Annotated in this window: 171 protein-coding genes, 1 tRNA gene and 4 pseudogenes (1 of these 176 only partly in view); 91 read left to right on the forward strand and 85 right to left on the reverse strand. The window is 71.0% G+C overall.

Annotation, left to right across the window (positions count from 1 at the left end; all coding sequences use genetic code 11):
* Positions 1-1361 carry the 5' portion of an MFS transporter gene (locus ADK57_RS00530; protein ID WP_053747277.1) on the reverse strand. Its footprint begins 139 nt before the window's first position, so 1361 of the gene's 1500 nt are visible here — the first part of the coding sequence; its start codon is at positions 1359-1361; the stop codon falls past the left edge of the window.
* A 111-nt stretch (positions 1362-1472) separates the two neighbouring features.
* Between ADK57_RS00530 and ADK57_RS00535 the strand changes: the two genes are divergently transcribed.
* Complete coding sequence (locus ADK57_RS00535; RefSeq protein ID WP_053747278.1) at positions 1473-2453, forward strand: Lrp/AsnC family transcriptional regulator; 981 nt, start codon at positions 1473-1475, stop codon at positions 2451-2453.
* A 21-nt stretch (positions 2454-2474) separates the two neighbouring features.
* Here the strand turns inward: ADK57_RS00535 and ADK57_RS00540 are convergent, their stop codons facing one another.
* Complete coding sequence (locus tag ADK57_RS00540) at positions 2475-3338, reverse strand: LysR substrate-binding domain-containing protein (protein WP_053747279.1); 864 nt, start codon at positions 3336-3338, stop codon at positions 2475-2477.
* A gap of 160 nt (positions 3339-3498) precedes the next feature.
* Here ADK57_RS00540 and ADK57_RS00545 point away from each other — a divergent pair, with 160 nt between their 5' ends.
* Entirely contained in the window at positions 3499-4512 is a 1014-nt protein-coding gene (locus tag ADK57_RS00545) for a bile acid:sodium symporter family protein (RefSeq protein WP_053747280.1), read from the forward strand.
* Here ADK57_RS00545 and ADK57_RS00550 read toward each other — a convergent pair.
* The 3 genes from ADK57_RS00550 to ADK57_RS00560 form a co-directional block, all read right to left on the reverse strand.
* On the reverse strand, positions 4448-5677 hold the full coding sequence (locus ADK57_RS00550) for a DUF4185 domain-containing protein (protein ID WP_053747281.1): 1230 nt from the start codon (positions 5675-5677) through the stop codon (positions 4448-4450). The genes ADK57_RS00545 and ADK57_RS00550 overlap by 65 nt on opposite strands.
* A gap of 11 nt (positions 5678-5688) precedes the next feature.
* Positions 5689-7557 (reverse strand): sialidase family protein, encoded by a 1869-nt coding sequence (locus ADK57_RS00555; protein WP_053747440.1) that lies wholly within the window; start codon positions 7555-7557, stop codon positions 5689-5691.
* A 142-nt stretch (positions 7558-7699) separates the two neighbouring features.
* Positions 7700-8617 carry a quinone oxidoreductase family protein gene (locus ADK57_RS00560; RefSeq protein WP_053747282.1) on the reverse strand — a complete coding sequence of 306 codons (918 nt, stop codon included), beginning with the start codon at positions 8615-8617 and terminating at the stop codon, positions 7700-7702.
* 108 nt (positions 8618-8725) lie between these two features.
* On the opposite strand from ADK57_RS00560, the gene ADK57_RS00565 reads away from it, so the two are divergent.
* Entirely contained in the window at positions 8726-9163 is a 438-nt protein-coding gene (locus ADK57_RS00565; protein WP_053747283.1) for a MarR family winged helix-turn-helix transcriptional regulator, read from the forward strand.
* Positions 9164-9182: 19 nt separating this feature from the next.
* Positions 9183-9728 carry an isochorismatase family protein gene (locus ADK57_RS00570; RefSeq protein ID WP_053747284.1) on the forward strand — a complete coding sequence of 182 codons (546 nt, stop codon included), beginning with the start codon at positions 9183-9185 and terminating at the stop codon, positions 9726-9728.
* Positions 9729-9846: 118 nt separating this feature from the next.
* Here ADK57_RS00570 and fdhD read toward each other — a convergent pair whose 3' ends face one another.
* Genes fdhD through ADK57_RS00595 form a run of 5 tightly spaced genes read right to left on the reverse strand, consistent with a single transcriptional unit; the run spans position 9847 to position 16304 of the window.
* Complete coding sequence (fdhD, locus tag ADK57_RS00575; RefSeq protein ID WP_053747285.1) at positions 9847-10695, reverse strand: formate dehydrogenase accessory sulfurtransferase FdhD; 849 nt, start codon at positions 10693-10695, stop codon at positions 9847-9849.
* A gap of 7 nt (positions 10696-10702) precedes the next feature.
* Positions 10703-11563 (reverse strand): 2Fe-2S iron-sulfur cluster-binding protein, encoded by an 861-nt coding sequence (locus ADK57_RS00580; protein WP_053747286.1) that lies wholly within the window; start codon positions 11561-11563, stop codon positions 10703-10705.
* Complete coding sequence (locus ADK57_RS00585) at positions 11560-13392, reverse strand: NAD(P)H-dependent oxidoreductase subunit E (RefSeq protein WP_053747287.1); 1833 nt, start codon at positions 13390-13392, stop codon at positions 11560-11562. Before ADK57_RS00585 ends, ADK57_RS00580 begins: the two co-directional genes overlap by 4 nt.
* A 4-nt stretch (positions 13393-13396) precedes the next feature.
* Positions 13397-15322, reverse strand: a complete 1926-nt coding sequence (locus ADK57_RS00590) for a molybdopterin oxidoreductase family protein (RefSeq protein ID WP_053747288.1) — start codon at positions 15320-15322, stop codon at positions 13397-13399.
* Between the two features lie 10 nt (positions 15323-15332).
* On the reverse strand, positions 15333-16304 hold the full coding sequence (locus ADK57_RS00595; protein WP_053747289.1) for a 2-dehydropantoate 2-reductase: 972 nt from the start codon (positions 16302-16304) through the stop codon (positions 15333-15335).
* Positions 16305-16529: 225 nt separating this feature from the next.
* On the opposite strand from ADK57_RS00595, the gene ADK57_RS00600 reads away from it, so the two are divergent.
* From ADK57_RS00600 to ADK57_RS00610, 4 genes are all read left to right on the forward strand, one after another.
* The gene (locus tag ADK57_RS00600; protein ID WP_053747290.1) at positions 16530-17864 is read left to right on the forward strand and encodes an OFA family MFS transporter; all 1335 of its coding nucleotides are present in this window, start codon (positions 16530-16532) and stop codon (positions 17862-17864) included.
* The gene (locus tag ADK57_RS51905) at positions 17833-17967 is read left to right on the forward strand and encodes an MFS transporter small subunit (RefSeq protein WP_266450115.1); all 135 of its coding nucleotides are present in this window, start codon (positions 17833-17835) and stop codon (positions 17965-17967) included. The genes ADK57_RS00600 and ADK57_RS51905 overlap by 32 nt, the downstream gene beginning before the upstream one ends.
* A 149-nt stretch (positions 17968-18116) precedes the next feature.
* Positions 18117-19058: a beta-ketoacyl-ACP synthase III gene (locus ADK57_RS00605; protein ID WP_053747291.1), complete on the forward strand. Its 942-nt coding sequence runs from the start codon at positions 18117-18119 to the stop codon at positions 19056-19058.
* Positions 19059-19221: 163 nt separating this feature from the next.
* Entirely contained in the window at positions 19222-19899 is a 678-nt protein-coding gene (locus tag ADK57_RS00610) for a GntR family transcriptional regulator (protein ID WP_053747292.1), read from the forward strand.
* Between the two features lie 19 nt (positions 19900-19918).
* Here the strand turns inward: ADK57_RS00610 and ADK57_RS50765 are convergent, their stop codons facing one another.
* Together ADK57_RS50765 and ADK57_RS00615 are read right to left on the reverse strand one after the other, a co-directional pair.
* Complete coding sequence (locus ADK57_RS50765; protein ID WP_234389886.1) at positions 19919-20140, reverse strand: hypothetical protein; 222 nt, start codon at positions 20138-20140, stop codon at positions 19919-19921.
* 48 nt (positions 20141-20188) lie between these two features.
* Positions 20189-20746, reverse strand: a complete 558-nt coding sequence (locus ADK57_RS00615) for an SDR family oxidoreductase (RefSeq protein WP_234389887.1) — start codon at positions 20744-20746, stop codon at positions 20189-20191.
* A 237-nt stretch (positions 20747-20983) separates the two neighbouring features.
* Between ADK57_RS00615 and ADK57_RS00620 the strand changes: the two genes are divergently transcribed.
* From ADK57_RS00620 to ADK57_RS00695, 16 genes are all read left to right on the forward strand, one after another.
* Positions 20984-22165, forward strand: a complete 1182-nt coding sequence (locus ADK57_RS00620) for an ROK family transcriptional regulator (RefSeq protein ID WP_053747293.1) — start codon at positions 20984-20986, stop codon at positions 22163-22165.
* A gap of 224 nt (positions 22166-22389) precedes the next feature.
* Positions 22390-23907, forward strand: coding sequence for a sugar ABC transporter ATP-binding protein (locus ADK57_RS00625; RefSeq protein ID WP_053747294.1), 1518 nt, complete (start codon positions 22390-22392; stop codon positions 23905-23907).
* Entirely contained in the window at positions 23904-24923 is a 1020-nt protein-coding gene (locus tag ADK57_RS00630; RefSeq protein ID WP_053747295.1) for an ABC transporter permease, read from the forward strand. The genes ADK57_RS00625 and ADK57_RS00630 overlap by 4 nt, the downstream gene beginning before the upstream one ends.
* 17 nt (positions 24924-24940) lie before the next feature.
* Positions 24941-25999: a substrate-binding domain-containing protein gene (locus ADK57_RS00635; RefSeq protein ID WP_053747296.1), complete on the forward strand. Its 1059-nt coding sequence runs from the start codon at positions 24941-24943 to the stop codon at positions 25997-25999.
* Between the two features lie 233 nt (positions 26000-26232).
* Positions 26233-27381: a Gfo/Idh/MocA family protein gene (locus ADK57_RS00640; RefSeq protein WP_420711829.1), complete on the forward strand. Its 1149-nt coding sequence runs from the start codon at positions 26233-26235 to the stop codon at positions 27379-27381.
* 14 nt (positions 27382-27395) lie between these two features.
* Complete coding sequence (locus ADK57_RS00645) at positions 27396-28400, forward strand: sugar phosphate isomerase/epimerase family protein (protein WP_053747298.1); 1005 nt, start codon at positions 27396-27398, stop codon at positions 28398-28400.
* 95 nt (positions 28401-28495) lie between these two features.
* Positions 28496-31024, forward strand: a complete 2529-nt coding sequence (locus ADK57_RS00650) for a PQQ-dependent sugar dehydrogenase (RefSeq protein WP_053747299.1) — start codon at positions 28496-28498, stop codon at positions 31022-31024.
* Positions 31025-31039: 15 nt separating this feature from the next.
* On the forward strand, positions 31040-32401 hold the full coding sequence (locus tag ADK57_RS00655) for a ThuA domain-containing protein (RefSeq protein ID WP_053747441.1): 1362 nt from the start codon (positions 31040-31042) through the stop codon (positions 32399-32401).
* 214 nt (positions 32402-32615) lie between these two features.
* Positions 32616-33743, forward strand: coding sequence for an inositol-3-phosphate synthase (locus ADK57_RS00660; protein WP_053747300.1), 1128 nt, complete (start codon positions 32616-32618; stop codon positions 33741-33743).
* Positions 33740-34681 carry an SCO3242 family prenyltransferase gene (locus ADK57_RS00665; RefSeq protein ID WP_053747301.1) on the forward strand — a complete coding sequence of 314 codons (942 nt, stop codon included), beginning with the start codon at positions 33740-33742 and terminating at the stop codon, positions 34679-34681. The genes ADK57_RS00660 and ADK57_RS00665 overlap by 4 nt, the downstream gene beginning before the upstream one ends.
* Entirely contained in the window at positions 34678-35658 is a 981-nt protein-coding gene (locus ADK57_RS00670) for a sugar phosphate isomerase/epimerase family protein (RefSeq protein WP_053747302.1), read from the forward strand. Before ADK57_RS00665 ends, ADK57_RS00670 begins: the two co-directional genes overlap by 4 nt.
* Positions 35655-36362, forward strand: a complete 708-nt coding sequence (locus tag ADK57_RS00675) for an EboA domain-containing protein (protein WP_053747303.1) — start codon at positions 35655-35657, stop codon at positions 36360-36362. Before ADK57_RS00670 ends, ADK57_RS00675 begins: the two co-directional genes overlap by 4 nt.
* The gene (locus ADK57_RS00680; RefSeq protein WP_053747304.1) at positions 36362-37210 is read left to right on the forward strand and encodes a TatD family hydrolase; all 849 of its coding nucleotides are present in this window, start codon (positions 36362-36364) and stop codon (positions 37208-37210) included. The genes ADK57_RS00675 and ADK57_RS00680 overlap by 1 nt, the downstream gene beginning before the upstream one ends.
* Before the next feature lie 3 nt (positions 37211-37213).
* Positions 37214-38422, forward strand: a complete 1209-nt coding sequence (eboE, locus tag ADK57_RS00685; protein WP_053747305.1) for a metabolite traffic protein EboE — start codon at positions 37214-37216, stop codon at positions 38420-38422.
* Complete coding sequence (locus tag ADK57_RS00690; protein WP_053747306.1) at positions 38419-39816, forward strand: nucleotide pyrophosphatase/phosphodiesterase family protein; 1398 nt, start codon at positions 38419-38421, stop codon at positions 39814-39816. Before eboE ends, ADK57_RS00690 begins: the two co-directional genes overlap by 4 nt.
* An 88-nt stretch (positions 39817-39904) precedes the next feature.
* On the forward strand, positions 39905-40945 hold the full coding sequence (locus tag ADK57_RS00695) for a sugar phosphate isomerase/epimerase family protein (protein ID WP_053747307.1): 1041 nt from the start codon (positions 39905-39907) through the stop codon (positions 40943-40945).
* Positions 40946-41015: 70 nt separating this feature from the next.
* Here ADK57_RS00695 and ADK57_RS00700 read toward each other — a convergent pair whose 3' ends face one another.
* The 5 genes from ADK57_RS00700 to ADK57_RS00720 all read right to left on the reverse strand — a co-directional run bounded on the left by ADK57_RS00700 (position 41016) and on the right by ADK57_RS00720 (position 49006).
* Positions 41016-42419, reverse strand: coding sequence for an OFA family MFS transporter (locus ADK57_RS00700; protein ID WP_053747308.1), 1404 nt, complete (start codon positions 42417-42419; stop codon positions 41016-41018).
* A 1-nt stretch (position 42420) separates the two neighbouring features.
* Positions 42421-43809 (reverse strand): OFA family MFS transporter, encoded by a 1389-nt coding sequence (locus tag ADK57_RS00705; RefSeq protein ID WP_053747309.1) that lies wholly within the window; start codon positions 43807-43809, stop codon positions 42421-42423.
* Between the two features lie 122 nt (positions 43810-43931).
* Complete coding sequence (locus ADK57_RS00710) at positions 43932-46076, reverse strand: acetate--CoA ligase family protein (RefSeq protein WP_053747442.1); 2145 nt, start codon at positions 46074-46076, stop codon at positions 43932-43934.
* A gap of 4 nt (positions 46077-46080) precedes the next feature.
* Positions 46081-47313: a formyl-CoA transferase gene (gene frc, locus ADK57_RS00715; RefSeq protein ID WP_420711826.1), complete on the reverse strand. Its 1233-nt coding sequence runs from the start codon at positions 47311-47313 to the stop codon at positions 46081-46083.
* A gap of 10 nt (positions 47314-47323) precedes the next feature.
* Entirely contained in the window at positions 47324-49006 is a 1683-nt protein-coding gene (locus tag ADK57_RS00720) for a thiamine pyrophosphate-binding protein (RefSeq protein WP_053747311.1), read from the reverse strand.
* 144 nt (positions 49007-49150) lie between these two features.
* On the opposite strand from ADK57_RS00720, the gene sucC reads away from it, so the two are divergent.
* The 4 genes from sucC to ADK57_RS00740 all read left to right on the forward strand — a co-directional run bounded on the left by sucC (position 49151) and on the right by ADK57_RS00740 (position 53771).
* Entirely contained in the window at positions 49151-50281 is a 1131-nt protein-coding gene (gene sucC, locus ADK57_RS00725; RefSeq protein WP_053747312.1) for an ADP-forming succinate--CoA ligase subunit beta, read from the forward strand.
* Positions 50282-50292: 11 nt separating this feature from the next.
* Entirely contained in the window at positions 50293-51171 is an 879-nt protein-coding gene (sucD, locus tag ADK57_RS00730) for a succinate--CoA ligase subunit alpha (RefSeq protein WP_053747313.1), read from the forward strand.
* A gap of 112 nt (positions 51172-51283) precedes the next feature.
* Positions 51284-52825: an aldehyde dehydrogenase family protein gene (locus ADK57_RS00735; protein ID WP_053747314.1), complete on the forward strand. Its 1542-nt coding sequence runs from the start codon at positions 51284-51286 to the stop codon at positions 52823-52825.
* Between the two features lie 496 nt (positions 52826-53321).
* Positions 53322-53771: a MarR family winged helix-turn-helix transcriptional regulator gene (locus ADK57_RS00740; protein WP_053747315.1), complete on the forward strand. Its 450-nt coding sequence runs from the start codon at positions 53322-53324 to the stop codon at positions 53769-53771.
* Between the two features lie 8 nt (positions 53772-53779).
* Here ADK57_RS00740 and ADK57_RS00745 read toward each other — a convergent pair whose 3' ends face one another.
* Positions 53780-55108, reverse strand: a complete 1329-nt coding sequence (locus ADK57_RS00745) for a DUF2254 domain-containing protein (RefSeq protein WP_053747316.1) — start codon at positions 55106-55108, stop codon at positions 53780-53782.
* 142 nt (positions 55109-55250) lie between these two features.
* On the opposite strand from ADK57_RS00745, the gene ADK57_RS00750 reads away from it, so the two are divergent.
* Positions 55251-55338 (forward strand) — tRNA-Leu (locus ADK57_RS00750).
* A 35-nt stretch (positions 55339-55373) separates the two neighbouring features.
* On the opposite strand, the gene ADK57_RS00755 is transcribed toward ADK57_RS00750, so the two are convergent.
* Positions 55374-55967 (reverse strand): TetR/AcrR family transcriptional regulator, encoded by a 594-nt coding sequence (locus tag ADK57_RS00755; protein ID WP_053747317.1) that lies wholly within the window; start codon positions 55965-55967, stop codon positions 55374-55376.
* A gap of 228 nt (positions 55968-56195) precedes the next feature.
* Here ADK57_RS00755 and ADK57_RS00760 point away from each other — a divergent pair, with 228 nt between their 5' ends.
* From ADK57_RS00760 to ADK57_RS00785, 6 genes are all read left to right on the forward strand, one after another.
* A complete protein-coding gene (locus ADK57_RS00760) occupies positions 56196-56756 on the forward strand; it encodes a (2Fe-2S)-binding protein (protein ID WP_053747318.1) in 561 nt (186 codons plus the stop codon).
* Positions 56753-57745 carry an FAD binding domain-containing protein gene (locus ADK57_RS00765; protein WP_053747319.1) on the forward strand — a complete coding sequence of 331 codons (993 nt, stop codon included), beginning with the start codon at positions 56753-56755 and terminating at the stop codon, positions 57743-57745. Before ADK57_RS00760 ends, ADK57_RS00765 begins: the two co-directional genes overlap by 4 nt.
* Positions 57742-59862 carry a xanthine dehydrogenase family protein molybdopterin-binding subunit gene (locus ADK57_RS00770; RefSeq protein ID WP_053747320.1) on the forward strand — a complete coding sequence of 707 codons (2121 nt, stop codon included), beginning with the start codon at positions 57742-57744 and terminating at the stop codon, positions 59860-59862. Before ADK57_RS00765 ends, ADK57_RS00770 begins: the two co-directional genes overlap by 4 nt.
* Positions 59855-60997 carry an XdhC family protein gene (locus tag ADK57_RS00775; protein WP_053747321.1) on the forward strand — a complete coding sequence of 381 codons (1143 nt, stop codon included), beginning with the start codon at positions 59855-59857 and terminating at the stop codon, positions 60995-60997. The genes ADK57_RS00770 and ADK57_RS00775 overlap by 8 nt, the downstream gene beginning before the upstream one ends.
* 194 nt (positions 60998-61191) lie before the next feature.
* Positions 61192-62667 carry an MFS transporter gene (locus tag ADK57_RS00780; protein WP_053747322.1) on the forward strand — a complete coding sequence of 492 codons (1476 nt, stop codon included), beginning with the start codon at positions 61192-61194 and terminating at the stop codon, positions 62665-62667.
* A 384-nt stretch (positions 62668-63051) separates the two neighbouring features.
* Complete coding sequence (locus ADK57_RS00785) at positions 63052-65238, forward strand: elongation factor G (RefSeq protein WP_053747323.1); 2187 nt, start codon at positions 63052-63054, stop codon at positions 65236-65238.
* A gap of 109 nt (positions 65239-65347) precedes the next feature.
* On the opposite strand, the gene ADK57_RS00790 is transcribed toward ADK57_RS00785, so the two are convergent.
* Positions 65348-67102: a coagulation factor 5/8 type domain-containing protein gene (locus ADK57_RS00790; protein WP_420711830.1), complete on the reverse strand. Its 1755-nt coding sequence runs from the start codon at positions 67100-67102 to the stop codon at positions 65348-65350.
* Positions 67103-67388: 286 nt separating this feature from the next.
* Here ADK57_RS00790 and ADK57_RS00795 point away from each other — a divergent pair, with 286 nt between their 5' ends.
* The 9 genes from ADK57_RS00795 (at position 67389) to ADK57_RS00835 (ending at position 78153) form a co-directional block, all read left to right on the forward strand.
* A complete protein-coding gene (locus ADK57_RS00795) occupies positions 67389-68705 on the forward strand; it encodes an ABC transporter substrate-binding protein (protein WP_053747325.1) in 1317 nt (438 codons plus the stop codon).
* Positions 68706-68710: 5 nt separating this feature from the next.
* Positions 68711-69697: a carbohydrate ABC transporter permease gene (locus ADK57_RS00800; protein WP_420711827.1), complete on the forward strand. Its 987-nt coding sequence runs from the start codon at positions 68711-68713 to the stop codon at positions 69695-69697.
* Positions 69698-69704: 7 nt separating this feature from the next.
* Positions 69705-70544: a carbohydrate ABC transporter permease gene (locus tag ADK57_RS00805; RefSeq protein ID WP_053747327.1), complete on the forward strand. Its 840-nt coding sequence runs from the start codon at positions 69705-69707 to the stop codon at positions 70542-70544.
* Positions 70545-70573: 29 nt separating this feature from the next.
* Positions 70574-71932, forward strand: a complete 1359-nt coding sequence (locus ADK57_RS00810; protein ID WP_053747328.1) for a GH1 family beta-glucosidase — start codon at positions 70574-70576, stop codon at positions 71930-71932.
* An 87-nt stretch (positions 71933-72019) separates the two neighbouring features.
* Entirely contained in the window at positions 72020-72880 is an 861-nt protein-coding gene (locus tag ADK57_RS00815; protein ID WP_053747329.1) for an alpha/beta fold hydrolase, read from the forward strand.
* A 173-nt stretch (positions 72881-73053) separates the two neighbouring features.
* Complete coding sequence (locus ADK57_RS00820) at positions 73054-73602, forward strand: GNAT family N-acetyltransferase (protein ID WP_053747330.1); 549 nt, start codon at positions 73054-73056, stop codon at positions 73600-73602.
* Between the two features lie 4 nt (positions 73603-73606).
* Positions 73607-75097: an ABC transporter substrate-binding protein gene (locus ADK57_RS00825; protein ID WP_053747331.1), complete on the forward strand. Its 1491-nt coding sequence runs from the start codon at positions 73607-73609 to the stop codon at positions 75095-75097.
* Between the two features lie 27 nt (positions 75098-75124).
* Positions 75125-76891, forward strand: a complete 1767-nt coding sequence (locus ADK57_RS00830) for an ABC transporter permease subunit (RefSeq protein ID WP_420711828.1) — start codon at positions 75125-75127, stop codon at positions 76889-76891.
* Positions 76888-78153 carry an MDR family MFS transporter gene (locus ADK57_RS00835; protein ID WP_053747333.1) on the forward strand — a complete coding sequence of 422 codons (1266 nt, stop codon included), beginning with the start codon at positions 76888-76890 and terminating at the stop codon, positions 78151-78153. Before ADK57_RS00830 ends, ADK57_RS00835 begins: the two co-directional genes overlap by 4 nt.
* A 34-nt stretch (positions 78154-78187) precedes the next feature.
* Here ADK57_RS00835 and ADK57_RS00840 read toward each other — a convergent pair whose 3' ends face one another.
* Entirely contained in the window at positions 78188-78970 is a 783-nt protein-coding gene (locus ADK57_RS00840; protein WP_053747334.1) for a CDP-alcohol phosphatidyltransferase family protein, read from the reverse strand.
* Between the two features lie 108 nt (positions 78971-79078).
* Here ADK57_RS00840 and ADK57_RS00845 point away from each other — a divergent pair, with 108 nt between their 5' ends.
* The 5 genes and pseudogenes from ADK57_RS00845 to ADK57_RS50770 form a co-directional block, all read left to right on the forward strand.
* Entirely contained in the window at positions 79079-80062 is a 984-nt protein-coding gene (locus tag ADK57_RS00845; protein ID WP_053747335.1) for a zinc-dependent alcohol dehydrogenase, read from the forward strand.
* 174 nt (positions 80063-80236) lie between these two features.
* Positions 80237-80635: a 6-pyruvoyl trahydropterin synthase family protein gene (locus tag ADK57_RS00850; protein WP_053747336.1), complete on the forward strand. Its 399-nt coding sequence runs from the start codon at positions 80237-80239 to the stop codon at positions 80633-80635.
* An 11-nt stretch (positions 80636-80646) separates the two neighbouring features.
* Positions 80647-81816 (forward strand): glycosyltransferase family 4 protein, encoded by a 1170-nt coding sequence (locus ADK57_RS00855; RefSeq protein WP_420711831.1) that lies wholly within the window; start codon positions 80647-80649, stop codon positions 81814-81816.
* Positions 81813-82880 (forward strand): class I SAM-dependent methyltransferase, encoded by a 1068-nt coding sequence (locus ADK57_RS00860; protein WP_053747338.1) that lies wholly within the window; start codon positions 81813-81815, stop codon positions 82878-82880. The genes ADK57_RS00855 and ADK57_RS00860 overlap by 4 nt, the downstream gene beginning before the upstream one ends.
* Positions 82877-83893 (forward strand): annotated as a pseudogene (locus ADK57_RS50770) (lysylphosphatidylglycerol synthase transmembrane domain-containing protein); the annotation flags it as partial. The gene ADK57_RS00860 and the pseudogene ADK57_RS50770, both read left to right, overlap by 4 nt.
* 170 nt (positions 83894-84063) lie before the next feature.
* On the opposite strand, the gene ADK57_RS46660 reads toward ADK57_RS50770, so the two are convergent.
* Positions 84064-84828: a creatininase family protein gene (locus tag ADK57_RS46660; protein ID WP_078972867.1), complete on the reverse strand. Its 765-nt coding sequence runs from the start codon at positions 84826-84828 to the stop codon at positions 84064-84066.
* Between the two features lie 38 nt (positions 84829-84866).
* Here ADK57_RS46660 and ribA point away from each other — a divergent pair, with 38 nt between their 5' ends.
* From ribA to ADK57_RS00890, 5 genes are read left to right on the forward strand one after another with little or no spacing between them, the layout of a single operon-like run.
* Complete coding sequence (gene ribA / locus ADK57_RS00870; protein WP_053747339.1) at positions 84867-85526, forward strand: GTP cyclohydrolase II; 660 nt, start codon at positions 84867-84869, stop codon at positions 85524-85526.
* A 33-nt stretch (positions 85527-85559) separates the two neighbouring features.
* Entirely contained in the window at positions 85560-86537 is a 978-nt protein-coding gene (locus ADK57_RS00875; RefSeq protein WP_053747340.1) for an ornithine cyclodeaminase family protein, read from the forward strand.
* A complete protein-coding gene (locus ADK57_RS00880) occupies positions 86534-87679 on the forward strand; it encodes an NAD(P)/FAD-dependent oxidoreductase (protein ID WP_053747341.1) in 1146 nt (381 codons plus the stop codon). The genes ADK57_RS00875 and ADK57_RS00880 overlap by 4 nt, the downstream gene beginning before the upstream one ends.
* Positions 87676-88737, forward strand: coding sequence for a saccharopine dehydrogenase (locus ADK57_RS00885; protein WP_053747342.1), 1062 nt, complete (start codon positions 87676-87678; stop codon positions 88735-88737). Before ADK57_RS00880 ends, ADK57_RS00885 begins: the two co-directional genes overlap by 4 nt.
* Positions 88730-89884: a saccharopine dehydrogenase family protein gene (locus ADK57_RS00890; RefSeq protein WP_053747343.1), complete on the forward strand. Its 1155-nt coding sequence runs from the start codon at positions 88730-88732 to the stop codon at positions 89882-89884. The genes ADK57_RS00885 and ADK57_RS00890 overlap by 8 nt, the downstream gene beginning before the upstream one ends.
* A gap of 67 nt (positions 89885-89951) precedes the next feature.
* Here the strand turns inward: ADK57_RS00890 and ADK57_RS00895 are convergent, their stop codons facing one another.
* From ADK57_RS00895 to ADK57_RS00905, 3 genes are all read right to left on the reverse strand, one after another.
* A complete protein-coding gene (locus ADK57_RS00895) occupies positions 89952-91181 on the reverse strand; it encodes a serine hydrolase domain-containing protein (RefSeq protein ID WP_053747344.1) in 1230 nt (409 codons plus the stop codon).
* A gap of 66 nt (positions 91182-91247) precedes the next feature.
* Complete coding sequence (locus ADK57_RS00900) at positions 91248-92720, reverse strand: MFS transporter (RefSeq protein WP_053747345.1); 1473 nt, start codon at positions 92718-92720, stop codon at positions 91248-91250.
* Positions 92717-93298 (reverse strand): TetR/AcrR family transcriptional regulator, encoded by a 582-nt coding sequence (locus tag ADK57_RS00905; RefSeq protein ID WP_053747346.1) that lies wholly within the window; start codon positions 93296-93298, stop codon positions 92717-92719. Before ADK57_RS00905 ends, ADK57_RS00900 begins: the two co-directional genes overlap by 4 nt.
* A 99-nt stretch (positions 93299-93397) precedes the next feature.
* On the opposite strand from ADK57_RS00905, the gene ADK57_RS00910 reads away from it, so the two are divergent.
* Positions 93398-93826, forward strand: a complete 429-nt coding sequence (locus ADK57_RS00910; RefSeq protein WP_053747347.1) for a PPOX class F420-dependent oxidoreductase — start codon at positions 93398-93400, stop codon at positions 93824-93826.
* 186 nt (positions 93827-94012) lie between these two features.
* Here the strand turns inward: ADK57_RS00910 and ADK57_RS00915 are convergent, their stop codons facing one another.
* The 3 genes from ADK57_RS00915 to ADK57_RS00925 all read right to left on the reverse strand — a co-directional run bounded on the left by ADK57_RS00915 (position 94013) and on the right by ADK57_RS00925 (position 97759).
* Positions 94013-95221 (reverse strand): MFS transporter, encoded by a 1209-nt coding sequence (locus tag ADK57_RS00915; protein WP_053747348.1) that lies wholly within the window; start codon positions 95219-95221, stop codon positions 94013-94015.
* Between the two features lie 338 nt (positions 95222-95559).
* The gene (locus ADK57_RS00920) at positions 95560-96903 is read right to left on the reverse strand and encodes an MFS transporter (RefSeq protein ID WP_053747349.1); all 1344 of its coding nucleotides are present in this window, start codon (positions 96901-96903) and stop codon (positions 95560-95562) included.
* Between the two features lie 190 nt (positions 96904-97093).
* Complete coding sequence (locus ADK57_RS00925) at positions 97094-97759, reverse strand: TetR/AcrR family transcriptional regulator (RefSeq protein WP_053747350.1); 666 nt, start codon at positions 97757-97759, stop codon at positions 97094-97096.
* Positions 97760-97917: 158 nt separating this feature from the next.
* Between ADK57_RS00925 and ADK57_RS00930 the strand changes: the two genes are divergently transcribed.
* Both ADK57_RS00930 and ADK57_RS00935 read left to right on the forward strand, forming a co-directional pair.
* A complete protein-coding gene (locus ADK57_RS00930) occupies positions 97918-98796 on the forward strand; it encodes a shikimate dehydrogenase (protein ID WP_053747444.1) in 879 nt (292 codons plus the stop codon).
* A 32-nt stretch (positions 98797-98828) separates the two neighbouring features.
* On the forward strand, positions 98829-100634 hold the full coding sequence (locus ADK57_RS00935) for a bifunctional sugar phosphate isomerase/epimerase/4-hydroxyphenylpyruvate dioxygenase family protein (RefSeq protein WP_053747351.1): 1806 nt from the start codon (positions 98829-98831) through the stop codon (positions 100632-100634).
* Here the strand turns inward: ADK57_RS00935 and ADK57_RS00940 are convergent.
* The 8 genes from ADK57_RS00940 to tkt all read right to left on the reverse strand — a co-directional run bounded on the left by ADK57_RS00940 (position 100621) and on the right by tkt (position 111161).
* Positions 100621-102084 (reverse strand): hypothetical protein, encoded by a 1464-nt coding sequence (locus ADK57_RS00940; protein ID WP_053747352.1) that lies wholly within the window; start codon positions 102082-102084, stop codon positions 100621-100623. The genes ADK57_RS00935 and ADK57_RS00940 overlap by 14 nt on opposite strands.
* Positions 102085-102245: 161 nt before the next feature.
* The gene (locus ADK57_RS00945; protein ID WP_053747353.1) at positions 102246-102833 is read right to left on the reverse strand and encodes a histidine phosphatase family protein; all 588 of its coding nucleotides are present in this window, start codon (positions 102831-102833) and stop codon (positions 102246-102248) included.
* Positions 102834-102841: 8 nt separating this feature from the next.
* Complete coding sequence (gene gnd / locus ADK57_RS00950; RefSeq protein WP_053747354.1) at positions 102842-103720, reverse strand: phosphogluconate dehydrogenase (NAD(+)-dependent, decarboxylating); 879 nt, start codon at positions 103718-103720, stop codon at positions 102842-102844.
* A gap of 1 nt (position 103721) precedes the next feature.
* The gene (gene pgi, locus ADK57_RS00955; protein WP_053747355.1) at positions 103722-105386 is read right to left on the reverse strand and encodes a glucose-6-phosphate isomerase; all 1665 of its coding nucleotides are present in this window, start codon (positions 105384-105386) and stop codon (positions 103722-103724) included.
* Positions 105379-106314: a glucose-6-phosphate dehydrogenase assembly protein OpcA gene (gene opcA / locus ADK57_RS00960; protein ID WP_053747356.1), complete on the reverse strand. Its 936-nt coding sequence runs from the start codon at positions 106312-106314 to the stop codon at positions 105379-105381. The genes pgi and opcA overlap by 8 nt, the downstream gene beginning before the upstream one ends.
* On the reverse strand, positions 106311-107924 hold the full coding sequence (gene zwf, locus ADK57_RS00965) for a glucose-6-phosphate dehydrogenase (RefSeq protein WP_234389888.1): 1614 nt from the start codon (positions 107922-107924) through the stop codon (positions 106311-106313). Before zwf ends, opcA begins: the two co-directional genes overlap by 4 nt.
* Positions 107921-109066 carry a transaldolase gene (gene tal / locus ADK57_RS00970; protein WP_053747357.1) on the reverse strand — a complete coding sequence of 382 codons (1146 nt, stop codon included), beginning with the start codon at positions 109064-109066 and terminating at the stop codon, positions 107921-107923. Before tal ends, zwf begins: the two co-directional genes overlap by 4 nt.
* Positions 109067-109085: 19 nt before the next feature.
* Complete coding sequence (gene tkt, locus ADK57_RS00975; RefSeq protein WP_053747358.1) at positions 109086-111161, reverse strand: transketolase; 2076 nt, start codon at positions 111159-111161, stop codon at positions 109086-109088.
* A 145-nt stretch (positions 111162-111306) separates the two neighbouring features.
* Here tkt and ADK57_RS00980 point away from each other — a divergent pair.
* Positions 111307-112212 (forward strand): annotated as a pseudogene (locus ADK57_RS00980) (AraC family transcriptional regulator).
* Positions 112213-112224: 12 nt separating this feature from the next.
* Here ADK57_RS00980 and ADK57_RS00985 read toward each other — a convergent pair.
* From ADK57_RS00985 to ADK57_RS01020, 10 genes and pseudogenes are all read right to left on the reverse strand, one after another.
* Positions 112225-115155, reverse strand: coding sequence for a TIR domain-containing protein (locus ADK57_RS00985; protein WP_159049988.1), 2931 nt, complete (start codon positions 115153-115155; stop codon positions 112225-112227).
* Between the two features lie 124 nt (positions 115156-115279).
* Positions 115280-116680: a glycoside hydrolase family 16 protein gene (locus ADK57_RS00990; RefSeq protein WP_053747360.1), complete on the reverse strand. Its 1401-nt coding sequence runs from the start codon at positions 116678-116680 to the stop codon at positions 115280-115282.
* A 178-nt stretch (positions 116681-116858) separates the two neighbouring features.
* Positions 116859-118097 carry a L,D-transpeptidase gene (locus tag ADK57_RS48665; protein WP_053747446.1) on the reverse strand — a complete coding sequence of 413 codons (1239 nt, stop codon included), beginning with the start codon at positions 118095-118097 and terminating at the stop codon, positions 116859-116861.
* Between the two features lie 237 nt (positions 118098-118334).
* A pseudogene (locus ADK57_RS48670) lies at positions 118335-119006 on the reverse strand (MMPL family transporter); the annotation flags it as partial.
* A 100-nt stretch (positions 119007-119106) separates the two neighbouring features.
* On the reverse strand, positions 119107-119775 hold the full coding sequence (locus ADK57_RS01000; RefSeq protein ID WP_053747361.1) for a response regulator: 669 nt from the start codon (positions 119773-119775) through the stop codon (positions 119107-119109).
* Positions 119772-120209, reverse strand: a pseudogene (locus ADK57_RS01005) (sensor histidine kinase); the annotation flags it as partial. The gene ADK57_RS01000 and the pseudogene ADK57_RS01005, both read right to left, overlap by 4 nt.
* A gap of 294 nt (positions 120210-120503) precedes the next feature.
* The gene (locus ADK57_RS46670) at positions 120504-121262 is read right to left on the reverse strand and encodes an IclR family transcriptional regulator (protein ID WP_107091447.1); all 759 of its coding nucleotides are present in this window, start codon (positions 121260-121262) and stop codon (positions 120504-120506) included.
* A complete protein-coding gene (locus ADK57_RS46495; protein WP_107091448.1) occupies positions 121259-122665 on the reverse strand; it encodes an alpha/beta hydrolase family protein in 1407 nt (468 codons plus the stop codon). The genes ADK57_RS46670 and ADK57_RS46495 overlap by 4 nt, the downstream gene beginning before the upstream one ends.
* The gene (locus ADK57_RS01015; protein ID WP_053747362.1) at positions 122662-124020 is read right to left on the reverse strand and encodes an MFS transporter; all 1359 of its coding nucleotides are present in this window, start codon (positions 124018-124020) and stop codon (positions 122662-122664) included. The genes ADK57_RS46495 and ADK57_RS01015 overlap by 4 nt, the downstream gene beginning before the upstream one ends.
* A 109-nt stretch (positions 124021-124129) precedes the next feature.
* The gene (locus tag ADK57_RS01020; RefSeq protein WP_053747363.1) at positions 124130-124555 is read right to left on the reverse strand and encodes a MarR family winged helix-turn-helix transcriptional regulator; all 426 of its coding nucleotides are present in this window, start codon (positions 124553-124555) and stop codon (positions 124130-124132) included.
* Positions 124556-124832: 277 nt separating this feature from the next.
* Between ADK57_RS01020 and ADK57_RS01025 the strand changes: the two genes are divergently transcribed.
* Genes ADK57_RS01025 through ADK57_RS01040 form a run of 4 tightly spaced genes read left to right on the forward strand, consistent with a single transcriptional unit; the run spans position 124833 to position 128663 of the window.
* Positions 124833-125750: an SDR family NAD(P)-dependent oxidoreductase gene (locus tag ADK57_RS01025; protein WP_053747364.1), complete on the forward strand. Its 918-nt coding sequence runs from the start codon at positions 124833-124835 to the stop codon at positions 125748-125750.
* A 2-nt stretch (positions 125751-125752) separates the two neighbouring features.
* Positions 125753-126637, forward strand: a complete 885-nt coding sequence (locus tag ADK57_RS01030; protein WP_053747365.1) for an amidohydrolase family protein — start codon at positions 125753-125755, stop codon at positions 126635-126637.
* A gap of 11 nt (positions 126638-126648) precedes the next feature.
* On the forward strand, positions 126649-128154 hold the full coding sequence (locus ADK57_RS01035; RefSeq protein ID WP_053747366.1) for an acyl-CoA synthetase: 1506 nt from the start codon (positions 126649-126651) through the stop codon (positions 128152-128154).
* A 53-nt stretch (positions 128155-128207) separates the two neighbouring features.
* The gene (locus ADK57_RS01040) at positions 128208-128663 is read left to right on the forward strand and encodes a MaoC family dehydratase (protein WP_053747367.1); all 456 of its coding nucleotides are present in this window, start codon (positions 128208-128210) and stop codon (positions 128661-128663) included.
* Positions 128664-128686: 23 nt separating this feature from the next.
* Here the strand turns inward: ADK57_RS01040 and ADK57_RS01045 are convergent, their stop codons facing one another.
* From ADK57_RS01045 to ADK57_RS01080, 8 genes are all read right to left on the reverse strand, one after another.
* Positions 128687-129535, reverse strand: coding sequence for a hypothetical protein (locus ADK57_RS01045; protein WP_053747368.1), 849 nt, complete (start codon positions 129533-129535; stop codon positions 128687-128689).
* Entirely contained in the window at positions 129535-131202 is a 1668-nt protein-coding gene (locus ADK57_RS01050; protein ID WP_053747369.1) for a histidinol-phosphatase, read from the reverse strand. Before ADK57_RS01050 ends, ADK57_RS01045 begins: the two co-directional genes overlap by 1 nt.
* A 40-nt stretch (positions 131203-131242) precedes the next feature.
* Positions 131243-133087 carry a LamG-like jellyroll fold domain-containing protein gene (locus tag ADK57_RS01055; protein ID WP_053747370.1) on the reverse strand — a complete coding sequence of 615 codons (1845 nt, stop codon included), beginning with the start codon at positions 133085-133087 and terminating at the stop codon, positions 131243-131245.
* Positions 133088-133139: 52 nt separating this feature from the next.
* Positions 133140-136067, reverse strand: coding sequence for a glycoside hydrolase family 2 TIM barrel-domain containing protein (locus tag ADK57_RS01060; protein WP_053747371.1), 2928 nt, complete (start codon positions 136065-136067; stop codon positions 133140-133142).
* Positions 136064-136903, reverse strand: a complete 840-nt coding sequence (locus tag ADK57_RS01065; protein ID WP_053747372.1) for a carbohydrate ABC transporter permease — start codon at positions 136901-136903, stop codon at positions 136064-136066. Before ADK57_RS01065 ends, ADK57_RS01060 begins: the two co-directional genes overlap by 4 nt.
* Before the next feature lie 14 nt (positions 136904-136917).
* The gene (locus tag ADK57_RS01070) at positions 136918-137880 is read right to left on the reverse strand and encodes a carbohydrate ABC transporter permease (protein ID WP_053747373.1); all 963 of its coding nucleotides are present in this window, start codon (positions 137878-137880) and stop codon (positions 136918-136920) included.
* Positions 137880-139166 carry an extracellular solute-binding protein gene (locus ADK57_RS01075; RefSeq protein ID WP_053747374.1) on the reverse strand — a complete coding sequence of 429 codons (1287 nt, stop codon included), beginning with the start codon at positions 139164-139166 and terminating at the stop codon, positions 137880-137882. The genes ADK57_RS01070 and ADK57_RS01075 overlap by 1 nt, the downstream gene beginning before the upstream one ends.
* Before the next feature lie 77 nt (positions 139167-139243).
* Positions 139244-140299 carry a carbohydrate kinase family protein gene (locus ADK57_RS01080; protein ID WP_053747375.1) on the reverse strand — a complete coding sequence of 352 codons (1056 nt, stop codon included), beginning with the start codon at positions 140297-140299 and terminating at the stop codon, positions 139244-139246.
* Positions 140300-140438: 139 nt separating this feature from the next.
* Between ADK57_RS01080 and ADK57_RS01085 the strand changes: the two genes are divergently transcribed.
* From ADK57_RS01085 to ADK57_RS01105, 5 genes are all read left to right on the forward strand, one after another.
* On the forward strand, positions 140439-141215 hold the full coding sequence (locus ADK57_RS01085) for a DeoR/GlpR family DNA-binding transcription regulator (protein WP_053747376.1): 777 nt from the start codon (positions 140439-140441) through the stop codon (positions 141213-141215).
* The gene (locus ADK57_RS01090; protein ID WP_053747377.1) at positions 141212-142549 is read left to right on the forward strand and encodes a 6-phospho-beta-glucosidase; all 1338 of its coding nucleotides are present in this window, start codon (positions 141212-141214) and stop codon (positions 142547-142549) included. Before ADK57_RS01085 ends, ADK57_RS01090 begins: the two co-directional genes overlap by 4 nt.
* A gap of 58 nt (positions 142550-142607) precedes the next feature.
* Positions 142608-145670: an alpha-mannosidase gene (locus tag ADK57_RS01095; RefSeq protein WP_053747378.1), complete on the forward strand. Its 3063-nt coding sequence runs from the start codon at positions 142608-142610 to the stop codon at positions 145668-145670.
* 97 nt (positions 145671-145767) lie between these two features.
* Positions 145768-147018, forward strand: a complete 1251-nt coding sequence (locus ADK57_RS01100; protein ID WP_199830440.1) for an alpha-L-fucosidase — start codon at positions 145768-145770, stop codon at positions 147016-147018.
* 166 nt (positions 147019-147184) lie between these two features.
* Entirely contained in the window at positions 147185-148063 is an 879-nt protein-coding gene (locus ADK57_RS01105; protein ID WP_234389890.1) for a sulfotransferase family protein, read from the forward strand.
* A 107-nt stretch (positions 148064-148170) separates the two neighbouring features.
* Here the strand turns inward: ADK57_RS01105 and ADK57_RS01110 are convergent, their stop codons facing one another.
* Positions 148171-149343, reverse strand: a complete 1173-nt coding sequence (locus ADK57_RS01110; RefSeq protein WP_053747381.1) for an ATP-grasp domain-containing protein — start codon at positions 149341-149343, stop codon at positions 148171-148173.
* A gap of 317 nt (positions 149344-149660) precedes the next feature.
* On the opposite strand from ADK57_RS01110, the gene ADK57_RS01115 reads away from it, so the two are divergent.
* Positions 149661-150521, forward strand: coding sequence for a metallophosphoesterase family protein (locus ADK57_RS01115; RefSeq protein ID WP_053747382.1), 861 nt, complete (start codon positions 149661-149663; stop codon positions 150519-150521).
* Positions 150518-151198 carry a 4'-phosphopantetheinyl transferase family protein gene (locus ADK57_RS01120; RefSeq protein ID WP_053747383.1) on the forward strand — a complete coding sequence of 227 codons (681 nt, stop codon included), beginning with the start codon at positions 150518-150520 and terminating at the stop codon, positions 151196-151198. Before ADK57_RS01115 ends, ADK57_RS01120 begins: the two co-directional genes overlap by 4 nt.
* A 34-nt stretch (positions 151199-151232) precedes the next feature.
* On the opposite strand, the gene ADK57_RS01125 is transcribed toward ADK57_RS01120, so the two are convergent.
* Positions 151233-151472: a hypothetical protein gene (locus ADK57_RS01125; protein ID WP_053747384.1), complete on the reverse strand. Its 240-nt coding sequence runs from the start codon at positions 151470-151472 to the stop codon at positions 151233-151235.
* Between the two features lie 221 nt (positions 151473-151693).
* Between ADK57_RS01125 and ADK57_RS01130 the strand changes: the two genes are divergently transcribed.
* Positions 151694-152737 (forward strand): alpha/beta fold hydrolase, encoded by a 1044-nt coding sequence (locus ADK57_RS01130; protein ID WP_053747448.1) that lies wholly within the window; start codon positions 151694-151696, stop codon positions 152735-152737.
* Positions 152738-152815: 78 nt separating this feature from the next.
* On the opposite strand, the gene ADK57_RS01135 is transcribed toward ADK57_RS01130, so the two are convergent.
* A complete protein-coding gene (locus ADK57_RS01135; RefSeq protein ID WP_053747385.1) occupies positions 152816-153346 on the reverse strand; it encodes a hypothetical protein in 531 nt (176 codons plus the stop codon).
* A 32-nt stretch (positions 153347-153378) separates the two neighbouring features.
* A complete protein-coding gene (locus tag ADK57_RS01140; RefSeq protein WP_053747386.1) occupies positions 153379-154035 on the reverse strand; it encodes a helix-turn-helix domain-containing protein in 657 nt (218 codons plus the stop codon).
* A gap of 224 nt (positions 154036-154259) precedes the next feature.
* Between ADK57_RS01140 and ADK57_RS01145 the strand changes: the two genes are divergently transcribed.
* The 7 genes from ADK57_RS01145 (at position 154260) to ADK57_RS01175 (ending at position 160645) form a co-directional block, all read left to right on the forward strand.
* On the forward strand, positions 154260-154934 hold the full coding sequence (locus ADK57_RS01145; RefSeq protein ID WP_053747387.1) for a hypothetical protein: 675 nt from the start codon (positions 154260-154262) through the stop codon (positions 154932-154934).
* A gap of 104 nt (positions 154935-155038) precedes the next feature.
* Complete coding sequence (locus ADK57_RS01150; protein ID WP_053747388.1) at positions 155039-156190, forward strand: NAD(P)/FAD-dependent oxidoreductase; 1152 nt, start codon at positions 155039-155041, stop codon at positions 156188-156190.
* Entirely contained in the window at positions 156187-156489 is a 303-nt protein-coding gene (locus ADK57_RS01155) for a (2Fe-2S)-binding protein (RefSeq protein WP_053747389.1), read from the forward strand. Before ADK57_RS01150 ends, ADK57_RS01155 begins: the two co-directional genes overlap by 4 nt.
* Positions 156482-157879 (forward strand): NAD(P)/FAD-dependent oxidoreductase, encoded by a 1398-nt coding sequence (locus ADK57_RS01160; protein WP_053747390.1) that lies wholly within the window; start codon positions 156482-156484, stop codon positions 157877-157879. The genes ADK57_RS01155 and ADK57_RS01160 overlap by 8 nt, the downstream gene beginning before the upstream one ends.
* A gap of 75 nt (positions 157880-157954) precedes the next feature.
* Positions 157955-158851 (forward strand): dihydrodipicolinate synthase family protein, encoded by an 897-nt coding sequence (locus tag ADK57_RS01165; RefSeq protein WP_053747391.1) that lies wholly within the window; start codon positions 157955-157957, stop codon positions 158849-158851.
* Between the two features lie 39 nt (positions 158852-158890).
* Complete coding sequence (locus tag ADK57_RS01170) at positions 158891-159892, forward strand: proline racemase family protein (RefSeq protein ID WP_053747392.1); 1002 nt, start codon at positions 158891-158893, stop codon at positions 159890-159892.
* Between the two features lie 54 nt (positions 159893-159946).
* Positions 159947-160645, forward strand: coding sequence for a GntR family transcriptional regulator (locus tag ADK57_RS01175; protein ID WP_053747393.1), 699 nt, complete (start codon positions 159947-159949; stop codon positions 160643-160645).
* Between the two features lie 111 nt (positions 160646-160756).
* Here ADK57_RS01175 and ADK57_RS01180 read toward each other — a convergent pair whose 3' ends face one another.
* Genes ADK57_RS01180 through ADK57_RS01195 form a run of 4 tightly spaced genes read right to left on the reverse strand, consistent with a single transcriptional unit; the run spans position 160757 to position 164104 of the window.
* Entirely contained in the window at positions 160757-161569 is an 813-nt protein-coding gene (locus tag ADK57_RS01180; protein ID WP_199830441.1) for an ABC transporter ATP-binding protein, read from the reverse strand.
* A gap of 20 nt (positions 161570-161589) precedes the next feature.
* Positions 161590-162369, reverse strand: a complete 780-nt coding sequence (locus ADK57_RS01185; RefSeq protein ID WP_053747394.1) for an ABC transporter permease — start codon at positions 162367-162369, stop codon at positions 161590-161592.
* Entirely contained in the window at positions 162366-163139 is a 774-nt protein-coding gene (locus ADK57_RS01190) for an ABC transporter permease (protein WP_053747395.1), read from the reverse strand. The genes ADK57_RS01185 and ADK57_RS01190 overlap by 4 nt, the downstream gene beginning before the upstream one ends.
* Positions 163136-164104, reverse strand: coding sequence for an ABC transporter substrate-binding protein (locus ADK57_RS01195; RefSeq protein ID WP_053747396.1), 969 nt, complete (start codon positions 164102-164104; stop codon positions 163136-163138). The genes ADK57_RS01190 and ADK57_RS01195 overlap by 4 nt, the downstream gene beginning before the upstream one ends.
* 157 nt (positions 164105-164261) lie before the next feature.
* Between ADK57_RS01195 and ADK57_RS01200 the strand changes: the two genes are divergently transcribed.
* Positions 164262-165080, forward strand: a complete 819-nt coding sequence (locus ADK57_RS01200) for an IclR family transcriptional regulator domain-containing protein (RefSeq protein WP_053747397.1) — start codon at positions 164262-164264, stop codon at positions 165078-165080.
* Here the strand turns inward: ADK57_RS01200 and ADK57_RS01205 are convergent.
* From ADK57_RS01205 to ADK57_RS01210, 3 genes are read right to left on the reverse strand one after another with little or no spacing between them, the layout of a single operon-like run.
* Entirely contained in the window at positions 165031-165966 is a 936-nt protein-coding gene (locus ADK57_RS01205) for a PDR/VanB family oxidoreductase (protein WP_053747398.1), read from the reverse strand. The two genes, ADK57_RS01200 and ADK57_RS01205, sit on opposite strands and share 50 nt — an antisense overlap.
* A complete protein-coding gene (locus tag ADK57_RS50350) occupies positions 165963-166133 on the reverse strand; it encodes a hypothetical protein (RefSeq protein ID WP_199830442.1) in 171 nt (56 codons plus the stop codon). The genes ADK57_RS01205 and ADK57_RS50350 overlap by 4 nt, the downstream gene beginning before the upstream one ends.
* Positions 166130-167197 carry an aromatic ring-hydroxylating dioxygenase subunit alpha gene (locus tag ADK57_RS01210; protein WP_053747399.1) on the reverse strand — a complete coding sequence of 356 codons (1068 nt, stop codon included), beginning with the start codon at positions 167195-167197 and terminating at the stop codon, positions 166130-166132. Before ADK57_RS01210 ends, ADK57_RS50350 begins: the two co-directional genes overlap by 4 nt.
* A 439-nt stretch (positions 167198-167636) precedes the next feature.
* On the opposite strand from ADK57_RS01210, the gene ADK57_RS01215 reads away from it, so the two are divergent.
* Complete coding sequence (locus tag ADK57_RS01215) at positions 167637-168731, forward strand: RHS repeat-associated core domain-containing protein (protein ID WP_053747400.1); 1095 nt, start codon at positions 167637-167639, stop codon at positions 168729-168731.
* Between the two features lie 133 nt (positions 168732-168864).
* On the opposite strand, the gene ADK57_RS01220 is transcribed toward ADK57_RS01215, so the two are convergent.
* Together ADK57_RS01220 and ADK57_RS01225 are read right to left on the reverse strand one after the other, a co-directional pair.
* Positions 168865-169197 carry a hypothetical protein gene (locus tag ADK57_RS01220; protein ID WP_053747401.1) on the reverse strand — a complete coding sequence of 111 codons (333 nt, stop codon included), beginning with the start codon at positions 169195-169197 and terminating at the stop codon, positions 168865-168867.
* A gap of 143 nt (positions 169198-169340) precedes the next feature.
* Complete coding sequence (locus tag ADK57_RS01225) at positions 169341-170450, reverse strand: LacI family DNA-binding transcriptional regulator (RefSeq protein WP_078972871.1); 1110 nt, start codon at positions 170448-170450, stop codon at positions 169341-169343.
* Between the two features lie 540 nt (positions 170451-170990).
* On the opposite strand from ADK57_RS01225, the gene ADK57_RS01230 reads away from it, so the two are divergent.
* Positions 170991-174035 (forward strand): alpha-L-rhamnosidase, encoded by a 3045-nt coding sequence (locus tag ADK57_RS01230; RefSeq protein WP_053747450.1) that lies wholly within the window; start codon positions 170991-170993, stop codon positions 174033-174035.
* A gap of 263 nt (positions 174036-174298) precedes the next feature.
* Positions 174299-174514 carry a hypothetical protein gene (locus ADK57_RS01235; protein WP_053747402.1) on the forward strand — a complete coding sequence of 72 codons (216 nt, stop codon included), beginning with the start codon at positions 174299-174301 and terminating at the stop codon, positions 174512-174514.
* Here the strand turns inward: ADK57_RS01235 and ADK57_RS01240 are convergent.
* A complete protein-coding gene (locus ADK57_RS01240; RefSeq protein WP_053747403.1) occupies positions 174503-175801 on the reverse strand; it encodes an MFS transporter in 1299 nt (432 codons plus the stop codon). The two genes, ADK57_RS01235 and ADK57_RS01240, sit on opposite strands and share 12 nt — an antisense overlap.
* A 152-nt stretch (positions 175802-175953) precedes the next feature.
* Between ADK57_RS01240 and ADK57_RS01245 the strand changes: the two genes are divergently transcribed.
* Entirely contained in the window at positions 175954-178005 is a 2052-nt protein-coding gene (locus ADK57_RS01245) for a phosphocholine-specific phospholipase C (RefSeq protein WP_053747404.1), read from the forward strand.
* Between the two features lie 64 nt (positions 178006-178069).
* The gene (locus ADK57_RS01250; protein ID WP_053747405.1) at positions 178070-178891 is read left to right on the forward strand and encodes a phospholipid scramblase-related protein; all 822 of its coding nucleotides are present in this window, start codon (positions 178070-178072) and stop codon (positions 178889-178891) included.
* A gap of 6 nt (positions 178892-178897) precedes the next feature.
* Here the strand turns inward: ADK57_RS01250 and ADK57_RS01255 are convergent, their stop codons facing one another.
* Both ADK57_RS01255 and ADK57_RS01260 read right to left on the reverse strand, forming a co-directional pair.
* Entirely contained in the window at positions 178898-179848 is a 951-nt protein-coding gene (locus ADK57_RS01255; RefSeq protein WP_053747406.1) for a DMT family transporter, read from the reverse strand.
* Positions 179845-180642 (reverse strand): phosphatase PAP2 family protein, encoded by a 798-nt coding sequence (locus tag ADK57_RS01260; RefSeq protein WP_053747407.1) that lies wholly within the window; start codon positions 180640-180642, stop codon positions 179845-179847. Before ADK57_RS01260 ends, ADK57_RS01255 begins: the two co-directional genes overlap by 4 nt.
* Positions 180643-180867: 225 nt before the next feature.
* Here ADK57_RS01260 and ADK57_RS01265 point away from each other — a divergent pair, with 225 nt between their 5' ends.
* Entirely contained in the window at positions 180868-181482 is a 615-nt protein-coding gene (locus tag ADK57_RS01265; RefSeq protein ID WP_053747408.1) for a TetR/AcrR family transcriptional regulator, read from the forward strand.
* Between the two features lie 149 nt (positions 181483-181631).
* Here ADK57_RS01265 and ADK57_RS01270 read toward each other — a convergent pair whose 3' ends face one another.
* On the reverse strand, positions 181632-182648 hold the full coding sequence (locus ADK57_RS01270; protein WP_053747409.1) for a DUF2510 domain-containing protein: 1017 nt from the start codon (positions 182646-182648) through the stop codon (positions 181632-181634).
* Between the two features lie 375 nt (positions 182649-183023).
* Here ADK57_RS01270 and ADK57_RS01275 point away from each other — a divergent pair, with 375 nt between their 5' ends.
* Positions 183024-185708 (forward strand): ATP-binding protein, encoded by a 2685-nt coding sequence (locus tag ADK57_RS01275; RefSeq protein WP_053747410.1) that lies wholly within the window; start codon positions 183024-183026, stop codon positions 185706-185708.
* A gap of 1 nt (position 185709) precedes the next feature.
* On the opposite strand, the gene ADK57_RS01280 is transcribed toward ADK57_RS01275, so the two are convergent.
* From ADK57_RS01280 to ADK57_RS01315, 8 genes are all read right to left on the reverse strand, one after another.
* Positions 185710-186501, reverse strand: coding sequence for an SDR family NAD(P)-dependent oxidoreductase (locus ADK57_RS01280; RefSeq protein WP_053747411.1), 792 nt, complete (start codon positions 186499-186501; stop codon positions 185710-185712).
* 76 nt (positions 186502-186577) lie between these two features.
* Positions 186578-187711: a 3-oxoadipate enol-lactonase gene (pcaD, locus tag ADK57_RS01285; protein ID WP_053747412.1), complete on the reverse strand. Its 1134-nt coding sequence runs from the start codon at positions 187709-187711 to the stop codon at positions 186578-186580.
* Complete coding sequence (pcaB, locus tag ADK57_RS01290; protein WP_107091450.1) at positions 187708-189066, reverse strand: 3-carboxy-cis,cis-muconate cycloisomerase; 1359 nt, start codon at positions 189064-189066, stop codon at positions 187708-187710. Before pcaB ends, pcaD begins: the two co-directional genes overlap by 4 nt.
* Positions 189063-189668 carry a protocatechuate 3,4-dioxygenase subunit alpha gene (gene pcaG, locus ADK57_RS01295; protein ID WP_053747414.1) on the reverse strand — a complete coding sequence of 202 codons (606 nt, stop codon included), beginning with the start codon at positions 189666-189668 and terminating at the stop codon, positions 189063-189065. Before pcaG ends, pcaB begins: the two co-directional genes overlap by 4 nt.
* A 6-nt stretch (positions 189669-189674) precedes the next feature.
* A complete protein-coding gene (pcaH, locus tag ADK57_RS01300) occupies positions 189675-190448 on the reverse strand; it encodes a protocatechuate 3,4-dioxygenase subunit beta (RefSeq protein ID WP_053747415.1) in 774 nt (257 codons plus the stop codon).
* 17 nt (positions 190449-190465) lie between these two features.
* Positions 190466-191668 (reverse strand): thiolase family protein, encoded by a 1203-nt coding sequence (locus ADK57_RS01305; RefSeq protein ID WP_053747416.1) that lies wholly within the window; start codon positions 191666-191668, stop codon positions 190466-190468.
* Positions 191665-192309 (reverse strand): CoA transferase subunit B, encoded by a 645-nt coding sequence (locus ADK57_RS01310; RefSeq protein WP_053747417.1) that lies wholly within the window; start codon positions 192307-192309, stop codon positions 191665-191667. Before ADK57_RS01310 ends, ADK57_RS01305 begins: the two co-directional genes overlap by 4 nt.
* Positions 192309-193064: a CoA transferase subunit A gene (locus tag ADK57_RS01315; RefSeq protein WP_053747418.1), complete on the reverse strand. Its 756-nt coding sequence runs from the start codon at positions 193062-193064 to the stop codon at positions 192309-192311. Before ADK57_RS01315 ends, ADK57_RS01310 begins: the two co-directional genes overlap by 1 nt.
* A gap of 242 nt (positions 193065-193306) precedes the next feature.
* On the opposite strand from ADK57_RS01315, the gene ADK57_RS01320 reads away from it, so the two are divergent.
* Positions 193307-193774: a MarR family winged helix-turn-helix transcriptional regulator gene (locus tag ADK57_RS01320; protein ID WP_053747419.1), complete on the forward strand. Its 468-nt coding sequence runs from the start codon at positions 193307-193309 to the stop codon at positions 193772-193774.
* A gap of 67 nt (positions 193775-193841) precedes the next feature.
* On the opposite strand, the gene ADK57_RS01325 is transcribed toward ADK57_RS01320, so the two are convergent.
* Positions 193842-194831 (reverse strand): DUF3048 domain-containing protein, encoded by a 990-nt coding sequence (locus tag ADK57_RS01325; RefSeq protein WP_053747451.1) that lies wholly within the window; start codon positions 194829-194831, stop codon positions 193842-193844.
* Positions 194832-195021: 190 nt separating this feature from the next.
* Between ADK57_RS01325 and ADK57_RS01330 the strand changes: the two genes are divergently transcribed.
* Positions 195022-196212 carry a zinc-dependent alcohol dehydrogenase gene (locus tag ADK57_RS01330; protein ID WP_053747420.1) on the forward strand — a complete coding sequence of 397 codons (1191 nt, stop codon included), beginning with the start codon at positions 195022-195024 and terminating at the stop codon, positions 196210-196212.
* A gap of 1 nt (position 196213) precedes the next feature.
* Here ADK57_RS01330 and ADK57_RS01335 read toward each other — a convergent pair whose 3' ends face one another.
* Complete coding sequence (locus ADK57_RS01335; protein WP_053747421.1) at positions 196214-197281, reverse strand: ATP-dependent DNA ligase; 1068 nt, start codon at positions 197279-197281, stop codon at positions 196214-196216.
* A 74-nt stretch (positions 197282-197355) separates the two neighbouring features.
* On the opposite strand from ADK57_RS01335, the gene ligD reads away from it, so the two are divergent.
* The gene (gene ligD, locus ADK57_RS01340) at positions 197356-198420 is read left to right on the forward strand and encodes a non-homologous end-joining DNA ligase (RefSeq protein WP_053747422.1); all 1065 of its coding nucleotides are present in this window, start codon (positions 197356-197358) and stop codon (positions 198418-198420) included.
* Here the strand turns inward: ligD and ADK57_RS01345 are convergent.
* Positions 198407-200611 carry an OmpL47-type beta-barrel domain-containing protein gene (locus tag ADK57_RS01345; protein WP_053747423.1) on the reverse strand — a complete coding sequence of 735 codons (2205 nt, stop codon included), beginning with the start codon at positions 200609-200611 and terminating at the stop codon, positions 198407-198409. The genes ligD and ADK57_RS01345 overlap by 14 nt on opposite strands.
* The gene (locus ADK57_RS01350; RefSeq protein WP_199830443.1) at positions 200608-203103 is read right to left on the reverse strand and encodes a ThuA domain-containing protein; all 2496 of its coding nucleotides are present in this window, start codon (positions 203101-203103) and stop codon (positions 200608-200610) included. The genes ADK57_RS01345 and ADK57_RS01350 overlap by 4 nt, the downstream gene beginning before the upstream one ends.
* Positions 203104-203292: 189 nt before the next feature.
* Here ADK57_RS01350 and ADK57_RS01355 point away from each other — a divergent pair, with 189 nt between their 5' ends.
* A complete protein-coding gene (locus ADK57_RS01355) occupies positions 203293-204261 on the forward strand; it encodes a multicopper oxidase domain-containing protein (RefSeq protein WP_053747425.1) in 969 nt (322 codons plus the stop codon).
* Here ADK57_RS01355 and ADK57_RS01360 read toward each other — a convergent pair.
* Positions 204254-205111 carry a hypothetical protein gene (locus ADK57_RS01360; protein ID WP_053747426.1) on the reverse strand — a complete coding sequence of 286 codons (858 nt, stop codon included), beginning with the start codon at positions 205109-205111 and terminating at the stop codon, positions 204254-204256. The genes ADK57_RS01355 and ADK57_RS01360 overlap by 8 nt on opposite strands.
* A gap of 197 nt (positions 205112-205308) precedes the next feature.
* Between ADK57_RS01360 and ADK57_RS01365 the strand changes: the two genes are divergently transcribed.
* Positions 205309-206343: a LacI family DNA-binding transcriptional regulator gene (locus ADK57_RS01365; RefSeq protein WP_053747427.1), complete on the forward strand. Its 1035-nt coding sequence runs from the start codon at positions 205309-205311 to the stop codon at positions 206341-206343.
* Between the two features lie 147 nt (positions 206344-206490).
* On the opposite strand, the gene ADK57_RS01370 is transcribed toward ADK57_RS01365, so the two are convergent.
* Entirely contained in the window at positions 206491-207285 is a 795-nt protein-coding gene (locus ADK57_RS01370) for a VOC family protein (RefSeq protein WP_053747428.1), read from the reverse strand.
* A gap of 256 nt (positions 207286-207541) precedes the next feature.
* Between ADK57_RS01370 and ADK57_RS01375 the strand changes: the two genes are divergently transcribed.
* The gene (locus ADK57_RS01375) at positions 207542-207787 is read left to right on the forward strand and encodes a WhiB family transcriptional regulator (RefSeq protein WP_053747429.1); all 246 of its coding nucleotides are present in this window, start codon (positions 207542-207544) and stop codon (positions 207785-207787) included.
* Positions 207788-207882 lie beyond the last annotated feature (95 nt).

Here is a 207882-nt window from a genome sequence, read left to right on the forward strand (position 1 = left end):
GCCGCCCGGTCGAGCCCCGCGGCGAAGGCCGCCCGGAGGGTGTGCTCGGAGAAGGCGCCCCCCAGTGCCTCGGCGCCGCCGCCCGCCAGGGCGTGGGCCGCGTCGTGCGGCAGGCTGTCCTGCATCCGGGAGGTCAGGACCGTGCCGCACAGCGCGATACCGATGGCGTATCCGAGCTGCCGGAACGTGTTGACCGCGCCGCCCGCCATGCCCGCCCGCTCCGCCGGCACCGCGGCCAGCGCGGCGCCCGCGATGCCGGGCGACACCAGCCCCGTACCGGCACCCACCAGCATCAGACCCGGAATCAGCGCCGTCGCACCGGAGTCCGCGTCCAGGCCCGCCATGCAGAACTGGCCGGCGCCGATCAGCAGCAGCCCGCCGCCGATGGTGAACCGGACCGGCACCCCGTGCAGCAACCGGCCCCCGACCGCCGCCACCACGAACGAGGCGAGCGACATCCACAGGAACACCAGGCCACCGCGCACCGCGCTCATTCCGAGCATCGTCTGCAGCCAGATGGAGGTGTACGCCAGCACACCGAACGCCGCACCGTTGAAGGCGAGCGCGCCCGCCATGACGCCCGAGAACGCGGGCTTGGTGAACAGCCGTAGATCGAGCAGCGGGTCCGTGCCGCGCCGTTCGACGACGAGGAAGCCCGCCAGCGCCACGACCGCCACCGCGAACCAGGCGAGCGTGCCGCCGGCGGCCCAGCCGTGCGAACCGGCCCGCACCGCCCCGTACGTCACCGCGCCGGCGAAGGCCGCGAAGGTCACCGTGCCCGCCCAGTCGACACGCCGCCCCTGCCGGCCCCGCGACTCGGGAACGACCCGCAGCGTCAGCCAGACCGCCGCCACACTGACCGGCAGGTTCACGAAGAAGATCCACCGCCAGCCCGGCCCGTCGGTGAGCAGCCCGCCGGCCAGCGGCCCGACCGCGGCCGCCGCACCGCTGACCGCGCCCCACACCCCCAGCGCCGTCGACCGCTGCCGCCCCTGGTAGACCGACCCCAGCAGCGGCAGCGTCGTGGCGAACATCGCCGCAGCGCCCACGCCCTGCCGTCCACGCGCGGCGACCAGCATCTCCGGCCCGGTCGCCAGCCCGCACAGCAGTGACGCGCCGGCGAACAGGACCACGCCCATGACGTGCACCCGCCGCCGCCCGAGCACGTCGGCCGCGGCCCCCACCCCGAGCAGCAGCGCCGCCAGCGCCAGCGCGTACCCGTCCATCACCCACTGCAGATCGCTCAGCGACGCGTCCAGCGCCCGTGCCATGTCCGGCAGTGCCACGACCGCGATCGTCACGTCGAGCAACAACATGAACGTCCCCAGGCACACCGCCGTCAGCGGCCCCCATGCACGCATCTCCCCAACTCCCTCTGTGATGTGTGTGCTGCCTCCGTACGATGGGGCGCACACGGCCGATCGCAGCGGTATCGGACCGCCTGGTGCCGGAATCCGACAGAGGTGAGCGGAATGAAGATGGAATCCCACACCTTCGACGAGCTCGATCTGCAGTTGCTGGACGCGCTGGAGGTCGACGGCCGTGCCTCCTTCAGCCGGCTCGGGTCGGTGCTCGGCGTCTCCGACCAGACCGTCGCGCGCCGCTACCGCAGGCTGTACGCCGAGGGCGGCCTGCGAGTGGTCGCCGTCCGGGACGCCGAACGCCTCGGGCAGGACCAGTGGACCCTGCGGCTGCGCTGTGTCCCCGACAGCGCCCTGGCCATCGCGGACGCGCTCGCCAAGCGGCCCGACACCAACTGGATCGGCCTCGCCGCGGGCGGCACCGAGGTGATCGTCAGCACCCGGCCGCGCAGCGCCGGCGATCGTGACGACCTGCTGCCCGGCAAACTCCCGCGCACGCCGCGTGTCATGGAGATCCGCGCCCACCAGACGCTGCACCGCTTCTACGGCGGCCCGAGCGGCTGGCTGCGCAAGTTCGCCGCGCTCACCGAGGACCAGGTCGCCGCGCTCCGGCCCGAACCGGTCTCCACCGAGGGCCCCGCGCGCATCGACCCCCAGGACGAGCCCCTGGTCGCCGCTCTGGAGCAGGACGGTCGGGCCACCTACCCCGAACTCCAGCGCGCCACCGGTCGTTCGGAGTCCGCCGTCAAACGCCGCCTCGCCGCGCTGCTCGCCTGCGGTGCGGTCTACATCGACGTGGAGTACCACTCCGAGACGATCGGCTACCCGCTCGCCGCCGTCCTGTGGATCACCACCACCCCCGCCGCCCTGCACTCCGTCGGCGAGGCCCTCGCCACCCACGACGAGATCGCCCACGCCGCCGCCACCGCCGGCCCCTCCAACCTCATCGCCACCGCCGTGGTCAGGAGTACGGCGCACTTGTACGCCTACCTCAGCGGCCCGCTCGGCCACCTGGACGGGGTCCAGCACGTGGAGGCCTCGCCGTTCCTGCGGCGGGTGAAGCAGCTCACCTACCAGCGGCCGTTGCGCTGACGCCCGTGTCGCCGTCCCGCGCTACCGCCGGTGCAGCCGGTCCCCGCCCGCCAGGATCGCCGTCGCCAGCGCGTCGGCCGCGCCCTGGGCGGCCGTCCGGCGGCGGCCGTGGACCAGGACGAAGTCGACGCGGCCGAGTTCCGGAAGGCCCGACCGGTCGGGGACGCGTACCAGGCCGGGCGGGATCAGGCCCCGGGAGTGGGCCATCACGCCCAGGCCCGCGCGGGCCGCGGCGACCAGCCCGTTGAGGCTGGCGCTGGTGCATGCGACGCGCCACGCCCGCCCCTGCCGCTCCAGCGCCTCCAGGGCGAGCGCCCGGGTGATGCCGGGCGGCGGGTACACGATCAACGGCACCGGCCGGTCCGCGTCGAGGCGCAGGCGTTCCGCGCCGATCCACACCAGTTCGTCGTGCCAGACCAGCTGTCCGCGCGGATCCTCGGGACGTCGCTTCGCCAGCACCAGGTCCAGTTTCCCGGCCGCCAACTGCTCGTGCAGCGTGCCCGACAGCTCGACCGTCAGCTCCAGGTCGACTTCGGGATGGTCGTGCCGGAAGCCCTCCAGGATCTCCGGCAGCCGGGTCAGTACGAAGTCCTCCGACGCGCCGAACCGCAGTCGGCCGCGCACCCGCGTCCCCGTGAAGAACGCCGACGCCTGCTCGTGCACCTCCAGGATCCGGCGGGCGAAGCCGAGCATCGCCTCGCCGTCCTCCGTCAGCTCCACCGAGTGGGTGTCCCGGGTGAACAGCTGCCGTCCGGTGGCGTCCTCCAGCCTTCGTACATGCTGGCTGACGGTGGACTGGCGCAACCCCAGCCGCCGGGCGGCCTGCGTGAAGCTGAGCGTCTGGGCCACCGCGAGGAACGTACGCAGCTGGGAGGGGTCGTACACGAAACCCAGGCTATCGCGGAACGTGATGACAGTGAGTGCGGTATGCCGGATTCCCGATCGCCGGGTGAGGGAGCAGGATGGAGCGGGGACCCGTGACCCCGTACCGCCGACAGCACCGAGTATGTGGAGCACCGTGAAACGCCTGCGATGGCCGAGTTGGATGCCGATCGACCCGTACATCCTGCTGCTGCTCGGGACGGTGGGCCTCGCGGCTCTCCTCCCGGCGCGCGGGACGGCGGCCGACGTGGCCTCCGGAGCCTCCACGGGCGCGATCGCCTTCCTCTTCTTCCTCTACGGCGCCCGCCTGTCCACCCGTGAGGCGCTGGACGGGCTCAAGCACTGGCGACTCCACGTCACCGTCCTGGCCTGCACCTTCCTCGTGTTCCCGCTGCTCGGTCTCGCCGCCCGCGGACTGGTCCCCGTCTTCCTGACCGACCCGCTCTACCAGGGTCTGCTCTTCCTCACGCTCGTCCCGTCGACCATCCAGTCGTCGATCGCCTTCACCTCGATGGCCCGCGGAAACGTTCCCGCCGCGATCTGCGCCGGCTCGTTCTCCTCCCTGGTGGGCATCGTCATCACCCCGCTGCTGGCGGCCGCCCTGCTCGGCAGCAGCGCCGGCGGGTTCTCCGCCGACTCGCTGCTGGAGATCGTGCTCCAGCTGCTGGTGCCGTTCCTCGCCGGGCAACTGCTGCGCCGCTGGATCGGCGGCTTCGTCGCCCGGCACAAGAAGGTCCTCGGTCTGGTCGACCGCGGCTCGATCCTCCTCGTCGTCTACACGGCGTTCAGCGAGGGCATGGTCCAGGGCATCTGGCACCAGGTGAGCCCCGTCCGGCTGGGCGGCCTGATGATCGTCGAGGCCGTGATCCTCGCCGTGATGCTGGCCCTGACCTGGTACGGCAGCAAGGCGCTCCGCTTCAACCGCGAGGACCGGATCGCGATCCAGTTCGCCGGCTCGAAGAAGTCCCTCGCCTCCGGGCTGCCCATGGCGAGCGTCCTGTTCGGCGCACACGCCTCGCTGGCCGTGCTGCCGCTGATGCTCTTCCACCAGATGCAGCTGATGGTGTGCGCGGTGATCGCCAAGCGCCGCTCGCACGACCCTCAGGAGGAGGTCACCGCGTCGACGCCGGCCGCAGGGTCACGAACCGCGGTCGGTACAGGGACACGTTCCGGTTGAGCTGCGCCGCCGCGCCCGTCGCTTCCAGCCAGTTGACGTCGTAGCTCAGCACCAGCCTTCCGTCTTCGCTGAGTTCGGGGTGCACCTGGGGGTTGTAGGCGGCGACCTGGCCCGGCGGCAGCGACGGCGTGAAGTCCTTCGCCGGGCCGTACCAGGGCCCGGTGGGCGAGCAGGCCCAGTACGAGGTCACCGTGGTCAGCCCCCGGGCCCCCGCCGCCATCGTGAACAGCATGTACGTCCCACCCACCCGCACCACCGAGAACGCGCTGCCCACCCCGGAGCGCCGCCCGTCCCCGAGCACGGCCCCCGGTCGGGCGCGCGCCGCCCAGGCGGAGCCGTCCCAGTACTCCCAGGCGGCGGGGTCCCCGAGCCCGCCCTCGGGCACCCGCGCCACGTATGCCTGCGAGGCGGGCCGGGACGCGGCCTGCCCGTCGTCGCCGCCGAACACGTACGTCCACCCGCCCTTCTCGACCAGCGTGGTGCCGAACAGCACCCGCCGGGACGGATCCTGGACGAGCTGCTGGTCGAGCACCTTGACGACCGACTCGACCCGCAGGTCGGGCAGGGACAGCGTGGCGACCTCGGTGGCGGTGGGCACCCCGTAGATCCACGGCGCCGGCCCGGCCGTCCGCACCCACAGCAGCACCCGCAGCACCTGTTCGGAGGAGCCGGGGGAGCGGGGCTCGACGCGGGCCGCGACCGGCCAACGCCACTGGTTCGGGCCCGGGTCGGGGAAGAGCGGCGCGGGCAGCGTGGCCGTGAGTCGCCCGTCGTCCATCAGCACGGCGGAGTTGCGCACCAGGGGCGCCGTCCCGTCCCGCCAGGCGTAGGACTCGCCGACCGGGTTGGGCGGGCCGTGCACCTGGCCGAGGTAGGTGTCGGAGAACAGCCACAGCAGCCGTCCGTCCGGCAGCCGCACCGAGTGCGTGCCGTCGCCGCCGGTCCAGTCGTCGGTGCGGGTGGCGTCGTCGCCGTAGCGGGCGAACTCCGCGGTGAGACGGTCGTTCGTCGACCACGAGCCGACGGTATGCGGTATACAGTCTCCCGGATTCTGTCGATTGTCGTCGTCGGGCAGCGCGCTGAGCAGCACCGCCGCGAGAACCAGGGCCATCAGCAGGCCGACCCCGACTCCCGTCCGCTGGCGTGCTCGTACGTCCTCGGGCACGCTCCGCGACGTTAGCGGTTGTCGCTCACGTGGTCCATGGGGAGCCACAGGACGGTGTTCCCCACAGGTGCGCTCCCGGCCTCGATCTCCTCGTCGGTGAGCGCTCGGTCCCAGACGTGGACGTCGTCGATCGCGCCGGTGAAGAAGGCCCGGCTGTCCATGCGCTGCCCGATGTGCACGCCGAACGGCCCATTGCGGCTGACCGACCCCGCCACATCCGCGGCGCCGATGGCCGTACCGTCGATGAACAGCGTCAGTCGGCCGCCGCCGCGGCGCAGCGCCAGGCGGTGCCACCGGCCGTCGTTGTAGGCGCCGGTGGTGGTGACGGACGCCGTACGCACGGTCCTCGCACCGTCCCGCACGGTGATCCGGCCGCGCACCCGGTTGCCCGCCGGCTCGCCGCGCAGCCAGACCTGCGGCTGGCTGTTGCCGACCCCGCCCATCCACAGCAGCGGCTGCTCCCCGGTCGTGGCGGTGTAGCGGAATCGGAGTGACGCCGTGAACTCCTTTGTGTCCAGGGCCAGTTGCTCACGGTAGGGCAGGCGTACGGCGTCATCGGCGCCGTCGAACTCCAGCGCCCCGCCGGACACACCGTCCGTCACCAGGGGGCCACCGAGCACGGTCGCGTTCCGGGCGCCCGGGGCCAGGTCCGCGGTGGTCGGATCAGGACCGCGGCGCGCTTGCAGCCAGTCCTCGGTGAAGCGGGCGAAGCGGATCTCGTCGCGGGCGTCGACGGCGCCGCCCTCGTACAGCAGGCCCACCGTGTCGTCGTCGACCGGTGCCAGGTCGGAGTAGCCGGACCAGTCCGTGGTGACGACCGTGCCCCGGTCGACACTGTCCCAGGTGGCGCCACCGTCGTACGAGGAGCGGATCATCATGGTCCGGCGGCGGTCGGGGTCGCCGGGGCAGGACAGCAGGAGGCGGTCGCCGAAGGGAAGTGTCGCGCACTGGACCTGGGGTGCGTAGAGGTCCGGGAGGCCGTGGAAGGGGGCGGTGAAGCTGGTGCCACCGTCGAGGCTGACGGCCTGGGCGCGGTGGCCGATGTCGGTGCCGCCCTGTTCGCGGCCGCTGACCAGGACCGCGCCGTCGGTGCGTTCGGTGAGGGTCAGTTCGGACGGCCTCTGCCGGACGGTGCCGTTCTCGGCGCTCGGCCAGGAGTCGGTGGCACCCACCTTCCAGTGCTCGCCGCCGTCGTCGCTGACGATGAGCGCCGCGTGGTTGGTGGTGACCCGAGCGCCGTTCCACGTCTCGGTGTTGACGCCGAAGACCAGTCGGCCGGCGTGCGCGCCGCGGGTGAGCTGGATGCCGTGCACGGGGCCGGTGGCGTACCAGGAGTTCCAGTGTGCGGGCAGGATCTCGGCGCTCAGGTCGCGCGGTGTCGACCAGGTCAGGCCGTCGTCGTCGCTGTACTGCAGATGGGGGGTCCGGTCGCAGGGCGCGGAGCAGCCGCCGCTGTCCGTCCGGCCGGTGTTGTACGTCTCGGCGAGCAGCACGCGGCCGGTGTTCCGGTCCACGATCGGGGCCGGGTTGCCGTGGGTGTCGCCATCGCCCTCGTTGACGACCTGGAGCGGGCCCCAGGTGCGGCCGCCGTCGGTGGAGCGCTTCAGCACGACGTCGATGTCGGCGGCGTCACCGCAGTTGAGGACCCGGCCCTCGGCGAACGCGAGCAGCGTGCCGCCGGCGGTCCGCACGATCGCCGGGATGCGGAAACAGGCGTACCCGGAGTCCTGCGAGGCCTTGAAGAGCACCTGCTGCTCGAACTCCGGTGCGGCGGCGCGTGATTGGGCGTGGACGGGGGTGGGCGACGCGATCAGGGCCGCCGTCGCGATCACCGCTGTCAAAGTGGTGGATCCCGGATGTGCGCGAAGGCGTGCCGGCAGGGGACGACCGGCCCTTTCCTGTCTGAACATCCGAACACCCTAGATCTGACGAAACGTCAGATATGCCAGCCGGGGCGGGTCGCTGCTCCGTACGGGTGGTGACGAGCCGTCGGAGCGAGCGGGGCGCCGATGGGCTGGGCGGTCAGGGGCGCAGCAGTACCTTCCCGAGGTTGCTCCGTGACTCGATCACCTCGTGTGCCTCTGCCGCCTCCTCCAGCGCGAACACCCCGTGCACGGCGGGCTTCAGCGTGCCGTCCGCGAACATCCGCCACAGCTCCTGCCGCCATCGCTCGCACAGCTCGGGCCGGGTGCGGGCGATCCGCGCCATCTGGAACCCGATCACGGACTTGGCGCCCACGAGGAGGTCGTACGCCCGGATCGTCCCGCCGCCCGAGCTGTACGCCACGAGCCGCCCGCCGGGCGTGAGCGCGGCGAGCGCCGGGGCGAGCAGGTCGCCGCCGACCGCGTCGAGGACGTAGTCGACGGGCTCGCCCCAGCCGTCGTCGCCGTAGACCACGACAGCGTCGGCGCCCAGGGACCGTACGAAGTCGGCCTTCGCCGGGTCGGAGACGGCGCCCACGACCCGGGCCGCGCCGCGCGCTCTCGCGAGCTGGACCGCCAGCTGGCCGACGCCGCTCGCCGCGGCCGTGACCAGGGCCGTCTCTCCCGGCTCGGGTTGCGCGGCCGCCAGGGCGCCGAGTGCGACCAGGCCGCTGCGGACCAGCGTGACCGCGTCGACGGCGGAGGCGTAGTCGGGCACGGGGGATGCCATGTCCGAGTTCAGGGGCGCGTAGTCGGCGTAGCCGTGGGTGAAACACAGTCCCGTCACCCGGTCGCCCGTCCGGAAGCGGGTGACGTCGGTCCCTACGGCCACGACCTCTCCGGCGATCTCGCCGCCCAGCGGGACCGGCTCGGCGGCCTCGGTGACCTTGCGGACGACGGGGAGGGTGACGCCGACGGCCTCGCAGCGCACGAGGAGTTCGCCGGGGCCCGGCTCGGGGACGGGGGCCTCTTCGAGGAACAGAGGGCCGCCGGGGGAGTCGTATCGGACGCGACGCATCGACCATGCCTCCAACAAGTCATTCATTGGTGAACCCAACGTTGGGTTCGCCAACGGTATTACGGGAGTCGTGGGGAGGTCCAACGACTTTTTCGCTAGGCTTCGGCCATGGCCGAAGCACCCCTCCCCGCGATCCGATCCCTGCCCAGCTGGCTCCTCGGTCGCGCCGCCGCCCGAGGTCGCGCCCTGGTGGCCGAGGCGCTGGCCGGTGAGGGCATGAAGATGTGGCACCACGTGGTGCTCTCCGCCGTTCGCGACCTCGCCCCCGTCGCCCAGGCCGCCCTCGGCCGCAGTGTCGGCCTCGACCCGAAGGACCTCGTCGGCATCCTCAACGACCTGCAGTCCGCGGGCCTCGTCGTGCGCGAACCGGATCCGAGCGACCGTCGCAAGAACGCGGTCTCCCTCACGGGCGACGGTGAACGCCTTCTGAAACGCTGCGAGAAGGTGGCTCGCAGGGCCAACGACGAGCTTCTCGCCCCGCTCTCGGCGGCCGAACGCGACCAGTTCATGGGCCTGTTGATCCGGATTTCCGGTACGGACGGCTGACGGCGGATAACGTTCCGTCATGACCGCACCACATACCGCCGAATCCGGGCCCGCGCTCGACCCCGCCCGCACCGCCCTCGTGCTCGTCGACCTGATGGACCGGATCGTCGCGCTGTCCCTGGAACCTCGCAAGGGCACCGAAGTCCTCGTCACGGCAGAGGAGTTGGCGTCCCGATTCCGATCGGCCGGCGCGCTCGTCGTCCTCGTCCGCGTCGAACGCCCGGGCGTCCCCGAGCAGCCGCCCGGCAGCGGGTTGGTGGCCGGTCTGCTCCAGGACGGTGACGTCGAGATCGTGAAGCGGACGATCGGCGCGTTCCAGGCCACCGGCCTCGACGAGCGACTGCGCCAACACGGCGTCACCACGCTCGTGTTCGGCGGGATCGCCACCAACCTCGGCGTCGAGTCCACCGCGCGGGCGGCCGGCGACCTCGGTTACGACCTCGTCTTCGTCGAGGACGCCATGGCCGCGTTCACGGCGGCCGAGCACGAGGCGTCCGTACGGCTGGACTTCCCCCGGCTGGGTACCGTGGTGACCGCGGCGCAGGTGCGCTTCACGACGGACTGAGCCCTCAGGCCAGTACCGCTCCGCCGTCCAGGACCGCGGCGGGCTGAGGCGGGGCCCCTGCGGCGCAGGGGGCGCTCCCCGCCGGTCGGGGCCCCGCCGCCGTGTCGCGGGGAGCCGGTCAGCCCTGGGCGGCCGCGGCCCGCAGGGCGATGCGGTCCTCGCCCGCGTACACGTTCATGGAACTGCCCCGCAGGAAACCCACCAGCGTCAGCCCGGCCTCCGCCGCCAGGTCCACCGCCAGCGACGAGGGCGCCGAGACCGCCGCGAGGAGCGGGATGCCCGCCATCACGGCCTTCTGCGCCAGCTCGAAGGAGGCCCGGCCCGAGACGAGGAGGATCGTTCGGGACAGGGGCAGGTCCCCGTTCTGCAGGGCGCGGCCGACCAGTTTGTCGACGGCGTTGTGTCGGCCCACGTCCTCCCGTATGTCGAGCAGTTCGCCGTCCTCGGAGAACAGGGCCGCCGCGTGCAGGCCCCCGGTCCGGTCGAAGACCCGCTGTGCCGAGCGCAGCCGGTCGGGGAGGCTCGCGAGCAGCTCGGGGTCGACTCGGACCGGGGGAGTGTCGGAGATGGGCCAGCGGGCGGTCGTACGGACGGCGTCGAGACTCGCCTTGCCGCACAGGCCGCAGGACGAGGTCGTGTACACGTTCCGCTCGAGCGTGATGTCGGGCATCGTCACGCCCGGCGCGGTCCTGACGTCCACCACGTTGTAGGTGTTCGAGCCGTCTACGGTCGCCCCCGCGCAGTAGACGATATTCAGCAGATCGGATGCGGCAGCCAGTACACCCTCGCTCACCAGAAAACCGGCGGCGAGCGCGAAGTCGTCGCCCGGTGTGCGCATGGTGATCGCGAGCGGTTTGCCGTTCAGCCGGATCTCCAGCGGTTCCTCGGCGACGAGCGTGTCCGGGCGGCTGGAGACCGATCCGTCCCGGATGCGGATCACCTTGCGTCGTTCCGTGACTCGTCCCATGTCCTGATCAGCCCCGGTTCTGTACGTGCTGGTAGCCGAAACGGCCCTTGATGCAGAGGTTGCCGTGGGTCACCGGGTTGTCGTGCGGCGAGGTGACCTTCACGATCTCATTGTCCTGCACGTGGAGCGTGAGGTTGCAGCCCACTCCGCAGTATGCGCACACCGTGGTCGTCTCCGACTGCGCCGACTCGTCCCAGGTACCCGCCGCCCGCATGTCGAACTCCGACTTGAAGGACAGGGCCCCGGTGGGGCACACCTCGATGCAGTTCCCGCAGTACACGCACGCCGAGTCCGTGAGGGGCGCGTCGTGCTCCACCGCGATCCGGGCGCCGAAGCCGCGCCCGGTGACGGAGATGGCGAAGGTGTTCTGCCACTGGTCGCCGCAGGCGTCCACGCACTTGTAGCAGAGGATGCACTTGTCGTAGTCGCGCACATACAGATCGTTGTCGATCTTCGGTTCCTCGCCCAGCCTGGCCGCGTCCGGGCCGAAACGGTCCGGCTTCGCCTCGTACTCCTTGATCCACTGAGCGACTTTCGGAGTCGTCGACATGTCGACCGAGGAGGCGAGCAGTTCGAGGACGATCTTGCGGCTGTGCCGGGCCCGCTCGGTGTCGGTCTTCACCTCCATGCCGGGCTCGGCCTTGCGGGAACAGGCCGGAACCAGGGTGCGGGAGCCCTCGACCTCGACGACACAGACCCGGCAGGCGTTCTTTGGGGTGAGGGTGTCGCCCTCGCAGAGGGTCGGGATGTCCTTCCCGGCCGCCCGGCAGGCGTCGAGGATGGTCGAGCCCTCGGGGACCCTGGCTTCCTCGCCGTCGATGGTGAACTCCAGCAGGCGGCGGGGGATCCCCAGCGGTGTCACGGTCATTCGTACGCCCCCAGGCGGTCGATGGCGGATTCCACGGCGTTCCACGCGGTCTGCCCCAGACCGCAGATGGAGGCGTCCCGCATGGCGCGGCCGACCTCCCTGAGCAGGGCGACGTCATCGGCCGCCGCCGCGCCCGTGCGCTCCACGATCCGGTGCAGGGCCTCCTCCTGGCGGACGGTCCCGACCCGGCACGGCACGCACTGCCCGCACGACTCGTCGCGGAAGAACTCGGCGATGCGCAGGAGGAGTCGGGGGAGCGGAACCGTGTCGTCGAAAGCCATCACGACGCCCGAACCGAGCGTGGTGCCCGCTTCCCGCGTGCCTTCGAAGGTGAGCGGGATGTCTTGTTCGTCGGGCCGTACGAAGCCGCCGGCCGCCCCGCCGAGCAGGACCGCCCGAAGCCCCTCGCGCACGCCGGCCAGTTCCAGCAGTTCGCCCAGTGTCGCGCCGAACGGCAGCTCGTAGATGCCTGGCCGCTCCACGCTGCCCGACACACAGAACAGTTTGGGTCCGGTGGACCTCTGCGTCCCGATCGCCGCGTACGCCGGGGCGCCCATGGTCAGGATCGGCAGCACGTTGACCAGCGTCTCCACGTTGTTCTCGACCGTGGGTTTGCCGAACAGGCCCTTCTCCACGGGGAAGGGCGGCTTCGAGCGCGGCTCGCCCCGGTAGCCCTCGATGGAGTTGAACAGGGCCGTCTCCTCGCCGCAGATGTACGCCCCCGCACCCCGCCGGATCTCGATGTCGAAGGCGTAGCCCTGGCCGAGGACGTCGTCGCCGAGCAGGCCACGGGCGCGCGCCTGGTCGACGGCATATTGCATACGGTGTATTGCCCGCGGATACTCTCCGCGCAGATACAGGTGGCCCTGGTGCGCGCCGGTCGCGTACGCCGCGATGGTCATCGCCTCCACCAGCGCGTACGGGTCGCCCTCCATGATCACGCGGTCCTTGAAGGTGCCCGGCTCGGACTCGTCCGCGTTGCACACCAGGTAGTGCGGATGGTCGGGCTGGGACGCCGTGGCCTGCCACTTGCGGCCGGTGGGGAAGGCGGCGCCGCCACGCCCGACCAGCCCGGAGTCGGTGACTTCGCGGATGACCCCGGCGGGACCGAGGTCGAAGGCCCGGCGCAGGGCGGTGTAGCCGCCGTGCGCACGGTAGTCGTCCAGGCTCGCCGGGTCCGCGACGCCGACGCGGCGCAGCAGGGTCAGCGACGGATCCCCCGCCTGGGGCACCGCCACCGCCGCAGGCGGCTCCTCCGGCACCGAGTCCGGCGCGCTCGCGGCGAGCACGGCGGCTTCGACCGTCGTCGGCGCCGACACCGCCGTACGCACCGGATCCCCCGCCTTGATCGCGAGCGCGGCCGGGGCCCGCTCGCACAGACCCAGGCAAGGGCTGCGCTCGACGGACACACCGCTGCCGAGGCCCAGCCGGGACTCGACCCCGGTGCACAGCTCGGACGCACCGGCGGCCGCGCACGCCAGGTCCGTGCACACGTGCAGCACGGTCGCGGGACGCGGCTTGACCGAGAACATCGCGTAGAAGGTGGCGACCCCGTACGCCTCCGCCGGCGGCACGGTCAGCCTGCGGCACAGGTAGTCGAGGGCGCCCTCGCTGATCCAGCCGACCCGGTCGTTGATCGCGTGCAGCCCCGGCAACAGCAGGTCGCGGCGGTCCCGGGCCGCGCGCCCGCCACGGGCCCACCTCAGGTCCGCGGCCGTCATCTCATCGCGGGCCGCCCCCTCCCACGAGGACTCCGGAGGACCGAGCAGCGTGTCGACCGCCGCCCGCTCCTCGTCCGTCGGCTTGCTGTCACCGAAGTGCAGGTCCACTGCATCACCTCACGTAGGTCACGACCGGAAGCTTCTCGATGCGGATCGCCGACGCCTTGAACTCCGCCGTCCCCGCGATCGGGCAATTCGCCTCGATCGTCAGCTGGTTGGTGTCCACCTCGTCGGGAAAATGCATGGTCATGAAGGCCAGCCCGGGCCTGAGGGCGGTGTCGATCCACACGGGCGCGACCACCGACCCGCGCCGCGAGGCGACCTGCACCTCCTCGCCGACCACGACCCCGTACCGCTCGGCGTCCTCCGGGCACAGCTCGATGAACTCGCCACGCCGCAGCGGGGACGCGAAACTCCCGCTCTGCACACCGGTGTTGTAGGAGTCGAGGCGTCGGCCGGTCGTCAGCCGGATCGGATACTCCTCGTCGGTGAGATCGACCGGCGGATCGTGCTGGACGAGCCCGAAGGGAGCAGGCCTGCCGCGCCTGGAGGGGTCCTTCTCCCACAACCGGCCGTGCAGGTACGTCGGTTCGAGCCGGTCGGGGTCGGGGCAGGGCCACTGGATGCCCTGGTGTTCCTCCAGGCGCTCGTACGTCATCCCGTAGTGGTCCGGCGAGACCGACCTGAGCTCGTTCCAGACCGACTCGGAGTCGGCGTACTTCCAGTCGTGGCCGAGCCGCGCCGCCAGGTCGCAGATGATGTCGATGTCCTCGCGGGCCTCGCCGGGCGGTGTCACAGCCCGGCGTACGCGCTGAACTCGCCGCTCACTGTTGGTGGTTGTCCCCTCGGTCTCCGCCCAGCCGGCCGTGGCGGGCAGGACGACGTCCGCCAACTCGGCCGTCTTCGTCAGGAAGATGTCCTGCACCACGAGGAAGTCGAGGGCCTTCAGGCGCCGTACGGCCTGTTCGCTGTCCGCCTCCGACTGCGCCGGGTTCTCACCGATGCAGTAGACCGCCTTGAGCGTGCCCTCCTCCATCGCCTCGAACATCTCGGTCAGGTTCATCCCGTAGTGCGGCTGGATGACCGTGTCCCAGGCCGACTCGAACTTCAGCCGCGACTCGCGGTCGAGGATGTCCTGGAAGCCGGGCAGCCGGTTGGGGATGGCACCCATGTCGCCGCCGCCCTGCACGTTGTTCTGGCCGCGCAGGGGTTGCAGGCCGGAGCCGTAGCGGCCGACGTGGCCGGTGAGTATCGACAGGTTGATCAACGCCCGCACGTTGTCGGTGCCGTTGTGGTGCTCGGTGATGCCGAGGGTCCAGCACAGCTGGGCGCGTTCGGCGCGGGCGTAGGCGTGCGCCAACTCCCTTATGGCGGCGGCCGGTACGCCCGTCACCTTCTCGGCGAGGGACGGCGTCCATGGTTCGACGAGCTGCTTGTACTCCTCGTAGCCGCTGGTCGCCCGCGCTATGAACGCCTCGTTGGCCAGGCCGGCGTGGATGATCTCGCGGCCGATCGCGTGTGCCATCGGGATGTCGGTGCCGACGTTGAGACCGAGCCAGCTCTCCGCCCACTCGGCGGTGGACGTCCGTCGCGGGTCGACTGCATACAGTCGAGCACCGTTGTGTATGCCCTTGAGTACGTGCTGGAAGAAGATCGGGTGCGCGAAGCGGGCATTGGAACCCCACATCACGATGACGTCGGTGTGCTCGATCTCCTCGTACGACGACGTCCCGCCGCCCGAGCCGAACGCCGCCGACAGGCCGGCGACGCTGGGGGCGTGACACGTCCGGTTGCAGGAGTCGACATTGTTGGTGCCCATGACGACGCGGGCGAACTTCTGCGCCACGTAGTTCATCTCGTTGGTCGCCCGGGCGCAGGAGAACATGCCGAACGCGCCGCGTGCCCGAGCGAGACCGTGGGCGGCACGGTCCAGCGCCTCCTCCCAGCCGGCCTGCCGGAACGGTTCGTCGCGGGAGTCCCGGACCAGTGGACGAGTGAGCCGGGTGTAGGTCTTCGGGGTTCGATCGCGTTTCCTCATGCGGTGCTCCTCATGCGGCGCTCCTCAGCGCGAGCAGGTCCGAGATGGCATGCACGGTGCGCAGGGTGGGCACCTCGACGCCGGTGATCTCCGCCAGCTCCACGACGGCCGCGAGCAGGACGTCGAGTTCGAGCGGCTTGCCGCGTTCCAGGTCCTGGAGCGTGGAGGTGCGATGGTCGCCGACCCGTTCGGCGCCCGCGAGGCGGCGCTCGATGGAGACACCGACCTTGCAGCCGAGGGCTTCGGCGACGGCGAGCGTCTCGGTCATCATGATCTCGATGACTTTGCGGGTGCCGCCGTGCAGGCACATCTGCCGCATGGTGGCGCGGGCCAGCGCGCTGATCGGGTTGAAGGAGATGTTGCCGAGCAGTTTGAGCCAGATGTCGTTGCGCAGGTCGGGCTCGATCGGGCACTTCAGCCCGCCGGCCTGCATCGCCTCGCTGAACGCCGTACAGCGTGCCGAGACGCTGCGGTCGGGCTCCCCGACGGAGAACCGGGTTCCTTCCAAGTGCCGTACGACGCCCGGCCCTTCGAGCTCGGTGGCCGCGTAGACCACGCAGCCGACGGCCCGTTCGGGTGCGAGCACCGCACTGACCGCGCCGTCCGGGTCCACGCTCTCGACGCGATGGCCGTCGTGCGGGCCGCCGTGCCGGTGGAAATACCACCAGGGGATGCCGTTCTGGGCGGCCACGACCGCCGTGGAGTCGTGCAGGAGAGGCTCGATCAGCGGCCCGCACGCCGCGTACGAGTTGGCCTTCAGGCCCAGGAAGACGAAGTCGACCGGGCCGACCTCGGCCGGGTCGTCGGTGGCGTGTGCGTGCGCGGTGAAGTCACCGCGCGGGCTGAGGACCCGCACACCGTGCTGCCTCATGGCCGCGAGATGCGGTCCACGGGCGACGAGGTGCACGTCGGCGCCCGCACGATGGAGCGCGGCGCCGACGTAGGCGCCGATTGCTCCGGCGCCGAGTACTGCGACTTTCATACGAGGGAGCTCCGTTCGGTCGAGGGTACCGAGGAACTGTCGAACGCTGTCGACGAAATATTGTCTACAGTATGGAGGTTGCGCCAGCAAGGGTTCGCGCAGCATGGGAAGCTGCTTCGAGAAACCGGTCGTAGGAGCCGTTCGGCGCGTACGGCATACCGTTCATCGCATACGGTCGACGCGCCGCCTTCTCAACTTCGCTGATTCTTCCTACCGTTCGGGATCATGAGTCCCCCAGTCGCACCCCCGGGTTGGAGCCGCTGGCTGGTTCCGCCCGCCGCTCTCTCGGTCCACCTCTCCATCGGGCAGGCCTACGCCTGGAGCGTGTTCAAGCCGCCTCTCGAGTCCGCGCTCGGCCTCAGCGGCACTCAGAGCGCGCTGCCCTTCCAGCTCGGCATCGTCATGCTCGGCCTGTCGGCCGCGTTCGGCGGCACCCTCGTGGAGCGCAACGGGCCGCGCTGGGCGATGACCGTCGCCCTGGTCTGCTTCTCGTCCGGTTTCCTGCTCGCTGCGCTCGGCGCGGCCACGGAGCAGTACTGGCTGATCGTCTTCGGCTACGGCTTCGTCGGCGGGATCGGCCTCGGCATCGGCTACATCTCGCCCGTCTCGACCCTGATCAAGTGGTTCCCGGACAGGCCGGGCATGGCCACCGGCATCGCCATCATGGGTTTCGGCGGCGGCGCGCTGATCGCCTCGCCCTGGTCGGCGCAGATGCTGGAGTCGTTCGGCAGCGACAGCTCCGGGATCGCGCTCGCGTTTCTCGTACACGGGCTTTCGTATGCAGTCTTCATGACCCTGGGTGTGCTGCTCGTGCGGGTCCCGCGCGGTGAGAAGCCCGCCCCCGACGGGCCGAGTGCCCTGACGGGACCGCAGGTCTCCGCCCGCGGGGCCGTGCGCACACCCCAGTTCTGGTGTCTGTGGGTCGTACTCTGCATGAACGTGACCGCGGGCATCGGCATCCTGGAGAAGGCCGCCCCGATGATCACGGACTTCTTCGCGGGCACCTCGACCCCGGTGTCGGTGTCGGCCGCCGCCGGCTTCGTCGCCCTGCTGTCCGCGGCCAACATGGCGGGCCGCATCGGCTGGTCGTCGACCTCCGACCTGATCGGCCGCAAGAACATCTACCGCGTCTACCTCGGCGTGGGTGCGGTGATGTACGCGCTGATCGCCCTGTTCGGCGACTCGTCGAAACCGCTGTTCATCCTCAGCGCGCTGGTGATCCTGTCCTTCTACGGCGGCGGGTTCGCGACCATCCCCGCATACCTCAAGGACCTCTTCGGCACCTACCAGGTCGGCGCGATCCACGGACGGCTGCTCACCGCCTGGTCCACGGCCGGTGTCCTCGGGCCGCTGATCGTGAACTGGATCGCCGACCGGCAGGAGGAGGCGGGCAAGCACGGGGCCTCGCTGTACGGTCTGTCGTTCGTCATCATGATCGGGCTGCTCGTCGTCGGCTTCGTCGCCAACGAACTCGTCCGGCCCGTCCATGCCCGTCACCACATCCCCGCCCCGAGGGAGGAGGCCGTCGATGTCCAGCGACAGCAGTCAGAGTCCGCCTAGCCGGCGAGGGCTCATCGCCTTCGCCTGGGTGTGGGTGGGGGCACCGCTCGCCTACGGGCTGTACGAACTCGTACAGAAGGCGACCCAGCTGTTCACCGGCTGACTGTTCGGAAAGTGTTCGGGCGTCCGAGGGTCTGACGGAAGCCGACAAGCAGGGCTCCGGTTTCCTGTGGCTTCACCTGCCGTCGTACCCGCGAGTCACTGATCAGACTGGTGAATCCCGCTACCTGAGGCAACGAGGGGGATTCGCCCATGAACGGCTCGCGCATCACCGGTGTCGGCCACTACCAGCCCGCCAGGGTACTCACCAACGAGGACCTGGCGGGCATGGTCGACACCAGCGACGAGTGGATCAGGAGTCGGGCGGGCATCCGCACCCGCCGCATCGCCGGGCCCGACGAGCCGGTCGACGAGCTGGCCGCGCATGCCGCCGCCAAGGCGCTCGCGGCGGCCGGCCTGACACCCGCCGACATCGACCTGGTGCTGGTGGCCACGTCGACCGCCGTCGACCGTTCGCCGAACATGGCCGCCCGGGTCGCGGCCCGGATCGGCATCCCCTCACCGGCCGCGATGGACGTCAACGTCGTCTGCGCCGGCTTCACCCACGCCCTCGCCACCGCCGACCACACCGTCCGGGCGGGCGCCGCGACCCGCGCCCTGGTCATCGGTGCCGACAAGATGTCCGAGGTCACCGACTGGACCGACCGCACCACCTGCGTGCTCGTCGGCGACGGTGCGGGCGCCGCGGTCGTCGAGGCGGCGGAGGCGGAGCCCGGTATCGGGCCGGTGCTGTGGGGTTCGGTGCCCGAGATGGGGCACGCGGTACGGATCGAGGGGCAGCCCGCGCGGTTCGCGCAGGAGGGACAGAGCGTCTACCGCTGGGCGACCACGCAGCTCCCGCCCATCGCCCGCCGGGCCTGCGAGCGCGCGGGCTTCGCCCCCGCGGACCTCGCCGCGGTCGTTCTGCACCAGGCGAACCTGCGCATCATCGAACCCCTCGCCGAGAAACTGGGTGCGGTCAACGCCGTGATCGCACGCGATGTCACCGAATCGGGTAACACGTCCGCCGCGAGCATTCCGCTGGCCTTCTCCAAGCTGGTGGAGCAGGGCGCCATCTCCACGGGGGATCCGGTGCTGCTCTTCGGCTTCGGCGGGAACCTGTCGTACGCCGGACAGGTCGTCCGCTGTCCCTGACGTGCCGTGACGCGCGGGTACAACGGAGTGTGACGAGGCCAACTCGCCGTTCCTCTGGCGACTGTGCACCGTAGACTGTAGACGAAAGACAATTGATACTGGTCTACGGCTGACACCGGCTTTTACGGCTGCTGTGCACGGCCCGCCGAGGAGGGGGACCGCGATGTTGTCGACAGGACTGCCGCAGGGAGCAGTGCCCAAGCTCGAACGGCCCGGCCCGCTGCGGGACCGCGTCTACGAGGCGCTGCTCGAACTCATCACCACCCGCGCCCTGCAGCCCGGCCAGCACCTCGTGGAGAGCGAACTCGCCGGCCACCTCGGGGTCTCCCGGCAGCCGGTGCGCGAGGCGCTGCAGCGGCTGAACACCGAGGGCTGGGTGGATCTGCGCCCCGCCCAGGGCGCGTTCGTGCACGAGCCGACCGAGGAGGAGGCCGACCAACTCCTCACCGTACGCACGCTGTTGGAGGCCGAGGCCGCCCGGTTGGCCGCCGCGAACTCGGACAAAGCCGGCATCGAGGCCCTGAACGAGATCCTGAAGCAGGGCAGGCTGGCGGTCGCCTCGGACGACGTGGACGCCGCCGTCGCCCTGAACGCCCGCTTCCACGGGAAGATCATGGAGCTGGCGGGCAACGCGGTCCTCGCCGAGCTCGCCGCGCAGGTCGACCGGCGGGTGCGCTGGTACTACACACCGGTCGCCCGGCAGCGAGGAAGTCAGTCCTGGGTCGAACACCAGGAGCTGATCGCAGCGATCGAAGACCGTGACGAACAGCGCGCCACCGATCTCATGCGGCAACACACCGAGCACACGCGCCGCTCGTACCACGCCCGCCAACGACCCTGACCCTCAAGGGGCTTGACCCTCAGAAGGCGTCCGCGTGCGTCCTCGCCCAGTCGGCGAAGGCACGCGGCGCCCGGCCGGTGACCTCCCGCACCGTCGGCAGGACCACCGACTCGTCCAGGGTGCCGTCGACGAAGAAGCCGAAGAACGCGTCGACGTACGGCGTCGGCATGCCGGCCGCCTCCAGCTCGACGCGTGCCTCCTCGTGCGAGAGCCCGACGGCGTGCAGGTCCCGGCCCAGCACCTCGCCGAGGATCCGGACCCGGTCGGGGCAACAGCGCCTCGGGGCCGGTCACTTCGAGGACCCGGCCGGCGAACTCCTCGGACAGCAGGCGCGAAGGGCGACCTGCGCGATGTCGTACGGATCGATGTCGGTGGTGTACGCGTCCGGGAACGGCACCCGCACCGTGCCGCCCTTGCGGATCTGGTCCGCGAGCTGCAGTGAGTTCGACATGAAACTCGTCGGCCGTACGAACGTCCACTCCATCCCCGACTCACGCACCGCGTTCTCCGCGTCCGTCAGATAGCCGACGACCGCGTTGCTCGTGTCGCCGATGCCCGCCGACAGGCCGGAGAGCAGGACCACCCGCCGGGCGCCCGCGGCCCGCGCGTCCGCCAGGACCTGCCGCTGCCCGCTGTAACCGGGCATCAGGAACAGGGCCGTCACGCCGTCCAGCGCATCTCGCACCGTCCCCGGCTCGTTCAGGTCGCCCGCCACCGCCTCCGCCCCCGGCGGCAGTCCGTCCGCCCGGCCCGCACGGCTCAGCGCCCGCACCGGCTTCCCGGCCTCGGCCAGCGCACGGACCAGTTCGGCACCCACGTTCCCCGTCGCACCCGTCACCAGCAACACCGGGTCCCGCTCTCCCCGCCCCGGGCCGCGCCGACCCGGTGTCGTGCCCATCCTGCGGTGCGGGCCCGGCCGGCACCAGGGCACCGGAACTCCCCCAATGGTCTTTGTCCTGTGAGTGGAGAAAGTTGGCAGCAATCTCTGCACAGCTTCTTCCCAGGTTCGGCAGCCGCTGCTACGTTCCCCTCGAAAGCCCGGCAACAGGTGGCCGATTGAGGCGGGGAGGGGCTCGTGAGACGCATGACGGCACGACCCGCGAATGCCCATCAGGCCCGCCTGCTCAAGCTGCTGCGGGACGACGGTCCCAACTCCCGTGCTCAGCTGGGGGATCAGGTCGATCTGTCGCGGTCCAAGCTGGCCGTGGAGGTCGACCGGCTGCTGGAGACCGGCCTGGTCGTGGCCGACGGACTCGCCGCCTCGCGCGGCGGTCGCCGCTCCCACAACATCAGGCTCGCCCCGGGCCTGCGGTTCCTCGGCGTAGACATCGGCGCGACCTCGGTCGACGTCGCCGTCACCAACGCCGAACTGGAGATCCTCGGCCACCTCAACCAGCCCATGGACGTCCGCGAGGGCCCGGTCGCGGTCTTCGAGCAAGTCCTGTCCATGACAGCGAAGTTGAAGGCCTCGGGACTCGCGGAGGGGTACGACGGCGCCGGCATCGGCGTCCCCGGCCCCGTCCGCTTCCCCGAGGGCGTCCCGGTGGCTCCGCCGATCATGCCGGGCTGGGACGGCTTCCCCGTCCGGGAGGCGCTCAGCCAGGAACTCGGCTGTCCGGTCATGGTCGACAACGACGTGAACCTGATGGCGATGGGGGAGATGCACGCGGGCGTCGCACGCTCCGTGGGCGACTTCCTGTGCGTCAAGATCGGCACAGGCATCGGCTGCGGCATCGTCGCCGGCGGTGACGTCCACCGCGGCGTGACAGGCAGCGCGGGCGACATCGGACACATCCAGGCCGTGCCCGACGGACGACCGTGCGCCTGCGGCAACCGGGGCTGCCTGGAAGCCCACTTCAGCGGGGCGGCCCTCGCCCGGGACGCCGTGGACGCGGCCCAGCAGGGCCTGTCGGCAGAACTCGCGACCCGCCTGGAGACGAACGGCGGCCTCACCGCCGTCGACGTCGCCGCCGCGGCCGCCGCGGGCGACGCCACCGCTCTCGACCTGATCCGCGAGGGCGGCGACCGCGTCGGCCAGGTCATCGCAGGCCTGGTCAGCTTCTTCAATCCAGGCCTGGTGGTGATCGGCGGCGGGGTGACCGGCCTCGGCCACACCCTGCTCGCCGCGATCCGCACCCAGGTCTACCGCCAGTCGTTGCCGCTCGCGACCGGCAACCTCCCCATCGTCCTGGGGGAGTTGGGCCCCACCGCCGGAGTCATCGGCGCGGCCCGCCTCATCAGCGACCACCTGTTCTCGCCCGCGTAGACACCGACTTCATACGGCACACCGGCTGTCGACGGCATACGGCACACCGTCGACCGCATACGGCACGTACATCGTCGACCCCATACAGCAGACCCGACGTCGACCGCATATCGCATCCGCACACGCGCGGTCGACCGAATACAGCACACCAGCACCGCGCCCTGCCCCGCCCTGCCCTGCCCTGCCCTGAATCCGGCCCGCACGCCTGCCAGGGGGACCCGCACATGGCACCACAACCCACGCTGCTCAGCATGTCCGGCATCACCAAGTCGTTCCCCGGAGTCCGGGCCCTCGACGGTGTCGACCTCGACGTCCAGGCCGGAGAGGTGCACTGTCTGCTCGGCCAGAACGGCGCCGGCAAGTCCACCCTCATCAAGGTCCTGGCCGGTGCCCACCAACCCGACACCGGCACCATCCGCTGGCGCGGCGAGGCCGTCACCCTCCGCTCGCCGATCGCCGCGATGCGCCTCGGCATCGCCACCATCTACCAGGAACTCGACCTGGTGGAACACCTGTCGGTGGCCGAGAACGTCCACCTCGGCCATGAACCCACGACGGCCGGTTTCGTCGTACGGGGCAAGGCGGCGCGAGCATCAACTGCCGCCTTGCTGCGCCGACTTGGGCATTCGGAGATCGATCCCGCCCGTCTGGTGGGGGAGTTGTCGGCCGCCCAGCAGCAGATCGTGTCCATGGCGCGGGCGCTCTCGCACGACGTACGGCTCATCGTGATGGACGAACCGTCCGCCGCCCTCGACCCGGACGAGGTCGACAACCTCTTCCGGATCGTCGGCGACCTCACCGCCGACGGCGTCGCGGTCGTCTACATCTCGCACCGGCTGGAGGAGATCCGCCGCATCGGCGACCGGGTGACCGTCCTCAAGGACGGACGGGCCGTCGCGGTCGGGCTGCCCGCGAAGACGACGCCGACCCGTGAGGTCGTCGCGCTGATGACCGGGCGCAATGTCGAGTACGTGTTTCCCGAGCGGCCCTCGCAGGCGCCTGGCGGCGCCCCGGTCCTGGAGGTCCAGGGCCTGTCCCGCGACGGCGAGTTCGAACCCCTCGACCTGAGCATCCGTCCCGGCGAGATCGTCGGCCTCGCCGGACTCGTCGGCTCGGGCCGCTCCGAGATCCTGGAGACGATCTACGGAGCCCGGAAGGCCAGCGCCGGGCACGTCAGCGTCGGCGGACGCCCGCTGCGACCCGGCAGCGTCCGTGCCGCCGTCCGCGCCGGCCTCGGACTCGCCCCGGAGGAACGCAAGGCGCAGGCTCTGCTGATGCTGGAGTCGGTCACCCGTAATGTCTCCGTCTCCTCCATGTCCCGCTTCTCACGCGCGGGCTGGATCGACCGGGGCGCCGAACTGGGGGCCGCGCGGGCAGCGACCCGCGAGCTGTCGCTGCGGCCCGACAACCCGAACGTGCCGATCCGCACCCTGTCCGGCGGCAATCAGCAGAAGGCCGTCCTGGCCCGTTGGCTGCTGCGCGGCTGCCGGGTGCTGCTGCTCGACGAACCGACCCGCGGGGTCGACGTCGGCGCCCGCGCCGAACTGTATGCAGTCGTCCGTCGACTGGCTGATGAAGGCCTCGCCGTGCTGCTGGTCTCCAGCGAGGTCCCCGAGGTGCTCGGCCTCGCCGATCGTGTCCTGGTGCTGCGCGAGGGCCGCGTCGTCCACGCGGCGCCCGCCCGCGACCTCGACGAACACCGCGTACTCGACCTCGTCATGGAAGGAAGCCCCGCGTCATGACGCAGCCCGTCTCCCCGCCCAGGGACAGCGCCGACAAGGTGCCGTCGACGAATGAAGCCCCGGCATGGCGTTCCCTGGTGTTCCGCGCCGACGTGCGCACCCTGTCCCTCCTCGGCGTGCTCGCCGCGCTGATCGTCATCGGCGGCATCACCAAGCCGGACGAGTTCCTCGACACCCGCAACCTCCAACTCGTCCTCACCCAGGCCTCGGTGATCGGTGTCGTCACCGTCGGGATGACCTTCGTCATCACCTCCGGCGGCATCGACCTGTCCGTCGGCGCCATCGTCGCGCTCGCCTCGGTGTGGGCGACCACGGTCGCCACGCAGGAGTACGGCTTCGCGGGCATCCTCTTCACCGCGGTGCTCGTCGGCGTCGGCTGCGGCCTCGTCAACGGGCTGCTCATCGCGTACGGCGGGATGGTCCCCTTCATCGCCACCCTCGCCATGCTGGCCTCCGCGCGCGGTCTCGCCCTGCAGATCACCGACGGCCGCACGCAGATCGTCACCGTCGACGGCATCCTCGACCTCGGTGAACGCGACTCCTACGTGCTCGGCGTCCCGCCACTGGTGATGGTGTTCGCGGTCGTGACGATCATCGGCTGGCTGGTGCTGAACCGGACCACCTTCGGACGCCGCACGGTCGCCGTCGGTGGCAACGCGGAGGCGGCCCGGCTCGCCGGCATCGACGTACGCCGCCAGCGGCTGTACCTCTACCTGCTGTCCGGACTGTGCTGCGGCATCGCCGCCTTCCTGCTGATCATCCTGTCCGGCTCCGGCCAGAACACCAACGGCAACCTCTACGAACTCGACGCCATCGCGGCCGCCATCATCGGCGGCACCCTGCTCAGCGGGGGCCGCGGCACCATCACCGGCTCCGTACTCGGCGTCCTGATCTTCACCACGATCACCAACATCTTCGCCCTGAACAACCTGCAGAGCGACGTCCAGCAGATCGCCAAGGGCGCGATCATCGTCGCCGCCGTGCTGGTCCAGCGCCGTACCGCGAGCACGACCTGAGGAAAGGGTTCACCGCCATGCCAGAGCCGACTTATCCGAGCCGCTTCACCAGTCGCAGAGGACTGCTCTTCGGGACCGCCGCAGTCTCGGCCGGCGCCCTCCTTGCCGGTTGCACCAGCAACGACTCCAGTGACGACGAGCCGGCCGCGAACGACCAGCCGGCCGCCGAGGACAAGCCCGGGAAGCAGGTCACCATCGGCTTCGCCGGCCCGCAGGCCGACCACGGCTGGCTCAACGCCATCAACGACAACGCCAAGAACCGCGCGAAGAAGTACTCCGACGTCACCCTGGAGATCACCGAGGGCTCGAACGACACCGCCCAGCAGATCGGGCAGATCGAGACCCTCATCAACAAGAAGGTCGACGTCCTGGTCGTCCTGCCCGCCGACGGCAAGGCGCTCACCCAGGTCGGACTCAAGGCGATGCGCGCGGGCATCCCGGTCGTCAACCTCGACCGGATCTTCAACACCCCGCAGGCGTACCGCTGTTGGATCGGTGGCGACAACTACGGCATGGGCCTCAACGCCGGCCACTACATCGGCGAGAAGCTCAAGGGGAAGTCCGGCGCCAAGGTCATCGAACTGGCCGGTCTCGACAACCTGGAGCTCACCAAGCAGCGCACCCAGGGCTTCGACGACGCGCTCAAGAACTATCCCGACATCAGGAAGGTGGCCCGCCAGGCCGCCGACTTCACGGTCGAGTCCGGGCAGGCCAAGATGGCCCAACTCCTGCAGGCCCAGCCGAAGTTCGACGCGTTGTGGAATCACGACGACGACCAGGGCGTGGGAGCGCTGCGCGCCATCGAGCAGGCCGGGCGCGACGACTTCCTGATGGTCGGCGGCGCGGGCGCCCTGTCCGCCTTCCAGGCCATCAAGCAGGACAACGGCGTCCTGAAGGCGACCGTCCTCTACCCGCCGACCATGGCCGCCTCCGCGATCGACCTCGCCCGCGCCCTCGGCCAGACCAAGGGGGTGAGCGGTCTTGCCGAGTACGAGATCCCCGCGTCGATCACGCTCTACTCGGCTGTTGTGGACAAGGGCAACGTCGACCAGTACATGTCCACCGGCTTCAAGTGAGGTGTCCCGCCGAAGGGGCCCGGTTCGTCGACGGTCCGGGCTGCACCCCCCACCGCGCCACCACGACGAGGAGGACATCGCGTATGGCACAGCCGCAGCAGTCAGCAGGGGCGGAGGCGAAGGGGCCGGTCATGGCCGGGGCCAGGAGTCCGGAGAGGGCCGAAGCCGAGAACACGAAGACGGCCGGGTCGCGGAGCCCGGCCGGTGCCGGGAAGCCGTCGCTGCGCGTCGGCATGATCGGTTACGCCTTCATGGGCGCCGCCCACTCCCAGGGCTGGCGCACCGCGGGCCGCGTCTTCGACCTGCCCCGCACCCCGGTCCTGGCCGCGATCTGCGGGCGGGACGCGGCGGCCGTCAGCGCGGCGGCCGACCGGCACGGCTGGGCGTCCGCCGAGACCGACTGGCGTGCCCTGATCGCGCGGGACGACATCGATCTCGTCGACATCTGCACCCCCGGCGACAGCCACGCCGAGATCGCCCTCGCCGCCCTCGCCGCCGGCAAGCACGTGCTGTGTGAGAAGCCCCTCGCGAACACCGTCGAGGAGGCCGAGGCAATGACGCAGGCGGCCGAAACGGCATATCGGCAAGGCAAGTTGGCGATGGTCGGCTTCAACTACCGCCGGGTGCCCGCCACCTCCCTGGCCCGGTCGATGGTCGCCGACGGCCGCCTCGGAACCCTGCGGCACGTGCGGGTGACGTACCTTCAGGACTGGCTGGTGGACCCGCAGTTCCCGCTGACCTGGCGGCTGCGCAGGGAACTGGCCGGCTCGGGCTCGCTCGGCGACCTGGGCGCGCACATCGTCGACCTCGCCCAGTACCTGGCGGGGGAGCCCCTGGCCGGCGTCTCCGCGCTCACCGAGACGTTCGTACGCGAACGTCCGCTGCCCGGCGGCCCCAGCAGCGGCCTCACCGCGACCTCCGCCGCCGGCACCGGCCAGGTCACCGTCGACGACGCCGCCCTGTTCACCGGCCGCTTCACCTCCGGTGCCCTCGCCTCTTTCGAGGCCACCCGGTACGCCACCGGCCGCAAGAACGCCCTGCGCATCGAACTCAACGGCGAACTCGGCTCGCTCGCCTTCGACTTGGAGCGCCTCAACGAACTCGCGTATCACGACGGTACGGAGCCCGGAGCGCACGCCGGCTTCCGCCGCATCCTCGTCACCGAACCCGACCACCCCTACCTGGAAGCCTGGTGGCCGCCGGGCCACGGCCTCGGCTACGAGCACACCTTCGTCCACCAGGCCCGCGACCTGGTCCACGCGATCGCCGAGGGCCGCCGACCCGAACCCTCCTTCGCCGACGGGCTCCAGGTGCAGCGCGTCCTGGCCGCGGTGGAGGAGAGCGCCGAGAAGAACTCCGTCTACACGCCCATAGCGGCCTGAGGAGGCCCCGCGACATGCCGCGCACCTTCACGCTCTTCACCGGCCAGTGGGCCGACCTGCCGCTCGAAGAGGTCTGCCGCCTGGCCCGCGACTTCGGCTACGACGGGCTCGAACTCGCCTGCTGGGGCGACCACTTCGAGGTCGACAAGGCTCTCGCCGACCCCTCGTACCTCGACTCGCGCCACCAGCTCCTCGACAAGTACGGCCTCAAGTGTTGGGCCATCTCCAACCACCTGGTCGGTCAGGCGGTCTGCGACGCCATCATCGACGAACGGCACCAGGCGATCCTGCCCGCCCGGATCTGGGGCGACGGCGACGCGGAGGGTGTACGCCGGCGGGCCGCCGCCGAGATCGCCGACACCGCCCGCGCCGCGGCCGCCTTCGGCGTCGACACCGTCATAGGGTTCACCGGCTCCTCGATCTGGCACCTCGTCGCCATGTTCCCGCCCGCGCCGGAGTCGATGATCGAGCGCGGCTACGAGGACTTCGCCGAACGGTGGAATCCGATCCTCGACGTCTTCGACGCGGAGGGCGTGCGGTTCGCGCACGAGGTTCACCCCAGCGAGATTGCATACGATTACTGGACGACTGTATGCGCGCTGGATGCAGTCGACCGTCGACCGGCTTTCGGCCTCAACTTCGACCCGAGCCACTTCGTGTGGCAGGACCTCGACCCGGTCGGCTTCCTGTGGGACTTCCGCGACCGCATCTACCACGTCGACTGCAAAGAGGCCCGCAAGCGGCTGGACGGCCGCAACGGCCGCCTCGGCTCCCACCTGCCCTGGGGCGACCCGCGCCGCGGCTGGGACTTCGTCTCCGCGGGCCACGGCGACGTCCCCTGGGAGGACGTCTTCCGGATGCTGCGATCCATCGACTACCGGGGGCCCATCTCCGTGGAGTGGGAGGACGCCGGTATGGACCGGCTGCAGGGCGCCCCCGAGGCCCTGGTCCGCCTCAAGGCGTACGACTTCGAGCCGCCGTCGGCCTCCTTCGACGCGGCGTTCGGCGGCAACGAGTAGAGCAACAGTGTTGCCCCTTCAGTGAGTTCCGGGATGACGGCGCATCCCGGCGAACCGCACCCGCACGTTCAACCGGCCCCATTCTGGAGGCACCCGTGCACGGGAACGACCGCACCACCGGCACCGACAGAAACGAGACCCACAGACGACGCCTGCCGTTCCACAAGGCAGTCGCCCTGCTCGGCGGCGCGCTGCTCGCGGGCGCGTCCCTCACCCTCACCGCACCGCAGGCCGGCGCAGCCGTCGCCGACCCGGGAGCCGCACCCGCCGTCCCGGCCGCCTCCGCTGCCGAGGACTTCCAGCAGGTCACCCTCGCCAAGGGTGAGCCGGAGGTCGGCGAGCCCATGTCGCTCGCCGTTCTCCCCGACCGCTCCGTCCTGCACACCTCGCGCGACGGCGAACTGCGCCTCACCGACGCGTCGGGCAACACCCGGCTGGCGGGCAAGCTCGACGTCTACTCCCACGACGAAGAAGGCCTCCAAGGCATCGGCGTGGACCCGGACTTCACGAACAACCGCTTCATCTACCTCTACTACGCGCCCCCGTTGGACACCCCCGCGGGCGACGCCCCCGAGACCGGCACCGCCGCCGACTTCGCGCCCTTCGACGGCGTCAACCGCCTCTCCCGGTTCGTTCTGAACACCGACGGCACCCTCGACGCCGCCAGTGAGAAGAAGATCCTCGACGTACCGGCCTCACGCGGCCTGTGCTGCCATGTCGGCGGCGACATCGACTTCGACGCGGCGGGCCACCTGTACCTGTCGACCGGCGACGACACCAACCCGTTCCAGTCGGACGGCTTCACCCCCATCGACGAACGGGACGGCCGCAACCCCGCCTTCGACGCCCGGCGTTCGGCCGGCAACACCAACGACCTGCGGGGCAAGATCCTGCGCATCAAGGTGAACGCCGACGGCTCGTACGCGATCCCCGACGGCAACCTCTTCGCGCCCGGCACGGACAAGACGCGGCCCGAGATCTACGCGATGGGCTTCCGCAACCCGTTCCGCTTCAGCGTCGACAAGGAGACCGGGATCCTCTACGTCGGCGACTACGGCCCCGACGCCGGCGCCGCCGACCCCGCTCGCGGACCGGCCGGCCAGGTGGAGTTCGCTCGGGTCACCGGTCCCGGGAACTTCGGATGGCCGTTCTGCACGGGCGACAATGACCCGTATATCGCATACGACTTCGCGACCGGTGTATCCGGTGCACCGTTCGACTGCAGCGCCCCGAAGAACACCTCGCGGCACAACACCGGCCTCACCGACCTGCCGCCCGCCCAGCCGGCCTGGATCCCGTACGACGGCGGGTCCGTGCCCGAGTTCGGCAGCGGCTCCGAGTCCCCGATGGGTGGCCCGGTCTACCACTACGACGCCTCGCTCGACTCGCCGGTGAAGTTCCCCGAGGCCTACGACGGCGACTTCTTCGCCGGGGAGTTCGGACGCCGCTGGATCAAGCGGATCGTCAGCGACGGCAACGGCAACGGCACCGTCCAGTCGATCAACGACGTGCCGTGGACCGGCACCCAGATCATGGACATGGCTTTCGGTCCCGACGGGGCGCTGTACGTCCTCGACTACGGCACGGCCTGGTTCGGCGGCGACGAGCACTCGGCCCTGTACCGCATCGAGAACGCCACCGACGGCCACTCCCCGGTCGCGCAGGCCGCGGCGAACCGCACCTCGGGGCAGGCGCCGCTGAGGGTGAGCTTCTCCTCCGCGGGCACCACCGACCAGGACGGTGACTCCGTCACGTACAGCTGGGACTTCGGGGACGGCGGCAAGTCGACGGCGGCCGCCCCGACGCACACGTACCGGAAGAACGGCACGTACACCGCGACGCTGACTGCCAGGGACCCGAGCGGCCGCACCGGCAGCGCGAGTGTGCAGATCGTCGTGGGCAACACCGCACCGAAGGTGACACTCGAACTCCCGCGTGACGGGCAGCTGTTCAGCTTCGGCGACGCGATCCCGTTCAAGGTGCGGGTCACCGATCCCGAGGACGGCAGGAGCATCGACTGCTCGAAGGTCGAAGTCACCTTCATCCTCGGCCACGACACCCACGGCCACCCGGTGACCTCGGCGAACGGCTGCACCGGCACCATCCAGACCAGCGCCGACGGCGGCCACGACGACGACGCGAACATCTTCGGCGTGTTCGACGCCGAGTACACCGACGGCGGTGGCGGCGGCCAGGCCCCGCTCACCACCCACGACCAGAACGTGGTCCAGCCCAAGCACCGCCAGGCCGAGCACTTCGGCACCTCCTCCGGTATCACCGTCATGGAGAAAGACACCGCGCACGGTGGGAGGACGGTCGGGGACGTGAACAACGGCGACTGGATCGCCTTCACGCCGTACGCCCTCGGCAACGCACAGAAGATCACTGCACGGGTCTCCTCGGGCGGCACGGGCGGCACGCTCGAGATCCGCGCCGGATCCGTGAAGGGCACGCTGCTCGGGAAGGCGACCGTGCCGGTGACCGGCGGCTGGGACACCTTCCAGGACGTCAGCGCCGACCTGTCCCGAGCCCCGCGAGACACGACCACCCTGTACCTGGTCTTCAAGGGCAGCGGATCCGGAGCCCTGTACGACGTGGACGACTTCACCTTCATCACCGGCTGAGAGGAGATGACGATGATGCGCTCAACTGGGCGTCTGAGCACGGCGGTTGTGGGTACGGTGCTACTCCTCGGCTGCGTCTCGGAACCGGCCGCCTCGCACCCCGCCGACGACAAACGGGTGCTCGTCTTCTCCAAGACGGCCGGTTTCCGGCACGACTCGATCCCGGACGGTGTCGCCGCCGTCGAACAGCTCGGTGAGACAGCCGGCTTCGGCGTCGACGCGACGGAGGATCCGGGCACCTTCACGGCGCGCAACCTGCGACGGTACGACGCGGTCGTGTTCCTGTCGACGACCGGAGACGTCCTCGACGACACCCAACAGGCGGCCTTCGAGGGCTACATCCGGCACGGCGGCGGCTACGTCGGCGTTCACGCCGCCGCCGACACCGAGTACGACTGGGAGTTCTACGGCGGCCTCGCCGGCGCGTACTTCCAGTCACACCCGGCGATCCAGGCCGCGACCGTCAACGTCGAGGACCGCGCCCATCCGGCGACCTCGGGCCTTCCGAAGACCTGGGAGCGCACCGACGAGTGGTACAACTACCGCTCGAACCCTCGGGAACGGGCCCACGTCCTCGCCTCGCTCGACGAGTCGTCGTACACCGGCGGCACCATGCAGGGCGACCATCCGATCGCCTGGTGCCAGACCTACCAGGGCGGCCGCGCCTTCTACACGGGCGGCGGTCACACGAAGGAGTCGTACGCGGATCCGGTATTCCGTGGACACCTGGTCGGCGGAATCCGGTATGCAATAGGCGATGTCCAGGCGGACTGTCGACCGGAGACCGGATACCGTCCGCTCTTCGACGGCAGCTCGCTGGACGGCTGGCAGCAGGCCGGACCGGGCTCCTTCACCCCGGACGACGACGGCACGATCACCTCGTCGGGCGGGATGGGCATGCTCTGGTACGCCGACCGGGCCTTCGGGTCGTACTCGCTGAAACTCGACTGGAAGATGGCAAGCGAGTCCGGCGACGACAACTCCGGTGTGTTCGTGGGCTTCCCGCCCTCGGACGACCCGTGGTCGGCAGTGAACAACGGCTACGAGATCCAGATCGACGCCACCGACGTGCCGGAGAAGACCACCGGGTCCGTCTACGGCTTCCGGTCCGCCGACGTGAAGAAGCGCGACCGTGCGCTGAACCCGCCGGGGGAGTGGAACACCTACGAGATCCGGGTGGAGGGCGAACGCCTCCGCGTCTGGCTCAACGGCGTGAAGATCAACGATTTCACCAACACCGATCCGGCCCGGAGTCTCACGGACGGCCACGTCGGCATCCAGAACCACGGAGCCGACGACCGGGTGTCCTTCCGTGACATCCGGATCAAGGAACTGCCCGCGAAGTCCTCGGCACGGACGGCTTCGCAGGGCGACTGAGCGGCGGCGGGCGGGGGACGCCGGACTCCCGCCCGCCGTCTTTTCCCCACTCGGAGTGTGTACGACCGCCAGCTATTCCTTCGCCCCCGGGTGTTCCTACGACCGCCAGGTGTTCCTACGGCCCCAGGTGGTCGTACGGCCTCCGGGTGGTCGTACGGCGCCAGGTGGCTGTACAGCCGGTGTTCGTACGACGTGTTCGACAAGGAGGCTGCCCATGTCCGCGTCCGTTTCCACACCGCGCGTCGGTGTATGGCTGATCGGGGCGCGTGGTTCCGTCGCCACCACCGTCGTGGCGGGCTGCGCCGCCGTGAGCGCGGGCCTGCACCCGCCGACCGGACTGGTCACCGAGACGCCCGTGTTCGCCGACAGCGGCCTGCCGGCCCTGATGAACCTCGTCTTCGGCGGCCACGACACTCTGGACTGCCCTCTGCCCAAACGGGCTGAGGCACTGGTGGACGGCGGTGTCCTGCCGTACGGCCTCCCGGCGGCGATCGGGGCCGAACTGGCCGCCGCCGAGCGGGAGATCAGGCCCGGCGGCCCGATCTCGGGAGACACCCGGAGCGAGGGCGAGCTGATCGCCGCCTTCGCCGCGGACCTACGGGACTTCGTACGGCGGCGAGGCCTGGACCGGGCAGTCGTGGTGAACCTCGCCTCCACGGAACCGGCGGCAACCGGCAGCGAGCTGCCTGCCAGCTCCCTCTACGCGGCGGCAGCCCTGCGCGCGGGCTGCCCGTATGTGAACTTCACCCCGTCGACCGGCCTGCACCACCGGGCGCTGGCGCCGCTCGCCGAGTCCTCGGGGCTGCCGTACGCCGGACGGGACGGCAAGACCGGACAGACGTTGCTCCGCTCGGCGCTGGGTCCGATGTTCAGGCAGCGGGCGCTCGCCGTACGGGCCTGGTCCGGCACCAATCTGCTGGGCGGTGGCGACGGCGCCTCCCTCGCCGACCCGGCGGCCGCGGCGGCGAAGAACGCGGGCAAGGAACGGGTCCTCACCGACACCCTCGGCATGGCCCCCGAGGGCGAGGTCCACATCGACGACGTCCCCGTACTCGGTGACTGGAAGACCGCCTGGGACCACATCGCCTTCGACGGCTTCCTCGGCGCCCGCATGATCCTCCAGACCACCTGGCAGGGCTGCGACTCGGCTCTGGCCGCCCCTCTGGTCCTCGATCTGGCCCGCCTGGTCGCCCGCGCCCACGAGCGAGGCCTGTCCGGCCCGCTGACCGAGTTGGGCTTCTACTTCAAGGACCCGGTGGGGGAGGGGCCGTCGGCGCTGGGGGAGCAGTACGCGGCGCTGGTGGGGTTCGGGGAGCGGTTGCGGGCAGGGGAAGCGCGATGAACGGCCTTGCGGCGAGAGCGGCCTGGGCCGAACTGCTCCGTCTCCCCGCCTTGTTCACGGTCCCGGGCGACGCCCTCGCCGGTGCCGCCGCGGCCACCGTGCGCCCGGACTCCCGCACCCTGCTCGCCGTCTGCTCCTCCCTCTGTCTGTACGAGGCGGGCATGGCCCTCAACGACTGGGCCGACCGGCACGAGGACGCCGAGGAACGCCCGCACCGCCCTCTCCCCTCCGGCCGCATCCGCCCCACCGCCGCCCTCACGGCGGCCTGTGCCCTCACCGGCGTCGGCCTCTCCCTGGCCGCTCGCGCCGGCCGCACCACCCTGGGCGTCGCGACCACCTTGGCGGCGACCGTCTGGGCGTACGACCTCGCCCTGAAGCGCACACCGGCAGGCCCTGTCGCGATGGCGGCGGCCCGCGGTCTGGACCTGCTGCTCGGAGCCACGGCCACGTCGCACACGAGGGGGCTCAGGGATGAGGGGACGGCGTCCGCCAAGGGCATCGCGAGCGGCATCCGCCGCGCCCTTCCGTCAGCAGCCCTCCTCGGCGCGCACACGCTCACGGTCACGACCGTCTCGCGCCGGGAAACCCGGGGCGGCACACCCCTGGTCCCCGTGACGGCCCTGGCCACCACCGCCGCACTGACCGGGCTCCTGACACGTACGTCCGTGCGGCCGGGCGTTCCCGCGTCCCGGTCCGTCGTGGCCCTGCGCACCGCGCTCGCCGCCGCCTACGCCACGACCGCCGCCCGCCCCTACTTCCACGCCGCCCTCAACCCGTCACCAGCGCTCACCCAACGTGCCGTCAGCGGCGGCATCCGGGCCACGATCCCGCTCCAGGCCGCCCTGACGGCCCGCTCCGGCGCGCCCGTCACCGCGCTGCTCACGGCGGCCCTGGCCCCGCTTGCCGGGAAGCTCGCGAGGAAGGTGAGCGTCACATGAACCCCGAGGTCCTCCGCCCCGTGACCGGCGAGGCCAGAGCCAAAGCCGCGGTCGGCGACGCCCGCCCGTACACCCCGGCAGCCACCGCCCACCGTGCCCCGGCCCACCCCCTCCGCTTCGGCTACGGCACCAACGGCCTCGCCGATCTCCGCCTCGACGACGCCCTCGCTCTCCTCGCCGACCTCGGCTACGACGGCGTCGGTCTGACTCTCGACCACATGCACCTCGACCCGTTCGCCCCCGACCTCGCCGCCCGGACCCGCCACCTCGCGCGCCGACTGGACGCGCTCGGACTGACGGTCACCGTGGAGACCGGTGCCCGCTATGTACTCGACCCCCGGCGCAAACACGGCCCCTCCCTGCTGGACCCCGATCCGGACGATCGTGCCCGACGTGTCGACCTGCTGATTCGAGCGGTCCGCGTGGCCGCGGACCTCGGTGCCCACGCCGTTCACTGCTTCAGCGGGATCACTCCGGAAGGGACGGGGACGGGCACGGGCACGGACACGGTCTGGAAGCGTCTCGCCGAGACGCTCACCCCCGTCCTGGACGCCGCCGCCGACGCAGGCGTCCCTCTGGCCGCCGAACCCGAACCCGGTCACCTCCTCGCCACCCTCGCGGACTTCCACCGACTCCGCCGTACCCTCGGCGACCCGGAGCACCTCGGCCTGACCCTCGACATCGGCCACTGCCAGTGCCTGGAGCCCTGGTCTCCCGCCGAGTGCGTACGCGCCGCCGCCCCCTGGCTGCGCCACGTCCAGATCGAGGACATGCGTCGCGGCATCCATGAACACCTCCCTCTCGGAGACGGGGACATCGACTTCCCGCCGGTGCTCGCCGCCCTGTCCGCCGCCGGCTACCAGGGCCTGACCGTCGTCGAACTGCCCCGCCACTCCCACGCCGGCCCCCACTTCGCCGAACAGTCCCTCCCGTTCCTCCTTCACGCGGCGGCGCCCTCACAAGGGAGCACCTCATGACCCACACCCACGCCGACCCGGCGGCAGGCATACAGGGCGCCACCCTTGCCCGCACCCCGCTGCCCGACCTGCACCGCCGCATCGCCGCCCACCTCGGTGGAGCGGCCCGAGCCTGGCTCGACCAGGCCCTTGACGAGGCCGCCGCCCATCCCGGCATGCACGGGCCCATCTCCGTGTGGGAGTTGCGGCTCGCCGAGGCCGGGCGCCGCTGCGGCTCCGCGTACGCCGATGCCGTGCGCGTCCTCATCCTGCACGCGGCCCGCGCCGACACGGACGCCCTCAGCCGCGTCTACCTCCAGGGCACCGCTGCCGAACGCCGAGCCGTCCTGTACGCCCTGCCCCACCTGGTGCCCGGTCCGGCCGCCCTCCCGCTCGTCGAGGACGCCCTGCGCACCAATGACACGCGCCTGCTCGCCGCCGCGGTGGGCCCGTACGCCGCCCGGCACCTGCCTGCCCACCCATGGCGCCACGCCGTCCTGAAGTGCCTCTTCACCGGTGTGCCCATCGACGCGGTGGCCGACCTGGACCGCCGTGCCGACGCCGACGCGGAACTCGCCCGCATGCTCGGCGACTACGCCACCGAACGCACCTCCGCGGGCCGTCCCGTGCCCGAAGACCTGTACCGCGTCCTGACCCTGACCGACCCCACGGCCGCCCCGTCCGCAGTGAAGGGCAACCCAGGCGGCGACGGCGAGGAGTTCTGATGCGCATCTTCGACCCCCACATCCACATGACGTCCCGCACCACCGACGACTACGAGGCCATGCGCGCCGCCGGCGTCCGTGCTGTCGTCGAGCCGTCCTTCTGGCTCGGACAGCCCCGCACCTCACCCGCCTCCTTCCTCGACTACTTCGACTCCCTACTGGGCTGGGAACCCTTCCGCGCCGCCCAGTACGGCATCGCCCACCACTGCACGCTCGCCCTCAACCCCAAGGAGGCGAACGATCCGCGCTGCGTCCCCGTGCTCGACGAACTGCCCCGCTATCTCGTCAAGGACCAGGTCGTGGCCGTCGGCGAGATCGGCTACGACTCGATGACCCCCGCCGAGGACACCGCTCTCGCCGCACAGCTCCAGCTCGCCGCCGACCACGAACTGCCCGCCCTCGTCCACACCCCGCACCGCGACAAACTCGCCGGCCTGCGCCGCACTCTCGACGTCGTCAGGGAGTCCGCGCTGTCCCCCGAGCGGGTCCTGGTCGACCACCTCAACGAGACCACCGTCAAAGAGGCCAAGGACAGCGGCTGTTGGCTGGGATTCTCCGTCTATCCGGACACCAAGATGGACGAGGAGCGGATGGTCGCGACCCTCCGTGCGTACGGCCCCGACCGGGTGCTGGTGAACTCCGCCGCCGACTGGGGCCGCAGCGATCCGCTCAAGACCCGCAGGGTCGGCGACCTGATGCTGGCCGAGGGCTTCACCGAGGACGACGTCGACCGGGTGCTGTGGCGCAACCCCGTCGCCTTCTACGGCCTCAGCGGCCGTCTGAACCTGGACGTCACCCCGCCCGACGTCACCCACGAGGGCAACTCCGTGCTGCGCGGCGGGGAGTGAGCGATGCGCTTCCGCCATCCCGACGGCTCCACCGTCCACCTCGCCTACTGCACCAACGTCCACCCCGCCGAAACCCTCGACGGTGTCCTCGCCCAGCTCCGGGACCACTGCGAGCCCGTCCGGCGGCGCCTCGGCCGTGACCGCCTCGGCATCGGCCTGTGGCTCGCCAAGGACGCCGCCCACGCCCTCGTCACCGACCCGTCCGCCCTGCGCGCGCTGCGCACCGAACTCGACCGGCGCGGTCTCGAGGTCGTCACCCTCAACGGTTTCCCCTACGAGGGCTTCGGCGCCGAAGAGGTCAAGTACCGCGTGTACCGGCCGGACTGGACCGACCCCGCCCGCCTCGACCACACCACCGCCCTGGCCCGTCTCCTCGCCGGCCTCCTCCCCGACGACGTCACCGAGGGCAGCATCTCCACCCTGCCCCTCGCCTGGCGCACCGCTCTGCCGCAAACCGCCGGCTCCGCCGGAGCGGACGGTACGTCCACGGCATCGCGCGCCGAGACGGCCCGCACCTCTCTGATCACCCTCGCCCAACGACTCGACGCCCTGGCCGAGTTGACCGGCCGTTCCATCCGCGTCGGCCTCGAACCCGAACCCGGCTGCATCGTCGAGACCACCGCCGACGCCATCGCCCCGCTCACCGCGATCGGCCACGAACGCATCGGCATCTGCGTCGACACCTGCCACCTCGCCACCTCCTTCGAAGACCCGCACACCGCCCTGGACGCACTCACCCGCGCCGGCATCCCCGTCGTCAAGACCCAGCTCTCAGCCGCCCTGCACGCCGAACAGCCCCATCTCCCCGAGGTCCGCGAGGCCTTGGCAGCGTTCGACGAACCCCGCTTCCTGCACCAGACCCGCACTGCCACCTCCTCCGGTCTCCGCGGCACCGACGACCTGGGCGAGGCCCTCAAGGGCGGCGCTCTTTCCGACGCCGCCCCCTGGCGCGCCCACTTCCACGTCCCGCTGCATGCGGCACCGGCCGCGCCCCTCACCTCCACGCTCCCCGTCCTGAAGGCCGCCCTGACCCGGCTCGTCGGCGGCCCGCACCCGCTCACCCGCCACCTCGAGGTCGAGACCTACACCTGGCAGGCGCTCCCGCCCGAGCTGCGGCCCCGCGCCCGCGCCCAGCTCGCCGACGGCATCGCCGCCGAACTCACCCTCGCCCGCGATGTGCTGACCGACCTCGGCCTGAAGGAGCTCCCATGAGCACCCACCGGACCACTCGGGGCCCGACCCCCCTCCTCGTCCTCGACGTCGTCGGCCTCACCCCCCGCCTCCTGCACCACATGCCCCACCTCAAGGCGCTCTCCCAGGCCGGCTCCCGCGCTCCGCTCGGCACCGTCCTGCCCGCCGTCACCTGCGCCGCCCAGTCCACGTTCCTGACCGGCACCCACCCCTGCGAGCACGGCATCGTCGGCAACGGCTGGTACTTCCGCGAACTCGGCGACGTACTCCTGTGGCGGCAGCACAACGGCCTGGTCGCCGGAGACAAACTCTGGGACGCCGCCCGTCGCACGCACCCCGGCTACACGGTCGCCAACATCTGCTGGTGGTACGCCATGGGCGCCGACACCGACATCACTGTCACCCCCCGTCCCATCTACTACGCCGACGGCCGCAAGGAACCCGACTGCTACACGCGGCCCGCCGACCTCCACGACGAACTCACCGAGAAATTCGGCACCTTCCCCCTCTTCCACTTCTGGGGACCAGGAGCGGACCTGGTCTCCAGCCGCTGGATCATCGACGCGACCCGGCACGTCATCCGCACCCGCCGACCCGATCTGACGCTCTGCTACCTCCCGCATCTCGACTACGACCTGCAGCGGTTCGGTCCCGACGACCCGCGCTCCCGCAAGGCCGCCGCCGACCTCGACGCGGCACTGGCTCCGCTCCTGGAGGAGGCCCGCGCCGAGGGCCGTACCGTCGTCGCCCTGTCCGAGTACGGCATCACCCGCGTGGACCGGCCCGTCGACATCAACCGCGCCCTGCGCCGCGCCCATCTGTTGGAGGTGCACACGCAGGACGGCATGGAGTACCTCGACCCGATGGCCTCCCGTGCCTTCGCCGTCGCCGACCACCAGATCGCGCACATCTACGTCCGCCGGCCGGAAGACCTCGACGCGACCCGGGCCGCCCTCGACGGCCTGGCCGGCATCGAGCAACTCCTGGACGACGAGGGCAAGAAGGCCCACCACCTCGACCATCCGAGATCCGGCGAACTCGTCGCCGTCGCGGAGCCGGACGCCTGGTTCACGTACTACTACTGGCTCGACGACGCCCGCGCGCCCGACTTCGCGCGACTCGTAGAGATCCACCGCAAACCCGGCTACGACCCGGTCGAACTCTTCATGGATCCGCTCGACCCCTATGTGAAGGTGAAGGCGGCCACGGCACTGGCCCGCAAGAAGCTCGGCATGCGTTACCGCATGGCGGTCGTGCCGTTGGATCCCTCACCTATTCGCGGCAGCCACGGCCGCCTCCCCGAGAGCGACGACGACGGTCCGCTCTTCATCTGCTCCACCCCCCGCGCTGTCGGCGACCGCGTCGCGGCCACCGACGTGAAAGCACTGCTGCTCCAACTGGCCGGTCTCGGCTGATCGGCCTCACCCGACCCGTCTCTTCCGACTGGTCACAAGTGAAGCACTCACCACTGACAACGCCTTCCGATTCCGAGGAGTTCCAGGCATGAGCCGCATGTCCCAGACCGACCCCGAACTCACCCACCGCCTCACCAGACGAGGCATGCTCGGCGTGGCCGCCGGTGCCACCGCCGCCGCACTGCTCGGCGCCGCCGCGACCCCCGCCACCGCCGCCACCGAGGCCGCGTCCGGCGCCGCAGGCCGGGGCCGTCCCGTCCTGCCGCCCGGGAGGCTCGGTATCCAGCTGTACAGCCTGCGCGACAAGGTCTCCACGCTGGGCTTCGCCCCCGTCTTCGCCGAGTTGGAGAAGTACGGCTACGACGAGGTCGAGTTCGCCGGCTACACCCAGGGCTCGGCCGGTCCCATCACACTCGCCCAGCTCAAGCGGCTGGCCAGGAACCACGGCCTGAACCCGATCGGCAGCCACGTCGGCTACTACTCCAGCGACCCCGACGCCTACACCTTCGCGCAGAACCTCACCAAGGTCCTCGACGACGCCCAGGCCCTCGGCCTCAAGCACATCGGCACCGCCTCCGGCCCGTTCCGCTACGGCTCGACCGTCGACGCGTGGAAGCGCGCGGCCGAGGAGTTCAACACCTACGGCGCTGCGGCGAGGGCGCGGGGCATGAAGTTCTACCAGCACAACCACTCCGAGGAGTTCTCCTTCGCCACCGACAACCCCAAGGTCCGCCTCTACGACGTGCTGCTCGCCGAGACCGACCCCGACCTCGTGTTCCTGGAGATGGACATCTTCTGGGCGTACTCGGGCCAGTTCCGCTTCTCGAAGCGGCCCGACGGCACGCCCGCGCCCTTCGAACCCCTCGACTACGTCCTCAGGCAGCCCCACCGCTACCCGCTCTTCCACGTCAAGGACGGGGTGAGCGATCCGGCGAACCAGTACGGCTACCGCATGACCGACGTCGGCGACGGCGACATCGACTACCAGCGGTTCATCTCCGCCGTGACCCGGCTGCGCGGCGAACGGCTCGCCCACCACTGGCAGGCCGAGCACGACAACCCGACCGAGTCGTTCACCTTCGCACGCCGTTCGAGCGAGCATCTGCACTCCCTGCGCGAGAAGTGCTGACAGCTCGTCCGCACATGAGGCGGCCCTCCCCGAGTTCGGGGAGGGCCGCCTCATGAACGCCGTACCGGCGTCAGCCCGCCGGCTGCGGCTGCGCGGACCGTGTGCCGTCGCGGCTGCGCCCCGGCTGCCGCAGCAGCAGCGCGAGTGCCGCCGCCACCATCGACACACAACCGGCCAGCGCGTACGCACCGTCGTAGCCCCAGGCGGCGACCACCATGGAGCCGAGGCCGCCGCCGAACAGCCCGCTGACCAGCTTGCCGCTGTACACCAGCCCGTAGTTGGTGGCGTTGTAGTTCTCCCCGAAGTAGTCCGGGGTGAGCGCCGCGAACAGCGGGTAGAACGCGCCGCCGCCGAAGCCGGAGAGGAAGGCGAAGAACAGGAACAGTGCCTCGCTCCTGACGTCACCGGCCCAGATCACACCGAACTGGGCCAGGCCCAGGACGACGATGACGAAGACCAGGGTGGACTTGCGGCCCCACCTGTCGGACAGCCAGCCCACCACGCCGCGGCCGATTCCGTTGATGACCGCCATGACGCCCATCGACGACGCGGCCACCAACGGGCCGAAACCGACCTCCTTGGCATAGTCGACCTGGAAGGAGATGCCGAAGATCGACACGCCGGCCGTCATCACGATGGAGACCCACATCAGGGGCAGCATGCCGGTCCTGATGGCCTCCTTCGGGGTGTACTGCTTCACCGCCGGAGGGTTCTTGGCGAGGCCGGTGGAGTTCTTCCGGTCGCCGGAGAACGTGAGCGGGTCCACGTTCTTGGGCCACCAGTTCTTCGGCGGGTCCTTGAAGAAGAAGGCGCACCCGAAGACCACGATCACGATGTAGCAGCCGATCAGGTCCAGCACCCGGTGGTAGTTCGCCGTGTCGAAGCCGTAGTTGAAGATGAAGATGAACGGCAGCGACCCGTACGCGAACCCGCCGTTGACGAAGCCGGTCTTCGCTCCGCGCCGCTCGGGAAACCACTTCCCGACCATGTTGATGCAGGTCGCGTAGACCAGCCCGGCGCCGATGCCGCCGACCACGCCGAAGCCGAGAATCGCCAGCCAGACGTTGCCCAGGTGCGACAGTGCGAGGAAGCCGACGACGCACATCAGGGAGCCGACGTACATCGCCTTGCGGGCGGTCAGGATGCCCTTCTCCCGCAGCCAGCCCGCCGGGAAGGCGATGCCGGCCTGGAAGAAGACCCACACGCTGAGGATCCAGAAGGTGTTGCTCTGCGTCCAGCCGTGGGCGTGGGACAGGGTGTCCTCCGCCGAGCCGTACGCGTATTCGAAGACGCTGATGGCCATCATGGCGATCCACGGCAGATACACCATGAGCTTGCGGGAGTGACCGAGGATGTCCCGGTCGCTCTCGCCGACGCGGTAGACGCGGCCGTGCGCGTCGGTCACTTCACGGTAGGGACGGTTCGCGGCGTCGGGGTGTACAGGGCTGTTCGATGCGACGGGGTCAGCCGTCATGTCACGCCATCTCCTCGCCGAGCGGGTGCGGGTTGGGAGCTATGCGCCGGGCCTGCGGCCTGCCCGGTGCCCTGAGGAAGAGCGCCAGTACCGCGGAGGCGAGGCCTATGGAGCCCGCTATGACGAACGCGCCCTCGTAGTCCCACGCGTCGACCACGACCGCGCCCACCCCGGATCCCACGAGCCCCGAGATCAGTTTCGAGCTGTAGACCATGCCGTAGTTGGAGGCGTTGTTGTTCTCACCGAAGTAGTCCGCGGTCATCGCCGCGAACAGCGGGAAGATCGCGCCGCCGCCGAACCCGGAGACCATGGAGCAGAACAGGAAGAACGGCATACTGCCCATCTGGCCGGACACCAGCACCCCGAACTGGGCGCTCCCCAGCACCAGACACACGATGATCAGTGTGTTGCGGCGGCCGAACTTGTCGGAGATCCAGCCGATCACGCCGCGTCCCGTGCCGTTGACGATGGCCTTCAGCGACATCGCCGTGGCGACGATCCCGCCCGCGAAGCCCATGTCCTTGCCGAACGGCACCTGGAAGGCGATGCCGAAGATGTTGATGCCGGCCGTGCACAGCAGACAGAACCACATCATCCACAGCACGGGTGTACGGGCGGCCTCCTTGGGTGTGTACTGCTTGACCGCCGGCGGGTTCTTCTCCAGCGCCCGGCGGATCTTCGGGTCGTCGGTCTGCTTGAGCGGGTCGACGTGCGCGGGCCACCAGTTCTTCGGCGGGTCCTTGAAGAACCAGCCCGCGAAGGCGACGACCGCACAGCAGATGACGCCCACCATGACCAGGACGCCCTTGTAGTTGCCCAGGTCCATGTACGAGGTGAACAGGAACACGAAGGGCACCGAGCCGTAGGCGAAACCGCCGTTGACCATGCCGGTCTTGCCGCCCTTGCGCTCCGGATACCACTTGCCGACCATGTTCACGCAGGTCGCGTAGACGAGGCCGGCGCCGATGCCGCTGCACATGCCGAAGCCGAGGTAGGCGACGAACACGTTCGGCGCGTACGCGAGCGAGAGATACCCGAGGATCGTGCCCAGCGCGCCGAGCATCATCGCGTACCGCGCGGGAAGCTTCCCGCTCTCCCGCAGCTGCCCGGCGGGGAAGGCGACGGCGGCCTGGAAGAACACCCAGACGCCCATCAGCCAGAAGATGTGCCCGTTGTCCCACAGATGGGCCTCGTGCAGGGTGTCCTCGGCGGAGGTGAACGCGTACTCCGAGGAGCTGATGCCCAGCATGCCCATCCACGGGAAGAGCACCATGGTCCATCGTGGCCGGCCCATGATGTCCCGGTCGGTCTCGCCGATCCGGTACACGCGGCCGTTGCGGTCCGTCACCTCCCTGTAGGGGACGGATGTCGAGAAGTCGGTGGTTGTCATGTGTGTCGCACCCCTTGCGTCGAAAGATCTGGCCAGCGCCCCCTGTCCAATGCCTTTCGTGTGCGCACGGGTCCCGGGGCCGGCCGACGCGCACCGTCGGTCGGCCCCCGCACCGGGTCACCTCATGAACCGCCCCCCAACAGTCCTGCCGCCCGAGCCCAGCGGTACTTCGCGCCGAGCACGGCCACCGGTTTCTCGGTCGTGTACGGGTACGCCACGACGCCGCGCTCGTAGAGGTACTGGCAGGCCTCCTCGACCTCGACGTCGCCCGCGAGCGACGCCACCACCGGCTTCTCGATGCCGCGCTCCCGGAACTCGGCCACCACGCGCGCGGTGAGCTCCGCGAAGACCATCGGGGGAGTCACGATGGTGTGCCAGTAGCCGAGGACGAGCGCGTGGATGCGCGGGTCCTCGAGGCCGAGCCGGATCGTCGCCTCGTACGTCGACGGCGGCTCGCCCCCGGTGATGTCCACCGGGTTGCCCGCGGCCCCGAAGGGCGGGATGAACTTCCGGAAGGACGCGTCCAGGTCCGGCGGGATCTCCATCAGGGAGAGACCGTTGTCGGTCACCGCGTCGGACAGCAGCACTCCGCTGCCGCCCGCCCCGGTGATGATCACGATGTTGTCGCCCTGAGGAGTGGGAAGCACCGGCAACGCGCGCGCGTACTCCAGCATTTCGTTCAGCCCCGGCGCCCGGATGACACCGGCCTGCCGCAGGATGTCGTCGTACACGGCGTCGTCGCCGGCCAGCGCGCCGGTGTGCGACCCGGCGGCCTTCGCACCGGCCGCCGTACGTCCCGCCTTCAGGACGACGACCGGCTTCTTCGGTACGGTCGCCCGCGCGGCCTCGACGAAGGCGCGCCCGTCCTTGAGGTCCTCCAGGTGCATCGCGATGCACTCGGTGTGCGGGTCCTCGCCGAACCAGGTCAGCAGATCGTCCTCGTCCAGGTCCGACTTGTTGCCGAGGCCGACGATCGCCGACACGCCCGTCTTGGTGGTCCGGGCGAAGCCCAGGATGGCCATCCCGATGCCACCGGACTGCGAGGTCAGCGCGACCCCGCCCTTGACGTCGTACGGCGTGCAGAACGTGGCGCACAGGTCCTGCCACGTCGAGTAGTAGCCGTAGATGTTCGGCCCGAGCAGCCGGACGCCGTGCCGTTCGGCGATTCCCACGATCTCGTCCTGGAGTTCGTGCTCGCCGGTTTCCGCGAACCCGGAGGGGATCAGCACGGCGTTCGGGATCTTCTTGCGTCCCACCTCCTCCAGGGCCGAGGCCACGAACTTGGCGGGGATCGCGAAGACCGCCACATCCACCTCACCGGGAACGTCGGTGACACTCTTGTACGCCTTGCGGCCGAGAATGTCATCGGCCTTGGGGTTCACCGGATGGATCTCCCCGGCGAAGCCGCCGTCGATGAGGTTGCGCATCACGGAGTTGCCGATCTTGCCCTGTTCGTTGGAGGCACCGATCACGGCGACGGACGAAGGCTGCATCAGCCGGCGCATGGAGGTGAGGATCTCCTCGCGCGTGTACGTCCGTCGGGGTTTCGGCAGGGACTCGGCGAGGATGACCCTGATGTCGGCCGCGACGGCGCCATCCGGCGTGGCGATCACCGGGTTGAGGTCCACCTCGGCGATCTCCGGGAAGTCCGCGACGAGTTGGGAGACCCGGCGGATCTGCTCGGCGATCGCCCACCGGTCCACGGCCGGCGCGCCGCGCACCCCGCGCAGGATCTCCGCCGCACGGATGGAGTCCAGCATGGACAGGGCCTCGTCGGCGTCCAGCGGCGCGAGCCGGAACGTGACGTCCTTGAGGACTTCGACCAGCACCCCGCCGAGCCCGAAGGCCACGACCTTCCCGAAGGTCGGGTCGGTCACCGCGCCGACGATGACCTCCTGCCCCTTGGGGAGCAGTTCCTGGACCTGTACGCCCGCGATACGGGCGTCCGCGTTGTACGCGCGCGCGTTGTCGACGATCTCGTGGAAGGCGGCCCGTACGTCGGCCGAGCCCTCGACACCCACGATCACCCCGCCGGCATCGGTCTTGTGCAGGATGTCGGGCGAGACGATCTTCATCACCACGGGTCCGCCGAAACGCGCCGCGTAGGCGACGGCCTCATCGACGTCGGTCGCCAGCTCCTCGCCCGGTACGGCGATCCCGTAAGCGTCGGCGATCACCTTGCCCTCGGGTGCGGTCAGCGCCGTCCGGCCCTCGGCCCGCACGGAGTCGAGGAGCGTACGCACCCTCAGGTGGCGGTCTTCGGCCATCACGTCAGATCACTCCGTTCGACTTGAGCAGGCGCAGCTCCTCGTCGCCGAGACCGAGCTCGCCGACGTAGACCTCTTCGTTGTGCTCGCCCAGCAGCGGTGAACTGCTCACCTCGACGGGGGAGTCGGAGAGCTTCAGCGGGCTGCCCACGGTCACGAACTCGCCCCGCTCGGGGTGCGGCACGGTGACGACCATCTCGTTGGCGACCAGCGACCGGTCCTCGATGATCTCCCTGGTGGACAGGATCGGCCCGCACGGGATGTTGTGGGCGTTGAGCTTCTCCAGCACCTCCCACTTGGGAAGCGTCGAGGACCACTCCTCGATCAGCTGGAACATCTTGCCCAGCTTGGGCAGCCGGGCCTCGGGCGTCGCCCACTCGGGGTCGGCTGCCAGTTCGGGCCGGCCGATGAGCTCGCTGAGCGGCTGCCAGCCGACGGGCTGCACGATGACGTACACGTAGTCGTTGGGGCCGCCCGGCGCGCACTTGACCGCCCAGCCGGGCTGGCCGCCGCCGGAGGCGTTTCCGGACCGGGGAACCTCGTCGCCGAAGTCGTCGTTGGGATATTCAGCGAGCGGGCCGTGTGCCAGGCGCTGCTGGTCGCGCAGCTTCACCCGGCAGAGGTTGAGCACAGCGTGCTGCATGGCCACATTGACCCGCTGACCGCGCCCGGTGTTCTCCCGCTGGTACAGCGCCGCGAGAATCCCCGCCACGGCGTGGACGCCCGTGCCCGAGTCCCCGATCTGGGCCCCCGTCGCCAGCGGCGGCCCGTCCTCGAAACCGGTGGTCGACATCGACCCGCCCATGGCCTGAGCGACGACCTCGTACGCCTTGAAGTTGGTGTACGGCCCGTCCCCGAACCCCTTGATGGAGGCATAGACGATCCGCGGATTGATCTCCTGGATGCGGTCCCAGGTGAAGCCCATGCGGTCGACCGCGCCCGGTCCGAAGTTCTCGACCATGACGTCGGAACGCCGGATCAGCTCGGTGAGGATGTCCTTGCCGCGCTCGGTCTTGGTGTTGAGGGTGATGCTCCGCTTGTTGCAGTTGAGCATCGTGAAGTAGAGGGAGTCGACGTCCGGGAGGTCGCGCAACTGCTTGCGCGTGATGTCACCGGTCGGCGCCTCCAGCTTGACGACGTCCGCGCCGAGCCAGGCGAGCAGCTGGGTCGCGGAGGGCCCGGACTGCACGTGCGTCATGTCCAGGACGCGGATGCCTTCGAGTGCCTTGGTGGTCACCCAGCTCACCTCACTTGTACATGGTCTGGTTCATGGTTCCGGGGGCGTACGCGTCCGGGTCGACCCAGACGTTGATCAGCGACGGCTTGCCCGACTCACGGGCGCGCCGGAGCGCGGGGCCGATGTCGGCGGGGTCGCGGACCTCCTCGCCGTAACCGCCCAGCATCTGGGCGAACTTGTCGTAGTGGACGTCGCCGAGGGTGTTGCCGATCCGCTCGCGCTCCAGGCCGTACTTCTGGGCCTGGCCGTAACGGATCTGGTTCATGGAGGAGTTGTTGCCGACGATGCCGACGAAGGGGAGGTCGTAGCGGACGAGGGTCTCGAAGTCCCAGCCGGTGAGGGAGAAGGCGCCGTCGCCGAAGAGGGCGACGACCTCCTTGTCGGGCCGCGCCTGCTTGGCCGCGAGCACGAAGGGGACGCCGACACCGAGGGTGCCGAGCGGGCCCGGGTCCATCCAGTGGCCGGGTGACTTGGGCTGGACGACCTGACCGGAGAAGGTGACGATGTCGCCGCCGTCGCCGATGTAGATGGAGTCCTCGGTCAGGAAGTCGTTGATCTCGCTGACCAGCCGATACGGGTGGATCGGCGAGGCGTCCGACTTCAGACTCGGCAGCCGCTTCTCGATCGCGGTCTGCTCTGCTGCCCGCAGCTCGTCCAGCCACTCCTTCCGCCGGGACGCACCGCCGTTGACGCGCCCGGAGGCCGCCTCGGTCACCGACTTCAGCACCAGCCCCGCGTCGCCCACGATCCCGAGGTCGACGTCGCGGTTCTTGCCGACGGTCCGGTAGTCGAGGTCGATCTGCACGACGGTCGCGTTTGGCGAGAGCCGCTTGCCGTAGCCCATGCGGAAGTCGAAGGGCGTACCGACGATCACGATGACGTCGGCGTTGGAGAAGGCGTACCGGCGCGACAGCTGGAAGTGGTGCGGGTCGCCGGGCGGGAGGGTGCCGCGGCCCGCGCCGTTCATGTACGCCGGAACGTTGAGCGTCCGTACGAGGTCGATGGCCGCTTCGGTCCCGCGTGTCGTCCACACCTGGCTGCCCAGCAGGATCGCGGGCTTCTCCGCGTGGACGAGCAGGTCGGCGAGCTTCTCGATCGCCTCGGGGTCGCCGGCCGAGCGGGTCGAGGCGCGGTAGGCGCCGGGCTTCGGCACGCGTGCTTTCGCCGCCGGCACCTTGGCGTCGAGGACGTCGCGCGGGATCTCCAGGAAGGAGGGGCCGGGCGCGCCGTGGTAGCACTCGCGGAACGCCATGGACACCATGTCCGCCGCGCGCGCCGTGTCCGGCACGGCTGCCGCGAACTTGGTGATCGGCGTCATCATGTCGACGTGCGGCAGGTCCTGCAGGGAGCCCATCTTGTGCTGGGTGAGGGCTCCCTGGCCGCCGATCAGCAGCATCGGGGACTCCGCGCGGAAGGCGTTGGCGACACCGGTGACGGCGTCGGTCGTGCCGGGACCCGCGGTGACGACCGCGCAGCCGGGCTTGCCGGTGATGCGGGCGTAACCGTCGGCGGCGTGGGCTGCTACCTGTTCGTGCCGGACGTCGACGACTTCTATGCCCTCGTCGACGCAGCCGTCGTAGATGTCGATGATGTGGCCGCCGCACAGGGTGTAGATGCGATCGACCCCCTCGGCCTTCAGGGCTTTGGCGACGAGATGACCACCGGAAATCACGTCCTGGGTGTCGTCGGGCATGGCGAAGTCCTGTCCCTTCGTAGGGGGTTGGAACGCTCTCGCGGTACATTGCATACAGTCGACGAATACTGTATGAAGCTTGTTATCCCGCATCCGGTGGGTGGTGTCCAGGGGGCGTGCGGCACTTTTAAGGCAGGAGCCGAGATGGACCTGTACGAGCACCAGGCAAGGGAACTCTTCGAAGAACACGGCATCTTGGTGCCGAGGGCGGAGGTCACCGACTCACCCAAGGAAGCCCGCGAGATCGCCCGCAGGCTGGGCGGCAGGGTCGTGGTGAAAGCCCAGGTGAAGACCGGTGGCCGGGGCAAGGCGGGCGGCGTCAGGCTCGCCGCCGACCCGGCCGCCGCCGAGTTGACGGCCCGACAGATCCTGGGCATGGACATCAAGGGCCACACGGTCGGCAAGGTGATGCTGGCCCAACCCGTGGACATCGAGACCGAGTTCTACGTCTCCTACGTTCTCGACCGCGCGGCGGGCCGCTTCCTCGCGATCGCCTCCGCGGAGGGCGGCATGGAGATCGAGGAGATCGCCGCCAGTCGACCGGAGGCTGTAGCCCGTATACACGTCGACCCGGCCGAGGGCGTCACCTCGGCGAAGGCGGCAGAGATCGCCGAGGCCGCCGGGCTGCCGCCGCAGACCGTCGACGTCCTCGTGCGGCTGTGGGAGGTGCTGGTCCGCGAGGACGCCGTCCTCGTCGAGGTCAACCCGCTCGTCCGCACCGGGCAGGGGCAGATCCTCGCCCTCGACGGCAAGGTCACCCTCGACGACAACGCCCGCTTCCGGCAGGCCCGTTGGGGCACGGAAGGCGCGGCACACGACGACCCGCTGGAGGTGGCGGCCGCGGCCAAGGGCCTCAACTACGTCAAGCTCGACGGCGAGGTCGGCATCATCGGCAACGGGGCCGGCCTCGTCATGTCGACCCTCGACGTGGTCGCCGGCTGCGGGGCCCGCCCCGCCAACTTCCTCGACATCGGCGGCGGGGCCTCGGCGCAGGTCATGGCCGACGGACTGTCGGTCATCCTCTCCGACCCGGCCGTGAAGTCCGTCTTCGTCAACGTCTTCGGCGGGATCACCGCCTGCGACGCGGTCGCCGACGGCATCGTGCAGGCCCTGGACACCGTCCAGTTGAGCAAGCCGCTCGTCGTACGCCTCGACGGCAACAACGCGGCGCGCGGTCGCTCCATCCTCGACGGGCGCGCCCACCCGCTGGTCCAGCAGGCCACCACCATGGACGGCGCCGCCCGCCGTGCCGCCCAACTCGCCACCACAGCCTGAGGAGACGGGACATGGCGATCTACCTCACCAAGGAAAGCAAGGTCCTCGTCCAGGGCATGACCGGCGGCGAGGGCATGAGGCACACCCGCCGCATGCTCGCGGCCGGCACGAACGTCGTCGGCGGCGTCAACCCGCGCAAGGCCGGCCGCACCGTCGACTTCGACGACCGTGCCGTGCCCGTCTTCGGGTCGGTCGCCGACGGTATGCAGTCGACCGGAGCCGACGTCACGGTCGTCTTCGTGCCCCCCGCCTTCGCCAAGGCGGCCGTCGTCGAGGCCGCCGACGCCGGTATCGGCCTCGCCGTCGTCATCACCGAGGGCATCCCGGTCCACGACTCCGTCGCCTTCACCGCGTACGCAAAGGGGAAGCGAACCCGGGTCATCGGCCCGAACTGCCCCGGCCTGATCACCCCCGGCCAGTCCAACGCCGGCATCATCCCGGCCGACATCACCAAGCCGGGCCGCGTCGGCCTGGTGTCCAAGTCGGGCACGCTCACCTATCAACTCATGTACGAGCTCCGCGACATCGGCTTCTCGACCTGCGTGGGCATCGGCGGCGACCCCGTCGTCGGCACCACCCACATCGACTGCCTCGCGGCCTTCCAGGACGACCCGGACACCGAGATCATCGTCCTCATCGGCGAGATCGGCGGCGACGCGGAGGAACGCGCGGCCGCCTACATCCGCGAGCACGTCACCAAGCCCGTCGTCGGCTACATCGCCGGCTTCACCGCGCCCGAGGGCAAGACGATGGGGCACGCGGGCGCGATCGTGTCCGGTTCGGCCGGCACCGCCCAGGCCAAGAAGGAGGCGCTGGAGGCGGCCGGCGTCGAGGTCGGCGGCACCCCCACCGAGACGGCACGCCTGGTGCTGGCCCAACTGCAGGCGTGACATCACTCATAGGTGACGTGAGGTCACTTTCCGGAGCCGAGGTCCCTCGCTAGCCTCCTCCCCAGCCACGTACTACCGCCCCCGACTGTGCACCGAGAGCGGAGAACCCTCGATGGCAACCACCCTCACCCTCAAATCAGGCACGTCCTGGACCGAAGCCCGGCAGCGCTGCCTCGCGGCCGCCCCCGAGGCGTTCCGGGACGACCGTGTCCTCAACCTCTGGGACTCCGCCTGGCGGGCGGACGGCCGGGCACTGCCCGCCACCAGTCCCGTCGACGGCAGCCCGATCGCCGGCCCGCCGCGCCTGGACCGGGCCACCGCCCACCAGGCGGTACGCGCCTCGCTCGACCAGCACCGCGCCTGGCGGCACGTCCCCCTCGACGAACGGCGCGCCCGGGTCGCGGCCACCCTCGACGCCCTCACCGAACACCGTGAACTGCTCGCCCTGTTGCTCGTCTGGGAGATCGGCAAACCCTGGCGGCTCGCACAGGCGGACGTCGACCGGGCCATCGACGGCGTGCGCTGGTACGTCGACGGCATCGAGCCGATGCTCACCGGCCGGTCTCCGCTGGACGGCCCGGTGTCGAACGTCGCGAGCTGGAACTACCCGATGAGCGTGCTCGTTCACGCATTGCTGGTACAGGCACTGGCAGGCAACGCGGTCATCGCCAAGGCCCCGACCGACGGCGGTGTCGCCTGTCTGACCCTGGCCTGTGCGCTCGCCGCCCGCGAGGGGATTCCCGTCACCCTCGTCAGCGGCAGCGGAGGCGAGCTGTCCGAGGCGCTGGTGCGGGCGCCCGAGATCGGCTGCGTCTCCTTCGTCGGCGGCCGCGACACCGGCGCCGCGGTGGCCACGGCCGTCGCCGACCTCGGCAAGCGACACGTACTCGAACAGGAAGGACTCAACACCTGGGGCATCTGGAACTACACGGACTGGGACGCGCTCACGGCGGTCGTACCCAAGCTCTTCGACTACGGCAAGCAGCGCTGCACGGCGTACCCGCGCTTCGTCGTCCAGCGGCAGTTGTTCGACGAGTTCCTGGCGGCGTACCTCCCGGCGGTCCGCACGCTCAAGGTGGGCCACCCCCTCGCGGTCGAGCGCCCCGACGACCCGTATCCCCGGCTGGACTTCGGGCCGGTGATCAACGCGGCCAAGGCCAAGGAACTCCACGACCAGGTCGCCGAGGCCGTTGACCGCGGTGCCGTCCCGCTGCACCGTGGCCGGACGTCCGACGCGCGGTTCCTGCCCGGCCAGGACACCTCGGCGTACGTCCAGCCGGTCACCTTGCTGAACCCGCCGCCGTCCTCGCCGTTGCACCACGCGGAGCCGTTCGGCCCGGTCGACACCATCGTCCTGGTCGACACGGAGGCGGAGTTGCTGGCCGCGATGAACGCGTCCAACGGCGCGCTGGTCGCCACGCTGTCCACGGACGACCGCGCGACCTTCGACCGACTCGCCCCGCAGATCAGGGCGTTCAAGGTCGGGCACGGCAAGCCTCGGTCCCGCGGCGACCGTGACGAGTTGTTCGGCGGGTTCGGCGCGTCCTGGCGGGGCGCGTTCGTCGGCGGCGAGCTGCTGGTGCGTGCCGTGACCCGAGGCCCGGTGGGGGAGCGGCTGCCGGGAAACTTCCCGGAGTACCAACTCTGGCCGTGACGCCGACGCGGCGGGCCCGATGCGACGAGGCGTGCCGGCAGTACCCCGTCATGTCGGCCCGGCTCAGGTGACGCTCGACGGCCGGGTGGTGTTCGCTTCCCGCGGGCGCCGCCCGGCGATCACCTCGCCGGCCGACCACTGTGCCACGCCCTGCGGACAGGGGCGGGGCAGTGCGGCCCGTGCCGGGGCGGACCGGCTCGGGTTCGTTGCGCGTGCCCGTGAGCCGGTGGTGGCGGCCGCCGAAGCCGAAGACGCCCCGGGTCCACATCAGCTGCAGCGCCCCAGGACCGGGCGACCGCCGGAGATCACGTCCACGGTGGACGCCATCCTGCCGAGGACTGCGGGCGGACGGATCCGTCGCCGTCACTGGGCCCGGCGACGGGCGTCAGGTGTTCCCACAGCCCGGCGTCCTCGGTCTCCGGTACGGCGCCGGCCTCCAGCCAGGTTTCTGAATCGTCGAGAATACTGACGATCAGTTGTGGACACAGTCGCTGACATGGCCAACGATCAGGGACCGGCACCCCTCGAAGACCGGCTCGGCTCCCTCCTCAAGCACGCCCAGGCCAAGCTGGCCCGTACGTCCGCGATGGCCCTCGCGCCGTACGGTGTCGACGGCCATGAACTGGCCGTCCTCGTGGTGCTCTCCGGTGACGAGCCGCTGTCCCAGGTCGAGGCGGCCGCACGACTGGGGATCGACCGCACCACGATGGTGTCGCTCATCGACGGTCTGGAGGACCACGGGCTGGTGGCACGGCGGCGCAGCCCGCAGGACCGGCGCAAGAACATCGTGGAGCTGACGCCCGCCGGGCGGGAGTGTCTGCGACAGGCGGAGCGGGCGCGCCGCGCGGCGGAGCGCCGATTCCTCGCGGCGTTGGACGAGGAGACGGCATCGGTGCTGGTGCGCGCCCTGCGGGCACTGGTGCACGACGCCCGCAGTACGGAGTGACGCGGTGCTCAGCCGATGCCCTGACGGTCCGGCCTCAGGGCGAAGGCCCGGTCCGAGGCCTGCGGGACACCGCGCTCGACGGCCTGTGCGAGCAGCGCCCGATGCCGCAGCAGCGGCCCCCGCCGCTCCTCGGGGGCCAGCAGCGCCAGGTCGTCGAGTCCGGCCAGCAGACGTCGCGTGACCTGCGGATGTCCTACCGCGTAGCCGCGGATCTCGGTGAACCCCAGATCCACCAGCTCGGTCCACCCCGGCACGGGCTGCACGAGCCGGACCGTGCCCCGCCGGTCCCGGTGCAGCGAGGGGTCCAGTGGCCGCCGGGCCAGGGCGGCCAGGAACTGCACGATCCGGTCCAGGGCCTGTACGGCCGTCGTCGGATCGTTGATCGCGGAGGACAGGGCCCTGAGCGCGATGTCGGACAGCTGGCGCAGCCCGAAGGCGAGATCCTGGTGGAAGGTGCGTTCGACGCCGACGGAGAGGGTGTAGCGCAGTGCGCGGCGGGGCGGCGCCTGCCCACCGTGCACGGCCAGGACGGGCGTTCCGGGCACGACGAAGTCCCCGGTCCGCGGAATCAGCCGCAGTACGACGTCGTGCTGCCGTGCCACCCGCACCAGCCGGGCGATGTTCACGTCCCGCAGGACGCCCGCCCGGCCGTCGTGGGCGATCCACGCCGTCTCGGGCCCGAGCGCAGCCCCGTCTGCGGGAGCTCCGACCGGGATCAGCGCGGTCACCCGGAAGGCCTCCCCGACGATCCGGTCGATCACCTGGCTGATCCGCATCAACCGCAGCGTCGTGTTCACGTACATCACGAACAGCAGCAGGCTCAACCCGACCATGACGAGCGTGACGAGCGACTGGACGATGGGGACCGAAGAGACGAGACGGGGGTCGGGATCGCTGTCGTACGAGGTCAGGACGAGCAGGGTCAGCAGGAAGGTCGCGAGGAAGACCGCGAAGGTCGCCTTGGTGATCCGGCTCCGTACGAAGATCCGCACCACTCGCGGGCTGAACTGGCCGCTCGCCATCTGCACGGCGACCAGCGAGATGCTGAAGACCACGCCGATGAAGGTCATCATCGCCGAGCTCACCGTGGTCACCACGGTCTTCGCGTCGGCTGCGAACTTCAGCAGCTCCTCGACCGTGTCGTACTCGTGCTGGTCCTGAAGCGCCTCGACGATCCTGGTGTCGATCTCCGACGCCACCGCCCAGACGACGAAGACGCCCACCATGGCCGCGGCGGGAGCGAACCAGAACGTGTCCCGCAGATGTTCCCTGAGCGGTGACAACGCCCGCGGTCTGCGCCCGGTGGACGGGCTGTGCGTAACCATCGAGTCGCTCATGGTGAGACCTTAGATTCACCACCCGGGTCGGGCCGGGAGCGGCGCTCGGGCGACGGATATGCAGGTGAAGGCCACTCCGAAACCTTGGTATTGTTGTGCATGTCGCCGCGGGGAACACCCCCGGCCGGGCGGCAGACACCTCGTCCGGGTGGCGGAATGGCAGACGCGCTAGCTTGAGGTGCTAGTGCCCTTTATCGGGCGTGGGGGTTCAAGTCCCCCCTCGGACACCAACTGAGACCCCTGTTCACCAGGGGTCTTCTGCTTTTCAGGGGCTCTCGCGCATCTGGCCCGGAGCTCCCGCCCGCAGTCCGTCCATCACGAGGTCCAGAAGCCGGGCGATGCGCGGCCGCCAATCCCCCTGGGGATCGATCTGCCAGAGGCCGGCGATGGCGAGAAAGAAGTCGTCGGCGGTGACCCCCGGCCGGATGGTGCCGGCCTTCTCGCATGCGCGGAGCAGGAGCTCGGCGGCGGCCGTCACAGGCGCGTGGCCCGGCTTCGCCGAGCTGCCGGACGCGCTCATGGCCCGGCGGATCGCCTCCGCCATGCCGACCTTGGCCATCGCGAACTGCGCCAGCCGGTCCATCCACTCGCGCAGCGCCCGGTCGGGTTCCCGCGTCCCGAGCAGCTGTGCCGCGGCGTCGGCGACCTGCTGCATCTCGTGGCGGTAGACCTCCAGGACGAGCGCCTCGCGGTGGGGGAAGTTCCGGTAGAACGTGCCCTGTCCGACGCCCGCCTTCTTCGCGATCACGCTCAGCGGGGCGTCCGCGGAGCGGGTCAGCTCGACCAGTGCCACCTCCAGGATGCGCTCGCGGTTGCGCTGCGCGTCCGAGCGCAGGGGCGCGTCCTTCTTCTGTTCCACTCGCCCTCCTCGTGGGTCACGGTCGTGGGTCACGGCCGAAACCCGTCCTTGATAAGCGGACAGCTGTCCAGTACGTTCGAGTGGAAGCGGACAGCTGTCCATTTGAGTCCACTCTAGCGCCGGTACGACCGGCGGTCCCCCTCCGCGCCCATCCGATACGTCATCCGACCCGGTTGCCTGCCGGAGCGTCCGCTCGACGTCCTCCGGATATGCGAAAGAAGGCTGATCATGGCCCCAGCCCCATCGCCTACGTACAGCGCCGTCACCTTGAAGATCAACGGTGAGAAGCACACGCTGTCCGTCGACCACCGCACCACGCTCCTCGACGCCCTGCGCGAGCGCCTGGACCTGACCGGTACCAAGAAGGGCTGCGACCAGGGGCAGTGCGGTGCCTGCACGGTCCTGCTCGACGGCCGCCGGGCCGTGTCCTGCCTGCAACTCGCCGTGGCGGCCGAGGACCGCGAGATCACCACCGTCGAAGGGCTGGCCGAGGGGGAGCACCTCCACCCTGTGCAGCAGGCGTTCCTCGACCTCGACGGCTACCAGTGCGGCTACTGCACGCCGGGCCAGATCTGTTCGGCCGTCGCCGTGATCGAGGAACACGCGGCGGGCTGGCCGAGCGCCGTCACCGACGACGTCCGGCCCGAAGCGGGACCGCAGCCCCTGACGGCCGACGAGATCCGCGAACGGATGAGCGGCAACCTGTGCCGCTGCGGCGCGTACGTGTCTATCGTCCAGGCGGTCGCCCGGGCGGCCGAGTCCGCAGAGGGCAAGGAGGCCGTGGCATGAAGGAGTTCGACTACCGGCGCGCCGTCGACGTCTCCGGCGCCCTCGCTCTGCTCGACGCGGATCCCGACGCACGCTTCCTCGGTGGCGGCACCAACCTCGTCGACCTGATGAAGACCGGCGTCGAGCGTCCTGCGCGACTCGTCGACGTTCGCGAACTCCCACTGGACAGAGTCGAGTTGACGGACAGCGGTGGGCTGCGCATCGGCGCGACCGTCACCAACAGCGACCTCGCCGCGCACCCCGAAGTCCGCCGCCGCTACCCGGCGTTGACACAAGCGGTGCTGGCCGGCGCCTCCGGACAGCTGCGCAACATGGCCACCGTCGGCGGAAACCTGCTCCAGCGCACCCGCTGCGGCTACTTCGCCGACGTGACCAAATCCTGCAACAAACGCGTCCCCGGCAGCGGTTGCCCCGCCGTCGAGGGCGAGCACCGCAACCACGCCGTCCTGGGCGCATCCGAGCACTGCGTGGCCGTCCACCCCTCCGACATGGGTGTGGCGCTGACGGCCTTCGACGCGGTCCTCTCGTACGAAACGGTGGACGGGCCCGGCGAGTTGCCCCTTGCGGACTTCTACCTGCCGGTGGGGGACACCCCGCACCGGGAGACCGCGCTGCCGCCGGGAGCGCTGATCACCGGCGTCACGCTGCCGGCGGCCCCGGTCGCCGCCAACTCCCGCTACCGCAAGGTGCGCGAGCGGGCCTCGTACGCCTTCGCGATCGGCTCGATCGCCGCCGCGCTCGACGTGCGGGACGGTGCCGTACGCGAGGTCCGCCTGGCGTTCGGGGCAGTCGCGTCCCGGCCCTGGCGGGCCCGGGAAGCCGAACGTGTACTCACCGGGGCACCGGCCGACGCCGAGAACTTCGCGGCCGCCGCGGACGCCGAACTGGCCGCCGCGAAGCCGCTGCCGCACAACGGATACAAGGTGACCCTGATGCGCAACCTCGTGGTGGCCGTGCTGACCGAACTCGCCGAGGAGGCCGCCCGATGACCACCGCCCCCGCAGCGCGCCGGAATTCCGTCGGCACCGCGCACACCCGCGTCGAGGGACGGGACAAGGTCACCGGGACGGCCCGCTACGCCGCCGAGATCCCGTTCGACGAACTCGCCCACGGCTGGCTGGTGTTGTCCACCGTCGCCCGGGGCCGCATCCGTTCGGTGGAGGACGCCCCCGTCCTCGCGATGCCGGGCGTGGCCGCTGTCCTGCACCACGGCAACGCCCCGCGCGTCGACACCGACTACGTCGGCCTGCTGGGCGTCCCACCGGACCCGACCGCGGCCGTCTTCCAGCACGACCGGGTGCCGCACCTGGGCTGGCCGGTCGCGCTCGTCGTCGCCGACACCTCCGAACAGGCCAGGGAAGCCGCCGAAGCGCTCGTCGTGCACTACGAACAGGAACCGCACGACGTCGACTTCGCCGCCGAACACCCGGACGCGTACCCGGTCGACAACCACGGACCGGCAGTGATCGAGAACGGGGACCTGGAGGCCGAACTCGCCGCCTCCGACGTCGTGTTGGACGCGGAGTACACCACCCCGGAGGAACACCACAACCCGATGGAGCCGCACGCGGCGACTGCGCTGTGGGACGGCGGACGACTGGAGATCGTCGACTCCAACCAGGGCACCATGTGGGTCGCGAGCGAACTCGCCAAGCTGTTCTCACTCGACCCGGCCTCCCTGCGAGTACGGTCGGAGCATGTCGGCGGCGGCTTCGGCAGCAAGGGCGTCCGCGCCCACCAGGTGGCCGCCGTGATGGCCGCGACCGTCCTGCAGCGCCCCGTCCGCGTGGTCATGACGCGCCGTCAGATGTTCTCGCTCGCCGGCTACCGCAGTCCCACGCGGCAGCGCCTCAGGCTCGGCGCCGACGCCGACGGCCGACTGCGCGCGCTGGAACACAGCTCCCTGAGTCTCACCTCGACTGTGCACGAATTCATGGAGTCGGCCGCTCTGCCCGCCCGGACGATGTACGGCGCCGATGCCCACCACACCGCCAACCGGCTCGTACGACTCGACGTGCCGACCCCGACGTGGATGCGCGCGCCGGGCGAGGCACCGGGGTCGTTCGCGCTGGAGTCGGCGTTCGACGAACTCGCCGAGAAGTGCGGCCTCGACCCCATCGAACTGCGCGTCCGCAACGAGCCTGAGCGGGGGCCGGTCTCCGGGCTCCCGTTCAGCGGTCGCAACCTGCCGGCCTGCTTCCGGGAGGGCGCCCGCCGGTTCGGCTGGGAGGGCCGGGACCCGCGTCCCGGGGTGCGCCGCGACGGCCGCCTGCTGCTCGGCACCGGCACGGCGGCGGCATTCTTCCCCGCGGGCTCCGCACCGTCCACGGCGGCCGTGACGGCGGAGGCGGACGGCACCTTCACCGTGCGCGTCAACGCGACGGACATCGGCACCGGGGCCCGGACCGCGCTCACCCTGGTCGCCGCCGACGCACTGGAGACGGCACCGGAACGCGTCCGAGTGCACATCGGGGACAGCGACTTCGGGCCCGCGTTCATCGCCGGCGGCTCGATGGGCACCCGCTCCTGGGCCTGGGCGGTCAAGGCCGCGGCCGAGGAACTGCGGGAGCGGCTCGCCCTCGGCGCCACCGTCCCGCCCGAGGGTCTCACCGTACGGTCCGACACCACCGAGGCCGTCGGCGCCCTCGCGCCCAAGGAACGGCACTCCTTCGGCGCGCAGTTCGCCGAGGTCGCCGTGGACCCCGCCACCGGCGAGGTGCGGGTGCGCCGGATGCTCGGCATCTTCGCGGCCGGCCGGATCGTCAACCCCCTCACCGCACGCGGCCAGTTCATCGGCGGAATGACCTGGGGCATCTCGATGGCCCTGCACGAGGAGGCGGTACGGGACCACGGCACGGGCGGCCACTACGGCGCCGACCTCGCCGGCTACCACGTGGCCGCGCACGCCGACGTCCCGCCCATCGAGGTGGACTGGATCGACGACCCGGATCCCGACGACCCCGTCGGCATCAAGGGCATCGGCGAGATCGGCATCGTCGGTGCCGCGGCGGCCATCGCCAACGCGGTCTGGCACGCGACCGGCGTACGCCACCGCCACCTGCCGATCCGGCCCGACCGCGTCCTCACGGCAGGCCGACATGCTTGACATCGCCCCCGAGCTGCACCGCTGGGCCGAGGAGGGCCGCGAGTTCGCCGTCGCCACCGTCGTGGCCGTCGGCGGCAGCGCCCCGCGCGGCCCCGGCGCCGCCCTCGCGGTCGATGGTGCGGGCACGGCGATCGGCTCGGTCTCCGGCGGCTGCGTGGAGGCAGCGGTGTACGACCTGTGCGTGCGGGCACTCCACGGCCCAGGGGGCGGCGAGACGGTCGTCGAACGCTTCGGCTACAGCGACGAGGACGCCTTCGCGGTCGGTCTGACCTGCGGCGGGGTCATCGACATCATGGTCACGCCGGTCCGGGCCGACGGACGCGCCCGGACGGTGGTCCGGTCGGCGCTGTCCGCCGCCGTCCGGGGCGAGCCGACCGCGCTCGCCCGGGTCGTCCGGGGACCGGCAGAGCTCCTGGGCAGGGCGTTGCTCGTGCGGTCGGACGGCTCGTACGAAGGCGGACTCGGCGAACTGGACCGTGCGGCGGCGGCCGAGGCCCGGGCCCTGCTGGACGCCGGCCGTACCGGCACCGTCGAACTGTCGGCGGACGGCTCGCACTGCCCCGGTGGCCTGACCCTGCTCGTCGAGTCGAGCCTGCCGCCGCCCCGCATGATCGTCTTCGGTGCGATCGACTTCGCGGCGGCGCTGGTGCGCGCCGGGAAGTTCCTCGGATATCACGTGACCGTGTGCGACGCCCGCCCCGTCTTCGCCACCAGGGCCCGCTTCCCCGAGGCCGACGACATCGTGGTCGACTGGCCGCACCGCTATCTGCGGGGTACCGCCACCGACCCGCGCACGGTGCTCTGCGTACTCACCCACGACGCCAAGTTCGACGTACCACTGCTGAAGGAGGCTCTGCGGATGCCGGTCGCGTTCGTCGGCGCGATGGGCTCGCGGCGCACGCACGCGGACCGTGAGCGTCGACTGCGTGAAGTCGGCCTGACCGCACGGGAGCTGGCCCGGCTGCGGTCGCCGATCGGGCTCGACCTCGGCGCCCGTACGCCCGAGGAGACCGCGCTGTCCATCGCGGCGGAGATCGTCGCGGCCCGGCGGGGCGGGACAGGCGTGCCGCTGACCGGGTCGGGGACGCCGATCCACCGTGACGGGGGAGAGGAGAGCGCCGTGGCGGCGGCCTGAAGGTCAGGTACGGGTTCGAGTGGTAGGGCCCCGGAGACGGGCGTACCGTCGAACGGTGGACCGCAGTGGACGGCAGAGTTCGCTGCCCCCTGTCGAGGGTTCGACCCCCGAGAGTGCGACATGCCATGACGAGCCCGCAGCCAAGCCCCTCAGCGCAGACCACCACCCGGGAACCGGGCGGTGGCAAAAACGCCATGGCCCTGCTGGTCATCGCGTCCTGTCAGCTCATGGTGGTGCTGGACATCACCATCGTGAACATCGCGCTGCCGGACATCCAGCGCTCGCTCGACTTCTCCACCACCAGCCTGGCCTGGGTGGTCAACGCGTACACCCTCACCTTCGGCGGTCTGCTGCTGCTCGGCGGCCGGACCGGCGACATCCTCGGCAGACGCCGCGTGTTCATCTTCGGCGTGCTGCTCTTCGTGCTCGCCTCCCTGCTCGGCGGGCTCGCCCAGAACGAGGCCCAACTCCTCGCGGCCCGCGCCCTCCAGGGCGTCGGCGGCGCCATCGCGTCCCCGACCGCCCTCTCCCTGGTCAGTACGACCTTCCGCGAAGGCCCCGAACGCAACCGGGCCTTCGGGGTCTTCGCCGCGGTCTCGGCGGGCGGCGGCGCGATCGGGCTGCTCGCGGGCGGGATTCTCGTGGAGTGGCTGAACTGGCGGTGGGTGCTCTTCGTCAACGTCCCGATCGGCCTGCTCATCGCCCTCGCCACGCCCCGCTGGATCAAGGAGTCCGAACGCCACCCGGGCCACTTCGACATCACCGGCGCGCTGACCTCCACCGTGGGCATGGTCCTGCTGGTGTACGGGTTCATCAGGGCCGCGCAGGAAGGCTGGCGGGACGCGCTCACGCTCGTCTCGTTCGCCGCGGCCGTCGTGATCCTCGCGGTGTTCATCCTGGTCGAGCGGCGGTCCCGGCAGCCGATCACCCCGCTCCACATGTTCGCCGACCGCAACCGGGCGGGCACGTACGGAATCATGCTGTGCCTCGCCGCCGCGATCTTCGGCATGTTCTTCTTCCTCACGCTCTTCGTGCAGAACGTGCTGGAGTTCAGCCCGCTGGCAACCGGGTTCGCCTTCCTGCCGGTCAGCGCGGTCATCGCGGTCGGTGCGGGACTGGCCTCGCGGTTCCTGCCCACCTACGGACCCAAGCCCTTCATGGTGGTGGGAGCGATCCTCGCTGCCGCGGGCCTGGCCTGGCTGACCCTGACCGACGTCCACTCCACCTACGCGGGCAGTGTCCTCGGCCCGATCCTCGTCTTCAGCCTGGGCATGGGCATGGAGTTCGTCTCGCTCACCCTGATGGCACTGTCCAACGTCTCCGTCCGGGAGACCGGCGCCGCGTCCGGCCTCCTCAACGCCACGCAGCAGGTGGGCGGCTCGCTCGGACTGTCCATCCTGGTCACGGTGTTCGGCACGGCCAGCACCAACGAGGCGGACGAGCAGATCCCGCGCTTCCTGGCGCAGGCCACCCCGGCCGAGCGCCTGCGCTTCCAGCGCACCGGGGAGCTCCCGGGGCCCTTCTCCGACGAGGTTCTCACCGCCGGGGTGTCGGCCGCCTTCGTCGTGGCGGCCGTCTTCGCCGCGATCGCCGCGCTGATCGCCGTCCTGGTCATCCAGGTCCGCCCGTCCGACCTGGAGCGCCTCAAGGGCGGGACGGGCCCGGTCTGAGAGCGGGGCACGCCGACGGGCTCAGGCTCGGGCGCGGAAAATCGCGTGCCCCCGACCTCCCCGGTTCCCTACACTCACCACGAACCACGCGCCGCCCACCAGTTCGCGGTGTGTGCCATGACGTGGAACGACGAGTGAGGGGAGACCGGCCGTGCGTGCGTGCACCGCTGTCGTCGTCCCCCGGTCGCAGTACGACGTGATCCTCGTGTCCTCGCCCGTCCGGTGCCCGCTGCGCGGCCGGTACCGGATGCCCCGGACGAACGACTGACCACGACGCCCGACATCAACTCCGGGCGTACGTTTACGTATTGACGTCGCGTCAGAGAACCAGTTCCGTCCGGGAATCGCGCTGCCCTCACAGAACCCTTCGAAAGGCCAAGGGCCGTGCGCACCAACCTCAACCCCCTCACCGCCGTCCGCAACCTCGGCATCCTCGCCCACGTCGATGCCGGCAAGACCACCGTCACCGAACGGATCCTGTACGCCACCGGGACCACGCACAAGCGTGGCGAGGTCCACGACGGCACGACCGTCACCGACTTCGACTCCCAGGAGCGCGATCGCGGGATCACGATCTTCGCGGCGGCGGTGAGCTGCGCCTGGGACGGTCACCGGATCAACCTGATCGACACTCCGGGGCACGTGGACTTCGCCGACGAGGTGGAGCGCTCGCTGCGCGTGCTCGACGGAGCGGTCGCGGTCTTCGACGCCGTCGCGGGCGTCGAGCCGCAGAGCGAGTCGGTGTGGCGGCAGGCGGACCGACACGGTGTGCCGAGGATCGCGTTCGTCAACAAGCTGGACCGCGCCGGAGCCGATCTCGACACGGCCGTCGAGTCGATCCGGGCACGGCTGCATCCGGCTCCGCTGGTCGTGCAGTTGCCCATCGGGAGCGAGGACGCCTTCACCGGCGTCGTCGATCTTCTGCGTATGCGGGCGCTGACCTGGGTCGACGGCAGTGAGACGGTCGAGGAAGGCCCGGTGCCTCCGGCTCTGCGTGAGGAGGCGCTCAGGCGGCGTCGGCTGTTGGAGGAGGCGGTGGCCGAACTCCATCCGGGCGCGCTGGAGGAATTCTGTATGCAGTCGACCGTCGGTGTGCGGTCGACGGGCGACGGCATACAGGTGACGGACGACGAGATCCAGTCGACGGCCGACGGCATCCAGTCCCAGGTCGGCGGCATCCGGTCGACGGCCGACATGACGGCCGGCATGCCGGCACTCGACACGCACACACTCATCGACGCACTCCGCGACCTCACCCGCACCGGCGAAGCCGTGGTCGTCCTGTGCGGCTCGGCCTACCGCAACCGCGGGATCGAACCGCTGCTGGACGCCGTCGTGGCGTACCTGCCGTCACCGCTCGACGTGCCCGCCGTACGCGGCATGCGCGACGACGGAACGGAGCAGGAGCGGGCCGCCGACCCGCAGGAGCCCTTCGCGGCGCTGGCGTTCAAGGTGAACGCCACCCCGACGGGCCGGCTGACGTATCTGCGGGTGTATTCGGGAACGATCGAGAAAGGAGCCACGGTGATGGACGCGGGTGCGCGGCGCACCGAGCGGATCGGGCGGATCCTGCGGGTGCAGGCCGACCGGCACGCGCAGTTGGAGCGGGCGGTCGCCGGGGACATCGTCGCCGTGGTCGGGCTGAAGTCGGCCCGGGCCGGTTCGACCCTGTGCGCGCCGGACGCCCCGGTCGTTCTCGAACCGCCGAGCGTGGCCGAGCCGGTGGTCTCCGTGGCGGTCGAGGCGCGCAGGTCCACCGACACCGACCGGCTGGCAACGGCCCTTGCGCGGCTGGCGGAGGAGGACCCGTCGCTGGTGGTCCGGACCGACCCCGAGACCGGTCAGACGCTGCTGTCCGGCATGGGCGAGCTGCACCTGGAGGTCGCAGTGGAGAAGGTCAGGCGCGACCACGGGCTGGAGGTCGCCGTGGGCCGCCCGAGGGTGGCCCACCGGGAGACGGTGGCCCGTGGGGTGTCCGGGCTGGTGTACCGGCACGTCAAACAGGACGGCGGCGCAGGGCAGTTCGCGCATGTCGTCCTCGACGTGGAGCCACTGGACCCGGAGGCCGGCACCGGCTTCGAGTTCCGGTCCGCCGTTGTCGGCGGGCGCGTGCCGCAGGAGTACGTCCGCGCGGTCGAGGCCGGCTGCCGGGACGCCCTGGCGGAGGGGCCGATCGGCGGGCACCCGGTGACCGGGCTGCGCGTCACCCTCACCGACGGGGCGACCCATGTGAAGGACTCCTCGGACACGGCCTTCCGTACGGCAGGCCGGTTCGCGCTCCGGGAAGCCCTGCGCGCCTCGGCGATGACCCTGCTGGAACCGGTCGTCGAGGTCACGGTCACCGTGCCCGAGGACGCCGTGGGCGCAGTGCTCGGCGACCTTGCCGCACGGCGCGGCCGGGTCTCCGGCTCGGTCACGCGGGCGGGGTCGGCGGTGGTCACCGCGACCGTGCCGCTGGCCGAACTGTTCGGTTACGCCACCCGGTTGCGCAGCCGGACCCAGGGCCGCGGCACCTTCACCGCCCGGCCCACCGGCTACGCCCCGGCACCGGTCGCCACGCCGACGCGGTGACCTACGCGGTGACCGACGCGGCGGCCCCACCCGCAATCGTGGGTGGGGCCGCTCCGGCTCACAGGTAGGACAGGCTCACGGGTAGGACAGGCTCACGGGTAGGACAGGCTCACGGGTAGGACACCACCGTGGACGGCACCGTCGAGGTTCCCGAAGTCGGCGCCCCCGTCTCGTTGATGACGCGCTCGTACTGCCCGTTGCCGCCGAGCGACACCACCAGCAGGTCGTGGAAGCGCACGCCGGGCCGGTTCGGTGCGGCGAAGCCGTGGTGCTGCACGATGGCCGGGTCCACGTTGTAGTAGCAGTAGCTGCCCAGGCCCCATCCCTCGTGCGTGGTCACGCCGTCGCCGACCTTGTAGGCGGCGTAGCCCTTGATCGAGCCGTTCTGGACGGCGGCCTGGTTCGGGGCGTCGTACGCCTTCTCGTTCTGGAAGAAGATCGTGCGGCCCCGCTCGCCGTTCCACTGGACGTCGTACTTGTTGAAGTGTTCGACGAACAGGCCGGTGGCCAGCACGTCCGAGCCGTTGACGACGACACCGTAGTCCGCCCGGTTGGTTTCCCAGCCGACGCCCTCGCCGTGGTCGGCGCGCCAGACCCAGGTGTGGTCGACGATGGTGTGGCGGCTGTTGACGACCATGCTGGTGGTCGCCTTGCCGGCGCCCGCGCCGCCGATGCGGATGAACACGTCCTGGACGGTCGTCGGGTTGGCGGAGTGGCCCCGCCATGCCCCCTGCGGCCCAACTTCCAGAAGGGTTGCGGAGTTGACCGGGCCGGCGTCGATCAGGAAGCCGGCCAGCCGTACGCCGTCGACGTCGGCGACCCGCATGGCGGTGACGCCGCCGTCGGGGACGAGGGTCGCGTAGCCGAGTCCCAGGACGACCGTCCCCGGCCTGTTCACCCGGACGGGCTGGTCGACGTGGTAGATCCCCGGCGTCAGCAGCAGGTGGAGCCCCTGCGCGAGTGCCTGGTTGAGCGTGGCCGCCGACACGCCGGGCCTTGCGACGTAGAACTGCGACAGGGGCAGCGACGTGCCACGAGGTGTGCCGTTGCCCCAGGTCACCCCGCGCGCGTTGGTCCGCTTCTCCGGCAGGAAGACGCGGAACTCGCTGCCGCTGACGTACAGGAAGGGCTTCTCCCGGGAGACGGGTGTGGTGTCGAGCGTGGTGTACGGCGGGTTCGGGAAGCTCTGTGCCGGGGCGCCCTCGACGCCCGAAAAGACCATGTTCCAGACGCCGTTGAGCCAGCTGCCGATCGCGCTGTCCCGTGTGTACCACTGCTGCTGGGAGTACGGTCCGACCTGGCCGTCGATCCGGCTGTCGGCGATGTAGCCGCCGCTCGCCCAACCGTAGCCGGTGGGGGAGAGGTTGAGGCCGCCACGCACATGCATCCGGCGGAAGGGCGCGGCCTGGGCGACGGCCCAGCGGTTGGTGCCGTTCACGGGGACGAGGGCGAGGTTCTCCGCCGAACGCCAGAAGTTCTGCGTGGCGTTGCCGTTGAACCAGCCGGCGTCGACCGTCACGTCCCCGTTGATGGTCGTGTCGTCGGGGGACAGTCCCAGGCCCGCGATGGAGGTGTAGAAGCCGAGTTGGGCGTTGAGGCCGTTGTACGTGCCCGGCTTGAACAGCAGCGCGTAGCGGCCGGTGCCGAACTGGGCCGACTCCTGCCGGGCGAACACCTCGTCCAACGTGGCTTGTATGCCTGGGGTGCCGGGGTCGAAGACGAGGACGTTCGGGCCGAGGTCGCCGCCGCCGGGCAGGGCGCGCGGCCGTCCTCGCACGGGGGTGGCGGCGGTCGCCGGGGTGGCGAGGCCCGTCAGCGCGGTGGCCGACGCGGCGGCGAGGACCGCTCTGCGGCCGAGCGGCATGCCCCGTCGCGCGGGGGAATCGGGGGAGACGGCGGGGAAATCGGGGGAGACGGCGGGGGAATCCGGGGAGGCAGAGGACATGGGGCGGCTCTCCTTGTTCAGGAAGTGAACGAAGTGGGGTCTGGGAGCGCTCTCTCGGCGGGGAATGCTTCAGGCACCTGAACGCATGCGTCAAGAGGTGCGACGGAGTTCGACGAGTGCTGTCCGAACCCTTGACGAGCTCCTCCCCCGAGGTTTAACTCACGTCCTAAATTAAGTCGTGAGTGCATTCCCTGAAGGGACAGCCATGCGCAGTATCCGAGCCGCGGCCGTAGGTGCCGTCACCATGTCTCTCGCCCTGGCCGCCTCGGCCTGCGGAGGCGGTTCGTCCACGGACGGCGGGCCCGACGACTCGCCGAAGACGCTGACGTACTGGGCTTCCAATCAGGGCGCGAGCATCGAGGTGGACAAGAAGGTCCTCCAGCCCGAACTCGACAAGTTCGAGAAGCAGACCGGCATCGAGGTGAAGCTGGAGGTCGTGCCCTGGTCGGACCTGCTGAACCGGATCCTCACCGCCACCACCTCCGGCCAGGGCCCCGACGTCCTCAACATCGGCAACACCTGGAGCGCCTCGCTGCAGGCCACAGGGGCGCTGCTGCCGTGGGACGCGAAGAACTTCGCCGCGATCGGCGGCAGGGACCGGTTCGTCGACTCCGCGCTCGGCTCGACGGGCGCTCAGGGCAAGGAGCCGGCCGCCGTACCGCTGTACTCGATGGCGTACGCGCTCTACTACAACAAGCAGATGTTCGCCGACGCCGGCATCTCGAAGCCGCCGGCCACCTGGGCCGAGCTGGTCGCCGACGGCAAGAAGCTGTCGAAGGACGGCAAGTGGGGCCTGGGAACGGAGGGTTCGAACCCGTCGGAGAACATCCACCACGCCTTCGTCTTCGCCAAGCAGCACGGCGCCGACTTCTTCACCGCCGAAGGGAAGCCCGACTTCACCGGCGACGGCGCGGTCGCGGGCGTCAAGCAGTACGTCGATCTGATGGCCAAGGACGAGGTCATCGCGCCGGGCAACGCCGAGTACGCGCAGAACCAGTCCGTCAGCGACTTCGCCAAGGGCAAGAACGCGATGCTGCTGTGGCAGTCCGCCTCCGCCAACCTCAAGTCCCAGGGCATGAGCGAGGACGACTACGGCATCGCCCCCGTGCCCGTGCAGTCCGGCACCCCGGGGACGGGCACGGCCGTCAACTCGATGGTCGCGGGCATCAACCTCGCCGTCTTCAAGAACACCGACAACCTCGACGGTGCCACGAAGTTCGTGAAGTTCATGACCGGCGACGCCGAGCAGAAGATCCTCAACACCGCGTACAGCTCCATCCCGCCGGTGAAGACCGCGCAGTCCGACGCCGCCTTCAACACCCCCGCGAACGCGGTCCTCAAGGAGACCCTCGCCGGCAGCGCGGCCGCACTGCCGCAGGTCGCCGACGAGTCGCAGTTCGAGACGGCGGTCGGTACGGCCGTCAAGGAGCTGTTCGCCGACGCGGCCGCCGGACGCGCGGTCACCACCGAGTCGGTGCGGGCGAAGCTCGAGAAGGCCCAGCAGCAGATGCCTGCGAAGTGAGCACGATGACCACCGCAGTTGAAGTGGGCGAGCGGCCGGTTCGCCCCGCCACGGCCCCTCGGCCCGGCCCGCGTCCGGGCAGGATCCGCCGTATCGGACTGCCGTACCTGCTGCTCCTGCCCGCCCTGATCCTCGAACTCCTGGTCCATCTGGTGCCGATGGTGATCGGCATCGTGATGAGCTTCAAGGAGCTCACACAGTTCTACATCCGCGACTGGGGCACGGCTCCCTGGGCGGGCCTCGACAACTACACGGTGTCGATGGACTTCGACGCCCCCGTCGGCAAGGCGCTCCTCCACTCCTTCCTCGTCACAGTCGCCTTCACCCTGCTGTCGGTGGGCCTGTGCTGGCTGATCGGCACGGCCGCCGCCGTCTGTATGCAGGACACCTTCCGCGGCCGTGGCCTGCTGCGGGCACTCTTCCTCGTCCCGTACGCCCTGCCGGTCTACACGGCCGTCATCACCTGGGTGTTCATGTTCCAGCACGACAACGGCCTGGTGAACCACGTCCTGCACGACCAGCTGCACCTCACCGACAAGCCGTCCTTCTGGCTGATCGGCGACAACAGCTTCGTCGCCCTGCTCACCGTGTCGGTGTGGAAGGGCTGGCCGTTCGCCTTCCTCATCGTCATGGCCGGCCTGCAGAACATCCCCAGGGAGCTGTACGAGGCGGCGGCTCTCGACGGCGCCGGGAGGTGGCAGCAGATCCGCCGCATCACCCTGCCGTCGCTGCGACCCGTCAACCAGGTGCTGGTGCTGGTCCTGTTCCTGTGGACCTTCAACGACTTCAACACGCCGTACGTCCTGTTCGGGAAGAGCGCGCCGGAGGCCGCCGACCTCATCTCGGTGCACATCTACCAAGCCTCGTTCGTCACCTGGAACTTCGGCACGGGCTCCGCGATGTCCGTCCTGCTGCTGCTCTTCCTGCTCGTCGTGACGGGCGTGTACCTCGTACTCACCTCGCGCGGACGGAGGGCCGTCTCCGATGTCTGACTCGCCCATGGCGCCGCCGCGTTCGTTCCTCTGGTCCCGCAGGGTGTTCCTCACCCTGCTCACCGGCTTCGTCCTGGTGCCGGTCTACGTCATGGTCTCCAGTTCGCTGAAGCCTCTCGCGGACGTCACCGGCACGTTCCGTTGGCTGCCCGGCGACCTGACCGTCCGGCCGTACATCGACATCTGGTCGACGGTCCCGCTCGCCCGCTACTTCGTGAACTCGCTGATCGTGGCGGTCTCGGCGACGGTCTGCTCGGTGGTGATCGCGGTGTTCTCCGCCTACGCCGTGAGCCGCTACGACTTCCGCGGCAAGCGCGCCTTCACGGTCACCGTCCTGTCGACGCAGATGTTCCCCGGCATCCTCTTCCTCCTCCCGTTGTTCCTCCTCTACGTCAACATCGGCAACGCCACCGGCATCGCCCTGTTCGGCTCCCGCGGCGGGCTGATCCTGACGTATCTGACGTTCTCCCTGCCGTTCTCGATCTGGATGCTGATCGGGTACTTCGACTCGGTGCCGCGCGACCTGGACGAGGCGGCGCTGGTGGACGGCTGCGGCCCGCTCGGCGCCCTGTTCCGGGTGGTCGTGCCGGCCGCGGTCCCCGGCATCGTCGCGGTCGCCGTCTACGCCTTCATGACCGCCTGGGGCGAGGTGCTGTTCGCGTCGGTGATGACCAACGACACCACCCGCACCCTCGCCGTCGGACTCCAGGGCTACTCGACGCTCAACGACGTCTACTGGAACCAGATCATGGCCGCCTCGCTGGTCGTCAGCGTCCCCGTGGTCGCCGGTTTCCTGCTGCTCCAGCGCTATCTCGTCGCCGGGCTGACGGCGGGCGCCGTCAAGTGACCAACTCTTGCGATTCCGAAGGGACTTCAGTGACCATCGACCTCGCCGCACTCCCGCACGACTTCCTGTGGGGCACGGCCACATCGGCGTACCAGATCGAGGGAGCCGTGGCGCAGGACGGCCGTTCACCGTCGATCTGGGACACCTTCGCGCACACCCCCGGCAAGATCGCGGGCAACGACCACGGCGATGTCGCCTGCGACCATTACCACCGCTGGCGCGAGGACATCGCCCTGATGCGCCAACTCGGCACCAACGCCTACCGGTTGTCCATCGCCTGGCCGCGCGTCGTACCCGGCGGCGACGGACCGGCCAACCCCAGGGGTCTCGCCTTCTACGACGAGTTGATCGACGGACTACTGGAGGCGGGCATCACCCCGTCCGTCACCCTCTACCACTGGGACCTCCCGCAGACACTCCAGGACCGGGGCGGCTGGCCCGAGCGGGCGACCGCCGAGCACTTCGCCGCGTACGCCGCCGTCGTGGCCGGACGCCTCGGCGACCGGGTCACCCACTGGGCCACCCTCAACGAGCCTCTCTGCTCGGCCTGGATCGGCCACCTGGAGGGCAAGATGGCCCCCGGGCTCACGGACCTGACCGCCGCCGTCCGCGCCTCCTACCACCTGCTCCTCGGTCACGGCCTCGCCACACAGGCGATCCGCGCCGCCGTCCCGGACGCCCGGGTCGGCATCGTCAACAACCTCTCCACCGTCCACCCGGCCACCGACCGCCCGGAGGACGTCCAGGCCGCCCGCCGCATGGACGGCCACACCAACCGCTGGTGGCTGGACCCCGTCCACGGCCGCGGGTTCCCTGAGGACATGCGCGAGGTCTACGGCGTCGAACTCCCGGAACAGGGCGGCGACTTGGAGACCATCGCCGCACCCCTGGACTGGCTGGGCCTCAACTACTACTTCCCGGCGACCGTCGCCGACGACCCCACCGCCCCGGTGCCCCGCGTCCGCACGGTTCGCCGGATCGGCGTCCCGCGTACCGGCATGGACTGGGGGATCGACGCGAGTGGCATCGAGGACCTGCTGCTCCGCCTCACCGACGAGTACGGCGCCCGCAGGCTGTACGTCACCGAGAACGGCTCCGCCTTCCCGGACGTGGTCCGTCCCGACGGCGCGGTGGACGACCCGGAGCGCCAGGACTATCTGGTGAGGCACCTGGCGGCCTGTGCCTCCGCCGCCCGCAAGGGCGCCCCGCTCGCCGGCTACTTCGCCTGGTCGCTGCTGGACAACTTCGAGTGGGCGTACGGCTACGACAAGCGCTTCGGCCTCGTCCACGTCGACTACCGGACGCAGGCCCGCACCATCAAGGGCACCGGATACCGGTACGCGGACATCGTCCGCGCGCATCGGCAGAGGGGGCGGCAGGCGGCCTGACGGGAGGGGCGCAGCCGGATCGACCGTGGTCACCGCCCCCGCGCAATCCGGTTGCCGGGAAGGGAACCCGTTGAAAGGCTCGCCCGCATGCCCACCTTCTCCGCGCCCGACGGAACCCGCCTCGCCTACCACGTGTCCGGGGACGGCCCGCCCCTGATCTGCCTGCCCGGAGGCCCGATGCAGGACTCGGTCTATCTCGGCGACCTGGGCCGTCTGACCGCCCACCGCACCCTGATCCGCCTGGACCTCAGGGGCACCGGCCACTCGGCGACGCCGGACGACCCGGCGTCGTACCGCTGCGACCGCCTGGTCGACGACGTCGAGGCACTCCGCGAGGAGTTGGGCCTGGACCGCGCGGACCTCCTCGGGCACTCCGCCGGCGCGAACCTGGCGGTCCTCTGCACGGCCCGCCACCCCGATCGCGTCGCGAGCCTCGCCCTGGTCAACCCGAGTGTCTACGCCGTCGGCATCGAGATCACCGCCCAGGACCGACTGAGTACCGCACGCCTGCGCCGGGACGAACCATGGTTCACCCCCGCCTACACGGCCCTGGAGGCGATCACCGCCGGCCGGGCGGGCCCCGACGACTGGCAGGCCGTCGCCCCGTTCTGGTTCGCCCGCTGGGACGACGAGGCGCAGGCCGTACGGGAGGCGGAGAAGAAGCAGCGCAACGACGAGGCGGCGGCCGTGTACGGCTCCGAGGGCGCGTTCGACCCGGCCGCCACCCGCTCGGCCCTCGCAAGGTTCGCCGCGCCGGTGCTCGTCCTGGCCGGCGAGGTGGACGTCGCGGCGCCACCGCGCGCCCTGGCGGAGTACGCGGGCCTGTTCCCGGACGCCGAGCTGGCCGTCCAGCCCGGCGCCGCGCATTTCCCTTGGCTGGACGACGCGGGGCGGTTCGTGACGGCGTTCCTCGAACGGAGGCGGCAGTCCCGGAACTCCGGCGACTGATTCGGCTTTTGCGACCGCACCGACGCGCACCACGCGTACGCCTCAGCGTCCCGGGCCTCAGCGTCCCGGGCCTCCGCGGGTGGTGACGTTCCGTCGGAGGCCCGGTCGGCACGTCACCACCCGGTGGTCGGGGCCGGTGATCACCGTCCGGCCTTAATGCATATGATGTGCAAGTGCGTGACTACAGCATCAGGGTGGCGAGCCCGGACGACCTCCAAGGTGCGCGAGCCGTGATGCTCGACACCGTCTACCGCGACTTCGGTACCGGCTACGTGCCCCGCTGGCACGCCGACATCATCGACCCGGCCACCGCCTACCTCGCCCCCGCCCGCCATACCCTCCTGGTCGCCGTCGACCCCGTCGACCAGGCCGTCGTGGCCACCGCCGCCCTCGATTCGCGCGGACCGGCCCACCCGCCGAACCCGCGCCACCTCGCCGACCGTTACCCCTCGGGCGAGACCGCCCAGCTGCGCCGGGTGTACGTCCGCCCCGAGCACCGCAGGCGCTCTCTCGCCCGGCGCCTCGTCGACGAACTGCTCGCCTTCGCGGCCGCAGACGGCGGTTATCGCGCCGTCTACCTGCACACCGACCCGGCGGTACCGGGCGCCGAGCCCTTCTGGCGGTCGCTCGGCAAGGTCGTGCTCGACGAGCGCGAGGATCCCGGTGGTGGCAACGGTGGTGGCAACGGGGTCCTCCACTTCGAGATCCCGATGGGGCGGTGACCGCTTGCGACGCCGACACCTACTCGGTTCCCTGCTGCTCGCCCCCCTCCTCACCGCCTGCTTCGCCTCCGGCGGCGGCACCGGCTCCTCGGGCGACGCCAAGGAGGGCTCCCGCCTTCGGGTCGCCCTCGCCTTCCCGCCCGCCGAGAACCTCTCGCCGTACGGCGCCGACGCCACCGTCCTCAGCCGGCTCGGCGTCACCGAGGGCCTGACCGCCCTCGATGCCAACGGCGTCGCCGCCCCCGCGCTCGCCGAGTCCTGGCGCCGCGAGAACGACCGCACCTGGCTGTTCACCCTGCGCGAGGCCACCTTCCAGGACGGCTCCGAGGTCACCCCGTCCGCGGTCGCCGCCGCCCTCACCCACGCCACCGAGGCCGAGCCCGCGCCCGCCGCCCTGTCCGGCGTCACGCTCGACGCCAAGCCCGAGGGCGACGCCGCCGTACGGATCACCACCGCCGCCCCCGACCCCGTACTGCCCCTGCGCCTGGCCGGCCCGGGCCTTGCCGTCCTCTCCTCGAAGGCCTACGACGACAAGGACCGCGTCGACCCCGTCGGCACCGCCACCGGACCCTTCGAACTGACCGAGGTCACCGGCTCCACCTCCGCCACCCTCGCCCGCCACGACGACTACTGGGGCGGCCGCGCCCAGGCCTCTGGCGTCGACGTCCGCTTCATCGCCGACGGCACGGCCCGTGCGAACGCCCTGCGCACCGACGAGATCGACATCGCCGAGGCGATCCCCGTCGCGCAGGCCGCCATCCTGGAGGAGGCCACCCGCAAGGAGACGGCCACCACCCGCACCACGAGCCTGCTCCTCAACTCCGAGTCGGGGCCCTTCAAGGACGCGAGGCTGCGAGCCGCCGCCCGCCAGGCCGTCGACACCTCCGCACTCGCCGATGGCGTCTACGAGGGATACGCCGATCCCGGCGCCGCCATCTACGGACCCGCCGTCAGCTGGGCCGAGGGCAAGCGGCGGCAGCCGACCGGACGCGCGACGGCCCAGGACCCCGACGGAACGCGGATCACCCTCGCCACCTACGACAACCGGCCCGAACTCCCCGAAGTGTCCCAGGTGTTGAAGCAGCAGCTGGAGAGGGCGGGGTTCAAGGTCGCCCTGGAGGTGCGCGAGTACTCGCGGCTGGAGAGCGACGCGCTGGAGGGGAAGTTCGACGCCTTCGTCCTCGCCCGCAACACCCTGGTCGACACCGGCGACCCCCTCGCGGTCCTCGCCGGCGACTACACCTGTGACGGCGGCTACAACATCGCCCAACTCTGCGACCAGAACGTCGACCGGGCCGTCGCCAGGGCCGAGGGCATCGCCGACACCGCCGCACGCCAGGGCGCGGCCATGGCCGCCGAGGCCGCCATCCTCGGCACCGACGCCGTCGTCCCGCTGGTCCACCAGCGCATCATCACCGGCGTCGCCGACTCGGTCAGCGGCGTCCTCCTCGACCCGTACGAGCGCACCCTCGTCGGCACCGGAACGCGGCGCTGACCCGTGCGACGGCAAGGGACCGCACTCGTGTGGCGTGCCGCCCTCGCGGCCGCTCTCGTGTGCGGCATCGGCCTGCTGCCCTGGCTGACGCGGACGGACCCCGCGCTGACCGTCCTCAAGGCACGCTCGGCGGACCGCGACCCCACCCCCGAGGTTCTCGCCGGCATCCGGACCCAACTCGACCTGGACCAGGGCCCGTTGTCCCTCCTCGGGCAGTGGCTCGGCGGGCTGTGGCGCGGCGACGCCGGACGGTCGTGGCTGTCCGGCGACGAGGTCACCCCTGCCGTGCTCCAGGCTCTCGGCGTGTCCCTGCTGTTGATGGCGGTGGCCCTCGCGGTCGCTTCCCTCACCGCCGCCCTGGTCTGCGCCCGCACTCTGTGGCTCGGTTCGCACCGACGCCTCGACGGGCGCCGCGCGGGCGGCAGCGGCTCCGCGGTGCTCGCCGCGCTGCCGGAGTTCCTCACCGCGTCCGTCCTCGCCACCGTCGTCGGCGTACAGCTGGGCTGGCTGCCTGCCCTCGGCTGGTACGGGCCGCAGTGGACGGTGCTGCCCGCCCTCGCCCTCGGCCTGCCCGCCGGCGCGGTCATCGGGCGGCTCCTCGACGACCTGCTGCCCGGCGCCTTCGCCGAACCCTGGGCCCTGGCAGCCGCCGCGCGCGGACTGCCGGGCCGCAGCATCGCCCGCCAGGCGGTACGCCGCTGCCTGCCAGGACTGCTCCCCAACCTCGGCCTGTTCGTGGTGGGCCTGACCGGCGGCGCCGTCGCCGTGGAGCAGATCTTCGACATCCCCGGCCTCGGCCGCACCACCCTCCAGGCCGCCCTCGCCCAGGATCTGCCCGTCCTCCAGGCCGGCACGCTCGCCCTCGTCCTGTTGGCGGCAGGTGCGGCGGGGCTCGCCGGCCTCGCCGCCCGGCTCCTCGTCGGCCCGGCCCTGCGCGACGGCGCACTGCCTTCGCTCCACCGGCCATCGCCGCCGGTCCACGGGATCCTGCCTTTTGCATACGGTGGACTGCTGACTGTCGTCGTCGCGCTCGGCCTGCCCCGCGACCCGCTCGCCCTCGACACCGGCGAACGCCTGCGACCCCCCTCCTGGAGCCACCCGTTCGGCACCGACGCCCTCGGCCGGGACGTCCTCGCCCGGGTCGCCCACGGCGCCGTCGACACCCTGCTGCTCGCCCTCGCGATCGGCGCCGCCTCGCTGTTCACCGGCGTCCTGCTCGGACTGGTGCCCCGGCTCTCGGGGCCGCTCGTCGACACCGTCAACGCCATTCCGCCCGTGCTCCTCGCACTCCTCGTCACCGCGGTCGCCGGCAGCGGTCCCGCGACGCCCGCGCTCGCCGTGACGGCCGTCGCCTGGGCGCCCCTCGCCGCGCACACCTCAGCGCTGCTGCGCCAGGAACGCGCCGCCCTGCACGTGACCGCCACCCGGGGCCTCGGCGCCGGCCGCTGGTACCTCCTGCGCAACGAACTGCTGCCCGCCGCCCTGCCGTCCGTCACCCGCCACGCCCTGCTCCGCCTGCCCGGCGTCGCCCTGGCCCTCGCCTCCCTCGCCTTCCTCGGCCTCGGCGCCCAGCCGCCCTCACCGGAGTGGGGCCTGCTCCTCGCCGAGAACCAGCCCTACGCCGAACGCGCCCCCTGGGCGGTCCTCGCCCCCGCCGCCGTACTCGCTCTGCTCGGGGCGCTCGCGGTGAGCGCGGCGGGCGGCGCGCGGATACCGAGGCGGAGACGGCCTCGTACCCCTGAGCCGCCACTCGAAGAACCCTCTCTCGCAAGGGAGTTGGCGGTGACCCGATGACCTCGCCGTCGACCGGACTGCGACGCAGGGCGCCCGGGGCACCCGGGCGCAGCCGCCTCTCGCCCCTGCTGCGTCTGCTGATCCTCACCCAACTCGCCTTCAACATCGGCTTCTTCGCGGTGCTGCCCTTCCTGTCCGAACACCTCGGACAGGCCATGGGGATGGCCGGCTGGCTCGTCGGCCTGGTGCTGGGACTCAGAACCTTCAGCCAGCAGGGGCTGTTCGTGGTGGGCGGGGCGCTGGCCGACCGGTACGGCATCCGACCGGTGGTCCTCGCGGGCTGCGCCTTGCGGATCGCGGGATTCGCCTGGCTCGGGTACGCGGAGGCGGCCTGGGCCGTCATCGGCGCCGTCCTGCTGATCGGGTTCGCCGCCGCACTGTTCTCACCGGCCGTGGAGTCGGAGGTCGCCCGGCAGGCGGTGGCCCGGGAAGAGTCGGGCGGCGGCGACCGTACCCGGGTCCTGGCCCTGTTCACCGTCGCCGGACAGGCGGGGGCGTTCGTCGGCCCGCTCCTGGGCGCGCTGCTCCTGTCGGCGGACTTCCGCACGGTGTGCCTGGCAGGAGCCGGGATCTTCGTCCTCGTCCTCGCCGGGCACGCGTGGCTGCTGCCACAGCGCATACCCGGCACGGAACGCGTCCAAGTCCGCGGCGGCATGGGGGCGTTGCTCCGCAACCGCCGCTTCCTCGCACTGTGCTGCGCGTACGGCGCCTACCTGCTCGCCTACAACCAGCTCTACCTCGCCCTCCCCGACGAGGTGCAACGCGCGGCCGGCTCCCAGGCCCCGCTCGCCTGGCTGTTCGCCCTGTCGTCCCTGCTGGTCGTGACCGCCCAGCTCCCCGTCACCCGCTGGGTGGGAGAGCGCATCGACCTGCGCCGTTCCATGGCCGCCGGACTGCTGCTGATCGCGGCCGGGTTCGCGGTCGTGGCCCTGACCCGCCCCGCGGACCGGACCGGCGCACCGGGCCTGATCCCCGCCGCAGGCTTCGTCGTTCTCCTCACCTTCGGCCAGATGCTCGTCGCCCCCGTCGCCCGAGCCTGGGTTCCCGACCTCGCCCCGGAAGGCCGACTCGGCCTGTACACGGGAGCGTTGTCCTCGGTCTCCGGCCTGATCGTGCTGGTCGGCAGCGCGGCGACGGGGGTGCTGTTGGACAGCGGGCTGCCGGCCGTGGTGCCCTGGCTGGTGCTGGCGGTCGTACCTGCCGCGGCGATCGGGCTGTTGCCGCGGCGGCAGGGTCCACGCCGAGTGCCGGTGAGCGGCTGACGACCGTGGACCGCATGGCCAGTGGACCGCATGTTCAGGACGCCACCCGCTCCGGCTCCCGCTCCGCCACGAGCTCCAGCACCTCAGCCACCGAGACCTCCTGAGACCGCGACGTCCGCCACAGCCACAGGATGTCCCGGCCGAACGACCAGACCAGCAACGCCAGTGCCGTCGCGACGACGGCGAACGTCCCCACGTACGGCAGGAGGTCGGAGGCGGCCAGGAGGAGGAAGACGCCCTGGAGGGCGGCGACCGTCTTGCGGGCCGTGCTCGCAGGGAGCGGGGCGTTGAGCCAGGGGAGGGCGCGGGCCGCGGCGACGAAGCCGTAGCGCATGGAGCCGATCAGCAGGACCCACGGGCCGAGCGCCATCGAGACGTACACGCTGAGCACCAGGATGAGGAACGCGTCGACCTCCATGTCGAAGCGTGCGCCCAGAGGTGTCGAGGTGCCCGTACGGCGGGCGACCTGGCCGTCCACTCCGTCGAGGATCAGGGCCACCGCCGTCAGGCCGACGAACAGCGTCACCGGGGGTGAGCTCTCGACGGAGTCCGCGACCAGGGCGGTCACTCCGCCGACCAGGGTCGCCCGGCCGAGGGTGACCCGGTTGGCCGGGCCGAAGGAGCGCAGCCGGGACCGGTGCAGGGCTCGGGAGAGCACCGCCCAGGTGGCGATGGCGAAGGCGAGGCCCGTGAGCCATCCCGCCGGCCCCATGCCGATCGCCGTGCCGAGCAGGGCCAGCAACAGGATCTGCAGGCCCGCTCCCACCGCGGTCTCCTGCTGGACCAGCCTTGCGTCGTAAGTGTTGTTCAGGGCCACCGCACATTCCTCCGGCCAGGTGACAGAGTCGATCAAGGACGCGTACTGTGCGCGACCTGTGCACACCTCGGTACGTGAACAGCTTCCCGATCGTTCAGGAGGATGCCGATGAAGCGCACCGGACGTGCGTTCTGGCTCAGCTCTCCGGGTCACGGCGAGATACGCGAGATGGCCCTGCCGGACCCCGCCGAGGGCGAGGTCGTCGTCCGCTCGCTGTACTCCGGGGTCAGCCGGGGCACGGAGACCCTGGTGTTCCGCGGCGGGGTGCCGGAGAGTCAGCACGCGGCCATGCGGGCACCGTTCCAGGAGGGCGACTTTCCCGGGCCGGTGAAATACGGCTACCTCAATGTGGGTGTGGTGGAGGAGGGGCCGCAGGACCTGGTCGGGCAGACCGTGTTCTGCCTCTATCCGCATCAGACGCGGTACGTCGTCCCGGTGAGCGCGGTGACGGTCGTACCGCCGTCCGTGCCCGCCGAACGGGCCGTCCTCGCCGGCACCGTGGAGACCGCCGTGAACGCCCTGTGGGACGCGGCACCCCTGGTCGGCGACCGGATCGCGGTGGTCGGCGGCGGCATGGTCGGCAGTTCGGTGGCCGCCCTGCTGGCCCGCTTCCCCGGCGTCCGCGTCCAGCTGGTCGACGCCGACCCGGCCCGCGCCAAGACCGCCGAGGCGCTCGGAGTCGACTTCGCCCTGCCCGGGGACGCCCTCGGCGACTGCGACCTCGTCGTGCACGCCAGCGCCACCGAACAGGGCCTCGCCCGCTCCCTGGAGCTGCTGACCGCGGAGGGCACCGTCCTCGAACTGAGCTGGTACGGCGACCGGCAGGTCAGCCTCCCGCTCGGCGAGGCCTTCCACTCCCGGCGCCTGGTCATCCGCAGCAGCCAGGTCGGATCCGTGTCACCCGCCCGCCGCTCCAGCCGTACGTACGCCGACCGGCTGGCCGTCGCCCTGGACCTGCTCGCCGACCCGGCGCTGGACGCCCTGGTCACCGGAGAGAGTGCTTTCGGCGAACTGCCGGACGTTCTGCCGCGGCTCGCCTCCGGCGAGATCCCCGCTCTGTGCCACCGGGTCCGCTACGACGCGGACGAGTGAACGGGCGACACACAGGTTCAATCCGGTACGACGTACCTCAGGTCCACAAGAGCGCCTGACCTGAGAAAAGAGTGAGAGGAGGCTGAACAACGGGGGACGAAGAGCCGTACTACACGACATCCCCCGGCAGGGATCAGCGGGGGACAAGACGCGCCGCACCTGGAGGGTCGTCCGTTGTTCAGCATCACCGTCCGCGATCACATCATGATCGCCCACAGCTTCCGCGGCGAGGTCTTCGGACCCGCGCAGCGCCTGCACGGAGCGACGTTCCTGGTGGACGCCACGTTCCGGCGCGAGCAGCTGGACGACGACAACATCGTCGTCGACATCGGACTCGCCACACAGGAACTCGGCGCGGTAGTCAGCGAGCTGAACTACCGCAACCTCGACAACGAGCCGGACTTCGCCGGGGTCAACACCTCCACGGAGTTCCTGGCCAAGGTCATCGCGGACCGGCTCGCCGAACGGGTCCACAAGGGCGCGCTCGGCGAGGGCGCCAAGGGTCTGGCGGGTCTCACCGTCTCGTTGCACGAGTCGCACGTCGCCTGGGCGAGTTACGAGCGTGCCCTGTGACCGACACGACGATGGAGCGGGCCACCACGCTCGGCTATGTGCCCGTGCAGCACTCCGCTCTCAAGAACGCGGAGATCATCCCCATGTCGCTGCGCTCGGTGCACTTCGTCCTGCCGGGCGGCGTGGACGACCCGACCGCCCCCAGCGGCGGCAACGCCTACGACCGGCGCGTGAGCCTGGACCTGCCCGGCTTCGGCTGGCAGGTGCACAAGCACGCCGCGCCCGGCGAGTGGCCCCGCCCGGGAGCGGCGGCCCGTGCGCAACTCGCGCAGACCCTGCGGGACTTGCCGGACGGCGCGGTCGTCCTGCTCGACGGGCTGGTCGCCTGCGCCGTTCCGGAGATCGTCGTCCCCGAGACGGAACGGCTGCGCCTTGCCGTCCTCGTCCACCTCCCGCTCGGCGACGAGACGGGACTGGACCCGGCGGTGGCGGCGGAGCTGGACGCCAAGGAACGCGCCGTCCTGCGGGCCGTCCCCGCGGTCATCGCCACCAGCGACTGGGCCGTCCGCCGCCTCGTCTCCCACCACGGCCTCGCCCCCGACCGGGTCCATGTCGCCGCCCCCGGCGCCGACATCGCCCCCCTCGCCTCGGGCACCGACGGCGTCTCCCGGCTGCTCTGCGTCGCCGCCGTGACCCCGCGCAAGGGCCAGCACCGGCTGGTGGAGGCGCTGGCCGGGGTGACCGACCTGCCGTGGAGCTGCGTCTGCGTCGGCGGACTCGCGCAGGACCCGCAGTACGTCGCCGGCCTGAGGGTGCTGATCCGCAAGTACGGCCTCCAGGACCGTCTGCACCTGGCGGGCCCGCAGTCCGGCGCGCAACTCGACGCCAGCTACAACGCCGCCGACCTCATGGTCCTCACCTCCTACGCCGAGACATACGGCATGGCGGTCACCGAGGCCCTTGCCCGAGGCATCCCCGTGCTGGCCACGGACGTCGGCGGCCTCCCCGAGGCGGTCGGCCGCGCCCCCGACGGCGGCGTGCCCGGCATCCTCGTCCCGCCGGAGGACCCCGCCGCCCTCGCCGCGGAACTGCGCGGCTGGTTCGGCGAGGCGGATGTACGACGCCGTCTGAAGGCCGCCGCGCGGGGCCGGCGGGCCGCCCTCGGCGGCTGGGCGGCAACGGCCCGCAGTCTGGCCGGAGTTCTGGGCCGACTGCCGAGCGAACCCAGGAGGGCGGCATGAGGAAGACGGCAATGACACCGCAGACGGCAAAGATCCCGACGCAGCTCGGGCCCAAGGAGGCCGTCGAGTCGAGGGACTCCGTGGTCGCCGGTCCTGGAGGAGTGCCAGTGGAAGCCCCCGTCGCCGGACCCGGGGGAGCCCCCGGCGAGGCCGAACACGTCATCGCAGGCGCCGGCCCCACCCTGCGTCCCGGTGAGCGGCCCACCGTGCGGCTGCGGGACGCCGGGCCCGACGACCCGCCGCGCTACGCCCCCGAGTGGCTGGAGCTGCGGGAGGGCGCCGACGCCGCCGCGCGGGCGGCCGAGTTGCTCGATCCGCTGCGGATCCGGCTCGCGAACCTGCCGGGGAAGGCCGGGATCGTCGTCCACGACCTGGGCTGCGGCACGGGCTCGATGGGCCGCTGGCTGGCCCCGCGCCTGGACGGCGCCCAGCACTGGATCCTGCACGACCGCGACCCCTACCTCCTGCACTTCGCCGCCGTGACCTCCCCGCGCTCCAGCGCCGACGGCAGCCGGGTGTCGGCCGAGACCAGGCGCGCCGACGTCGGCCGGCTCACCCCGGACGCCCTCGCCGGCGCGTCCCTGGTGACGGCCTCCGCGCTGCTCGACGTCCTCACCCGCGAGGAGATCGACACCCTCGCGGCCGCCTGCACCGGAGCGGGCTGCCCCGCCCTGCTGACGCTGTCCGTGGCCGGGCGCGTCGAGTTCACCCCGTCCCACCCGCTCGACACGGAGCTCGCCGAGGCGTTCAACGCCCACCAGCGTCGCGACGGCCTGCTCGGCCCGGACGCCGTCAACGCGGCCTGCGAGGCGTTCTCCGAACGCGGCGCGACGGTACGGCTGCACCCGAGCGCCTGGCGCCTCGGCGCGGCGGAGTCCGAGCTGACGGCCCAGTGGCTGCGCGGCTGGGTCGGCGCGGCCGTCGAGGAGCGCCCGGAGCTGCGGGAGCGCGCCGAGCGGTATCTGCGTGAGCGCCTCGCGGCCTGCGAGGCGGGCGAGTTGCGGGTCGTGGTCCATCACAGCGACCTGCTGGCCCTGTCCCGGCCGACGGGCGGGGCGTCATGAGCGTGGAGACGGTACGGACCTGGGTCGGGCTGCCCGGCGCCGAGCCGCGGGAGCGGCACACGGACCTGGACGTGGCATCCGTCCCGGTCGGCGGCAAGCCGGTGGCCCCCACGGGCGTGGCCGTCTCCGAGGACCGTATCGGCGTGATCGTGTCGGCATCCCGGCCCGACGCCGCCCGCTCGTTCTTCTCCCGCCTCGGCTCCCGTGCCGTCCGTACGCATTTCGGCACCGTCGCGGGTGTGGCCATCCTCGCCGTCCTCCTCTGGCGCCTCGGCACCGGCGTCTTTCTGGACGGTCTGCGCCGGATCGACGGTCCGACGCTCCTCGTGGGACTCGGCATCGGCCTCGTCACCACCGTCTTCAGCGCCTGGCGCTGGCAGTTGGTGGCCCGTGGTCTGCGCATCCGGCTCCCGCTCGGCCCGGCCGTCGCCGACTACTACCGTGCGCTGTTCCTGAACGCGGCCCTGCCCGGCGGCGTCCTGGGCGACGTGCACCGGGCGGTGCGGCACGGGCAGAGCGCGGGTGACGTGGGGCGCGGCGTCCGCTCGGTCGTCATCGAACGGGCCGCGGGGCAGCTCGCGTTGGCCGTCGTGGGGGCGGCCGTGCTGCTGACGATGCCGTCCCCGGTACTGGCCGACGCCCGGCACTTCGCGCCCCTGATCGTGTTCGCGGCCCTGGGCGCGCTCGCCGTCGTCGTGGCCCTCCGCATGAACCGGGCCCCCTCCCGCCGCGGACGGGCCCTGCGGGCGAGCCTCGGCGAGGCGCGCGAGGGGCTGCTGTCGCGCCGCAACCTGCCCGGCGTCGCCCTCTCCTCGACCGTCGTCCTCGCGGGCCACCTCGGGATGTTCGTCGTCGCCGCCCGCGTCGCCGGATCCGCCGCCTCGGCCGCGGTACTGCTGCCCATCGCGGTCCTCGCCCTGCTCGCCATGAGCCTTCCGCTGAACGTCGGCGGCTGGGGCCCTCGCGAGGGCGTCACCGCCTGGGCGTTCGGCGCCGCGGGACTGGGCGCGAGCAGCGGCCTCGCGGTCGCCGTCGTGTACGGGGTGCTGAGCTTCGTGGCGAGCCTGCCGGGCGTCCTCGTGCTCGTCGTCCGCTGGTACGCCGGTCTGCGCGCCGCGGCGGGAGACGACACCGGGGCCCGGGCCGCCGCAGCGGACCCGGAACCCCGTCACGCGCCCACGGCCTACTCCGTCGGCCCGCTGCCGGTCAGCATCGAGAAATACGTGCCGAAGGATTCCGCCAGACTCGCAAGGAGCGCCTTCCCCTTTTCCGCGGAACCCAGCGAGGGCCGGCCGATGACACCCGAATCGGTATAGCCGGACATACCGAGGGTCAAGAGATGGCGACGGTCGTCCGCGACGAAATCGGAGGTCTCATAGCCGGGCCGGACACATTCGGGATGAGTGTGCAGAAGAATGGAGGTCTCTATTTCCCCCGCGTGCATGTCGGTGAGCAGCGAGGTGGCCACCCCCGCCCGCTCCCGCGCCGCCTCCCAGTCCTCCGCGGCCGGGAAGAGCGCCATCCGCTCACCGCGTGCGGAGGATTCCTGAACGACGTTGCCCAGTACGTAGTTCCCGCCGTGCCCGTTGACCACCACCAGGGTGTCGACCCCGGACCGGCGAAGCGAAGCCGCTATGTCCCGTACCACCGCGTGAAGGGTGACGGAGGAGATGCTGACGGTTCCCGGCCAGGCCGCGTGCTCGTGCGAGCAGGAGATCGTCACCGGCGGGAGGAGGTGCACCGGGTACGCGGCGGCGATCTCCCGGGCGACGGCGCAGGCGACCAGCGTGTCGGTCGCCAGCGGAAGGTACGCACCGTGCTGCTCGAAGCTCCCGACGGGAAGGACGGCGACCTGCGTTGAGACGTCCGTCCCCCGTGTCCGTACGTCTTCCGTAGTGTCCGCCGGCACCAGACCGTACGCAGCCGACCGTATTCCCGAACCACTCATCTTTTCACGGCCTTTCGTCTCTGCTTAGGAACCAGATCATGACAGAAAAAATTGGCGTGCTCGGCAAGAAGTCGCCACAGCGCACCGGGGTGGAACGCGTGGTGAATGCCCCGCTGCCCACCGTGTACGGGAAATTCCAGGCGGTCGGCTACCTCGATCACGACCGCGGTGACGAACAAGTGGCCCTGGTCTACGGTGAGATCGGTACGGACGACGTCCTGACCCGGTTGCATTCCGAGTGCCTGACCGGTGACGCCTTCGGCTCCCAGCACTGCGAGTGCGGCGACCAGCTCGCCTCCGCGCTGCGTGCGGTCGTCGCCGAGGGCCGCGGCGTCGTCGTCTACCTCAGGGGGCATGAAGGCCGGGGCATCGGCCTGCTCGGCAAGCTGCGGGCGATGGCGCTGCAGGCGGAGGGCCTGGACACCGTCGAGGCGAACCTGGCGCTCGGCCTGCCGGTGGACGCCCGCGACTACGGCGTCGCCGCCGAGATCCTGCACGACCTGGGCGTGAACTCCGTACGACTGATGTCGAACAACCCGCGCAAGCGCGAGGCGCTGGTGCGGCACGGCATCCAGGTGGCCGAGACGGTGCCGCTGCTGATCCCGCCGTGCGAGAACAACATCACCTATCTCCGCACGAAGCGGGAGCGGCTGGACCACCATCTGCCCCATCTGGACGCCGTGGCGCACCTGTCCTGATTCCCGGGCGGCGAGGCGGGACAGGAAGAGGGCATGACCGACGACGTCTTCTTCCTCTCCGGGGAACAAGTGGCGCGCCTCCTCGACGCCGACACGGCGATCGCCTCGCAGCGCGCGGCCTTCACCGCGCTCGGCGCGGGCGGCGTCGACCTGCCCGGGAAGATCATGCATCCCAGCCGCTTCGACGACAGCGTCGTCTTCGCGTACGTCTCCCGGCTGTCGGCGGACACCGGGGCGGTCGCGAAGTTCGGCAGCGTCAACCCGGGCAACGCGGCGGCCGGGCTGCCGACCTTGCATGCCGTCGTCACCGTCCTCGACCCGGTGACGGGCCGCCTGGCCGCCGTCATGGACGGCACGGCGGTGACGACCCTGCGCACGGCCGCGGCGAGCGCCGTCGCCGTCGACGCGCTGGCCGGCCCCGACGCCGCCGACCTGGCCGTCCTCGGCTCGGGCACCCAGGCCCTCGCCCATGTGCGGGCGATCGCCCGGGTGCGTGAGCTGAAGTCCGTACGGCTGTGGAGCCCGACCCCGCGGCACCGCGCCCGCGCCGCCGAGACCCTTGCCGCCGAAGGCCTGCCCGTCGAACCGGCGGACAGCGCGGAGGCGGCCGTGCGCGGGGCGTCGCTGGTCGCGGCCTGCACGCTCAGCACCACTCCCGTGGTGCGCGGGCAGTGGCTGGACCCGGGCTGCACGGTCGTCAGCGTGGGGTCGTTCGAGCCCGGCCGCCGCGAGGTGGACGCCGAGGTCGTACGACGGGCCATGGCTCTCGGAGCCGTCGTCGTGGACGACCCCGAGACCGCGGCCGGGCACGCGGGACCGGTCGTGGACGCCTTGGGGGAGGGGCTGTTGACCCGCGACGACCTGGTCTCGCTGGGCGAGGTGCTCACCGGGAGGCGCACCGCCCGGACCACGCCCGAGGGCATCGTCTACTACAACAGCGTCGGTCTCGGCATCCAGGACGCGGCCGCCGCCTGGGCCGTGGTCGAGGCGGCGAAGGGGGAGCGGCGATGACCATGCGTGCCGGTGTCGTCGTGGTCGGCGGCGGGGTGATGGGCACGAGCATCGCCTGTCACCTGGCCCGTGCGGGCGTACGGGACGTGGTGCTCGTCGAGCGGGACGAGCTCGCCTGCGGATCCACCTCGAAGGCGGCGGGCGGGGTGCGGGCGCAGTTCTCCGACGAGCTCAACATCCAGCTCGGAGCGCGCAGTCTGGAGGCGTTCGCCCGCTTCGAGGAGGACCCGGGGTACGACATCGGGCTGCACCGGGTCGGCTACCTGTTCCTGCTGTCGACGCCCGAGGACGTCGCCTCCTTCGAGGCGGGCGTACGACTGCAGAACTCCCTCGGCGTGCCCAGCCGCATGATCGACCCCGCCGAGGCCCGGCGGCTCTCCCCGCTGATCGGCACCGACGGACTGCTCGCGGCGGCCTTCTCGCCCGACGACGGCCACTGCACGCCCGAGGCGGTCGTCCACGGCTACGCGGCCGCCGCCCGCCGCCATGGCGCGACGATCCTGCGGCACTGCGAACTCACCGGCATCGAACTGCACGGCGACGACATCACGGCCGTCACGACCGGCAGGGGCCGGATCGCCACCGACACGGTGATCTGCGCGGCCGGCCCCTGGTCGCGGGCGGTAGGCGCGATGGCCGGCGTGGACCTGCCGGTGGAGCCGCTGCGCCGCCAGATCGCGGTCACCGAACCGGTCGAGGGCCTGCCGCCCGACCTCCCCATGACCATCGACTTCACCACCAGCCTCTACTTCCACACCGAGGGCCCCGGCCTCCTCGTCGGCATGTCCGACCCCGACGAGCGGCCCGGCTTCGCCACCGACACCCACGACCGCTGGATACCCCGCCTCGGCGCGGCCATGGAGCAGCGCGCCCCCGCCCTCCTCGACCTGCGCCGCACCGGCGGCTGGGCGGGCCTGTACGAACTCACCCCGGACCACAACGCCCTGATCGGCGAGGCGACTTCAGTATCCCGTTTTCTGTATGCAACCGGCTTCTCCGGGCACGGCTTCCTCCAAGGACCTGCCGTCGGCGAGGTCGTCCGAGACCTGTACCTGGGCCGCGTACCCTTCGTGGACGTCAGCCCGTTGAGCGTCGGCCGGTTCGCGGCCGACGCCCTGCGCCCGGAGGCCAACCGCGTATGACCGAGCTCCACCTGTGGCTGCGCCACGAGGTCCGCACCACCGAGCGGCGCACGCCCATCGTGCCGTCCGACGCGCGCCGGCTCGTCGACAGCGGAGTGACCCTCACCGTCGAGGAGTCCTGGCAGCGGATCTTCCCCGTCGAGGAGTACGCGGCAGCCGGCTGCCGGGTCGCGCCCACGGGCTCGTGGGTGTCGGCACCCGCCGACGCCGTGATCCTCGGCCTGAAGGAACTCCCGGACGAGCCCGCCGAACTGCCCCACCGTCACATCTTCTTCGGGCACGCCTACAAGCGGCAGCCGGGAGCGGCCGATCTGCTCCGGCGGTTCGTCCGCGGGGGAGGGGCACTGCTCGACCTCGAATACCTCGTGGACGACAACGGACGGCGGCTCGCCGCCTTCGGGTACTGGGCCGGCTACCTGGGCGCCGCCCTGGCCGTCCTCCAGCACCGGGGAAGGCTCGCCGCGCCCCTGACGCCCACCGACAAGGAGGCACTGGACGAGACGCTGCGCCCGGTGGCCGGCGACGAGGAGTTCAGCGCCCTGGTGATCGGGGCGCTCGGCCGCAGCGGGCGTGGCGCACGCGTCGCCTTCCACACGGCCGGGGTCGAACCCACCTGCTGGGACCTCGACGAGACCCGCGACCTGGACCGGGGGGCCCTGCTCGGCCATGACGTGATGGTGAACGCCGTCCTCGCCACCACCCCCGTCCCGCCCTTCCTCCGCGACACGGACCTCGACGACCCCGCCCGCCGCCTGCGCACGCTGTGCGACGTCACCTGCGACGTGGGCTCGCCCCTGAACGTCCTGCCGGTCTACGACCGCACCACCGACTGGACCGACCCCGCCCGCCGGCTGCGCGCGGAGCCGCCGCTGGACCTGATCGCCATCGACAACCTGCCGTCCCTGTTGCCGAAGGAGTCCGGCACCGACTTCTCGGCCGCCCTGCTGCCCCAGCTCCTCGACTTCGGTGTGAGCGGGCCGTGGGGGCGCTGTCTGGACCGGTTCCATCAGGCCTGCCGTGAACTCGGCATCGTAGAAGGGCAGTCGTGTGATGTCTGAGGTGGTTCCCGCGAGCGGCACCGTCCACTGGATCGGCGCCGGACTGTCCACCGGCAGCGGTCTGGCCGTGCTGTGCGAGGCGGCCGAGCGGGTACGGCTGTGGCACCGCACGGAGGAACGCGCTGCCGAGGCCCTCGACGGGCTCGGCCTCGCCTCCCGCGCCGAGCCCCGCGCCTACACGCCGGACGCGCTCGCGGCCGACCTCGCTGCGGGGGACGTCGTCGTGTCGATGCTGCCCGCTCCCGAGCACGCCGCACTGCTGGCCCTGTGCGTACGCGAGCGGGCACACTTCGCCTGCTCCAGCTATGTGTCCGACGCGGTGCTGGAGCAGGTGCCCGCGGCCGCGCGGGCCGGGATCGTCGTCCTCACCGAGGCAGGCCTCGACCCGGGCATCGACCACCTCTTCGCGCACAGCCTCGTCGGCCGCGCCCGGGAGGCGATCGGCGACGGCACGCCGGCCTCCTACAGTCTCACCTCCTACTGCGGCGGCGTCCCCGCCGTCCCGAACGACTTCCGATACCGCTTCAGTTGGGCCCCCGCAGGCGTCCTCAACGCCCTGCGCTCGCCCGCCCGTTACCTCGAGGACGGCGCCGAGACCACCGCCGACCGGCCCTGGGAGGCGACCCGGCGGCATGTCGTCGACGGCGAGACCTTCGAGGCCTATCCCAACCGCGACAGTGTCCCCTTCGTCGAGCAGTACGGTCTGCCGCCGGCCTGGAAGCCGCGTACCTTCGTCCGCGGCACCCTGCGTCTGGACGGCTGGCTGCGTGCCTGGGACGGCGTCTTCGCCGAGCTGCGGACCGGCGACGACGACCGGATCGCCGCCCTGGCCCAGGAGTTGGCCGCGAAGTACCCGACCACCGACGCCGACCGCGACCGGGTCGTTCTCGCGGTGTCGCTGGATGTGCGGGGCGGGGCCGGACAGGAGTGGTCGGGCGGCTACCTCCTGGACCTCGTGGGTGACGAGGCGGAGAGCGCGATGGCCCGCTGTGTCTCCCGCCCCCTCGCGCTCGGCGTCCGGCACATCCTGGACGGCTCCCTGCCGGCGGGCCTCAGCCGCGCGGCCGAGACGGCGGCCCGCTCCCAGGAGTGGCTGGGCGAACTGGCCCGGGAAGGCGTCCACTTCACGCTGCGGGTCGAGCAGTAGGCAGGCCCGGCGAACCGCGAAATGTGGCCGACCAGGATGTCCGTGAGGAGCGCGGCACGCGACAGCCCTAGTCGGTGACCGCCTCGTGCACCAGCCGCTTGAGGTCCGGGAAGATCGTGTGCGAGCTCTTCGGCCGCACCTGCGTCATGAACTGCACGGACAGGTCCCGGCTCGGGTCGACCCAGAACGTCGTGGTCGCGACGCCGCTCCAGCCGTACGTCCCGAGCCCCGAGGGTGCCTGCGTGCGGGCCGGGTCGATCACCACGGAGACGCTGAGGCCGAAGCCGACGCCGTCGTTTCCGGGTTCGTCGTGTGCGGGGCGGCTGCCGAAGGCACGCAGGTCGGCGCCGCCGGGGAGGTGGTTGGACGTCATCAGGTCGACCGTCTCGGGGGCGAGGAGGCGGGTGCCGTCGAGTTCGCCGCGGCGGCGCAGCAGTTCGGCGAAGCGGTGGATGTCGTGGGCGGAGGCGACCATCCCGCCACTGCCCGACAGGAAGCGCGGGCGGCCGTGCAGCGGGAGGCCGGGGATCGGCTCGATGCCACCGCCGTCCGCGTCGCCGTACAACTCGGAGAGTCTCGTGGCCTGTTCGTCGGTGACGCGGAAACCGGCGTCGGTCATCTTGAGCGGGCCGAAGATCCGCTCGGCGAAGAACGTGTCCAGCGGCTGCCCCGACACCACCTCGATGATCCGGCCCAGCACGTTGGAGGCGACGGAGTAGTTCCACTGCGTGCCCGGTTCGAACTGCAGCGGCAGGCTCGCGTACACGTCGGTCGTCTCGGCCAGGTTCGAGCCCGGCACCACCGACGACTCCAGACCGGCCTCGCGGTAGAGGGCGTCGACGGGGTGCGTGTGGTAGAAGGCGAAGGTCAGGCCGGAGGTGTGGGTCATCAGGTGCCGCACCCGTATCGGACCGTCGGCAGGGCGGGTCACGGTGTCGGCGCCGGAGCCGCTCACGTACACCCGGGGCTCGGCGAAGGCGGGAAGGTGCCGGTCGACCGGGTCGTCCAGCGACAGGCGCCCCTCCTCCACCAGGATCAGCGCGGCGACCGCGGTGACCGGCTTGGTCATGGAGTAGATCCGCCACAGGGTGTCGGCCTCGACGGGCAGCCCGGCCGCGATGTCGCGGCGGCCGTGCGTCGTGAGGTGGGCGACGCGCCCGCCGCGGGAGACGGCCACGAGGTAGCCGGGCAGCCGGCCCTCGTCGACATAGTGGGCGAAGTGCTGGTCGAGTCGGTCCAGCGCCTTCGCGTCCAGCCCGACCTCACCCGGGTCCACCTCTTGTCGCAGCAGTGCCATCGTTCTCCTCCGTCGCGTTCGTCGAGGTGCGATCCGGCAAATACCCCGCCGGAACGACCTCAGACATCATCGTCGCGCAGGAACGGCCGAACGGTCCCCCGCATCCACATGATCGTCGATCGCTGTGAACGAACGCCCCGGCAACGCCCCGCAGGCCGTCGCACCTGCTACGGCCACCAGGGCGAGGACGGTCAACGGCAGCACCGGCCCGCCGCCGGACCCCATCAGCACGGTCGCGCTCGCCACCCCGACCGTCGGCCCGACGTTCATCGCGGTCTGCTGCAACCCGCCGGCCACCCCGGCCGACTCGACGGGGCTCTGCCGTACGACGACATGGGTCGCCGCCACCATCACCGTGCCGAAACCGGCCCCCAGCAGCGCGAAGCCGGTGAGGAGGGCGGGCGTGCCCGACGCCCGGGAGAGCAGCAGGACGCCGAGGGCGAGGACGGCCATCGCCGCCGCGGTCGTACGACGGGCACCTGCGCGGCGCAGCGACACCGCGCAGGCGGGCGCGGCGAGGACCATCAGCACCGCCAGCGGCAGACTGCGCAGGGCGCTGTGGAACGGGTCGAGGCCGAGAGAGTCCTGCAGCACGTACGTGACGACGAACAGCGTGCCCGACAGGGCGGCCGAGGCGGCCACCAGAATGCCCAGCGCCGAGCCGACGGCCGTCGAGGCGACGACGTCCGGCGGGATCAGCGGGCTCGCGGTGCGACGCTCATGCCGCACGAAGGCGGTACCCGCGACCAGCAGGACGCCGAACTCGCCGGCCGTCGTCCAGCCGGCGTCCGGCAGTGAGACGAGGGAATGGACGAGGCACGCCAGGGTCACCGCGAGCAGCAGGGCGCCGGGCACGTCCAGCCGGTCGGGTCGGGGCTGTTCCGGCCCCCGGACCGGCCGGGCGGGACGGGTCTGCTTCCGTCCGTTGGTCGGCCGGGTGCGAAGGTTCTGCTTCCGTCCGCGGGTCGGCCGGATGCGAAGGGTCTCCTCCGGTTCCCGCGCGGCCAGGGCGAGCCCGCCGAACACGGCCGTGGGCAGGACGTTCAGGAAGAAGACGGCCCGCCAGCCCGCCCCGGCCACCAGCGCCCCGCCCACCACGGGCCCTGCCGCGACCGCCACCCCGATCGCGGCGGTCCGTACGGCGATCGGCGTCCGCAGCCGGTCGGGCGGGAACGCGGCGCGCAGCATCCCGAGCGTGGCGGGCTGCGACAGCGCGCCGAACACGCCCTGCACGACCCGCAGTCCGATCACCCAGCCGACACCGGGCGCCAGCCCGATGCCCGCCGACGCGGCCCCGAAGCCGAGCATGCCGACGGCGAAGAGCCGCCGATGCCCGTAGCGGTCGCCGAGCCGACCCGCGAACACCAACAGGCTTGCCACCGCGATCAGATAGCCGGTGCTGGTCCACTGGACCTGCGCGAAGGACGCGCCCAGGTCCCGTTGCAGGGTGGGCTGCGCGACGGTGAGGACGGTGCCGTCCAGGGCGACGATCGCGGCCCCCACCACGCTGCTGACCAGGGTGAGACGATGACCGGTCATCCGGCCCCCTCCTGACCGAGATGTGCGTCCAGCGCGGCTCGCAGAAGCGGGGTGAAGTCGTCGGCGCCGGTGGCCAGTTGGAGACTGCCCCAGCCCCACAGCTGGGCGACGCCGTGCAGGTTCGCCCACAACGCACCGGCGATCAGCCGGGCATCGGCGTCCGGGCGGGCCCGGCCGACCAGGTCCACCAGGCGCCCGAACAGCGGCAGGCTGGTCTCCCGCAGGCCCAAGTGACCGCTGTTCAGCAGATCATGACGGAACATCAGCTCGTACATCCCGCGGTTGCCCAGTGCGAACTCCAGGTAGCAGCGCCCCAATGCCGTCAGGTGCGCGCGCGGGCTCGCACTCCCGTCCCCGACCGCCTCGGCCGCTCGCACCGCCAGCTCGCCGAAGCCGCGGCGTGCGATGGCCGACAACAGCTCCAGGTGGGTGGGGAAGTAGCGGCGCGGCGCCCCGTGCGAGACGCCCGCCCGGCGCGCGATCTCCCGAAGGGTCAGCGCCTGGGCGCCCTCCCGGGCCACCAGATCCACGCCGACGTCGATCAGGCGGGTGCGCAGCGCAGGCTCGGACTCACTCATAGACACTGTCTACCACTGTGAGTAGACAGTGTCTACTCGCTCGGGAGGGGCAGGAAGAGGACAGGAATACGCGGCTCGGCCCGCCGGGTTGATTCAGACATGACTCAGGACGCGCTGCTCCAACTGCTCTCCGAAGGCCACGGCGGGGTCCTGGTGACCCTCAAGCGTGACGGGCGGCCCCAGTTGTCGAACGTCAGTCACGCCTACTACCCGGACGAGCGGATCATCCGGGTCTCGATCACCGACGACCGCGCCAAGACCCGTAATCTGCGCCGCGATCCGAGGGCGTCCTACCACGTGACCAGCGCCGATCGGTGGGCGTACACGGTCGCCGAGGGCACGGCCGACCTCACTCCCGTGGCGAAGGACCCCTACGACGAGACGGTGGAGGAGCTCATCCGCCTCTACCGTGACGTCCTGGGCGAACACCCCGACTGGGACGACTACCGGGCCGCGATGGTCCGCGACCGCCGGTTGGTGCTGCGGCTGAAGGTGGAGCGGGCGTACGGGATTCCCAAGCGGGGGTGACGCTCAGGAGCGCCAGCGCCAGCGCCAGCGCCAGCGCCAGCGGCAGGGGCAGGGGCAGGGGCAGGGGCAGACAGGGCTGACCACGCCGAGGCCGGGGACCGTTCTCGGGGCGAGTCCCGGTCGTGCGGGCGCGGGGCCCTGCTCACGACTGGCCCCTCACGCTCCGCCCCCTCACGCTCCGCCCCCTCACGCCCCACCCCGCCGCACCGGAAACCCATGCTCCCGCGCCCCCGTCACGACGGCGAGCACCGGCACGAGCAGCGTCAGCACGCTCCACGGGAACGCCGTCGCGTCGAACAGGCCGAGCAGGACGCCGCCGACCACACCGCCGCCCGCCATCGCCGCGTTCCACAGCGTGACCAGCATCGCCTGCGCGGCGTCCGCCGCCTGGTCGCCGCCCGCGTCGGCCACGGCGGTCTGCAGCAGGGTGGGAGCCCCGCCCCAGCCCAGCCCCCACAGGGCGGCCGCCGCGTAGACGAGGGCCGGGACGTCCGCGAAGACGGCCAGCAGGGCTGCCGCCGCTCCGACCAGCAGGACGCTCGCCAGGGTCAGCCCACGCAACCGGCGGTCGATGCCGGCGCCCACGACCCAGATGCTCACCAGCGAGGCACCGCCGAACACCAACAGCACCAGGTCGGCCGAGCCGCCCATGCCGACCCGGTCCAGGAACGTGGCGATGTAGGCGTACAGGACGGTGTGTGCCAGCACGAACACCAAGGTCACGAACAGCACCGGCACGACACCGGGGACGGCCGGTGCCCGCATCATCGGGACCCGGCGGCCCGCCTCCTGCCCGGGCACGTCCGGAACCAGCAGCGCGATCCAGCCGACCAGGACCACGGCGACCACGGTCATCAGCGCGAACGCGACCCGCCAGCCCAGCGCCCCGCCCAGGAACGTGCCCGCGGGCACCCCCAACGACAGCGCCACCGGCACCCCCGCCATGACCACCGCGACCGCCCTGCCGTGCAACGGGACGGGCACCAGCCGCCGGGCGTACCCGGCCAGCAGCGCCCAGGCGAGTCCGGCGGCGACGCCCGCCACGAACCGGGCCGCCATGGTCAGCGGATAGCTCGCCGAGACGGCCGTGACGGTGTTGGCTACGGCGAACCCCGCCATCGCCGTCAGCAGCAGCCGCTTGCGCCGCCATCCCGCGGTTGCCGCGGACAGGGGGATCGCGGTGAGGGCCGTACCGACCGCGTAGACCGTCACCGCCTGTCCCGCCGCGGACTCGCTCACCGCGAGGTCCGAGCTCATCGCGGGCAGCAGGCCCGCCGGGAGGGTTTCGGTGAGGCTGGTGACGAAGACGGCGGTGGCCAGGGCGAGGAGGGCGGGCAGGGGGAGCCGACCGGAGGGGGCCGTCTCGGCCGACGGCTTCGAGGTGTGAGTGCGCATGCGGGCAGGGTCGGCCCTGACACCGGTGTCAAGTTCAAGTCCGCGCGCCCGTGGCCCGGGCGGCCCGGAAACTCTTCGACGGGGGTGGCGGCCGGGCTACGAGGGCCGACGATCACTCCGTGCGCACCGGCCGCCCCTGAAACCGGCCGGTGCGCACGGAGAGCATCCCCCCTCGGGGCCACCGCTGTCGCAGTGCGAGCAGAGCTGTTCTTTTCTGCTCTTTTCGGCCGATGTTCTTGCTGGAAACGTCATCTGTCAACGGGGCGGGGGAGCGCCCGGCGCACGACGTACCCCCGGAAGCGGTAAGCGGCTCCGGAGGTACGTGGGAGGCGACGGGGTCAGGCGGTCACTTTCTCCGGCTGCCGCACCCCCTGGGGGGTCCGCTCGCCGAGCTGCTCCGTCGGGACCTTGTGGGTCTCGCGGGCCGTGAGGGCGGCGATGACCGGCGGGACGCACAGGGCGGCGGTGAACAGGGCCACCGCCGACCAGTCGTCGCCGTTCGGGCCCGCGATCTGTGCGGCGAAGGTGACCGCGAAACCGGCCACGGCGAAGCCGATCTGGGTGCCGATGGCCATGCCGGACAGGCGGACGCGGGTGGAGAACATCTCGCCGTAGAAGGAGGGCCAGACACCGTTCGCGGCGCTGTAGACGACACCGAAGGTGACGATGCCGAGCACCAGGATCAGCGGGTAGGAGCCCGTCGAGATCGCCCACAGGTAGAGGAACATCGCGACCGCGCTGCCGGCGGCGCCGACCAGGAAGACCGGGCGGCGGCCGATGCGGTCGGACAGGGTGGCCCACAGCGGGATCGCGGCGAGTGCGACGAGGTTGGCGAGCGCGCCCACCCACAGCATGGAGGACCGGCTCATCCCGACCGAGTCGCCGGTCGCGTACGACAGTGCCCAGACCGTGAAGATCGTGCTGACCGAGGCGATCAGGGCGCCCGCGATGACCCGCAGGACGTCCGCCCAGTGCTCGCGGAGCAGGATCGCCAGCGGCATCTTGACGACGCCCTCCTCGGCGGTCTGCTGGGCGAAGGCCGGGGTCTCCTCCAGCTTGCGCCGGATGACGAAGCCGACCACGGCGACCGCGACGCTCATCCAGAACGGCACCCGCCAGCCCCAGGACAGCAGCTGGTCGTCGGGCAGCGCGGCGACGGGGATGAAGACCAGGGTGGCGAGCAGCTGTCCGCCCTGGGTGCCGCTGAGGGTGAAGCTGGTGAAGAAGCCGCGCCGCCGGGGCGGTGCGTGTTCCAGCGTCATGGAGTTGGCGCTGGCCTGCTCACCGGCCGCCGAGATGCCCTGCAGGACACGGCACAGGACGAGCAGGACGGGCGCGAGGGTGCCGACCTGGTCGCGGGTGGGCAGGCAGCCGATGAGGAACGTCGACAGGCCCATCAGGATCAGCGTGAAGACCATGATCTTCTTGCGGCCGAGCTTGTCGCCGAAGTGCCCGAGGAAGAGCGCGCCGACCGGGCGGGCCGCGTACGCGACGCCGAACGTGGCCAGCGACAGCAGGGTCGCGGTGGCCGGGTCGGACTCGTCGAAGAAGACCTCGGGGAAGATCAGCGCGGCCGCGCTGCCGTAGATGAAGAAGTCGTAGTACTCAAGGGCGCTGCCGATCCAGGCCGCCGTGGCGGCTTTTTTCGGCTGGCCGGGCGGTGCGGCGGCGGGGACGGACACGGCGTGCTCCTTCGGGGGAACTCCAACATAGGTGGAGTGAGCGGAGGGGAGAAGGGCCGGATCTCGGCTAATTAACCCACTGGGTAGTTAGTGGCGGTGGGTGGGATGTTGCGCCGACGTTTCCCACGTGTCAAGAGGTCGTGCCGAAGGATCTTCCCGCTCGAAGGGTTCCCGGTCGCTCCCGAGGCCCTCAGTCCGCCGCGCGCTCCGCGGTCAGGTAGGCGATGACCATGTCGCCGAGCATCGCGCGGTAGTGCTCGCGTCGGCCGGGATCGATCAGGTCGCGGCCGAACAGGGCGCCGAAGGTGTGCCGGTTGGCGACCCGGAAGAAGCAGAAGGAGCTGATCATCGCGTGCAGGTCGACGGCGTCGACGTCCGCCGTGAACAGCCCGGACTTCTGCCCCTGCTCCAGGATCCGGCGGATCACGTCGAGGGCCGGCGAACCGATCTTGCCGAGCTTCTCGGAGGCGGCGATGTGCACGGCCTCGTGGATGTTCTCGATGCTCACCAGGCGGATGAAGTCGGGGTGCTGCTCGTGGTGGTCGAAGGTGACCTCCGCCAGGCGGCGGATGGCCGCGACCGGGTCCAGGTGTTCGACGTCGAGCCCCTGCTCGGCCTCGCGGATCACCGCGTACGCCCGCTCGAGGACGGCTGTGAACAGCTGTTCCTTGCCGCCGAAGTAGTAGTAGATCATCCGCTTCGTGGTGCGGGTGCGGGCCGCGATCTCGTCGACGCGGGCCCCCGCGAAGCCGGCCCGGGCGAACTCCTGGGTGGCCACGTCGAGAATCTCGGCCTGGGTGCGGACGGCGTCACGGATGCGCCCGCCTGGTCGTGCCGGTTCTTCGACGCTGGTCATCGGGTTCCTTCGCACTACGGGGCAGTGCCGCAGATTGTAGAAGGAGGCGGCCGCGAAGGATGCCGATCACCGGCCGAGGGCTTCCCGCGATGCGGTGAGGCTGATATAGCTAACGTACCAGTTCGTACATTAGTGAGCCGCTCAGGAGGTCCCGCGTGGTGCCCAAGGACTCGTATCTCGTCGGTCTGATCGGTTCCGGTATCGGCCCGTCGCTCAGTCCAGCGCTGCACGAGCGGGAGGCCGACCGTCAGGGTCTGCGCTATCTGTACCGGCTCATCGACATCGAGGTCCTCGGTGTGCCGCCCGAGGAGGTGGGCGACCTGGTGCGGGCGGCCCGCGATCTGGGCTTCGACGGGCTCAACATCACGCACCCGTGCAAGCAGGAGGTCATCCCGCACCTGGACGCCCTCGCGCCGCAGGCCGAGGCGCTGGGCGCGGTCAACACCGTCGTCTTCGAGGAGGACGGCCGGGCCGTCGGCCACAACACCGACGTCACCGGCTTCGCCGCCTCCTTCGCGCGCGGTCTGCCCGACGCACCGCTGGAGCGGGTCGTGCAGCTGGGCGCGGGCGGTGCGGGCGCGGCCGTCGCGCACGCCACCCTCACCCTCGGCGCCGAGCGGGTCACGGTCGTGGACGCGATGCCCGAGCGGTCGTGCGGCCTCGCCGACTCCCTCAACCGCCACTTCGGCGAGGGGCGGGCACTCGCCGCCACCCCCGACCGGCTGGCCGAGCTGCTCGCGGGGGCCGACGGCCTCGTCCACGCCACCCCCACCGGCATGGCCGCCCACCCGGGCCTGCCCTTCCCCGCCGGACTCCTCCACCCCGGCCTGTGGGTGGCCGAGGTGGTCTACCGCCCCCTGGAGACCGAGCTGCTGCGCACCGCCCGCGCGCTCGGCTGCGCCACGCTCGACGGCGGCGGCATGGCCGTCTTCCAGGCCGTCGACGCGTTCCGTCTGTTCACCGGCCGGGAACCCGACAGCGCCCGGATGCTCGCGGACATCGCCGAGCTGGCCGGCGCCGTGACGGCACCGAAGTAGTACCGGGCGTCTCGAAAGACAGAGGTATCGACATGCGCACGTCCATCGCCACCGTCTCCCTCAGCGGATCCCTCACCGAGAAGCTCACGGCCGCCTCCCGGGCCGGCTTCGACGGCGTCGAGATCTTCGAGAACGACCTGCTCGCCAGCCCCCTCACCCCCGAGGAGATCCGCGCCCGTTGCGCCGACCTCGGTCTCACCATCGACCTCTACCAGCCGATGCGCGACATCGAGGCCGTGCCCCACGCCGAGTTCGCCCGCAACCTGCGCCGCGCCCGGCACAAGTTCGAGCTGATGAACCGGCTCGGCGCCGACACCGTCCTCGTCTGCTCCAGCGTCTCCCCCCTCGCCGTGGACGACGACGCCCTCGCCGCCGCACAACTCGGCCAACTTGCCGACCTGGCCCAGGACTTCGGCATCCGGGTCGCCTACGAGGCACTCGCGTGGGGACGGCACGTCAGCACGTACGACCATGCCTGGCACATCGTCGAGACGGCCGGCCACCCTGCCCTCGGCGCCTGCCTGGACAGCTTCCACATCCTCTCCCGGGACTCCGATCCCAAGGCCCTCGAAGGCATTGCGTACATCCCCGGCGAGAAGATCTTCTTCCTCCAGCTGGCCGACGCCCCGCTGCTCGCGATGGACGTCCTGCAGTGGAGCCGCCACTACCGCTGCTTCCCGGGCCAGGGCGGCTTCGACGTCGCCGCGCTCGTCCGCAGTGTTCTGCATACGGGATACGACGGTCCGCTCTCCCTCGAGGTCTTCAACGACGTCTTCCGACAGGCCGAGGCCGGTCCCACGGCCGTGGACGCCCGGCGTTCCCTCCTCGTCCTCCAGGAGACGGTCGGCATCGCCGCACCGCCGGCCTGCGTCGCCCCGACGGGCATCACCTTCGCCGAACTCGTGACGCCAGACGCCGAGCACCTCTCGGGAGTGCTCGGCGCCCTGGGATTCGCCCGCACCGCACGGCACCGCAGCAAACCCGTCGACCTGTGGCAGCAGGGCGAGGCCCGGCTCCTGGTCAACACCGGTACGGCCGTACGCCGTGACGGCACCGGGCTCGCCGCGATCGGACTGGAGTCACCGGACCCGACGGCCGCCGCCCACCGTGCCGAGGCACTGCTGGCCCCCGTCCTGCCCCGCCGCCGCGCCCTGGAGGACGCCCAGCTGGACGCGGTGCTCGCCCCCGACGGCACGGAGTTGTTCTTCTGCGCCACGGACCGCCCCGGACACCCCAACTGGCGCGCCGACTTCGAGGACATCGCCAAGGCGCCGGCACCCGGACGCACGGCCCGCATCGACCACCTCGCCCTCACCCAGCCCTGGCACCACTTCGACGAGGCGACCCTCTTCCACCGCAGCGTGCTCGGCCTGCACGCGCAGGAGAGCGTGGACGTCGCCGACCCCTACGGTCTGATGCGCAGCCGCGCCGTCACCAACGCCGACGGCAGCGTCCGGATCGCCCTCACCGTCGGCGCGGCACCCACCGACGACACGGTCCACGCCCAGCACATCGCGCTGGCCACCGACGACGTGGTCACCGCGGCCCGCCGCTTCGTCGAGGCCGGCGGCCGGCTGCTGCCGATCCCCGCCAACTACTACGACGACCTGGCCGCCCGCCACGAGTTCACCGACGGCGAGCTGGAGACGTACCGCGAACTCGGCATCCTCTACGACCGTGACGCACACGGCGAGTTCCGCCACTGCTACACCCCCACCATCGGACGCGTCTTCTTCGAACTCGTCCAGCGCGACGGCGGATACCGGGGCTACGGAGCCCAGAACGCCCCCGTCCGCCTCGCCGCCCAGCACACCGCGCGGCGGCTCACTGGCGGCTGACGGTCCGGGTCACGCCCGCGAAGACGGTCGTGGCCAGGATCCAGCCGGCGATCACCAGGGCGTACGACAGCGTCTGGTACGGGCCCTCCGGGGCGAAGGCACCCTCCTGGCCGAAGGAGATCACCGGCAGCAGCAGGTCGAGCGTGTAGAACACCGGGTTGAAGTCCGGGGCCTCGGACGGCTTGAGCGGGCGCGGGTGGTGCAGCGCGTAGGCGACCGAGCCGATCGCGAGCAGCGACAGCAGCCACACGCAGGCGCGCAGCGGGCGGAAGCCGTAGCCGACGGTGGCGTCCTGGACATGGCCCCACAGCCGGCCGTACCAGGGCAGCGTGGTGCGGTGGCGACGCTGCTTGGCGAGCTGGACGAGCCGGGCGGCCCGGTCGTCGCCGATGCGCAGATAGGCGGCCGTCAACTGCTCGTAGGAGTGCGGGACATGGCCGTCGCCGTCGCGCTCCAGCATCGGCAGGCGGCGCTCGGCGGGCTCGTGCGGGGTGAGCGTGGTGTACACGAGGCTGCTCAGCAGCACCTCGCTTGGGACCACCTCCGGTTCGAGGAACAGGACGTCGATCTGGGCGCGACGCAGATTCAGGGTGCCGTCCAAGCGGGGGCTCTTGCGCAGCCAGAGCTCGCCGATGGTGCAACTGCTGGCCCGCAGCGCCGCGTCGCCGGGATTCGACAGGATCGCGTACGACAGGTCGAGCCGGCCCGCGACCCGGCCGCCCCGCAGACCGATCCAGCCCCGTACCTGCGCGTTCCGCATCAGGAGGTCGCCCTCCACGGTGAGCGTCTCGGCGTCGAGGGCGTGGTGGCCGGGCCGGCTGAGCCGGGCCTCGTTCAGGTTGACCGACCCGGCGATGTTCGCGCCGTTGAGCCGCATCTCCCCGTCGATCCGCAGCCCGGGCGCCCACAGGTCGTCGCCGATGGTCACCTGGTTCAGCTGGAGCATCGGCTCCGAGCCGTCCGGGGAGGTGAGGTGCGCGCGGTCCAGGAACAGCGCACCGGCGATCTGGGCGCCGCCGAGCCGGACCGGTCCGCGCAGTCGGCAGTCCGTCATCCGCAGGACGCCCTCCACCTTCATCGTGGCGGCGGTCAGCCCCGGCAGCACGGACCAGCTGAGGTTCAACTGGCGCAGCCGGGCGCCGTACAGCAGGGGGGCTTCCTCGAAGAAGCAGTGGCTCAGCCGTACGGCGTGATCGGCCGTCCCGTACCGCAGGTCGAGTACGCCGGTGATGCGGGCGCCCGACAGTTTCAGGGCGGCTATCTCCCCGTCCTCCTGCGGTCCGTTGAGCAGCAGCGCGCGCAACACCGCTGCCCGGACGGTCCGTTCGGGTTCCCAGCCCGCCCCGTCGGCCGTGTCCTCGTCGTCCCCGGCACGGAAGTTCACGGACTCGCCCCGGGGAAAGGCCCGCCACACCCGCAGTTCGGCCGGCGTCAAGTTGTCGATCTCCATCAGCCGGGACTCTGACGTGCCGCACCTCGGGTGTCAACTCGTCGCGGCCGGTTGACGGTTCCGGTCGGCGCCGACCCGCTCCATCTCCTTCACGCACTGCTGCGGCGACCAGGGCCCGGGCCACCGGATGTGTTCGTGGCCCGGGCCGCCGCACGGAGTCGTTATGGGCGGGTGTTCCATTCTGCGATCACCGGTCGACCGTGTTCTGTGGACAGTCGGCTGAATGTCGCCGTCGCGAGCTGGAACAGCCGGCCGTCCGCCGGATCCAGTCCCAGCCGGCGTGCCGTCAGTACCCGCAGGAAATGGGAGTGCGCGATAAGGATCACGTCGCCTTCGTGCAGGGCGGCGTCCACCCGGGCGAGCACCCGGTCGGCGCGCAGTCCCACCTCGGCGGGCGACTCGCCCAGATGCCCGTCGGGGCCGGGCGGCACACCGTCGGTCCACAGGTACCAGTCGGGCCGGGTCCGGTGTATGTCGATGGTGGTGACGCCCTCGTAGGCGCCGTAGTCCCACTCGTGCAGGTCGGGATCGGTCACGACCCCGCTGATGCCCGCCAGTTCGGCGGTGCGTATCGCGCGGCCCAGCGGGCTGGCCAGCGCGAGAGCGAAGGTCCGTGACGAGACGAGCGGAGCGAGGGACTTGGCCTGTTCCTCGCCGTGCTGGGTGAGGGGCAGGTCGGTCCAGCTGGTGTGCTGTCCCGACCTGCTCCACTCCGTCTCGCCGTGGCGGACCAGCAGCAGATCCCCCACGGCCGGACCTACTTCGCCGACTCGACGGCGTGGCCGCCGAACTGGTTGCGCAGCGCCGAGATCATCTTCATCTGCGGCGAGTCGTCCTGACGGGAGGCGAACCGGGCGAACAGCGACGCCGTGATCGCAGGCAGCGGCACCGCGTTGTCGATGGCGGCCTCCACGGTCCAGCGGCCCTCGCCGGAGTCCTGCGCGAAGCCCTTCAGCTTGTGCAGGTGCTCGTCCTCGTCGAGGGCGTTGACGGCCAGGTCGAGGAGCCAGGAACGGATGACGGTCCCCTCCTGCCAGGAGCGGAAGACCTCGCGCACGTCGGTGACCGAGTCCACCGCCTCCAGCAGCTCCCAGCCCTCGGCGTACGCCTGCATCATGGCGTACTCGATGCCGTTGTGAACCATCTTGGAGAAGTGCCCGGCGCCGACCTTGCCCGCGTGGACATAACCGGACGGTCCCTCGGGCTTGAGGGCGTCGAAGATCGGCTGGAGCCGGTCGACGTGCTCCTTGTCGCCGCCGACCATCAGGGCGTAGCCGTTCTGCAGACCCCACACGCCGCCGGAGACGCCCGCGTCGACGAAGCCGATGCCCTTGGCACCGAGCTCGGCGGCGTGCTTCTCGTCGTCGGTCCAGCGGGAGTTGCCGCCGTCGACGACGGTGTCACCGGGGGAGAGGAGGTCGCCGAGTTCGTCGACGACGGACTGGGTGGGGGCGCCGGCCGGGACCATCACCCAGACCGTGCGCGGGGCTTCGAGCTTGCCGACCAGTTCGGGCAGGCCGCTCACGTCGGAGACTTCGGGGTTGCGGTCGTAGCCGATGACGGTGTGGCCGGCGCGGCGGATCCGCTCGCGCATGTTGCCGCCCATCTTGCCGAGGCCGATGAGTCCCAACTGCATGTCAGTTCACTTTCTTCAGTTCGCGGTAGGTGGCCACGAGGGCGGCGGTGGAGGGATCGAGTCCGGGGACGTCCGTGCCCTGGGTGAGGGCGGGCTCGACGCGCTTGGCGAGGACCTTGCCGAGCTCGACGCCCCACTGGTCGAAGGAGTCGATGTTCCAGATCGCGCCCTGGACGAACACCTTGTGCTCGTAGAGGGCGATGAGCTGGCCGAGGACGGACGGGGTGAGTTCCTTGGCCAGGATCGTCGTGGTGGGGTGGTTGCCCTTGAAGGTGCGGTGCGGCACCTGCTCCTCGGCGACGCCCTCCGCGCGCACCTCGTCGGCGGTCTTGCCGAAGGCGAGCGCCTGGCCCTGCGCGAACAGGTTGGCCATCAACAGGTCGTGCTGCGCCGCCAGGTCGTCGTTCAGCTCGCCCAGCGGGCGGGCGAAGCCGATCAGGTCGGCCGGGATGAGCTTGGTGCCCTGGTGGATCAACTGGTAGTAGGCGTGCTGCCCGTTGGTGCCGGGCGTGCCCCACACCACAGGGCCGGTCTGCCACTCCACCGGACTGCCGTCACGGTCCACCGACTTGCCGTTGGACTCCATGTCCAGCTGCTGCAAGTACGCGGTGAACTTGGACAGGTAGTGACTGTAGGGCAGGACGGCGTGCGACTGGGCGTCGAAGAAGTTGCCGTACCAGATGCCCAACAGGCCCAGGATCAGCGGGGCGTTGTCCTCGGCGGGTTCGTTCCGGAAGTGCTCGTCGACGATCCGGAAACCGTCGAGCATCTCCAGGAAGTGGTCCGGGCCGATGGCGATCATCAGGGACAGGCCGATGGCGGAGTCGTAGGAGTAGCGGCCTCCGACCCAGTCCCAGAACTCGAACATGTTGTCCGGGTCGATGCCGAACTCGGTGACCTTCTCCGCGTTCGTCGACAGGGCCACGAAGTGGCTCGCGACGGCCTTGTCCTCGCCTAGGCCGCCGGGGCCGTGCAGCAGCCAGGAGCGGGCCGAGGTGGCGTTGGTGATCGTCTCGATGGTGGTGAACGTCTTGGACGCGACGATGAACAGGGTCTCCGCCGGGTCCAGGTCGCGCACGGCCTCGTGCAGGTCGGCGCCGTCCACGTTCGACACGAACCGGAACGTCAACTCCCGTGCGGTGTACGCCCGCAGGGCCTCGTACGCCATCGCCGGGCCCAGGTCCGAGCCGCCGATGCCGATGTTGACGATGTTCTTGATCCGCTTGCCGGTGTGGCCGGTCCACTCGCCGGAGCGGACGCGGCCTGCGAAGTCGCTCATCTGGTCGAGGACCGCGTGGACCTTGGGGACGATGTTCTCGCCGTCGACCTCGATCACCGCGTTCGCGGGGGCGCGCAGCGCGGTGTGCAGTACGGCGCGGTCCTCGGTGATGTTGATCCGCTCGCCGTCGAACATGGCGTCGCGCAGCCCGAACACGTCGGTGGCGGCGGCGAGTTCCTGGAGCAGGGCGAGGGTCTCGTCGGTGATCAGGTGCTTGGAGTAGTCGATGCGCAGGTCGCCGACGCGCACGACGTACCGCTCGGCGCGGGCGGGGTCCGTGGCGAACAGCTCACGCAGATGCGGGTGCCACTGGGCGCGGTGGTCCTCCAGGGCCGCCCACTGCGGTCGCCGGGTGAGCCTGGGGGACTCGGAAGGGGAGTCAGACATGTGCGGGGATCTCCTTGGTGCCCTCGCCCCGCAGGGCGACGGCGTACATCTCGTCCGCGTCGAGGCGCCGCAGCTCCTCGGCGATGAGTTCGGAGGTGGTGCGGACCTTCAGTGCGAGGGTGCGCGAGGGCTGGCCCGGCAGGGACAGCGTGGCCAGCGGGCCCTCGGGGCGGTCGATGACGATCTCGCCGTTCGCGGTGCCCAGGCGTACGGCCGTCACCACCGGCCCCGCGGTGACGACCCGGTTGACGTTGACGCCGAGGCGGGCCTCCAGCCAGCGGGCCAGCAGTTCGGCGGCCGGGTTCTCCTCCTCGGCCTCCACTGCCGCCGAGGTCACCTTCACCCGGGCCTGGTCCAGGGCCGCCGCCAGCATCGAACGCCACGGCGTCAGGCGGGTCCAGGCGAGGTCGGTGTCGCCGGGCGCGTAGGAGCGGAGCCGGGCCTGAAGCACCTGGAGCGGGTTCTCCACCGCGTACAGGTCGGTGATCCGGCGCTGGGCGAGTGCGCCCAGTGGGTCCTTCGCCGGGTTCTCCGGGGCGTCCACCGGCCACCACACGACGACCGGTGCGTCCGGAAGCAGCAGCGGCAGGACGACGGAGTCGGCGTGGTCGGACACCTCGCCGTACGTCCGCAGGATGACCGTCTCGCCGGTGCCCGCGTCGGCGCCCACCCGCACCTCGGCGTCGAGGTGGGAGTTGGTGCGGTCGCGCGGGGTGCGGGCGTGCCGCTTGATGACGACCAGGGTGCGCGAGGGGTGCTCGTGCGAGGCCTCCTCGGCCGCCTTGATCGCGTCGTAGGCGTTCTCCTCGTCCGTGACGATGACCATCGTCAGGACCATGCCCACGGCGGGGGTGCCGATGGCGCGGCGGCCCTGCACCAGCGCCTTGTTGATCTTGCTTGCCGTGGTGTCGGTCAGGTCGATCTTCATGGCCTGCGCCAGCTCCGTCCGTCTCGTGCGAGCATCTCGTCGGCTTCCTCGGGTCCCCAGCTGCCCGACGCATACTGCGCCGGCCTGCCGTGGTTCGCCCACTGCTCCTCGATCGGGTCGAGGATCTTCCAGGACTCTTCCACTTCCTGGTGACGGGGGAACAGGTTGGCGTCGCCGAGCAGGACATCCAGGATGAGCCGCTCGTACGCCTCGGGGCTGGACTCCGTGAACGACTCGCCGTAGGCGAAGTCCATCGTCACGTCCCGGATCTCCATCGAGGTGCCCGGCACCTTCGACCCGAACCGGACCGTCATGCCCTCGTCGGGCTGGACGCGGATCACGATCGCGTTCTGGCCCAGCTCCTCGGTGGCCGTGGAGTCGAAGGGGGAGTGCGGGGCCCGCTGGAAGACGACCGCGATCTCGGTGACCCGGCGGCCGAGGCGCTTGCCGGTCCTGAGATAGAAGGGCACACCGGCCCAGCGGCGGTTGTCGACGTTCAGCTTGATGGCGGCGTACGTGTCCGTCGTGGAGGCCGGGTCGATGCCGTCCTCGTCGAGGTAGCCGCGCACCTGCTCGCCGCCCTGCCAGGCCGCCGCGTACTGTCCGCGCACCGCGTGGGCGCCGATGTCCTCCGGCAGCTTCACGGCCTTGAGCACCTTCAGCTTCTCCGTGAGCAGCGACTCGGCGTCGAAGGCGGCCGGCTCCTCCATGGCGGTGAGCGCCATCAGCTGGAGGAGGTGGTTCTGGATGACGTCCCGTGCGGCGCCGATGCCGTCGTAGTAGCCGGCGCGGCCGCCGATGCCGATGTCCTCGGCCATCGTGATCTGCACATGGTCCACGTACGACCGGTTCCAGATCGGCTCGTACATCTGGTTGGCGAAGCGGAGCGCCAGGATGTTCTGGACGGTCTCCTTGCCGAGGTAGTGGTCGATGCGGAAGACCTGGTCCGGCTCGAACACGTCGTGCACGAGCGCGTTCAGCTCACGCGCGCTCTTCAGGTCCCGCCCGAACGGCTTCTCGATGACCGCGCGTCGCCAGGAACCCTCGGGGGCGTCCGCGAGGCCGTGCTTCTTCAGCTGCCGGACGACCTTCGGGAAGAACTTCGGCGGTACGGAGAGATAGAAGGCGTAGTTGCCGCTCGTCCCGCGCGAGGCGTCCAACTCGTCGACGGCGGACCGCAGTTGCTTGAACGCCGTGTCGTCGTCGAAGTCGCCCGGGATGAACCGCATGCCCTCGGCGAGCTGCTGCCAGACCTCCTCACGGAACGGCGTGCGGGCGTGCTCACGGACCGCGTCGTGCACGACCTGCGCGAAGTCCTGGTCCTCCCAGTCGCGCCGGGCGAACCCGACCAGGGAGAAGCCCGGCGGGAGCATGCCGCGGTTGGCCAGGTCGTAGACGGCCGGCATCAGCTTCTTGCGGGACAGGTCGCCGGTGACACCGAAGATCACGAGACCGGACGGGCCGGCGATCCGGGGGAGGCGGCGGTCCTGGGGGTGGCGCAGGGGGTTGGACCAGTCGGCCGCGGGGAGGACCGGGACGGTCACCTCCGGCTCGGTCTCCTCGGTCTCCGCTGTTACCGGAGCCGTCGTTTCGGGAAGTTCCTCGCTCATTCCCCGTCAACCCCCTTGCTGGTCAGGGACTTCGTCACGGCGTCCAGCGTGTCCTGCCAGGCCACCTCGAACTTGGCGACGCCCTCGTCCTCCAGCTGCTGCACGACCTCGTCGTAGGAGACCCCGAGCTTCTCCACGGCGGCCAGGTCGGCGCGGGCCTGCGCGTAGCCGCCGGTGACGGTGTCGCCGGTGATCCGGCCGTGGTCGGCGGTCGCGTCGAGCGTGGCCTCCGGCATCGTGTTGACCGTGCCGGGTGCGACCAGATCGTCGACGTACAGCGTGTCCTTGTACGCGGGGTCCTTCACACCGGTCGACGCCCACAGCGGCCGCTGCTTGTTGGCCCTGGCGCCGCCGAGGGTGGTCCAGCGCTCACCGGCGAAGACGGTCTCGTACGCCTCGTAGGCGAGCCGGGCGTTCGCCAGCGCCGCCTTCCCCTTCAGGGACAGGGCCTCGTCCGTGCCGATGACCGTCAGCCGCTTGTCGATCTCGGAGTCGACGCGGGAGACGAAGAAGGAGGCGACGGAGTGGATCTCGGAGAGGTCGAGGCCCTTCGCCCGGGCCTTCTCCAGGCCGGCGAGGTAGGCGTCCATGACCTCGCGGTACCGCTCCAGGGAGAAGATCAGCGTGACGTTGACGCTGATGCCGGCACCGATGACCTCGGTGATGGCCGGCAGGCCCGCCTTCGTCGCCGGGATCTTGATCATGACGTTCGGGCGGTCCACCAGCCAGGAGAGCTGCCTGGCCTCGGCGATCGTGGCCGTCGTGTCGTGGGCGAGGCGCGGGTCGACCTCGATGGAGACCCGGCCGTCACGGCCGCCGGTCGCCCTGTATACGGGATGCAGGATATCGGCTGCGGCACGCACGTCGGCGGTCGTCATCATGCGGACGGCCTCGTCGACCGTGACGCCCCGCACGGCGAGGTCGGTGAGCTGCTCCTCGTAGCCCTCTCCGGAGCCGATGGCGGCCTGGAAGATGGACGGGTTGGTGGTGACGCCCACCACGTGCTTCGTCGCGATGAGTTCGGCCAGGTTGCCGGACTCGATCCGCTTGCGCGACAGGTCGTCCAGCCAGATGGAGACGCCCTCGTCGGACAGGCGCTTGAGTGCTCCCGCGGTCGCGGTTGCTTCGGTCACTTTGATCATCTTCTTTCTGGCGATCGGATCAACCGCGCGCGGCGGCGAGGGATTCCCTGGCGGCGGCGACGACGTTCTCGGCGGTGAAGCCGTACTCGGTGAACAGGGTCTTCGCGTCTGCGGAGGCGCCGAAGTGTTCGAGGGAGACGATGCGTCCTGCGTCACCTACGAACCGGTACCACGTGAGGCCGATCCCGGCCTCGACCGCAACGCGGGCCTTCACGGACGGGGGAAGGACGCTCTCGCGGTACTTGCGCGGCTGCTCCTCGAACCACTCCACGGACGGCATCGACACCACCCGGGTGCCGACCCCCTCGGCCTCCAGCCGCTCCCGCGCGGCGACGGCGAGCTGCACCTCGGAGCCGGTGGCGATGAGGACGACGTCCGGGGTCTCGGTGGAGGACTCCGTGAGCACGTAACCCCCGCGAGCCGCCTCCGGGTTCGGGGTGTAGGCCGGCACGCCCTGGCGGGTGAGCGCGAGACCGTGCGGGGCCGGGTTGGTGGCGTGCCGCTTGAGGATCTCCGCCCAGGCGATGGCGGTCTCGTTGGCATCGGCCGGCCGCACGATGTTCAGGCCGGGGATGGCGCGCAGGGACGCGAGGTGCTCGACCGGCTGATGGGTCGGGCCGTCCTCGCCGAGGCCGATGGAGTCGTGCGTCCAGACGTACGTCACGGGCAGCTGCATCAGCGCGGACAGCCGGACGGCGTTGCGCATGTAGTCGGAGAAGACGAGGAACGTGCCGCCGTAGATGCGGGTGTTGCCGTGCAGCGCGATGCCGTTCATCTCTGCGGCCATGGAGTGCTCGCGGATGCCGAAGTGGATCGTGCGGCCGTACGGGTCGGCCTCCGGGAGCGGGTTGCCCTTCGGCAGGAAGGAGCTCGTCTTGTCGATGGTGGTGTTGTTCGAGCCGGCCAGGTCGGCGGAGCCGCCCCACAGCTCGGGGAGCACCGCGCCGAGTGACTGGAGCACCTTGCCGGAGGCGGCGCGCGTCGCGAGGGACTTGCCCTCCTCGAAGACCGGCAGCGCGTCCTCCCAGCCCTCGGGCAACTGACCTGCGACGACCCGGTCGAAGAGCTTCGCGCGCTCGGGCTGGGCGCCGCGCCACTTGTCGATCCGCTTGTCCCAGGCGGCGTGCGCCTCGGCACCGCGGTCGAGGGCCCGGCGGGAGTGGGCGAGGACCTCGTCCGCCACCTCGAAGGACCGCGACGGGTCGAAGCCGAGGAGGCGCTTGGTGGCGGCGACCTCGTCCTCGCCTAGAGCGGAGCCGTGCGAGGCCTCGGTGTTCCGGGCGTTCGGCGCGGGCCAGGCGATGATCGTGCGCATCGCGATGATCGAAGGCCGCTCGGTGTCGGCCTGCGCGGACCTGAGGGCCGCGTACAGGGCGTGGACGTCGATGTCGCCGTCCTCGGCGGGCTCGATCCGCTGCACGTGCCAGCCGTACGCCTCGTACCGCTTCAGCACGTCCTCGGAGAACGCGGTCGCCGTGTCGCCCTCGATGGAGATGTGGTTGTCGTCGTAGAGGAAGACCAGGTTGCCGAGCTTCTGGTGGCCGGCCAGGGACGACGCCTCGGCGGAGATGCCCTCCTCCAGGTCGCCGTCGGAGACGATCGCCCAGATGGTGTGGTCGAAGGGCGACTCGCCCTCGGGGGCCTCCGGGTCGAACAGGCCGCGCTCGTAGCGGGCGGCCATCGCCATGCCCACCGCGTTGGCGACACCCTGCCCGAGCGGACCGGTGGTGGTCTCGACGCCGGCCGTGTGGCCGTACTCGGGGTGCCCGGGCGTCTTCGACCCATGGGTCCGGAAGGACTTCAGGTCGTCGAGCTCCAGCTCGTACCCGGCGAGGAAGAGCTGGGTGTAGAGGGTGAGCGAGGTGTGGCCGGGGGACAGGACGAAGCGGTCACGGCCCGTCCACTCCGGGTCGGCCGGATCGTGACGCATCACCTTCTGAAAGATCGTGTACGCCGCCGGGGCCAGGCTCATCGCCGTGCCCGGGTGTCCGTTGCCGACCTTTTGCACGGCGTCAGCCGCCAGCAGACGGGCGGTGTCGACGGCACGCCGGTCGAGTTCGGTCCATTCGAAGCTGTCCGGTGTCTGCGTGCTCATCTTCAAGAAGTCCTCGATCGGAGCGAATAGCGGATCTGATGCGTTCAAACTTAAAAGTCTGACTTTTACGAGGGAAGGTCGCGGTGTGTCAGCCTGTGGTGAAAGTGGGACACGGACGGCTCTACCGAGGCGGCACGAGAAGGACATGGCGGACAGAACCATCCAAGGGGGAGACGGTGACGGGGGCGTGGACGGGATCAGAACGTTCCCCTTCCCGGTCGAACTGAGCGTCGGCGGTGTCGGCATGCAGGTCGGCCCGATGGGAGCCGGCCGCACCTGGCACGCGGACGCACCGCTGGAACGCGTGCACCGCATCGACTTCCACGTCGTCATGCTCTTCAGCGACGGCCCCGTACACCACATGATCGACTTCGCCGAGTACGAGGCGACGGCCGGCGACCTGCTGTGGATCCGCCCCGGGCAGGTCCACCGCTTCTCGTCGACGAGCGAGTACCGCGGAACCGTCCTGACCATGCAGCCCGGCTTCCTGCCCCGCGCCACCGTCGAGGCCACCGGCCTGTACCGCTACGACCTCCCGCCCCTGCTGCGCCCCGACGAGCGCCGGCTCGCCGCGCTCCGGGCCGCCCTTTCCCAACTCCGGCGCGAGTAAGAGGACTCGAGCACCCTCCCGCTGAGCCTGCACACCTCGGTACTGCGCCACACCCTGACCGCGTTCCTCCTGCGGCTGGCCCATCTCGCCGCGAGCTCGGCGGAGGCGGCCCGACGACAGTCGGACACCACCTTCACCCTCTTCCGTGACGCCGTCGAGAGGGGCTTCGCCACCAACCACAGCGTCAGCGCCTACGCCGACGCCCTCGGCTACTCCCGCCGCACCCTCGTCCGCGCGGTCCGCGCCGCCACCGGCGAGACCCCCAAGGGCTTCATCGACAAACGCGTGATCCTGGAGGCGAAGCGCCTGCTCGCCCACACGGACATGCCGATCGGCCGGGTCGGCGCCGCCGTCGGATTCCCCGACGCCGCGAACTTCTCGAAGTTCTTCCACCAGCACACGGAGCTGACGCCGGCGGCGTTCCGGGCGGAGTTGCGCTGAGGCCGCCGCGGTTCACGCCGGGCAGGGTGTCGGCCGGCCGATGCCGAAGCGGTCCTGTTCGGCGTCGGTGAGGTTGCGGTCCGCGCGGGTGCAGGCGGCCCGGATCCAGGAGGCGAGGTCGGTGGACCACAGGGTCGCGCCGGGCTGCCTGATCGAGGAGGCGTCGACGACCAACTCCATGCTTTCGTCGTAGATGTGCCGGGCCGCGTCGGTCGCCGACAGCAGGTGTCTGCCGTCGGGGGTGAAGACCAGGTCCCCCACCGGCTGACAGGGGCTGCCCACGCACTCGGCCGGTGCGGTGTCCGTGGTCAGGGCCGGGCCCAGGGCGCGTCGGGTCGCGACGTCCACGAGGAGGACACGGCCCTGGTCGCCGCCGAGGGCCAGCAGCCGGCCGTCGGGGGAGAACTCCGCGCTGAGCACCTCGCCGATGTGCGCGGGCATCCGGTCGCCGATCCGCCGACGGTCGGGCACGTCCCAGAAGGCGTACGTGCCGTCCTCGCTCGCGACGGCCAGCGTCTTTGCGTCCGGGCTGAAGGCGAGACCCCGGACATACGAGTCGTAGCCGCCGAGCGTGCCCAGGACACGCCCCTCGACGACGTCCACCAGGACGGCGGTGCCGCCCTCCGTACCGGCGACGAGCAGCGAACCGTCCCGGCTGAAGGCGAGCTCGCGGACGTTCTCGTCCCCCTCCGGCACCTTCACGAGCAGCTTGTGGTCGGCGACCCGGCGGACGACGATGTGACCGTCGTAGGTCGCGGCCGCGACCAGACGCCCGTGGTCGCCGAGGGTGACGGCGGTGGTCATGGTCCCCAGGGACCAGTCGGCACGCCGGGTGCCGGAGGTGACGTCCCACCCTTTCACCGACCCGTCGTCGGAGGCCGAGAACAGCGTCCGCTCGTCCTCGCTCAGCGCCAGCGCCCGCAGGGACACCGACGACGCCTGTCCGCTGAGTCCATGACGCAGCGTCAGCCCGCCCACGGTGATGGTGCCGTCGGCACCTCCGACCGCCACCCGGCCGCCAGACCCGCGGCCCACGGCTACGGCGACGGCGTCACCCGGGCTGCCCCGCACCACTTCACCCAGCGTCCCGGGCCCGCGCACGTCCCAGACGGCCAGCCTGCCCGTGCCCTGCACACCCCAGATCATCGAGGTCCCGTGGTCGAGGAAGACGGCGCTGGTCCCCGACAGATGGTCCCTCGACAGCCGTTCGCCGATGAACTCCCAGGATCCGACCTCCCACAGGCGTGCCCCCGTCTGTGAGCCGCCGGTCACCAGCACCCGGCCGTCCGGGCTGAAGGCCAGGGCGTCGACCGGGTTGGCGCGGGCAGCGGGTTCGGGCTCGACGACCACTTTCCAGCCGTCGGTGCGCCACACCGTCAGTGCGCCGAGCCCGGTGCCCGCGGCCAGATGGGTGCCCTTGGGATCGAAGGCCAGCGTCCGTGCCGCACCGGCCCGCTTCTTCCCGGCCGACACCGACAGCTTGGTCAGGCACCGTCCGGTCCGGGTGTCCCACACCAGGACGTCACCCCGCCAGTCGCCGGAGACCAGGAGCCTGCCGTCGGGACTGAAGGCCACCGTGTTGATGAAGTTGGTGTACTCGGTGAGCCCGTTGTCGTAGATCTGGGCGTGTCCCTTCAGGGGCGCGCTCCACCGGTGGTCCTTCAGATGCCGGATGCGCAGCGTGTTGTCGTTGGCGGGCATGGCCAGTGAGGCGCTGTCCGGGGAGAAGGCCACGGCGGTGGGGGAGGCCACCGGTATCAAGTCGTTGCCCGGGTCGGGCCGCCCACGGCTCTGCGGAACGGTCATCCGCTCGGTCACGCGCCGCTCGGCGACGTCCACCAGCTGGACGCTGCGCGGATCGCCGCGTGTCGCGACTGCCAGCCACCGCCCGTCCGGGCTGAAGACCGGCGTGCCGACCGGGCCCCGGATGTTCCAGGCGGGCCGCCCCGTCGGCAGGGTGACGAGACGGACGCCGTCCCGCAAGGGGACCGCCAGGAGCCGGCCGCCGGGCTGGACCGCCAGCGGCAGATGACGGAGCGGATCGTCCCGCCGAGCGGCCGGGACTCCCGCCAGCACGTCGAGGAAACGGGCCTGGCGCGGACGGGTCCGCAGCGCGGTGAACAGTGCTCTGCGGGCCTCGACCGTGGGCCGTTCCCCGACCGCCTCGCGCCCCAGCAACAGCCCCAGGTCCAGCCCGTCCTTCAGGGCGTCCTCGGAGCGCGTCGCCAACTCGCGCGAGCGGGCCTGGTGGGCCGCCTCCACCTGGGCGAGCCCCACGATCAGGGCGACCGTCGTCAACACCGCCGCGAACACCGTCCCGGCGCCCCACCGCCGGCGGGCGGCGGAGCGCCCCTTGGCGATGTACTCCCGCTGCAGACCGGTCGGACTCGACTCGGCGTCGGCCGTGCTGTCGGCCAGCCACCCCACCGCGGTCCTGAGGTCCCGGCCGCGCAGCAGCGCACTGCGCCGACGGCCGTTCACGCTCCACTCGTAGGCCTGCGCCAGCAGCAGCGTGTGTCTGTGGACCCGATCCAGATCGAGCGCGAGCACGCGCACGAGTTCGTCGGTGTCGTCGCCGTTCGTCTCCTGAATCGGGTCCAGTGCCTGCGGCAGGTCCTGCCGTGGCACCGCCTCGTGCACCAACGGCACGATCCGCTTGCCGTACTCCACCGCCAGAGCGAGCTCCTCGCGGCACATGGCGGAGCTCACCGAACGCGGTGTGACGACGAAGAGGAACACGTCCGAGCGGCGGATGCCGTCCGCCACCTCGTCGCGCCACTGCGACGACACCGGGATGTCGACGAGATCGATCCATACGTTGACACCCTTGTCCCCGAGCCGCTCCTTGAGCCCTTCGACGTCCTCGCGGTCCTGGCGCGAGTAGGAAACGAACACATGCTTTCCGGGGTCGGCCGCGGGGCCAACTCGCTTGCGCAGACGCATGAGTTGAGCATGGGGGACGGAAACGGGCCCGGGCATGGCGAGTACGGAATATGCGCTCATGTACGTATGCGCGAGTGGGGTCCGTGAGGAGCCCGCATCCGCGGTACTCCTCACGGAGAAGGCGTCAGTGACCGAAGTTGAACCAGTTCACGTTCACGAAGTCCGCCGACTGGCCGCTGGTGAACGTCAGATACACGTCGTGCGTGCCCGTCACGGAGCTGATGTTCGCCGGGACCGTCCGCCACGACTGCCAGCCGCCCGTGTCGGCCAGCGAGAAGCTGCCGACGGGTGTGCCGGTACGGCTGTCCAGGCGGACCTCGACCAGACCGCTGACGCCGCCCGCCGCGCCGCTCGCGACCCGGGCGACGAACTGGGTGGCCGCCGTGGAGCCGAAGTTGACGCCCCGGTAGAGAGCCCAGTCGCCGTTGGCGAGGGAGCCGATGTTCTGGCCGCCGCCGGTGTCGGAGGTGGTCTCGGTGCTGGTGCCGGACTGGCCGTCGAACGACTCGGCCTGGATGGCGCTGTAGGCGTCACGGTTGCCGGTCGGCGGGGGAGTGGTGGTGCCGCCGCCGGTGGCCGACAGCACCTGCACGTAGTCCACGGTCATGGGGACGCCGGAGCGGGTGTCGCCGTCCAGGCCGCCGCCGAACGCGTCGGGGAAGGCGCCGCCCATCGCCACGTTCAGGATGACGAAGAAGCCGTGGTTGGTGGCGTTGGACCAGGTCGTCGCGTCGACCTGGCCGGCGGTGACGGTGTGGAAGTTGACGCCGTCGACGGAGAAGCGGATCGCCTCGGGGCTCACCGAGCGGTCCCACTCCATCGTGTAGGTGTGGAAGCCGGACTGGCAGGTCGTGCCGGGACAGGAGGTCGAGTTGCCGAGGCCGGTCGTCTCGTTGCACGGGCCGCCCGGATTGGTGCCGCAGTGCATCGTGGCCCACACGGTGTTGCGGCCCTGGACGTTCTCCATGATGTCCAGCTCGCCGACGCTCGGCCAGTTCTGGTAGTTGCCGCGATAGGGCGCGCCCAGCATCCAGAACGCCGGCCAGTAGCCCTCGGCCGCCGTGCCGGTGACGTTCGGCATCTGGATGCGGGCCTCGACGCGCAGCTTGCCGCCCGACGGGGGCTGGAAGTCGGTGCGGTTGGTCTCGATGCGGCCCGAGGTCCAGTTGCCGGCCGCGCTGCGCAGCGGGGTGATGCGCAGGTTGCCGTTGCCGTCGAGCGAGACGTTGTTGGTGCTGCTCGTCATCGTCTCGACCTCGCCGGTGCCCCAGTTGGCGGGGCCGCCGGGATACGAAGTCCCGGTGGCGTACTGCCAGTTGGAGGTGTTGACGCCGGTGCCCGCGGCACCGGTGAAGTCGTCGAGGAAGACCTGCGACCAGCCCGCCGGGGGCGTGGGCGCGGAGGCGTTCGCGGACGGGGAGGCCACTGTGGCAGCGGCCGCCGCGAGGCCCAGGGTGCTGACGACGGCGACGAACGCCCGACGGAACGGGCGCCGTCTGCGGGGTATGCCGGAGGAATCACTCATGGGGGTGCCTCTCGGGTACGGAATGGGGTGCGCGGGTGCCTTGGAGACACCTTGAGAGCCTTCTGAGAGCGCTCTCAAAGTGCGCCCAATGTGCTCCCGGTCACTCCGGCCGTCAAGAGGTGTAACAGTGAAAGTCCTTCTGCCCCAGGTGAGTTAACCCGATGAAGACATGAATGTGCTAAAGCGCGCTGCCGGCCTTCCAGTCCTCCCACGACAGGTTCCAGCCGTTGAGTCCGTTGGCCGGATCGACGGTGTCCTCGCCGGAGTTCTTCACGACGACGACGTCACCGAGCATCGAGCTGTCGTAGAACTTGTAGCCGGCCACGGAGCTGTCGCTCGCGCCCTTCGCGTCGTGGAGACCGATGCAGCCGTGACTGGCGTTCTCGCTGCCGAACACCGAGGTGGACGCCCAGTAGTTGCCGTGGACGAAGGTGCCGGACGTGGTCAGCCGCTGGGCGTGCGGGACGTCCGCGATGTCGTACTCGTCGCCGAGGCCGACCGTCGAGGACTCCATGCGGGTCTGTTCGAACCGCTCGCTGATCACCATGATCCCGGACCAGGTGGTGTGGTCGGCGTCGCCGCCCGACACCGGGTAGGTGGCAGTGGTCACGCCGTCGCGCCGGACCGTCATCCGCTTGGTGGCGAGGTCGACCGTACTGATCTGCTCGCGGCCGATGTGGAAGGTGACGTCCTTCGACTGCATACCGTAGACACCATCCGTTCCCTCGATGTCCTTCAACCGCAAACCGAGCGTGATCGTGGTGCCGGCCGCCCAGTACGTCTCGGGCCGGAAGTCGAGCCGGGTGTCGCTGAACCAGTGTCCGACGACCTCGACCGCGGGCTCGGCGGTCACCGTGATCGCCTTCTCGACGGCGGCCTTGTCCGTCACCGCGTGCGTGAAGTTGATCGACACGGGCATACCGACGCCGGACGTCGAGTTCGCCTCGGGCGTGAAGTAGCCGACGAAGGTCTCGCCGGGCGACTTCGTGGTGAACGTCGCGCTCTCCTCGGTGCCGCCCTCCGCCTCGGCGGTGACCTGGTACTTCGTGCCCGAGTACGGGTTCTCGGCCGAGGTCCATCTCGTCCGGGCGTCGTTGAAGGAGCCGGCCAGCGAGGAGCCGTCGTTGCCGGTGACCTCCACGGAGGTGAGCGTGCCGTCGGTCACGGTCACCTCGACGGGGCTGGTGAAGCCGGCCTTCTTGGTGCCGTCGGCGGGGGTGACGGCGATGACCGCCTTCTTCGTGGCGGCCCGTACGGAGGCCGTCGACGTCTTTCCCTCCGAGGCATCTGCCGTGCCGCCGTCGCACCCGGTGAGTACGGCGGCGGCGGGGACCGCGCCGAGCAGACCGAGCAGCCCGCGCCGGGACCACCCCTTTGACTGCCGCTCGGACCGGTTCGGTATGTGCGGGACGCCCACGGCACGCCTTCCTGAGATATCCATCTTTGCGGGTGCATCGTGCGCCTCGTACCTTGGGTGATCCTTTGAAACGGCGGATCGCTGTCTGAGATTCCGGTGAAGAGATTCCGGTGAAGACCCCCACCGGCGTCGGACGCGCGTCAGGCGTTCGTCGTCACCGACGGCCCGGCCGCCACCGGCTCGCTCGGACCGAACCGCTCGTGCACCCGTCGCAGCGGCTTCGGCGCCCACACCGAGGGCGGCACCCAGACTGAGCAGCGTCGTCACGATCGTGCGCAGCGGGATCAGCAGCGAGCCGGTGAAGGCGAACAGGAGGACGAAGATCCCGGCGAGGACGGTGCCGGCCGCCCAGGGCGCCCGGTCCCGGAGCATCTGCCGGAAGTCGACCAGCCGGGCCGCCGGGCCGGTGACCTGGACGGGTTCGTCGCCGCGCAGCTCCCGTACCCGCTCGACCAGACCGGTCGCCGCCGGGCCGTCGACGCTGCCGTTCGGCCGGAGGCGGACGAGCATGCCGCCGTCCGGCAGCGGGTTCGCGTCCGTGAACTCCGGCAGCGCGCGGATCGGGCGGTCACCGCCGCGTCGGTGCCCGGCTTCACGACGACCGCCACCGGCGACACCCAGTGCCGGGTGGGAAGTGCTCGTCCACGGTGTCGTACAACGCCGGGCCTCGGTGTCTGCGGGCACCTGGCGCGCGTCCCCGAGGTTGATGGTCATGCCGGTGACGGGCAGGGCGAGCACGAGCAGCGCCGGTACGACCGTGCCGAGGACGAGGACCTTGCGGCGGGCCGAGAAACGGGCGAGGCGGGCGAAGAGGCGGCCCTCCTCACGCCCTGGCCCGGGGCGTGACGGGGCGATCCTGCCGCCGAACCCGGCCGGCATCGCCGGCGGCAGGGTGATCGCCGCGAGCATGTCGATGACGACGACCGCGGCCACCGCGAGTCCCACGCTGCGCAGGAAGGTGCTCGGGAACACCAGCAGCCCGGTCGGACTGTGCGGCCCGGATCCCCCGCTAGGGGGAGCCCGGAGCCACCAGACCCGTCTCGTAGGCGCAGATCACCGCCTGCACCCGGTCCCTGAGGCCCAACTTGCCCAGCACGTTGCCGACATGGGCCTTGACGGTGTGTTCGCTGACGAACAGGGTCGTCGCGATCTCCGCGTTGGACAGCCCGCGCGCCAGCATCCGCAGCGTCTCCACCTCGCGGGCGGTCAGCACGCCCAGCCGGTCCGGCGCCGCCTCGGCGACGGACTCTGCGTGCCGGCGCCGCACGATGTCCGCGACCAGCCGACGCGTCACCGCCGGAGCCGGCAGCGAGTCGCCCGCCGCGACCACCCGGACCGCGTGCACCAGGTCGTCCCGGCGCACGTCCTTCAGCAGGAACCCGCTCGCCCCCGCGTACAACGCCTCGTACACGTACTCGTCCAGGTCGAACGTGGTCAGCATGACCACCTTGCAACTCGACTGCGCGCACACCCGCCGCGCCGCCTCCAGGCCGTCCATCACCGGCATCCGGATGTCGAGCAGCAGCACGTCCGGCGTGTGCCGCAGCACCGCCGCGACCGCCTCGCCGCCGTCCCCGGCCTCGCCGACCACCTCGATGTCCGCCTGCGCCTCAAGGATCATGGTGAAACCGCTGCGGACCAGCTCCTGGTCGTCGGCGACGACAACCCGGATGCTCACCCGAGAGCCGCCTGCCGGTCGACGTTCGTCGGCAGCCGTACGACGACCCGGAAACCGCCGTCCGGCCCGCGCCCCGTCTCGGCGCGGCCCCCACAGGCAAAGGCCCGCTCCCTCAGCCCGATCAGCCCGTGCCCGCCGCGGGAGTGCGCGGGGCCCTGGCCGTCGTCCGTCACCGTGACCGTCAACTCGTCCTCCGCCCAGTCGAGTTCGACCCGTGCGGAGGAAGCGTACGCGTGCTTCACCGTGTTGGTCAGGGCTTCCTGCACGGCACGGTACGCGGCGACTTCCGTGTCCGGAGCCGGCGCCCGTGGCTCCCCGGCGACACACAACTCCACCTGCAGACCGGCCGATTCGGACACCTGCCGGACCAGAGCCGGCAGCCCGGCGAGATCCGGCTGCGGCAATCGGGCCAGACCGGCCCTGCGTGGCTCCTCAGCGCACGGTCGTCCCGGTATCGCGACGGGGCGGGCGGCTGCTCCTCACCGGTGAGAGGGATATCGGCGGGGCGGCGGTCGGCGTATGCGGTATGCCGTCGGCTCGGTGTCCACGGTCTTCCGTATACGGGTGACCTGGTGTCCACGGTGTACCGGATACCGTCGACCTGGTGTCTACGGTCTTCCGTATACCGTCGACCCGCGGTTGCCGGGATGCGACAGGGATGTGACAGCGTCGCCCCAGGTGTCCACGGTCTCTTGCATACCGCCGACCCCGCGTCGACCGTCGACCACCTACGCCCGACTCCCCTCCGGCTGCCACCCCAGCGCCCGCGAGATCCCCCGCGCCGCCAGCCGCACCGCCGGGATCAGGGCCGGGATCTGAGCACCCTCCTGGGGGACGACGACCGACACGGCCGCGACCAGTGTCCCGTCCGGGCCGCGTACCGGCGCGGCCACCGAGAGGGCGTCCTCGGTGACCTGGCGGTCGCTCACCGCGACGCCCGAGCGGCGTACTTCGGCCAGGATGCGGCGCAGCCGGTTCGCGTCGGTGATCGTGTACGGGGTGTAGGAGGCGAGCGGGCGGGCGCAGTACTCCTCCTGGAGGTCCGGGTCGCCGTACGCCAGCAGCGCGAGTCCGACGCCGGTGACGTGCAGGGGCCAGCGGGCTCCGAGACGGATGTGGACGCCGACCGCGGAGCGCCCCGAGATCCATTCGATGTAGACGACCTCGGACCCGTCGCGCACCGCCAACTGCACGTTCTCGTGCGTGGCTTCGTACAGGTCTTCCAGGTACGGCAGGGCGACCTGCCGCAGGGCGAGGGCGCGCGGTGCTAGCGCCGCGACCTCCCACAGGCGCAGTCCGACGTGGTACGTGCCGGACTCGTCGCGCTCCAAGGCGCCCCACTCGGTCAGGGCGCCGACGAGCCGGTGGGTGGTGGTCAGGGTCAGCCCGGCCCGCCGGCTGATGTCCGTCAGGCACAGCGCCGGGTGTTCGTGGTCGAACGCGGCGAGTACGGACAGCAGCCGGTCGGGCGCGGAGCGGGTGGTCATGGCCGGGCGTCTCCCGGGTGTGCGAGGTCGTACGGGCGGGGGTAGGAGGTGGGCCGGTACGCGAGGTAGCGGCCCGGGGTGGTCGGGTCCTCCTGCTGGGCGCGGGAGTTGAGAGCGGCGGGTGAGGTGTCCCAGCGGCCTGTGTCCAGTCGGTGTTCCAGTGTGTGCAGGGCGCCGAGCATCTCGCCGGGGGTGAAGGCGCAGTGGCCGGGGCCGTCGACGTAGCCCTGGCGGAGCAGTGGGTCCGCGCCTGCGGCGGTGGCGGCCCGCCGGTAGGCGTTCTCGGCCTGTACGGGGATCAGCGCGTCGCCGGTGGTGTGGATGTTGAGCTGGGGATCGGTGAGGCGGCCTGTGAAGGCGCTGGTGTCTCGCATCCAGCGTACGGCGGCGGGGTCGGCGGAGACACGCGGTGCCTGGTCGAGAGTGCTGAGGTCCTCGCGCAAGGACACGCCCGCCTCCTTGTAGAGCTCTGTCACCTCTTTGTACAGCGGGGAGCGCCCGAGCATGGCGGTGTAGTCGACGCCGGTGTTCCAGGAGGGGTTGCCGCCGGCGCGGGTCTCCGCCTCCTGTCGCCAGGAGAAGGCGGGGAGCCGGAGGAGGCCGGTGACGGCCGCGTACTGGTTGACCTGCTGTGCGTCCCAGTCGGTCGGGCCGGGCTCGGTCTGTGCGGGGTCGTTGTGGCCGGGGATGTTGTGGAGGGCGGCGGCCAGTGCGATCCGGGCGCGGCCTGCCGGGGTCTGCTGGGCCGCCGCCACCTTCGCGGTGAGGGCGTTCGACGCGGCGACCGCGGAGGACTGGTCGGCGAAGCCGGTGAGCGGGATGTCGGCGTCCGGCGCGAGCAGGGACTTCAGAGCGAACACCGGATCGAGCGTGTTGTTCCAGTTGGCGACGCCGCCCTGCACGAGTCCGCACATCGACAGGGACCCGTCGAGACGGTCGGCGTGCCGCTCGGCCAGGGTCGTCGTCACGAAGCCGCCGTACGAGGTGCCCCAGGCGAGCGTCCGCCGGGCCGGGCCGAACTTCTGCGTGAACAGGTCGAGGGTGGCGAGTTGGTCCGGCACGGCGTCGGTGACGGCCCAGCCGGTCGTCGCGTACGAGGAGCCGATGAGTGCGTAGCCCTCGGCGAGGAGTCGGGCGGTCGTCCCGCCACCGGTGTCCGAATCGGGCGCGTTCTGGGCCGGGTTGGGCCAGCCGGCGGCGCGGTAGCCGTGGCTGTAGAGGAGGACGGTGCCGTTCCAGTCGGCGGGTACATCCATCAAGTAGGCGGCCCCGGAGGGGAGTTGGCCTTCCAGGTGGGTGTCCGTGACCAGGTGGGTGTCCGTGGCGGCCTGAGCCTGCGCGGGCAGGGCGGTCGTCGCGCACAGGGTCAGGGTCAGTAAGGCGATGTGGGTGTGGGATTTCAACGGAGCGTCCCTTCCGGGGTGGGGGTGGTGGTGCGGGACGGGGAGGGGTCGAGGGTGTCGGTGTGGGTCTCGCGCATCCGCCAGACGGTGAGCGCGGTGATCGCCGCGCCGGCGCACAGCAGCAGTGAGACGGGCGTGCTGCCGCCGCCGTTCGAGGCGAGCAGGCTGCTGGCGATCAGCGGCGAGAACCCGGCGCCGACCAGGGTCGCCGCCTGGTAGCCGAGGGAGGCGCCGGTGTAGCGGACGCGGGTGCCGAACATCTCGGTGAGCAGGGCGCCGAGCGGGCCGTACATCGTGGACTGGGCGATGCCGTGGCCGAGTACGAGGGCGAGGATCAGCAGGCCGGGGGAGCCGGAGTCGACCAGGGCCAGCACCGGGAAGGCGAGCGCGGCCGAGGCGACGGCGCCGGCCAGGACCACCGGGCGGCGGCCGACCCGGTCGGACAGCGCGGACGCGGCGGGCAGTACCAGCAGGGCCACGCAGGAGGCGACGGTCACGGCGGTGAGCACCTGTGGGCGGCTGTACCCGTGGTCGACCGCATACGAAATCATGAATCCCGTCAGCAGCGACTGCGCGGTGAACGCGCCGATGCCGACACAGGCGGCCAGCAGCACCGGCTTCGGTCGGCGCAGCACCTCCACGACCGGGGGTTTCGCCGACGGCTCCCGCTTCACCTCCGCGAACAGCGGGCTCTCCGCGACCTTGAGGCGGACGAACATGCCGACGGCCAGGAGCAGGATGCTCAGCAGGAACGGCACCCGCCAGCCCCAGGAGCGGAAGTCGTCGTCGGGGAGCGCGGAGACCAGGGTGACCACGCCGGCCGACAGCACGGAGCCGAGCGGGGCGCCGAGCTGGGTGAAGCTGGACCACAGGCCACGCCGGGAGCCCTGGACGCGTTCGGCGTGCTCGACGACCATCAGGGTCGCGCCGCCCCACTCGCCGCCGATCGCGAGGCCCTGTACGACGCGCAGGGCGACCAGGAGGACGGGGGCCCACATGCCGATCATGTCGTATGTCGGCAGTACGCCGATCAGGAAGCTGCCGCAGCCCATCAGGGCCATGGTCAGCAGCATCATCGACTTGCGGCCGAGGCGGTCGCCGAAGTGGCCGAAGACGATGCCGCCGAGCGGGCGGGCCACATAGCCCGCGGCGAAGGTGCCGAAGGCCGCGATCGTGCCGACCGCGGGGTCGGCGCCGGGGAAGAACAGGTCGCCGAAGACCAGCGCGGCGACCGTGCCGTAGACGAGGAAGTCGTAGAACTCCACTGCGGTGCCGAGCAGGCCGGACAACGCGACGCGGCGCAACTGCCGCTGATCGGGGGATGGTTGACGGGCGGACGTGGGGGGTGGCTGCACGATGAGCTCCCTGTTGCCGGTGCCGTGGGGGTGTCACCGGTGGGGGACTTCACCGGCGCCCCGGCGAAGTTAGGCACACATCGTGCGGCCGTCAATCACTTGCACAACATTAGTTGAGTCCGTCCTCGGTGACCCGCAGCAGCAGCCCGTGCAGCGTCTCCCGTTCGGCCGGGTCGAGCGGGTCGAGGAGTTCGTTGGTCACCCGCAGGCCGGCCTCGTCGGTGTCGCGCAGGAAGTCGCGGCCGGCCTCGGTGAGGACGACGATGCGGCTGCGGCGGTCGTCCGGGGACGGGCGGCGCTCGGCGAAGCCCAGCTTCTCCAGGTCGTCGACCAGGCCGACGATCGCGCTCGGGTCGTAGCCGAGGGTCGTGCTCAGTTCGCGCTGGAGGGCGCCCCCGGACGTGGCGAGGAGGCGGAGCAGTGCGTAGTGGCGCAGGCGCAGGCCGGACTCCTGGAGGAAGCCGTTGAACAGTTGCCCGGAGCGCAGGCCCAGCCGGTACAGGAGGTAGCCGGTGTCCGCGTGCAGCCCGCGCATCCACGGCTCGTCGGCGTCGATCGGGGCTGGGCCTGCGGCGTGGTCGGTGGCGTGTGGCTGGCGGGCGATGGCGGGCTCCCTGGGAGAGGCCCCGGGGGTGGGGCGTTCGGCGTGCCGAGCAGTGGCTGAGTCGTTTCGGATCGGTGCTGGGGTCCAGTCTGACGCACCGGACGGGCGGCAACAACTATTGACGTCACCAATTATTGCTCTTAGCTTCGATCTCGACGCCGCACAGCCGCGGCCGCATCACCCGTGTCAGTTGTGAAGGGACCCGCCCGTGCCCAGCATCGATCTCACCGGCAAGGCCGCCGTCGTCACCGGCAGCGGCCGGGGCCTCGGCCTCGCCTACGCCAACGCCCTGGCCGCCCACGGCGCCTTTGTGGTCGTCAACGACGTCGACGAGGCCGTGGCCGAGCAGGCCGTGAAGTCCATCACCGAGGCGGGCGGCACCGCCGTCGCCGAGGTGGTCCCGGTCGGGACGTCCGAGGCCGCCGACCGGCTGGTCAACCGTGCCGTCGAGGAGTTCGGGCGGCTCGACATCCTGGTCACCAACGCGGGCATCCTGCGCGACAAGGTGCTGTGGAAGATGACCGACGAGGACTTCGACGCGGTGATCACCACCCACCTCAAGGGCACCTTCACCTGCGCCCGCGCCGCCGCCGTCCGCATGCGCGAGCAGGGCGAGGGCGGCACCCTGATCCTGGTCGGCTCCCCGGCCGGACAGCGCGGCAACTTCGGGCAGACGAACTACGCCGCCGCCAAGGCCGGTATCGCCGCGATGGCCCGCACCTGGTCCATGGAGCTGGGCCGCGCGGGCATCACCGTCAACGCGATCGTGCCGGTCGCCGCGACCGCGATGACCGAGACGATCCCCGCCTTCGCCCCGTACATCGAGGCGATGAAGAACGGCGAGCCGCTGCCGGACTTCCTCCGCAAGGGCGAGGGCTTCGGCACCCCCGAGGACTGCGCGGCCCTCGTGCCCTTCCTCGCCTCCGAGGCGGCTCGCTCGATCACCGGCCAGGCCATCGGCATCGGCGGCGACAAGGTGGCACTCTGGTCGCATCCGCAGGAGATCAGCGCGGCCTACGCCGACGGCGGCTGGACCCCCGAGACCCTGGCCGACGCCTTCCCCACGTCGGCCGGCGCCGAACTCCAGACGGTCGGTATCCCGGCTCCCAAGTTCCCGGAGGCCTGACCATGGCGAACCTCAACGTCGAGGATCTCGTCGCGATCGACGTCCACACGCACGCGGAGGTGTCCTCCAAGGGACACTCCTCCCTCGACGACGACCTGCACGACGCCTCCTCGGCCTACTTCAAGGTCGAGGGGAAGCGGAAGCCGACCCTGGAGGAGACGGCCGCCTACTACCGGGAGCGGAAGATGGCCGCCGTGATCTTCACGGTGGATGCCGAGTCCGCGACCGGCACGGCCCCGGTCCCCAACGAGGAGGTCGCCGAGGCGGCCGCCGCCAACGCGGACGTCCTCATCCCCTTCGCCTCCATCGACCCCTTCCGGGGGAAGGCGGGCGTCAAGCAGGCCCGCCGCCTGGTCGAGGAGTACGGGGTGAAGGGCTTCAAGTTCCACCCCAGCATCCAGGGCTTCTTCCCCAACGACCGCTCGGTGGCGTACGACCTCTACGAGGTGATCGAGGAGACCGGCACGATCGCCCTCTTCCACACCGGCCAGACCGGCATCGGCGCCGGAGTGCCCGGCGGGGGCGGGATCCGCCTCAAGTACTCGAACCCGTTGCACGTGGACGACGTGGCCGCCGACTTCCCGCACCTGAAGATCATCCTGGCGCACCCGTCCTTCCCCTGGCAGGACGAGGCCCTCGCCGTCGCCACCCACAAGCCGGGCGTGCACATCGACCTGTCCGGCTGGTCGCCGAAGTACTTTCCGCCGCAGTTGGTGCAGTACGCCAACACGCTGCTCAAGGACAAGGTCCTCTTCGGCTCCGACTTCCCCGTCCTCACCCCCGACCGCTGGCTCGCCGACTTCGCGAAGCTGTCGATCAAGGACGAGGTCAAGCCGAAGATCCTCAAGGAGAACGCCGCCCGCCTGCTCGGGCTGACGAAACCGTAAGGGGCCTCAAGATGCGCAACGAGGGACTGGGGTCGTGGCCCGCACGCCGGGCCCGCAAGACCCCGCACCGCACCGCCCTGGTTCACGGTGAGCAGTCGACGGACTACCGCACATTGCATACACGCACCATCCGTCTCGCCCACGCCCTGCGCGCCCGGGGCATCAGGCGCGGCGACCGCATCGCCTACCTCGGCCCCAACCACCCCTCCTACCTGGAGACCCTGTTCGCGGCAGGCACACTCGGTGCCGTCTTCGTCCCCCTCAACACCCGCCTGGCCGGCCCGGAGATCGCCTACCAGCTGGCCGACTCCGGCGCCAAGGCGCTCGTCTACGGCCCGTCGTTCCAGGGGCTGGTCGCCGGGCTGCCGGGCAGCACGGACGTACGGACGTACGTCGAGGTCGGCGCCGAGTACGAGCAAGCGCTGGCGGAGGCCGCCACCGAGCCCATCGACGAGCCCGTCGCGGCCGACGACACCTGCATCATCATGTACACCTCGGGCACCACCGGTCGGCCCAAGGGCGCGATGCTCACCCATGGCAACCTCACCTGGAACGCGATCAACGTCCTGGTCGACACCGACCTGATCGCCGACGAACGCGCCCTGGTCTCCGCCCCGTTGTTCCACACGGCCGGTCTGAACATGCTCACCCTGCCGGTCCTCCTCAAGGGCGGCACCTGCGTCCTGGTCGAGGCCTTCGACCCGGACGCCACCTTCGACCTGGTCGAACGGCACCGGATCACCTTCATGTTCGGCGTGCCGACGATGTTCGACCAGATCGCCCGGCATCCGCGCTGGAAGGACGCCGACCTGTCGTCCCTGCGGATCCTCACCTGCGGCGGCTCCCCGGTGCCGTCACCCCTCATCGCCGCGTACCAGGCACGCGGCCTGACCTTCCTCCAGGGCTACGGCATGACGGAGGCGGCCCCAGGGACACTGTTCCTGGACGCCGAACACGCGGTGAGCAAGGCGGGTTCGGCCGGGGTGCCGCACTTCTTCAGCGACGTACGGGTGGTACGGCCGGACCTGGCTCCCGTCGCCACCGACGAGACCGGCGAGGTCGTGGTCCGCGGGCCGCACGTCATGCCCGGCTACTGGGGGCTGCCCGAGGAGACGGCCGCCTCCTTCGTGGACGGCTGGTTCCGCAGCGGGGACGCCGCCCGCGTCGACGAGGACGGCTACGTCTTCATCGTCGACCGCATCAAGGACATGATCATCTCGGGTGGCGAGAACATCTACCCCGCCGAGATCGAGGACCTGCTCCTCGCCCACCCGGACATCGTCGAGTGCGCGGTCATCGGCGTGCCCGACGACAAGTGGGGCGAGGTGCCGCGCGCGGTCGTCGTGCCGCGCGAGGGCGCCTCGCCGGACCCCGACGAGGTGCTGGCCGCGCTCGCCGGCCGGCTCGCCAAGTACAAGATCCCGAAGTCGGTCGTCATCGCGGACGAACTCCCGCGCACCGCCTCCGGAAAGCTCCTCAAGTCCCGGGTGCGCAAGCGCTTCGGCACCAATTCCTGACGTTCATTTCACCTTCGACTCTCAGCTTTCGACTCTCAGCTAAGGAACGCCACATGGGCATCACCGTCAACGGCCTCGACGAACTGAAGAAGCTTGCCGGCAGCGACCTCGGCACCAGCGAGTGGATCGAGGTCACGCAGGAGCGCATCAACACCTTCGCCGACGCCACCGGCGACCACCAGTGGATCCACGTGGACCCGGAGAAGGCCGCGGCGGGCCCCTTCGGTGCCCCCATCGCGCACGGCTATCTCACCCTCTCCCTCTTCATCCCGCTGTTCACCGAGCTGTTGGACGTCCAGGGCGTGACCACGAAGGTCAACTACGGCCTGAACAAGGTGCGTTTCCCCTCCCCGGTGAAGGTGGGCTCGCGCATCCGGCTGGTGGGGAAGCTGGCCGAGGTCGAGGACGTGCCCGGCGGTGTGCAGATAGCCGTCGACGGGACCATCGAGATCGAGGGCGGGGCGAAGCCGGCGGCGGTGCTGCAGAGCCTGTCGCGGTTCTACGCCTGAGGGTTCACCGCACCTCCCGTCGATCAGTCCGTGACCTGCTTGTACGAGTGGACGGCGGTCGCCACCGCACACACGCCCGGCGGGATCATCTCCACCCGCAGGGTCCCGCTGTTCACGTCGTAGTCGAGGCCCTCCGTCTCGAACGTGCCCGTGCACACGCTGCGCTGCGGGAGCGCGAACAGGCTCTTCACCGAGCCGGTGACCGGCTGTCCGTCCAGTCCCCGCGACAGTTCGACCTGGAGGAGCGGCCGGATCTCGGGGAACAGGGTGCCGGTGGCGTCGTTCGACGCGCACAGCAGGCGGGTGCCCGTCACGAAGTCGCAGCCCTGGATGTCGCGGACCTTCTTGTCCAGGGTGATCTGCCAGGCCTCCTTCAGATCACCTCCCGTCGGGAGAGTGGCCGGGTTGAGCAGCGGGGCGGGAAAGACCTGAAGTCTGCTCTGCTCGCCCCACTCGCCCGACACCAGCCACTGGCCGTCGGGCGAGACGGTGGCGAAGGAGTTGTTCAGCTTCTCACCCGGGTTGAGCCGGTGGACGTACTCGTAGCGCTTCCCGGTCGGCCCGGTCACCGCGAACATCTTCGACGTGGCCGTGTCCGCACCCTGGTAGGCGTCGAAGACGTACCCGCGCGCGATGTCCGGGTCACCGATGTGGTTCCAGCCCTTGACGCGCAGGTCCAGCGGGACGGAGGCGAGGCCGCGGTACAGCAGCGAGCCGTCCGCGCGACTGGCCAGGCCCTGCCCGCCGCCGAGGGTGTCGGTGTACGCCGTGCCGGTCGTCGCCCAGTGCGGCTCGCCGGTGGCCGACGCGGTGCCCGCGCCGAGCGTGAGAGCACCCGATAAGCAAGCCAGAGCAACTAGATGACGCTTCATCAGGCACCTGCCACGTCGACGAAGATGGGGTTGGAATAGAACCACGTATCGGCCCACGGGTCACCGTCCCCGGGCGCGTGCGGAATGGGCCCGTGCGGGTCGACGGAGGCGCCCAGGTAGCCCGCTGCGTTGCGGTTGCCGTCGCTGCCGCGCAGCCGGACGTAGAAGGACTCGTCCCCGGCGGTCAGCGGGATGCGCAGGGTGTACGTCCCCTCGCGGCCGCTCACGTCCTTCGACCGGACGACCTTGGTGTCGGGCGCCCGCCAGGTGTCCCGGTCGGTCACCGGTCCGCGCACGGCACCCCGGATGACGTCCACGTGCGCCAACTCCGGCAGGATTCCCTGGGCGTTGGGCCGCGAGGTCGTCGTCACGGTGACGTCCAGGGCGAGCTTCTCGCCCTTGCGGACGCGCAGCCGGCCGCCGAGCGTGACGCCCCGGCCGTGGTCGTACTCGCGCTTCAACCGCACCTCCAGTCCGTCCAGCAGATGCCCGTGGTCGAGCCAGACGCGCCCCGCGCGCAGTCCCGCCATCACCGCGCGATAGCCGTAGCGGGTGACGCCGACGTGGGTGCGGCTGAACTGGCCGGGCCAGAAGTCGCTGCCGGGCTGCGGGGTGTCCGTGTTCACCGGGTCGGGGAGCTTGCCGGTGTTGTCGAAGTTCTGCCCGGCCGGCCAGTCGCCGTTCTTCCAGGTGTCGAACACCACCCGGTGGGCGTCGGAGTTGGTGGTGACGGAGAACAGCTTGCCCTCGGCGAGCATCGCGTCCCACAGCCCGCCGACGGTCGCGGTCGCCCAGTCGAAACCGCCGTAGGTGAGATAGGCGTCCGCCGGATAACCGGCCCACGACTGCGCCGACGGCTTGTTCTCGTACTCGCCCCGGATCGACGTCGTCCCGCGCCAGCCGGGTATGGCCGCGCCCTGGGCGCCCGGAGCGCCCTCCATGCCGACCATGATCTCGGGCGCCGCGTCCCGCCAGTTGCGCATCTCGTGCGGGGAGTCGATGCCCAGGCGCAGCGGGTGGTTGGCGAGCACCAGCACGTCGTCGACGTAGCCGTTGCGCCGCTGCTCGGCCAGCCACTGGATGGCCTTGACGGCGTGCGCCTCGTTGCGGGCGGTGTCGGCGTCGGCGGCGCCGCCCTTGTCGTAGCCGAGCAGCTTGCCGTCGTAGGCCAGCTCGAACCGGGTGAGCAGATCGACCTCGTGGGGGCCGGGTGCGGCGAAGACCGTGCAGTGTTCGGCGGCCGGGATGTACCACTCCAGGCCCTGGAAGATCAGCTGGCGCGGGTTCTCGGCGCGGGCCTTGAGGATCTCTTCGTGTTCCATCTGCGCGCCGAGGTTCGCGTGCCCGAAGTTGGAGTGCTCGTTGAAGACCATCCAGTCCAGGCCGTACCGGGCGCCCGCGGTGGCCAGTTGGGAGAACGTGTACTTGGCGTCGTGGCTGTAGACGGTGTGGATGTGGTGGTCGCCGACCAGATAGGCGAGGTACGGATCGTCGCCGCCGTAGCGCTGCTCGGAGGCCGCCGCGGGCACGGCCGTGGGGCCGAGGGCGAACGCGGCGCCGAACAGGCCCGCCCGGCGCAGGAGTTGGCGTCGGGAGACGCCCTGCGGGTCGAGATCGGCGGGGGAGACGGACGGGTCGGCCCAGGAGGGCAGCTGCTGCTCGGTCATCGTGGTCCTTCGTTGCACTTCGTGGTCCGTGAAGACGAGGTCAGTGGTTCATGAACGACGTGACGGGCAGCGCCCGTTCGACGATGCGGACGTCGCCGAGCCGGCCGTGGAGGATCTGGTCGATGGAGCCGCCGTACTCGTAGCCGCCCAGCAGCCACGGCAGCCCGACCGAGGTGATGCCGACGGAGGAGGCGTGCGGATTGCGGGCGACGGGGCAGCCCTGGACGTACATCGTCGTGTGGGAACCGTCGTTGACGACGGCGACGTGCCACCACACCTCCCGGGCCGTCTCGTCGCCCCAGTTCGTGGCGATGCCCTGCTGGTTGAGCGGACGGACCGCCCACTGCGGGCCGGGGCCGTCGGACAGGGAGAGCGTGGCCAGCGGCTCGTCCGGGTCGTCCTCGGTCTTGCCCGCGGCGCCGCCGGTGCCGGTGCGGCTGACGAGCCCGGACCAGGCGTTGCGGGAGGGGTCCCAGTCGGCGGGGACGCGGTAGAAGGCCTCGATGGTGTAACCGGCCCTGAACGTCGTCGAGTTGAGTGGCGCACCGTCGACCGTGCGCAGATAGGCGCCCTTCAGCGGGGGCTTGCCGCCGTGGAACTCCAGGCTGCCGTGGCCGGGTTGATCCGGGTGGTGGTCCGAGGACCAGGTCAGCGTGGAGCCGCCGACCGTGACGAGGGTGAGGTCGTTGCCGCGTCCGGACAGGTCACGGACCGTGCCGGTGACGGCCGCTCCGTCGTCGTGCCCGTCGAAGCGCCAGTAGGCGACCGTGCCAGGGAGCAGCATCTTCGACGCCGGACGTGCCGGGCGCGGAGGCACCGGGGCGAAGCCGGCGAAGCGGTCCGCGAAGTCGATGTCGACCGAGAACCGGTCGGCGTCGCCGCTCAGCTCGATCTCCTGCCGCTCCAGCTCGTTGAGCCCCTGCGCGGCCCGGCCCAGGATCCACGGGGAGACCGTCTCCACGTCGATGACGTTCCGGTCCAGGTCGAAGTGGTAGAGGCGGATCATCGCCGCGCCGCCGAAGTAGCGGTTCTGGTAGTTCGTCAGGTGGAGGTGGACCTCATGTCCGGCCGCGTTCTTGCGGGTTGCGCGGCCGGCGGGCCAGTAGTGCCCGTTGAGGGTGAGGAAGATCTGGTCGTGGTCCTCGATCAGCTGGTCCCACAGCTGCTGCCCGTACACCGACAGGCTGTCGTCCTCGACGACCAGCTCGTGCGTGGTGAGGATCACCGGAGTCTTCGGGTGCCGGGCGATGACCTCCCTGGCCCATGCGTACCCCTTCGCCGACAGCCGCCAGTCCAGCGCGAGCACCATCCACTCCCGGCCGGCCGCCTTGAAGAGGTGGAAGGTGTTGTAGCCGTCCGGGGAGGCGTCGCCGAACGTCGGCTTGCCCTGGAACCGCTGCGGCCCGAAGGCGTCCAGGTACGGCGTCGAGCCCCGCTGGTCGTCGGTCGACGACTTCACGTCGTGGTTGCCGGCCAGGACGCTGTAGCCGACGCCGCGCCGGTCCAGCAGCCCGAACGCCTCGCTGATCGCGGTGACTTCGCTCTGGGCGCCGTTCTCCGTGAGGTCGCCGAGGTGGGACAGGAAGACGATGTTCTCTTCCTCGCCGTGCTCCAGCAGATAGCGCAGGGACGCCTCGAACGGCGCCCTGTCGATGCTGGGCCCGTCGAAGAGGTACTGCGTGTCGGGCATGACGGCGAGGGTGAAGCGGCTGCTGTCGGGGTCGGGCCGCCAGGCGGCGGAAGCCGGGGCTGCCTCGGCGGCCGTCGGCAGTGCGAGGCCGGCCGTCGCGGCGGCGCCCAGGAGCGCTGTCGCCCGCAGGAAACCGCGTCTTCCGGCACCGGCCTGCGCGGCCTCGCCCTGGTTGTGCTCATGCGAAACGCACACGTGTGCTCCGTAACACTGCGTAAGAGGTGACAGAGGAGGCGTGGGGGGTGGGTCAGAGAGTGCGCAGGGTCCAGCTCCAGCGATGGACGCCCGGTGGGACGAGATACGAGGGTGAGGTGTCGGGCCCGCACGAGGCGGTGCCCAGTCCACGGTGGGCCGCGTCGAGATGGACGACGCACCCCGCCCGCGGGACGAGTTCGTCGTGATGTGTCGCGGCGGTCAGATCCTCGGCCCGGTAACGGGTCACGGACACCTGCCGCGGCTCGTCCAGCACGACCGACAGACCGGTGGCGTCCGGCGCCGACAGCGTGAACTGCCGTACGCCGTAACGCCCGCCACTCTCCTGCGGACGCAGATAGGGGGTGAACAACTCGTCCACGGGCACGGAGTGATGGCCGACGGGTGCGCCGAAGCCGCGGTCCGGATACGACTCCCAGGGGCCCTGCCCGTACCACTCCATCAGGTCGAGGTCCGGCACCGTCTCGAACACGGACCCGACCCGCGCCACATCGGCGAGCCCGTCCGGCAGTTCGGCCCGCTCCTCGACGCGGATGCCGCCCTCGACCGGCGCGAACACCTGCACATGGCGGACGACGCCCGGCTCCGCCGCGTACTCCGTGTGCACGGTGACCTGCCCCGCCGCCCGGCGTACGTCGACGACCTTGCGCACCAGCGTGTCCAGCCCCCAGGCCCGCCAGCGCAGAGCCATGCCACCCAGCTCGTCGTTGTCGGTGGGCGCCCGCCACAGTGAGAGAACGGGGGCGGAGGCGAGCAGGGGATGGAGCAGCAGCCCCTCCCCGTCGACCTCGACGGAACGGTTCTGCACCACCGGGGCGGACCGCTTCGGCTCAGCCGCGCGCAGCCGCACCTGCGGCAGACACACCACCGTCCCGCGCGGCGCCCACGGCTCGTCGTCGGCGGTCGTGACCCGCAGCGTCAGCCACGCCTCGCCGCCGTCGCGAGGCAGCTCGAACGGCAGCGGCACCGCCGCCGTCTCGCCCGGGCGCAGATCGGGGAGTTCGGCCGGAGCGGTCAGCGTGCCGCCGTCGGCCAGGGCCAGCCTCCACTCCGCGGACAGCCAGTCCAGTGAGCGGAAGTGCTGGTGGTTGCCGATGACGATGCCCTCGTGCCGGAAGCACTCCAGCCGCACCGGCGCCGCGATCTCCCGGTGCTCGTACATCACGGGCTTGGGCGTCCGGTCCGGGAAGACGACCCCGTCCGCGATGAACGCGCCGTCGTGGATCCGCTCCCCGAAGTCGCCGCCGTACGCCCAGCGGTGGCCGGGCGCGGCGACACCGTTGTCATAGAGTCCGGCGCCCCCTCGCCCGACCGGTCTTCCGTCGTTCACACGCTGAAGGATGCCGTGGTCCCAGAACTCCCAGATGAAGCCGCCCTGAAGACCCGGGGTGGACTCGATGGCCGCCCAGTGGTCCGCGAGGGTGCCGTTGCTGTTGCCCATCGCGTGGGAGTACTCGCACTGGATCAGCGGCTTGGTCTGCTCGCCGGACAGCGCGTGTGCGACGCAGTCCTCCAGCGGGGCGTACATCGGGCAGGCGATGTCGGAGGCGAGCTCCGGGTCCGCCCAGCCGAGCTTGGCGGCGCCCTCGTACTGGATCGGCCGGGTCGGATCGTGCCGGCGCACCCAGCCCGCCGCCGCGTCGTGGTTCGCGCCGTAGTCGGACTCGTTGCCCAGCGACCAGATGAGGACCGAGGGGTGGTTCTTGTCCCGCAGCACCATCCGCGAGACCCGGTCCACGAAGGCGTTCAGATAGCGCGGGTCGTCGGCGATCTCGTGGGCGTGGTCGTGGGACTCGATGTCCGCCTCGTCCACGACGTAGAAGCCCAGTTCGTCGGCGAGGTCGTACAGCGCCGGATCGCCCGGGTAGTGCGAGGTGCGGATCGCGTTGAAGCCGAAGCGCTTCAGCAGGACCAGGTCCGCGCGCAGGTCGTCGTACGACACCGTCCGCCCGGTCAGCGGATGGAAGTCGTGCCGGTTGACGCCCCGGACGAACACCCGCTCTCCGTTGACCAGCAGGTCCCGCCCGACGATCTCGACGTCCCGGAAGCCGATCCGGTGGCGCGAGGCGTCGGCGACCGTGCCGTCGGCGCGGTGCAGCCGCACGGTCAGGTCGTACAGCTCGGGCGTCTCGGCGTTCCAGGCGCGCACGTCCGGGACGGTGGTCAGCAGCCGAGCCTCGCCGAGGAAGTCGGAGACGCGGTCGTCGTCGGCGTTGGCCCGGTCGAACTCCGTGTCCTGTGTGAGCAGTTGACCGTCCAGCTCCCCGCTGACGTACCACCCCTCGGGCAGCGCACCGCCCGCGTCCCGCACCCGGCAGTCGACCCGCAGGTCGCCGTACCGCCCCGCCCGCACGGTCACGTCGGCGAGGTGCAGCGGATCCGTCGCGTACAGCAGCACCGACCGCGTGATGCCCCCGTGCCACCACTGGTCCTGGTCCTCGATGTGCGAGGCGTCCGACCACTTCACGACCGTCAGCCGTACGACGGCCCGCTCGCCGGCGCGCACCGCTCCCGTCAGGTCGAACTCGGCGGCCAGATGGGAGTCCTTGGAGATGCCCACCGGCCGCCCGTCCACGTGCACCAGCAGCACGCTCTCGGCGGCGCCGACCTGGAGCACGATCCGCCGTCCCGCCCACTGGGCGGGCACGTCCACCGTGCGTTCGTACACACCCGTCGGATTGTCGGCGGGCGACAGTGGAGGGAATGCTGCATACGGCATACGGACGTTGGTGTACTGCGGAAGGTCGTCGGTGTCCTGCATGGTCCAGACACCGGGGACGTACGACGACGACCACACGTCCGTGACCGGCGCGTCCGGCGCCGCCAGCAGCTGGAAACGCCAGTCGCCGTCCAGTCCCAGTGCCCCGGCGCGGCGGTCCGTGGCGTTCATCGGCAGCCGGCCCCAGGAGGTCACCTCGGGTGCCTCCCAGGGGCGGAGGGCGATCAGGGGATCGCTCGTCATCCGCGGACGGCCCCCTTCGCGAGATCGCCGATGATCTGCCGGGCGCCGATCGCGAACACGATCAGCAGCGGGACGAGGGCGAGGAGCGCGCCGGTCATGACCATTCCGTAGTCGGTGGTGCCCTGGGTGCCGTTGAGCTGAGAGAGCGCGACCTGGAGGGTCACGTTGTCCGGGTTGGTGAGGGCGATCAGGGGCCAGGCGTAGTCGTTCCACTGGCCCATGAAGGTGAAGATGCCGAGGAACGCCAGTCCGGGGCGGACGACCGGCAGCGCCACGTGCCAGTACTGGCGCAGGAAGCTCGCGCCGTCGATCCGCGAGGCGTCCAGCAGCTCGTCGTGGATCGCGCTCTTCATGTACTGGCGCATCCAGAAGATGCCGAACGCGTTGGCCGCGGCGGGGACGATCAGGGCGGTCATCGTGCCGATCCAGCCGATCTTCGACATGATCACGAACTGCGGAATGGCCGCCAGCTGCGCCGGCACCATGAAGATCGCCATCATCAGCGCGAACAGCAGCCGCCTGCCCGGGAACTCGAACTTGGCGAAGACGAACGCCGCCAGCGAGTCGAAGAAGAGCACCAGCACCGTCACCGACACCGCGACCAGCAGCGAGTTGAACATCGACCCGAAGAAGTCGATGTTGTCGAAGAGGTGGCGGACGTTCTCCAGGAAGTGCGAACCGGGCAGCAGCTTCGGCGGATAGGAGAAGATCTCGGTCGACGTGTGCGTCGACATGATCACGGCCCAGTAGAACGGGAAGGCCGACAGCAGCAGGCCGATGACCAGGACCGCGTGGAGGGCTATGCCCCGGCTCCGGTAACCCTTGATGGTTGCCATGGTGACCGGCCTTCCTATTCTTCGTCCCGGCGCTGCACCAGGCGCCAGTTGATGATCGAGAAGATGATGACGACGAGGAAGATGCCCCACGCCACCGCGGCGCCGTAGCCGAAGTCGTTGTTGTCGAAGGTCTGCTGGAAGAAGTAGAGGACCATGGTGCGGCCGGCGTGGTCGGGGCCGCCCGAGAACGTCGACTCGTTCGCCGTGGTCTGCAGCAGCACCTGGGGCTCGGCGAAGCTCTGCAGTCCGGTGACCGTCGAGACGATGAGCACGAACAGCAGCGTCGGCCGCAGCATCGGCAGCGTGATCCGGAAGAAGGTCTGCACGGGACCGGCGCCGTCCATACGGGCCGCCTCGTACAGCTCGCCCGGGACCGTCTGGAGCCCGGCGAGGAAGATGATCGCGTTGTAGCCGGTCCACTGCCAGGTCATCAGCGTGGCGATGGCGACCTTGATGCCCCACGGGGTGTTCAGCCAGGCCACCTGGTCAAGACCGACGGCCTGCGAAAGAGCGTTCATCAGGCCGAAGTTGGTGGAGAAGATGGAACCGAAGATGATCGCGACCGCGACGATCGACGTGACGTTCGGCAGGAAGTACGCGAAGCGGTAGACGTTCTTGAAGCGGACGGCCGAGTTGAGCATCACGGCCGTCACCATCGCCAGGGCGATCATGGGGAAGGTGGCCAGCGCCCAGATGATGACCGTGTTGCCGATCGAGCTCCAGAAGTCGCTGTCGGCCAGCAGATAGCGGTACTGCGACAGGCCCGCCCACTCCATCGAGCCGAGACCGTCCCAGCGGTGGAAGGAGAGGTAGAGCGAGAAGCCGACGGGGATCAGGCCGAAGGCGAGGAAGAGGAGATAGAAGGGCGATATCGCGGCGTACAGACGCCAGTAGCTCAGGATGCTCTTCTTGGGGTGGACGACCGGTGTCCCGGCCACGACCGCCGGGGGCTGTTCGACCACGGGCATGGTAGCCATCAGTAACTCACCCCCAGGTGGTCCGCTATGCGCCGGCACTTGCTCATGGCGTCCTTCCAGGCCTTGTCCGGGTTCTTGCCGAGGACGCCGACGTTCTTGATCTCGTCCCGGACGGGCTGCCCGAGGGCGATGTCGTACGGGCTGTTGTAGGAGACCGGGATCTTCTCGGCGGCCGGTCCGAAGACGTCCATCGTGATCTGGTCGCCGAAGAACGGGTCGGGCTCGCGCAGCTTCTTCATGTCGTACGAGGCGGGGGTCGACGGGAAGAGTCCGGCGTCGACGAAGCCCTGGGCCTGGTTGGCGGCGTTGAGGATCCACGTGATGATCTCGAAGGCCCGCTCGGGTTCCCGGCAGGCCTTGGTGATCGCCAGGAACGAGCCGCCGACGTTCGACGGGCCGCCCGGACAGCCGGCCACCCGCCACCTGCCCTTGGTCTTCGGCACCCCGAGTTTGAGGTCGCCGGCTGCCCAGGAGGCGTTGAGCGCACTGGGCAGCAGCCCTCTCTCCATGGCCGAGTTCGCGTCGGGCGTGCCCGCCACGATGTTCGACACGATCCCGCGCCGCTTGGCCTCCACGGCCCGGTCCCAGCAGTCGCGGACGTGCTTCCCGTCGCCGATGAAGTGCCGGTCCCTGTCGACGAACCGCGTCGTCCCCTGGCCGAGCGACATCTCGAATACGCTGCCGACGTCGGTGAGCATGAACGCGCCGGGGATGCGCTTCTTGAGCTGCTCGCCCGCCGCGAAGAACTTCTCCCAGGTGTCCAGCTCCCTGGACACCTCGTCGGGCTCGTACGGCAGCCCGGCCTTCTCGAAGACGGCGCTCTGGTAGAACTGCACGACCGGGCCCACGTCGATCGGGAAGCCGACGAGGCTGCCGTCGTCGGCGACCCCCTGCTGCCACTTCCAGTCCAGGTACTGGTTCTTGAACTTCTCGGCGCCGAGCGTCCGCAGGTCCATGAACTGGTCGGCGTTCGGCAGGTAGGAGGCCATGTCCTCGCCCTTGAGCCCCGCGATGTCGGGGATGTGGGAGCGGCCGGCCATGGTGGTGATCAGTTTGGACCGGTAGTAGCCGCCGATCTGCTGGGCCTTGAGGGTGACGGTGTTGTCGTAGCGGGCCTTGGCCTCCTTGACGACCGTGTCGCTCAGGCCGCCGCTCCAGTACCACAGGACCATGTTCCGGCCCGTCGAGCCGGTCGGAACGGCACAGCCGGACGCCAGGCCGCCCAGCGCCGTGGCGGCCGTGCCGGCCAGGCCCGCGCGCAGGAGGCCTCTTCGTGAGAGCCGCACAGCTCCCACCGCCTTTCGGATCTGTTCGAAACTTCGCATACGAGGGGGGATTTCGGAGGTCTTACGCGTAGGGGCGGTCAGTGCTGCCGTGCGGGAGGCGTGACCGGGGCGTACTGGACGGGCGGACCGGCGTCGTCGGGCAGCCGCTCCGTCAGGAAGCCGTACGCCCGCTTCACCTCCGGGTCCGTCAGGGAGCGCCACCAGCGGTCGACGCCGTACCAGCCGGGGGCGGCCAGCGCGCCACCGTGATGCCCTACGGACAACCCCGCGGCCAGGACGGCGAACCGCAGCCGTTCCTCCAGCGGCCAGCCGCCGAGCGAGGCCGCGACGAAGCTCGCGCCGAAGACGTCGCCTGCGCCCGTCGCGTCCAGGACGTCGATGTCGAGGGCGGGCACGTCCGCGTACTCGCCGGTGGTCTGGTCCACGGCGACCGCGCCGTCGCCGCCCCGCGTCACCACGGCCACCGGAACCAGCTCGGACAGCGTGCCGAGGGCCGCGACCGCGCTGTCGGTGCGCGTGTAGGCCATCGCCTCGGTCTCGTTGGGGAGGAAGGCGTGGCACAGGGAGAGCTGGTCCAGCAGGGCGGTGGACCATTCCTGGGTGGGGTCCCAGCCGACGTCGGCATAGATCTGTGTGCCGTTCGCGGCGGCCTTGGCGAGCCAGGCGCGCGGCTCGGCGTCCAGGTGCACGAGGGCCGAGCGCGCCTCGGGCGGGTCGCCCATCAGCGCGTCCTGCGAGTACGGCGGTTCCTGGCCGTGCGTGACGAGCGCCCGGTCGTGGACGGGGGCCCCTCCGCTCGTACGAAGCTGAGAGTGGGGGAGTGCGAGCGCGACGGTGACCGGGGTGTGCCAGCCGTCCGCGACGCGGGAGAGCGAGAGGTCGACGCCTTCCTGGCCGGCGAGGATCTCCTGGCAGTACGCGCCGTAGAAGTCGTCGCCGAAGACCGTGGCCAGGGAGGTCTTGAGACCGAAGCGGGCGGCGGCGACGGCCAGGTTGGCGATGCCGCCGGGACCGCAGCCCATACCCTGCGTCCAGATCTCCTCGCCCGGCGTCGGCGGCCTGCCCAGACCGGTGAGGACGAGGTCGTAGAAGAGCAGCCCGGTCAGCAGCACGTCGGGCCGGTCGTCGTCCACGCGCAGATCCTCTCGTCCGCCGAGCTCGTCAAAACTCTTCATTTCGTGACCGGAATCGTGCGCTGCTCGGCGACATTGGTCAAGACCTCAGCAGAAGTGAGCATAGAAATGATTGAAGATGACGAGTAGTGTTCACGTCGTGCTGGCAGAACGACGACATCAACTCATCCTGCGGGCCCTGCGCTCCGGCGGGCCCGCGGCCGTGACCGATCTCTCCGAGCAGCTGGGTGTGAGCCCCGCCACGGTCAGGCGCGACCTCGTCAAACTCGAGGAGGACGGCCTGCTGACGCGGGTGCACGGCGGCGCCGTGGCCGACGAGGGCGACCAGCCCTTCGCCGAGGTCGCCGAGGTGCGCGTGGTGGAGAAGGACGCCATAGCCGCGCGCGCCGCCGCCATGGTCGCCGACGGTCAGTCGGTGCTGCTCGACATCGGCACCACCGCCTACCGCCTGGCCCGCCAGTTGCACGGTCGCCGCCTCACCGTGATCACCAGCAACCTGGTGGTCTACGAGGAGCTCGCCGACGACGAGGGCATCGAGCTGGTGCTGCTCGGCGGCATGGTCCGCCGCGAGTACCGCTCCCTGGTCGGCTTCCTCACCGAGGACAACCTGCGCCAGCTGCACGCCGACTGGCTCTTCCTCGGCACCAGTGGAGTGCGCCCGGGCGGGCAGGTGATGGACACGACGGTCGTCGAGGTCCCGGTGAAGCGGGCCATGATCAAGTCCAGTGACAAGGTCGTCCTGCTCGCCGACTCGGCGAAGTTCCCGGGTACCGGTATGGCGCAGGTCTGCGGTCCCGAGGAGCTGGACGCGGTGGTGACGAACGCGCCGGTGAACGCGACGACGCGGTCCTCCCTGGAGGAGGCCGGCGTCGACGTGGTTCTGGCGGGACAAGCAGGAAAGGCGGGCGCGGCGTGAAGCTGACGATTCTGGGCGGCGGCGGATTCCGCGTGCCGCTCGTGTACGGGGCGCTGCTGGGGGACCGTGGCGAGGGGCGGGTCACTGAAGTCGTTCTGCACGATCTGGACGACAGCCGACTGTATGCGGTCGCCCGTGTACTGGATGAGCAGGCCGCCGAGGTGCCCGACGCACCCAAGGTGACCGCCACCACCGACCTCGACGAGGCTCTGCGGGGCACCGACTTCATCTTCTCCGCGATCCGCGTCGGAGGCCTTCAGGGCCGGGCCGACGACGAGCGGGTGGCGCTGGCCGAGGGCGTCCTCGGCCAGGAGACGGTCGGTGCGGGCGGCATCGCCTACGGTCTGCGGACGGTCCCCGTCGCCGTCGACATCGCGAGGCGCGTGGCCCGGCTCGCCCCCGACGCCTGGGTCATCAACTTCACCAACCCCGCCGGACTGGTCACCGAGGCCATGTCCCGCCACCTCGGCGACCGCGTCATCGGCATCTGCGACTCGCCGGTCGGCCTCGGCCGCCGTATCGCCCGCGTCCTCGGCGCCGACCCGCGCGAGGCCTGGATCGACTACGTCGGCCTCAACCACCTCGGCTGGGTCCGCGGCCTGCGCGTCGCCGGCCGCGACGAGCTCCCGCGCCTGCTCGCCGACCCCGACCTGCTCGGCTCCTTCGAGGAGGGCAAGCTCTTCGGCGTCGACTGGCTGCAGTCCCTGGGCGCGATCCCCAACGAGTACCTGCACTACTACTACTTCAACCGGGAAGCCGTCCGCGCCTACCAGCAGGCCGAGAAGACCCGCGGCGCCTTCCTCGCCGACCAGCAGGCCCGCTTCTACGAGGACATGAAGCGCCCCGACGCGGCCGCCCTGGCCTCCTGGGACCGCACCCGCGCCGAGCGCGAGGCCACCTACATGTCCGAGAACCGGGAGACGGCGGGCGCCGGCGAGCGCGACGCCGACGACCTGTCCGGCGGCTACGAGAAGGTGGCCCTCGCCCTGATGCGGGCCATCGCCCGCGACGAGCGCACGACCCTGATCCTCAACGTCCGCAACCAAGGCACCCTCTCGGTGCTCGACGCGGACGCCGTCATCGAGGTGCCCTGCCTGGTCGACGCCAACGGTGCGCACCCGGTCGCCGTCGCCCCGCTGCCCGACCACGCCACCGGCCTGGTCTGCTCGGTCAAGGCGGTCGAGCGGGAGGTGCTGGCCGCTGCCGAGTCCGGCTCCCGTGCTACGGCCGTGAAGGCCTTCGCGCTGCACCCGCTGGTGGACTCGGTCAACGTGGCCCGGCGGCTGGTCGAGGGTTACAGCGACGTCCACCCTGGTCTGGCGTACCTTGAGTAAGCGCGGTCAGTAAGCGCTTTCCCCCCTTTCCTGGCTTCCTGGTTTCCTGGAGATCTTCATGCACGACGAACGCCGCCGGATCGAGGAGCGCGTCGAGCGCGTCCACACCCAGCGCATCAAGCCCGCGATCTACGCGGCCGCCGTCCCCTTCGAGGTCGAGGCCTGGCAGGCGCCGGGGGAGCCGGTCTCCTTCGCGGAGGCCGCCGCCGCGAGCTACGAGCCCTTCGCGATGGACACCCCGTGGGGCCCGCCGTGGGGCACGACCTGGTTCCGGATGCGCGGCCAGGTGCCCGCCGAATGGGCCGGAAAGCGCGTCGAGGCGGTCATCGACCTCGGCTTCGTGGGGGACTGGCCCGGCAACCAGGCCGAGGCGCTGGTCCACCTCACGGACGGGACTCCGCTGAAGGCGGTCAACCCGCTCAACCAGTACGTGCCGATCGCCAACCCCGCGACGGGCGGCGAGACGGTCGACTACCTGGTCGAGGCCGCCTCCAACCCCGACATCCTGGCCGACAACTTCTCGGCCCCGACCCCGCTCGGCGACGTCCTGACGGCGGGCGACAAGCCGCTGTACACCTTCCAGCGCGCCGACCTCGCCGTCCTCGACGAGGAGGTCTGGCACCTCGACCTGGACCTCCAGGTGCTGAGCGAACTCATGGTCCACCTCGCCGAGCACGAACCGCGCCGCCACGAGATCATGCACGCCCTGGACCGGGCCATGGACACCCTCGACCTGGACGACGTCTCCGGCAGCGCCGCCGCCGTCCGCGAGGTGCTCGCCCCCGTCCTGGCCAAGCCCGCCCACGCCAGCGCCCACACCGTCTCCGGCGTCGGTCACGCGCACATCGACTCCGCCTGGCTGTGGCCGATCCGCGAGACCAAGCGCAAGACGTCCCGCACCTTCTCCAACGTGACGTCCCTGGCCGACGAGTACGACGACTTCATCTTCGCCTGCTCGCAGGCCCAGCAGTACGAGTGGGTGCGCGACAACTACCCCCGCGTCTGGGCCCGCATCCAGGACTCGGTGAAGAAGGGCCAGTGGGCCCCGGTCGGCGGCATGTGGGTCGAGGCCGACGGCAACCTGCCCGGCGGCGAGGCCATCGCCCGCCAGCTCGTCCACGGCAAGCGGTTCTTCATCGAGCACTTCGGCGTGGAGACGAAGGGCGTCTGGCTGCCGGACTCCTTCGGCTACACCGCCGCCTACCCGCAGCTCGCCAAGCTCGCCGGCAACGAGTGGTTCCTCACCCAGAAGATCTCCTGGAACCAGACCAACAAGTTCCCCCACCACACCTTCTGGTGGGAGGGCATCGACGGCACCCGCATCTTCACCCACTTCCCGCCGGTCGACACCTACAACGCCCGCTTCAGCGGCGAGGAGATGGACCGCGCCGTCCGCAACTACCGTGAGAAGGGCGGCGGTTCACGCTCCCTCGCACCCTTCGGCTGGGGCGACGGCGGTGGCGGCCCCACCCGCGAGATCATGGAACGGGCGCGCAGGCTCGCCGACCTGGAGGGCTCGCCCAAGGTCGTCATCGAGCATCCCGACGCGTTCTTCGCCAAGGCCCGCGAGGAGTACCAGGAGGCCCCGGTCTGGAACGGCGAGCTCTACCTGGAGCTCCACCGCGCCACCTACACCTCCCAGGCCCGCACCAAGCAGGGCAACCGCCGCAGCGAACACAAGCTGCGCGAGGCCGAGTTGTGGGCGACGACGGCCGCGCTGCACGCGCCGGGCTACGCCTACCCGTACGAGAAGCTCGACCGGCTGTGGAAGACGGTCCTGCTGCACCAGTTCCACGACATCCTGCCGGGCTCGTCGATCGCCTGGGTGCACCGCGAGGCGGAGGCCGAATACGCGCGGGTGGCCGAGGAGCTGGAGGCGCTGACGGCGGAGGCGGTCGCGGCGCTGGGCGGCGGCGGCACCCGTGTGTTCAACACCAGCCCCTACGACCGCGCGGAGGTCGTCCGTACGGCCGACGGGGCACCGGCGTATGTGGAGGTGCCCGCGAGCGGCAGCGCGCCGCTGACCGACGCCGGACCCACGCAGCCGGTGAAGGCGGAGGGGCTGGTCCTCGACAACGGCCTGGTCCGTGTACAGGTTGCGGAAGACGGAACACTGTCTTCTGTATTCGATCTACGGTCGGGTCGTGAGGTCCTCGCCGGCCCGGGCAACCTGCTCCGCCTGCACACCGACCTCCCGAACTACTGGGACGCCTGGGACATCGACAAGCACTACAAGAACCGCTACACGGACCTCTTGTCCCCCGACTCCGTCGAGGTCGTCTCGGCCGACCCCCTGCTCGGCGCGATCCGCGTCACGCGGTCCTTCGGCAAGGGCTCGACGCTCACCCAGACCATCACCGTCCGCGCCGACAGCCCCCGCATCGACTTCGAGACCGAGATCGACTGGCACGAGGCCGAGAAGATCCTCAAGGCCGGCTTCCCGGTGGACGTACGGGCGGCGCACTCCTCCGCGGAGATCCAGTTCGGCCACGTCCAGCGGCCCACCCACACCAACACCAGCTGGGAGGCGGCCCGCTTCGAGGTCTCCGGCCACCGCTGGGTGCACATCGGCGAACCCGGCTACGGCGTCGCGGTCATCAACGACTCGACGTACGGCCACGACGTCACCCGCACGGTCCGCGAGGACGGCGGTACGACGACCACGGTCGCCCTCAGCCTGGTGCGCGCCCCGCGGATCCCGGACCCCGAGGCCGACCAGGGCAAGCACAGGCTCACGTACTCCCTCCTCCCGGGCGCCACGATCGGCGACGCGGTCGCCGAGGGCTACGCCCTCAACCTGCCGCTGCGCATCGCGGACGCGGCGGGCGCTCCGGAGCCGGTGGTGTCCGTGGACGGCGACGGCGTGACCGTCGAGGCGGTCAAGCTCGCCGACGACGAGTCGGGCGACGTGGTCGTGCGGCTGTACGAGTCGCGCGGCGGTCGTGCCCGGGGCGTGCTGCGCACCGGATTCCCGCTCGCCGGCGCCCAGATCACCGACCTCCTGGAGCGGCCACTGGCGGACGAGGCCGCGGAGATCGACGGCGACGGGGCGGTCGCGGTCTCGCTGCGCCCCTTCCAGGTTCTGACGCTCCGTCTGCAGCGCGGTACCACCGGCCGGTAACCACCGGCCCCAGGGGCGGGCGCGCTCGCCGCGTCCGCCCCTTTTTCCGCAGTGCCCGCAGTGCCCGCAGCCCCTTGACCTGCCGAGGAGTTCAGCCGTGCCCATGCAGCCATGGTTCACCGACGCCAAGTTGGGGATCTTCGTCCACTGGGGGATCTACGCCGTCGACGGCGTCCAGGAGTCCTGGTCGTTCTACGACGACATCGTGCCGCACGACCGGTACATGTCCCAGCTCGACCGCTTCACCGGCGCCCACTACGACCCCCGCGCCTGGGCCGACCTCTTCGCCCGGGCAGGCGCCAGGTACGCCGTCCTCACCAGCCGGCACCACGACGGCGTCGCCCTGTGGGACACCGCGTACGGCGACCTCAACCTGGGCCGTGACTACCTCACCGGCTACGCCGACGCCCTGCGCGAGAAGGGGCTCAAGGTCGGCTTCTACTACTCGCACTCCGACTGGAACCACCCCGACTACGCCACCACCCGCAAGCCGGGCCGCCCGCCGGAGATGGAGGACAACCGCTACTCCGAGTGCTCGGCCGAGGACGAGGACCTGGCTGCCTGGGAGCGGTTCATCGCCTACCGCGACGGCCAGATCCGAGAACTGGCCTCCCGCTACCGGCCCGACCTGATGTGGTTCGACGGCGAATGGGACCGCAGCGAGGAGCAATGGCGCATCAAGGAACTCGCCGCGCTCATCCGCTCCTACTCGCCCGACGTGGTCTTCAACGCCCGCATGCTCAGCGAGGGCGACTACGCCACCCCCGAACAGGGCGCCCCCATCGAACCGCCCGCGGGGCCCTGGGAGCTGTGCCTGACGATCAACGACTCGTGGGGTTTCCAGCACCACGACCACAACCACAAGTCGCTCGGCCAGCTCATCCGCTACTTCACCGAGACCATCGGCGGGGGCGGCAACCTCCTCCTCGACGTCGGCCCGATGGAGGACGGCACCATCCCCGAGCCGCAGGTCGAGCGCCTCGAAGGCCTGGGGGAGTGGATCCGCAAGCACTCCGAGGCCGTGTACGGGACGACACGAGGGCTGCCGGCCGGGCACCACTACGGACCCAGCACCCTCTCCGCCGACCGCCGCACCCTCTATCTCACCCTGTACGACATCCCGCGCGCCGAGATCGGTGTACGCGGCCTGGTCACACCGGTCCGCAGAGTCACCGTCCTCGGTACCGGCACCGAGCTCGCCCACCGCGTGGTCGGCGGGCTGCACGAGGCCGTCGGCGTGCTGTGGATCGACCCGCCCGCCGCGGCCGACCTGGACCCGCACGCCACGGTCCTCGCGGTCGAGCTGGACGGGGAGGTGGAGCTGTACCGCGGGTCGGGCCGCTTCTGACAGGCTCACCCACGGCGGTTCCCATGAAGAATTAAGAAAACGGTAAAGCGCCTGGTCACGGGCGGAATTCGCGGTTCCGTGACCACGGTGCTTCGCCTGCGCGACACCTGAAGTTCGCCTGCCGCCTCTGAGATGCGAGCGCACAGCGCGAGAGAAAGGTGTCACGGTGCGAGACCCGCGTATGTCCGCGATCGGCAAGGGACTGAGGCGTCGGGGGAGGCTGGTGAGGGAGGCGGTGAGCCCGCCGCGCCGGAACCTGGACGCCGTACCCACGCCCCGCTCCCGCCCCGCCGACGAGCAGTACACCGCCCCGTGCGCCCCGCGCCTGGTGGAGTCGCCGGTGTTCGTGCTGTCCTCGGTGCGCTCCGGCTCGACGCTGCTCAGGGTGCTGCTGAACAGTCACAGCAGGATCCGCGCCCCGCACGAGATGCATCTGCGCACGCTGCACGTCGAGTTGACCCGCGACTTCACCGCGGAGGCCATGAAGGCGCTCGAACTGGACCGGCAGGAGCTGGAGCACGTCCTGTGGGACCGGGTGCTGCACCTCGAACTCGCCCGCAGCAGCAAGGACGTCATCGTCGACAAGACCCCCGCCAACACCCTCATCTGGCCCCGGCTGCACCGATGTTGGCCCGACGCCCGCTACATCGTCCTGCTGCGCCACCCGGGCGCGGTCATCGCGTCCTTGACCAACCGCCGCACGGATCCCGACCACGACGCCATCCGCGCCGAAGTCCTCGACTACGCCGAGAGACTTCAGGAGGCGAGGCAGAGCCTGGACGCCCACGTGATCACGTACGAGGACCTCACCGCCCACCCGGAGCGCACCACGCGCGGGCTGTGCGACTACCTCGGAGTTCCGTGGGAGAGCGCCATGCTCGACTACGGCAGCAAGGACCACGGCGCCTTCCGCCCGCAGCTGGGCGACTGGTCCAGCACCATCAGGTCGGGCCGCATCCGGCCCGCGCGCGCATCCGACCCGGCAGTCGAACTGCCGCCCCGGCTGGGGGAGTTGGCCGGGAAATGGGGCTACCCGGCCGAGTGAGCCGACCCCCGTTCCCGGCCTCGGCCCCGCAGGCGCCGGACTTCGCACCGGTCATCACCCGCGCCGCCGACGCTGCGGCAGGCGCGGGTGAGGGTGCAACCGTGAGGCTAGGCCGGCGCGATGGCCGAAGCAGAGGCAGAAGCGGTCGCAGAAGCCGTGGTGCCGGGCTCCGCGGTGACCGGCTCCGCCGGCTGCGGGGCCGGCGCGGGGACCGCCGGCAGCGGGTCCTGCAGCTCCGTGCGCTGCTGGGGGATGGACACCGGCCGCAGCTGACGCGGGCCCGAGACCACCGTGTAGTCCTGGCCCAGGAACGGCGGCACGATCTCGCCCGGGTCCTCGCCCAGCGCCAACTGCACAGCCGCCCAAGGGGCGTTGACGCCGCACAGGGCCAGCTGGTGCAGTCCGCCGGCCGGGCGCGTGTTGACGTCCATCAGGACCGGCGTATCGCCGAACATCCGGAACTGGATGTTGGACAGGTAGTGCAGCCCGAAGCCCTCCGCGATCCGCCGCGCCGGCTCCAGCCACTGCTCGGCGAGCGTGAACCCGCGACGGCGGCCGTTCTTCGTGCGGCCGATGGCCAGCCGGATCCGGTTGTCGGGGCCGGTGAGACAGTCCACCGACACCTCCGGCTGCTCCAGCCGCGGCATGACCAGCCAGTCCACCGGCTCCTCGGCCTGCTTCAGCGCTTCCAGCACCAGGTCCAGCGGGACGTACGGGCTCGGGAAGCCGTTGAGGTGCACGAGCGAGAAGGGGGCGCGCGTGATCACACGGAAGCCCACCCCGCCCGCACCGGAGGCCGGCTTGAAGCATGCCTTGTGGCCGCCCGCCTCCAACTCCTCGACAGCAACGACGAGTTCGTCCGCGTTCCGTACCCGGTACCAGGGCGGAACCGGTGCGCCGATCGCCTGGACCGCCTCGTAGGCGATCACCTTGTCGTGGAAGACGGCCACGGCCTCCGGCGGCGGAGCGAGCAGGGCCGTACCGGCCGCCTCGAACTCGGCGCGGTGCGCCACGATCGCCGACTGGTGCAGCCGGGGCACGAAGACGTCGATGCCGCGCCGCGCGCACTGGTCGAGCGCGTACTCGACGTACGCGGCCGGGGACAGGCCCTCCGGCTCCAGGTCGGCCGTGTCGGCCGCGGCCAGTACCGGGGAGTCCGCGTCGCCGTGCGTTGCATGGATCTCGACGGCGCGGTCGCTGGGATTTCGCCGCAGCTGATCCATGAAGAACACGTTCTCCGCGTACGTGCGGTTGAGCCAGACGCGTACGCGAGAGACCATGCAGGCCGCCTTTCACGGTTCGCGGGCAGGGCGGAGCACGCCCGTGCCCGGGCAGGGTGGTTGGAGGGACACCAAACCGCCCCGTGCGAAAGGGCAGTCATGGGCGGGTGGTGTTGGGGCGATCATACGGCTTTGAAGCGGTGCCGCGTGCAACGTGCGTGTTACGGATTTCCCGATCATGGTTGCGCCGGTGGTGGGGCGCGTGATGAGGGCGTGTCGCCGGGGGCGTCGAAGATCGGTCGACTCGATCGGACCTTGTCCTCGGGAGGGCGGCTGTGTTCTCGTGGTTCTCCTCAGGTGCTCGGAGGGGGCGGGAAGTGACGTCGACGGCCGGCGGTGCCGGACAACTGCTGGCCATCAGCGATCTGCACATCGGGTACGAGGAGAACCGCGCGCTCGTCGAGAGGATGCGCCCCGACACGGACGAGGACTGGCTCCTGGTGGCCGGCGACGTCTCGGAGACCGTGTCCGACATCCGCTGGGCCCTGGAGACCCTCGCCGGCCGCTTCCGCAAGGTCGTGTGGGCCCCCGGCAACCACGAACTGTGGACCCACCCGAAGGACCCCGTCACCCTGCGCGGAGTCGCCCGCTACGACCACCTCGTCGCCCTGTGCCGGGAACTCGGCGTGACGACACCCGAGGACCCCTACCCCGTGTGGGAGGGCCCCGGCGGCCCGGTCGTCGTCGCACCGCTGTTCCTGCTGTACGACTACTCCTTCCTGCCGGCCGGCTGCGCGACCAAGGAGCAGGGACTGGAGTACGCGCACGGCACGGGCATCGTCTGCAACGACGAGTACCTGCTGCACCCCGACCCGTACCCGTCCCGCGAGGCCTGGTGCCGGGCCCGGGTCGCCGGGACCGAACGCAGACTCGCCGCCCTGCCCGACGACCTGCCCACGATCCTCGTCAACCACTACCCGCTGGACCGGCACCCCACGGACGTCCTGTGGCACCCCGAGTTCGCCATGTGGTGCGGCACCGACCGCACCGCCGACTGGCACCGCAGGTTCCGCGTCGAGACCATGGTCTACGGCCATCTCCACATTCCCCGGACCACCTGGCACGAGGGCGTCCGCTTCGAGGAGGTCTCGGTGGGATACCCCCGCGAGTGGCGCAAACGACCGGATCCGCCCGGGCGGCTGCGTCGGATCGTGCCGAGGGAGGCCGGGGCGCGGTGATCGAGGAACTGCTGCCGGCCACGGTGGTGGCCGTGGAGGCTTACGGCAACGACGAGCCCGGGAACGGGGGGCTGTACCCCGAGGAAGAGGCCGTCCTGGCACAGGCGGTGCCCAAGCGGCGCCGCGAGTTCGCCGCCGTACGCACCTGCGCCCGCCGGGCCATGGAGAAGCTCGGTGTGCCGCCGCAGCCCGTCCTGCCCGGGGAACGCGGCGCGCCGCGCTGGCCGGCCGGCCTCACCGGCAGCATGACCCACTGCGACGGATACTGCGCCGCCGCCCTGGTCCGCGCCACCGACCTGGCCTCACTGGGCATCGACGCCGAACCCGACGGCCCGCTCCCGGACGGCGTCCTGCTCTCGGTGTCCCTGCCCGCCGAGAGGGACCGGCTGCTCCGGCTCGCCCAGGACCGTCCCGGCCCGCACTGGGACCGGCTCCTGTTCAGCGCCAAGGAATCCGTCTACAAGGCGTGGTTCCCCCTCACCGGGCAGTGGCTGGACTTCAGCGAGGCCGACATCGAGCTCTCCGTCGACCCCGGCGAGCGGCTGGGCGGCACCCTCCGCGCCGAACTCCTCGTACCGGGTCCGTCGGTGGGCGGCCGGCGGCTAGGACACTTCGAGGGTCGCTGGACCGCCCGGCGGGGGCTGGTGGCGACGGCGGTCGCCGTGCCGCACGCCTGACGGCCTTCACGCGGCACGACCGACCCGTCCTGCGCTACGCGTCGGGTGGGCACCAGGTGTGCAGCAGCCGGAAGAACGCCTCCTCGTTGCCCACCAGCCCCGCCCGTGCCAGGGCCTGTTCCGCCTCGGCGAGAACGGCGGGCGGAACCACGGGTGGTCGGGCGGCCTCCGGCGGGCCGGGCGACACGTCGAAAGCCGCTCGCACGGTGTGCAGCAGCCGCAGATAGGCCTGTACGGCGGTGCGCTCGCGGTCGGTCAGTACGGCGGTGGGCATCGGGCGGCTCCCCCATGTCGGCGTCGTCGGTCGTGCGCCCCCGGACGGCGGCGCACTTCCAGCTTGCCGCCCGCCACTGACAATCCGGCTCCGCAGGACGTCGGTTCGCCCGCTTAGCGGAGGCGAAACCTCCCCGAAATCCCCGGTGGGAATGGGCCCCTACGCTGGAGTGAAGGGCTTTCGGCCGCCAGGCCGCGGCCATGGAAACGGGAGGCGAGCGCGTGGTCGACGCCCCGCGACGTCGCCCCGCGCGCACCGTACGGCTGCGCTCGGTGAGCGACGCAGAACTCGAGTTGCAGTACCGCGTCGTGCACGGCTACCGCCGGGCCTTCCGCATCGCCGGTGAGGGACCGGTGCTGGTGCTCATCCACGGCATAGGGGACTCCTCGGCGACCTGGGCCGAACTGATCCCGGATCTCGCCCGCACCCACACCGTGATCGCCCCGGACCTGCTCGGCCACGGCGAATCGGACAAGCCGCGCGCCGACTACTCGGTGGCCGCGTACGCCAACGGTGTGCGCGACCTGCTCACCACCCTCGGCATCGAGTCCGCGACCCTCGTCGGACACTCGCTCGGCGGGGGAGTGGCGATGCAGTTCGCCTACCAGTTCCCCGAGCGCACCGAACGGCTCATCCTGGTCAGCGCGGGCGGCGTGGGCCGCGAGGTCAACCCCGTCCTGCGGATGGTGTCCCTGCCCGGCGCCCACCTCATGCTCGCCGGCCTTCGCCTGCCCGGCATGCGCCTCCAAGTGGGCCTCGCGGTCCGCCTGATGAAGCTCCTGGACACCGACCTCGGCCAGGACGCCCCGGAGTTGCTCACCCTCGTGGACGCGCTGCCCGACGAGACCTCGCGCAACGCCTTCATCCGCACTCTGCGGGCGGTCGTCGACTGGCGCGGGCAGGTCGTGACCATGCTCGACCGCTGCTATCTGACCGAGGGCATGCCGACCATGCTGCTGTGGGGCGACCGGGACAGTGTGGTGCCCGTACGGCACGCCTACGGGGCGCACGAGGCGATGCCGGGCAGCCGCCTGGAGATCTTCGAGCAAGCCGGCCACTTCCCGTTCCACACCGACCCGGCCCGCTTCGTCGCCCTCGTCGAGGAGTTCACCGCGGGTACGGAACCGGCCCACTGGAGCCGCGAGCACTGGCGCGACCTGCTCTGCTCGGGCCGCCCGGGCACCTTGGCCGGCCGCCCGGACACCGCCCGCAGCCGGGCTGTGGAGCGCGACCTGCGAGAAGCCAGCGAACGCAGCGCGACGTGACGACGGCTCGGTCGCCCAGGGGCGCCGAAGCCCTGGTGCGGGCAGGTCGGTCTGCTTGACCGGCGCAGGCGAGGGGGTTCAGCCCTGCGGCCCCAGGTAGCCCAGCGACGCCTCGATCCGCCCCGCCAGATGATCGCGTTGTACCGGGCCCCGCAGTGACGAACCGGCGAGCCAGGTGCGGCACTTGCTGGCGAGGAGCAGGCCGAAGCGTTCGGCCTCCTTCTCGTCGGCCTGGTCGAAGCGGCTGCGGGCGGCGACCTTCAGTACTGTCGCCTGCAGGTCCGCGTCGTCGCACAGTAAACGGGCAGCGACGGCCGCGCCCTCGACGTGGTGGCTGCAGTGGCCGGCGTTCATGTGCCACAGCTCGTGGCCGAGGATCACCAACTGGTGGTCGGGCGCGGTGCGTTCCTCGATCACCACGAGGTCCTGGTCGGCCATGTCGAGCCACAGTCCGCTGGCCGTGCCGGGCGGAAAGGCGGACGTACGGAAGTGGACCGGGCGGCCCCGCCGTCTGCTCATCGTGTCGCACAGCGCGCCGTACAGGTCCGCGGGCCGTGCCGGGGCGGGAAGGGTCAGCTCCGCTACCAGCTCGCCGCACAGGCGGCGCATTTCCTTACCGATGCCCACAGTTCTCCCCCGGATCACGACTCGGGCCGCTTGACGCTTTCCAAGAGCATGTCCAGCCACTCCGCCACCTTGTCGCGGTGCTGGTCGGTGGGCAGCTGCGCGGCCCGCCAGGCGATCCCACGGACGCCGTGGTCCTGCAACAGCCGCTCCAGCGGATCGTCGGCGACCGCGGCCGCCTCCCGCTCACGGTCGGCGAGTTTCTGCAGAAGCTCCTGCTCGGTGCGCTGCAGGGTGCCCGCCAGCGCCTCGGGGTCCTCGGCCGTGAGGAACCCGGCGTGCACCCGGAAGAAGCGCTGGATGGCGTCGCAGTGCTCCATGGTGGGACGCCGGTCGCCGTTGATGAGCGCCCCGGCCTGCTGCCGGGACATGCCGGCGCCGTCGGCGATCTCCTGCTGGGTGTACTTGCGTCCGTTCGGCTTGAGCCGGGTGCGACGCAGCAGGTCCAGGCGTTGCAGGAACCGGGCCTGCACATCGGGCTCGCCCGCGGGGCGGCCGCTCAGCAGGGCCTTGACGACCGGCTCGGTCACGCCGGAGGCGACCGACAGGCGGCCGGTGTCGAAGACCTCCGCGTGCGGCACGCCGAGCCGGTCCGCGAGCGCGGTGACACGGACGACGACGGCCGGCAGCACAGTCGACGCCACGTCGCCCGGGCCTTCGAAGCCTTCCGACACCGACAGATCTCCTACGTTTCTCACTGGCTTCTCACAAGCGGTTGCCGTGAACTTCCCGGAGAGTAGCGGGTTGTTCGAACTTACATCCAGGTCTCGCCACAACTGTGGCCAATTTCAGCCGTCAACAAGCGCGGAATGCCACGATAGTTGACACGACTTGCGTCGGGGCAGCAGGATCAACAACGCCGCGAGAAGGCCGCATAGGCAAGAGGGGTGACCTCCCGATGGCATTTCAGGCAGGTGGGCAGCGGTCGGTGCCGCGGCCCGTCCCCGAGAGTCTTGAGGCCCAGGCTTATCTACAGGACTATGTCGCGCTCCTGGAGGCCGTCCCCTTCCCGTCCGTCGTCGTGGATCACCGCTGGGACGTCGTCCTGGCCAACATCGCTTTCGCGTCACTTTTCCGTGGTGTGGGGCCCCATCCGACAGCGATGCCGGGTGACAACTTCCTGAGGTTCGTCCTCTTCCACCCGGACGCGAGTTCCGTCCTCGGCGAGCACGAGTCGCGCTGGTGCCTGCCGATGCTGGCGCACTTCGCCGCCGCCGTGGAGCGGCACGGCCACGACCACGGCCTCCAGTCGATCCGCCGGGACATCGCCCAGGACCCGATCATGGAGGCCGCCTACCGGCAGGGCCTGCCGCACTGGATCCGCGCGGTCGGCGAGCAGGCCGTGGAGCACGACGGCGCGGTCCGCCCGGTGAAGCACCCCGACCCGCGCTGGGGCGCCACCGAGTGCCGGGTCGTCGACGAGACGCCCAGGACCCTGGCAGACATGGGCTACACCCGGCTGACGCTGGTCCTGCGCCCCGCCCGCCGCCCGGTGGCCCCGGCGGCGCGACGGACGGCCCGCCCGCGCCGTACGGCGGGGCACCTCAGCGTGGTGCCCGCCCCCGAGGTCTGACAGGCACCGTCGGCGTTCAGGTCGCCGACGGCGCCTCGTCAAAGCGCGTTCCCCCGTTGTGTGGTGGCATTCCCAGGTAGGGAAGCATGTGACATAGTACTGATGTGAGCGAGCGACTGACCTGCGATGTCGTGGTCGTCGGAGCCGGAATGGTCGGCGCCGCCTGCGCCCTGTACGCGGCCAGGGCCGGCCTCGACGTCACCGTCGTCGACCGCGGCTCGGTGGCCGGAGGTACGACCGGCGGGGGCGAGGGCAACCTGCTGGTCTCCGACAAGGAGCCGGGGCCGGAGCTGGACCTGGCGCTGCTGTCCGGCCGACTGTGGAGCGAACTCGCCGAGGAACTCGGGGAGTTCGTGGAGTACGAGGCCAAGGGCGGTGTCGTCGTGGCCTCTTCGCCCGGCGGGCTCGCCGCACTGGAGCGTTTCGCCGACGAACAGCGGGCCGCCGGAGTGGTCGCCGAACCGGTCGCGGGCGACGCACTGTACGACCTCGAACCCCACCTCGCGCCGGGGCTGCCCGGCGCCGTCCACTACCCCCAGGACTGCCAGGTGATGCCCGCCCTGGCCGCCGCCCACCTGGTCCGTGCGTCGGGCGCCCGCCTGCTCACCGGCCGGACCGTGACCGAGGTACTGCGCACCCCGGCCGGAACCGTGCGCGGAGTCCGTACCGACCACGGGGACATCCACGCTCCCGCCGTCGTCAACGCGGCCGGCACCTGGGGCGCCGAACTGGCCGCCCTCGCCGGAGCCTTGCTCCCGGTCCTCCCGCGCCGCGGCTTCGTCCTCGTCACCGAACCGCTCCCGCGCAGGGTCCGCCACAAGGTGTACGCCGCCGACTACGTGGCCGACGTGGCCAGCGACTCGGCCGCGCTGCAGACCTCGCCGGTCGTCGAGGGCACGGCGGCCGGGCCGATCCTGATCGGCGCGAGCCGGGAACGGGTCGGCTACGACCGGACGTTCTCGCTGCCGGTCGTACGGGCCCTGGCGGCGGGCGCGACCCGGCTGTTCCCCTTCCTCTCGGACGTCCGCGCCATGCGCGCCTACCTCGGCTTCCGCCCCTACATGCCCGACCACCTGCCCGCCGTCGGCCCCGACCCCCGCGTCCCCGGGCTGTACCACGCCTGCGGTCACGAGGGCGCGGGCATCGGCCTCGCCACCGGCACCGGGCGCCTGATCGCGCAGACGCTGACCGCGAAGAGCCCCGACCTGGACCTGACGCCGTTCCGGCCCGACCGCTTCACCGAGGAGGCCGCGTGAGCTCTCCCCTGGACCTGGCCGGCGCCCGGCCGGGCCCCGCCTTCACGGTCACCCTGGACGGCCGCGAGATCGAGGCACTGCCCGGCCAGACGATCGCCGCCGCACTCTGGGCGGTCGGCGTCACTTCCTGGCGCACCACCCGCGGCGCGGGCCGGCCGCGCGGTGTCTTCTGCGGGATCGGCGTCTGCTTCGACTGCCTGGTGACCGTCAACGACCGCCCGAACCAACGCGCCTGTCTGGTGCCCCTGCACCCGGGCGACGCCATCCGTACGCAGGAGGGGACGGGCCACGATGACTGACCGACCGCATCTCGCGGTGATCGGCGCGGGTCCGGCCGGTCTCGCCGCCACCGTCGCCGCCGCGTCTGGGGGCATCCGGGTCACGCTGGTCGACTCGGCGGCGGACGCGGGCGGGCAGTTCTACCGGCAGCCCGCAGCCGCACTTGGAGCCCGCCGCCCGCAGGCCCTGCACCACCGGTGGCGGACCTGGGTGCGACTGCGGGACGGCTTGCGCACCCACGTAAAGGCGGGCACAGCACGACATTTGACGAATCATCATGTGTGGTTCGTCGAGCGGCACGAACACGGCTTCACCGTGCACGCGCTGCTCGGCCCCGAGCAGGTGGACCCGGTCGAGGTGCGCGCCGACGCCGTCCTTCTCGCCACCGGGGGCTACGAGAAGGTGCTGCCCTTCCCCGGCTGGACCCTCCCCGGTGTCGTCACCGCGGGCGGCGCCCAGGCCATGCTCAAGGGCGCCCTCGCGGTGTCCGGCCGCAGCGCCGTCGTCGCCGGGACCGGGCCGCTGCTGCTGCCCGTGGCGACCGGCCTCGCCGCGGCCGGGGTGGAGGTGGCCGCGCTCGTCGAGTCCGCCGGCCCCAAGGCGTTCGTACGACGGACCCGCGCACTCGTCGCCCAGCCGGGCAAGGTCGCCGAAGGCGCCCAGTACGCCGCCCGGTTGCTGCGCCATCGGGTCCGGCTCCTCGCGGGGCATGCCGTCGTCGAGGCGCACGGCACCGAGCGGCTGGCAGCGGTCACCGTCGCCGCGCTCGACACCGACGGGCGGGTGCGGCCCGGCACCGAGCGCCGCATCCCCTGCGACACCCTCGCCGTCGGCCACGGCATGCTGCCGCACACCGATCTCGCTCAGACATCGGGATGCCGGCTCGACGGGCCGGACGTCCACGTCGACGACGAGCAGCGCACCAGCGTCCCCGGCGTCTGGGCGGCGGGCGAGACCACCGGCATCGGCGGCGCCGCCCTCTCCCTCGCCGAGGGCCACATCGCCGGACGCTCCGTCGCGGCCCGTCTGCAGGACACCGACCCCGACCCGCGCGCATGGGCGGCGGCAGCCAGGACCCGTGCCCGGCTGCGGGCCTTCTCCGCCGCATTGGACAGCGTGTATGCCCCGCCCGCCCACTGGACCGAGCAGGTCACCGACGACACCGTCGTCTGCCGTTGCGAGGAGGTCACCGGCGGCGCGATCCGAGAGGCCGTGACGGAGTTGGGCGCCGGCGACCCGCGCACCGTGAAGCTGCTGACGCGGGCCGGGATGGGCTGGTGCCAGGGCCGGGTGTGCGGGCCCGCGGTCGCGGGGCTCGCCGGGTGCGAGCTCACGCCGTCCCGGCGGCCGTTCGCCCGCCCGGTGCCGTTGGGGGTGCTGGCCCGGGCCGGGGAGTCCGAGGAGCACTGAGTCCACCACGACGCCCGCTGTCCTGGACCTCTGCCACACAGTAAAATGTCACACCCTATTGAGATGGGACCCCGGATGACCACCACCGAGCCCCGCCCCTGGCGCGGCGTCCTCGTCGCCACCGCCCTTCCGCTGAACGACGACCTCTCCGTCGACTACGACAAGTTCGCCGAGCACTGCGCCTGGCTGGTCGACAACGGCTGCGACGGCGTCGTACCGAACGGCTCGCTCGGCGAGTACCAGGTGCTCACCCCCGAGGAGCGGGCCAGGGTCGTCGAGACGGCCGTGGCCGCCATCGGCGGCGAGCGCGTGATGCCCGGCGTCGCCGCCTACGGCTCCGCCGAGGCCCGCCGCTGGGCCGAGCAGGCGCGCGACGCGGGCTGCGCCTCCGTGATGCTGCTGCCGCCCAACGCCTACCGCGCCGACGAGCGCTCCGTCCTCGCCCACTACGCGGAGGTCGCCGAGGCGGGTGTGCCGATCGTCGCCTACAACAACCCCATCGACACCAAGGTCGACCTGGTGCCCGAACTGCTCGCCAAGCTGCACGGCGAGGGCTGCATCCACGCCGTCAAGGAGTTCTCCGGCGATGTCCGCCGCGCCTACCAGCTCGCCGAACTCGCCCCCGGACTCGACCTGTTGATCGGTGCGGACGACGTCCTGCTGGAGCTCGCGATCGCCGGCGCCAAGGGCTGGGTGGCCGGCTATCCGAACGCGCTGCCCGCCGCCACCGTCGAGCTCTACCGCGCGGCCGTCGGCGGCGACCTGGGCACCGCCAGGAAGCTGTACGAGCAACTGCACCCGCTGCTGCGCTGGGACTCCAAGGTCGAGTTCGTCCAGGCCATCAAGCTGTCCATGGACATCGTCGGCCGCCACGGCGGCCCCGTGCGCCCGCCGCGCGTCCCGCTGCTGCCCGAGCAGGAGGCCGCCGTCCGCGCCGCCACCGAGAAGGCGGTCGCGGCCGGACTCGCGTAAGGCAATTCCCGTCGGTCCGTCACGTTCACCAGGAGCGTCATGCGCAGCAAACTCGTCCTGCACGCCGTCGACTCGCACACCGAGGGCATGCCCACCCGCGTGATCACCGGCGGCATCGGCACGATCCCCGGCGCGACCATGAACGAGCGGCGCCTGTACTTCCGTGAGCACCGCGACGACATCAAGCAGCTCCTGATGAACGAACCGCGCGGCCACGCGGCCATGAGCGGCGCCATCCTCCAGCCGCCCACCCGCCCCGACTGCGACTGGGGCGTCGTCTACATCGAGGTCTCGGGCTACCTGCCCATGTGCGGGCACGGCACGATCGGCGTGGCGACCGTGCTCGTCGAGACCGGCATGGTCGAGGTCGTCGAGCCGGTCACCACGATCCGGCTCGACACCCCGGCGGGCCCGGTCGTCGCCGAGGTGGCGGTTCAGGACGGCGCCGCGCAGGCGGTCACGCTCAGGAACGTCCCGTCCTTCTCCGTCGGCCTCGACCGCAAGATCACGCTCGCCGACGGGCGCACGATGACATACGACATGGCATACGGCGGCAACTTCTACGCCATCCTGCCGCTGGAGCAGTTCGGGCTGCCCTTCGACCGGGCCCGCAAGGACGACATCCTCAAGGCCGGCCTGTCCCTGATGGAGGCGATCAACGCCGAGGAGGAACCCGCCCACCCCGAGGACCCGTCCATCCGGGGCTGCCACCACGTCCACCTGATCGCCCCCGGAGCCACCGCCCGCCACTCCCGGCACGCGATGGCGATCCACCCCGGCTGGTTCGACCGCTCGCCCTGCGGGACCGGCACCAGCGCCCGCATGGCACAGCTCCATGCGCGGGGCGAACTGCCCCTGAACACCGAGTTCGTCAACGAGTCCTTCATCGGCACGCACTTCACCGGTCGTCTCCTCGGCACCACCGAGGTCGCAGGCCGCCCGGCCGTCCTGCCCAGCTTCACCGGCCGCGCCTGGATCACCGGAACCGCCCAGTACCTGCTCGACCCGACCGATCCGTTCCCGGCGGGATTCGTCCTCTAGACGTCGAGGACAATGGCCGGTGTCGCGTGACATTGCACAACTAGGAGACGTCCCATGGCCGCCCAGCGCACCAGCGCCGCCCCGTCCGCCGCTGCCCCCGCCCTGCCCACGCTGGGCGGCAAGAAGAGCAGCTACCGCGAGCGAGTCGCGGACGCGCTGCGGGCCGCGCTGATCGCCGGTGAACTGCGCCCCGGCGACGTGTACTCGGCGCCCACGCTCGCCGCACGCTTCGGCGTCTCCGCGACGCCGGTGCGCGAGGCCATGCTGGACCTGGCCAAGGAGGGCCTGGTCGACACCGTCCCCAACAAGGGCTTCCGGGTCACCGCCGTCTCCGAGAAACAGCTCGACGAGTACACCCACATCCGTGCCCTCGTCGAGATCCCCACGGTGGTGGACCTGGCCCGGACCGCCGACCCGGTGTCGCTGGAGGCGCTGCGGCCGGCCGCCCGGGAGATCGTCCACGCCGCCGTGGCCGGTGACCTCATCGCCTACGTCGAGGCCGACACCCGCTTCCACCTCGGTCTGCTCGCCCTCGCGGGCAACGCGCACCTCGTAGAGGTGGTCGGCGACCTGCGGGGGCGCTCCCGCCTGTACGGCCTGACCGCGCTGCTGGAAGGGGGCCGTCTGCTGGCTTCGGCCGAGGAGCACCTCGAACTCCTCGACGCCCTGCTGGCCCGTGACCCGGAGGCGGTACGCGAAGTCATGACCCGTCATCTCGGCCATGTCCGCGGCCTGTGGGCGGCCCGCGGCTAGGAGGTGCCGTTCGGATCATCCCGGGTCCGCGACGCCTGGCACGGCGCCTCACCGCGTCGTCGCATCACCCCAGTACGCCCAGTCCGCCCAGTACGCGGGTAATGCTCCGCTTCAGTGAGGCGGAGGCGTATCTGCCTTGACGGCACCCGTCCCGCGCTTCGCCGCCTGGATCTGCTCGTACACATGGGTCCGCAGCTCGGCGAAGCGCGGGGCGACCCGGGTGTGCAACTGGTCGCGTTCGGCGGGCAGATCGACCTTGAGCTGCTCCTGTACGACGGTGGGGGAGGCCGACAGCACGACCACCCGCTCGCCCAGGTACACGGCCTCGTCGATGTCGTGGGTGACGAACAGGATCGTGATCCCGCGCTCCCGCCACAGCCCCCGCACGAGGTCTTCCAGGTCGGCGCGGGTCTGTGCGTCCACTGCCGCGAACGGCTCGTCCATCAGCAGGACCTGGGGCTCGTACGCCAACGCGCGGGCGATGGCGACCCGCTGCTGCATACCGCCGGACAGCTGCCAGGGGTAGGCGCCCGCGGCGTCCGCGAGCCCGACCGACTCCAGCGCGTCCGCCACCAGCTCCCGGCGTCGCGTCTTGCTCAAGTCCTTCTGTTTCAGGGGGAGTTCGACGTTCTGGGCGACCCGCATCCAGGGGAACAGGCTGCGCCCGTACTCCTGGAAGACGAACGCCATCCCGGGCGGCGGCCCGTTCACCTTCCGCCCCTCCAGCAGGACTTCACCGCCGGTCGGCGTCAGCAGTCCGCCCATGCACTTCAGCAGGGTCGTCTTGCCGCAGCCCGACGGGCCGACGAGGCAGACGAGTTCGCCCGCCTCGACGGTGAAGGTGAGGTCGCGCACCGCCTCCACGCGGCGGCCGGACCCCTCGTAGACCTTTTTCAGGCCGGATACGGCGAGAAGCGGGTGCATGGACCGCCCTTTCACGAGACTCACTGGGACCGCCGGGCCGAGGCGCGCAGGCCGTGGTACCAGGCCAGGACCCGCCGCTCGACCAGCTGGAAGACGACGGAGAGCAGGAAGCCGAACAGGCCGAGGACGAGGATCCCGGTCCACATGTCGGGGATCGCGAAACTGCGCTGGAACTGGACGACGGTGAAACCGAGGCCGTTGCTGGCCGCGAACATCTCGCTGATGACCATCAGGATGATGCCGATGGACAGGGCCTGGCGCAGGCCCGCGAAGATCTGCGGGCTCGCCGAGCGCAGCACCAGGTTGGTGAGGCGTGAGGGCCCCTTGATGCCGTACGAGCGTGCCGTTTCGGCCATCACGGGGTCGACCGCGCGCACGCCCTCGACCGTGTTGAGCAGGATCGGCCACACGCAGCCGCTGGCGATCACGGTGACCTTCATCGTGTCGTCGATGCCCGCGAACAGCATGATCACCGGGACGAGCACCGGAGGCGGCACCGCCCGCAGGAACTCCAGGACCGGTTCGCACACCGCACGGACCCGCCGGTAGGAGCCGATGACCGTGCCGAGCGCCACCCCCACGACGGCCGCGAGCGCGTAACCGCCCGTCAGCCGCAGCACGCTGGGCAGGACGTCGTCCTTGAGCCGCTCGGCGGTCCACACGTCCGGGAAGGTCTGCATGATCGTGCGCAGGGGCGGCCAGAACACGTCCGTACTGTTGTCGGACGCGAGCCACCAGCCCACGAACAGCACCACGGGCAGGGCGACAACGAAGAACAGTCGCAGCAGGACGCGCCTCACACCGCCACCTCCCCGCGCACCGACTGGTGCCAGGCCAGGGCCCGTCGCTCCACCGTACGCGCGCCCACGTTGATGAGCAGCCCCAGTAGTCCGGTGACCACGATCAGCGCGTACATCTCCGGCACCGCCTGCGAGTTCTGCGCGACCCCGATCCGCGCGCCCAACCCCGGTGCGCCGATGACGAGTTCGGCGGTGATGGTGAGGATCAGGGCGACGGCCGCGGCCAGCCGTACGCCCGTCATGACGTACGGCAGCGCGGTCGGCCACAGCACGTGCCGGACGCGCGACCAGGTGCCGAGACCGTACGAACGGGCCGTCTCCTCGGCGACCGGGTCGACGTCCTGGACGCCGTACAGGGTCTGGATGAGGATCTGCCAGAAGGAGGCGTACACGACGAGCAGGAGCACCGAGCGCAGTTCGGTGCCGTACAGCAGCACCGCCAGCGGGATCAGCGCGACCGAGGGGATGGGGCGCAGGAACTCGATGGTCGAGGCCGTCGCCTCACGCAGATACGGGACCACGGAGATCACCACCCCGGCGACGATGCCCGCGCAGGCCGCGATCGCGAGGCCCAGCGCCCAGCCGGTGAGGGTGTCGCCGAGGGCCGACCAGAAGGCGCTGTCGGCGAGTTCGTCCGCGAGGGCGCCGGCGATGCGGCTGGTCGGCGGGAAGTACTCCTCCTTGACGAGGCCGACCCGCGGCACCGCCTCGCCGAGGGCGAGGAAGGCCGCGAGCCCGGCGGCGCCCAGGGCGGCGTTCTCACCCTTCACGGCAGCAGCGCGTCCACGTCGGGGGTCTTCTTGAACAGACCGTCCTGCTCGCCCAGCTTCGCCAGTGCCTCGATGGACGCCCGGTTCGGCTCGGCCGGCCACTTCGGCAGGGTCACCTGCGCCAGCACGGACGCCGGGATCTTCGTGTACGTCGTGACGATCTGGCGGACCTCGTCCGGGTGGGCGTCCGCGTACGCGAGGGACTCGGCGGTGGCCTCCTGGAACTTCTTCACGACGTCCGGGTGTTGTTGCTGGTACTGCGCCGACGTGAAGTACAGCGCGACCGTGGTGTCCTTCGCCACGTCCACGATGGGAGTGGCGATCACGACGCCGCCCTGGCTCTTGACGGTGGCCTGCGCGGGCTCGACGACACTCGCGGCGTCGATCTGGCCGCTGTCGAGGGCCGCGGGCATCTGGTCGAAGGCAAGCTCGACGAAGTTCACCTTGTCGGGGTCGCCGCCCGCCTTGCGCACCGACTCGCGCACCGCGGTCTCGTTGATGTTCTTCAGGGTGTTGATGGCGACCTTCTTGCCCTCCAGCTGCTTCGGCGACTTGATCGGGCTGCCCTTCTTCACCATGAGGGCGCTGAAGTCCTTGCCCTCCACGCCCGTTGAGGCGATGCCGTTGGCAACCGCCTTGACGGGCACGCCGGTCGACTGGGCGACCAGGAGCGAGGTCACGTTGGAGAACCCGAACTGGAACTGTCCGCTGGCGACTCCGGGCACGATCGCCGCACCGCCCTGGGCGGTGGAGAGCGACAGCTTCAGGCCGTGCTTGCTGTAGAAGCCCTTCTTCTGGCCCAGATAGATCGGTGCGACGTCGACGATGGGGATCAGCCCCAGCTTGACGGTGGTGGTGCCGCCGGACGACGCGCCGGCGTCCGCCGAGTCGTCGCCGGACGAGCCACAGGCCGTCCCGACGAGCAGGAAGGTGCCGGCGGTGAGACCGGCGAGCAGACGACGCATGGCTCCTCCTGTACAGACAACGGTGCAACGGTGTTCCGACAGGTTGTGCGCAGACCGCACAGTAGTGCGCAGGTCTGCTCAGCGGGAAGGTAGAACTCGCAACGGATCAGGGTCAATGGGTTGGCTGACAAAATTGTTGACAGTGCTGGAGGCGTCGATGCCCGAGCCGGTCCGCGCAGCGCACTTCGTGAGGTCCTTCGAGCGTGGGCTCGCGGTGATCCGCGCCTTCGACGCCGAACACCGGGTGCGCACGCTCAGCGAGGTCGCCCGCACCTGCGACCTGACCCGCGCGGCCGCCCGCCGCCTGCTGCTGACCCTGGTCGACCTCGGCTACGTCCACCAGGACGGCCGCACCTTCCGGCTCACCCCGCGCGTGCTGGAGCTCGGCTACTCCTACCTGTCGAGCTTCTCGCTGCCCCAGATCGCCGAACCGCATCTGGAGCAACTGGTCGAGCGCACAGGGGAGTCGTCGTCCCTGTGCGTGCTCGACGGCGACGACGTCGTGTACGTGGCCCGGGTGCCCGCGCGCCGCATCATGACCGCGGCGATCACCGTCGGCACCCGTTTCCCCGCCCACGTCACCTCCGTGGGCCGGGTGATCCTCGCCCATCTGCCGGACGAGGAGCTTGAGTTGCGGCTCGCACGCGTCGAGCTGCGTCCGCTGACCGCCCGCACCATCGTGTCGGCGAAGGCGTTGCGGGCCGAGCTCGACCGGGTGCGGCGGCAGGGGTACGCCCTCGTCGACCAGGAGTTGGAGGAGGGCCTGCGCTCGATCGCCGCCCCGGTGCGGGACCGGGGCGGCGAGGTGGTGGCGGCGGTGAACATCCCGGTGCACGTCAGCCGCAACTCCCTGGCGTCGGTGCGCCGGGACCTGCTGCCGCACCTGCTGGAGGCGGTCGCCGGGATCGAGACCGACCTGGGACCGGCTACAGGTCGAGGACGAGCCGCTTCCCCCGGCACCGGGACACGCAGATGAGCATGGTCTCCCCGGCCTCCCGCTCCTCGTCCGTGAGGACCGAGTCCCGGTGGTCCGGGGTGCCGTCGAGGACGTCGGTCTCGCAGGTCCCGCAGGTGCCCTCGGTGCAGGAGAACAGCACCTCGACGCCCGCGGAGCGCACCGCGTCGAGCACGGAGACGTCCACAGGGACGGTCAGCGTACGGCCGCTCCGCGCCAGCTCGACCTCGAACTCGGTGTTCTCGCCGGTCTCCTGTTCCTTGGGCTGGAACCGCTCGACGTGCAGCGCCCCGGCCGGGCAACGCGCCTCCACCGCGTCCAGGAGCGGCCCGGGGCCGCAGCAGTACACGAGTGTGTCCTCGGGGACCTCGTCGAGCACCGAGCCCAGGTCCAGCAGCCCGGTCTCGTCCTGCGGAGCGATCGTGACCCGGTCCCCGTAACGGCCCAACTCCCCGGTGAAGGCCATGGATTCACGGCTCCGCCCGCCGTACAGCAGCGTCCACTCGGCGCCCGCAGCCTCGGCCGCCGCCAGCATCGGCAGGATCGGCGTGATACCGATGCCGCCCGCGACGAAGCGGTAGCGGGGCGCGGGCTTCAGGGCGAAGTGGTTGCGCGGACCGCGCACCCGCACCTTGTCGCCCTGTCCCAACTGCCCGTGCACATGGGCGGATCCACCGCGCCCGTCCGGCTCGCGCAGTACGGCGATCCGCCAGGCGTCCCGGTCGTCCGGGTCGCTGCACAGCGAGTACTGCCGCTCCAGCTCCGGGCCGAGCACGACATCGATGTGGGCGCCGGGCTCCCAGGCCGGAAGCCGTTCGCCCAGCGGGTGGCGCAGGGTCAGGGAGAGTACGCCGTCGGCCGCGAACTCCCGCCGGTCGACGACGAGTTCGGCTTCGTACAGGGTCATGAGCTGTTTCCTTGCGGCTCGTGTCCTTGCGGGTGGGAGAGCATCCACTCCCACATCTCGATGGGGTCCTGCGAGGTGTGCTCGCGGCCGCAGTGACAGGTGCCGTGCAGGATGTCCGTGCCAGGCAGCCAGTCGATGCGATAGACCTCGCCGGTCGGGCTCGTCACTGGACCTTCTCCATGGGCTTCTCGCCCTCCTCGACCAGCCGGGCGAGGATACGGCGGGCGGCGAGACCGCCGGTGTCGATGTTGATGCTCAGCTCCTGGTAGCCGGTGCGCTCGGTGCCGAGCGTCTCCTGGAGCAGGTTGAGCGCATCGACGTCCTGCATGACGACGGTGTGGTTGTTGCCCCGCAGGAACTCGGTGACCTCGGGGTCCTCCGTGGCCCAGTCGCGCGAGACCATCCAGAAGTCGTACACCTTGCCGTCGGCGGACGGCGTGATGGCGTACGTGATCTCGGTGTGGAAGCCGTTCGGGTCGCTGCCGTCCGCCTCGGGGAGCACGCCGACCGGCGCGATCCGGCTGTGCAGCAGGTAGAGACAGGGCGCGTGGTACTCGATGTCCTGCCAGCGGGTGATCCGGCCCTCGATGCCGGTCGAACGGGCGTAGAACGGCGGGCACTCGGCGTCGTCCATGTGCCGGCTGACCCGGACGATCCCGGCGCCCTCGTCGACCTCGGTGGTGATCGGGGTCTCGGCGACCTCGGGGGTGCCGATGTAGCCGCCGTGCAGATACGTCTCGTGGGACAGGTCGAGGAGGTTGTCGACCAGCAGACCGTAGTCGGCGTCGATCGGCTCCATGCCGCGCACGGTGACCCAGCCGGGGGAGTCGAGGTGGCGGGCGCGCGGGATGCTCTGCGGGTCGGCGAGCGCCGGGTCGCCGATCCACACCCACACCAGGGAGTCCTGCTCGACGACCGGGTAGGAGGCGACGCGCGCGGTGCGCGGGACGCGCTTCTGCCCCGGCACGTACACGCAGGCGCCCGTCTGGTCGTAGGTGAAGCCGTGGTAGCCGCAGACGATGCGGTCCCCGTCGAGGCCGCTCTTCGAGAGCGGGTAGCGCCGGTGCACACACCGGTCGTGGAGTGCGACGGGCGTGCCCTCCTCCTCGGTGCGGTAGAAGACGAGCGGCTCACCGAGGATCGTGCGGCCGAGCAACTCCTCGCGGCCGACCTCGTGGCTGTATGCGGCGACGTACCACTGGTTCCTGGCGAAGGCGGTGGTGTGAGGCATTGGGGGCGGCTCCCGTCTCTGGTGGTGGTGGCATCGTCCGGGAGGGCTTCACCGGGCCGCAAGACTACTTCCGCCTCGCGGAAGGGCTGGGGTGAATTACCAGTTCAGAGCGGTGATGCGTGCGATGCCGGGGTGGCGTGCGAATCGAGGTGGCGGCGGGAGGGCTGCCGGAGAATGCTCTGGATCTTCGTCCGGGGCCGGCCGGCTGCGTGATGGGACTGCTCTGTCTCCGACCGCTGCCGAGCGCCACAGCGGCAAAAGGCGAGGGCTGTGACTCCGGGGAGAAGCGCGTAGCCGTTGACACACCCGCGGCCACTGCCTCGCGGGCGACCACGAGATCCACGCGCAGCGTCCCGGAGCCACGATTCGCCTGGCGACGATCTGTCTCGGCGGGTCGCTCACCCGATGGCACACCGACCACCGCGGCTCGGTCCGTCTCATGACCACGGGCACGGGCACGGTCGTCCAACGGATTGTGTATGACCCGTTCGGCAGGATCCTCGCCATCCAGGCCGGAGGAGACCAGCCCCGGGACACGTACGACGGCTACGAACTCCTTGAGCAGGTGGGCCTGTACCTGTCGCCGAAGCGCCCCTACGACCCCGTACTGGGCCGCTACCTCGTCCCCGACACGGTCGCCGCGGACCTGTGGCATCCGGTGGGCCTCAACCGTTACGCCTACGCCGCCAACGACCCCGTCACCGTGCGGGACCCCGCAGGCCGGGCCTGGTGGCACATCGCGCTGGCCATCGTGGCCGTGGTGGCCGTCGTGGTGCTGACCGTGGTCACCTTCGGGGTCGGCCTGACCGGCTTGGGCGCCATGATCGGGGTGTTCGCCGCGATGGCAGTCGGCGGCGCGGTCGGCGGCATCGCCGCGGCCCAGGCAGGCGGCGACATCGTGCTGGGGATCCTGCTCGGTGCGGCGCTGGCCGGCGCCGCGGCGTTGGGCGGGGCGCTGGCCGGGGCCGGTTTCGCGGCCGCGTTCGGCGCCAAGTCCCTCGTGACCTTCCTGCTCTCCGGAGCGGTCAGCGGGGCGCTGCTCGGTGCCGCGACCGGATTTGGCGCCGGATTCGCCGGCGGCACGGGTTCGCTCGGCGAGATCTGGGAGAAGACCTGGCAATCGGCTCTGGCGGGGTTCGTCACCGGCCTGGTGTTCGGGCTGGCCGGCTACGGATTCGCCCAGGGCTGGTTCGGTACCGGGAACATCAGCCCCCGGCTGCCCACCGGTGCGGAGACCGAACGCGCGCTCGCCGAAGGCGCCAAGGCCGCCGGACGGGCGGGGAACACCGGCGTCGGTGCCTCCGCCGCCATCGGCCAGGGCGTGACCGGCACTGCCACCAGCCTCGCGGGCTCCGCACTCAACTTCGGCGCGCCGACCGGCTTCAACGTCCTGCAAACCTTCGTCTTCAACCCCGTCGCCGGAACCCTGCTCATCGAGTCGATCTCGGTCCTGTTCGCCTTCGACTTGGCCGACAAGGTCATCGACCTCATCAAGAACAGCGGCGCCGGCTACTCGAAGAGCGGCACCTTCTGAACCTCACGCCGACACGCTCCCGGCGGCCCATGGACCACCTCCACAAGCCGGGCGGCCGGGCCGGGTGAACGCAATCTCCAGCTGCGTGCGAAGCGTTCGTAGACGGTCTGCCAGGGGCCATGATCAGGTACGGCTAGTCACCGGTGAACCACAAGTAGCTGCCCGGCGTCGCCGCACACTCGTCGAGAAGCTCGGCAAGGTCGAGCAGAGCCGCTGTCTGCCGGTCGTCAGTACACCTCTGTGCCAGGGCGGCGACTTCCTGGCGGGCGACTTGGGCTTCCTGTTCGTTGAACAGCGTGTCGCCGTACGGATCGACCCAGCCGAGCTTGCCCGAGCCATGCCGGTCGAGGGCGCTCAGCACCCTCGCCAACGCTTCACCATGCTCGTAAGAGCCCCGCAGCAAGGTGTCCCGGGACCGCCCCTTTCGCACGGGTCGCCCCGAGTGCAGTTCCAGCTCGATCCCCATGACGCCTCCTACGGCCCAGGACACCGAATCTTCGCAGAGATCATTTGTCAGACACGACCCAGCAGGTCACAGGCTCATCGCCCCCCCCACGCAAGCGCAGGTCAGAAAGGCGCGCCAGCTGTACCACGCGGTGAACCGCCTGCTCAGAGCGGAGACTCGCGGGCTGGTTCGGTAGCGCCGTCACGGCTTTCCCGCTTCTCCGACCGGTCACCGGCCCACCCGGGTGGGCGAGCGGTGGTCCGGCGCGGCACCAGAGCGGGGGACAGGCTGACCTGGACCGTGGGTCTGCTCCGGTCGGTGATCCGTTCCAGGACGAGACGGGCCGCGTTCCTGCCGATCTCGTGGCCCGCCTGGTCGACGCTGGTCAGCGAGATCGGGCCGAGCGCGGCGAACGTGGTGTTGTCGTAGCCGGCCACCGAGATGTCGTCGGGGACGGACAGCCCGGCTTCGGTCACCGCCTCCAGCACACCCATCGCGACGACGTCCGCCCCGGCGAACACGGCTGTGGGCGGGTGGGGGCGGTCCAGCAGTTCCTTCGTGCCCAGGTGGCCGCCCTCCTGGGTGTAGCTGGTCGAGACCACGTCGATCCACTCCGCGAGCCCGTGGGCCCGCATGGCCTGCCGGTATCCGTCGGCGCGCCGGGCGTTGGGCATCTCCGCGAGGCGTGTCGGGTCGGTTTCGAGGTGCTCGATGTGGGCGATCCGCCGATGCCCCAGACCGGCGAGGTGGCCGACGACCAGAAAGGCGCCCTCGACGTCGTCGTTGACCACGGTGTCGTACGCCGGAGAGGACCCGTGGCGACCGACGACGACGGTCGGCACGGCGGAGGCCACCCGCTCGAGGTGGGGGCGAGGGGAGACGGGGGCGATCAGGATCAGGGCGTCCATACCGCGGTCGATCATCGCCTCGGTGATCCGGGCCTCGGCCTTCTCGCCGTTGCAGCCGGGCCCCAGCAGCACTTGGTACTCCGTGTCCTCCAGCGCATGGGTGATGCCGTCGAGGACCTCGGGGAAGAAGGGGTTGCGGATGTCGGGCAGCATCACGCCGATGGTGTACGTCTGCCCACGCAGTCCCCTGGCACCCGCGTGCGGCCGGTAGCCGAGCTCGTCGATCGCACGGCGCACCTTCGCCCGCATCTCGGGGCTCGCTCCGTAGGCGTTGCGCAGCACCTTGGACACGGCGGTCGTGGAGACCTGGGCGTGACGCGCGACATCGACGATGGTGACGCGGCGGCGTGGTGCTGGCGGCTCCATCCGGTTCCTCTCCCGTCGGGAAACGTTGCCGCCGAGTGTACGGATCAACCCTGCTGCTCAGTCGGTGCTCGGCAAGGGCCGGGCGAGGTCCGGGCAGGGGTACTTCCGTAGCAACTGTCCAGCGTGCGCGGCATCTTGACGTCACGCGGGACGCTCTCTAGGGTCTGGCCACACCCGGTGGGCAACGTTATCCACCGGCGCCCGGATGCCTTCCCGACCCGAAGAACGACAAGCCACCCCGGTTCGACGAAGCCGACAGGCAGGCGCACGTCCCCGCCTCCCGCTCGACGGAGGCCAGATCCAGCAGTCCTCTTGAAACGTTTCATGAGAGGAGCGCCGACCGCAGAGCCGGCTCCTGACCGCCCCTGGAACACGTGTGAAGACCGAAGGGATGAAGGTGTGAGCGATGCACAACACGACGAAGACGGCACGGACCGTGAGGCCGAGAACAACGGCCGTCGCGGCGGACGGGGCAAGGGAGTCCGCCGTCGGAGCGTGCTCGCGGCGTCGGCGGTCGCCGTGCCGGTAGTGGCCGGAGCCATGGGCGGCGGAGGCACCGCGCACGCGGCATCCTCCCGCCGCAAGGAGCAGGCCGCGGTGTCCGGGCTGACCGCAGAACACCGCACGGCCCCCCTGGGCGTGGACGCCGCCCGGCCGCGCCTCGGCTGGCGCATGCGGTCGTCGGCCCGAGGCCGCGGCCAAGGGGCGTACCAGATCCTCGTGGCGAGCTCGGCCGACAGACTGACGCCGGCCCGAGCGGACGTCTGGAACAGCGGCCGCATCCGCTCCTCCGATTCCGTGGCCGTCCGCTACGCGGGCAGGCCGCTGCGCGCCTCGACCCGCTATCACTGGACCGTCACCGTCTGGGACGCCGAAGGCCGCGCGGTCGGTACCGCATCCCCCTCCGTCTTCGAGACCGGCCTCATGAGCACCGACGGCGTGGCCGGTTGGGACGGCGCGCAGTGGATCGGGATGAAGGGGAAGGCTCCCGACTCGGCCGGCGCACCGATGCTGCGGAAGGAGGAACACCTCAGGGCATCGGGGCCCGCGGTCCGCGAGGCCCGGCTGTACGTCTCGGCCCTCGGCGTGTACGACGCGTACGTCAACGGACACCACCTGACCGTGCCGCAGGACGGCGGCACCACCATCGAGCTGCTGCCCCCGGGCTGGACCAACTACGACGCGCGCCTCAACTACCTGACCTACGACGTCACGGAGCTCGTGAGGCGGGAGCGGGTGCTCACTCTCGCCGTCGTCCTGGGCAACGGCTGGTACAACGGCCGCGTCTCCGAAGGCAGTACGTACTACGCGGAGGACGGCAACGCCCTGGCGGTCAAGGCGAGGCTGCTGATCCGGTACGCCGACGGGACGTCGCAGACGGTCGTCTCCACGCCGGAGGGCGGCTGGAAGGCCACGGACACCGGCCCTTACCGCGCCGACGACATCTACGACGGCCAGACCTACGACGCCCGGATGGAGCTGCCGGGCTGGACCGCGCACGGGTTCGACGACTCCGCATGGTCGGACGTGGAACGCGTCGCCTTCGAGGACAAGTACCCGGACGTGCGACTCCTCGCCTACCCGGGCGAGACCGCACGCCTGATGTCGAAGTGGGACCGCCGACCGCGGTCGATCACCGTCGCGACCGGAGTGACCGGACAGGACGGCAGCCCGGGCGGCAGGGGGCGCATCGTCGTGGACCCCGCCCGGACGGTGACCGATCCCGCGAAGGCGGCCTCCGCCCCGGTCACGATCGGCAGTGGCGAGACCGCCGTGTTCGACCTCGGCCAGAACATGGTCGGGGTGGCCCGCTACGGCCTGCGCGGCCCGGCCGGAGCCCGGGTCGAGTTCCGGTTCGGCGAGATGCTCAACGACGACAGCGCCGGCGCGGACGGCCCCGAGGGCTCCGTCTACCGGGCCAACCTCCGCAGCGCCAAGGCCACCAGCACGTACGTCCTGAAGGGCGACCGGCACGGCGAGACCCATCAGGACTCCCTGACCTTCTACGGCTTCCGGTACGTGTCCGTCACCGCGACGGACACCGTCACGATCACCGGCCTGACCGGAAAGGTCGCCACGTCCGCGATCCGTGAGATCGGCACCGTCACCACCAACGATCCCGACGTCAACAAACTGGCGGGCAACATACGGTGGGGCCAGCGCGGCAACTACCTCTGGGTGCCCACCGACTGCCCGCAGCGCGACGAACGCCTCGGCTGGACCGGCGACACGCAGGTCTTCTCCACGACCGGCCTGTACAACGCGGACGCGGGTGTCTTCCTCAGCCACTTCCAGGACACCGTCGTCGACTCCCAGGTCATCTACGGCATGGACAAGGCGCAGTTCACCGGAGTCGCCCCCGGCGGGAGGTACAACTGGCCCGGCGGCGGGAGCGGTTGGGCGGACTGCGGTGTCATCGTGCCGTGGACCGTGTGGCAGATGACCGGTGACGCGGCCGTCGTCGAGGACAGCTGGCCCGCGATGACCCGCTACCTGGACTGGATCCGGCAGCAGACCGGCGACACCTACGCCGGACAGGGATCCCTCACCGGCGACTGGCTGGCGCCGCAGAAGACCAGTGCCCAGCTCATGAGCGACGTCTACTACGGCTATGCCGCGCGGCTGATGGCGCAGATGGCCCGAGCGATCGGCAAGGCGGCTCAGGGGGAGGCGTACGAGCAGCTCTTCGGACGCATCAAGCAGGCGTTCATCACCAAGTACCTGAACACCGAGGGCGGCACGGTCACGGTGAAGTCCAGCCTCGGCGACGCCTCCCCGATCGAGCCGGGCGCCGACCCGAACCAGAAGACGGAGGACAACAGCCAGTCGGCGCTGCTGTGGGTCCTGAAGCTCGGCTTCTACGAGTCCGAGGCCCAACGCCGCACGCTCGTCGGGCTGTTGGCGGACAACATCGGCAACGACGCGGCCTACAAGGCCGCGCATCCGAACAGCAGCCGGGTCAGGTACGCCGAGAACACCCTGTCCGTCGGCTTCCTCGGCGTCAACGTCCTCGCCCCCGTCCTCACCGAGGAGGGCCGCGCGGACCTGGCGTACAAGCTGCTGCACCAGGACGCGCTGCCGTCCTGGCTGTACTCGGTGAAGAACGGTGCCACCACCGTCTGGGAGCGCTGGAACTCCTACTCCGATGACGCCGGCTTCGGCCCGGTGAGCATGAACTCCTTCAACCACTACGCCTACGGCGCGATCATGGAGTGGATGTACGCGTACATGGCCGGCATCGCCCGCGACCCGGACAGCCCCGGCTTCAAGCGCTTCCTGCTGCAACCCCACATCGATCCCACCGGCAGGATCACGCAGGTGTCCGGCTCGTACGAGTCGCCGTACGGCGAGATCAGAAGCGAATGGGCCGTCGACGACGCGGGCCGGACCCTGGTGTACGACGCGGTCGTGCCCGCGAACAGCGAGGCGACCCTGCGCCTTCCGGCCGCCTGGGCCGATGCGGTCCGTGAGGGACGCATTCCCCTGGCGCGAGCGGACGGCGTGCGTTTCCTCGGCCACGCGGACGGGGCGTCCTCGTACCGGCTCCCGTCCGGCCGGTACCACCTGACCGCTCGGCTCCACTGAGAGCGGACGCAGAGCGAGGAACTCACCGGTCTGCGGTACCGGCGGAGGCACCGCAGACCGGTGAGTTCGCTGCGTCGGGGGCGGCGGCCGAAGCGGTCGGAGAGCAGGCCGCCGAGCGGCTGGAGCATGTACACGGGCGCCGAGGTGGTGCGAGAGGTCGCGGACAGTCTCACCGACCTGACGCCCGGCATGTTCCACGCCCTGGCCTTCGGCGAGGACGCCGATCGCCCTCGCACTGGAAGGACGCGGTCAGGCCCATCGACGTGGAACTCACCATCGACGAAACGGTCTTCGCCCAGCAGCAGTCCTACATGACCGAACTGGGTACGGGCATCGTGGACTGGGCGGGGTGGTCGGAGGCGATGGCTCGAACCCCTGGTGCGGAAACCGTGCTCATCGAACTGGACGAGGCGGCCGACCCCGTGGCCGCGCTGCGGGCGGGAAAGGCCGTGGCGCAGCAGTGGACCTCAGCGCCGTAGCTCCGTGTGGGCCGTCTCCGGCAGTCGCAGATACACCAGCGAGGACACGAGGCAGAGGACGGCGACGTACCACGGGAAGAGTCCGGTGTGGCCCAACTCCTTGAAGAGCGTGCCCACATACGGTGCCGTACCGCCGAACAACGCCACCGTCAGCGAGTAGGGAAACCCGATGCCGGCCGCGCGCACCCGCGGCGGGAACACCTCGGCGTTCACCGCCGCGCTGATCGAGGTGAACCCGGTCAGCAGCACCATGCCCGCGCACTGCACGAGCAGCAGGACCGCGAACGAGTCGCGCAGGGCGTGCAGCAGCGGCACGCTCAGCAGGGCGAAGCCGAGGCCGAAGAAGAGGAGCAGCGGGCGGCGGCCGAAGCGGTCGGAGAGCAGGCCGCCGAGCGGCTGGAGCAGGCCGAAGAAGGCGAGCGAGATCGTGCCCGCGAGCAGTGCGTCCGACTTGTCGATGCCGGCGTTGAGTTCGGCGTACGTCGGCAGGTAGGAGGTCCAGGTGTAGTACGCGATCGTGCCGCCCGCCGTGATCCCGCAGATCAGCAGGGACTCGCGCGGATGGCGGCGCAGCGCCTCCAACAGGCCGGGGCGCGGCGCCTGTTGCTGCTCCTGGCTGCGGGTCTCCTGCGCACCCTGCCGGATCCAGAAGCCGACCAGGCTGAGCACGGCCCCGACGACGAAGGGGATCCGCCAGCCCCAGCCGTTCATCTGCCCCTCGCTCAGCGTGTCCACCAGCAGGGTGGCGAGGCCGGACGCGACGAGCTGCCCGGCGGTCGTCGACACGTACTGGAAGCTGGAGAACAGTCCACGCCGGCCCGGGCCCGCCGACTCGACCAGGAAGGTCGTCGAGGCGGCGAACTCCCCGCCCACCGACAGCCCCTGGAGCAGCCGCGCGAGGACCAGGGTCACCGGAGCGAGGACGCCGACCGCCTCGTACGTCGGCGTCAGCCCGACCAGCAGACTGCTGCCGCCCATCAGCAGGATGGTGACCGTCAGCGCCGCGCGCCGCCCCTGCCGGTCCGCGATCGCGCCCATCAGCAGCCCGCCGACCGGCCGCATGAAGAAACCCACCGCGAACACCGCGAAGGTCGACAGCAGCGGCACCAGCGAGTTGTCCGCGCTCCTGGGGAAGACCTCGGCGGCGATGTAGGTGGCCAGAAACGTGTAGGCGTACCAGTCGTACCACTCCACGGCGTTGCCCACGGAGGCGGCGAGGAGCTGGCGTACGGGCCGTTTCGTCGGCGTGGACGCCGAGGTGTGCGTCTCTGTCATGATCGCGACCATCCCCCCACTCCGGCCCCGGCACACCCCCCGTACCGACGACTTTCACATCAACGCCACCAGACCCTTCCCTGACGTTTGGTGCTCTTGGAACACTCCTTTCGCGCGTATTCCGTCATGTTCCGGCCATCCGTACCAGGATGAGAGGCCCACTCATGCCCGACGTCAACAGGCGCCGATTCCTTCAGCTCACCGGCGCCACCACGGCGTTCACCGCGCTGTCCAACAGCATCCAGCGTGCCGCCGCGCTCCCGGCCCACCACCGCACGGGGACGATCGAGGACGTCGAGCACATCGTCGTCCTGATGCAGGAGAACCGTTCTTTCGACCACTACTTCGGATCGCTCAGAGGTGTACGCGGCTTCGGAGACCCCCGTCCGGTCACCCTCCGGAACGGCAAGTCGGTCTGGCACCAGTCGGACGGCACGAAGGACGTCCTCCCCTTCCACCCCGACGCGGACGACCTGGGCATGGCCTTCCTCCAGGACCTCCCGCACGGCTGGAACGACGGCCACGCCGCCTTCAACGCGGGCAAGTACGACAAGTGGGTGCCGTCCAAGGGCGCCACGACCATGGCGTTCCTGAACCGCGGGGACATCCCCTTCCACTACGCGCTCGCCGACTCCTTCACCATCTGCGACGCCTACCACTGCTCGTTCATCGGCTCCACCGACCCGAACCGCTACTACATGTGGACCGGCTACACGGGCAACGACGGCACGGGCGGCGGCCCGGTCCTCGGCAACGACGAGGTCGGCTACGGCTGGACGACGTATCCCGAGCGCCTGGAGAAGGCCGGGATCTCCTGGAAGATCTACCAGGACGTCGGCGACGGCCTCGACGCGGACGGCAGCTGGGGCTGGATCGAGGACGCCTACCGCGGCAACTACGGCGACAACTCGCTCCTCTACTTCAACCAGTACCGGAACGCGAAGCCCGGCGACCCGCTGTACGACAAGGCCCGCACCGGCACCGACCACACCAAGGGCGAGGGCTACTTCGACCGGCTGAAGGCCGACGTCAAGGGCGGCAAGCTGCCGCAGATCTCCTGGATCGTCGCCCCCGAGGCCTTCACCGAGCACCCCAACTGGCCCGCGAACTACGGCGCTTGGTACATCGCCCAGGTTCTCGACGCACTGACCTGTGACCCGGCGGTGTGGGCGAAGACGGCCCTGTTCATCACCTACGACGAGAACGACGGCTTCTTCGACCACCTGGTCCCGCCGTTCCCGCCGGGCTCCGCCGCGCAGGGCAGGTCGACGGTCGACGCCGGGCCCGATCTGTTCAAGGGCGACGGCAAGAGCGTCGCCGGGCCGTACGGGCTCGGCCAGCGCGTGCCCATGCTGGTCGTCTCGCCCTGGAGCAAGGGCGGGTACGTCTGCTCCGAGACCCTCGACCACACCTCGATCATCCGGTTCATGGAGAACCGCTTCGGTGTCCACGAGCCGAACATCTCGCCCTGGCGGCGCGCGGTCTGCGGCGACCTGACCGCCGCGTTCGACTTCTCCCGCAAGGACACCGGGCCGGTCGCGCTGCCCGACACCGACGGCTACGAGCCGCCGGACCGCGAGCGTCACCCCGACTACGTGCCCACCCCGCCCGCCAACCCGTCCCTGCCCCGGCAGGAACGCGGCCTGCGCCGCGCCCGCCCCCTCAAGTACGCCCCGTACGTGGACGGTTCGGTCGACCCGGCGAACGGGAAGTTCACGCTCACCTTCGCCTCCGGCGCCAAGGCCGGTGCCGCGTTCCTGGTGACCTCCGGCAACCGCACCGACGGCCCCTGGAGTTACACCACCGAGGCCGGCAAGACGGTCGCGGACGTCTGGAACTCGGCGTACTCGAACGGCTCGTACGACCTGAGCGTGCACGGCCCGAACGGCTTCCTGCGGGTCTTCAAGGGGCCGAACCAGAACGCCGGACCCGAGGTCACCGCGCGCCACACCGGCGACGACGTGGAGCTGACCTTCACCAACAAGGCCTCCGGCACGGCGCGGTTGAAGGTCGGCAGTGGATACGGCGACCGGGCCCGGACCTTCACCGTGCGCGCCGGAGCCACCGTGAAGCACACCTTCGGCCTCGCGGTGAGCAGGCGCTGGTACGACCTGACCGTCACGTCCGAGGCCGACCCGGCGTTCCTGCGGAGGTTCGCGGGACACGTCGAGAACGGGCGCCCGGGCGTCAGCGACCCGGCCGTCATGACTGGGTAAAGCCTTCCGGAGGGCGCAGGTCCGGGCTGGTCAGCCACCGGTAGGCTCGGGATAGTGTGCCTCGGTGACCACGCAATCGAACACACCTGCAGGCTGGTACCCGGATCCGCACGGAGCGGCTCAGACGCTCCGCTACTGGGACGGCGCGCAGTGGACCGAGCACACGAACCCGAGTCAGCAGGCCCAGGCGGCGCCGCAGATGCCGGCGCAGCCGGCCGGCCCGGACCCGCGCGTCCAGCGGCAGGTGCAGCAGCAGGCCGGGGTCGTCGCGGGCGGCCCCGGCGGCGGCAGCCTGTTCAGCGAGCCGGTCCTGGTGGTGAACCAGAAGGCCAAGCTGATCGAGCTGACCAACGAGTACACGGTCATGGACCAGAACGGCAACCAGCTCGGCTCGGTCGTCCAGGTCGGGCAGAGCGCGCTGAAGAAGGTCCTGCGCTTCGTGGCCAGCGTCGACCAGTTCATGACGCACAAGCTGGAGATCCGCGACGCGCACGGGCGGCCCGTGCTGCTGCTGACCCGGCCCGCGAAGTTCCTCAAGTCGCGGGTGATCGTGGCGCGTCCGGACGGTCAGCCGGTGGGTGAGATCGTCCAGCAGAACATGATCGGCAAGATCAACTTCGCGATGAACGTCGACGGCCGGCAGGTCGGCGCGATCAAGGCGGAGAACTGGCGCGCGTGGAACTTCGCGATCGTCGACCACACCGACAAGGAGGTCGCCCGGATCACCAAGACCTGGGAGGGCCTCGCCAAGACGATGTTCACGACCGCGGACAACTACGTCCTGCAGATCCACTACCAGCTGCCCGAGCCGCTGCTGAGCCTGGTCGTGGCGACGGCGCTGACCGTCGACACGGCGCTCAAGCAGGACTCGCGGGGACTGGGCTGAGCCCGGTCACAGGGGAGTGAGGTGTCCCGGCTCGGACGGCCGGGGCACCAACGCCGGTTCGGGCGTCGCCGACTCCGGCTTCAGCGCCAGGACCGCGGCCACCGGGTGTTCCTCGTGGCCGATACCGGCCAGGTCCGCGGCGGGTGTCACGCGCGACAGCAGCACCACGCCCCAGGCCGCGAGCCCCGCCCCCGCCAGGGCGAGCAGTACGCCCGCCGCGCCGCCCTGCAGCCGCTCGCCGAGCAGGGCGAGGCCGATCGCGGCGGCGGCCACCGGGTTCGCCAGGGTCACCACGGCGAGCGGGGCGCCGAGGCCGCCCCGGTAGGCCGTCTGGGACAGCAGCAGTCCGCCGGTCGCGAAGGCCGCGACGAGCAGCGCCACCCCGATCACCTCCACGCTGAGCAGCGATTGCGTGCGGTCCGTCACGGCCACCGTCACGGTCTGGGTGAGTGCCGAGGCGACACCGGAGGCGAAGCCCGACGCGGACGCGTGCCGCAGGCCCGGCCGCGCGCCCGGCCGTGCCAGCGCGCCGATCAGGGCCGCCGTCACGCCCGCGACCGCGACCGCCTCGGGCACGCTCAGCACGTCGTCGGGCGCCGGCCCGGACGCCGTGACCAGGATCGCGGACAGACCGAGGAGCGTCAGCGCGGTGCCCCGCCACTCCGTGGCGCTGACCCGCCGCCCCGCGACCCGCGCCCCCATGGGCACCGCCGCGACCAGGGTGAGCGCGCCGAGCGGCTGGACCACGGTCAGCGGTCCGTACTTCAGGGCGACGACGTGCAGCAGCGCGGCCGACGCGTTGAGCACGACCGACCCCCACCAGGCACCCGAGCGCAGCAGCCGCTGCATGCCCGAGCCCGGGTTGCGGGAGGCCAGCCGCTCCTGGGCGACGGCCGCGGACGCGTAGGCGACGGAGGAGAACAGGGACAGGACGACGGCGAGAAGGGTGGCGTTCATCGGCCCGCTCCCACGAGAACCTGCTCCTCGGCGGGTACGAGCCGGTCCTGAGCGCGTCCGGCGGTGCTCGCCGTCCGGTGCGGCAGGTGGATCACCGCGAGGGCGAGGCCGAGCAGGGCGCCGGCCACGACCGCGTCCAGCCAGTAGTGGTTCGCCGTCCCCACGATGACCAGCAGCGTCAGCAGCGGGTGCAGCAGCCACAGCCAGCGCAGGCGGGACCGGGTGGCGACGATCAGGCCGATCGCCAGCATCAGCGCCCAGCCGAAGTGCAGCGACGGCATCGCGGCGAACTGGTTCGAGAGGTGGTCGGTCTGCGGCGGGCCGTACACGGAGGGGCCGTAGATCCGTGCGGTGTCCACCAGGCCGGTGGCGGCGAGCATGCGCGGCGGGGCCAGCGGGAACAGGAGGTGCACCACCAGCGCGGCGGCGGTGAGTGCGGCCAGGGCGCGGCGGGCCCACACGTAGTGCGCCGGGCGGCGCAGGTAGAGCCAGATCAGGAAGGCCAGGGTGGCCGGGAAGTGGACGGTCGCGTAATAGGTGTTCGCGAGTTGCGCGAGCGTGTCGCCGTGCAGCAGCGGGGACTGCACCGAGCCTTCGCCGGGCAGGTGGAGCGTCCGTTCCAGGTCCCACACGCGGTGCGCGTTGTGGAAGGACTCGCCGGTGTGGCCCGTCGCCAGTTGCCGGCCGAACTTGTAGACGAGGAAGAGCCCTACGACGAGCAGGAGCTCACGGACGAGCGGCGGCCGCGCTATCGCGCTCGGCGCCGCCTGGGAAGGCTCGGTGCGGGCATTCATCCCCCGGCCCTTTCGCTGACGGTGGTGCGTGTGCTGACGCCGGACGGTCTGGTGACCCGCCGAACGGCCGGAACTCATCGATACGACTGAGTACCGGTACGACAGTGTACCGATACGCCAGTGTACCGATACGCCGCCGTACCGGTACACTGGAGTATCGATTGACGTACGACACACTGGAAGGGCGGGGCCTCCCGCCCTGGAACCGAGTGAGGAGAAGGGCAGATGACGTCGCAGGCCGCGGACGGACCGGAGACGGTCGCCGCCTCGCGCCGCTCCAAGATCACGCCGGAGCGAGAGCGGGAGTTCTTCGACGCCGTACTCGACCAGATCCGCGAATGCGGCTACGACTCCGTCACCATGGACGGCGTCGCCTCCAGCACCCGCTGCAGCAAGTCCACGCTGTACCGGCAGTGGAAGACCAAGCCCCAGTTCGTGGCGGCGGCCCTGCGTGGCAGCCGTCGGGTGCGTTTCGCCGGCATCGACACCGGCTCGCTCGCCGAGGACCTGCGCCAGGCCGCTCGGGCGGCGGGCGCCTGGTCGATGAGCGACACCAAGCTGGTCCAGGCGCTCGGCCACGCCGTCACTCAGGACGAGGAGCTCGCGCTGGCGCTGCGCGAGGCGCTCGTCGAGCCGGAGATCGCCGCGCTCCAGGAGATCCTGCGACGCGGCGTCGAGCGCGGTGAGGTCGCCGCCGGCCATCCGGCGCTGGAGTACATCCCGGCCCAGATGTTCGGTGTCCTGCGCGCGCGGCCCGTCCTGGAGGGCAAGTATGCCGACCCGGACTACCTGGTCCGGTTCGTGGAGGCCGCGGTGCTGCCCGCACTGGGCCTGACCTAGGACTCAGGCCGCCGTCCGCGGGATGACCGGACGGTGACCTGCTCGCGCCGCACCGTGGGGACGGGGGCGGCGCGCACCCCCCGGCCGGGTGGGGTTCCTCTTGAGCGGAGAGGTGCCCCACCCGGCCGACATGTTCTCGGGATCGGACGTCAGACGTCCTGGCCGCTGCCGCCGCCCGTCGACACCTTGATGCCCTTGGTGATCTCGTCGAGCACGGCCTGCGTCTCCTCCACGTCGACACCGAAGCGGACGACGACCATCTGCTGGGAGTTCGCGGGGGAGGGAAAGGCCAGCGACTGGACATAGCCGTCGGAGCCCTTGCTGGTGACCGCCTTCCAGCGGACCAGATAGCCCTTCTGCCCGGCCACGGTCACGGCCTTGGACGCCAGCACGTCGTGCGAGGTGATCTTGCCGTAGGTCGCGCCGCCGTAGGACTCCTCGGCGCCGGCCGAGATGTCCGCCTTCGCGACCTCCTCGGCCGTGGTGCCCTTGGTGCCGAGCGCCAGGGCCGGAGCCGAGTACGCGCCGCCCTTCGTGCAGGACTTGGAGGTGTCGCCGGGGCAGTCGTAGGAGTCGTTCGACGTGACCGACGCGCCGACCTGTATCTGCTGGCCGTACCAGTCGTCCGGTATGGGCAGGCTGATCCCGTCGATCGGGTCGGTCACCGAACCGCTCTCGATCTTCGGCGCCTCGGACTGGTCGGGCGAGGGCGAGGGGCCGTCGGAGTCCCCGTCGCCGCCGGAACCGCCGTTGCCGCCGCCCGGGCCGCCCTGGCCGCCCGTGGAACCGTCCTGGCCGCCGGGGCCGCCCTGTCCGCCCGGCCCCTGGGAGTTGGCGGTGTTGTCGCTGCCGCCCTCGTCACCGGAGAGCGCGTACACGCCCACGCCTATGCACGCGAGGACCACCACGGCCGCCGCGACGGCTATGCCCGTGCGCAGACCGCGTCGCGAGCCGGCCGGCGGCTGCGCGGGATACCCCGGATAACCCGGATGCGCCGGGAACGCCCCGGCGCCCACCGGTACCTCCGGGGGACCCCACGCGGCGGCCGATCCCGTGGGGCGGGTCTGGTCCGTCCATGCCTTGCCGTCCCACCAGCGCTCGGTGGCGGGACCGTCACTTGTCTGCCCGGGGTCGGGATACCACCCGGGGGGAGTCACCTGCGTCATGTCCCCACCGTATGAGGCCTCGGTGAAAGAGGCATGAGAGGGGAGAGTGGCGAATTCGCCCTATCCCGGGACGAGTCGTACCGGTCTTTCCCGTGCGGGCGGCGGAAGCCGCAGTCCGTCCCGGCCCAAAGTGACCGAACCGAGTCTTTTCCGCGCCGATGAGTCCCTCCCGATCTTCCGTGCGGATGGCCCTTCCCGGGCATTTCTGACTGATGGTCAGGTTTGTGGCGGCCGGTCGCGGGCAGGGCCCTTCGCCCTCCCCTACCCGGCGTCTCCCGTCACGGCAACAGGTACCCGGACCGGCCTCCGCTTCGGCATCCGGACGGCTACGCTCAAGGTCTGTACGTCGTTCGGGCGACTTGGGGAGGTAGCGCGATGACGGAGGTACGGCCCCTGGCGGCCGCCCCGGCCTCGCTGTGGGAGCGCGACGAGGAAGTCGCCGCCGTCGTACGGGCCATCGACACCCTGGGCGCCGACAGCTCCTCCACCGGCAGTCTGCTGATGATCCGCGGCGAGGCCGGCTTCGGCAAGACCGCCCTGCTCGCCGAGACCCGACGCATCGCCGAACAACGCGGCTGCACGGTGTGGTCGGCGCGCGGCGGCGAGACCCTCAAGTCCGTCCCCTTCAACGTCGTACGGCAACTGCTGCAACCCACCCTCATGTCGCTGATGCCGGAAGAGGCCCGCGAGTACCTCGGCGACTGGTACGACATCGCGGGCCCCGCCCTCGGCCTCACCGACCCCGGCGAGCGGCAGGCCGACCCGCAGGGCGTCACTGACGGCCTGGTCACCGCGGTACGCCGGCTGTCCCGGCGCGACTGGCCGCTCGTCCTGCTCATCGACGACGCCCACTGGGCCGACCAGGAGACCCTGCGCTGGCTCGCCGCGTTCACCGAGCGCCTGGACGACCTGTCCGTCCTGGTCGTGGTGGCCCGCCGCCCCGGCGACGTGACCGGCGAGAGCGCCCGGCTCCTCGACGCGGTCGGCGCCACCGCGGGCCTCCCCGCCACCATCCTGAGCGCCCTGACCCCGGACGCCACGGCCGGACTCACCCGCGCCACCCTGGGCGAGCACGCCGACGCCGCGTTCTGCCGCGAGGTCTGGGCCGTCACCGCCGGCAACCCCTACGAGGCCGTCGAACTCCTCGCCAAGGTCCAGGACAGCGAACTCGAGCCCACCGAGAGCGCGGCCGGCGAACTGCGCGCCCTCAACCGCTCCGCCCGCGGCGGCGGCCTCGTCGCCCGCCTGGAGGAACTCGGCATCGACGCCACCCGGTTCGCCTGGGCGGCGGCCATCCTCGGCACCGGCATCTCCGTCGACCTGGTGGCCAAGCTCGCCACCCTCGGCCGCGACGACGCCGTGCGCTGCGCCGAACTGCTGCGCAACGCCCGCATACTCACCGCGCCCGACCCGGCGGGCGGCCAGGCCGCCGACGGCGACCTGGAGTTCGTGCACCCGCTGATCGCCACCGCGGTCTACAACTCCATCCCGCCCGCCCTGTGCACCGCCATGCACGGCATCGCCGCCCAGGTCGTCACCGACTCCGGGCTCGGCGCCGCGGCAGCCGCCCGCCACCTCCTCCAGGTCCACCCGGACGACGACGAGGAACTCGTCGAACAGCTGCGCGAGGCCGCCCGCGACCACCTCGCCGTCGGCGCCCCCGACGCCGCCCGCCGCTGCCTGGAACGCGCCCTGCTCGAACCGCCGCAGCCCGAGGTGCACGCGCGCGTGCTCTTCGAACTCGGCTGCGCCACCCTCCTGACCGCGCCGGCCAGGACCATAGACCACCTCCAGACCGCGCTCGCCATGCCGGGCCTCGACGGCGACGCACGCGTCGACGCCGTCTTCCGCCTCTCCCAGGCACTCCTGCACAACGACCAGCTGGAGGAGGCCGTCCGCACCGTCGAGGCGGAGGCCGCCCGGCACGAGGCCGGCCCCGCCCGGATGCGGCTGCAGGCCGTGCAGTACATGTGGGAGGGCCTCCACGCCGGCGAGACCACCTCGCCGGGCCGCTCCGAGCGCCTCGCCGAACTCGCCCGTACCTGCACCGGCCGGGACAACTCCGAGCGCGCCCTGCTCATGCTGCGCGGCTTCGACGCCATGACCCACGGCGAGAGCGCCGAGGAGGTCGTCGACCTGTGCGACCGCTCCCTCGTCAACGGCCGGCTCGCCCCCGGACTCGACTGGACCGACACCGAGTGGGGCGTCGAACTGCTCCTGATGCTCGCCAATGCGTACGCCTACACCGACCGCCTCGACCGGGCCGACGCCCTGTACAGCGAGGCCCTGCGCGCCTACGAGTCGGCCGGCTGGAGCGGCGGCCACCTCGCCCTGGCCCACGCCTACGTCGGGGTCGGCCACCGCAGGCGCGGCCGGCTCCGGGAGGCCGAGACGTCCCTGCGCGAGTCCCTGCGCCTGGCCGAACGCGTCGGGCGCGGCCTGCCCCTGTACTGGACCGCGACCTGCAACCTCGTCGACACCCTGCTCGCCCGCGGCCACGTCGACGAGGCCTGGGCGATCGCCGAACAGCACGGCTTCGCCCCGCCCTACCCCTCCACCATCGTGCTGCCCGACCCCCGCTCCGTGCGTGGCCGCCTCCTGCTCGCCGTCGGCCGCACCAAGGACGGCATCAACGAACTGGAGGCCGCCGAGAAGGCGGCCGCCGTCCGCGGTCACCACAACCCGGTGCTCGTGCCCTGGGCCTTCGACCTCGCCCGCGCCCTCGCCACCGACGACCCGGTCCGCGCCGGCCGGCTCGCCACCGACGTCCGCCGGCACGCCGAACGCCTGGGCACCGACACCGCCATCGGCGAGGCACTGCGCTGCGCCGCCGCCCTGGAGACCGGCCAGCGTGCGGTCCGGCTGGCCGCGCAGGCGGTCGCCTACCTGGAGGCCTCGCCCTGCCAGTACGAACACGCGGCGGCCCGCGTCGAGTACGGCATCCTCGCCCGCTCGGTCGCCGAACTCAACCGGGGCCTGGCGCTGGCACGGTCCTGCGGCGCGGACGGCCTGGTGGCGCAGGCGAGGGCGGTGCTGGAGACGGGGCGCGGGCTGCGGTAGCTCAGCCTTCGAGCAACTGCTCGGTCACGGCGGCCAGTCGCTTCCGCACCTCGGGCTCGTACGCCGCCTCGTGCGCCCGCGACGGCCGCGTACCGTCGAAGTAGCGTCCGCTGCCCGGCTCCCGGGTGGCCAGCGCGAGGACGCCCGAGGCGCCGTCGGCGACCGAGCTCCAGGGGCTGACGCCGGCCTCGCGGACCATCGCCGTGTCCATGTACGTCGCCGGGTGCAGCACGTTCACCGAGACACCGGTGCCCTCCAGCTCCTCGGCGAGGGTGAACGTGTGCGCGGCGAGGGCGAACTTGCTGCGGCAGTACGCCGAGACACCGCTGTAGCCGCGGGTGAGCTCGGGGTCGTCGAAGGCGAGCGGCTCCTGGCCGGCCGAGCCGACGTTGACGATCCGCGCGGGTGGGTTCGCGCGGAGCACGGGCAGCAGGGCTCGGCTCAGCGCGACCGGCGCCAAGTAGTTGACGGCCAGCCGCAGTTCGTGCCCGTCGGCGCTCACCTCGCGTCCGGAGCCGCGCGGACCGCTGCCCACGCCGGCGTTGTTGACGAGGACGTCGAGCTCGGGGTGCGCCTCGGCGACCCGGGCGCCCAGCTCGCGCACCTGAGCCAGTGAGGCCAGATCGGCGACGAACCCCTCGGCCGTGCCCTCGCCGCGCAGCTCCTGAACGAGTTGCTGCGTGCGGGCGGCGTCGCGGCCGTGGGCGAGGACGAGGTGTCCGGAGCGGACCAGTTCGAAGGCGACGTACCGGCCGAGACCGGAGGTCGCGCCGGTGATCAGAATCGTGGACATGCCCCCACCGTAGGCACGCGGCGGGGGCATCGGCGTGGTGCTCTTGAAGCTACGCCCGGCAGGGTCACCCTCCGGCTCACCCGGCGGCGGCGTCGTCGTCCTCCTCCGCCAGCACCTGCCGGGCGGTCGCGAACGCCGAGTTCGCCGCCGGAACCCCGCAGTACACGGCCGTCTGCAGCAGCACCGCGCCGATCTCCTCGGGCGTGAGGCCGTTGCGCCGTGCCGCCCGCACATGCATCGCCAGCTCGTCGTAGTGGCCGTGCGCGACCAGCGCCGTCAGCGTGATCATGCTGCGCTCACGGCGGCTGAGCGTCGGATCGGTCCAGATCTCGCCCCACGCGTAGCGCGAGATGAAGTCCTGGAATCGCGCGGTGAAGGGCGTCTGCCGGGCCTGCGCCCGGTCCACGTGCGCGTCCCCGAGGACCTCGCGCCGCACCTCCATACCGCGCCTGGCGCCACCGTCGAAGTGTGCCCGCAGGGCGGTCAGGACGGCCTCTGGGCACTGCGCGGGCGCCAGATGCGAGGCGCCCGGGATCTCCACCAGTGCGGCGCCCGGCACCGCGTCCGCGATCTCCCGCAGATGCGTCGGCGGGGTCGCGGGATCCTCGCGGCCGGCGACCAGCAGAGTGGGAGCGGAGATCTCCGCCAACCGCTCGCGCAGGTCGAACGCGCCCAGCGCGTCACAGCAGGCCGCGTACCCGTCGGGGTCGGCGTCCCGGTGGTCCTGGACGAGCTGTGGCACGGTGAACCCGGGTGTGAACCAGCGCGCGTCGGCGCTCTGCGCCAGCCACGCCATGCCCTCGCTCCGGACGCGTGCGGCCCGCTCCTCCCACGCCTTGGACCCGTTGAAGTGCGCGGACGAACAGATCACCGCGAGCGACGACACCCGCTGCGGATGGTGCACGGCCAGATGCAGCCCCACCGCGCCGCCCAGCGACACTCCGGCGTACGCGAACCGCTCGATGCCGAGGGAGTCGGCGAGCCTGAGCACCAGGTCGGCGAGATCACCGACGGTCGCCCCCGGCCCGATCAGGTCGGCCGCCGAACCGCCGTGTCCCGGCAGGTCCCAGCGGATCACCCGGTGGCTGACGGACAGCTCGGGAGCGACCTGGTCCCACAGGGCGTACGACGTGCCCAGCGAGGGCCCGAGCAGCAGTGAGGGAGCGGAAGCGGCCCCCTCGGCACGGTGGTTGAGGAGTGTGTCGGTCAACGTCGCTCCAGAGCACGGTCGGTGAGGACTCCGGCGGAGCCGGTGTAGCGGGCGGGGTCGGTGAGCTCGTCGAGGTCGATGTCCTTCAACTCGGGTTGCTCTGACAGGAGTTCGGCCAGGCTCCGCCCCTCGGCGTACGTACGCCGCGCGAGGTCCGTGAGCAGTTCCTTGGCGCGGGCGCGGCCGAGGACGGGCGCCAGCTCCGCGGACAGCCGCTCGGAGACGACCAACCCGTGGGTGAGGTCGAGGTGTTCGCGCATGACGTCCGCGTGGACCCGCAGTCCCTCGGTCAGTTCGGCCGCGTCGCGCGCGGCGCCGCCCACCAGCCGGAGCAGGTCCCGCAGCGGCTCCCACTCGGCGTGCCAGGCCCCGGCCGGCCGCTCGTCCTCGGCGACCAGCGAGCCGTACAGCGTGGCCGCGAGCTGCGGCGCCCGCCTGGCGGCGGCGGCGATCAGCGTGGACCGTACGGGGTTCGCCTTGTGCGGCATGGCCGACGAGCCGCCGCCGCTGCCCTCCGTGACCTCGGCGATCTCGGTCCGGGACAGCGTGAGCACGTCCACGGCGAGCTTGCCCAGGGCCCCCGCCGCGAAGGCCAGACAGCCGGCGAGGTCGGCGATCGGGGTGCGGAGGGTGTGCCAGGGCAACGCCGGTGCGGCGAGCCCGGCCTCCCGGGCGCAGTCCGTCGGCAGTGCGGTCGCGTCCTGAGCTCCGTAGGCGGTGAAGGCCGCCAATGTCCCGGCCGCACCGCCGAGTTGGGCGGGCAGCGAGTTCCGGACGGGCCGTACCCGATCCCGCGCGTCGAGCACCAGCGACCGCCACCCGGCGGCCTTCAGCCCGAACGTCGTGGGCACGGCGTGCTGGGTCAGCGTCCGCCCCGGCATCGCGGTGTCACGGTGCTCGGCGGCCAGCCGGGCCAGCGCCCGCTCGGTGCGGCCGAGGTCGTCGAGGATCAGGTCCAGCGTGCGCCGGGCGACCAGCATCATCGCCGTGTCCAGGATGTCCTGGCTGGTCGCACCCCGGTGGACGTACGGCCCGAACTCCTCGCCCACTTCCTTCGTCAGATCGGCGACCAGCGGAATGACGGGATTCCCGCCGCCCCGGGCACGCTCCGCCAGCGACCGTACGTCGAAACGGCCGGCGTCGGCCGCTTCGGTCACCACCGTCGCCGCCTCGGCCGGGGCGAGCCCGCGCGCGGCCTGCGCGCGGGTCAGGGCCGCCTCCGCGTCCAGCAGCGCCTGCAGGCAGGCCCGGTCGCTGGTCGCGTACGCGGCCGGGGAGCCTGCCCACCCGGGGGCGAGCAGGCCGGTGTCCGTTCCTTCCGGGGGCACCTCCCGCCCGAGGGGTGGGGGAGTCACTCGAACTCCAGGAAGACCGTCTCGCCTTCGCCCTGAAGGCGGATGTCGAAGCGGTACGTTCCGTTGCCCCCGTCGGTGGCGATCAGCGTGTCGCGTCGTTCCGGGGCCAACTGCGCGAGCAGCGGGTCCGCGGCGAGCGCCGCCTCGTCGCCCGGCAGGTAGATCCGGGTGAACAGGTGCACCAGCAGCCCGCGCGCGAAGACGCACACGCTGAGGTACGGGGCGCTCCGGCCCCGCGCACCGGGCCTGAGGGTCCGCGCCGACCAGTGGCCGCCGGCGTCGGTCTGGATGCGGCCCCAGCCGGTGAACTCCACGCCGTTGCGGCCGAGGAAGCCGCCGCTGGCCGGGTCACGCCGCATCGAGCCGTCGACCGTCGGCAGGTTGCCGTCGGGGTCGGGACCCCACAGCTCCACGAACGCGTCCGGCAGCGCTCTGCCCTCGCCGTCGTACACGTGCCCGTGCACGGCGATCGTGTCCGGGTGGCCGACCGGGGCGATGTCGCCGCCGCCGGGGAACGGCAGGGCGTGGCCGTAGAAGGGGCCGACCGTGTGGGACGGGGTGGGCAGCACGGTCTCCGGACGACTTGTGTCGATCTTCGTCATGGCAGGTCAGCGTCCTTCTTCGATCCAGGTGGCGTTCGGCCCGTCGAGCACGATGTCCCAGTGGTAGCCCATCGAGAACTCCGGCACCGACAGGCTGTGGTCGTATGTCGCGACCAGCCGCTGCCGGGCCGCGTCGTCCGTCACCGACTGGATGATCGGGTCGTAGGGGAACAGCGGATCGCTCGGGAAGTACATCTGCGTCACGAGCCGCTGCGTGAACGCCGAACCGAACAGCGAGAAGTGGATGTGCGCCGGCCGCCAGGCGTTGACGTGCTGACGCCACGGGTACGGGCCCGGCTGGACGGTCGTGAAGCGGTAGAAGCCGTTGTCGTCGCTCAACGTGCGGCCGACGCCGGTGAAGTTCGGGTCCAGCGGGGCGTCGTGCTGCTCTCGCTGGTGGGCGTAGCGCCCGGCCGAGTTCGCCTGCCAGATCTCGACCAGCTGGCCGCGGATCGGGCGCCCGCTGCGGTCCAGGAGGCGCCCGGAGACGGTGATGCGTTCGCCGATCGGCTCGCCGGTGTGCTGCCGGGTCAGGTCGTTGTCGATCTCGGTGATGTCCCGCTCCCCGAAGGCGGGCGAGGACAGCTCCACCAGCTCCGGGTCTTTGCTCACGTCGATCGCGATCGGCGGCTGCTTGGGGTGCCGTAGGACCGAGGAGCGGTACGGGGCGTAGTCGCGGCGCGGCTGGTGCTCGACGGGGGCGCCGTCGGCGACGCGCTTCTCGTACGCGGCGTGCTCGGCCGCGATCTCCAGGTCGATGTCCGCTTGGGTGAGAGTCATGGGGGTTCCTAAGCTTCCTAGCGCTCGAGGACGAGGGCGAGGCCCTGGCCCACGCCGATGCAGAGGGTGGCGACGCCGATTCCACTGCCCTTGCGGGCGAGCTGGTGGGCGACCGTACCGGCGAGACGGGCACCGGACGCGCCGAGCGGGTGGCCGAGGGCGATGGCACCGCCCTGCGGGTTGAGGATCGCCGGGTCGAACTCGGGCCATTCGGCGACACAACCCAGCACCTGGGCGGCGAACGCCTCGTTCAGCTCCAGCACTGACAGGTCGTCAAAGCCCTTGCGTGCCTTGGCGAGTGCGCGGTTGACGGCCTCGACGGGGGCAAGGCCGAAGTAGTGCGGGTCGAGGGCGGAGACACCGGTCGCCAAGACCCGGGCCAGCGGTTCACGGCCGGTGGCCCGCAGGCCCTCCTCGTCGACGAGGAGCAGGGCGGCGGCGCCGTCGTTCAACGGTGATGCGTTGCCGGCGGTGACCGTTCCCCCGGAGCTACGGAAGGACGGCTTGAGCCTGGCCATGGCGCTCAGCGACGCGTCCGGCCGTACGCACTCGTCGGCGCCGAAGACCACCGGCTCGCCCTTGCGCTGCGGGATCGGCACCGGCGCGAGCTCGGCGTCGAACAGGCCCGCCTGCTGGGCGCGCGCCGCCTTCCGGTGGCTGTTCAGCGCGAACTCGTCCTGCTGGTCACGGCTGATCTTGTGCTTCTCGGCGATGAGCTCGGCCGACTCGCCCAGCGGGACCGTCCACTGCGGCTCCATCCTGGGGTTGACCATGCGCCAGCCCAGCGTGGTGGAGTACAGCTCGGCGTGCCCGGCCGGGAACGGCTTGTCCGACTTGGGCAGCACGTACGGCGCCCGGGTCATCGACTCCACGCCGCCCGCCACGGCGATGGAGGCGTCCCCGACCGCGATGGCGCGGGCCGCCTGGATCACGGCCTCCAGGCCCGACGCGCACAGCCGGTTGACGGTGACACCCGGCACGGACGTGGGCAGGCCGGCAAGGAGCGCCGCCATTCTGCCCACGTTGCGGTTCTCCTCACCGGCGCCGTTGGCGTTGCCGAAGTACACGTCCTCGATCCGGGACGGGTCCAACTCGGGTGTACGGCCGAGCAGTTCACGGATGGCGTGCGCACCCAGGTCGTCGGGGCGGACGGCGGCGAGGGCGCCGCTGTAGCGGCCGATCGGGGTGCGGACGGCGTCGACGATGTAGACGTTCTTCACCGCAGGCCCTCCGCGACGGTCAGCTTGGCGTCGGTCTTGGCCGTGATCTCGTCGACGCTCACGCCGGGCGCGGTCTCGACGAGTACCAGGCCGTCCTGCGTGACGTCCAGGACGCCGAGGTCGGTGATGATCCGGTTCACACACGCCTTACCCGTGAGCGGCAGCGCGCACTCGGCGAGGATCTTCGGGGAGCCGTCCTTCGCGGTGTGGGTCATCACGACGATGACCGTGCGGGCGCCGTGGACCAGGTCCATCGCCCCGCCGATCCCGGTGATCATCTTGCCGGGGATGGCCCAGTTGGCCAGGTCGCCCGTCTCGGACACCTGCATGGCACCGAGCACGGCGACGTCGATGTGCCCGCCGCGGATCATGGAGAACGACAGCGCGGAGTCGAAGAAGGAGGCGCCGGGCAGCACGGTGACGGTTTCCTTGCCCGCGTTGATCAGATCGGGGTCGACCTGGTCCTCGGTGGGGTAGGGGCCGGTGCCCAGGATCCCGTTCTCCGACTCGAGGATCACCTCGACGCCCGGCGGGAGGTAGTTGGGGATCAGCGTCGGCAGGCCGATGCCGAGATTGACGTACTGGCCGTCCGCCAGCTCGCGCGCGGCCCGCGCGGCCATCTGTTCACGCGTCCAGGCCATCAGGAACTCACCGTCCGCTTCTCGATGCCCTTGTCGGCTGCCTGCTCCGGGGTGAGTGCCACCACCCGTTGTACGAAGATTCCCGGCAGGTGCACCGCGTCCGGCTCGATCTCCCCGGGCTCCACCAGCTCCTCCACCTCGGCGATCGTGATCCGGCCCGCCATGGCGGCGAGGGGGTTGAAGTTGCGGGTGGACCTGTTGAAGACCAGGTTCCCGTGGCGGTCGCCCTTCGCCGCCCGTACCAGCGCGAAGTCGGTGCGGATCCCGTGCTCCAGGACGTATTCCACGCCGTCGAACTCCCGCACCTCCTTCGGCGGTGAGGCGAGCGCGACGCCGCCCTGACCGTCGTAGCGCCACGGCAGTCCGCCGTCGGCGACCTGCGTGCCCACGCCCGCCGGTGTGAAGAACGCGGGGATCCCCGCGCCGCCGGCCCGCAGCCGCTCGGCCAGCGTGCCCTGCGGGATCATCTCGACCTCGAGCTCCCCGCCCAGGTACTGGCGGGCGAACTCCTTGTTCGCGCCTATGTACGAGCCGGTCACCCGGGCGATCCGCCCGGCCGACAGCAGCACGGCTAGGCCCGAGTCCATCGCCCCGCAGTTGTTCGAGACGACGCTCACGTCGGTGACCCCCCGCGCGTACAGCGCCTGGATCAGCACGTTGGGCACACCGCTCAGCCCGAAACCGCCCACGGCGAGCGACGCACCGTCCGGCACATCGGCCACCGCCTCCAGGGCCGTGGCGACCACCTTGTCCATCCGTGAAGCCCCATCCCGTCCGAGCACCCGTCCACGAATTAGTCAGGGCACTGATTATTTCAGCGAGGTGTCCTTCACGCTGCCACCGGAGGGGCGAGGCGTCAAGACCCAGGAGAAATACGAGGTCAGTTCACATGTGCGTGCCGCAGACAGTCGAGTCGCCGCCCGGTATTGTTCAGTGCACCAACGAATCAGTGCATCAATGAATCAGTGCATCAACGCATACGACCTCGGGAGCGCAGATGGCCGCGCTGGACCTCACGACCCACCCCGGGCACCTGGCCCGGCGGCTCCAGCAGGCGCACTACCTGCTGTGGAACACGATGGTCTCCGAGGAGATCACCTCGCCGCAGTTCGCGGTCCTCAACGCGCTCGTCGGGGAACCGGACCGCCTGGACCAGCGGACCGTCGGGGAACGCGTGGGGCTGGACCGGTCGACCATCGCCGAGGTGATCAGCCGGCTCGGCCGGCGCGGGCTCCTCGACAAGGTGCGCGACCCGCAGGACGGCCGCCGCTTCCTGCTGCGCCTCACCGAGGAGGGCCTGCGCACCCACCGCAAGCTGACCGTGCGCACGGCCCGGATGAACCAGGTCTTCCTGGCCCCGCTCTCCGCCGAGGAGCAGACCGTGTTCTTCGACCTCATCCGGCGCGTCTCGGACGCGGCCGAGGGGCTCCGCAACCCGACGGAACCTCTTGTCACCCAGCGCTGAACCGCAGCCCCGGGCCCGCCGCTCGAACCCGCTGCTTGAACCCGCAGCCCCGAACCCGCTCAGCGGCTCACGACGCCTTGGCGAAGACCACCCACACCTGGCCCTTGGCGAAGTTCACCGGCGTACCGCCGCTGGTCGTGAACTCGGTGCCCTCCGCGGCCTCCGGCCGCGACCAGTTCACGTCGTAGGCCCGGCCGTCGCGCAGCACCTCCGCCTTCCCGGAGCCGACGGTCTCGGTGTACGGCGTGTTGTTGCCGAGGAAGTCGTAGAAGGCCGACTCGCGCACCTTCACGTACTGCACGACGACCGTCGCCGGTGCCACCCGCTTCCCGTCGCTCGTCACGGTCGGCGTCCCGTCCATCGACACCAGCCAGCGGGACCGGTCCGCGGACCAGGTGAAGGTGAAACTCGCCGACGGGTAGCGCACGGTCCGGGAGGTCTCCGGCTGCCCGCCGGAAGGTGCGGTGCCGTAGTGGAAGCCGGTGGTCAGCGCGTCTGTGCCGGGAGCGGCGGACAGCAGCCGGTCCGGGCGCAGGAAGAGGTTGTGCGGTGCGGACCTGTCGGTGCCGCGGTAGTAGGCGCCGGACACCTTGCCGGGAGTCTGCACGACCAGCGGCGCGTTGTTGATCAGCGGCATCAGCTTGCCCTGGGCCCCGGAGAAGGCCAGCGTCGGCTGCTCGAACTGGCGCAGCAGCTCCAGGTCCGACTCGCGGGCGCTGCGCACGGGCCCGACGGCCTTCGGCAGCTTGGTCGCGTAGAGGGCCATCAGCCGGCTCATCCCGCCCTCGACCTGCTCGGCGTACACGATGTCGGCGGAGTTCAGGCCCGTCTGGGGCCGCGCCGTGCGGGCGTTGTCGATCTTCACGGCGAGTACGGAACCGGCGGCGGCGCCGCTCTGGCTCCCGCCGCCGCTCTCGGTGGGCGTGCGCAGCTGTCCGCGCCCGTCCTCGACCGTGCCGCGTCCGCCCGTACAGCCCGCCACCAGCGAGGCGGTCGCCGCGACGGCGAGCAGCGCCACCGCCGTAGCAGCGCGCCGCGTGCGCGCTCCGTGTCCCATGCTCACCGTGGCCACCATTCTCTTGCCATTGATTGTGCGCTTATAAGTTCATTCGTGGCCATACCCGATCGAATCTGATTACCGGCGTTTACTACGCCGATCGGCCCAGGTGCGGTGGTTCGCCGGGTGGAGTTCGGGTACCCGGGCGCAACGCAGACCGGACGCGCCGATGTGAACTGGGGAGCGTGCGATGAAGGCAGTGACCTGGCAGGGCAAGCGGGACGTGCGGGTGGAGAACGTGCCCGATCCGACGATCCAGGAGCCGACGGACGCCGTCATCCGCATCACCTCCACCGGGCTGTGCGGCTCCGACCTGCATCTGTACGAGGTGCTTACCGCGTTCATGACACCAGGCGACATCCTCGGTCACGAGCCGATGGGCATCGTCGAGGAGGTCGGCGCCGGGGTGCCGGACCTCGCGGCCGGCGACCGGGTCGTGGTGCCCTTCCAGATCGCCTGCGGCAACTGCTGGATGTGCATGACCGGACTGCCGACGCAGTGCGAGACCACCCAGGTCACCGGCGAGGGCATGGGCGCCGCCCTCTTCGGCTACACCCGCCTGTACGGCTCCGTACCGGGCGCCCAGGCCGAGTACCTGCGCGTCCCGCAGGCGCAGTTCGGGCCGATCAAGGTCCCCGAGGGCCCGCCCGACGACCGCTTCGTCTACCTCTCCGACGTCCTGCCCACCGCCTGGCAGGCGGTCGCCTACGCGGACGTCCCGCAGGGCGGCAGCGTTGCCGTGCTGGGCCTAGGGCCCATCGGCGACATGGCCTGCCGCATCGCCCAACTGCGCGGCGCCGGGCGGGTGTTCGGCGTGGACCTGGTGAGCGAGCGGCTGCGCCGGGCACGGTCGCGGGGTGTGGAGACGTACGACCTGCGGAGCCTGGACAACGAGAAGGAACTCGTCCAGGCGATCCGCGACGAGACGGACGGCCGCGGCCCCGACGCCGTGATCGACGCCGTGGGCACCGAGGCCCACGGCAGCGCCGCCGCCCGCATGGCCCAGCAGGCCTCGGCCCTGCTGCCCCGGAAGATCGGCGGGCCGTTCGCGGAACGCTTCAGCGTCGACCGGCTGGCCGCCCTCCACACCGCCATCGAACTGGTCCGCCGGGGCGGCACGCTCTCACTCGTCGGTGTGTACGGCGGCATGGCCGACCCGCTGCCGATGCTCACGATGTTCGACAAGCAGATCCAGATCCGGATGGGCCAGGCGAACGTGCGCCGCTGGAGCGACGAGATCCTCCCGTACCTCACCGACGAGGACCCCCTCGGCGTCGACGACTTCGCCACCCACCGGCTGCCGCTCAGCGAGGCGCCGCACGCGTACGAGATGTTCCAGCGCAAGCGGGAGGGCGCGGTCAAGGTGCTGATGACGCCGTGAGTCAGGAGGCGCCGAGGATCTCGCCGAGGTCGTAGCGCACCGGCTCCTCCAGTTGTGCGTACGTGCAGCTCTCGGGCGTCCGGTCGGGGCGCCAGCGGCGGAAGCGGGCCGTGTGCCGGAAACGCGCACCGTTCTCCATGTGGTCGTAGGCCACCTCGGCCACCCGTTCCGGCCGCAGCGGCACCCAGGAGAGGTCCTTCTTGCCGGACCAGCGGCTGGGCGCCCCGGGCAGCCGGGCCGTCTCGTGCGCCGCCTCCTCGGCCCAGGCCGCCCACGGGTGTCCCCCGACGTCGTCCATGCGCAGCGGCTCCAGCTCCTCGACCAGCTCGGCGCGCCGCTTCATGGGGAACGCGGCGGAGACGCCGACGTGCTGGAGGGCGCCGCGGTCGTCGTACAGGCCGAGCAGGAGCGAACCGACCACCGGGCCGCTCTTGTGGAAGCGGTAGCCCGCGACCACGACGTCCGCGGTCCGCTCGTGCTTGATCTTGAACATGGCCCGCTGGTCCTGGAGGTAGCGCACGGTGAGCGGCTTGGCGACGACACCGTCCAGGCCGGCTCCCTCGTACTGCTCGAACCACTGCCGCGCCACGTCGATGTCGGTCGTCGCCGGCGCCACGTGCACGGGGGCCGTCGCGTCGGCCAGCGCCGTGGTCAGCAGCGCGCGCCGGTCGCCGAGCGGCGCGTCCAGCAACGAATCGTCCGCCAGCGCCAGCAGGTCGAAGGCCACGAACGAGGACGGCGTCCTCTCCGCCAGCATCCGCACCCGGGAGTCCGCCGGGTGGATGCGCTCGGTCAGCGCGTCGAAGTCCAGCCGCCCCTCCCGGGCGATGACGATCTCCCCGTCCAGCACGCACCGCGCGGGCAACCGCTCCTTGAGCGCCGCCACCAGCTCCGGGAAGTACCTGGTGAGCGGCTTTCCGGTACGGCTGCCCAGCTCGACCTCGGTCCCGTCGCGGAACACGATCGCCCGGAACCCGTCCCACTTCGCCTCGTAGTGCATGTCCGGCGGAATCCTCGCCACCGACTTGGCGAGCATGGGCTTCACGGGCGGCATCACCGGCAGATCCATGCTCCGATTCTGCACGCGTACGCCCCGAAACGCCCGGTGTGCGAGGTGTGCGCGGTACGCCTACCGTGGCTCGCATGGGCGAAGCGGTGGAACTGGAGGCAGGCGGCCGGACGGTACGGCTGTCCAGCCCGGACAAGGTCTTCTTCCCGGAGCGCGGCTTCACCAAGCTGGACCTCGCCCGCTACTACCAGGCCGTCGCCCCCGGCATCCTGCGCGCCCTGCGCAACCGCCCCACCACCCTGGAGCGCTACCCGGACGGCGTGAACGGCGAGTCCTTCTTCCAGAAGCGGGCGCCGAAGAACATGCCCGACTGGATCCCGACCGCGCACATCACCTTCCCCAGCGGCCGCAGCGCCGACGAGATGTGCCCCACCGAGGAGGCCGCCGTACTGTGGGCGGCCCAGTTCGGCACCCTCACCTTCCACCCCTGGCCGGTGCGCCGCGACGACGTGGACCGCCCCGACGAACTCCGCATCGACCTCGACCCGCAGCCCGGCACCGACTACGCCGACGCGGTCCGCGCCGCCCACGAACTGCGCGCGGTGCTCGACGAGTTCGGCGGCCTGCGCGGCTGGCCCAAGACGTCCGGCGGCCGGGGACTGCACGTCTTCGTGCCGATCGCACCGAGCTGGACCTTCACCCAGGTCCGGCGCTCCGCCATCGCCGTCGGGCGGGAGATGGAACGCCGGATGCCGGACCACGTCACCATCAAGTGGTGGAAGGAGGAGCGGGGCGAGCGCATCTTCGTCGACTACAACCAGACGGCCCGGGACCGCACGATCGCCTCCGCCTACTCCGTACGGCCGCGCCCGCACGCCCCGGTCTCGGCGCCTCTGCGCTGGGCGGAGGTGGATGAGGCGCATCCCCGGGACTTCGACATCGCGACCATGCCCGCGCGCTTCGCCGAACTCGGCGACGTGCACGCGGACATGGACGACCACGCCTTTTCTCTCGAGGCACTCCTGGAACTGGCGCGCCGTGACGAACACGATCACGGGCTCGGTGATCTGCCGTACCCGCCCGAGTATCCGAAGATGCCGGGAGAGCCCAAGCGGGTACAGCCGAGCCGGGCGAAGAAGGGGGAGCCCTCGCCGGCAGCCCCGCCGGAGGCACCCCCTTCGGGACCTACAGCTCCTTGATGCGGATGTCCCGGTACGAGATCACGTCCGTCGTGCCGTGCACCTGGAGCCCGAGGTAGCCGGAGGCGAACCGCCGCCCGTCCGTGCCCGGGTCGTCCGCACGCGGTGGCGTGAACTCCTGACCGCCGATGTTGTCGAACTCGTTGATCAGCACGCCGTTGCGGTAGACCGAGTAGTGCTGGTCGACCACGCGGATCTCGTAGTCGTTCCAGGTGCCCTTCCGGGTGACGCCGGCCCCGGCGAGTCCCACCCGGTCGAAGCCGTAGACCGAGCCCGTCTTGTACATGTCCCCGTCGGGCCGGTCGAGCACCTGCACCTCGTGCCCGTACTTGATGGCGACCCACTCAGGCCGCGACTCCTCCGGGTGGTCGTGCACCCACGGGAACCGCACGAACACACCGGAGTTGGCGTTGCCGGTGCCCGGGGCGTCGTCACGCCACTGGAGCCTGAGCGAGAAGTCGGCGTACTTGCGCTGCGGGTACCACAGCATGCCGAGTCCGGCCTTCGTGGTGCCGGAGGTGATCGACCCGTCGGGGTTCGGTGCGAACGAACCGCCGCCCACCTGCTGCCACTTGGCGAAGGACTCCGCGCTGCCGTCGAGGATCGTGCGATAGCCCTCGGTCTGGCCAGGCCTGCCGATCCCGGACTGACGGGCGGCCTTCTGGATTGCGTTGTCCTCGCGCTGGTCGACGACGCCTTCCTTCAGGAGTGTGTCGAGGACCGTCCTGACGTGCTTCAGGAACAGCGCGTGGGACGTCCACTCCTTCTCGTCCTCGATCAACTCGTTGATCCGGCACCGGTTGTCGGTGACCCGGTTCGGTACGCCCGAGTCGACCGTGCCGACGATGACCGTCGACCGCTCGTCGTACTCGGGGCAGTCGGGTGCGGGCACCCCGCCTCCGGCCACCACCGTGAAGCTCACGGTGCGTGCCGCGGAGGTGTTGCCCGACTTGTCGATCGCCCGGTACGCCACGGTGTGCGGGCCGGCACGGTCGACGACCACGGGAATGCTGTATGCAATGTACGGTCCACTGTCGAGCGAATACTCGATCCGGTCGACACCCGAGCCGCCCTCGTCCGTCGCACTCACGGTCACTTCGGCCTTCCCGACGTACGCCCCGTCGGAGTTCCGCGTGCCGTCGACGCTCACGCCGGTCGTCGGCGGGGTGGTGTCCTGCGGTGCCGCCGCGACGACCGTGAACTGCACGCTCCTCTCGGCGGCGACGTTGCCCGCCTTGTCGGTGGCCCGGTAGCGCACGGTGTGGGTGCCGAGCTGGTGCACCATCACGGGGGCGGTGTACGGCTGCCAGGCCCCGGAGTCGACGGCGTACTCGATGGTGTTGACGCCGGAGCCGGTGTCGGAGGCGCTCACGGTGACCGTCGCCATGTCGACGTACGTCCCGTCGGCGTTCTGCTCACCACTCACCGTCGCCGAGGTGTCCGGCGGTGTCGTGTCGTCCGAGGGTGGGGCGACGACCGTGAACTCGACGCTCTTCTCCGCCGACGCGTTGCCCGCCTTGTCGAGGGCGCGGTAGCGGATCTTGTGGCTGCCGACCTGGTCGACGACGACGGGTGCCGTATACGGTAGCCAGTCGCCCGCGTCGCCGACCGCGTACTGTATGCCGTCGACACCGGACCCGCCGTCGTCGGTCGCGCTGATCCCGACGCTCGCCGAGCCGACGTACTCGCCCTGCGCGTTCTGGGCGCCGGTCACCCGCGCGGCCGTCTCGGGAGGTGTCGTGTCCTCGCCGCCGCCCTCGGTCACCACGAGGATGCCCTGCATCTGGCCGTGGCCGGGAATCGTGCAGTGGTAGAAGTAGCGGCCCGGGGTGAGCGTGACCTCGGCGGTGTGGCGGCCGCCCTGGTCGTCGCCCGGGTTGGCGAGGATGTTGAGCTGGACGTCGCTGTTGAACTCCGGATCGTTCGTCACGAACGTCAAGGTGTGCGGCATGCCGGTGGTGTTGCCGGTGGCCGTGCTGTTCTCGAAGACGATCGTCGCCGCCCCCGCCACGGCCGTCGTCGGCGCCGAGTTGTACTTGGTGATGTCGTCGCCGGCGGTCCAGGTGAGCACCTGGGCGGCGGCCTGCTCCTGGGGCTGCCGGGGCTGCCCTGCTGCGGGCAGCGCCTGCAGCCCGAGTATCACGAGTAGCGCGGCCAACAAGGCCGTCCGGATTCTTCGGTGCCGTGTCACTGCGTCCCCCTCGCCAGCTGGTCGACGGCCGGAGTCGGCCCGCCGCCCGTGTAGGTGACCCGCCACAGCGCCGACTTGGCGTCCGAGGTGAAGAAGCCACGGCCGTAGTCGAGGACGTACAACGCGCCGTCCGGACCGAACTTCCAGTCCATGAGGTTCCTGATGCCGTCGTTGCCGACCGGCACGATCTTCTTCAGGGACTCCGAGTGGACCGGCAGACCGCCGGCGCCATGGTTCTTCGGATCGGTGATGACCGCGTTGCGCGGCTGGTCGGCGTCGTAGAAGTCGCCGACGAACCACTTGCCGTCCCAGTAGGACGGCCACTTGGTCGCGCTGGTGCTCGCCGCGTCGTACCGGTAGACCGGCCCGTTCATCGCGGCCTGGCCGCCGCCCTTGAGCCACGGCAGGAGATAGGTGGCCTCCTCCTGCTTGTAGGACGGGACGCCGTTCGCGTCGCGCGGGAAGTCCGGGGCGCCGCCCTGGGGCGAGTACCAGATGTTGTTGCCGGTGACGGCGGGCAGGTCGACGAGGCCGTCGTTGTTCGGCGACTCGTTCTTCGGGTGGTCGCAGTCGTACCAGCCCAGCGGCTGGGTCGGATCGGGCAGGTTGCGGTCCCGGTAGGGCTGCTTGTTGCCCATGCAGTACGGCCAACCGCGGTTGCCCGCCTCGGTGATGACGGCGAAGGTGTCGTACTTGGCGGGGCCCCAGGTCGTGGAGGGCGCACTCGCGTCCGGGCCGACCCAGCCCGCGTACAGGATGTCGGTCTTCCGGTCGACGAAGATGCGCGCCGGGTTGCGGACGCCCATCACATAGATCTCGCCGCGTGTCTTGCCGCCGCCCTCGTCGGTTTCCCTGCCGGTGAAGAGGTTGCCGTCCGGGAGGGTGTACGTCCCGTCGGGTTCCGGATGGATGCGCAGGATCTTGCCGTTGAGGTTGTTGGTGTTGCCTGCGGTGCGGCGCGCGTCGGCGAAGGAGACGCCCTTGTAGTTGGGCTGCGGGTTGTTGCCCGAGTAACCGCCGCTGAAGCCGCTGGAGTTGTTGTCACCGGTGGCGATGTACAGGTTGCCCTTGGAATCCCACGTCATCCCGCCGCCCGCATGGCAGCAACTGTGGATCTGCACCGGCCACTTGAGCAGCACCTTCTCGCTGCCCAGGTCCAGCTTGTCGGTGGCGGGGTCGAGCGTGAAGCGGGAGACGCGCCGCTCGGCCATCCGCGTGTCGCGGTTGATCTGCGCGTGCGGCGTGTAGTGCAGGTACACCCAGCCGTTCTGCTCGAAGCGCGGGTCGAGCTCGATGCCGAGCAGGCCCTCCTCGACCTTGACCAGTTCGTCGCCGCCGCCCTTGTTGCCGAAGACCGTCAACTCGCCTGCCAGCGTGACCTTCTTGGTCGCGGGGTCGTAGACGTGGATCTCGCCCTTGCCCTTGCCGATGTCGGGGTTGTTCCAGTCGGTGATCACGGGCTGGGAGGAGTCGGCGCCGCCCCGGCCGATGTACAGCACGCGGCCGTCCGGCGCGGTGACCAGGCCGTGCGGCTCGCCGATCTGGTCGTTGTGCCCGGGCTGGTTGGGCTGGGTGAGCCGCTCCGCCTTGTAGTTGCCGTTGACGGTCGCCTTGCAGTCGGCCTGCACCAGCCGGGTGGTCCACAGCAGCGCGCCGCGCAGGTGCGCACGGAAGTCCGTCTCGTCGTACGACGACACCGTGCCGCCCATGCCGGTGTAGAAGGAACGCCCGCCGTCGTAGTCCCGGCACCAACTCACCGGATGGTCCCAGCCGTTGGCGCCCGCACCCGGCTGGTATGTCGACTCCCGTACACGGGCGACGGTATGCACGTCACCCGACGGGTTCTTCACCCAGTTGAGCCACTGGTCGGGGCGTTTCCACTGGAGCGGCAGGTCCTTGGTGGCCGGGTGCTGCCGGTCACCGACCTCGACGGTGGCCCGCTGCACGTTCGCCGGACCGGCGGCGGCCGGGCGGGCGCCGACGAGGCCGGTGAACCAGTCCGAGTACGGCTCAGCGCGGGCCGCGTCGTGGATGCCGACGAAACCGCCGCCGGCCTCCATATAGGCCTCCAGGCCCGCTTCCTGCTCGGGATCGAGGACGTCCCCGCCGCCGGTCAGGAAGACGATCGCGTTGAAGCGGCCCAACCTCGCCTCGTCGGTGAAGACCGCGGAGTCGCCCGTGGCCTCGACCTTGAAGCGCTGGTTCGCCGGACCGGACAGGCCGATCCGCTCGATCGCCTCGATGCCGGCGTTGACGACCGGCGACTCGTCCCCGGCCGCCGCGGAACCGTGGAAGATCAGCACCCGTACGTTCGCGCCGCCCGGCGGCGACTTGACGGACATCGTTGTCGGGGACGGCTCCGGGGCCGGACGCGCGTTCGCTGCGGGCCCCGACAGCAGTCCGGCGGCGACGACCCCGGCGGTCACCGTGGCCGCCCAGGTCCGTCTTCTCCTGCTTCTCGTGCTTCTTGCGCTCAACCCTCGTAAGTGCATGGGCACCTCCTCGGTCACAGCAACAGCGCGATGGAAGCTAGACCTCTTTGCGCAACTCGCCAATACCTATGACCGAGATGAGCCGAACTTTGTCCTGAGTGTGGATAAACAGCAGGGCGGCCGGTACGGTCTCACAGGTTCATCACAGGTACGTCTCCGCAAGTTCCGTATCAGGGTGGGGAGTTCCGCATGGACAGACGCGGGTTCAACCGACGAGTACTGCTGGGCGGCGCGGTCGTCGCGACATCGTTGTCCCTGGGGCCCGAGGCCGTGAGTGCCGACGCGCCGGCGAAGACCGCCCCTGCCGGAGGCGAGGTGAAACACATCAAGCTCTACGCCGAGCAGCTCGCCGACGGACAGATGGGCTACGGCCTCGAGAAGGGGAAGGCGACGATCCCCGGACCGCTGATCGAGCTCAACGAGGGCGACACCCTGCACATCGAGTTGGAGAACGCGACGGATGTACGGGCGAGCCTGCATGTGCACGGCCTGGACTACGAAATCTCCAGCGACGGCACGAAGTTGAACAAGAGCGACGTCGAGCCCGGCGGCACCCGCACCTACACCTGGCGCACCCACGCCCCCGGCCGTCGCAAGGACGGCACCTGGCGGGCGGGCAGCGCCGGCTACTGGCACTACCACGACCACGTCGTCGGCACGGAGCACGGGACCGGCGGCATCCGCAAGGGCCTGTACGGGCCGGTGATCGTCCGCCGCAAGGGAGACGTCCTGCCGGACCGGACCCACACGATCGTCTTCAACGACATGCTGATCAACAACAAGCCCGCCCACTCGGGGCCCGACTTCGAAGCCACGGTGGGCGATCGGGTCGAGTTCGTGATGATCACGCACGGCGAGTACTACCACACCTTCCACCTGCACGGTCACCGCTGGGCGGACAACCGTACGGGCACGCTCACCGGGCCCGACGACCCCAGTCAGGTCGTCGACAACAAGATCGTGGGTCCGGCCGACTCCTTCGGATTCCAGGTGATCGCGGGGGAGGGGGTGGGGGCCGGAGCGTGGATGTACCACTGCCATGTGCAGAGCCACTCCGACATGGGGATGGTCGGACTGTTCCTCGTGAAGAAGGCGGACGGGACGATCCCCGGGTACGAGCCGCACGAGCCCCACGAACACGGGCAGGGCGTCAGCTGATGTCGAGGACGGCCCATTCGACGCAGGGCCGTTCCTGGACGTAGAGGCGCGGCCCACGGGCGACGACACGACAGCGGGCGAGGCCGGTGCCGTCGGGGTGCAGGAGCCGGCGCTCCTCCACGGGTTCGACCGAGGTTTCGGTGAGGTCGCCGAGCACGAGCCTGTTCTGGTTGTCGCCGTACCCGCCGAAGAACGCGACGCGGCTGCCGTGCACGACCACTGCGGACGCGCTCCTGACCGGCGTCGTGCGCGCCGTCGCCGGCCTGCCGTCGCGCACTTCGAGAAGGGGGAAGTCCGGGTACGGGTACGCCCAGACCGCGCGCCGGTCCACGTTGAGGGCGTAGCACTCCAGGATCCAGTCGATGCTGGTCGTCGAGCTGTGCTGCCACAGGGGTGAGCCCGTACTGCTCCAGCACCGGAGCCCCGGCTCGCTGAGCGGGTCGTCGCCGACGCCCTCGTCGAAGTAACCCACCCACAGGTTGCCGGACTCGTCGGTCAGCAGGTGCTCGATGCCGTCGCCGACCGCGAACGTCCATGAGGGGCGGCCGGGCGGGTCGAAGACCTGCACGTGTTCGTCGCCCTTGCGGCGGCGGGAGTCCGCGACGACGAAGCCGCCGTCGGGCAGCGCGTCGACCTTCGGGAAGCGAGCCCGCACCGAAGCGAGATACGTCTCGTACGCGCGGCCGTCCTCGACGGTGACGATCACGGCGTCGTAGAGATCGCCCGGCCCGCGCGCCTCGCGCAGCAGCCAGTGCGCGCGGCCGAAGGCGTCGACGGTGCTGTGCAGGACGTTCCGGTCGCGGTACGCGCGAGGGAGCCGGGCGTACGCCGTGAGGCGGTCAGCGGCCATGGGCCTGTCTTGTGGTCATGCGGGGATCCTGCGGCTGCCGGGAGCGGTGGCGCAAGCGGAATTCGGTGCGCCAGGAGTTGTCACCAGGTGATCCGAGAACCCGCCCGCAACCGGATTTCCACCTTCCGAGAGCGCTCTCACCCCCGCTCCCCACCAGGGCTATCCTGATCCGCACCCCGCCGATGAGGAGCCCCGAAGTGACCGAGACAGCGCCGCGTCCCACGCTGGAGGCCGTGGCCGCGCGGGCCGGGGTCTCGCGGGCCACCGCCTCGCGGGTGGTCAACGGCGGGGACGGGGTCAGGGAGCCCCTCGTGGAGCGGGTCCGGCGGGCGGTGGACGAGCTCGGATACGTGCCCAACCAGGCTGCCCGCAGCCTGGTGACGAAGCGGCACGACGCCGTCGCCGTCGTGGTCGCCGAACCGGAGACCCGCGTCTTCGCCGACCCCTTCTTCGCCCTGCAACTGCGCGGCATCAGCAAGGAGTTGACGGCGCTCGACAATCAGCTCGTGCTGCTGCTCACCGAGGGCCAGGGCGACCACGCCCGGGTCGGCCGCTATCTCGCCGGCGGCCATGTCGACGGGGCGCTGGTGTTCTCGCTGCACCTCGACGACCCACTGCCCGGCCTGATCCGGCGGGCCGGCGTGCCGACCGTCTTCGGCGGCCGCCCCGGCTGGAGCGACGGTGACGGCGGTGACGTCGTGTACGTCGACAGCGACAACCGCGGCGGCGCCCGCGACGCCGTACGCCATCTCGTCGGCCTCGGCCGCACCCGCGTCGCGCACATCACCGGCCCGCTCGACCAGACCTCGGCGGCGGACCGGCTCGACGGGTACCGGGACGTCATGGCCGACGCCGACCCGCGACTGGTCGTGCCGGGCGACTTCACCCCGGCCGGCGGCGAGCGGGCGATGCGTGAACTCCTCGACCACTGCCCCGACGTGGACGCGGTGTTCGCCGCCAACGACCTCACCGCCGCCGGAGCCCTGCGCGTACTGCGCGAGTGCGGGCGGCGCGTGCCCGAGGACGTCGCCGTGATCGGCTTCGACGACATGCTGCCCGTCGCCGAACAGACCGACCCACCCCTCACGACGGTCCGTCAGGACATAGAGGAGATGGGCCGGTTGATGGCCCGCCTGCTCCTGCGAGGGCTCGACCGCCACAACACCGGCGAGGAGCCGCCGCAGTCCGGCGTCGTCCTGCCGACGACACTGGTCCGGCGCGCCTCGGCCTGACCTCACCGCGCCCGCTGCACGGGCGGCGACCCCGTCGAGGGCACCGACCGCGCGGGCCGGTGCCTCTCCTTGCGCCTACGCGCGCCCCGCCCCGGCCGCATCCGCTGAGCGCCGCGCCTACGCCTGCCCCCGCTACGCCCGCCCCCGCTACGTCTGTTGCTGCGGCGGCGTGCTCTTGATCACCGCGAAGCGGGCCCCGTACGGGTCGGCGAGCTCGGCTATGCGGCCGACGTCCTCCAGGTCCGTTGCAGGGAGTCGGACCGTGCCGTCCCGCTCCAGCGCCGTGCTGACGGCCGCGTCCGTGTCCGGGACCTCGAAGTACGGCAGCCAGGCCCCGGCCGCCGCCCTGGTCGGGTCGTCCTCCAGCGGGACGATGCCGCCGAACATGGCGTCCGGCTCGGTCCCCGACGGGTGGACGGTGGTGTAGGTGCCCCCGGCGAAGGTGAGTGCGGAGGTCTCCCAGTCGAACAGCCGGTTGTAGAACCCGGCGGCCGCGGGAAGGTCCGGCGTGTACAGCTCCAGCCAGCACAGCGAGCCCTGCTCCTGCACGACGTCCAGGCCCTTGTTCGCGGCGGGCTGCCAGATGCCGAAGGCCACGCCCGCCTGGTCGGCGAGGATCGCCACCCGGCCCTGGTCCATGACGTCCATGGGCTGCATCAGCACCGAGCCGTGCGTCTGCTCGGCCGCCTTCGCGGTGGCGTCCGCGTCCGGGGTCTGGAAATAAACGGTCCAGGACGGCGGGCCCTGGTCCGGGGTGGTCTGCATGCCGCCCGCGGCCGTCCTCCCGTCGAGCTGGAAGAAGCCGTAGCCGCCGGCCTCGGGCCCGCCCGACTGGAAGTGCCAGCCGAACAGGCTGCCGTAGAAGGAGGAGGCGCCCTCGATGTCGGGTGTGCCGAGATCGAGCCAGTTCGGAGCGCCGGTGACATAACGGGTGGTGAGCATCTCTGCCCTCCTTTGAAGGGTCCCGTTGCCTGCACTGCCGAGTCTTGCACCGCCCACTGACAATCGCGCGGGGCATGACCGACGGATCCGGTCACCTTGAGTGCCCAGGGGAACTCATCTTGTCGTACGTCGTTCCGCGCGCCGCCGTGCGCCCGGGTGTCCGGCCGGGTCATCATCGGTCGGCCGGAGGCCGTGCGGCGGCGGCGTTGATCGCACGTTGATGGAATGTTTTTCGCGCCCCGGCACGATCTCGCACATGCACATCGACACCATCACCCCGGCCGACCTCGCCTGGCAGAAGCAGGCGCTGTGCGCGCAGACAGGGGCGGACTTCTTCTTTCCCGAACCGGGCAGCTCGGTGCGCGAGGCGAAGCGCATCTGCGGCATGTGCGAGATGCGCTCCGCCTGCCTGGAATACGCCCTGTCCAACGACGAGCGCTTCGGCGTCTGGGGCGGCCTGTCCGAGAAGGAACGGCTGCACCTCAGGCGTACCGGCGACTAGAAGGTCGATGAAGATCTTGGTGAGGGGCTGTCCGGCCGTCAGGCCGGACAGCCCCTCCGGTCATGCACCGGCGGGTGCGAGGTGCCAGGTGCCAC

Source organism: Streptomyces sp. MMG1533 (genome assembly GCF_001279775.1).
Taxonomy (GTDB): Bacteria; Actinomycetota; Actinomycetes; order Streptomycetales; family Streptomycetaceae; genus Streptomyces.

Excerpts from the sequence above, each read along its gene's own strand:
- ADK57_RS01165 (WP_053747391.1), top strand. The coding sequence starts at position 157,955 with ATGACCACCACCGAGCCCCGCCCCTGGCGCGGCGTCCTCGTCGCCACC.
- ADK57_RS01210 (WP_053747399.1), bottom strand. The coding sequence starts at position 167,197 with ATGCCTCACACCACCGCCTTCGCCAGGAACCAGTGGTACGTCGCCGCA.
- ADK57_RS01125 (WP_053747384.1), bottom strand. The coding sequence starts at position 151,472 with ATGCCCACCGCCGTACTGACCGACCGCGAGCGCACCGCCGTACAGGCC.
- ADK57_RS00925 (WP_053747350.1), bottom strand. The coding sequence starts at position 97,759 with ATGACCAGCGTCGAAGAACCGGCACGACCAGGCGGGCGCATCCGTGAC.
- ligD (WP_053747422.1), top strand. The coding sequence starts at position 197,356 with ATGGGCGAAGCGGTGGAACTGGAGGCAGGCGGCCGGACGGTACGGCTG.
- ADK57_RS00610 (WP_053747292.1), top strand. The coding sequence starts at position 19,222 with ATGTTGTCGACAGGACTGCCGCAGGGAGCAGTGCCCAAGCTCGAACGG.
- ADK57_RS01170 (WP_053747392.1), top strand. The coding sequence starts at position 158,891 with ATGCGCAGCAAACTCGTCCTGCACGCCGTCGACTCGCACACCGAGGGC.
- ADK57_RS01370 (WP_053747428.1), bottom strand. The coding sequence starts at position 207,285 with ATGCTCACCACCCGTTATGTCACCGGCGCTCCGAACTGGCTCGATCTC.
- ADK57_RS00535 (WP_053747278.1), top strand. The coding sequence starts at position 1,473 with ATGAAGATGGAATCCCACACCTTCGACGAGCTCGATCTGCAGTTGCTG.
- ADK57_RS00590 (WP_053747288.1), bottom strand. The coding sequence starts at position 15,322 with ATGAGGAAACGCGATCGAACCCCGAAGACCTACACCCGGCTCACTCGT.
- ADK57_RS01325 (WP_053747451.1), bottom strand. The coding sequence starts at position 194,831 with ATGGGACACGGAGCGCGCACGCGGCGCGCTGCTACGGCGGTGGCGCTG.
- ADK57_RS01205 (WP_053747398.1), bottom strand. The coding sequence starts at position 165,966 with ATGACCCTGTACGAAGCCGAACTCGTCGTCGACCGGCGGGAGTTCGCG.
- ADK57_RS00880 (WP_053747341.1), top strand. The coding sequence starts at position 86,534 with ATGACCATGCGTGCCGGTGTCGTCGTGGTCGGCGGCGGGGTGATGGGC.
- ADK57_RS00940 (WP_053747352.1), bottom strand. The coding sequence starts at position 102,084 with ATGGAGATCGACAACTTGACGCCGGCCGAACTGCGGGTGTGGCGGGCC.
- ADK57_RS01265 (WP_053747408.1), top strand. The coding sequence starts at position 180,868 with ATGACGTCGCAGGCCGCGGACGGACCGGAGACGGTCGCCGCCTCGCGC.
- ADK57_RS00800 (WP_420711827.1), top strand. The coding sequence starts at position 68,711 with ATGACCACCGCAGTTGAAGTGGGCGAGCGGCCGGTTCGCCCCGCCACG.
- ADK57_RS00625 (WP_053747294.1), top strand. The coding sequence starts at position 22,390 with ATGGCACCACAACCCACGCTGCTCAGCATGTCCGGCATCACCAAGTCG.
- ADK57_RS01175 (WP_053747393.1), top strand. The coding sequence starts at position 159,947 with ATGGCCGCCCAGCGCACCAGCGCCGCCCCGTCCGCCGCTGCCCCCGCC.
- ADK57_RS01045 (WP_053747368.1), bottom strand. The coding sequence starts at position 129,535 with ATGAAGCGTCATCTAGTTGCTCTGGCTTGCTTATCGGGTGCTCTCACG.
- pcaG (WP_053747414.1), bottom strand. The coding sequence starts at position 189,668 with ATGACGAAGATCGACACAAGTCGTCCGGAGACCGTGCTGCCCACCCCG.
- ADK57_RS00780 (WP_053747322.1), top strand. The coding sequence starts at position 61,192 with ATGGCCCTGCTGGTCATCGCGTCCTGTCAGCTCATGGTGGTGCTGGAC.
- ADK57_RS01375 (WP_053747429.1), top strand. The coding sequence starts at position 207,542 with ATGCACATCGACACCATCACCCCGGCCGACCTCGCCTGGCAGAAGCAG.
- ADK57_RS01020 (WP_053747363.1), bottom strand. The coding sequence starts at position 124,555 with ATGCGCGGGCTGCACGCGGACACCGGCTACCTCCTGTACCGGCTGGGC.
- ADK57_RS00710 (WP_053747442.1), bottom strand. The coding sequence starts at position 46,076 with ATGGCCGAAGACCGCCACCTGAGGGTGCGTACGCTCCTCGACTCCGTG.
- ADK57_RS00570 (WP_053747284.1), top strand. The coding sequence starts at position 9,183 with ATGACCGCACCACATACCGCCGAATCCGGGCCCGCGCTCGACCCCGCC.
- ADK57_RS00720 (WP_053747311.1), bottom strand. The coding sequence starts at position 49,006 with ATGCCCGACGACACCCAGGACGTGATTTCCGGTGGTCATCTCGTCGCC.
- ADK57_RS01160 (WP_053747390.1), top strand. The coding sequence starts at position 156,482 with ATGACTGACCGACCGCATCTCGCGGTGATCGGCGCGGGTCCGGCCGGT.
- ADK57_RS00580 (WP_053747286.1), bottom strand. The coding sequence starts at position 11,563 with ATGACCGTGACACCGCTGGGGATCCCCCGCCGCCTGCTGGAGTTCACC.
- ADK57_RS00815 (WP_053747329.1), top strand. The coding sequence starts at position 72,020 with ATGCCCACCTTCTCCGCGCCCGACGGAACCCGCCTCGCCTACCACGTG.
- ADK57_RS00680 (WP_053747304.1), top strand. The coding sequence starts at position 36,362 with ATGCGCATCTTCGACCCCCACATCCACATGACGTCCCGCACCACCGAC.
- sucD (WP_053747313.1), top strand. The coding sequence starts at position 50,293 with ATGGCGATCTACCTCACCAAGGAAAGCAAGGTCCTCGTCCAGGGCATG.
- ADK57_RS00660 (WP_053747300.1), top strand. The coding sequence starts at position 32,616 with ATGTCCGCGTCCGTTTCCACACCGCGCGTCGGTGTATGGCTGATCGGG.
- ADK57_RS00895 (WP_053747344.1), bottom strand. The coding sequence starts at position 91,181 with ATGGCACTGCTGCGACAAGAGGTGGACCCGGGTGAGGTCGGGCTGGAC.
- ADK57_RS00790 (WP_420711830.1), bottom strand. The coding sequence starts at position 67,102 with ATGCCGCTCGGCCGCAGAGCGGTCCTCGCCGCCGCGTCGGCCACCGCG.
- ADK57_RS01200 (WP_053747397.1), top strand. The coding sequence starts at position 164,262 with ATGCCCGAGCCGGTCCGCGCAGCGCACTTCGTGAGGTCCTTCGAGCGT.
- ADK57_RS01315 (WP_053747418.1), bottom strand. The coding sequence starts at position 193,064 with ATGGACAAGGTGGTCGCCACGGCCCTGGAGGCGGTGGCCGATGTGCCG.
- ADK57_RS01135 (WP_053747385.1), bottom strand. The coding sequence starts at position 153,346 with ATGCGCCGCCTGTGCGGCGAGCTGGTAGCGGAGCTGACCCTTCCCGCC.
- ADK57_RS00640 (WP_420711829.1), top strand. The coding sequence starts at position 26,233 with ATGATCGGTTACGCCTTCATGGGCGCCGCCCACTCCCAGGGCTGGCGC.
- ADK57_RS00600 (WP_053747290.1), top strand. The coding sequence starts at position 16,530 with ATGAGTCCCCCAGTCGCACCCCCGGGTTGGAGCCGCTGGCTGGTTCCG.
- ADK57_RS00885 (WP_053747342.1), top strand. The coding sequence starts at position 87,676 with ATGACCGAGCTCCACCTGTGGCTGCGCCACGAGGTCCGCACCACCGAG.
- ADK57_RS00565 (WP_053747283.1), top strand. The coding sequence starts at position 8,726 with ATGGCCGAAGCACCCCTCCCCGCGATCCGATCCCTGCCCAGCTGGCTC.
- ADK57_RS00860 (WP_053747338.1), top strand. The coding sequence starts at position 81,813 with ATGAGGAAGACGGCAATGACACCGCAGACGGCAAAGATCCCGACGCAG.
- ADK57_RS01255 (WP_053747406.1), bottom strand. The coding sequence starts at position 179,848 with ATGAACGCCACCCTTCTCGCCGTCGTCCTGTCCCTGTTCTCCTCCGTC.
- ADK57_RS01215 (WP_053747400.1), top strand. The coding sequence starts at position 167,637 with ATGACCACGGGCACGGGCACGGTCGTCCAACGGATTGTGTATGACCCG.
- ADK57_RS01070 (WP_053747373.1), bottom strand. The coding sequence starts at position 137,880 with ATGGCTACCATGCCCGTGGTCGAACAGCCCCCGGCGGTCGTGGCCGGG.
- ADK57_RS01220 (WP_053747401.1), bottom strand. The coding sequence starts at position 169,197 with ATGGGGATCGAGCTGGAACTGCACTCGGGGCGACCCGTGCGAAAGGGG.
- ADK57_RS01145 (WP_053747387.1), top strand. The coding sequence starts at position 154,260 with ATGGCATTTCAGGCAGGTGGGCAGCGGTCGGTGCCGCGGCCCGTCCCC.
- ADK57_RS01065 (WP_053747372.1), bottom strand. The coding sequence starts at position 136,903 with ATGGCAACCATCAAGGGTTACCGGAGCCGGGGCATAGCCCTCCACGCG.
- gnd (WP_053747354.1), bottom strand. The coding sequence starts at position 103,720 with ATGCAGTTGGGACTCATCGGCCTCGGCAAGATGGGCGGCAACATGCGC.
- ADK57_RS00560 (WP_053747282.1), bottom strand. The coding sequence starts at position 8,617 with ATGCGTCGCGTCCGATACGACTCCCCCGGCGGCCCTCTGTTCCTCGAA.
- ADK57_RS01225 (WP_078972871.1), bottom strand. The coding sequence starts at position 170,450 with ATGGAGCCGCCAGCACCACGCCGCCGCGTCACCATCGTCGATGTCGCG.
- ADK57_RS00630 (WP_053747295.1), top strand. The coding sequence starts at position 23,904 with ATGACGCAGCCCGTCTCCCCGCCCAGGGACAGCGCCGACAAGGTGCCG.
- ADK57_RS00675 (WP_053747303.1), top strand. The coding sequence starts at position 35,655 with ATGACCCACACCCACGCCGACCCGGCGGCAGGCATACAGGGCGCCACC.
- ADK57_RS01350 (WP_199830443.1), bottom strand. The coding sequence starts at position 203,103 with ATGCACTTACGAGGGTTGAGCGCAAGAAGCACGAGAAGCAGGAGAAGA.
- ADK57_RS51905 (WP_266450115.1), top strand. The coding sequence starts at position 17,833 with ATGTCCAGCGACAGCAGTCAGAGTCCGCCTAGCCGGCGAGGGCTCATC.
- ADK57_RS00905 (WP_053747346.1), bottom strand. The coding sequence starts at position 93,298 with ATGAGTGAGTCCGAGCCTGCGCTGCGCACCCGCCTGATCGACGTCGGC.
- ADK57_RS46670 (WP_107091447.1), bottom strand. The coding sequence starts at position 121,262 with ATGACCACCCGCTCCGCGCCCGACCGGCTGCTGTCCGTACTCGCCGCG.
- ADK57_RS00690 (WP_053747306.1), top strand. The coding sequence starts at position 38,419 with ATGAGCACCCACCGGACCACTCGGGGCCCGACCCCCCTCCTCGTCCTC.
- ADK57_RS00805 (WP_053747327.1), top strand. The coding sequence starts at position 69,705 with ATGGCGCCGCCGCGTTCGTTCCTCTGGTCCCGCAGGGTGTTCCTCACC.
- ADK57_RS00765 (WP_053747319.1), top strand. The coding sequence starts at position 56,753 with ATGAAGGAGTTCGACTACCGGCGCGCCGTCGACGTCTCCGGCGCCCTC.
- ADK57_RS00655 (WP_053747441.1), top strand. The coding sequence starts at position 31,040 with ATGCGCTCAACTGGGCGTCTGAGCACGGCGGTTGTGGGTACGGTGCTA.
- ADK57_RS00985 (WP_159049988.1), bottom strand. The coding sequence starts at position 115,155 with ATGCGTCTGCGCAAGCGAGTTGGCCCCGCGGCCGACCCCGGAAAGCAT.
- ADK57_RS01050 (WP_053747369.1), bottom strand. The coding sequence starts at position 131,202 with ATGACCGAGCAGCAGCTGCCCTCCTGGGCCGACCCGTCCGTCTCCCCC.
- ADK57_RS00760 (WP_053747318.1), top strand. The coding sequence starts at position 56,196 with ATGGCCCCAGCCCCATCGCCTACGTACAGCGCCGTCACCTTGAAGATC.
- ADK57_RS00705 (WP_053747309.1), bottom strand. The coding sequence starts at position 43,809 with ATGACAACCACCGACTTCTCGACATCCGTCCCCTACAGGGAGGTGACG.
- pcaH (WP_053747415.1), bottom strand. The coding sequence starts at position 190,448 with ATGACTCTCACCCAAGCGGACATCGACCTGGAGATCGCGGCCGAGCAC.
- ADK57_RS00645 (WP_053747298.1), top strand. The coding sequence starts at position 27,396 with ATGCCGCGCACCTTCACGCTCTTCACCGGCCAGTGGGCCGACCTGCCG.
- ADK57_RS00545 (WP_053747280.1), top strand. The coding sequence starts at position 3,499 with ATGCCGATCGACCCGTACATCCTGCTGCTGCTCGGGACGGTGGGCCTC.
- ADK57_RS00745 (WP_053747316.1), bottom strand. The coding sequence starts at position 55,108 with ATGAGCGACTCGATGGTTACGCACAGCCCGTCCACCGGGCGCAGACCG.
- ADK57_RS01260 (WP_053747407.1), bottom strand. The coding sequence starts at position 180,642 with ATGAATGCCCGCACCGAGCCTTCCCAGGCGGCGCCGAGCGCGATAGCG.
- ADK57_RS00770 (WP_053747320.1), top strand. The coding sequence starts at position 57,742 with ATGACCACCGCCCCCGCAGCGCGCCGGAATTCCGTCGGCACCGCGCAC.
- ADK57_RS00900 (WP_053747345.1), bottom strand. The coding sequence starts at position 92,720 with ATGACCGGTCATCGTCTCACCCTGGTCAGCAGCGTGGTGGGGGCCGCG.
- tkt (WP_053747358.1), bottom strand. The coding sequence starts at position 111,161 with ATGAGCACGCAGACACCGGACAGCTTCGAATGGACCGAACTCGACCGG.
- ADK57_RS00620 (WP_053747293.1), top strand. The coding sequence starts at position 20,984 with ATGACGGCACGACCCGCGAATGCCCATCAGGCCCGCCTGCTCAAGCTG.
- ADK57_RS00875 (WP_053747340.1), top strand. The coding sequence starts at position 85,560 with ATGACCGACGACGTCTTCTTCCTCTCCGGGGAACAAGTGGCGCGCCTC.
- ADK57_RS00845 (WP_053747335.1), top strand. The coding sequence starts at position 79,079 with ATGAAGCGCACCGGACGTGCGTTCTGGCTCAGCTCTCCGGGTCACGGC.
- ADK57_RS00910 (WP_053747347.1), top strand. The coding sequence starts at position 93,398 with ATGACTCAGGACGCGCTGCTCCAACTGCTCTCCGAAGGCCACGGCGGG.
- ADK57_RS00775 (WP_053747321.1), top strand. The coding sequence starts at position 59,855 with ATGCTTGACATCGCCCCCGAGCTGCACCGCTGGGCCGAGGAGGGCCGC.
- ADK57_RS00855 (WP_420711831.1), top strand. The coding sequence starts at position 80,647 with ATGGAGCGGGCCACCACGCTCGGCTATGTGCCCGTGCAGCACTCCGCT.
- ADK57_RS01030 (WP_053747365.1), top strand. The coding sequence starts at position 125,753 with ATGGCGAACCTCAACGTCGAGGATCTCGTCGCGATCGACGTCCACACG.
- ADK57_RS01275 (WP_053747410.1), top strand. The coding sequence starts at position 183,024 with ATGACGGAGGTACGGCCCCTGGCGGCCGCCCCGGCCTCGCTGTGGGAG.
- zwf (WP_234389888.1), bottom strand. The coding sequence starts at position 107,924 with ATGAGCGAGGAACTTCCCGAAACGACGGCTCCGGTAACAGCGGAGACC.
- ADK57_RS00695 (WP_053747307.1), top strand. The coding sequence starts at position 39,905 with ATGAGCCGCATGTCCCAGACCGACCCCGAACTCACCCACCGCCTCACC.
- ADK57_RS01245 (WP_053747404.1), top strand. The coding sequence starts at position 175,954 with ATGCCCGACGTCAACAGGCGCCGATTCCTTCAGCTCACCGGCGCCACC.
- ADK57_RS01320 (WP_053747419.1), top strand. The coding sequence starts at position 193,307 with ATGGCCGCGCTGGACCTCACGACCCACCCCGGGCACCTGGCCCGGCGG.
- fdhD (WP_053747285.1), bottom strand. The coding sequence starts at position 10,695 with ATGGGACGAGTCACGGAACGACGCAAGGTGATCCGCATCCGGGACGGA.
- ADK57_RS01060 (WP_053747371.1), bottom strand. The coding sequence starts at position 136,067 with ATGACGAGCGATCCCCTGATCGCCCTCCGCCCCTGGGAGGCACCCGAG.
- ADK57_RS01335 (WP_053747421.1), bottom strand. The coding sequence starts at position 197,281 with ATGGATCTGCCGGTGATGCCGCCCGTGAAGCCCATGCTCGCCAAGTCG.
- ADK57_RS00635 (WP_053747296.1), top strand. The coding sequence starts at position 24,941 with ATGCCAGAGCCGACTTATCCGAGCCGCTTCACCAGTCGCAGAGGACTG.
- ADK57_RS01240 (WP_053747403.1), bottom strand. The coding sequence starts at position 175,801 with ATGGTCGCGATCATGACAGAGACGCACACCTCGGCGTCCACGCCGACG.
- ADK57_RS01110 (WP_053747381.1), bottom strand. The coding sequence starts at position 149,343 with ATGGTCTCTCGCGTACGCGTCTGGCTCAACCGCACGTACGCGGAGAAC.
- ADK57_RS01230 (WP_053747450.1), top strand. The coding sequence starts at position 170,991 with ATGGGCGGCGGAGGCACCGCGCACGCGGCATCCTCCCGCCGCAAGGAG.
- ADK57_RS00990 (WP_053747360.1), bottom strand. The coding sequence starts at position 116,680 with ATGAGTGATTCCTCCGGCATACCCCGCAGACGGCGCCCGTTCCGTCGG.
- ADK57_RS01180 (WP_199830441.1), bottom strand. The coding sequence starts at position 161,569 with ATGCACCCGCTTCTCGCCGTATCCGGCCTGAAAAAGGTCTACGAGGGG.
- pgi (WP_053747355.1), bottom strand. The coding sequence starts at position 105,386 with ATGTCTGACTCCCCTTCCGAGTCCCCCAGGCTCACCCGGCGACCGCAG.
- ADK57_RS01035 (WP_053747366.1), top strand. The coding sequence starts at position 126,649 with ATGCGCAACGAGGGACTGGGGTCGTGGCCCGCACGCCGGGCCCGCAAG.
- ADK57_RS00890 (WP_053747343.1), top strand. The coding sequence starts at position 88,730 with ATGTCTGAGGTGGTTCCCGCGAGCGGCACCGTCCACTGGATCGGCGCC.
- ADK57_RS01040 (WP_053747367.1), top strand. The coding sequence starts at position 128,208 with ATGGGCATCACCGTCAACGGCCTCGACGAACTGAAGAAGCTTGCCGGC.
- ADK57_RS00595 (WP_053747289.1), bottom strand. The coding sequence starts at position 16,304 with ATGAAAGTCGCAGTACTCGGCGCCGGAGCAATCGGCGCCTACGTCGGC.
- tal (WP_053747357.1), bottom strand. The coding sequence starts at position 109,066 with ATGATCAAAGTGACCGAAGCAACCGCGACCGCGGGAGCACTCAAGCGC.
- sucC (WP_053747312.1), top strand. The coding sequence starts at position 49,151 with ATGGACCTGTACGAGCACCAGGCAAGGGAACTCTTCGAAGAACACGGC.
- ADK57_RS00795 (WP_053747325.1), top strand. The coding sequence starts at position 67,389 with ATGCGCAGTATCCGAGCCGCGGCCGTAGGTGCCGTCACCATGTCTCTC.
- ADK57_RS01360 (WP_053747426.1), bottom strand. The coding sequence starts at position 205,111 with ATGGCCGCTGACCGCCTCACGGCGTACGCCCGGCTCCCTCGCGCGTAC.
- ADK57_RS00835 (WP_053747333.1), top strand. The coding sequence starts at position 76,888 with ATGACCTCGCCGTCGACCGGACTGCGACGCAGGGCGCCCGGGGCACCC.
- ADK57_RS01310 (WP_053747417.1), bottom strand. The coding sequence starts at position 192,309 with ATGGCCTGGACGCGTGAACAGATGGCCGCGCGGGCCGCGCGCGAGCTG.
- ADK57_RS01095 (WP_053747378.1), top strand. The coding sequence starts at position 142,608 with ATGCACGACGAACGCCGCCGGATCGAGGAGCGCGTCGAGCGCGTCCAC.
- ADK57_RS01195 (WP_053747396.1), bottom strand. The coding sequence starts at position 164,104 with ATGCGTCGTCTGCTCGCCGGTCTCACCGCCGGCACCTTCCTGCTCGTC.
- ADK57_RS01270 (WP_053747409.1), bottom strand. The coding sequence starts at position 182,648 with ATGACGCAGGTGACTCCCCCCGGGTGGTATCCCGACCCCGGGCAGACA.
- ADK57_RS00605 (WP_053747291.1), top strand. The coding sequence starts at position 18,117 with ATGAACGGCTCGCGCATCACCGGTGTCGGCCACTACCAGCCCGCCAGG.
- ADK57_RS01330 (WP_053747420.1), top strand. The coding sequence starts at position 195,022 with ATGAAGGCAGTGACCTGGCAGGGCAAGCGGGACGTGCGGGTGGAGAAC.
- ribA (WP_053747339.1), top strand. The coding sequence starts at position 84,867 with ATGACAGAAAAAATTGGCGTGCTCGGCAAGAAGTCGCCACAGCGCACC.
- ADK57_RS00670 (WP_053747302.1), top strand. The coding sequence starts at position 34,678 with ATGAACCCCGAGGTCCTCCGCCCCGTGACCGGCGAGGCCAGAGCCAAA.
- ADK57_RS00665 (WP_053747301.1), top strand. The coding sequence starts at position 33,740 with ATGAACGGCCTTGCGGCGAGAGCGGCCTGGGCCGAACTGCTCCGTCTC.
- ADK57_RS00740 (WP_053747315.1), top strand. The coding sequence starts at position 53,322 with ATGGCCAACGATCAGGGACCGGCACCCCTCGAAGACCGGCTCGGCTCC.
- ADK57_RS46660 (WP_078972867.1), bottom strand. The coding sequence starts at position 84,828 with ATGAGTGGTTCGGGAATACGGTCGGCTGCGTACGGTCTGGTGCCGGCG.
- ADK57_RS00735 (WP_053747314.1), top strand. The coding sequence starts at position 51,284 with ATGGCAACCACCCTCACCCTCAAATCAGGCACGTCCTGGACCGAAGCC.
- opcA (WP_053747356.1), bottom strand. The coding sequence starts at position 106,314 with ATGAAGATCGACCTGACCGACACCACGGCAAGCAAGATCAACAAGGCG.
- eboE (WP_053747305.1), top strand. The coding sequence starts at position 37,214 with ATGCGCTTCCGCCATCCCGACGGCTCCACCGTCCACCTCGCCTACTGC.
- ADK57_RS00935 (WP_053747351.1), top strand. The coding sequence starts at position 98,829 with ATGCGCACGTCCATCGCCACCGTCTCCCTCAGCGGATCCCTCACCGAG.
- ADK57_RS00700 (WP_053747308.1), bottom strand. The coding sequence starts at position 42,419 with ATGACGGCTGACCCCGTCGCATCGAACAGCCCTGTACACCCCGACGCC.
- ADK57_RS01280 (WP_053747411.1), bottom strand. The coding sequence starts at position 186,501 with ATGTCCACGATTCTGATCACCGGCGCGACCTCCGGTCTCGGCCGGTAC.
- ADK57_RS00915 (WP_053747348.1), bottom strand. The coding sequence starts at position 95,221 with ATGCGCACTCACACCTCGAAGCCGTCGGCCGAGACGGCCCCCTCCGGT.
- ADK57_RS01355 (WP_053747425.1), top strand. The coding sequence starts at position 203,293 with ATGGACAGACGCGGGTTCAACCGACGAGTACTGCTGGGCGGCGCGGTC.